The following is a 222,621-nucleotide window of genomic DNA, read 5'->3' on the forward strand; positions in this document are numbered from 1 at the left end:
GTGGGGCGGCGGACGGGTGAGCTTTACACCCGACGAGGAGGGAGGCGGCGAGCGCCGCGAGGGTCATGCGATCGAAGGTCATGATGCACGGGTTGATGCGCCCGGGCGGCGCCTCGTTCAGCCCTTTTTGCGCTCGAATTCCACGTGAACGCCCGCGAACGGCGCGGCAACGAACCCTCTCTTCACGGCTCGAGGGGCAGCTTCGACACCACGATCGGCGAGGGTTGCGATAGGCTCACGCGCCATGTCCACCGTCGTCTACGCCACTCGGAAGTCGGCCCTCGCGCTCGCCCAGTGCAGGGCCTTCGTGGCCCGCCTCGTCGCCGCGAACGCGGGCCTCGAGGTCGAGGAGCTCACCGTGACCACCTCCGGTGACCGCATCCAGGACCGGCCGCTCTCCGAGATCGGAGGGAAGGGGCTCTTCGTGAAGGAGATCGAAGAGGCGCTCCTGGAACGTCGCGCGCACCTCGCCGTGCACTCGATCAAAGACGTGCCCGCGCATCTGCCCGAGGGGCTCGTGCTCGCGTGCATTCCGGAGCGAGAGTCACCTCTCGACGCGCTCGTGTCTCCACGACACGGCACCCTCGAGGCTCTCCCTCGCGGTGCGCGCGTGGGCACGAGCAGCCTACGCCGCGCCACGGAGCTCCGACGCACGCGCCCCGACCTCGTGATCGAGCCGCTCCGGGGCAACGTCGACACGCGCCTCCGCAAGCTCGACGAGGGGCAGTACGACGCGATCGTGCTCGCCAACGCGGGCCTCAGGCGGCTCGGCCTCGGCCACCGCGCGACCTCCGTGCTTCCCCCCGAGCTGTCCCTCCCGGCGATCGGCCAGGGCGCCCTGGGCATCGAGTGCCGCGCCGACGACGACACCACACGCGCGCTCCTCGCGCCCCTCCACCACCCCGAGACGGCCCGCGCCGTCCGCGCCGAACGAGGGGTGCTCACGGAGCTCGAGGGCGACTGCAAGACCCCGATCGGGGCCTTCGCCGAACGCGTCGAGCACGAGCAGCTCCGCATCCGCGCCATGATCGCGGCCCCCGACGGGACCGACATTCGCACCCTCGACCGTACGTTCCCCTACCCCTCGACCGACGACGCCGCCGAGGTGCTCGGGCGCGAGGTGGCGCGCGCGCTCCGAGGCTGACCAAGGTTGGGTCGCCAGGGCGTAGGCCGGGCACGGACGGGGCCGGCAGCGAGCCGGCCCCTCGGTGCTCACTCGTAGACGCAGCGGAAGCCGGTCTTGCCGTACTGGGTCTGGAGCGGGAACTGCTGCGCCCCCGTGTACCACTCGCGTCGGAACGGGACGGCCGCCGTGAGGTTGAACGAACCGTGGCCCTCCCAGCTGCCGCCGATCCACATGCTCTTGCTGATGCCGTTCGCCGCGCGGAGCACACCTTGGTTCGTCCCGAAGGCGTCGGTAAACTCGCAGATCGGGTCGAAGGACTCGCCGGCGCCGCGGACGCTGTAGTCGCAGAAGCGCGCGGTGCTGGGCTCGGCCTCGCTCATCTCCATGAGGTTCGCACCGATGTCCATCCAGCCTTCGTCACTCGCCGTGCGGAGGGCCGTGAGATCGAGCGGGAAGCGCCCCGGAGCCGCGATGTACCCCGAGGTGTCGAGGCCGTCACCGAAGGCCGGGAACCGATAGAAGAAGACGGAGTTGTTCGGGATGGCGTTGCCCCAGTTCACCGTCTGTGTCTCGTAGTTGGCGTTCGTCACGCCCTCGGTCGGGTAGCGCGTCGGGCCCCACGGGTAGGCGTCGCCGCCCCACACGGTCGCGTACTCGGCGCGCGTCGCGAGGCGACCGCCGTCCCACGCGCAGAACGCCGCGTACATCCAGTACGGCGAGCAGTTCATCGGCTTCTCGTCGTACTGGGCTTGCGTGAACCTGCGCGCCGGGAAGCTCGCTCCGTAGAGCGAGCGAAGCGTGGCCGTGGGCTGCCAGTACGTGGCGTGACCGTAGGCCTCGGTGCCGTTGTAGCAGCCCTGCGACATGCTCGGCTGGCGCCGATCCATGACGCCCGCGCCGAGCTGCACGATCAGGTTCAGGGGCTGCGTGGGGCTCGCGGACGCCGGCAGGAAGTTCCGCACGTTGTCCGGGAGCATCCGCTCGAGGCGCATGCCCGCGGCCGTCCCGCCGGCGATCTCGTTGGCGGCCCACGCGCGAACGTTCGGCCCGACGGCCTCGACGAACTTGCGCATGCGGCCCGAGGTGACCTCGTACTTGCCCATGCGGACGCCGAGCCCGGGCACGGGGAGCGCGCGGCAGCAGCTCTCGTGGCGGCGCGCCGCGTTGTTCGACTCCTTCACGCCGCACGTCGTGATGCCCGACGTCCCCGCGTTCTCGCAGGAGCGGCCCCCGATACACACGCCGCCGTAGCAGATCTGCGAGGCGCAGTCGGTGCCGGTGGAGCAGGTCTGCGCGTCCTCGCAGCGGGCCGCGGGCGCGCCCGTGTCCGGGTCGATGCCGCCGCCGCAGTCGACGTCGGTCTCGTCGCCGTCTTTGCGGCCGGCCATACGCGGCTCGCACACGTTCGCCGTGCAGTAGCCGCTGTCGCAGTCGCCCCCGACGCGGCACGCCTTGGTCGAGTTGCACTTCATGGCGGGGTTGCCCATGCTGTCGGGCATCGTGCCGCCGCAGTCGACGTCGGTCTCGCCGAGCGAGGGCGAGAGCTTGCCGTCGTTGCGGAGGGGCGCGTCGCATTTCTGCGTCGTGCACGTCGCGGCCTCGCAGTCGGTCGCGTCGACGCAGCCCTGACCTTGCGGGCACACCTTGGTGGCCTTGATCGAGCCGCCACAATCGACGCCGGTCTCCCCGGCGTTCCGGCGCCCGTCCATGTGCGCGGCGGCGGTGACCGCGACACACTTGCGCGCTTCGCACACGTCGCTCGTGCAGTCGAGGTCGGCTTGGCAAGGCTCTCCGTCCATGCAGAGCGTCGGAAGGCCCACGCCACACGTCTTCGTGCCGGGCGGCGCGCACTTGTTCAGGAAGCAGATGTCGCTCGTGCACTCGGCAGCGTTCGCGCAGGTCGCGCCGTCGCACTTCTTGCAACGCGTTCCGCCGCAGTCGATGCCCTCTTCGTCGCCACTCTGTTTCTGGTCGGTGCACGTCGCCGCAGTACATTTGTTCTGCGAGCAGTTGCGGCTCACGCAGTCTCCATCGATGGCGCAAGCAGCGCCGTCGACGCACTTCTTCGGCTCGGTGGCGCCGCACTTCTCGGGCGCAGCGTCGGCGGCGTCGGCCGTCGCGCCGTCGCGACCGGCGTCGGTCGAAGCGTCGGGGGGCGGGGGCGGAGGCGACGCATCCGTGCCGGAAGGCGGCGGAGCCGCATCGACGGGGACGGGCGTGTCCTCGGGATCGTCGGTCCCTCCGCAGGCCACGACCGTGAGCGTCGACGCGAGACCAACGAGAACGAGCAGTGCGGTCGGCTTCATGATTTCGCTCCGAGGATGAAAGTCCTTCACGATACCGCTCTTCGCGCGCTCGTCGCAACGCGACTTACGCAAAGGACAACTTGTCTTCGTCCCTACATCTCCCACCTGCTCCGCGCGGGCACCTGCCGCACTCGGGCCTTCGGGAGCTCACGGTCGTGCGCTCCGGCCGCGGCGTTCCCGATTCGAAAGAGAAGAGCGCCGCGGCCCTCGGGTCGCGGCGCTCTCGGTTCGGTTCGGATTCCGTCAGTACGTGAGAAAACCTGCCGACGTCAGCACGCTCGCACACGCATACGCCCACCGGCGGACAGGCGTGGTCTGGCGCGTGCCGGTCGGGGGGTTCTCGGTCACCGAGTCGGTCACGGCGACCTTCACGCACGCGTCGACGTCGGCCGGCGTGGGCGTGCGGCTCCAGAACTTGCGCTCCCAGCCTGCGCACTCGGTCTTCGCCGCGGCCTCGGTAGGCGCGCTCGCGAAGACACCTGCCGTGTTCGTCGCCGCGCAGAGGCGGAAGGCGACCTGATAGGCCTCGAAGAGGTTCACGGCCGAGGCCTTGGGCTCGGCGAAGAAGCGCGGCGCCGCCTCCCCGAAGGTGGCCGCGGAGCTCTGGAGGTTCGGGGCCGTCTGAAGGCCGAGGACGCGCATGTACTCGCCCGAGAGCGACGAGAACGGCTTGAAGCGGTCGCGATCCATCCCCGCGAGCGCCTCGGGCCTCGACGCGTGGAGCGCGATGCCTCCGAGCCCGACGTACCCGGTCTGCGTCTCCGCGCACACCTTCTCGGGAGCGGGTTTGTTCGGGTTGTTCGGGTTGTTCGGGTTGTTCGGGTTGTTCGGGTCGTTCGGGTCGAAGCCGTCCTCGAGCGAGCTCCCGTCGCCGGAGCAACCGACGAGCACGGCGAGGACGGGGACGATGGCAGCGAAGATGGCTTTCTTCATGGTGGGCTCGGGAGGGGCTATCGATCGTGAACCAAAAGAAGCTCGCGCGCCACACGGCGAAGCCCCCACCCAACGACTCGGGAGAGGGCTTCGTCGTCGAGGGGCGCCCTCTTCAGACCTTGAGGCCGGGGTGGGCGTTGGCGCCGAAGGGGTTGCCCGGGGCGTTGACGAGCGACGAGATGAGCGACCAGAAGCCGCGGCCGCTCGGGATGTTCGGGTCGAAGCCGACGTTCGCGGTGACCTGCTGGAAGCCGCCGACCTTCACGTTGGCGCCGATGACCGTCGCCGCGCAGCCCGTCGCGTGGTCGCTGCCGGGCAGGCTTCGCGAGAAGTCGCCCATGATGACCACGTTCACGTTGCGGTCGACCGGCTCGGGGTTGTTCACCCACATGCGGTTGAAGAACGTGATGAGCGGCGGAATGATGCGTTGATTCATCATGTTACGCACGTTCGCGCCGTCGCGGTCGCCGTGCGTGTCCCACCCGCCGTCGATCGCGAACACCACGTTCGTCCCCGACCGGATCATGAGCTCCGCCGCCGCGATCTTCGAGTTGAAGTTGTTCACCGCGGTGCCGTTGTTGATGCCGTATCCCGGCAAGATCGACGCGTAGTCGTACGCCGCCGCGCTCTTCGCCAGCGTCGCACGCACCGTGTCGTAGCCGTCTTTCAGGTGCGTGAGGCCCTTCGGGCTCGAAGCCAATCGACCCGCGCTCATGTTCTGCGACTGCTCGATCGCCTTGCCCGAGATCGCGCGGTCCGGCAGCGTGTCGTTGCCCTTCAGGGCGTCGATCGTCGAGCGCACGTCGCCGATGTTCTGCACCGACACGCCGTTCATCGTGCCCGCGAGGCCGTTGACGTTGCCGCCGCCGACCGTCGCCATCTTGATGCTCGCGTCGCCGCCCATCGCCGCCGCGAGCTGCACCGCGAAGCCCACCGCGCCCTCGGTCATCCCGTTGCGCTGCGCGCCGCCGTGATCGCTCGAGCGGTGGTTGATCTGCACCGTGCTGATTTTGTTGAACGCCGCCGCCGGGAGCCGGTTGAACGACGCGTCGACGAGCGGGCCACCGGGGACCTGCGCCGTGTTGCCGGCCGTGACGCCGAACGTCTGGTTGAGGAACGAGCGGGCGCTCGGGAAGAGCGCGTTGTACCCGCCGCCCAGGTACACGACGAGGACCGCGCCTTTGCCGGTCGGCGTGTTCGCGGCACGCGCTTCTCCGAGGAGACCGGGCGCCATACCCGCGCCCATCGCGGCGCCTGCGCCGACACCCACCGCCTTGAGGAACGAACGACGATTGAATTTGCTCATGGTCTCGCTCCAGCTTTCAGTAGGTCAAAAACCCAGCAGAGGTGAGGACGCTCGCGCAAGCATACGCCCAGCGCCGAACCGGCGTCGTCTGGCGCGCGCCCGTCGCCGGATTTTCCGTCACCGAGTCCGTCACGGCAACCTTCACGCACGCGTCGATCTCCGCGGGCGTCGGCGTGCGGCTCCAGTACTTGCGCTCCCAGTTCGTGCACTCCGTGCGCGCCGTCGCGTCGCTCGGGGCCGTCGCGTAGGTGCCGCCCGTGTTGTTCGCCTCGCACAGCCGGAACGCCACCTGGTAGGCCTCGAACAGGTTCACCGCCGTGGCCTTCGGCTCCGCGTAGAAGCGCGCCGGCGCCTCGCCGAACGTGGCCGCCGACGACTGCAGGTTCGGCGCGGTCGTGAGCCCCATCACCCGACGATACTCGCCCGAAAGCGACGAGAACGGCTTGAACCGGTCACGGTCGACCCCCGCCACCGCCTCGGCCCGCGTGCCGTGCAGCGCGATGCCACCGAGCCCCACATAACCCGTCTGCGTCTCGGCGCAGGTCTTCTCGGGCGAGTTGGGGTTCGGGTTCGTGCCCGGCGGGTTCGTGCCGGGGTTGTTCGGATCGCTCGGGTTGTTCGGGTTGTTCGGATCGAGACCGCCCGTGAGCTCGTCCGAGCCGCCCGAACAGGCCGCGAGGGCCACGAACACCGGAATTGCGAAAAGGAACGTCGATGCTTTCATGATGCCCTCCGTTCTCACTGGCAAAATCCGGGATCCTTCGCGACGCTGGCGAGCGCGGCTTGGATCGTTCCTTTGGACTTGAACTCGGTGACGCACGCGTCGAACACCTTCGACTCGCACACGTTCTCGGGGCGCCCGTAGAGGAACTTGAACGCGAGGCGGCACGCGTTGAAGCTGAAGTTCGGCGAGTCGACCAGGGCCTGCACGAGCTCCTTGTCGTCGTTCACCATCTTGTCGGCCACCATCTGCGGCGCCTCGGTGGGCGGCGTGAAGGTGACCATGCCGTTCTGCCGGCGAACCTTCGTGAGCACCTTCGCCGCGCGATCGAGCGCGAACCAGGGCGCCGCCGCGTTCTTGTCGGCCGGGCCGTGACAGCCCGTGCAGCCCGGGTTCGACGTACGCGCCGCCGTGCTGATGTCCGCGCCCGGCACGTTCGTCGACGCCACCAGGTTGAGGCCCACCGTGTTCCACATGATGCGGTACGCGGTCACGAGCTTGTACCCTTCGAGCTCGTTGCCGGCGTAGCGGAGCTGCCACGGCTGGCTACGGAAGTACCCGAGCCCGTTCGGGTCGGCCGTCACCTGGACGTTGTTGCCCTGGGCGTCGCCCGCCACGCGGTACTGCCCGAGGAACATGTCCTTGTACGGGAGCTTCTGCTCCAGCACGTATTTCATCATGTGGTACGACGAGTCCTCCGCGGACGTCGCGCCGGGCGTCTCGTTGAAGTCGCCGTTGATGAACCGCGAGAACCGCTCGATGAACGCCGGGTCCGCGAGGAGCGTGTCGATCGACCCCTGCGGGTTCGCGAGCACCGCCGCGCTCGCCTCTTTGCCCGTGAAGGCGATCGAGACGCGCGTCGCGCAGCGCTCGTTCTTGGCGGTCGGGTCGGTGTCTTCGGCGGAGGCGCTCTTGCCGCTGCCCGCCATCACCGCTCCGACGATCATGGCCGGGACGAGAAGAAGGGTCGCTCGCCGACCGAGGTGTGCCACGCTCATGGGTCCTCCTGGGGGGCGCCTCGTCCAACCGTGGATTCGCGCCGCATAGGCCATTAAGCACCGTCCGTGCCACATGCGCATTCAGCAGATTCTCGCTATTTGCGCGCCGACGATCGCCTCGCGCATGGGCTGCGTCCGATCCAGGCCGGTCGAGCGGTGAATCGGCGGAAATAGGGGTGGATGTAGGCTGCACCACCCCCCCTGTCGGCGTTTCCCCCCAAGGGCGCGGGCTCGGCGCGGGCTCGGCTACCGCTTTCCCGATTTTCGGCTAGGTTGGGCGCGGTCCCGCATGCCGTCCGTCTCCCGAGCCCCCACCCGAACGTTCCTCCGCCTCGTCGTCACGCTCGGCCTCACCGTGCTCGCGCTCGTTCTCGGCGCCGGGCAAGCGCAGGCCAAGGCGTCGACCGGCGTGGGTGATCCCATTCGCCTCGAGGTCCCGGGCCACCCCGACGCCTTCTATTACAAGGCGCGCGGCAAGGGCACGAAGCCGGTCATCCTCTATTTGCACGGCCGCAACGGGAACGCCGCGGAGGACTGCCGCAAGTGGGCGAAGGTCGCGACCCAGTTCGGCTGGGTGCTCTGCCCGCAAGGCCCGGGGGACTCGGGCGGTGGTGGTCGCACCTGGATGAACAGCGCGCAGGCGGGCAAGGCCGTCATGGACGCTTCGCTCTCCGCGCTCCGCGCCAAGCACAAGGGCCGCGTCCAACGCTACGGGAACATCCTGGTGGGCTTCAGCGAAGGAGCCTTCGTGGCGATGCAGGCAGGGCTTCAAGACCAAAAGACCTGGAGCCGCTGGCTCATCCTCGCGGCGAGCGATCGGTATTGGGTCGGCGATGCACCGTCGTCGCTCACGGGGGGCTCGGGCGGCGGCAAGCTCCAGCGCGTCTACCTCCTCACGGGCGAGACCGACGGCGTCGCCGAGAACACGACGCGCGTCGGCGACATGCTGAAGAAGCACAACGTGCCGGTGCGGGTCCGCATCGCGCCCGGCATGGGGCACGAGATCGCCAAAGACCGCATGGTGACGACATACAAACGGCCTCTTTCTTGGCTCGCGCGGGGCAAGTAGGCTCGCGCGCTCCACGCACGCGCGAAGGGCGTTGACCACGAGCGCCCGGCGATGGGATAAGCCGGGCGATGTCTGCTCCGACCGCCGAACTGCAGCCGCTCGTCCTGGGAATCGCCGGCGGCTCGGGCTCCGGGAAGAGCACGATCGCCCGCTCCATCTTGGGCGCGCTCCCCGAAGGCGAAGGGGTGCTCCTCGAGCAGGACCACTACTACAAGCCGCAGTCCCACCTGCCCGCCTCCGAGCGCGAGCTCGTGAACTACGACCACCCCGACGCGCTCGAGCTCGACCTGCTCGCGTCCCACGTCGAGGCCCTCCGCGAAGGGCGGACCATCGAGCGCCCCAGCTACGACTTCACCACGCACGACCGCGCCAAGGGCGGCACCATCGTGAAGCCCGCGAAGGTCATCGTGGTCGAGGGCATCCTGGTGCTCTCGGACGAGCGGCTCCGTTCGTCGTTCGAGGTGAAGCTCTTCGTCGACACCGACTCGGACATCCGGCTCATGCGGCGCATCCGGCGCGACCTCGAGCAGCGCGGGCGCTCGTTCGCGCAGGTGCGCAAGCAGTACTACGAGACCGTGCGCCCGATGCACCTCGCGTTCGTGGAGCCCTCGAAGCGCTTCGCCGACATCATCATCCCCGAGGGCGGTCAGAACCGCGTCGCGCTCGATTTCTTGCTCGGCTTCATTCGCTCGCGCGGCTGAGGCCCACGAGCCGAGGCGTGCGCGCGCGCGTGGGGTACGGATCGCGCCGTTAAGCGTGGCGCATGACTCCCGTAACCATCCGAAAGCAAAGGCTTTTTCGGGTAACTTACTTCTTCTTCGGCGGCGCGGCCGGAGCGGCGGGCTGCACGAGCTCGACCTCCCAGTCGACCGACGTGTCTTGCCCGGCCCACGGCGGGAACGCGAGGTTCGAGAACGCGTTGACGATGCACTTTCCCGCAGGCTTCTCGGCGTGCGAGGCCGGCACGGTGACGCCCTTCGAGTGCCCGTTCCGGCCGAGGAGCACCTGAATGGTGACCTTCCCGAACGGCCCCGAGGCGACGCCGTTCTCGTCCTTGGCCTCCCCGCAGGACTCTTTCACGCTTCGCGCCGCGCGCTTCAAGACGACCTCGGTGTTCTCCTTGTCGTACTCGTTCGCGCTCTTCCGCTGCGGATCCGCTTGGGCGGGCTTCGGCGGCGGAGGCGGCGAGTCGGTCGTCCCCTCGCCTTCTTTCACGTCGGCGGGCGACTCGGCGGGCTTTGGCTCGCCACCGCACGCGGCGACGAACGACAGCGCGGACGACACGACGAGGGCGGAGACGAGCGGCTTGACCATGGGGCGAATCTTGCCCCCACGAGCGACCGACGTCAAAGGCAAGACGCGCGAAACCCCTCGGAAATCCTCGGCCGGCCCGGCGACCAGGATGACCTCACGGCGGAGATGTGGAAGGCTCGAAGGAGAACCATGCCGAGCCACCGCCGACTCTCCCGCCGCATCGCCGCATCCACCGCCGCCTTCTTCGCTACGGCCCTCGCGGTCAGCGTCGCCTGCACGGGAAACGGCACGGTCGACATCGACGACGACGCGAGCGCGACGCGAGACGCGAGCGCGACGCCCCAAGACGCCGCCGGAAAAGACGGAGGAGACGCGCAGGCGCCGTTCGATCCGGGGGCCGTGTGCGCGCAGGAGCTCGCCTACTTCACGACCTGCAAGGTCGACCCGAAGGACGTCAACTGCGGCGTCGAGAAGTTCGAGGCCTGGTGCAAGGACAACCAGTCGAAGACGGAGAGCGACCAGCTCGTCCGCGCGAAGGCGAGCTGCCTCGTCGCGAAGAACTGCTCCGAGGAGAGCCGCAAGGGCTGCATCTACGAGAGCTACGCGGCCCAAGGCCTTTCGGCCGCGCAGAAGAAGCTCGTCGACGACTACTGCGCGACGTGCGAGCCGGGTGTGCCCACGTGCGCGACGGCGCACATCACCTACGATCCGAAGAAGGGGATCGACTCGATCGACGACCTCTTCATCGCCGCGTGGGAGCTCGCCGAGCCGCTCGTCGCCCAGATCCATGCAAAGTGCACGGGCCCCGCCATCGCCGACGCGGGCGCCGACGCGGGCACGTGCGAGCGCCGCTTCGCCCAGTGCGCCGGTGGCATCTACGTCGACGCCCTGCCGAACTGCCCGAAATGACCGTCTCGGACGACGCCATCTACGAGCGGCTCTCCGAGCTCGCGGGGCGCCTCGTCGAGGAGCCGCAGCACACCCCCGTGCTCGCGCGGATCCTCGAGGGGCCCGAGGCCACGTTCACCGACGTGAGCGCCTTCGCGCCGCCGTCGTCCCTCGTCGCGATGGAGCTCCTCCGCATCCGGCGCGACCACGGCGTGTGCCTCGTCGCGAGCCACATGAGGTGCCCCGACGGCAGGCCCCGAGGCGAGGCCGAGGCGCCGACCGGGGTGTCCATGGTGGTGTTCTACGTGCCCGAGCTCGCCGCGATCGCCGAGACGGCGCTCCTCGATCGACAGCGTATCTTCGAGCTGGTGAGGTCCTGATGCCCCTCGACGACGGCTCCATCGACTGGGTCTCTTCGAATCACTTCTCGCCCGAGGCGAGCTTCTTCTTCGGGGTCCTCGTGCTCGGCTTCGGTGGGGCCGGGCTCGTGTTCCTCTTGTTCCATCGGGCGAAAGCGCTCCGCGAGCGGCAGGCCGCCGAAGAGCGCGCGTTCGGGTCCCCTTCGGAGCTCACGCCCGGGCCGAACAAGCTCGTTCGCGGGACCGTGGACGCCGAAGGCGGCGAGGCCATCGCGGTGCGCGTCGAGGTCTTCCAGAAGGTGAAGAACCACACCTCCAAGAACAACAGCTGGCACACGTGGGAGGAGATCCACCGAAAGATCCAGTCGCGCCCGTTCTACCTCCTCCGAGACGGCGGCGAGCCCGTCATGGTCGAGCCCGGCGACGACGTGTTCGTCATCGACGACATGCAGACCACCTACAAAGACCAGGGGCACGAGCGCCGCTGCCGCTACTGCGACGTCGAGTCCGGCGAGACGTTCTCCGCGTACGGCACCCTCGTGCGGGCGCCGCACCCACGCGCGGCGAGCGGCTACCGGGACGGGACGGGCTGGGTGCTGAGGCCACCCGCGAACGGGCGCACCTACCTCGCCTCGGGCGCGATCAAGGACAGATACCCGAATCGAATCCAGTACTTGCAGAGGTGGGGTGTGGGGGCGCTGCTCGCGTTCGTGGCCTTCCACGCGCTCGCCACCGTCCCGTACCTCGTGGCGTCGTTCGCGGGCGAGCGCGAAGAAGCGCAGATCGTCTCCCATAGGACGTGGATCACGACGAACAAGAACTCGAGGACGACCCACTACGGCCTCACCGCGAGGACCGCGTCCGGCTACACGTTCGAACGCGAGGTGCCGAGCTCGACCTACGAGCTCGGGATCCGGTACCAAGGCCTCGGCACGCGCGTGCCCTCGGTGCATTTCTCGGACTGGTCGTGGGCCGCGTATCTCGGCGATCGCCCGACCATGAACGGCATCGCGATCATCGTCGGCATCGTGGGCTCGGCGATCGCGGCGGGCGCGTTCGCGGCGAGCTACGGGGCGAAACACGCCTGGTACGACCGCAAGAAGCTCTCCGAGCACGGCGGCTCGGGCCACTACACGGGCCCGCCCTCCGAATGAGGCGCCGCGACGAGCGTCACTCCGTGATCTTGTAGTCTTTGATTTTGTAGAGCAGCGCCCTGTGGCTTATCTCGAGCACCTCGGCGGCGCGCGTGCGGTTGCCCTTCGTCTTCTGGAGCGCGCGGCGAATGAGGATCTCCTCGATCGCGGCCGACGTCTTCTTGATGGAGAGCTCGCCGGTCGCGAGCTGGGCCTGCACCGGGTCGAGGGACTCGCGTAGGCGCTCGGGTAGGTCGTTCGCGTCGAGCACCTCCCCCTCGGCGAGCACCATGGCGCGCTCGATGGTGTTCTCGAGCTCGCGCACGTTGCCGGGCCATGGGTACTCGATGAGGAGCTTGCGCGCCTCGGGGGAGACGCCACGGATGTGCGTGCCGAGGCGCGCGTTGTTCCGTGTGACGAAGTGATCGACGAGGAGCGGGATGTCGTCCTTCCGGCCACGGAGCGGCGGGATGTGCACGGGCAGCACGTTGATGCGGTAGTAGAGGTCCTCGCGGAAGCGCCCCGCCTTCACCTCGGCCGCGAGATCGCGGTGCGTGGCGGCCACGATGCGGACGTCGACCTTCGCGTCCTTCGTGTCTCCGAGCCGGCGAATGGTCTCCTCTTGGAGCACCCGGAGGAGCTTCACCTGGAGAGACAGCGGAAGCTCGCCGATCTCGTCGAGGAGGAGCGTCCCGCCGGTGGCCTCCTCGAAGAGCCCTCGGCGATCGGCGTTCGCGTCGGTGAAGGCGCCGCGGCGGTGACCGAAGAGCTCGCTCTCGAGGAGGTTCTCGGGGATGGCGCCGCAGTTGATCGCCACGAACGGCATGTTCTTCCGCGACGAACGTGCGTGGAGGGCGCGGGCCACGAGCTCCTTGCCCACGCCGCTCTCGCCGGTCACGAGCACGGTGGTCTTGTAGTCGGCGATCTTGGAGATCGTGCGAAAGACGTCCTGCATTTCCTGGCTCTTCGCCAAGATCGACTCGAACCTTTGTTCGGCTCGGATCTGCTCGCGCAGCGACCGGTTCTCGCGCCGGAGAGACTCACGCTCCTCGGCCTTGCGCAGGGCGAGCACGATCTCGTCCGGCTTGAAGGGCTTGCCCACGTAGTCGTACGCCCCGGCCTTCATGGCCTCGAGGGCGAGGTCGACGTTGCCGTACGCGCTCATCACGATCACGGTGGCCGGGCTCTGCTTGGCGCGCAGCGTGGCGAGCAGGTCGAGCCCGCCGAGCTTCGGCATGCGAACGTCGGTGAGGATCACGTCCGGGCCGAACGACTCGACGAGCGCGAGCGCCGTCTCGCCGTTGTCGGCGACCTCGACCTCGTACCCGTGCTTGCGCAGCAGCGTGCGGAGCACGAGCCGAATGTTCTCTTCGTCGTCGACCACGAGGACCCGGCGCATCTCCTCCACCCTACCGCAAGACATCGCAAAAGTTTCATAGCTCCGCCTCACAGAGCCCAGACCTGCGCGTAAAGCACTGAATCCTTTAGCTTTATCGTCCCATCATTTCTTGCGAGGCGAGGCGCGGTGCGAGGCTCGACGGAACCTTGTAGGGTGCATCGCGTGCGCACCGGAGCCGACCGCCTCGAAGCCGACCCGACCCTCTACGAACGCCTCCCCGACCGGCGCTTCGCGCTCCTCGCGCATCCCGCGTCGGTCACGAGCCGGCTCGAGCACATCAGCGCCGTGCTCGACAGGCTCCAGAGGCGGCCGCGAATCATCTTCGGGCCCGAGCACGGGTACGGCGGAGAGGCCCAAGACATGATCGGCGTCGCCGACGCGAAGGACGTGTACGGCACGCCCGTGCGGAGCCTCTACGGGGACGCCTTCGACGATCTCTCGCCGCGCGACGCCGATCTCGACGGGTGCGAGCTCGTGCTCGTCGACCTTCAAGACGTCGGCTCGCGGTACTACACCTTCGTGTGGACCGCGGTGCTGGTCATGCGCGCGGCCGCAAAAAAGGGCATCCCGGTGCTCGTGCTCGATCGACCGAACCCCCTCGGCCACACGCGCGCCGAAGGTCGCTCGCTCGATCCGGAGTTTCGCTCGTTCGTGGGGCTCGAGCCCGTGCCCGTTCGTCACGCGCTCACGCTCGGCGAGATTTGCGCTCTCCGCGCCGAGGAAGAGGGGCTCGCGCTCGACGCGCTACGCATCGCGCCCGTGCTCGACCTTCACGCGGAGGCGCTCGCGACCGCGTGGGACCGGCCCTTCGTCATGACGTCGCCCAACATGCCCACGGCCGACACGGCGCTCGTCTACCCGGGGGGCTGCCTCCTCGAGGGCACGAACCTCTCCGACGGCCGCGGCACGACGCGCCCGTTCGAGATCACAGGGGCGCCGTGGCTCGACGGCGAGCGGCTCGCGCGCGGCCTCGCGGAGACCGGGCTCCCGGGCTTCGTGGCGCGGCCCCTGACGTTCTCTCCCACCTTCCACAAACACGCGCGCGAGACCTGCGGCGGCGTCCAGATCCACGTCACGTCCCCCGGGGAGTTCCTCCCCTACGCGACGTACCTCGCCCTCGTCGCGCTGGCGCATCACGCTCACCCCGAGGCCTTCCGCTTCCGGACCGAACGCTACGAGTTCGTCGACACGATCCCCGCCTTCGATCTCCTCACGGGCAGCGCCGAGGCACGCGAACGGATCGTCCGAGGCGACGCCCCGCGCGACATCGCGCTCGCCCTCTCGGACCTCGGCCCGGGTGACTCCGAGAAGCTCGCCCAGGCCCGCGACGCCGCCCGCCGACGAGCCGTGTGAGCTCCGGGGGCTCGCGCTCCTTCAGGCCTTCCGTGCCCGCACGATGGCCATCACGGAGAGCACTACGGCGACGAGGCTCACCACGAAGAGCGGCACGGCGAACGCCGGTCGCATAGTGACCCACGTGCCGCCCATGGCCGCGGCATAGAGCGCGAAGCCGAGCCCCGTCCCTACGAGCACCCCGGACACACGCGGTGCCTTCGCGAACCCCGGGACCAGCGGTCGCCGCTCCGAGAACGGGAGGAGCATGAGCGCGAACGCGACGGCGCCCAGCACGACCCCGAGCCCCCGGAAGAGCCAGCTCGACATGGGCGTGTCGTCCTTGGCCGTGGCGAACATCGCCTTCGACTCGACCTCCCCCGCCTGCACGAGGAACACGGGCTCGACCCCGGGTGTCGGCTCGTACGCGACGAACGTCCCTCCCGACTGCTTGGCCACGACGCTCACGGGCTGAGGCCTTACCATTTGGTAAGAGATCCGGAGGTCGCCCACCTGAGGGTTCTGCACCTCGTTGCCGTAGAAGGCGGCGCCCTCGAGCTCGCTGAGCTTCGTCGCGTGGGGCGAGCGCGCGAGCATGTCTTGGGAGACGCGCACGGGCTCGAGCTTGGTGAGCTTCCCGAGGGCCTCGCTCGGGAGCACGAACGCGCCGAGCCGCGCGTCCTTCGCGGTGAAGTCTTGGTCGGCGAAGGCCGCTTTTTCAGGGTTTTTGTGGCTCTCGGACTCTTTGAAGCGCGACGAGTCGGCCGGGACCGCCTGGAAGCGCTTCGTGTACGAGTAGGTGGTGACGGTCTCTTCTTCGCCCTTGTCGTTCTTGCGCTTCTCCTCGCGCTTCGTCTCTTCCCACGCGTAGATTTCGACGTGCCGCACGAGCCTTAGCGCCGCGACCTTCACCCCGAACGTCTCGTCCACCAGCTCTTGGGTGCTCTGCACGCCGCCCTTCACGTGCACGAGCGCGCCCTCGTGGGAGGGGTCTATTCGGTCGGCGCCGACCGACATGACGGTCTCGGCGCTGCGGTCGAGGGCCGTGTAGCGCTCGACGCCGCGCGTCTCGGTCAGAACACCCACGGCCACCGTCGCGAGGAGGAGCACGGCGCCCACGGCGATCTGCCGAGGAGCTCGTTTGAAGGTCGCCGAGAAGCCATCGCCTTGTGCCGGAGCCGTTCCGAGAGCCATGCCTGCATCATGGCACACGGCGCGCCGGGAGACGGCATGACACTGGTCACGGCGCACGCGCTCGGCGTAGCATGCCGAAAGGGATGGAAGCAGAAGCCCACGCGGCGCTGGTCGGCCGAACGATCGCGCAGAAGTACGTCGTCGAGAAATTCCTCGGGGGCGGGGCGATGGGCGCCGTGTTCCGAGCCAAACAAACGGCGCTCGAGAAGGTCGTCGCCGTCAAGGTGATGCACGCCGAGCTCGCCAAGGATCCGTCGTTCGCGGTGCGGTTCCACCGCGAGGCCAAGGCCGCCTCGCGCCTCGATCACCCGAGCTCGATGCGCGTCGTCGACTTCGGCGAAGAGCCCGACGGGCTCCTCTACATCGTCATGGAATACCTCGAGGGGCGCGACCTCCTGAAGGTGATCCACGAAGACTGGCCGCTCTCCGAGGCGCGCATCGTCGACATTCTCTCGCAGGCCCTGGCCGCCCTCGCCGTCGCGCACGACATGGGCGTCATCCATCGGGATCTCAAGCCCGAGAACATCATGATCCTCGCCGGCAAGAACGACGAAGGGCGCGAGGTGGACGTCGTCAAGGTGTGCGATTTCGGCATCGCGAAGCTCGTCGACGCCGAGGCCGAGGCCGAGGCCGACCCGGCCCCCGCGAACGCCGCGGGCCGTGCGAAGGCCCCGAAGTCAACCACCCAAGGCCTCGTCATCGGCACCCCCGAGTACATGTCGCCCGAGCAAGCCCAAGGCAAGAAGCTCGACTCGCGCAGCGACATCTACTCGATGGGCATCATCCTCTATCAGCTCCTCACCGGACGCGTCCCGTTCGACGGCGAGAGCGCCGTCACCGTGGTGGTGAAGCACGTGACCGAGGCGCCCACGCCCCCTCGGGACGTGTTCTCGGGCGTGAACCCGCGCCTCGAGACGGTGTGCTTGAAGGCCATCGAGAAGAGCCCCGACGCTCGTTTTTCGTCGGCCCGCGAGATGCGCGTCGCCCTCCGCGCGGCGCTCGAAGGCGCTCCCTTGCCCGCGCCGAGCACGGGCTCGGCCCCCACGGAGCCCGCGCTGGTCCCCGTCGCGTTGGCGCCCACGGCCGCCATGCCCGCGCCCGCCGCGCCGACCCTCGACGCGCTCGCGACGTCGGGCACCGTCGCTGCCGCCCCTGCCGTCGTGGAGGTCCCCGCGGCCATCGCGACGGCGAGCCCGGCCCCCGCCCCTCGACGCACGAGCCCCGCGCTCGTCGCGGGCATCGCGGTAGGCGCCGCGGCCCTCTTCGCGGCCGCGGGCTTCGGCTTCGCGCGCTCGTCGAACAAGGTGAGCGACACGGTCACCCTCACCGTCGACCCGGCTCCGTCGGGCACGGCGCTCGTGCCCCCGTCGCCTCCCTCGATGGCGCCGTCCGCCGTCACGGCTCCGAGCCCGCTCCCGTCGGGAGAGATCTCCCCTTCGCCGAGCGGCCACACGATCACGAAGGTCACGAAGCCCGAGGTCAAACCTGCCGACCCGAAGCCTACCGACCCGAAGCCCGGTGCCGGGGACACGGTCGTGCCCACGCCTCCTGAGCCGAAGCCTGCGGAGCCGCCTCCCACGACACCGCCGCCCGCGACCACACAAGCCCCCACTCCTCAGCCTACGGCCGCACCTCCCCCTACTCCGAAAAAGTGCGCCGTCGGGCAGGTGAGCTCGCGCGCCGAAGGGGGCATCACACGCTCCGACATGACCGGCATTCCCGCGGCGGGCTCGTTTGCGGCGTGCGCGGCGCAGCTCTCGAGCGAAGCGAAGGTCGCGATTCGTGTCGGCTTCGACGACTCGGGGCGGCGTCGTGGTGCGCCGCAGGTCTCGGGTGCCGGCGCGGCGGGGCCGTGTTTTTCGGCCGCGGTGTCGGGGGTCGGAGTCCGCAAGACCGCCGACCTCACGGGCGCGCCGGTCGCGGTGATCGACGTCCAGGTGGTCTGCCCGTGAAGGTCGCCGCGGCCCTCGCGCTCGTCGTCGCTACCGTGTCGGCCGCGTGCACGTCCCCGGTCGCCGGCGGCGAGACACCATCCTGCAGCGACGCGGACTCGGATCCGCGGACCTCGGTCGACTACACGACCCAGATCCGTCCGCTCCTTTGGCGAAGGCAAAACGGCGCCGAGTACGCCTGCGTCGATTGCCACACCACGCGCTTCGTCGAGGGCTCGACCCCTGCGTACCTCTACCTCGACACGTACGAAGGCCTGCGCCGCGGAGGAAAGACGTCGGGGGCCCAGGTCGTGGTGCCAGGAAACCCGTGCGCGTCGCTCCTCGTGAAGAAGCTTCGCGGCACCACGCCGAACGGCGCGCGGATGCCCCGCGGCGGCCCGTATTTCACACCGGAGCAAGTCGCGCTCGTGTCCGACTGGATCGCCGAAGGCGCCAAGGGAGAAGCGGAATGGGAATCGAACGACGGAGGGACCGACGCGGGCCCCTCGCTGCCTGTCTACCCGGGATACTGAGCGGCGCCGTCGCCCTCGCGCTCGTGTCCACGGCGTGCCGCGAAGGGTCCGACGCGATCGACCCGAGCACGCTGCCCGAGACGGTCCGCGCCGACTACCAGGTGTTCGCGAGGCGCTGCTCGAAGTGCCACTCGCTCGCACGCCCGCTCACGTCGGGCATCACCGACATGGGCCAGTGGGAGCGCTACGTCGCGCGCATGCGCATGCAGCCCGGGAGCGGCATCAACGCGGCCGACGAGGCCATCGTCCTGCGCTTCTTGAAGCACTACTCGGCCGAGGAGCTCCGCAAGAAGGCCGAGCGAAACGCGCCCAAGCCCGAGACCCCCCCGGTGGCGCCCGCCGCCTCGACCCCCGGCACGACCCCTGCCCCGCCCCCCGTCGCGCCCCCGACCACGACCCCTTCTCCGTCTGGGAGCGTCGCACCATGAACGCCCTCGATCGACGGGCTCGGCTCATGGTCTCTCACGCCGCGCTCGCCCTACTCGTCGCCCTCGTCGCCGTGGTCGCGCTCCTCTCGCCCGGCCGCGCGAGCGCGCTCGAGCGCAATTTCGCCGGATCGGCGCAGATCGACTACCACTTCGTGCCGAGCGCGAAGAGCTTCCGCGCGTCCCCTTCCGGCTTCGACGGCTTCACCACCGAGCTCTCGGCCAAGCTCGCCGTCGACGTGAGCGAGCACCTCTCGGCGAACGTGAAGCTCTGCTTCGGGTGCCATGGCTTCGAGACCGACATGGCCTACTTCGACTACCGCGTGAAAGACTCGCTGAACTTCCGCGTGGGCCGTTTCTCCCCGAGCTTCGGTGCCTTCAACCTCCGCCACGATCCGGCGAACCACCGCCTCTCGGACAAACCCCTCGCGTACGACATGGGCCGCATGCTCCGGATGCGCCAGTGGAACCTCGGCGTGCTGCCGAGCCCCTTCCCCGACACGGGCGTCGAGGTCAACGGCACGAAGTGGCTCTCCGACGACGTCCAGCTCGACTACGCCGCGTACGTCGTGAGCGGCTTCAAGGGCGCGAGCGGCGGCCTCGATTTCCAGTTCCGTGACTCTCGCACCCCGTTCTACGTCGACAACAACGCGCGCCCCGCGGGTGGCGCGCGCGTGGCCCTCACGGCCAAGCTCGGGGAGACGTCCGACCTCACCCTCGGCGCGAGCGGCATGGCGGGCACGTGGGATCCCGAGAACAAGCTCACGTACGTCATCGCGGGAGGTGACATGACCTTGCGCGTCTCGAAGACCACGATCCGCGCGGAGTACCTCGTGAGGCGACAGCAGTTCTCGACCGACGACCCCGCGCAGCTCAAGTTCGCGCTGCCCGCGTCGAGCGGAGGCGACACGTTCCTCAAACACGGTGCGTACGTCGAGATCGAACAGGCCCTCACGCAAGACCTCGACCTCATCGGCCGCTTCGATCTCCTCCACCGCGCGGGGAACGTGGCCAAAGACAGCGAGCTCTCCGAGAAGAGCACCATGCTTCGCACGACGCTCGGCATGGCCTACGTCCTCGAGCGCGGGCTCCGGCTCAAGCTCTCGACCGAGCTCTACAACTACTCGGATCGGGGGGTCGACGACCGCAGGTACGACGTCTCCTCACATTTGGGCCTCGCAGGTACATTTTGAGCCTCTGCGGCTCGGCAGGAGACGCCTGAGAACCGCCTTCGAGGCACCCGAGCCAGCTTCCCTTCTGATGAACGCGTGTCAGAATGCGCGCCGAACATGAAGCGCCTGGCCCTCTTCGCCGCCGTCCCCGTCGTTCTCTCTCTCGCCGCCGCGTGCTCGAGCAGCACACGCTCGAACGTCTTCGAGGACGACGCAGGCACGGGTCCTGGCTCGCCCACCCCGGGCGACGGCGGCTCGCTCTTCGGCGACGGCGGCGTGGGCCCCGGCGGCGATCCGTGTGTGCCGAACCCGGCCAACGCCGAGATCCCCGGCAACAACTGCGACGACGACGGCGACGGCAAGGTCGACAACCCTCCGGCCTGCGACACGGGCCTCGCGCGGAACGGCAACGCGACCGAGTTCGCCAAGTCCCTCGGGATCTGCGCCGACGCCGCCCAAAAGGGCTACGGGCTCGTGTCGGCCACGTACACACGAGGGACCACCACGACGACGGCGCCCCGGGCAGGGCAGACCGGCATTTTGCCCAAGTTCGGCAACGTCATCGTGCCCCGCGAGGGCGCGACCTTGGGCGTCATTTCGACGGGCTGGGCCCGCGAGTTCAACCAAGACACCGGCTCGACGCAGCTCTTCGGCCAGAACGCGCAGCTCTGGGACACGGCCCCGAGCCGCACCGTGCCCGCCGGCTTCCCGAAGGCCGCCGCGGCGTGCCCCTCGACCGAGACCGACACGTACGACGTGGTCGACGTGAAGCTCGTGCTGAAGGCCCCACCGAACGCGAAGGGCATCGCGTTCGACTTCAACTTCTTCACCTCCGAGTGGCCGGCGTTCGTCTGCACCGACTACAACGACTCGTTCATCGCGTACCTCTCGTCGAAGGCGTTCAACGGGGGCAAACCCGACAACATCTCGTTCGACGCCCAGAAGAACCCGGTCAGCGTGAACAACGGGTTCTTCGATCGATGCACTCCGAACACCATCATAGGCTGCGCCGACGGCCCGACGACGACGCGCTCCCAGTGCCCCGGCGGCCCGGGAGAGCTCGCCGGGACGGGCTTCGCCAAAGAAGACCTCTGGTGCGGCCCCTTCTCGAACACGCGGAGCAGCGCGGGCGGCGCCACGGGCTGGCTGACGTCGACCGCGCCCGTCGAGCCCGGCGAGACCTTCACGCTCGAGTTCCTCTTGTGGGACACGGGCGACGCCGACCTCGACTCGGTCACCCTGCTCGACAACTTCCGCTGGGTCCAAGGCGACACCAAGACCGAGACCGCCCGCCCTCGCTGACGGGCCCTCCCACGCCCAGTCGTTCCCGCTCCCTTGGGGGAAGGGCCGCCGCAGGCGTGGCGTATGTGCTCGAAAGCGCCCGAAGTTTCGGTTCGCGGAACAAAATCGCCCTCCGCTTCCTTTACGCGGACGGCAACTTGAGTAAGTGTTACGGGGTTTTGACGGGGGCGAGAGCCCCCACCGCCTTGGGAGTCGACATTGGCCAAAGCTCCGCAGAAGAAGCTCGACCTGAGGAAGACCCTCTTCCTCCTGCCGAACATGATCACCCTCTCGAGCATCTTCTGCGGATTCGACTCGATCCGCATCTCCTGCTCGGCCCAAGGCGAAGGCGACGACGCGTTCTACAAAGCAGCGCTCCTGCTCGTGTACGCGCTCTTCTTCGACATGCTCGACGGCCGCGTCGCGCGGCTCACGAAGACGCAGAGCGCCTTCGGTCTCCAGATCGACTCGCTCGCCGACGTGGTCTCGTTCGGCGTGGCGCCGGCCCTCATGGTCTATAACTTCTCGCTCTACCAAAAGGGCACGGTCGGCCTCGTGGTGGCGTTCGTGTTCGCGGCGGCCGGCGCCGTGCGCCTCGCGCGCTTCAACGTGCTGTCGATGGGAGAGAACGGCGAGCCGACGAAGCCGCCGAAGTACATCGTGGGTCTTCCCGTCCCCGGCGCCGCGGGCATCCTCATCTCGCTCATCGTGGCGAACCACGCGGTGGCCGGCAAGCTGCGCAGCGCCGACTACGTGGTCCCGATGATGGGGCTCACGCTCTTCCTCGCGTTCCTCCAAGTGTCGACGATCCGGTTCCGCAGCTTCAAGGACATGAAGCTCAACTGGCGCTCGCTCGGCCTCGTGTTCTTCGCGGTCGGCTCGAGCGTGGTCGTGTCCCTCAAGACGAGCCCGGCGTTCGTGCTCGTGTGGCTGCTCGGCTTCTACATCACCATCGGCATCGTCGAGGCCATCGTCACGTTCCCCGCGCGCCGCCGCGAGGCCGCCGAGGCCGCCGCGACACGCGCCGCTCAGAAGAGCCTCCCGCCGACCTGAGCCCTGGTCGAAGCGACCTGGTGCACGGAGAGCTCAAAGGACCGAAGACGTCCTCCTGAGCCGTCCGTACGCTCCACGCGACCAGGTCCGAGGCCGCGACGACGCGTTTTTTTCTGCTCGGAACGGACAGCTTCTCCGTGGCACGCGAGGTGCTGGAAGAGAGGCATGTCGAACACCTCGGGTCGCCCCGTTCGCACGCTTCCGTACGGCGTCAAATCCCGACCCGCCCTCCCCTCCGCGCGCAGCGACGGGCGAAGGGTCGAGCCGAGCGCGCAGCCAAAGGCATCCGCCCGAGGATCTCGGCCGAGCCTCTCGGAGATCGACGAGGGCTGGGGCGAGCCGGCGAGAGAGGCGCCTGGTCAACCGCGTCGCGGGTCGGTGAGGCGGGCGCGATGCGCGTCCGACGCCCGAGGGCCCATTCCTCGCCCGTCGCCCGCGCCGAGCCCGGCGCTGTTCGTGCCCGTGCTGGAGCCGGCCCCCGAGCCCCGCGCCGAAGCGAAGACCCTCGAGGACATCGTCCCGACCGCGCCCCTCTCGTCCTTGGCGGGTGTGCCCACCCTCCACGAGCTCGTCGAGCTCCGCGCCGAGGCCCGCCTGCGCGCCGAGGACGAAGCCCCACCCCCCACGCGCGCCGCCCAAGGTCGCCTGCGTACGGCGCCCATCCTGTTTCCCGAGAGAGAGCTCCCGCGGCCCTCCCGCGAGCTCGACCTCGACACCCGCCGCGCGATGTTCGCCTACGGGGCGCTCACGGGGGCCGTGGCCGTGGCCCTCGCCGTGCTCGTCGCGGTGATGCTGCGCTGACACACGGGGCGTCTCGAGAGCCGAGCCGCCCGCGAGACGGTGTCAACGAGGCGCGAACGCGACCGCGGTCAAGACGAGCAGAGACGAGACGACGACGAACCACGGGAGCGCTTTGGACATCCACGGCGACAGCATGAGATGAGCCCTCTGCACCTTTCGCGCCACCCCAAACCCGTCCGTAACCATTGGATATCCAAGTCTTTTGTTCACGGAGGAGGCAGAGGCCGGCGCAGGGCCCATGACAGCCCGATCCTTCGTGAGGCGGCTCGGAGGCACAGGTCGGCGTCGATCCCACCTGTTCCCGAACGGCGCGCCATAAACTAGGGTCGAGGCCCGATGCTCGACGACCTCCACCACCTGAGGGAACGCGCACGCGCCGCGGTCAGCCGAGGCAACCTCGACGAGGCCGCGAACGCGCTCGTGCAGGCCGCGCAGCAGACCCACGTCGCCGAGCACGACTACGTGTCGGTGCTGAGGCCGCTCGTCGAGGTGCTCGAGCGCCGGGGTGATCTCCGCTCGGCGCTCACGGTCGAGTGGTACCTCGCGCTGAACGACCGTGAGGCCATGCGGCGCTGCTACCAGAAGCTCCCGCACGTCCCCCCGCAAGACCGCGCGCGCACCCTCGCGGCCGCCGAGGACATGGCGGCCGCCGCCCGCGAAATGGAGGACGCCGGGCTCGTCGCCGCCGCGGCGATCTACCGCGAGAAGGCCGAGGACTGGCAGGGCGCGCGGGCCCTCTGGTCGAGGCTCGGGCAGGTCGCCTCGAGCGGCGCCGACGCGTACAACGCCGCGCTCGTCCAGTTCAACCTGGCCCGCTGCGCCAAGAAGTGCAACGACCCCCGCCAAGCCCGCGAGGCCACGGTCGCGTCGGTGCGCCTGCTCGAAGAGGCCGCCGACCACTTCGAGTCGGTCGGGCAGCGAGAGCGGGCGTTCGACTGCTTCCAGGTGCTCGTCCAGATCGGCCGTGAGAGCGGCATGTTCGAGGACGTGCTCGAGGGCTTCGTCAACTGCATCCGCATCCTCCGCGAGGACCACCTCAAGTACTTCGCGCTCCAATATTTCGAGGACGCGCTCGCCGCGGCCCGCGAGAAGGGAGAGCTCTCGGCGGCGGCGACCCTCGCGCGCGAGGCCTCGGAGTACGCGCGCTCGCTCGGCATGTCGGCGACGGCTGCACACTACATCTTGGTCCAGGCCGACCTGTGGCGGAGCGTCGCGAGGCAGCACCACGAGCGCGGCGCGCCACCCGAGATCGCGGAGAACGCCGTGCTCGCGGCGGTCTTGGCGTTCGGTGAGGTGGGGCATTTCAGCCGCGTAGGCCAGCTCTACCAAGAGCTCGCGACGATGGACCTCGAGCCGCGCCGGAGGGCCCACTACGCGCGCGCCGCGCGCCGCTACGAGAACGTGCGCGACGAGTCGATCGACGCCGCCCCCCTGCCCTCGCACCTCCGACAGGACAACCACTTCCCCGACGTGTGGCACGTCGATCTCATCGAGTGGGAGCAGCAAGGCAGCGCGGCCGAGGCGTGCGCCGACGTGCTCTTGAACCGGAGCTGGCCCGATCTGATCCGTCGGAAGGCCATGCTGGCGCGTCTCACGGCGTTCGCGGTCGAAGGCCAGAACGACGCGAGCCCCGCCTCGCAAGCCGCACGCGCGCGCCTCGCCGACCAGCTCGCGGCGCTCCAGCTCTATGCCGTGCTCTCTCCTCTCGAGAAGCTCTTCGCGAGGCCCGAGCGCACGGTGAAGATCGCCGTCCTGTCCGCCATGGGCACGCTCTTCTTCAAGCGGAGCTTCATCACCGTGCGGCAAGCGCTCCGCGACGGCGACGTGGGCGTCGTCGAACAGGCCGCGAAGGCCGTCGAGGCGCTCTACTTCCAGCACGCGTTCGACCCGCTCTCTCGCATCGTTCGCGAGGCCCCGCAGCCGGGAGTGCGCGCGAGCGCCATTCGTGCGCTGGCCAAGGTCGACACGCTGGAGGCCGCCGAGTTCCTCCTCGGGATCCTCGAGCACGGCGCGCCCGCCGATCGCACCGCCGCGGTCGACGGCCTGCGAAAGTCGCGTGGGTCTCGGTTCATCGAGGTGGCGCGCTCGTCGATGGCGACTTCGACGCCCGAGGTGCAGGGCGCGCTCCGCGACATCTTGCGCGCGCGCGGCATCGCGGCCTGACGAGGCCCGACGATTCGCGCCGAGCAAAAGGTAAACCGACCTTACCTTTTGTCATCAAAACGCGAAATTCGTTGCAACTTCAATCCATTACGACCCCACGACGGCCGAGCTTTTGGGCGATACGCTGGGCGGCATGCATAGCCGTCTCCGCTCCGCACTCACCGCATCCGGCCTCGTCGTGGCCGCTCTCCTCTCGATGGCCACGAGCAAGCCGAAGAAGGACGACCCGACGGCGAACGCTCCGATCGACTCTGCCACCGAGCCGTACATCGGCGACTGGGAGAGCGACGACACCGTGCTCCTCATCGGGCGTGACCGCAGCGTCCACTACAAGAAGAAGACGGGGTCGACCACCAAGTCGGTCGACGGGACGCTGAAGGGCATCGAGAACGGCAACATCGTCGTGAAGGCCGCGTTCCTCGAGGTCAAATTCAAGATCGACGCCGAGCCCGAAGAAGAAGAGGGCATCTGGGAGATGACGATCGACGGCGAGGAGCTCACGAAGAAGGGCGCGGGCAACGGCAAGACGGCCTCTCTCAAGGAGAACCTCGAGGGCGCCGTGGTCACCCAGTTCGCCAACAAGGGCGTCACCAAGTGCGTATGCCCGAACCCCGCGGCGCGCACCAAGTTCACCTGCACGGCCACGCTGAAGAACGGGAAGACCGCGCCGGTCGAGATGACCAAGAACCCGACGACCCACCACTACAGCTTCTCGATCAAGGTCGCGGCGGTCGAGTCGTCGAAGCTCGAGGCCGATCTGTCCGACATGGTCTTCAAAGAGACCAAAGGGAAGATCAAGCCCACCGTGAGCTGCGGCGGCGGCACGGTCTACATCCCCGACGGAGACGGCGTCACCTGCGACGCGACCGACCCGAAGACGAAGAAGAAGGGCACGATCGACGCCGACCTCAACGGAGGCACCCTCCACTGGAAGCTGAAGGGGCTCTGAGCCGACCGGAGGGGCGCGACGCGCACGTTCGCCTTCGTGTCGCGCTCCTCGTCGTTTTTCCCCTCGTCGTCGGGGCCGCGACCTACGTCGTGCGAGAAGAGCCCATCGTCGTGCTCGACGCCCTCGGGCGCGCCCTTCTCGGCCGCGAGCGCTTCGGCGCGGCGTGGGCCTCCCTCGCCGTGGCGACGAGGCCCCTCCGCGAGGCCATCGGGCCCGTCGTGCTCGGGCACCTCGCCGACGCGATGCTCGCGGTCGCCACGGCCGGGTTCGTCGACACGACGGAGGGGGAGTCCTCCCTCGCGAGGCGCCTCGGGTTTCAAGCGGGGGGCGCAGGTCTCCTCGTCGGCCTGGAGGTGCTGCAAGGGCCCCTCGGTTTCGGCACGTTCGACCCGTGGGACGTGGTCACGCTGCTCCTGTCGGCCGGCGTGGTCGTGGGCGCGCGAGAGGGGATGCGCCGGCGCGCGGCTTTGGTGTAGAGTGCAACCATGAGCCTGTCGCTTCGCACCGTGAGCCTCACCGACTTCACGAGCCCCGATCCGAAGGCCAAGGCCTTCTTCGTGGCGGAGCTCGGGGCCGGCATCCGCGAGCTCGGGTTCGTCTCGGTCGCGGGCGCGAGCCTCCCCGAGGGCCTCGTCGACGCGACGTACGCCGCCATCCGAGACTTCTTCGCGCTCCCGCTCGAGCAGAAGCGCGCGTGCGAGCTGCCCGCCTCGAACGGAAACCGCGGCTACGTGACGTTCGGGAAGGAGCACGCGAAGGATCGCAAGGTGAGCGATCTGAAAGAGTTCTTCCACGTGGGGCGCGAGCTCCCGGAGCTCGGCGACGGGGGAAAAAACGCCTTCCCGGCGGAGCTCCCGCAGTTCCGCGAGACGACCACCCGGCTCTACGAGGCCCTCGACTCCGTGGCCCGCGAGCTGCTCGTCGCCTTGGCGCTCCACTTCGGCGAGCGGGGCGACGCGATCGCCGACATGGCACGCGGTGGAAACTCGATCTTGCGCCTCATCCACTACCCGCGCCTCCAAGACCTCTACGTCCCAGGGGCCGTTCGGGCGGCGGAGCACGAGGACATCAACCTCATCACGCTCCTCCCCGAAGCGACGACGAGCGGGCTCGAGATCCTCACCCGCGACGGGCGGTGGCTCGCCGTCGAGACGCCGAAGGGGCACCTCGTGGTCGACTCGGGCGACATGCTCGCGCGCATCACGGGCGGGCTCGTGCCGGCGACGACCCACCGCGTGGTCAACCCGAGCCGCCCCGAGGACGACGTGCCCAGGTACTCGATGCCGTTCTTCACGCACCCGCGCCCCGACGTGTCCCTCGGGCTCCTGCCGTTCGCCGCGAAGCACCCCGACGCGAAGCCCGCGAGCGACATCACCGCGCACGCGTTCCTCACCGAGCGGCTCACCGCCCTCGGCCTCGTCAAGAGCGGCTGACCGACCGCGGGGTCAGCCCGCCGCGAGAGGCCGACGGGCGACGAAATACCTCATGATACCAGTGTGTTACATACTCTGCAGCGAGGGTCGAGCCCCCGAGGCTCAGGCCGCGACGACGTTTCGCATGGCGGCGATCGCGTCGACCTGCCCCATGACGATGAGCGTGTCCCCGACCTCGAGGACGAGGCCCGGCTCGGGGTTGTAGACGAAGCCCTCGTCGCGGCGCTTCACCGCGATGACGAGCAGGCCCGACTCGCGGCGCACGAGGGTCTCGGAGAGCGCCTTGCCCACGCACGTCGAGCAAGGATCGACCGAGAGCTCCTCGAGGCGAAGGCCGCGGTTGTCGCGGAACATCTTGTCGAAAAACTCGTTCACCCTGGGGCGCAAGAGCTCCGACGCGATCCGCCGACCGCCGATCTGGGTCGGGCTCACCACGCTCGAGGCGCCGGCCTTCAGCATCTTCGCCTCGGTCGGATCCTCGACCACCTTCGAGACGATGCGGGCCGTCGGGTTGAGGCTGCGGGCCGAGAGCGTGACGAACACGTTGTCGCGATCGTCGGTGAGGGCGGCCACCACGCCGCGCGCGCGCTTCACCCCCGCGCGGAGGAGGGCGTGGTCGTCGGTCGCGTCGCCGAGGACGTAGAGCATTTCGCCGCCGCACAGCTCCTCGGAGATGCGCTTCACGTGGGCCTCGTTCTTCTCGATGACCACGAAGGGCGTTCGGGTGAGAAAGAGCTCCTCGATCACGTGGCGGCCCGTCGCCCCCGCCCCGGCCACGACGATATGGCCGCTCAAGCGCTCGATATCTTTCATCATTTTCCGTTTCCTGAAGACGTCGCCGAACGCCCCCTCGAACACGAGCACGGTCACGTTCGACTGGGCGTACGCGACCGCGCCGACGCCGAACGCCACGACGAGCACGGTGAGCGCCCTCGCCCCGGGCACCTCGTGCATGTGCGGGAGCTCGCCGAACCCCACCGTAGTGACGGTGATGGCCGTCATGTAGACGCACTCCCCGTACGTCCAACGCCCGTGGCCGAGCAGCCAGTACCCGAGCCCGCCGAGCAAGAGGAGGCCGGCGAGGATCGCGGTCGCACCGATGAGGCTGCGAATGGGGGGCGACACTCACCGATCTTGGTGCCGACGTGGCCATCGTGGCAACTTTTGCGGGGAGCCGCTCGGCCCCCGCCGAGGAGTGGACCTTCGTTCAGGCCGCGCTCTCGCCCTCGGTCAGGGCTGCCCGGAGCGCCCCGCCGAGCTCCGGGTAACAGAAGGAAAAGCCCGAATCGAGGAGCTTCTTCGGGACGGCGTTCTGGCCCGTCAAGACGACGCTCGCGCCCCCACCCACCACGGCGCGGAGCGCGAACCCGGGCACGCGGAAGAACGCAGGGCGCCCAAGCGCCGCGCCGAGCTCCTTCGCGAAGTGGTTCATCGAGACCGGCGTGGGCGCCGTCACGTTGAAGGGCCCCTCGAAGCCCGGGGTGTCGAGCGCGAAGAGCAGCGCGCGAACGGCGTCGTCGACGGCGATCCAAGGCAACATTTGCCGACCGTTCCCGAGCGGCCCGCCGAGCCCGAGCTTGAACACCGGGAGCATTTGCGCGAGCGCTCCGCCGCCCGAGCCGAGCACGACGCCGATGCGCGCGCGCGAGACGCGGACTCCGGCGGACTCGGCCGCGGACGTGGACGCTTCCCATTCGGCGCACATGTGGGCGAGCACGTCGTCACCCTCGGGGCTCGACTCGTCGCACGTGCGGTCGTCGTCTCGGAAGCCGTAGTACCCGACCGCCGACGCCGAGACGAGCGTGCCCGACCCACGGGCCGCGAGCGCCTCGGAGATGAGGGCCGTCGGGAGGACGCGGCTGTCGCGGCACGTGCGGAGGTGCTCGTCGCTCCAGCGTCGATCCATGATGCCCGCGCCGGCGAGGTGGATCACAGCGTCGGCCGCGGCGACCTCGTCGAGCCACGGGCCCTTCTGCTCGGGCGTCCAGACGACCTGCCGAACCTTGCCCGAGCCCCCGGCGCGGCGGCTGAGGACCGTCACGTCGTCGCCCCGCCGGCCGAGGGCCGCGACGAGCCGCTCACCGATGAAACCCGTCCCGCCCGTCACGAGGATCTTCATGGGCCTTTCGATGCCAGATGCCCCGAACGGGCGTCAAGGTGATGTACGCTCGGAGGATTGGCCATGGCGAACCGAACGAACCTCCTCGCCCTCGTGGGTGCGGCCGCAATCGCCTCCGCGGTCGCGTGCGGCACGAAAGACGTGCACGAGGCCGAAGCCCGCGGCGACGTCGCGTTCCTCGAGAAGAGCACCGCGGCCGAGTCGACCGCCGCCCTCGGGAGGCTCGCCGCGAAAAACCCGAAGGCGCTCGCCCTCGTCGATAGCCGCGCCCGCGAAGGCGACGTGAACGCGTACATCGCCGCGTGGCAAGGTCACACGCGGGGGGAGAGCTGGCCCGCGCCGCTCTTCCGGGCAGCCCTCGGCGACCCGGCACGCGCGACGGTCGCGCAATCGGCACTCCCTCGTAAAGACCCGAAAACAGTCGAGTTTCTACCCGACCTCGAGGCCGCGATGTCCCGCGCGACGAGCCCCGCCGACGCGGCCCGGCTCGGGGCGCTCGTGGCGAGCTTCGGGGCACCGTCGAAGGCCGTGGTCCTGCGCGCGCTCGCGAAGCCCAAGTCGCGCACGGCGATGTGCCAAGCCCTGGCGTCCCCCGACGCGAGCCCCGAGGCGCTCGCGTCGTTCCGAAGCGCCCCGCCCGAGCATCGCGACGACGTGGAGTGCGCGAGCCTCGCGGCGAAGCGCTCCGAGACGGACGACGACATGGCGACGTGGCTCGGCCAAGAGGCCGAGCAGGGCCTGCTCGTCACGGCGTCCAAGCGCGGCCTCCCCTGCCCACGCGCCACGTTCGTCTGGGAAAAGGCGCTCGCGGCGCGGCCGCTCGATGCGCACGCGCAGCTCACGTCCGAGCTCACGTCCACCATCCTGCGATGCGCGGACACGATGGACGCGGCCCTCCCGAAGGCCATGGCCACGTCGGACACGGCGCGCGCGTGGGTGGTCGCGGCGCTCGATCCCGACGACCGCAACCTCACCCGGCTGCCGAGGACGTGCGTCGCCATGAAGGCCGTGGCCGCGGGAGGACCGGGCACGTCGGTCCGCACACGCGAGCGCGCACGCGACACCGTGGCGCGCGGATGCGACAAGGTGCTCGGCGCGGCTCAGCCGCCGAGGTAGGCCTTCTGGATTTCGGGGTCGTCCGCGAGCACCCGAGATTTTCCCTCGAGCGCGACCTCGCCCGTCCTGAGCACGTAGGCACGCTCGCTCGAGCCGAGGGCCATGCGGGTGTTCTGCTCGACCACGAGCACCGTGACGCCGCTCTTGGCGATCGTACGGATCGCCTTGAAAATCTGGGCCGCCAGCTTGGGCGCGATGCCGAGGGACGGCTCGTCGAGGAGGAGCATCTCGGGGCGCGCCATCATGGCCCGGCCGATCGCGAGCATCTGCTGCTCGCCGCCCGAGAGCGTGCCGCCCTCTTGGGTCATGCGCTCGCCGAGGCGAGGAAAGAGCTCGACCACGTCGGAGATGGTCTCCTTCATGGTGGTCGGATCGCGGTGAAGGTACGCGCCGAGCTCGAGGTTCTCGCGGACGGTGAGGTTCGGGAAGATCGCGCGCCCCTCCGGCACGAGCGACAACCCCCGCTCGACCATCTCTTCGGTGGGGACGCGGGTGACGTCCTCGCCGTGGAAATGAACGCTGCCACCGGCGAGGGGGAGGAGCCTCGCGATGGTCTTCAGGGTCGTGGTCTTGCCCGCGCCGTTGGCCCCGATGATCGCGACCACCTCGCCCGGCATCACGCGGAGCGAGACGCCCTTGAGCGCCTTGATGCCGCCGTAGGCCACGCGCACGTCGCGGAGCTCGAGCAGGGGTGTGCCCTCGGGGAGCTTCTTCGCGGCCCGCGTCGGGTGTTTAACCCGCATCGCTCACCTCCGCGTCGGCCTTCTTGGTGGCGGCGTCGGGTGGGCTCGCGTCGTCGTCGTCGCCGCCGAGGTAGGCCGCGAGCACCTTGGGGTGGTTCTGGATCTCGGAGGGTGTGCCGTGGGCGATCGTCTCGCCGTGATCGAGCACGTGGATCTCTTCGCAGACGCCCATGACGACCTGCATGTTGTGCTCGACCAGCACGACGGTGATGTCGAACGTGTCGCGGAGCCAGCGGATCTGCGTCTTCAGGCCCTCGGCCTCGCCGTAGTTCATGCCGGCGGCGGGCTCGTCCAAGAGGAGCAGCTTCGGCTTCAACATCATGGCCCGCGCGATCTCGAGCCTGCGCTGGTTTCCGTACGGGAGCGACGTGGAGGGCTCGTCGGCCGCGTCGGCCAGGCCGAACACGTCGAGCAGCTCCATGGCCCGCTCTTGCATGAGGTGCTCGTCCTCGTAGTGCACGGGCGTACGAAGGAGCGCCGCCGTGAGGTGCGCGCGCTTCTGGAGCTCGCACGCGACGAGCAGGTTCTCGAGCACCGTGAGCTGCGTGAAGAGCCGGATGTTCTGGAACGTGCGCGCGATGCCGACCTCGGCGATCTTGGCCGGCGCGAGCGGGAACAGATCGCTCGCGCCGAAGCGGATCGAGCCCGTGTCGTGTTTGTAGACCCCGGTGACGAGGTTGAAGACGGTGGTCTTGCCGGCCCCGTTCGGCCCGATGAGCCCGAAGATGCGCCCCTTCGCGACGGTGAACGACACGTCGCTCACGGCCTTGAGGCCGCCGAAGCTCTTCGACACGTTCGTGAGGACGAGATCGCTCACGTGGCCCCCGCGTCGCCCGGGACACTCGCCCCTTCGTCAGGGGGAGGCGCATCCGAAGCGCTTGATTTCACTTCCTTTTTTGACGTATCTGGCGGAGGTGGGGCCGGCGGCTTGGGGCCACGGGCGCGCGCCTTTTGGAACAGCTCCCGCTCGCCGAGCAGGCCCTCGGGTCGCCAGATCATGAGCGCGATGAGCACACCCGCGTAGAGGATCATGCGGAGCGCGTTGAGGTCGAGCCACGCGGCCTGCCGCTTCAGCTCTTGGACCGCGCTCGTCGACTGGACGGCCTCGATCGCCTTGATGGTGAACGTGATGAGCACGCCGCCGATGGCCGAGCCCGTCACGCTCCCCGAGCCCCCGAGGATGACCATGGTGATGGCGTCGAACGAGGCTTGGAAATTGTAGTTGTCGGGCTGGACGGTGGGCGTGCCGTCGCGGTTCATCGCCATGAGGCCACCCGCGATGCCGGCGCCCACCGCAGCGATGACGAAGCTCCGAACCTTGTAGCGGGTCGGGTCGACGCCGACGGCCGCCGCGGCGATCTCGTCCTCGCGGAGGGCGCGGAGGGCTCGCCCCCAACCCGAGAATTTGAGGCGGTACGCGAGCAGACCGAGCAGGAGCGCGAGGCCGAAGACCCAAAACGGACCGGCGTAGAGCGGTACCCCTTGGTTCTTCGGGCCGGCGTAGCCGTTCTGACCGCCGAGGCTCGTGATGGCCACCGAGAGCATGTGGAAGAAGGGGCCGACGACGCCGTCTTTGCCGATCTTGGACGCGGCCTCGCCGATCGACTCCTTGTCGCCGAGCTGGGCGGTGGCGATGAGGAGCCTGAAGATTTCGGCGAAACCGAGCGTGACGATGGCGAGGTAGTCGCCCTTGAGGCGGAGGCTCGGGAGACCGACGAGGTAGCCGAAGAGGCCCGCGATCGCGGCCGAAGCGACGAGCGCGACGGGCACCACGACGAAGCTCTTGGCGAAGGTGGGCTCGCCCCCGCCCATGGCCTCGTGGAGGTGCGCGCTCACGACCGCGCTCGTGTACCCTCCGAGGCCGACGAACCCCGCGTGGCCGATCGAGAACTGGCCCGCCATGCCGTTGATGACGTTGAGCGACAGCGCCACGAGGACGTTGCACGCGGCGAGCATGAGGAGCTGGCGGATCGAGCTGTCGGGGACGATGCGGTCGAGGGTGAAGTCGAGCACGAGCACGACCACGAGCGCCGCGGCGGCCATGGCCATGCCACGCCCTCTCGACCTCACGACCGGACCCTTGCCCGCCTTGGGCTTCCCCGACGCCTGCTCCATCCGCGGACGGCTCTTACCACGAACCCGAGGGGAACGGCCGAGGCATCACTTCACGACGCGCAGGTACGGAGGCAGCTCGCGTTTCGGTTTTCCGCCCGGAGCGGGGCGCGGGACCGGAGGCGGCTCGGCGGGGCGCGGGTCGGCGCCGTCGAAGAGGCCGACCTGCTCGGGGGCCTTGCGAGGGGGCTCGGGCGCGGGCTTCGCGGCGGCGGGAGCTTTTTTGGCGGCCTTGGCCGGCGCGGGCTCCGGCGCGGCTTCGGCGGCCTTCTTGGTGCGAGCCTTCTTGGCGGGCTTCGTCGTGGCCTTCGCCTCGGCGCCCTCCGCGCTCTTCGCCGCGCGCGCCCGCTTCGTGGGCGGCTCGGCCTGGGCAGCCGTTTTCTCTTTTTCTTTCGAGGGCTTAGCCGACGCCTTTTTCGCCTTCTTCGGGGCCTTCTCGGCCTCGCTCGGGGCCTCGGCGACGGGCTCGGGCGTCGGCGCTTGGGCCGCCTCGGGGGCGGGCTCGTCGTCCTTCACGACGCGGAGAGCCGCGCGGCGCGGCGCTTGGGCTTGGGCCTGCGCTTGCGCCTCGACGAGCTCGCGGGGACGTCGTCCGGCCAGACCATGCCTTGGCCGTTCTCGTCGGTCAGGGCGAACACGGCACCCCAGGGAATCACGCAGAAGAACGGCGTTCGGTTGAAGCTGAGCGTGCAGCTCATGCCGCTGTCGTCGAACGTGAGGTCGCGGATGGGCACCGCCATGTTGAGGCCCACCTGGAGCACGAGCTTCGGCTCGCGCTTGAACCCCGCCGGCGTCACGACCCCTTCGCGGCGCGGGTCGAGGTACACGAAGACGCTCGAGCGCTCGATGAGGGCGAGGGCCACGTCCTTCTTCGGGGGCAGAGGCGACGTCATCCGGCCGGCTCATAGCGCGGGGCCGGGCCGGGCGCCAGAATGAAAGGCGCGCGGCGGTCGAACGGAGAGACCCGACGACCGCGCGAGGGCCGGCAGCGCCCTTTGGTGTAGGGTTCGGAGCGCCGTGCGAACGCGCCTCGCCACGCCTCCTGTCCCGTGCATCGTGCATGCGACCGTGTTCGACGCCTTCTCGTGGCACCCGAGCGAGTCGCTCGAGTGGCTCACCCGCGACGGGCTCGGCGCTCGAGATCTGCCCTCGAGCAAGAACCCACCGGGCCTAGGCTTCGTGCTTCGAGGCGAGGCCGGCGCGTTCCCGTTCTTGCCCCGAGAGGACGCGCACCTGCACCTCCCCGGGGTCCCGCTCCCCGAGGGGGCGACCATGCTCGCGCCGTGGGCGATCGACGACGCGACCGATCTCCTCTACGAGACGCGAACGCCGCCGAACGACGCCCTCGCCCTCGCGACGACGAGCCTCGCGGCGCTCTACTGGGGCCTCCACGACTGGGCGCATTTCCACTCGCACGGGCCCTTCGTCGAGATCGCCGCGACCGAGCTCCAGTGCGACGCCTCGGCGCTCGCGTGGCTCGCTTGGAACGCCGAGACCGTGGGGCTCGACGGCGCGACCTTCGACGCCCTCTGCCGCTTCGCGCGCGCCCTCGGCGAAGAGCGATGCGCCGACGAGGGGGTGTCGCTCGATCTCGACGCGCTCTCCCCGAGGCGCGTGATCGGCCTCTTGCCGACCCCCGGCGACGTGAGGCTCAGCGCGCCCGGAGGCGCCCGGTGATGCTCGAGAACGCCTTCTCGTAGTCGTTCTGGCTGCGATTGATGACGTCGTGGGCCTCATCGCGGCCGTAGACGCGCGCGATCTCGACCACGTGCTCGTGCGACCCCGGGGGCTGCTTGTACGTGAGGAAGTAGTGGTGGAGCCGATCGATGAGGGCGCGCGGGCACTCGCTCAGATCGCGCATGTGGCCGTAGACGTCGTCGCCCTGGAGCACGGCGATGATTTTGTCGTCGGCCTCGTTCTTGTCGACCATGAGCAGGCCGCCGATGGGGACGGCCTGCACGAGGATGTTGCCGTGCGGGATGTTGCGCTCGGTGAGGATGCAGATGTCGAGCGGGTCGTCGTCCCCGAGGGTGCCGGTCTTGCCGGTCTTCTCGTCGCACAAGAGCGCCACCTCGGCCCCGCAGAGCGTCTGCGGGATGAAGCCGTAGAGCGTAGGGCACGTGTTCGAGAACTTCTGCGGACGGTCGACCTTGAGGATGCCCGTGGCCTTGTCGAGCTCGTACTTTACCGTGTCGGTCGGCACGATCTCGACGTAGGCCGTGACGACCTCGGGGGCCTTCGCGCCGATCGCGGGGCCGTGCCAGGGGTGCGCGGCGAAGAGGTGCGACAGGGCTTGTTCGAAGGGGCTTCCGCTCATGACGCGCTTATACACCGCCCCCGGTCCGCGCGAGAGGCTCAGGCAAAACAAACAATCATTTCAGACAGATACAACCGACACTCGGAGCAACGACGCGTCGGCGGGCGGCCTCTGTCGGCTCGCGCTCAGCGCGGTTTCCCCACGCCCTTGCCGGCGAGGTAGGAGACCCACCCGTCCGGGAGGGCGCGCGAGGCCGTGATGGCGGCGCCGAGCGGCCGCGGGAACGCGACGACGGCCGGAGCGCTGCGGAGCTCTTCGACGATGTGGGAGGCGGCCCGCTCCGCGGTCCACAAGAAGGGGCGCGTCGCCGTGGCGCGGCTCATCTCGGTGTCGACGAACCCGGGCTGAACGTCGGTCACGCGGACGCCGGAGCCCGCGAGGTCGAGGCGCAAGGTCTCGAGGAAGGTCGTGAGGGCGGCCTTGCTCGCGGAGTACGGGCCCGTCTGCGGGAGGCCGCGCCGCCCCGCGAGGCTCGACACGCCGACGAGGTGGCCGCGCTTTCGCTCGAGCAGGTACGGGAGCGCCGCCACGAGCGTCACGAAGGCGCCACGAACGTTCACGTCGACCACCTTCACGACCTCGGCCACGGTGAGCCTCGTCGCGTGCTTCGGGGAGCCCACGCCGGCGTTCGCGATCACCATGTCGAGCCCGCCGAGCGCGTCGTTCGCTTCGCGCAGCGCTTCTTCGATGTCGTGCACCTTGGCGACGTCGGCGACGATCGGCACCGCCATGCCCCCGAGCGCCCGAATCTCTGCCGCGACGCCCTCGAGCTCGGCCTTGCGCCGCGCGACGAGCGCCACACGCACCCCTTTTTTGGCGTACGCGAGCGCGAGCGCCCGACCAATGCCACTCGAAGCGCCAGTGAGGAAGACGGTCTTGGGGGTCATGCTCGGCCGGGCGTCATAGCACAGGGGGGCCCGGTGGCCGTACGTCGCTGAAAACATTCGAGGTTTCGCGGCCCTGGAAAATGGCTCTCGCCTTCGCGACCCGAGCCTATGGAAGCTGCTTGAAACGGATGGGGCGCTCTGCAATCCTGACTTAAGTATGGGTAGCGAGCCCCCCCGACGACGTTCCTCCGCCCGCGTCCGCGCCATGGACGACGACATCGAGGCGACGAGCATCACGAGCTTCACGGATCTGCAGCGTGAGCTCGCGGCGCGCAAACGTCAGGCGCTCCAGGCCTACCTCGTGGTGCTCACGGGCTCGAACGTCGGCGCGATGCACAAGCTCGAGGCCGCCGAGACCGTCATCGGCCGCTCGAACCAGGCCGATCTCCGCCTCACGGACGACGGCATCTCGCGGCGCCACGCGCGCATCATCAAGTCCGGCTCGGACGTGATCATCGAGGACCTGAACAGCGCGAACGGCACCCTCGTGAACGGCGAGCTCGTCACGCAGCGCGTCCTCAAGAACGGCGACAAAATCAGCATCGGCGCGAACACCGTCGTGCGCTTCAGCTTCAACGACACGCTCGACGAGTCGTTCCAGCAGAAGATGATCGAGGCGGCCCTCCGCGACGGCCTCACGCGCGCGTTCAACAAGCGCTACTTCCTCGAGCGCCTCGAGACCGAGTACGCGTACGCGAAGAGGCACCACGCCGAGCTGTCGCTCCTCTTGTTCGACATCGACTTCTTCAAGAAGATCAACGACACGTACGGCCACCTCGCGGGCGACGCCGTGCTCGTGCAGCTCGCCGCGCTCATCCAAACGCTCCTCCGCACCGAGGACGTGTTCGCCCGCTACGGCGGCGAAGAGTTCGCCATCTTGGCGAGGGGCACGTCGCTCGCCAAGGCCGCCACGCTCGCCGAGCGCATCCGCGCCCGCGTCGAAGAGACGCAGTTCATGTTCGAGAGCACGCACATCCCCGTGACCATCAGCGTGGGCGTGGCGGGCCTCCCCGAGACCCGCTGCGACGACGCCACGCAGCTCGTGGCCGGCGCCGACACGGCCCTCTACGAGTCGAAGCGCGGCGGCCGCAACAAGGTCACCCTCAAAGACATCCCGATCTGACGCGGCGGGCGCGGCTCTCCGTCGCTGACCCCGTTCGTCGCGTGGGAGCTGCGCGCACCGAGCGTGTGTAGTCTTCACGCATCGCGCGGCACGGGCGGACCGGCGTAGTCCCCCTCGTAGCCGGGCACGCCGTCGGAGAGAGTGACCCAGTCGGCCTTGCTGCCGACGTAGATGTGGGCGAGCACCGGGACGCCCAGGGGCACGTCGAGCGCGCCGACCGCGACACCGAGGAGCTCGGGGTGGTCGTTCGACTCCCAGAAGAGGCTCGAGCCGCACGTCCCGCAGAAGAGCCGCGCGGCCTTCTCGGACGACGCGTAGCGGCGGAGCTGCGCCTTCGGATCGTCGATGGTGATCGCGGCGCGCTTCACTTGCGCGTACGTGGCGAACGCGGCGCCATGCTGCTTGCGGCACATCTGGCAGTGGCAGTGGGTGACGATCCGGATCGGGCGAGCGAGGGACCAGCGGATCGCGGAACAGAGGCAGCTTCCTTGGTGCACGGGATGCACGATACACGCGATCCGCACCCGACGAGCGCCCCGCGGTCCGCGCCGCCAATCGCGCCCGACCCGACGAGCGCCCCGCGCGACCCGCGACTTCCCTCGCGTCGCTCAGCGCTCGGGGTAGGCGCAGCGGAAGCCGAGCTTCCCGTATTTGTTCATGGCGTGCGACGCGTGCCGAAACCCGAGGCCGTGCCCCTCGAACGACCCGTTCGGGCCCCAGTGGAAGCGCGTCGTGAACGGGCTCTCCGTGACGACGCCGTCGAGCGGGCTGCCCGTGAGCTCCATCAGCCCGTCGGTGAGCGAGTGCCCGTACGCGCCTCGCCCGCGCATTCGCCCGGGCGCGGGGATGAACACCGCGTAGTCGGTCGATTGGAGCGCCGGATACTCGTAACTATAGGAGAACGCTGCCATTTCGATGCTCTGCATCGGCCCGGGGGCGAAGGGGCTGCCGCTCGCGCGGAGGCTTTGGTCGGTGGCCCAAGGGAAGCGGTTGCCGAAGTAGGTGCCGCTGCCCGGGCCGAATGGCCACGGCGCGTCGCCCCACGGGTAGGTGGCGGGGCCCCACGCCGCCTCGAGCTCTTCGCGGGTCTGAAGCCTCCCGCCGTCCCACAGGCAGAACGCCTGCGCGAGCAGGTAGCTTGTGCAGTTTGCACCTTTCGTGTCGACGAGATCGCGCGGCACCTCGTGGGGGACGTCGCCGAAGAGGCGTGACTCGGCCTCGTCCGGGATGAAGACCGTGTGGGTGCCGGGCGCGCCGTTCGTGCAGCCCGTGAGCACCTGCTCGTTGTCGCGGAAGATGTACCCCGACACGTGACGGTAGGCGCTCGTGTAGATCCCCGGGATCGGTGCGCCGCCGCCGAGGCCGGCCTCGGAGAGCTCGCTCGGCGACGTGTCTCCCTCGAGGCTCGTCGGGAGGTAGACGTCCCACGCGGGGGGCAAAATCGCGCCGAACGGCAGCGGTCCGCGCGCGCGCAGGCCGCGCACGAGCCCTCGGACATTTCCGGAGACCGCCTCGAGGAACGTGCGCATGCGGCCCGCGGTGACGCCGTACTTGCCGAGGCGCGTGCGCGAGCCCGGCACGGGCGCCGTGGCGCAGCAGCTCTCGTGCGTGGCCTCGGCGCTCCCCACTTCGCCGCGCCCGCACGTCTCTCCTCCTGCGCGACGCGCGCAGCTCGGAGCACGGGAGCAGGCTCCGCCCTCGCCGCAGACGCGAGAGCGGCAATCGGTGCCGACCGTACAGCGGGCCCCTTCGGCGCACCCCGGGGCGCGGGCGCCGCCGCAGTCGACGTCGGTCTCGTCGCCGTTCGTGACGCCGTCGCTCGCCGTCGGTTCGGCGCAGCGCGAAGCTATGCACGCCCGCGAGACGCAGTCGTCCGCGACGCGGCACCCTCGCCCGACCTCGCACGCAGGGGACGCCGAGCCGCCGCAGTCGACGTCGGTCTCGTCGCCGTTCCGAACGAGGTCGGCGCGTGGCGCGGCGCAAAGCCCGCCTTCGCACACCCGGCTCGCGCAGTCGCGCCCCGTGCGGCACGCGCGTCCTTCCCCGCACGAGGGTGCGCGTGTGCCACCGCAGTCGACGGCGGACTCGTCGCCGTTCATGACGCCGTCATCGGACCGAGGCGCGCGGCACCTCCCATCGACGCAGACGCGGTCGGCGCAGTCGCGACGTGTCGCGCACGCGCGCCCTTCTCCGCAGCGCGGCCCCGCGATCCCTCCGCAGTCGACGTCGGTCTCGTCGCCGTTCGTCACGCCGTCGTCGGCTCGCGCCGGCGCGCACGCCCCCTCCCTCGTGCATACGCCCGAGGCGCACTCGGAGCCCCTCGTGCACACGACGCCTCGACGAGGCCGGGCCGACGTCACGGGGCTCGGATCTCCGTCGCTCGGCGGCTCGACGACGTCGGGCGCGCGCGAGCACGCCATGGACATCCCCACGAGGACCCCGACCCCCATCGCTCGACGGACGAAGCTTCCCACACGAGGGGTACGCGGCGCGCGCGCCTCCGTCGCACGCCCACGACACGAGAGAATTTTTCACAACAGTTTTGAGCATTTACGAGCACACAACGCGTCCTTCGCGTTCCTCGGGCCGCGTTGGAGGGGGCCTCGTCCTGCCGTACGACGGAGACGTCACGAACATGCAGGATACATGCGATTCGGAGCGCGCGAGCTCGAGAGCGCGTCGCGCGACGTCGTACGCGGGGCGATGCGAGGGCTCGGGTGCCTAAGAAATGCGAGCCGTCGGCGCGCGCGTGAGGACACGATCGGGCCTCTTGCACCGGTGGAAACGTGCCGAAGCGTGCGCATTTCGTCCGGCCTCGGCGCAAGTTTCCAGTGAATGCACTCTGCATGTGGTGCGAGCGTCGCCACGTTCCCCACAGTTTCCCGAGCGGCAACACGCGGTGTTCTCGGCGACGACTATTCGCGCTCCGTCGAGATCCGTAAGCGTACTCCGCACCGAGCGACGGCGTGCACGGCGCACCCGGAGCTTCGGACACCTCGGAGGATTTCATGAGCTCGACCTCGGCACGCATCGGCTTCGTCCTCGTCGCTTCCCTCGGCTCCGCGCTCGGCTGCGCGTCCGCGGCCCCCGATACGCCGACCTACGCCACCGAAGAGCTCGGCGAGGTGAGCGACGCCATCGTCGGCGGCGTACGCGCGGAGACGTACCCCGAGGCCGCGCTCGTCGACATGTCGCGCGGCGGCCGCACCGTGAGCATCTGCTCGGGCTCGCTCATCGCGCCGAGGGTCGTCTTGACCGCGGGCCACTGCGTCGACGGCTTCGACGGCTTCTCCGTGAAGCTCCCCTACGCCGGCGGACAGACCGCCACCGCCGAGGGCGCGGCCGTGTTCGACTACTCGAACGACTCGGAGTTCGTGAACCCGAACCAACACGACGTGGGCCTCGTGTTCCTCTCGCGTCCGCTCACGATCCCTTCGTTCCCCACCCTCGCGAAGACGGGCCTCGCCGACGGCTCCCCTGTGGTGAACGTCGGGCGCATCAAGGACGGCACGGCCTCCCGGACCGATCTCTTCTTCGGCGCCGAGGTGACCGTGAGCGCCGGCGCACGGTACGGCTTCCCGCTCTCGTACGTGACCCGCGAGGTCATCCAGAGCGGCGACTCGGGTGGCCCCGTCGTGCGCCCCGGGCCCGCGCCCCGCACGATCGTAGCCGTCAACTCGGGGGCCGGCGGGGGCACGCAGGTGCTCGCCAGGGTCGATCTGCTCGCGACCTGGATCGATACCCAAGTGAAGGCCCACGGAGGCTTCGCGAGCGCGACGCCCACGCCCACGCCCACGCCCACGCCCACGCCCACGCCCACGCCCACGCCCACCTGCGCCCAACGTGAGGCTGAGCCGAACGATGGCTACCGCACGGCGACTACCGCCACGGCCCAAGAGCTCTGCGGCACGCTCGCGACGACCACCGACCAGGACTGGTTCTCGTTCACGGTGAGCCGCGCGGGCGGCGCCTACCGCGTCGCTACCCGCAGCGCCGGGGTCGAGCTGCGTGTGTGGAAAGAGACGACGTCGGGGTACCGCGCCGTGACGAACGTGGCGCCGAACGAGGTCTCGGGCACGGCACAGAGCGCCGGTCGCTACGTGGGCGTCGCCTACTCTCCGAGCGGCGCGCGCGGCGACTACCGCCTCGAGATCGCACGATGACGACCGAGGTCGCTCACGCTCACGACGAGGCAGAGCCCTCGGGCTTCGCCGCGCCTCCCAAACCGGCTAGGTTCCACGTCGTGAGCGAGCGACGCACCCGGGAGAGCCTCACCGATCTGCGGATCTCCGACCTCGCGACGTTCTTGTCGGTCGTGCGCGCGCGGTCGATCACGCGGGCCGCGCGCGAGCTCGACGTGACCCCCTCCCAAGTGAGCAAGACCATCGCTCGCATCGAGGAGAAGCTCGGTCGATCTCTCGTGCGTCGAGGCACCCGCGGCGTCGAGCTCACGGACTCCGGAGAAGGCGTCGTGCCGCTCGTCGAGACCATCTTCGAGCAGCTCGGGCGCATGGAGCGCGACGAGCGCGAGGCCCCCGCGACCCTCACGCTCGGGGCGACGTCGTTCTTGTGCTCGGCCCTCGTCCCCGCGGCGATCCGCGCGCTCCCGGAGCATCGGGTGCGCGGCGTCGAGCTGCCGGCCGCGTCCCTCCGCGCCCACCCGAGCGACGGAATCTTCGACGTGCTCGTGGTCACGGGGAGCGCGCGACGCCTCCTACCGGCCTGGTCGGTGGCGTCCCTCGGGACCTTGCGCAAGGGCCTCATGGGCTCCCCGAGGCTCGCCAAGAAGCTCGGCAAGGGGCCCGTGTCTCCCCGGGCGCTCCGCGACGTCGCCTTCCTGACCCCCGTCGAGAACCTCGGCGGACAGCTCGTCTCGACGGAGGACGAGTGCCCGCTCTCCCCGGGCGAACGACGCACGGGCCACGAGGTGCAGACGCTCGCGTGCGCGCTCGAATCGGCGGCTGACACCGAGCTCGCCGTGTTCGGCCCGGTGTGCGCGGCGAGGAGGCACATCGCGATGGGCAGCATCGTCGAGATCCCGGTGCGCGGCTGGGACGTGCGCGAGGAGTGCCTGCTCGCGGTGAACCCCGACCGCGTGCTCTCGCGGGTGAGGCGCGCCCTCGAGGACGCGCTCACGGCTCGTCTGCTCGACCTCGAAGCGACATAAAGACTAGAACATTCGAACTGTTACAGATGGTCGCCGAGAAACCGTGAGAGGCCCGTGACCACCTCGTCGGAGAGGCCGTGCCCGCCCTCGAAGGCGACCCACGTGAGGCGGGCCTCGGCGCGCTCGAGCCCGTCGCGGAGGCGCTCGGCGAGGGCGAACGGGAGGATGTCGTCGACGGTCCCGTGGCTCTGGAAGACCGGCGTGCCTCGCAGCGTGGGGAAGAGCGCCGCCCACTCGGCCTCGGCCACGAGCGTGCCCGACAGGACGACGAGGCCCGCGAGCTTCGGGCCTTCGCGGAGGGCCGTGTCGCACGCGAGCATGGCCCCCTGCGAGAACCCACCGAGCACGACCTTCGCGCCCGGAAAGCTCTCTCCGACCGCCGCGAGCAAGGCGACCACGAGGGCGCGCGCTGCGTCGATTCCCTGGGGCCGCTCGCGCGACAAGTCACGCACCCCGCCGGTCCGACGGGCGCGCTCGATGGCCTCGAGGTCGAGCTTCCACCACGCGCGGGCGTCGACGAATGGCGGCGCTCCGTAGAGCTCGGTGAACGAGTGCGGCGCCTTCGGGAACACGAACGCCGTACCGGGCGGCGCTTCGATCATGTCGGCGAGGCCCACGAGATCCTCGCCTGGCGCGCCGAAGCCGTGCATGAGGACGACGACGGCACGAACGGCCTCGCCGCGCGGCGCGACGACGACGGCCTCGAGGGATCCGAGCGTGCGGGTTTCCATGCGCGCAGCATGGCGAACGGGCCGCACCCTGGGAAGGGTTTTCGGGCTCACGAGCGCGCCGCGGCCGGCCGGGCCACAACCACAACCACTCGTAATCATTACACTTTCAACGCATCTCCCGGTACTCGGTGGGGCGTGGTAGACCCGAGCCCATGCAGCGCGTGAGACTCGTGGCGGCGGCGCTCTTGGTCTGTGCCGTGGGCTGCGCCGGTCGGTGCCCCGAGCCTTCGCCCGCGCCGACGAAGGAGCCCCCCGTGCCCCAAGCCCCCAAGCTGCCCCCCATCGTCCAGACCGGCGCGCTCGTGCTGCGCACCCCGGCGCGCGAGGTGCCCCCCGAGGCCTTCGGCTCGAAGGACCTGCGCGACCTCGTCGCCACCATGATCGCCGTGATGCGCGCCGCGCCGGGCGTCGGGCTCGCGGCGCCGCAGATCGGGCGAGATCTCCGCGTGATCGTGCTCGAGGATCGCAAGGAGCTCATCGCGAGCCTCTTGCCCCACGAGCGCGAGGAGCGCCTCCGCGAGCCGTTCGCGACCCGCGTGCTCGTGAACCCCAAGCTCACGCCCGTGGGCGACGAGAAGGCGACGTTCTTCGAGGGGTGCCTCTCGGTGCACGGGTACGTCGGGCTCGTCACGCGGAGCCTCGAGGTGGAGGTCTCGGCCTTCGACGAGCGCGGAGAGCCCGTGACGTTCCGCGCGAAGGGGTGGCCCGCGCGCATCCTGCAGCACGAGGTCGATCACCTGGACGGCACGCTCTACGTCGACCGCATGCGCACCCGGAGCTTCTCGACCCAAGCGCACGCGAAGGCGCTCTACGGGGGCAAGCGCATCGAAGAGGTGCTCCGGCTCGTCCCGTGATCGGGGCAAAACCACGGGTCGCCGCGCGCCTCGAGGCGAGGTATCGTCGTCTGCCCATGAACCGGCTCGCGAAGACGCTCGTGCTCCCCACCCTCGGCCTCGTCGCCGCCCTCGCGTGCGGCCCCGGAGGCGAGGCCAAAGTCCCCGTGCTCGGTGCAGGGCCGGCCCCGAGCGCGAGCGCGCAGGCTCCCGCGCCGAGCCCCCTCCCGTCGGGCCTCCCCGACGCGCTGCCGGTGCCTCCGATGGGCGTCAAGGGCTCGCACGTGGCCAAGCTCGAAGCAGACGCGTCGGCCTCGTGCACCCGGGGGGCCGTGGGCGTCGGGCGGCCCGAAGAGACCCTCGCGCGAATCGTTGCATCCTGCAAGCTTCGCCCCCTCGGCCCCGCATTCGCCGGGCAATCCTCCGACGGTGACCCGGCGAAAGAGACGCGTTTCCAAGCCAAGGCGGGGCGCTGCTACCGGGTACTCACCGCACGAGATGCGAGCATCACGGACCTCGTGGTGGTGGTACGCGACGGGCACGGCGACACGGCCGCCGAGGGCCCCGAGGTCGCCATCCCACGCGACGGAAAGCTATGTTTTTCGAGCGACGACGCCGCGACGGTGCTCGTCTCGGTCGGCACCGGGCGGGGCGCGTTCGCCGTTCAAGTCGTGGAGCCGTGATGGGCGCGGGCGGCGCGTAGGGCCGTGACGCACCCTCATCATCACGTCGGTCACGAGCACGGCCACGAGGGAAAACATGGCATCCCCGTGCATCGCCCGGGGCTCCTCACGCTCCTCGGGCCGATGCCGATCTTGCTCACCCTCGCGTCGATCGTGACGGTCACGGCGGCCGTGCTCAGCACGAGGGCGTTCGACGCGGCCGCGGCCTCTGCCGAGCGCGCCGAGGAGCTCGATCGCCGGGCGCGCGAAGGCCTCCTCGAGAAAGGCTTCACGCCCGACGGGACCGAGGTGACCGACGGGGTCGAGGCGATGCTCCCTCGCGCGGCGTTCTCCCTGCCGCTCTCGCACGGAACGGTGACGGCGCGCCCACCCTCGCGCGCGAAGCTCGAGGCCGCGAGGGGCGCGCTCGCGAAGGAGCTCGGGCGATATCCGAAGGGCTTTTTGCGCAAGGCGAAGCTCCGGCGCGTGATCTTCTGCGAGGACCTCGAAGAGGGCGGGCGCTCCATCCCGTCGCTTCCGAACTACGCGTCGACCTTGCTCGTCGACGCCGACGCGAGCCCGGCCTTCCTCGCGAGGCTCGTGCACCACGAGGTCTTTCACTTCGTCGACTTCGCGGACGACGGCCTCGTCGTGGTCGATCCCGCGTGGGAGAAGCTCAACCCCGCGGACTTTCGCTACGAGGGTGGAGGCCGCACGATCCGCGATCCCGAGGCTTCTGCGCCCACCGGGCCCGACGGCTTCGTCACGCGGTATGCCACGGCCTCGCTCGAAGAAGACAAGGCCGAGATCTTCTCGTGGCTCATGAACGACCACGCCCTGCTCGCCGCGCGCTCCCGGGGCGACGCGGTGCTCGCCGCGAAGGTCGCCCGCATCGACGCGATCGTCCGGGCATTTTTCCCAACGAGTCCGGCACCTTATGGGTCATGGCCCTAGGCGGCCCGACCTTACGAACGTGATGTCGCGAACCGGGCGCGACCGGTGTACGGTGCGCGTCCCGTGAGCACCGACGTCGCGACGGAAGGAAAGAAGCCCGAGCCACGGCGCGGCTTCTTCGCCCTCGATCCCCTCGACAACCGTTTCCCGATGCTCCACGGGCTCCGTGTGCTCGGCATCTTGAGCGTCGTGCAGTACCACGTGACGCTCGTCTTCGCGGGCGAGCAGCACCTCCCGATCGACGGCGACTACGCGGCCACCTCGCTCGCCGTGTTCTTCGGCATGGACCTCTTCTTCGTGCTGAGCGGCTTCCTCATCGGCACGATCCTGCTGCGTTCGCTCGAGCTGTCGGGCACCCAGAACCTCAAGCGCTTCTACATCCGCCGCATCTTCCGCACGTTCCCCTCGTACTACGTGGTGCTCGCCGTGCTCGCGCTCACGACGCACATCTCGGCCGAGCAGCGCGCGCACCTGCCCTACGAGGCCGTGTACCTCACGAACTTCTTGCCCCTCGGCAGGGACAACCTCGTCATGTTCTGGGGCTGGTCGCTCGCGCTCGAGGAGCAGTTCTACCTCACGGTCCCGCTGCTCTTCTACGTGCTCTGGCGCCTCCGGACCGACGCCCAACGTGTCACGCTGCTCGGCATTTTGTGGGCGTCGGCGCTCGTCGTCAGGTTCGCCGTCTACCTCCGCGGCGCCCCTTGGACCGACATCGCGCTCTCGAAGGCCGTCTACTTCCGGACGTATACGCGCTTCGATACGCTCGTGTGCGGCATCGCGCTCGCCTTCGTGTTCTTCCGCTACGGCGATCGCATCGCCAAGGTCATCGAGGATCCGCTCGCGCGCGCGCTCCTCTCGCTCCCCGCGATGCTCGGCGTGTGGCTCCTCATGAAGCCCGACCGCTTCGGGACCGACGCGGTGCAGATCTTCCACCTCTTCGCGTGGGGGACGATCACGTCCATCATGTATTTCACGGGTCTGCTCGTCTTCCTCACGGGGAAGGGCGCGTTCGCCCGCGCCATGTCGCACCCGATCTTCCGCGTGGTGGCGACGCTCGGGTACGGCATCTACCTCATTCACATCCCCATCCTCGACTACGTGGTCGTCCCGATGGCGAAGGCGCTCGACAAACGAGGCGTGCCCATGTGGGCGAACTGGCCGCTCTCCTTCGTGGTCCTCATGATCCTCTCGATCGCGCTCGCGTACGTTCTCCACGTGCTCGTCGAGAAGCCCACCCTCCGCATTCGCGAGAAGCTCGCGCGCTGACGCTCAGGGATCGAACGGCGCGCCGAACCCCGGGTCGGGGAGGGTCTCGATGCGAAAGCCCTTCTGCGTCTCGGAGACGAACACCGCGTCGTCGAGGGGGCCGTCGAACACGAAGCGGACGGCCGTCGGCCCCGACGCGTTCGCCTCGAGGACGTGGGCCGTGAGCCCCGGGATCGTGACGACGCTCCCCACGGGGAGGCGCGCCTCGTCCTTGCGAAAGAGGTTGCCGTGGCCGAGCGGGAACACGGTCGAATCCTTTCCGACGTTCAGCGAGAACGACGTGTCGCCGTCGCGGAGCGTGAGCACGTGACCCGTGTGGGCGAGCACGCGCCACGAGCGCGGCGGCGCCCCGGTCGGCCCGAGCGCGAACGGCAGGTAGAACGCGCTGCCCGAGTCGCGAAGGACGATGACCCGAGCCTTCTCCGGATCTCCCAATCGTTCCGAGAACTTACCCGCGTAGTAAGCGAAGCGCATGCCCACACGCTGGACGGTGCGCGCGTGGGTCCGCGACACGATCGGGGCCTCGACGAAGTGCGCGAAGAGGAACAAGAGCGCCACCTGCGCGGCGCGCTCCCCCTTCGGGAACGGGCCGGCGGTGCGCTCGGTGAAGAACGCGTGGTCGACGACGAGCGCCACGATCGCGGCGACACCGACGAGCGCGGCCTCGAGCAGCCGAGGCGACGGTTGCACCGACAGCACCGGCACGAGCGACAAGAGCGAGCCCGAGCCGAGGGCCATCGCGCGCCTCCTCGGCAGATCGTCCAGGGCGCGGATCGCGGCGAGCACGGCGGGACGGACGAACACGAGCAGCGCGACCGCCGCGAGCACCAGCGCGACGGCCGAGTACGACGGCCGCATCGCCTCACCATCGAGCGCGAGCCACGCCCCGAGCACGAGCCACGAGAGCCGCTTCGGGGCCGCAGCGAGGAAGCCCAACGGATCGCGCGTAGGGTCCGAGTAGAAACCGGACGCCGTGGTCCCGTAGCCGAGCGCGCGCCGCGCGACGAGGTACGCGACGAGCGGCACGACGAACGGCGCGAGCCCTGCGACGCGACGCCCGAGCGACGTGCTCGGCCCCTTCGGCCGGAAGACCTCGAAGGCGACCACGTAGCCGCCGAGGAGGAGCGCGTACTCTCCGGCCAGGAACGCGAGCGCGAAGAGGAGCGTCGCGAGCACGGCGTCTTTGGGCCGCGCCTCGTCGCGAAAGTCCTCGTAGCGGACGAGCGCCACGAGTCCGAGCGCGAGCGACACGAGCGCCTCGCGGTTCGCGAGCCACGCGAGAGGCAGCACGTGGGCCGGCGCGAGGGCGAACGCCGCGGTGGCGAAGAGGGCCACGCGAGGCGAAAAATAGCGGACGAAGAGGGCGCGCGCGCCGAGCACCGCGAGCACCCACCACAAGAACGAGTGCACGTGCAGGACGAGTGGCGCGCTCGCGAACGTGCGGTGGTCGCCGTAGAGCAGCAGGCTCGAGAGCGGGCGGAAGAAGCGAATCTCGAGGGCCGGGTCGGTCCACCAAGGGACGATGCCGCGCTCCAGCAAGAGGGCGCGGTCGTGGCCGTTGACGAAATCGTAAAAGTCGAACGGTCCGCGCGGCGCGGGGAACGTTCCGTTCGCCATCGACCGGTGGATGTAGTCGTCGAAGAGGAGCGGCGACCGGATCGCAGGCAAAAACACGAGGATTCCCACGACCACGAGCCCGACGAGGAAGGACCTCTCCGGTCCTCGATCGAGGAACGCCCGGAGCACGTGACGCACCCCGGGTCGACCGGGTGCGTCAGGACTTGGGCTCTCGGGGTGAGACATGAACCTACGCCTCGGATTTTTCGGGTTCGAAGGTTGTCGAGGGGCAGTTCCTCGAGTACTCCATCTGCAACCGCATGTCGTCCCCTACGCGCACCCCGGGCTCCCGCAACGTCTCCCCCGCCGCTCTCGTGGCCATCTGCACGCTGTTCGTGTCGGGCGGAATGCTCTTCGCGTGCGCGGGCTCCGAGGTGCCGGTCGAAGACGGCCCGGCCGACGCCGCCCCCACCGCCACGGCGACCGACGCGGCCCCGAAGCCCTCGGCGACGACCCCGAAGGACGCCGCCCCGGTCGACACGTGCAAGGTCGGCTGCACGAACGACAGCGAATGCCAGAACACCTGCCCCAAGGAGGCTTCCGGCACGAGCTGCTGCGACACCACGAACGGCAAGTGTTTCCGCTACACGGGCAACGCGTGCCCGGTGCCCACCCCCCCGTCGGACGGCGGCGGCGGCACCTACTGAATTCGTAGGCCTCGCGGAACGACAGAGCCCCGCCGACCCGAGGGTCGCGCGGGGCTCGTTGCATTTTCCCGGTCGCCTCTATTCGCCTTTGAACACGGGCTCGCGGCGCTCCATGAAGGCGGCCATCGCCTCGGCGAGGTCACTCGACGCGAGGAAGGCCGAGTTCCACACGGCGACGAAGCGCTCTTTGTCGCGGACACGCGAGCGCTCGCCGAAGTCGAGCACCTCTTTGATGCCCTGGACCACGAGCGGCGGGTTCTTCGCGATGTCGCGAGCCATGGCGCGCGCGCCCTCGAGGAGGGCCTCTTTGTCGGCGAACACCTCGTTCACGAGCTGGATCTCCTTGGCGCGCGCCGCGGACACGTCTTTGCCGGTGTAGGCGAGCTCGCGCGTGATGCCCTGCCCGAGGATGCGCGGCAGGCGCTGGAGGCTCCCGAGGTCGGCCACCATGGCCACACGAACCTCGCGCACGCTTAGCTTCGCGTCGGCGCTCGCGAGCCGGATGTCGCACGCGGCGGCGATGTCGATACCGCCGCCGATGCACTGGCCGTGGAGGCACGCGATGACGGGCTTGCGGCACGCCTCGATCGCGTCGGCGGCGCGCTGGAGATCGATGACCAAGTCGAGGAACGCGGTGCGCTGCTTGGCGAGGTTCGGCGGCGCGACGAGCGGCATGAGCACGGGCATCATGGCCTTGAGATCGAGCCCGTACGTGAAGCTCTCCCCCTTGCCGTAGAGCAAGACGGCGCGGACGTCGTCGTCCTTCGAGAGGCGCTCGAACACCTCGGGGCACTCGCGCCAGAACTCGGGACCGAGCGCGTTTCCTTTGCCGGGCCCGAGCATCGTCACCTCGGCGACGTGCCCCTCGACCTTCACCTCGAAGGCGCTGTAACCGTTCGTCATCGTTTACCTTTTTAGCCCTTGGCGGCCGCGGCCGCGCCCTCAGCCTCGAAGCTCGCGCACCTTCGCGCGGGCCTCGACGATGTTGTCCTCGATGGAGCAGTACGTCCACCCTCCGTAGCGCCCGATCGTGTGGACGCCGCCCTTCGCCAAGACCTCGCGCACCCGGGCGACCTCGTGATTCGACTTCTGTGTAATATGCACATATGCCGGGTCCATCAGCACGTGGTGCTCGGCGACGAGCTTCTGCCCGGTCACGACGCCCTCGCGCTCGAGGTCGGCGAGCACGCGCGGCAGGAGGACATCGGGCGCGGGGACCTCGGCGTCCTTCGCGTAGCCGAGCTCCACGTAGAGGCTCATCCGGTCGGTGCCGAAGATGTTGTCGTAGAAACCTATGCGGTAGAACGAGGTCTCCCGGGACGGGAAGTACATCCAGTGCACGTCGTCCGGGCCCTTGCGATCGAACCCGAGGTTGAACACGAAGACCTTGTTCCACGAGTACGTCGCGGGGTCGTGAGGTACGCCCGAGAGCCGCACGAGCTTGTCGAGCGGGATCGAGGAGACGAGCGTGTCGAAGGCGATCTCACGCGACGACGTGCGCGCGACACGGCGCTCGAGGTCGATCGCGACGAGGCGCTCGCGGAGGGCGATTTTCGAAGGATCCACGTCGCGGGCGATCGCGTTCACGTACTCGATGGCGCCGCCCTCGGGGTAGGTGAAGGTCGCGTTGTACGAGTGGTTGTCGCTCGTGCGCATGTTCGCCACGATCTCGGTGAGATCGGCGTGCGGGAAGAAGCGCCCCATCGCGTCCTCGTCGAGGGTCGAGAGGTCGCACGCGTAGAGCTTCTCGTTGTACGGGACGAGGAACTTCTCGGCGATCGAGCGCCCGAAGCGCGCGTAGAGCATGTCCTTGAAGCTCCCCCGCTCCTGCGAGGGGGCGAGGTGCGCGTACTTTCCGAGCAGCTCCTTCGGGGCGCGCGCGAAGTAGAGGTCGACGAGGCAGTCGACGAAATCCTGTTTGGGGAGCTGGTGGATGTTCTTCTGGAACGGGAAGTCGACGCGCCCGCCGGGGTACGCGATGAAGCTCTTCTTCTCGACCGTCACGATGTTCTGGCCGGGCATGCGCTCGCGCAGGTAGGCCTCGATCTCGGGGTGCTTGAAGTGGAAGAAATGGCCCGAGTAGTCCCACACGAAGCCGTCTTTTTTGACGGTCTTGCAGTACCCGCCGAGCTCGCCGTCGGCCTCGAGCACGAGGTAGCTCTCGCGAGGACCGAGCGCCGCGGCGGTGGCGAGGCCGCTCATGCCCGCGCCGACGATCAACGTGGAAACCTTCGTGATCATTGTCGATTTTCTCCGTGTTGGCCCACGTGCATGAGACCTTCGTAGGCGACGAGCAAGCCCACGATGGGCAGCCGGACCGAGACCGAGATGCGCGCCGAGCCCTCGTCGTTCGGCGCGACGCGCCCTTCGGCCTTAGGGCCGAGCCAGAGCGGGAGGGAGACCGTGAACGCGCCGCGGCCGAGGGTCGTCTTTTCGTGGCGGTACACGAGGGCCCCCGACGGCTCGACCTCGAACGCAAAGTGCACGGCGAGGCCCGAGAGCGCCTCGACCACCCGACCGCCGAGGACCCACTGCTCGGTGCGAACGACGTGCCCGTCGTACGAGCGGGTCCAGCGAAATCCGCGGCCCTCCGGGGCCACCTCGAGCGTGACCGGGCAGGCACGACGCGCGGGGGGCGCGCCAGAGACACGGGCGAGCGCACGCGCGAAGAACGAGCGGCCGTGGGTCACGTCGAGGGTACCTCGCGCCGAGAAGCGCGCCCCGTGCATCGCACGAACGGCGGGCGCGAGGTCTCCATAGAGTGGCCCGAGCACCTCGCGGTACGGGCTCTCGGGCTCACCCAAGCCGCCGCTCCGCCTCGAGGTACGAGAGAGACGACGCGAGCATCGCCTCGAGCGCCGCGCCTTGGCCCTCGCCGAGCGCCGCGACGAGGCCCGCCTCGAGCTGAGCGAGCTGGGCCGTCACGTCCGAGACGGCCTTTTTTCCCCGTGGCGTGAGCTTCACGCGCTTGGCTCGGCCGTCCTCGGGGTCGGCCTCGCGCACGAGGAGGCCTTCGCCTTCGAGCTCCTCCACGAGCTGACCGGTCGCCTGCTTGGTGACCCCGAGGCGCGACGCCAAGACCGTGAGGCGCGTGCCCTCCGCGTCCACGTAGGGCAAGAGCCTCGCGTGAGACGGCCTCGCCTCGGCGCGCACCCGCTTGAGGCGCGCCACGAGCACCTCGTCGAGGAGCCGCGCGGCGCGGAGGAGCTTCTGTCCGGCGCTCTCGGAGGGCGGAGACACGTCGGGGTCCTGGGCGGCTCTCTGCGCTCTCCCGGGCTTCGGCGGGCGGGGCGCGGTCTTCGGGCGGTCCATGCGATGGTCGTAGGCCGGCCCACCGTAACTTGTCAACATAGTTGACGAATGCCGACCGAGGGTCACAACCTCCCTCTTCGCCGGCGATCTTTGCTAAGAGCGGGGCGTGCCGAAGCCGCTCGTCGTCGCGTCGAACGTCAAGAAGTCCTTCCTCCACATGGGGAGCTCGCTCGACGTCCTCCAGGGCATCGATCTCACGATCGACGAGGGAGAGCTCGTGGGGATCGTCGGGCAGTCCGGCGCGGGAAAGAGCACGTTCCTCCACTGCATCGGCACCCTCGACGTGGTGAGCACGGGCTCCCTCAAGCTCGCCGGCGAAGAGCTCTCGACCATGTCGAGCGCCAAGCTCGCGGGGCTACGGAACCGCCTCATCGGCTTCGTCTTCCAGTTTCATCACCTCCTGCCCGAGTTCAACGCCCTCGAGAACGTGATGATGCCCGGGCTCATCCAGGGCCGACCGCGCAAAGAGCTCGAGAACCAGGCCATGGCGCTCCTCACCGAGGTCGGCCTCGAGAAGCGGGCCTCGCATCGGCCCGGCGAGCTGTCGGGTGGCGAGCAACAGCGCGTCGCGCTCGCGCGTGCCCTCGTGCTCGAGCCGAAGCTCCTCTTGGCCGACGAGCCCACGGGAAACCTCGACTCGCGCACGTCGGATCAGATCCACGAGCTCTTCTTCTCGATCAACAAGACGCGCGGGACGACCATCGTCGTCGTCACGCACAACATGGCGCTCGCCGACAGCATGCCCCGCAAGGTCACGCTCCGGGACGGGCGCGTCCTCCACGACGAGCGCCGCGAGTCGGGCCCGTACCGAAACGACTCCGGCCCCGCGGCGACGAGCGAGGCATGAGCGAGGGCACGCCGGTCTGCGTGGGCGCGTTCCCCATGCCCGGTATGCTCGTCGACGACGCCGAGGGGAGCCGCGTCCCCGAAGGCTTCCCGCCCGTGGTCGACGCGCACGTGCACCTCTTCCCGGACCGCGTCTTCGAGGCCATCTGGCGCTGGTTCACCGCGCACGGTTGGCCGATCCGCTACCCGCTCCGCTCGAGCGAGGTCATCGCCTTCCAGAAGGCGCGCGGGGTCTCGGGGGTGATCGCGCTCACCTACGCCCACACGGCCGGCATGGCGCGATCGCTCAACGCGTACATGGCGGAGATCGCCGCGAGCGATCCCTTCGTCACGGGCCTCGGGACGGTGCTCCCGGGCGAGCCCGACGCGGTAGGGATCGTCGAAGAGGCGTTCGCGATGGGCCTCTCGGGAATCAAGCTCCACTGCCACGTGCAGTGCTTCTCACCGGACGACGAGGCCCTCGAGGGCATCTACGACGCCTGCGCGCGCCACGGCAAACCCATCGTCGTGCACGCCGGGCGCGAGCCCAAGAGCGCCGCCTACAAGTGCGATCCCCACGCGCTCTGCTCGGCCGAGCGTACGCGGCGTGTCCTCGAGAGGCACCCGCGCCTCACGCTCGTCGTGCCCCACCTCGGCGCCGACGAGTACGACGCCTACCTCGCGCTCCTCGAGCGCTACGACAACCTCTGGCTCGACACGACCATGGTCCTCGCCGACTACTTCGGCGCGCGGCCGAGCCCGCTCTTCTTCGCGCGCCCCGAGCGCATCCTCTACGGGACCGACTTCCCGAACCTTCCGTACGCGTGGGATCGCGAGCTCGTGAGGCTCGAAGCGCACGGGGTGAAGGAGCACGATCTGCCCGCCATCTTGGGCGAGAACACGCGGCGTTTGTACGGGCTCGGGCCTATTTAGGTCGATCGACCTATTTCAGTCGGAGGCCGCCGTGCGCGCGGGACGGATCACCACTTCAGCACCACCGACGACGGCGTCACGTGGGCCTCGCACCCGTCGACGGCGACCACGACGGGCGCCGACACGCTGCCCGAGGCCTCCTTCGAGGTGACCTCGGCCTGCGGGACGACCTGCTCGGTGCGGAGCTGACGCACGATCTCGGGTGGGCACACGAGGCGCACGTCGACCTCGGCCGGCTTCGCCTTCGCCTTCGTGTTTCCGACCACCACCACGGCGAGGCGCGAGAAGGGGCGCTCGGCCGTCTCGCGGACGATGTTCGCGGTGACGAACACGGTGGGCGGCTCGGCGCGCATACGCGGCGGGAGGGCCACGATCGGGAGCTGACGCGGGTAGGAGCCCTCGGAGAGCCCGCGCACGTCGAACGCACCGACCTTCACGTCCTGCATGGCCATGACGTCGCTCGCGGGCCCCGTGACGCTGACCTTCGTCGGCTCGGCGAGCGGCGCGCCCTTGACGACGTACCCGGCCGCCGGCGTGCCGACGACCGAGACCTGCACGGGCACGTCCCTCTTGATGCGATCTTCCCACTCGACGTCGATACCCGCCGGATCGAACTCGATCACCTCGAAGCGCGCGCCCGCCGGCCCGCGCACCATGCGAGGCTCGAACGTGACGTGGCCCGAGCGCGCGCCGCGCAGGTCGACCTGGAGCCCGAGAGAGCTCGCGCGGAGGTTGTCGAGCTCCGCGCCCGTGCCCTTGATGGTGATCCGCACGCCCGGCGGGAGCATCGTGGCGAGCACCTTGTCCTCGCGGTCGGGGAGCTGCGCCTCGAGGTTCACGACGACGCTCTTCGCGTCTTGTCCGCTGTGGCTCTGAGAATAGAGCGCGAGCGCGCAGAGCAGGCTCAAGACCTTGAGGCGCCAGTTCTCGAGCACGGCGTCGACGATGACCGCCATCAGACCTTCCCCTCGCCCGAGTCGACCCCGGGCACGTCGGGCTCCTTCGGGGCCTCGCCAGGTCGCGGCACGGGGTCCATCTTCGGCATCGGCCGCGAAAGCTCACCCACGGAGACGACGCTCGGCACGGACTCTTCGGGGATCGGTACGGTGACGGCTTTCATCGTGCCGGGCATCGGCGTCGCGGAGCGGGCCCCCTTGACGGGGAGGAGCGAGCCAGGGAGCGGCGTCTTCCCGACGGGCACGAGCGAGCCGGGGAGCGGCGTCTTCGCGACGGAAGGCGCCTTCGGGATCGTGCTCGATCGAGCGGGCTTTTCGGGAGCTTGGGGCCTCGCGACGGCCGCCCCCTTCTTCTTCGCGGGCTTCTTGCCGAAGAGGCCCGCGAGCGCCTCTTTGAGCGCGGCGCCGTCCACGTTCGGCACGATGTTTCCGTTGAAGAAAAAACTAATAGTTCCGCGCTCTTCGGAGACGACGACCACCACCGCGTCGGTCTCGTCCGTGATGCCGATCGCGGCGCGGTGACGCGTGCCCATCGACTTGTCGAGGACCTTCGTGTCGGGGAGCGGGAAGAAGACGCCGGCCTTCGCGACGCGGAGGTTCCGAATGATGATGGCCCCGTCGTGGAGCTTGTTCGCGCCCTCGGGTACGAAGAGCGAGACGAGCAGATCGCGCTGCACGGCGGCGTCGATGGTGGTGCCCTGGGCGTTCGCGAACTCGTCGAGGTTCGCCTCTTGCTCGAGGCAGATGATCGCGCCCATACGATGGCGGGCGAGCTCCGTCGCCGCGGCGACGATCTCGTCGATCACGCGCGTCTCTTGTTGGCGCGTGAGCCCTCCGACGAGCGCGCCAGAGCCGACGCGCATGAGGCCGCGCCGGATGTCGTTCTGGAAGACCACGACGACGAGCACGAAGATCGACGAGAGCAGCGACGAGAGCACGGCGAACGTGGTCACGAGGCCGGCCCACCGAGCCACCACGTACCCGAGCAAGATGAGCCCGAGGCCGAGGCCCATCTGCATCGCGCGGGTTCCCCGAAGGACGAGGAGCGCGCGGTAGATGAGGTAGGCGACGATGAGCAGGTCGACGACGTCGATCGCCACCTGGGTCGCCGGTCGGCGCGAGAAGAGCTGGAGGAGGCCCTCTAACACGAGACCACCTCGACGCCGCCGCGACGCGGGCCATGCGCCCCGAGCGCCGCCGAAAGAGAGAGGGCCTGGCGCGTCTCTTTCACGTCGTGCACACGGACGATCGCCGCGCCGGCTGCCTGCGCCGCGACCGCCGCGGCGATCGAGGCGCCGAGGCGCGCCGTGGGGGGGCATTCTCCGGCGGCGAGGGTGAGGAACGACTTTCGGCTCGCGCCCACGAGCACCGGGTGGCCGGCGCGCGCCACGAGCTCGGACGTGCGACGGAGGAGCTCGAGGGAGTGCGACGAGCTCTTCGAAAACCCGAGCCCCGGATCGACGACGAACGCGCGAACGCCACGTTTTTCGGCCTCGTTGCGGGCGACGTCGAGGTCACGGAGCACGTCGTCGACGACGTCGCCGTAGGCATCCTCCGGCCACACGCCGAAGCCGGCCATGGCCTCTTGATGCCCGCGCGCATGCGAGAGCACCAGCACCGCACCGTAGGAGGCGACCACCTCGGCGAGCTCTGGCTCCGACAGCGACGAGACGTCGTTCACGACGTGCGCGCCGAGCTCGAGGGCGCGGGCGGCGACCCTGGCCGACGTCGTATCGACCGACACGAAGCCCCGCGCGCTCGCGTGACGAACGGCGCTAGAAACGCGGCGGATTTGCTCGTCGGCGCTCACCCGCGGGGCCCCGGGACGGGTCGACTCACCGCCCACGTCGACCACGAACGCGCCATCGTCGAAGAGGGCGTCGACGTGCGCGACGGAGGCATCGGCCTCGAAAGTGCGGCCACCGTCGCTGAAGCTGTCGGGGGTGACGTTGCACACGCCCATCACGGCGGCCTCACCACGCGCGACGACGCGGGCGAGCTCCTCCATGAAACGTGTGGACCTGTCACTCAAAACGAACCTCCGGGCGAAGGCCCGCCTCGGTGGTTCCTGAGGTCGTCACACGACGACGCGTGTGCCGCGCGGTGCGTTCCTTGGAGCCTTCGACAGAACCCTCGCCTCATTGCCGTAGCAAGGTCTGGACCCGCGGGCAATGCGTTTGGCCCCACGTCGATCGACGCTTCGGCAGGTGCCGCCGCTCACCCTTCGTGGGCTCCTGATCGTGACAGACGAGGGGCGCTCGCGCAACCGAGGTTCTTCGCAAAAAAACGTCTTGATTTCGTACATTTCGAACCAAGGCTTTCATGTATGAGGGAAGCAGTTGATTCCTCCCGGCGGGGGGCCCGCCTCGCCCGCGTCGGCGCGGTGCTCTCGGCCATCTTCGCGATCGCCGCTGCGGCTCCGGCCGAGGCCCCCCGAGCCACCGCTCCGCCCGTCGAGGCTCCGAAGGCCCCCGCGTACACGACGGTCACCGACCCTCCCCCCGAGGAGCCCGCTCCAGCGGGACCGGCGAAGACCACCTTCCCCTGGCGCAACCTCGAGGGCAAGTTCTGGCAGGTCGTCGCGGCCGCGCCGGAGGACCCACGCATCACCGACCTCCGCGAGGGAACACGCGGCGCGTGCGCGACCGGGATGGTCGAGGTCGCCGGGAGGATGAAGGACGACTCGGGCGACTACTTCGGCATCGACGGGCTCCAGCAGCTCACGTGCAAAAAGTGGATCTCGCGCGAGTGGCCCGAGCGGTGCGCGGAGTACGACCGAGCGGCCTGGCTCGAGCGCTCGAAGAACCTGCGGACGGTGCCCATGCACTTTTGCATGGACCGGTTCGAGTATCCGAACCGCCTCGGCGAGAACCCGATCGTCCTCGTCGACTGGTACGAGGCGAACGCGCTCTGCAAACGCGAGCAGAAGCGGCTCTGCACCGAGGACGAGTGGACGTTCGCCTGCGAAGGCGAAGAGGCGCGCCCCTACCCGAACGGCTACGCCCGCGAGGACGTCTGCGTGAACGATCGGACGTGGCGCGAGTTCAAGGCGTTCGGGCGACGCGACAGCGAGCAGACGATGCTGGAGCTCGACAGGCTGTGGCAGGGGGAGCCCTCGGGCAGCAAGCCGCGCTGTCGAAGCCCCTTCGGGGTGTACGACATGACGGGAAATGTCGACGAATGGACGCGCGGGACACGCCCCGGAGAGCGCCCGTCCGTGCTGAAAGGCGGATACTGGGGCCCGGTCCGCACGCGGTGCCGACCGGCGACCCGCGCCCACGGCGAGACGCACATGTTCTACCAGCAGGGCCTACGCTGCTGCGCAGACGCCCCCGAGGTCGGGCGCTGAGACGAGCCCGGGGCGCGGAAGGCCTTGCGCTCGGGGGATGACTAGGAAAAGACTCGATCTCTCGATGCCCATAGACGAGTCGTTCGCGAAGGCCCTCTACTTCGGCGAGGTCGCCGAGAGCCTTCTCTTCCCGTTCCCCAAGCCGGACGACGCCGAGTCGGACCTCGTGCACGCCACGATCGACTCGGTGCGGAGGTTCTGCCAGAAACACGTCGACTCGGCGCGCATCGACCGCGAGGAGCAGATCCCCCCCGAGGTCATGCGAGGCCTCGCCGAGCTCGGGCTCATGGGGTTGCTCGTGCCCAAGGCCTACGGAGGCGCGGGCCTCTCGCAGACGGCCTACGCGCGCATCGTCCAGGAGCTCGCCGGCATCGACACCTCGCTCGCGGTCACGCTCGGCGCGCACCTCTCGCTCGGCACCATGGGCCTCCTCCTGTTCGGCACCGAGGCGCAGAAGCAGAAGTACCTGCCGAGGCTCGCTCGAGGCGAGATCGTGGCCGCCTTCGCGCTCACGGAGCCGGGCGCCGGCAGCGACGCGAGCGCCATCACGACGTCGGCCGTCCGAGACGGCGACGACTACGTGCTCGACGGGACCAAGGTGTGGACGTCGAACGGAGGCATCGCGGACCTCTTCACGGTGTTCGCGCGGACCTCGCCCGCCGAGTACGGCGCGAAACCTCGCATCACGGCCTTCTTGGTCGAGCGAGGAGGCGGGCTCACCACCGGGCCGAACGAGAAGAAGCTCGGCATCCGGGGCAGCTCCACGACCGAGGTCGTGCTCGAGGGCGTGCGTGTGCCCGCGAGCGCCGTGCTCGGCGAGGTCGGTCGCGGCTTCAAGGTGGCCATGGAGGTCTTGAACCGAGGCCGCTTGAGCCTCGCCTCGGGCTGCGTCGGCATCGCGAAGCGCCTCCTGCGCCTCTCGGTCGAGCGGGCCGAGGAGCGAAAGGCGTTCGGTCGGCCGATCGGGCAGTTCGGCCTCGTCAAGGACAAGATCGCGCGCATGCTCGCCGAGACGTACGCGCTCGAGAGCATGACCTACCTGACCACCGGCCTCGTCGACGCCGGCGCCACCGACTCGTCGGTCGAGAGCGCGGTGTGCAAGGTCTTCGGCTCCGAGACGCTCCAACGCGTCGCGAACGAGGCGCTCCAGATCGCCGCGGGCATCGGCTACATGCAGGCGTACCCCTACGAGCGCATCTACCGGGACGCGCGCATCAACCTCATCTTCGAGGGGACGAACGAGATCCTCCGCTGCTTCGTCGCGCTCTCGGGCATCGAGGGGCCCGGGCGCGAGCTCAGCGACGTGGCCAAGGCGGTGCGCGAGCCCATCAAGGGCTTCGGCCTCCTCAGCGACTTCGCCATGCGAAAGGCGCGCTCCGCGCTCTCACGCGACAAGCTCACCCAAGTGCATCCCGAGCTCGAGGCCGAGGGCGACGTGCTCGGGGCGTACACGACGCACCTCGCGAAGCACGCCGATCGCGCGATCCGGCGGCACGGCAAGATGATCCACGAGATGCAGTTTACACAGAAGCGCGCGGCGGACATGACCATCGAGCTCTACGCGATCGCCGCGGTGCTCTCCCGCACGACCCGCGCCCTCGAGAAGCGGGGGATCGAGGGCGCGCGACGCGAGCTCGACGTGACGCGCATGTTCGTGCGTAGCGCCGAGAAGCGGCTCGCCGAGCTCGTCGCCGAGTTCGAGGCCAACGACGACGAGCTGCGGAAGGCGGTCGCCGAGCGCGCGTACGTCGACGGCGGCTACCCCTTCGACGTGATGTAGGGCCGCCATGGCGAAACGCGAGTACCTCGTCTACACGGACGGCTCGTGCAAAGCCGGCGAGCACGGGAGGCGCCCCGGCGGCTTCGGCTTCGTGGTGAGGCCTCCCCACGGGGAGCCCATCGAGGGGTACGGCTCGGAGGACGACACCGAGGCGAAGACGATGGAGGCGCGCGCCGTGGCCGAGGCCCTCGCCGTCCTCCCGGAGGGGTCCGAGGCGCGTGTGCTGTCGGACAACCAAGGCCTGATGACCACGCTCGAGAAGAAGCTCGGAGACTTTCGCCGGAGCGACTTCCGAAACGTCGATCCCGCGGTGTCGGCCGAGCTCCGCGCGATCGCCTCGACCATCGCGGACAAGGGCCTCACTGTGACGTTCTCGTGGGTGCGCTCGCACAACGGAAACCCCGGAAACGAACGTGCCGACGCGCTCGCGGCGCAGGGCGCGCGCGAGGCCAAGAGCAAGGCGCAGGGGCCACGTAAGCCCAAGTAGGGGGCACGTCGGCGCATGTAGGTCGACCCACGCGGAGGTGCGAGCATGCGTAGGCCGCGCCCTCGCGCGCGTGGAAGCGAGTGCTAGCGTCCATGAACGAGAGGAGCTGCGCCGTGAGCACGCGACACAAGCCCCGCGATCCCTTCGAGGACGACGAGCACGGAACCGCGAAGCGCGACTACCCCCCGGGGTTCGTGGAGGCCCGTGGAGATCAGGCCACCGCCCGCATCCCGCGTGAGGATCTCGATCGCCTCCTCCGCCGCGAGAGCGGCACACGCCCGAAGGTGTCGATCTCGGCCTCGTCCGACCCCGAGCCTCGAGAGCCGGACGAGCCTGCCAAGGCGCTCGAGAGCGGCACGCACCTCCGCCCCGGGGCGACCCCGCGCGATGCTCGCCCGTTGACGAAGCCCACCCCCCTCGCCGTCGTGGTCCCCGAGGACCGCGCGACACGAGACGGAGCCGGAGAGCGACCGACAGAACGAGCCGGAGAGCGCGGCGAGGCCCTCGACGATCTCGCACCGATGGCCCCGCCCCCGTCCCTCGAGCGTCGCGCGATCGTATGGACGCTCGCGGCGATCGTCGGCCTCGCGGCGCTGCTCTCGGCGCTCGCATGGGTCGCGTCCCACACGAAGCGCTGAGCGCGAGCGGTTGCCGCTCAGGACGAGCCTTGAGCGCCCCGCCCTTCGTCTCGCGTTTCGAACCGCGCGAGCTCCGGTAGGCCCAGGAGCGCCGCGAGCGCCGCGTCTCCTTCGCCCTTCTCCTCGACCCTCCGAAGGGCCCGCTGCATCGCGCCGCCGGCCGAGAGGTCCCCCTCACCCACGGGGACCACTCCGTCCGGCGTCCATCGTACGAGCGTGCTCGCGAGCCTCTCGGCGGGCTCACGACGCGGGAGCGCGAGCAGCGGGGAGTGCGCGAGCGGGACGAACGCGGAGGCCGTCCTGTAGCCGATCGCCACCCTCACGACCGCGGACTTCGGGAGCTCCCGCAGGAAGTAGTCTCCCACGGGCGAGAAGACGTCGTGGTCCCTCGACCACGTGCGCGGCCCGTGCCACCCTGGCTCGACCACGAGCGCACGGAGGGAGAGCACGCCCGCCCCGCGCGCCTCGGCGACCTTCGCCAGGAGCGCCTCGCGGACCTCCCAGTAGACGAACAAGGTCTCCGGATCGACAGGGAGCGCGACGCACTCGTCGACGTCGTACTTCGGCGGGAGCGGCTCGTCGTCGAGCATCGCGGGCACCTCTTCCGGCGACGCGCTCGGCTCGGGCGACGCGCTCGGCTCGGGCGACGCGCTCGGCTCGCGGGCCTCGACGCGGGTCCCCTCGGCGGGCTCGAGCGCCTCGTCCGTCTCTCGGCTCGGGGCGTCTTCGCTCGCGGAGTGTGCATCGACGTCGCTCGCGGGCTCGGCCGACGCGAGGACCTCGGGAGCGACCTCGGCGGGGCCGGGTGTGGAGGCAGTCTCGCCACGCAAACCATCGACATTTTTAGACTTTTCGGAATCCTCTGGGGAATCGAGGGGCGCCTCTTCGGGGGGCGCGCTCGCCTTCGCGGCGGCCTCGGCGCGTTCCTTCGCGGCCTCGTCCTCGGGAGGGAGCGGCGGCTCCGGGGGCACGTACGACGGGTGCGAGAGGCGCTCGAGCAGGTCGCGCGCCTCCGAGTGGTCGGGCTCGAGCGCGAGCACCCGTTGGAGGGTGTCTTTTGCGCGCGCCGTGTGGCCTTGCGCGGCGTAGATCTGCGCGAGGGTCACCGTCGGCAGCGCGGCGGGCGGCGTCGACTTGCCGCGGGGGGGCTCGAGGTGCAGGCCGCGGATCTTGGTGGCCGCGTCGGGCAGGTGCAGCCCGCGCTCGACCACCCGCGCGACGAGATCACGCGCCAACCCGAAGAACCCGCGCGCGATGGAGACCTCGGCGCCCGCGTCGGCGTCGGCCGTGCGCAGGAGCAGCTCGTCGATGAGCTCGGGCCGCGTCAGGATACGGGGCCGGGAAATTCCGTGCGATTCGGCCAGCCGAATCAGCGCCTCACGATCGAGCCCGTCGAGCTCCGCCCGTTTCATGGTCTCCTCCGCTCACGCTTCCGCGAGAGCCTACGTTGGTACCAAAGCGCCCCTCTTCCCGGTACGAAAAAGCGCGCCCCAAGAGGCGGTCGACGGGGGCGGGTCGGGCCGCCTCGCTGCGATGGTGGACGGTACGCCGCCGTGGCGGGCCGACGGGAGCCCTCATGGACGCGCGGCCAGGCGCCGTACGTCGCGCGCGCCTTGCTCTCTCGAAGCCGAATCGCTCGTGCTAAGGAGGCGTCTCGTGTCGACGCGTTCGCCGCTCCCCGAGGTCGTGAAGGTCGTGCCGTTCGCGCGCGCGGAAGCGCGGACCGACGCCCGTCCCCAGGCCGTGGTCATCGGCAACTTCGACGGCGTGCACCGCGGACACGTCGCCGCCCTCGCCCAGATGACGGCGCTCGCGCGCGAGCGAGGCCTCGTGACGACGGTGCTCACGTTCGATCCGCACCCGGCCCTCGTGCTCGGGAAGGCCACCCCCGAGCGGCTGACCACGCTCGAGCGCCGCATCGAGCTCTTCGGCGAGCACGAGGTCGAGCGAGTGGTCGTCGCGACCTTCTCCCTCGACTTCGCCGCGACGAGCCCCGAGGCCTTCGCCGAGCAGTTTCTCTTCGGAGAGCTCGGCGCCGAGGTCGTCGTCGTCGGGGCCGATTTTCGCTTCGGGAAGGGCCGAAAAGGCGACTTCGAGACCCTCGACGCCCTCGCGCGTGCCCACGGGCGGCGCGCGTTCGCCACGGTCCTCGAGACCGACGACGAGGGCGCCATCTCGAGCACTCGCATCCGCAAGGCGCTCGGCGCCGGGCGCGTCGAGCACGCGGCCGCGCTCCTGGGGAGGCCGCACGCGTTCACGGGCACCGTCGAGCACGGCCAACACAAGGGGCGAACGATCGGCTTCCCCACGGCGAACCTCGCGCGGCTCGACGAGATGTGCCCCGCGAACGGCGTCTACGCCGTCTCGGTCGAGGTCGAAGAGGGGGCCGCGTTCCGCTGGCTCGGCCACGGCGTCATGAACATCGGCACACGCCCCACCGTGAGCGACGGCGGCAAAACGCGGCACGTCGAGATCCACGTCTTCGACGTCGACCAAGATCTCTACGGAAGGCGCGTCCGCGCCCACGTCCACGCCCGCGTGCGCGAAGAGCGCAAGTTCCCGAGCTTCGACGAGCTCCGCGCCCAAATCGAGCGCGACGCCGCGAAGGCGCGGGAGCTCACGTCGCGCCTCGAACGCTGAAGCTCTGGAGGCCCGCGCGGGCGGGCCTCAGCGAGGGAGGCACTCGGGCGGAACGGGCGCCTCGGCGCACGTGCGCTCGCCCTCGGGGGTCGTCGGAGGGACGATCTCGAGCACCGCGCGAGGCCCCTGCGAGTAGAGGATCGGGCGCGGTTTTCGCGAGCACGAGCCCACGCCATTGTTCTCGAGCAGCCGCCCCTCGAGCGGCGCGCACGCCCCCGCTTCGTTCGGCACGCTCCAGGTTTGCCCCGACGGGTACGAGAGCGCCATCGCGTAGCGCCCGGTGGGCAAACAGCCGCGACGCACCTCCGCGACGAGGCGCCCGAACGAGGCCTTCACACGCGCCTCGTCGACGAGAGACTTGTCGCCCACGACCGCCGGATCCGCGCTCTTGCCCGCGAAGTGCGGCACCACGAGGACCCCGCCCTTGTCCGGCCGACGAGCGTCGATGCAGAGCGCGGCCGGGCGCACGAGCACCTTCAGTCGCTCGCGCAAGGTCGACTTGGCGGGGCTCGCCGGGACGGGGCCGGCGACCGTCTTCGCGAGAGTCTCGTCGAGGAGAGTGATGCCCTGCATGACGACGATAGGCGACCTTTCCCCACCTTGAAACGCGAGGCTTTGGGGGTCTTTTTCGTGGGTTTTGTCGTCCTCGAGCTTGCGGAACGAGACGCTCGGCCAGAACGCGGGGATGCGCGCGCTCTCGGGCAAGGACGCTCCCCGACCGAACACGAGCAACCCCCCCTTGACCCGTGGGAGGGGTCGGCTCGAGAGGCAACCCGAAGGGCTTGTCGAGGGCGGTGGCGTCGCCGAGCTCGTCGCCCGGTACTCCGTACCGAAGGCTCACGGCCTTGAACGACTGCTCGTACCGCTGGAGCGTCTCCAGGTTGAACGTGTCGGGGACGGCGAGGACCTGATGGTCCTGGGTCATCGTGATGACGGGCACGTACTTCGCGTCTCCCGAAGGGTTCTCGGGGGTGGGCGTGACGGGGGCCGGGTCTTGCGCGCCTTCGGGGAAAAAGTAGGGGCGATTCGTCGAGAGCGTCTGCCCGATCGTGACGGGCACGTTGTCCGTGAGGGCTCCCTGCGACGGGATCGTGAAGGTCGAGTCGGGCCCGGGAACACCCACGTCCACCGGGAGGTAGCTCGGCGTGTACAGCGGGTTTCCGCGATTGAGCTCGGCGTCGCGGACGTCGACGTAGCCACCGACGAGGTCGCCGGCCTCGGGCTGGTTTCGGTAGCGAAACTGCGGCAAAAAGCGGCCGCCGCGATCGTAGAACGCGACGAGGATGTACTGACCTCCGTCGAGCGGCGAGAGGGTGAACGGCGACGACACGCTGACGAGCTCGTTCGTCGGGGGGCACGAGAGCGAGGGCCCGCGAAACCGAGGCTCGTTGGCGAACAGCGTGTCGCCCGGGACCACCGCGAAATTCACCGGGCTCGTGGCGAGGCCGAGAGGCGGCGGAGGGTTCTTGCGATCGAACGCCATCACGATCGCGTTGCCGACGATGCGGCGATCGCGGCTGCACGGCCTCGGCCCCACGTACGTGACCGTGCCGCGAACCACCCCTTGCGCAGGGAAGAGGCGATTGTCGTCGCGTTGGTCGTCGATCGGCACCGTGCACGCGCCGAGCACCAGCGCGGCGAGCACCACACGCGCGGCGGCGGCGGTGGTTTCGCGCTTCGAAGGTCTTTGGGGATCGCGGCGAGGCGTCATGGGAGGCTCAGAAGCGGAAGGTCGCGAGCCCCATGACGCGGCGGTCGAGGAGCTGGCCGAAGGGGTGTTGCCGGTGCTGCACGCCGACGAGGTTGAAGCCAGCGACGGCGAGCTCGGCGCGGTCCTCCATGAACCGGTAGCCGACGCGCGCGTTGAGGAGCGTGTACGCGGGGAGATCGAACTGTTGGTACTCGATGCGCTGCGCCGAGGCGTTCGTGACCTGCTCGGCCCACGTCTGCGGTCCGACGAGGTGGAAGTCGACCGACCCGTCGATGCCGACCTTCGTACGCACTTGAACGCCGGCGTTCAGCTTGTGCACGCTGGTGCGCGCGTCGGTCGTGATGACCTGCGCGATACGATCCTGGGCGCTGCAGCCGCTCTCGTCTTGGCTCGCGACGTTGAGCGTGTAGCTCCCGTAGAGATCGAGCCCCTCGACCGGGAACGTGCGGACCGACAGCTCTCCTCCGACCGTGTCGTAGAGCTGGCACTGGTTCGAGAAGCCGCCGATGAGCAGCGGGAACTGCCCCGCTTGCGGGTCGAACGCGCGCGCGCCGGACGCGATGTCGCCCACGGTGATGGGCCGCGCGCCCGAGAGCTGCATCAGGTTCGAGACGCGGTTGTAGTAGGCCGACACGTCGACCACGACCTTGTCCGAGTCCTCGGTGCGGTAGCCGAGCTCCGCGTTGAAGATGCGCTCGGGACCGACCTTGAAATTCGGGTCCTCCGAGCGCACGCCCTCGGTGATCGACGTGCCGCCCGCGACCGGCAGGTTCACGGGTAGGCGCAGGTACGACTCGAGGAACGTGGGCTTGCGGAAGGCCGTCGCCACGGTGGCGCGGAGGGTGGAGCGCTTCGTGGGGTGAACGAGGATCGCGCCGCGGGGCGAAGGCACGAACCTCGCGAGGTAGGGGACGTAGTCGAGGCGCATGTCGCCGACCACGGTCACTCGCTTCCCGAACGAGAGCTCGTCGTGGAAGAACATGCCGAAGTGGTGCTCGGTGCGCTGCCGATCGAGGAACGTCCAGTCGACGTCCTTGAAGCGGTAGCTGCCGCCGGCGCGGAGCTCGTTGCGGACGCCGTCGGCCACGTCGAAGCCGGCCTTCACCTGGGCCTCGTTGTCGACGATGTTCTGCTCGGCGCGGGAAGGGAGGAGCGATTGGCCCTCGTAGGCCACGTTCAGCACGCTGTCGGTCCGGAACCGGTTCCAGAACGTGCGAACGTCGACGTACTTCGACGTGAGCCCTCCCGTCAGATCGGTCGAGACCAGGTTCGGCAGCATGAGGTCGTTGAGCGCGCCGATGCCGAGCACCTCGAGGTTGCCCTGGACGAGGCCACCCCCGAGGTAGACGTTCGTGTCCTTTCCGAGCTTCTGGTTGCCGCGCAGGTCGATGCGGACCGTGCGCGCGGACTCGACCTGATCCGACACCCCGAGGCGCACGTCGGCGCGGCCGTTCGGGACCTCGCGGGACCAACGTGGGAGATAGTCGTACCCGGCCGCGGCGCGCCAGCCGAAGCCCTTGTTCTGGCCCGACGCCCAGAGGCTCCCGTGGGCGGTGCTCTGGGAGCCGAACCCGCCCGAAACGCCATTTTTTCCCTGCCCCGGGCGCTTCGTGAGGATGTTGACCACCCCGTTGAAGGCGTCGGCGCCGTAGAGCGCGGAGCCCGGACCACGCACGACCTCGATGCGATCGATGTCCTCGACGCCGATCGACAGCGCCTGCCAGAACGTCGCGCCGAGCAGATCGACGTAGACGCTGCGGCCATCGACGAGCACGAGCACCTTGTTCGAGAGGCGCTGGTTGAACCCGCGGATGCTGACCTCGGTTTGACCGCCGGTCACCTGCATGATGTCGACGCCCGCGAGGCGGCGCAGGAGCTCGGGGATCTTGGTGATGCCCGAGAGGCGAATGTCCTGTTCGGTGATGACGGCCGTGGAGTTGGGCGCGTCGAGCGGGCTCTGCTTTCCGCGCGACGCGGTGACGACGGTCTCTTCGAAGACGTCCTCGGTGCGCGCGGCGACGACCGGCTCGGTCACCTTCGGCGGCGGTGGCTTCTTCGGCTCGGGCTTCGGCGGCTCGGGCTTCGGCGGGCTCGCGGGCTCCTTCGGGTCGGGGCACGGGGCCTCGGGCTTCGGAGTCGGCGTGGGTGGGGGCGGAGGCTCGGTCTGCGCCTTCTCTTGCGCGAGGCGCGCTTCGAGCGGGAGAAGGACCTTCTGGACCTCGTCGCGATCGGGCGGGTCCCCTTCGAGGTACTTTCGGTACGCTTCGACGGCCTTCTCGGTGTGGCCGGCCTCGGCGTGCGCCCGCGCGATGTTGAAGAGGACGTTCGGGTGGGGCAAGATCGCGTAGGCCGCCTCGAGCTCGGCGATGCCCTTTTCGTAGCTCTTGGCCGCGATGGCGGCCATGCCGGCCTTGAAGTGTGCACGCGCCTCGGCTCGCGCGTCGGCGAGGGCGGCGCTCGGCGTGGCGAGCCCCGACGCGAGGACGAGCGCGAAGAGCGCGCGGCGTACGGGGGACGAATCGCGCCACTTCGAGGTCACCATGCGACCTCGCACCTTACCAGGCCCGATCCCGAGGAAAAAGGACGACGCGTTTCGCCCGCGACATTTCCCCGACGTGCCTTCGTCGCAACGCATGCAAGATGCATGCATCGAGGGACGGTATCAGTACGCGCCCTTGTACCCGCTCGGCGTGGGGGGGGCCTCTTTCGGTGCGCCGCCGCCGCCACCCGCGTACACGAGCTTCGCGACCACCTTGCCGTCGGCGACCTTCGCGTCGACCGGGAACGGCTTGAAGTTGGCTTTCTGGAGGACCAACGAGAGCACACGATCCGGAGCCGCGTCGGACCCCGTCAGCAAGACGTCGCACGGCGTCGCCCGACAGAGCTCGACACCGTCGCGGCGAACGCTCGCGCCCGGCGGCACGGACTCGACGTGCAAGAGCGCTTGGCGGTCGTCGGGTTTGGCCGAGGGGACGGGCGCGCTCACCGCCGGGGTCTCGACGGGCTGGCTCGGGAGCGGCTTCGCCGTCTCGATGGGACCCGCGGCGACCTTCGGGGGCGCCGTCGACACCTTGTACGCCAAGAGACCGCCGAGACCGCCCACGACGGCGGCGAGCGTGAGCGCGATCGGGAGGGTGTAGCTCGGCTTCTTCGATCGACCGATGCCTCGAGGCATGTCGTCGTGCGTGAGCGACATCGGGGTCTGGCTCTGAGCGCTCGGGCTCGCCGACGGCCCGTGCACCTCGACCTGACCCGTGACGTGCACGGGGACGCTGCCGCTCCCGTTCACGAGGATGCCGCCGCTCGAACCCGGCGCCAACGCGAGCGGACCGGACCGCAAGACCACGGGCTGCGACCCGCTCGCCCCCGCCCTCCCCGGGTAGCTCCCACGCCCGACGGGGAACGCCGAGATTTGCCCCGTCATGCTCACCCCGGCGGCGACGCGGAGGGCCATGAGGAGATCGTCCATGCTCGCGTAGCGGTCGGCGGGGTTCTTCGCGAGGCACCGACGCACGATGTCCTCGACCTCGACCGAGACCAACGCGTCGGGGTTCAAGTCCGTGAGGGCCGGGGGAGCCTCGCTCACGTGAGCCATGAGGATGCTCACGCTCGTCGCGCGGTCGAACGGGACACGGCCCGTGAGCATCTCGCAGAGCACCACGCCCAGCGAGTACACGTCGGTGCGTGCATCGACCGCGGCCCCGTGGATTTGCTCGGGCGCCATGTACTTCGGCGAGCCCATGAAGAGGCCGGTCTGGGTGATCTGATCCTCGGCCTTGTCGAGGACGTTCTTCACCAAGCCGAAGTCGAGGATCTTGACGAAATCGGGCTCGTCGCCGTGGCGCACGAGGAAGATGTTCGCGGGCTTCAGATCGCGGTGGATGACACCGATCGCGTGCGCCTCACGGAGGCCCCGGCAGATCTGGCTCACGATGTTGACGGCCCTCGCCTCGGGCAGGAGGCCGTCCTTCCGGATGGCCTGGTGGAGCGTCTGCCCCTCCAGGTACTCCATCGCCATGAAGTAGTACTCGTCGTCGGTGACGCCGTAGTCGAAGATGGTGACGGTGTTGGGGTGAGAGAGCTTCGACGTGACGCTCGCCTCGAGGAAAAACCGCCGGTGGAACTCGGGCTCGGCGCTCCCGTTGTAGCTCGGGTTCAGCACCTTGATCGCGCACAAGCGGCCGAGCGGCGCCTGCTCCGCGAGGTACACCTTCCCCATGCCACCCCGAGCGATGAGCCTCGTGATGGTGAAGCGGTCGTTGATCGTCCGCCCTATCAAAGGATCGACGGCGTCCGATCGGGTTGCGCCAGAACGATCCGACATTTCCCGCATAAAGTGTGCCCAAGACCGACCCGCATGTCAAACCCAACGGCCCTCGCCACGGCCGAAGGACCGACGCGCCAGACCCGATTCCGTTGGCCAGCCCCTAGCCCCATCCCGGCTGCACCCACATCGCCACACATGCGTTCCCTCAGGCCGTCGGCTCGGAGGCCCGGGATCGAATTTCCGCCGATGGGGTCTGCCGCCGCCGCCCGATTGCGAGTAGCGTTTCGCCTCGTGAAGCCCCGCCTCTCGCTGCCAAGCCTTCTCTCGTTGGCGCTCGCCGCCTTCGCCTTCGTCCTCTCCCTCGCCGTTCCCCGCACCGCGTTCGCGGCGGGCTCGTTCAAGCTGAAGCAGGGCGAGGCGACCGAGGTGTCCGGAGCGTGGCACATCTACGTGAAGATCGAGCTCCCCAAGGCGCCGCCGATCGCTCACCAGCCGCTGCGCTTCGTCTTCACCAAGACCATGGTGTACGAGCGCTCGCTCGTCGACGGCAAGAGCGAGCCCGTCGTGAACCGGCAAGCCCTCCAGAACCAGAACCCTCAGGTCGAGAGCCTCGACGTCGATTTCGCCGACGCGAGCGGCAAGATCTACAAGGGCACGAACTTCGACTTCGGCATCAAGCGAGACCGCGGCTTCGAGGCCGGCGAGTACAAGATGCAGATCCGCACGCCGGACGGCACCGACATCGGCGGCAGCGCGACCTTGATCCTCAAGGGCGACAACCCCGTGGTCGACCGTCGGAGCATCGCGTTCAACGCGAAGGACACGAGCATCAAGAAGGTCGACAACGGCGTCGACGCCGGCCCCAAGGTCGCGAAGAACGACGAAGAGGCGGCGAGCCCCGTGCAGGGCGACGTGGCCGCGGTCGGTACGCCTCCGCCTTTCGTCGGCAAGGACGCGTACAACCACACGCCCGAGGAAGACATCAAGGTCGCTCCCAAGTCGGGCTGCGGCTGCTCCGTGCCCGGGACATCCTCGGGAGATCTCACGTTCGCGCTCCCGCTCGTCGGCCTCGGGCTCGCCTTCGCGCTCCGCTCGATGCGCCGCAAATCGGCCTGAAATGACCCCCGACGCCGCGATCGCGGCGGCCAAGCGCGGCGAGCTGCTCCCCGTCTATGGTGTCGTCGGCGAAGAGCGGTGGTTCCGTGAGCGCGTGATTCGCGCGCTCCGCGAAGCCGCGCTCGGGGGGGGCCTCGCCGACTTCAACGAGGACAAGCTCACGGCCGGCGACGCGACCGTCGACCGGGTGCTCTCCGCCGTGCGCACCGTGCCCATGATGGCGCCTCGGCGCTTCGTCATCGTTCGTCAAGTCGACCGGTGGGAAGAGAAGGACGCGGCCGACGACGCCGGTTTTCCGACCGATCCGCTCGCCGAGTACGCCAAAGCGCCCGTGCCTTCGACGTGCCTCGTGCTCGTCGCCGACAAGCTCGACGGCCGCCGAAAGCTCGCGAGCACCCTGAAAAAGGGGGGAGTGGTCGTCGAATGCGCCAAGATCGAGCGGCGCGCGCTCCCCGCGCGGATCGCGGACGTCGCGAAGGCGAAGGGGCACGACATTGCCATCGACACGTGCGAGCTCCTCGGCGAGCTCGTCGGCTCCGACCTGTCCACGCTCGACGACGCGGTCGAGCGCCTCTCGCTCTACGTGGGGCCCGGAGCGCGCATCGACGACGACGCCGTCGCCGAGTGCATCCACCGAGTCCGAGCCGACGACTCGTGGGCCCTCGTCGACGCCATCGGGCAGCGAAACCTCGCCCGCGCGCTCGCCGTCCTCGCGGACGCCTACGAGCCACGGGATCGTGGCCTCCCGCTCCTCGGCGCGATCGCGTGGTCCGTTCGGCAGCTCGCGAGGTTCCAGGCCGCGCTCGAGTCCGGGGACCGCGAAGACGAAGCGGCGCGAAAGGCAGGCGTGTTTCAGCCGTTCCGTGCGCGAGAGCTCGCCCAGAAGGCGAAGGCCATCAAACCGAGGGAGGTCGAGCGGTGGCTCGTCGTGCTCGGGGAGACCGACCTCGCGTTGAAGGGATCGCGACGTCCCCCGGACGCGATCCTCGAGGACATGCTCATGAGCCTCTGCAAGCCTGCGGGCCGCGCGCGTGCGTGACCACGTCGAAACCTCCCGTCCCACCCGCGCATCGTACGGAGTGAGCAGGCCACGATTGGTTTGACTCCCCGTGTTTCGGCTTTACATTCGCCCGGCGGTCGTGAAAAACCGCCCCGATCCGCGCGGTCTTTCATCAACGAAGCGTCACAGAAAATCCTAGGAGCAAAGAGATGCACGTCTCCCACGAACGGGTGATCCGGCCTCGAACCGAGTGGCAAGCGATGGCGGAGCTGCCTACGCGCCACGGCACCTTCAAGGCCCACGTCTTCCGTGGACCGCGCGGCGAAGAGCACGTGGCGCTCGTCTTCGGCGATGTCACCAAGGGTGAGGCCATTCCCGTACGCGTGCACTCCGAGTGCATCACGAGCGAGGTCTTCGGGTCGCTCAAATGCGACTGCAAGGAGCAGCTCGACGCCGCGATGGCCGAGGTGGCCGCGCGAGGGCACGGCGCCATCCTGTACCTTCGCCAAGAGGGCCGGGGCATCGGCCTGACGAACAAAATCCGAGCGTATGCGCTCCAGCAATGCGGCCACGACACGGTCGACGCGAACCGCCTCCTCGGCCTCCCCGACGACGCCCGCGAGTACGACTGCGCCCAGGACATGCTCGAGTTCCTCGACGTGCGAAGCGTGCTCTTGCTCACCAACAACCCCGCCAAGGTCACCGCGTTGCGCACCCTCGGGGTCGATGTAGTCTCGCGCGAGGGGGTCGTCGTCACACCGAACCGCTTCTCGATGAGCTACCTCGAAGCCAAGCGCCTTCGGATGGACCACTTCCTCCCCGACCGCGCGGTCCGGGCCGTGAACGACGCCGAGTAGCCTTCCGGCTCATTTTCGCGTGTCTAAAGGGGTTCGGCTCGCGTAAGTTGAGCCCCGATGCGCTCTTCCGGGGTCTTCTTCGGCGGTCGGTCTCACGCGCGGACGGTACGGCGCTCCCTCCGGGGCGCCGTTCTCGCCGCGATCCTGTGCGAGAGTGTCACCGCCGGAGCGCAGTCGTTGCCTTCGTTCGACGCCCGCACGCTGCGTCCGTCGGCCGACCCGCAGGCCTCGCTCGTCTACGAGCCCGTGACGACTCCGGGGGCGTTTCAGTGGAACGTGGGCGCCTCGCTCGCCTACGCACACCGTTCGGTCGTTCTCTCGCGCGGGGGCGAGGACGCCTACGTGCCCGTCCGAAATCAGCTCGCGCTCGATCTGACCGGAGGTCTCGGCATCGGCACGCGCGGCTTCGTCGGCGTGGCCATCCCGCTCGCGCTCGCGCAGGAGGGCACCTCTCTCCCCGCGAGCGTGTCGTCGACCTCACGTGTCCCCACGACCGCGCTCGGTGACCTCACCCTCCTCGGGAAGGCGAACGTCCTCGACAACCGCGACGGGGGCCTCGGGCTTGCGGCGCTCGCCTCGTTCTCGCTGCCGACAGGCAACCGCGAGGCCTTCATGGGCGAGGGCTCGGCCACGGCGTCCGCGCGCGCGCTGGCGAGCTACTCGTTCATCCTCGCCGAGCTCTCGGCGAGCCTCGGATACAAAGTGCGCACCGAGCGCCGCACGTGGCCCGAAGCGCGTGTCGGAGGCACGACGTTCGGTGACGAGATCCCCTACACCCTGAGCCTCACCCTCCGGCCGAGCGTCCTCAGGCTCGACCCGGGCGGGCGTCAGCGGTGGGAGGTGTCGATCCACGGGGCGCTTCCCGCGGGCCCCGTCGCCCCCTTCGGCGCGGGTGACGCCGCGAGCACACCGGTCTCACCGATCATGCTCGCCCTCTCGGACCGCATCGAGCTCGGGCACATGCGCGACACCTACGTCGTCGGCGGTGTCGACCTCGGCCTCAACGACGCGGTGGGCGTGCCCGCGTTCCGGGGCGTCGTACAGCTCGGTTGGGCTCCACGCTCCCACGACGAGGACCAAGACGGCGTCCCCGACGACGTCGACCAGTGCCGCCAAATTCCCGAGGATCGCGACGGTTTCGAGGACGACGACGGTTGCCCCGAGATCGACGACGACGACGACGGGATCGTCGACAAAGAGGACGCCTGCCCACGGGTCGCGGGCGTGGAGAGCCGTGACCCGCGGCGAAACGGCTGCCCCGTGGCCGACCGCGACGGCGACGGTGTCCCGGACGACGTCGATCGCTGCCCGAGCCTCCGCGGCGTTCGCAGCGACGATCCTGCGCGAAACGGCTGCCCTCTCGTCGACAGCGACAGCGACGGGATCCCCGACGAGGCCGATCGTTGCCCCGACGCGCCCGAGGATCGTGACGGCTTCGAGGACGACGACGGCTGCCCCGATCCCGACAACGACCGCGACGGCGTGCTCGACACGGTCGACATGTGCCCGCTCGTGGCCGGGGTCACGAAGGCGAACGCGAAGCGAAACGGTTGCCCGAAGGTCGACGTCGACAACGACACGTTCGACGACGAGGACGGCGACGCGTGCCCCGACAAGCCCGAGACCTGGAACGGCGTCTCCGACGACGACGGCTGCCCCGACGAGGGCAAACGCGCGCTCGTCACCTTCGATCCCGCCGCCAAGTCGCTCAAGCTGAGCGCCGTCGTCGCCTTCTCGGGAGAGGGCGCACGTGTGTCGCTCGACCCGAAGAGCCTCGCCATAGCGCGCGCCGTCGCGTCCGAGCTCCTCGCCCACCCGACGTGGTCGCTCGCCATCGGCGCGAAGCCGGTGGGCACCGACAAGGAGACCGCCGCCGAGGTGTCGCTCGCTCGAGCCTTTGCACTCCAGGCCGCCATCGCGGCGTTCGTCCCGCGCGACGGCGCCGTCGAGACCGTGGCCTGGGAGGCCGTGGCGGCGCGCCCCTCGGGAGACCCTAACCTATCGTTTTTGCTCATGGATTCGAGCCGCCCAAGCCCGCCCGTTTTGCCTCGTCCGGCCCCGGCCCCGAAGAAGTGACGCGGGGACGACACGGGCCGGGTCGAGCCGCCCTCGACGCCCGATTCGCTATCGCGCCGACCGCGCGCTCGGCTACGCTCGGCTTCGTGCTCGGCACGCGAACGACCCGTCCCATCGGCGCCGCAGCGCTCCTCGTCACGGCGCTTGGCGTCTTGTGCGGTCCCACGGCCGCGGCACAGCCCCGGGCGACGCCACCGGAGCCCAACGCCGCGTCGACGAACAGCCCCCAGAACCTTCGAGGCCGGTTCGGCATGGAGGTGCTCCAGCGCCTCATGCGCTCCAGCTCGCAAGAAGACCGCCTTCGTGCGATCCGGCGCGCGGCCGAACAAGGCACACCCGAGGCCATCGCGCTCGTGGCGTCGAGCGCCGAGTCGAACCCCCTCATTCGAAACGATCCGAAGGCGCTCCTCGAGGCAGCGCGCGCCCTCGCGCCTCACGCCAAAGAAGACGGACCGCGGACCGCGCTCGTGAGCATCGTCAACGTCCCGACGAGCGCCGTTCGCCTCCCCCAAGACGACAACGACCCGTTCGCCCGCTTCGACCTCGCGCGGTCGACGGCCGCCCTCGCGCTCGCGAAATCCGGGGCCGGGCCGGCGGTCGAGGCGCTCCTCGCGGCCATTCGGGTGCAGGGCGTCGGGACCGAGCCTGCCACGCGAGCGCTCGCTGCGGCCCCCCCGACGACCCTCCGAGGGCTGGGCTCGGCCACGTCGCTCTCCCCCGCCCTGCTCACGGCGGTCGATCGCACCGACGACCTCCGCGCCGCCGACGTGCTCCTCCTCGCGCTCGGAGGCACGGATCCGAAAGCGAAGGCGGTCGCCCTCGTCGCGCTCGCGCAAAAAGGGGACGTTCGGGCCACGGAGCCCGCGAGGAAGCTCGTCAAGGATCCCAGCCCATCGCTACGGATCGCAGCCACCCGAGCGCTCGTCGCGCTCGCGACGAAAGACGCGGCCCCGAGCGTGCTCGCGCTCTTCGGAGACGAGGGCACGGCCACGGTCGCCGTGGAGCTCTCCCCGCTGGTCGAGAACGACGAGGTCGTGAAGGCTCTCGCGGCGCGCGCGAGCTCTCACCCAATCCCGGCGCGCCGCACCGAGGCGCTGCTCGCGCTCTCGCGTGGCACCTCCCCTGCCGCCGCCAAGGCGCTCGGCGCGCTCGTCCTCGACAAGTCGATCGAGAGCGAGGTCGCGCATGCGCTCGGTCGCTCCCGGAGCGCCCACGTCGACCCGTGGATCATCGCGATGCTCCGCTCCCCCGAGGTGAAGCGGCTCGGCGCTCGCGCGTACGTGCTCCGTGTGCTCCGCGGCGCGCCACGGCTCGACGAGGGAGACAGGGCGCTCGCGGCGCTCGCGCGTGACACGTCCCCTGCGAACCGCGCCGCCGGCGTCTTCGGCCTCGTCGCCACGGGCGCCGAAGGGCCGACGCGATTCCTCGCCGACAACGACCCATCGGTGAGAGCCGCGGCCGCCATGGGCGCACGCCCACGACTCGACGACGCCCTTCGAGAGCGCATGTTGCGGCTCGCCATCCAAGAGCGCGACGACGCGGCTCGCTCCGCGCTCTTCGGCGCCCTCGACCGCGGCGACGTGCTGGGTATCGTCCCCACGCCGTTGCTGGTCGATCGCGCCGAGTCGGCGTCTCCCGAGGCCGCGCTCGCGGCGTTCGCCCTCGCGAGGCGCACGGAGGAGGAACCGTCCGACAAGGTGCGCGCGCTCCTCGAGTCGCGCTCGGCCTCGATTCGCGCGCACGCGCTGCTCGGGCTCGCCGAGAGCGGCGCCCGAAACGTGTCCGGTCGGCTCGCCACGGCCTACGCGTACGAGCCGGACGAGAGCCAGCGACGGACGCTCGTGCGAGCCCTCGCAGGTCGCTCCGTCGACGCGTCCGCCAAGGTTCGGCTCGACACGCTCGCTCTGGCGGAGAGCCTCGATCCGAGCCCCGAGGTGCGTTTTCTGGCGAGCCGCGCCCGGCTCGGCGTCGCTACCCCTGCGGCGCGCGGCGAAGCCGACGAGATCGCGTGGCTCCGCGTGACCGGCCCCGACGGCAAACCTCCGTCCGAACGAGGGTACGCCGGAGCGCTCTTCACCTCCGAGGGTCGCGTGGTACCCGTCGCGTTCGATCCCGACGGCTACGCGCTCGTCCCCGCCATCCCCCCCGGGCCGACACGGCTCTTCCTCGCGCCTCGCTTTCCGAAAGACCTCCCATGACCCGCAAGCCTTCGCCTCCCGAGGAGCAAGAGCCAAAGCCCGAGCCGGCCTTCGAGGCCACGATGAAGCGCCTCTCCGAAATCGTCGCCAAGCTCGAGAAGGGAGATCTGCCCCTCGAGGAGTCGCTCCGCCTCTTCGAAGAGGGCGTTCGGCTCTCGGCGCACTCGCAAGCGACCCTCGACGCCGCGCAGAAACGGGTCGAAGAGCTCCTCTCGGTGGACGACGACGGGCGCACCAAGCGGGCTCGCTTCGAGCTCCGCGACGACGAGTGAACGTCCCCAGGGGCGCCGATCGCGCGCGGCGCTACTTGCCGATCGCGCCCCTGTAGACCCACCCCTCACCTTCGGGGCAGGTCACCTTGAACCAGCCGTCGCGAGACGACTGGATCGTCACCTTGGTGCCACGAGGGAGGCGAACGACGACCGCACCGGTCTTCGGAGCGTCGCGCAAGAGGGCCGTCTCCCACGTGACGACCGCCGAGCCGGACTCGGCCTTTCCATCGTTGGGCTTGGCGTCCCCCGTCTTGCCGGGGTCGGCCTTGGGCTCGTCCTTCGGGGCCTCGAAGGTGACCCCGTACGCGACGACGTACCGCGGGTGCTCGTGAGAGAGCCCCTTCAAGACGACCCCGTTGAACTCGGTCCGCATGCACCCGAGGAACGCTTCGGGGTTCTGCACGGTCGACGATTTGCCGAGGCTCATGTCCATGCGGCCTCCCCCGTAGTCGACGGTGAACACCGCGGAAAGCTTACCCTTTTCGTTGGCCGCGGCCGCGCACTGGCCGAGGTTCTTGAGGCGCGGCACGGCGACGGCGTCGAACCCCGAGGGGCCGCACTCTTTCGTCCCTTTGCGCGCTTCACCGTCGCTCGTCTTGCACGAGACGACCGCCCCCGGCCCGACGTTGACCGACACCACGGACGGGGCAGATGGGGGCCGCGCCGAGGCCGACGCGCTCGGGCTCGCAGAGGGTTTGGTGTTGGGCGCTTGAGCCGAGAGGGGGATCTCGTGGGGGGCTTCGGGCGCCCGCTGGCTCGAGCCCGCCGCAGCTTGGGTCGACTCGGAGGGAGCGCTCGGACCGAGCTTCACGCCGGTGAGCCGAGGCCACGCGACACCGACCACGAAGCCGATGATCGCGATCGTGCCCACCTTTCCCCACGATGGGGAATCGTCCTCGGGGACGTCGACGACGACGGGAGCGGGCTTCTTCATCTCTGGCAAAAACCTCGGAGTTCTTCGGCATTACCACGAAGGTACGGGCGAAGGAAAATCTCCGGCGAAGACAACGCCGGCCGAGCCCCCCCGAATCCCGCGTTCGAAACACACGAGGCCCGCACCCCTGACGAGCGTGCGGGCCCCATCGCGAACGACCTTGGCCTAGCGGAGCGTGATCGCCAGGACCAGGTTGCCACCTTGGTACGACTGCCCGGCCACGAAGAAGGTCTGCCCGACCGAAGCCGATACCCGAAGGAGCTTCAAGAACGAGTTCCCGTCGGCTTGGCTTATCGACGCCGAGACGTCGTGGCGGTTGTCGGGGGTGAGCCCGGCGTACGAAACCTGGAGGCTTCGGCCGTTGGGGAGCTTCACCGAGCCGTTCTTGCCCGACTCGAGCTCGAGGGTCTGTTTGTCGAGGAGCTTGTAGGTGTTGAAGGCGCTGAATGGCGGCTCTTTGAGGCGCGAGACGTCGCCGATACGAGCGTCGTACGAGCCTGGCTCGGGCCCCTTCGTGGCGTGGATCACCATGACCTCCGCTTTCACCTTCGAGGGCGCGCCGGCTACGGCCACCCCCGACACGAGCGCCGCCGACGCGAACAGCGCGGCCGAGAGTACGTTCCTGCGGGTCATCGCACGCATCAAGGGGCTCCTTTGTCGTCGATCCACACGACGACGCTCGAGGCGGCGTTGCCTCCCGAGGCCGGCAGGTAAAACACGGAGACGTTCGAGTCGTCGTTCGAGTCGATGCTGGACACCTCGACGCCGCGATCTTGCCCGGCCTGCGCCAGTTCGGCCTTACCGGGCTCGGCGTTGCGTCCGCGCAAGAACAAGATGCCCGCGGCCGCCATGGCGAGCGCTCCGACCACCACGACCATCTGCGAGCGCTTGGCCCGGCGATCGCGCGCGGCGGCGAGGCTCGACACCGCAGCGGCCGGCCGCGCCGAGGGCTCGGCGTCGATCTTGGCGAAGATGGCGTCCGTGAGGTCGACCTCGGGGAGAGGCTCGAGCGCGACAGCGGCGCGTGCGGCGTGGGTCAAGACGCCGAGAGACGACACGAACTCGCGGGCATGGGCGCTCTCGTCGAGCACACGCTCGGCCTCCGCGAGCTCGTCGCCATCGAGCTCGCCATCGGCATACGCCTGGAGCATGAGGAGAGTGGTCATCGGAAGGCTCATGGGGTGCCTCGCTCGTCGTCGTCGGAGGCGTCCGACTCGGGTTCGTCCGCCGGCTCGGCGGCAGCGTCGTCTTCGTTGCGGCCTCGGATGGGGCCGTCGACCTGCTCGCCGTAACAATCGGCGAGGGCCTTCTGGAGCTTCTGTCGGGCGTGGAAGAGGCGGCTCATGATCGTGCCCTTCGACACGTTCATGGCCTGCGCCATCTCCTCGTAGCTGAGCCCTTCGATCTCGCGCATCACGATGACCCCCCGGTGGTAGGGAGGGAGGGCATCGAGCGCCACCTTGAGGCGTGCGGCGATCTCACGACGGCGAACCACGTCGATCGGGTCGGCCCCGTCGATTCGGGCGACGAGCGGGTACTCCGAGTCGCGGGCGTCGTCCGCGTCGACCCGGGACGGCTCGAGCTCGACGAGCTGGCGACCAGGCTTTCGAATGAGGTCGATGCTGAGGTTCGTGATGATGCGGTAGAGCCACGTGAAGAACGACGAACCGCCTTGGAAGGTCCCGAGGCCCTTGTACACGCGGAGGAACGCGTCTTGGACGAGCTCCCGAGCGTCATTTTCGTCGCGGACGAGAGAGAGCGCGATGGCGAACGCACGGCGTTGGTGCCGTTCGACGAGCCGTCGAAAGGCAACCTTGTCTCCGTTTTGCGCGCGCGCGATGAGCTCACGATCTTCCTCGGCTTCCTTGATGCGGGCTAACTTGGCGTTGGACGCATCGGGAGAGCCGGTATTCAGGGGCCGTGCCGGCATGTTGGGCCGAGGGCGCACCTCGCCCGTCGCCTCGGGCGCCTGGCCGTCGTTCGCCGCCGGGCCGTCCGGGCGCACGGAGCCGCGTCGCGGGCCTTCCCCGGGGGACTCGGGGCTCTCCGGAGGCATCGCCGTCATGGACCGGTACTCCAAGGTAGTACGTTTTCGCCGCGCACCACCGAAATCGTCATCGGCCGGTGCCTCCCACGTGAAGGGCGATGTGTGCGAACCGCCGCACGAACGAAAGACGCGGCGGGCTCACGGAGAACCGTGAGGCCTCGCCGCGACGTAGCAGCCCGTTGACGTTTTCCCGTCCCCCGTCGGCGGGCGCGGACGTCGAACGGCCTCGGTCCGAAAATCGACAGGGCTGCTGCTAGGGCCGATCAGTGCTTCTTCGTGAGCTCGACGTAGCGCATACGAACGTCGAACAGGACCTGGCTGAGGAGACGCTCCTCGTCGCCCGTCAGGTTGCCCTTGGTCTTCTCTTCGAGGAGGCCCAGAAGGTCGATGTTCTGCTTCGCGAGGGGGAGGTTCTTCTCGATCCGCCCGTCCTCGGGGTGGGGAGCCTCGCCGAGGTGCATGAGCGCCGAATGGCTCACCGAGAGCACGAACGTCGCGAAATCGATGTGGGGGAGCTCCTGCTCCGCGTCGGACGCCACGGCTCAGCCGGGCTCGGAGGCGGGGGTCTCGCCTTCGTCGCCGTCGCCGTCGTCCTCGTCCTCGTCGTCGGCCTCTTCGGGCTGGGCGAGCGCGGGCTGGGCGAGCGAGACCGGCTCGGCCGCGTCCGCGAGGTCGGGGAGACCGGTGAGGAACTTCTCGACGTCCTTCTCGGAGAGGGCCCCACTCTTCAGGTGGCGGTCGCGGACACGGATGTCGAGATCGAAAGCGGACATCGTCTTCTGGCTCATGGGGTTCTCAAACCTTTCTACGGGCAGCGCCTTGGCCTAGCGAACCAGGGCGTGAATGGCAACGACCTCGCGCGGCCGAAGCGTGAACACTCGTTCAGTTCGTGAGCTTTTTTCCGAGCTGCACGAGGTCGGCGTCGTGGCCGCAGTCGGGACCGTGGACGTGGTGGGCGTCCTCCGAGTCCTCGAGCTCGCGGGCCGCGTCCTCGATCTCTTCGGCGGTCGCGGCGCGCAGCTCGACGACCGTGATGGCGTACGAGAGATCGACCCCCGCGAGCGGGTGGTTCGCGTCGACGACGACGTGATCGTCGTGGACCTCGACGACGTGCATGGAGGCCTCCTCGCCGTCCGGAGACTCGGCGACGAGCTCGTCGCCCACGACGACGGCCTTCGGGTCGGGCAGCTCTCCGCGATCGACCTCGAGCACGAGCTCCTCGTCGTACTCGCCGAACGCCTCGGCGGCGGGGACCGCGATCTCCCGCGATTCGCCCTGCTTCATGCCCACGAGGCGCGCCTCGAGCCCTGGCACGAGCATGCCGTACCCATGCACGTACCGAATGGGCTCGCCCTCGCCTTCGTCGCTCCGGTCGACGATCTCGCCTTCGGCGTCGCGGAGGATGTAGTCGAGGACGACGAACGCGTTCGTTTGGATGCTGTCCATGATGCGCCGCCTTTACCGCGCTTTCCTGGAAAAGGCGAAGGGGCACCGCGGAAATCGGCGCCCCTTGGCGAGTGAGCCCCGGGGAGCTCGAACGGGGTGAGATCGGTCGGCCCTCCCGCGACCCTTCAGAGGTCGTCGGGGGACGCGATCTTCCCGAGCACGGCGCTCGCCGCGACGACGAGGGGGCTCGCGAGGTACACCTTCCCAGGGCCGCTTCGGCCAGGGAAATTCCGGTTGATCGCGCTCACGGTCACCTGCTCGGGCGAGTCGCTCACGCCGGGGCCGGCCTTGATGCATGCCCCGCACGACGGGTCGACGAGCTCGGCGCCGGCGTCGGCGAAGATCGTGAGGTAGCCCTTCTGCTCGGCGTAGCGCCGGATGTCCTGCGAGCCGAACTGGATGTAGAGGTGCACGCCGTCTTTCACGCGCTTTCCCTTGGCGAGCGCGGCTTTGAGCACCTCGGCGTACATGTCCATGTCGGCCTTCTTGCCGCCGGTGCACGAGCCGCCGTACGCGATCTGGATCGCGACCTCGCGCCCTTCGACCTGCTCGAGCGCCTCGAGGGGCACGCCGTTGCGAGGATCGCCGGGGGTCGCCACCATCGGGCGGATCGCGGAGAGATCGACCTCGAAGGTCGCGAGGTAGGACGCGCCCTCGTCGGCCCGGACGATGCGCGCGCGGACGTCTTCGGCGGAGAGACCGCGTTGAGCGACGAGGTAGTCGACCACGACCTCGTCGGCCTCGATGATGCCGGTGAAGCCCCCCGCCTCGACCGCCATGTTCGTGAGGGTCGCGCGCTCGTCGAGCGAGAGGCCGCGGACGCCGTCCCCCGCGAACTCGAGCACCTTGCCGATGCCCGCGCCGGACTTGAAGAACTCCTGCGAGAGGATGTGGAGCATCACGTCCTTGGCGCAGACGCCCGGAGAGAGCTTGCCCGTGAGGACGAACCGCGCGGTCTCGGGGACCGTGACACGAACGTCCCTCGTGAGCCAGGCGTTGGCCATGTCGGTCGAGCCGACCCCGAACGCGAAACATCCGAGCGCGCCCGCCATGCACGTGTGCGAGTCGGTGCCGATGACGAGCTGGCCCGGGAGCGCGATCTCCTCGATGACCTTGTTGTGGCAGATGGCCTCCGAGCCGACGAGCTTCCCCTCGCGGACGACCTCGCCGTAGAGCCTCACGCCCTGCCTCTTCGTAAACGACTCTTGGACCGTCGCGAGCTCCTCGGCCTGCTCCTTGAGGCCCATGTCGCGGTGAGCCTTGGGCATGACCAAATCGAGGAACGTGAGGTGGTCACGGAACGCGAACACGCTCTCGGGCTCGGTGACCTTCGCGTCCTTGCCCATCTCCTTCACGAACAAGGACTCGGCCATCGGCGTCACGTACTCGTGGCTGAAGCGCACGTCGGTCCGGGCGAAGAACGCGTCTCCGGGGGTGACGGCGGGCACGCCGACCGCGCCCGACTTGGCGTCGACGATCGCGTGGGAAGCCAGGATTTTCTCGCACAGCGTGAGCTTGCGCGGGGCCGTCTCGATCTTCGGAGGCGAGACCGCTCCGGCGAGGCGAGCGCGGTTGTAGGCGAAGAGGCCCCCGTGCTCGACGATCCCGGCGCTGATCGGGTCGAGCCCCTTCGTGAACTCGCTCATGGGGATCGCCTCACCCCGCTCGATGCGTGGGATGAGCGAGAAATCGGTGCTCGTGAGGAGGCCGATGTTCTGCGCGTTCTGGCGGTAGATCTTCTCGATGCTCTTCGCGATGACGAGCCGGACGCCGCAGACGAGCTCGCTGTAGGGCGCCGTCTCGCGGCTCGAGCCGCACCCCTTGGAGATGCCGCTCACGATGACGCCGAACCCGCCGTTCTTGATGGAATCTTTGAGGATTTTGCCGCCCCGAAGGCCGACGAGGCAGTACCGGCCGAGCGTCTCGTCGTAGTAGTAACAGACCCACCCGGGGGTAAGCTCGTCGGTCGAGATGTTCGACACGAGCGGGCGGTCCGCGTCGAACGCGAGCGACTTTCCCGCGAGCTGCTCGGCGAGGAGCTCCTGGTCCTCGGTGACGTACAGAATCCGACCTTCGATTTTGACCGCGTTCTCGGGTGCCGACATGCCCTCTCCTTATCAGAAAGGCGGGCCGCTTTCGCGGGTCAGGACCGCATCTGCAAAGGCGATTGCGCACCGCCGCGAAGAGGTGCGTCCACCCCTTTCTCCTTGGTTCTCGGTCGCCGATTGGCTATGGGGCTCGGGCTTGCGCATCGCGGTCGTCACAACGAGCTACCCGGAGAGCCCCGGCGACCCGAGCGGTCACTTCGTCCTCGCCGAGGTCGTCGAGCTCCGCGCCCTCGGGCACGACGTGGAGGTCGTCACACCGCGCCCCGGTGGCGCGTTCGGCTGGCCGGGGGTGGCGGCGCGAGTTCGCGCTTTTCCGCCGAGGATCCTCGAGATCGGCGACTTCGTCCGGAACGCGCGCGCCATCGTGACACGCGGGGGCTTCGACCGCGTCGTGGCCCACTGGGTCGTGCCGTCGGCGTTCCCGATCGCGATGGACAGCCGCTCCCCCCTCGACGCCGTGTCCCACGGGGGAGACGTGCGGCTCCTCGCGACGCTCCCGGCCCCCGTGCGAGACGACGTCGTCACCCGAATCGCCCGGCGCGCCGAGCGGTGGCGGTTCGTCTCGGAGGCGCTCCTCTCGTCCCTCTTCCGAACGCTCGGAAAAGGCGCGCGGACCGAGCTCGATCGGGTGGCCACGGTCGTCCCCCCGCCGCTGGAAATCCCTCATATCTCGCCCGAGAACGTCGCCATGCGACGTTCGTCGGGGCGGCCCCTCTTCGTGAGCGTCGGGCGCCTCGTCCACAAAAAGCGCGTCGATCGTGTGCTCTACCACGTGGCCGATCGGCAGAAGCGCGGCGAGCCCGTCGACCTCGTCGTCGTCGGGGACGGGCCCGAGCGACCGAGCCTGACCCGCCTCGCCGAGCGCCTCTCCGTCCCTGCGCGTTTCGTCGGAAAGACGTCTCGTCCGGAGGCGCTCGCGTGGATCGCCGCGGCCGACGCGCTCGCTTTCGCTTCGGAAGAAGAGGGGCTCTCGACCGTGCTCCGAGAAGCTGCCGCCCTGGGCACGGCCGTCGTCCACGTGTAGGCGCCCGCCGCGCCTCGGGCCCGCCCCTGTGTCACCGCCTCCGGGAGATCCCGAGCCACGCGACCGCGGCGACCGTCACCGTCGCCATCAGCGTCCCGAGGAGGCGCGGCTCGGCGAGGACGACGAGCACGAGGACCGAAACGACCGCGCCGCCCATGGCGAGCTTCCGTGACGAATCTCCCTGGGCGCGACGGTGGGCTCGCTCCCGCGATCGCTGCTCGGGCTCGGCGAGCAGCGAGTCGATGATGCGACGCCGCTCCTCGGGGCTGAGCACGGCGCCTCGACGCTCGACCTCGCGGTACGGAGAACCCTCGGCCATGCGTCAACGTACCACGACGCTGGGGCCCCGTTCGAAACGAGACGGGCGAGCGACCCGGGAGAGCCGCTCGCCAATTCATTCGTACTTCTGGATACTTACTGACCCTTGCGTTGGAACGCGGGCACGTCCCAGTCGTTGTCGAACGCGGGGAACGACGCGTGGGACGGCCGCTCGCGCACCGCGAGGCGCGGCTGCGACGCCGGGTACATACGCGAGTCGGGCGCCTGCTCGCGCGCGACGGGGGCCGTGCGCCGGGTCGAGAGCGCGGGGATCATGTCGGCCGAGGCCGCGGGGGCTTGGCTCTGGCGAGGCGCCGGCGCGAACGACGACGTCGACCGCGGGGCGAAGGACGAGATCGTCTGCGGCGCCTGCGACGAGGCCCGCGCGTGCGACTCGGCCTCGCGCTCGCGCTCGAGCGAATCGAACCCGGTGGCGATGACGGTGACCTTGAGGTTCTCGCCGAGCGTCTCGTCGATGCTCGCGCCGAAGATGATGTTCGCGTCCTCGTGCGCCTGCTCCTGCACGAGCGACGCGGCCTCTTCGATCTCCTTCATGCGCATGTCGGAGCCACCGACGACGTTGATGAGCACGCCCGTGGCGCCGTCGACCGAGATGTCGTCGAGGAGCGGCGACGAGATCGCCATCTCCGCGGCCATGCGGGCGCGGTTCTGCCCCTTCGCGATGCCGGTGCCCATGAGGGCGCGGCCCATGTTGCTCATGACGGTCTTCACGTCGGCGAAGTCGACGTTGACGATGCCGCTCTGGGTGATGAGATCGCTGATGCCCTTCACGGCCTGGTAGAGGACCTCGTCGGCCTTGCGGCAGGCGTCGATGAAGGTGAGGTCCTCGTCGCCGATCATGAGGAGCTTCTGGTTCGGGATCGTGATGAGCGTGTCGACCTGCTCGGCGAGCTGCGCGAGGCCCTGCTCGGCGCGACGCGAGCGCTGCCGCCCCTCGAACAGGAAGGGCTTCGTGACGACGCCCACCGTGAGCGCGCCCTCTTCCCGGGCGATCTGCGCGATGATCGGCGCGGCTCCCGTGCCCGTGCCGCCGCCCATACCGGCGGTGATGAAGACCATGTCGGCCCCGGCGATGAGCTCCTTGATGCGCTGGACGTCCTCGAGGGCGGCCTTACGACCGCGGTCGGGGTCGGCGCCGGCGCCGAGGCCCTTCGTGATGTTCTGCCCGATCGTGAGCTTCGTGGGCGCCGCGTTCGCGTTGAGGGCCTGGACGTCGGTGTTCACGACGATGAACTCCACGCCCTCGAGGCCGAAGTTGATCATCGTATTGACCGCGTTGCCGCCGGAGCCGCCACAGCCAATCACCTTGATGCGAGCCTGGTACTCCTGCGACTCGTCCGCGAACTCGATGGAAAAACTCATGACCGTAGCCTCCCGGGAGGGCCCTTTCGCCCCTGGTCCTAATCGTCTGTCACGCGAGCCTCTTCGGCACTCGCGCGGACTAGCCAGCTCGACCCGGGCGCCTCTTCCCGGAGCGGACGACTTCGTCCTTATTCATCTACTTCTACATTCGTTCGGAGTCGGGCCTCAAATCTTCGGCGAAGATTTGTCCTACATTGGAGCCGCGCGATTTCGCGCGACAGGCTCTTTCAGAAAGCGGCCTTCAGCCACTCCCAAACTTTGTTGCCTTGCGGCTTGGCGGCTTCGGGCGCCTCGGCCTCGGCCACGACGGCCTTCTTCACGGTGGCCTTCTGGCGCGTGAGCGACGTCGGTGGCGCGGGCGCGCGCGACTCGGCTTCGGTAATGGCCTGTGCGCCGTATTTCACGAGACCGACGGCCGTGGCGTACTGCGGGCCTTGCACGAGCTGAGTGAGACCGCGGACGCCGGTCGGATACCCGAGCCTCACGGGCATTCCGAGGATCTCTTCGGCGAACTCGGGCATTCCCTCGAGGAGGACCGCCCCGCCCGTGAGGATGGCCCCGGCCGAGAGCTGCTCGAGCAACCCCGTGTCCTCGATGCGCTTCCGGATGACCGCGAACATCTCCTCGACGCGCGGCTCCACGATATCCGACAAGACCCGACGGGCAGTGCGCCGCGGCTGGTGGCCGCCGACACCCGGCACCTCGATCTCCTCTTCGTCGCCCACCATACGCCCGAGGGCGCAGCCGTGCTTCTGCTTGAGCCGATCGGCCTCGGCCATCGGCGTCCGGAGCCCCGCGGCGATGTCGCTCGTGATGTTGTTTCCGCCGACCGGGATGACGAACGTGTGCGCGATGCCGCCGTCGACGTAGAGGATGACGTCTGTGGTGCCGCCGCCGATGTCGATCACCGCGGCGCCGATCTCCTTCTCGTCCTCGCTGAGCACGGCCTCGGCGCTCGCGAGCGACTCGAGCACGGCGTCGGCCACCACGAGATCGCAGCGCTCGGCGCAGCGGATCACGTTCTGGACGCAGCTCGTCGCCGCGGTGACCAAGTTCACCTTGGCGCCGAGTCGGACGCCGCTCATCCCGATAGGATCGCGGATCCCGTCTTGGACGTCGACCGTGTACTCCCGCGGGAGCACGTGCAGGATCTGCCGGTCCGCGTCGACCGGGATGGCGCGGGCGCCCTCGAGCACGCGCTCGACGTCGGCGCGCGTGACCTCTCCACCCGCGATCGCCGCCACTCCGTCGGACGGCTGCGAGCGGATGTGGCTCCCGGCTACGCCCGCGAAGACCGTGCGGATCTCGACGCCGGCCATGGTCTGGGCCGCCTCGATGGCGTCCTTGATCGACCGCACCGTCCAGTCGATGTTCGACACGATGCCCTTCCGCAGTCCGCGGCAAGGCACCTGCGACACTCCGAGGATCGTGATCCCGTCCTCGCCCACCTCGCCGACGACCGCGCACACCTTGGTCGTCCCGATGTCGAGGCCCACGACGATTTCACCCTGCGATGCTTGCGTGCTCATCCTGTCTCGGAATCGCACGCTGGGGAGGCTCGGGCCAAAATTTCGGCGACGTTTTCCGCGGCGCCGAACGATGCCAAAAAAGCTCCGTCTTTCCGGGAACTTACGGGACGACCTAGCGCATCCGAACGACCACCCGGTCGGGCCGTGCGTCGTCGTCGAGCAGGATCGCGTCGGCCTTCGCACCACGTTTGTCGAGCTCGGCGACCACCCTCGCGGCCTGTTCGAGCTTGCGGCGGAACGGGGCCTCCCCGAGCTCGATGGTCATCGCGCTCTTGCCGACCACGAGCGACGAGGAGAGCGTGCCCGACACGTGGACCTCTTGGAGCGGTGACCGCTTCGCGAGCGACGTCCGCTCGTACTCCGCGGCGAGCTCGAGCCCCCTCTTCACCGCGGCCTCGGCGCCCTTTTTGTCTTCGGTCAGGAGCTGCACGGTGATGCCGGTGACGATGGGGAGGTCGGTCGGATCTCCGGGCTCGAGCTTCTTGAAGAGCTCGCCCTCGGCCGTGACCAGGTACGTGTCCCCGGCGGCGACGAGCCCCGCGGCCTTCCGCTCCTCGATCGAGATGGTGACGGTCCCGGGCAGACGGCGCTCGAGGCGCGCCTCTTTCACCCAAGGGTCTTGGAGGATCTGCGCGCGCGCCGCATCCAGGTCGACCGAGAACACGTTGCGGCCTTTCGTTACCCCGGACAGCGCCACGATCTCGTCCACGGACCTGTGCTTCTGCCCGAGCACGATCACCTCGTTCACCGCGAAGCGAGGGGTGGTTTTGACGTATTTTCGCGCGGAGTAGGCCACACCGAACGCGAGGCCGACGACGAGCACGAGGCCCGCGAGGACGCGACCGAACGCCACGGCCCGCGCGAGCCCGGGCCCGAGCGGCGCGCGCTTCGGCCCTGCGGCGGGGGGCGCTTCGGCTCGACGCTTCCGTGCCGGAGCGGGCTCGAGGGGCTCGGCGGGGGCGGCTTCGTCGAGCTCGTCGACGCGGAGCTTTCGGTTCGAGGGGCGCATCAGGCAGGGTCCTTGGCCTCGGCCTCGAGGCGCTTCGAGAGCTCGCGGATCTGGGCGTTGATGTCCCCTGCCCCGAGCGCGAACACGATGTCGCCCGGGCGCACGATCTTCTCGAGCTCTGCGGCGACGTCTTTCTTGTCGGCGACGTAGCGCACGTTTTTGTGGCCGTGCGCGCGGATCGCGTTGGCCAAGTGCTCGCCGTTCGCACCGGCGATCGGCGCCTCGCCCGCGGCGTACACCTCCGTCACGAGGAGCACGTCGGCTTTGTTGAAGGCGCGCGTGAACTCACCGAAGAGGTCCCTCGTGCGCGTGTACCTGTGCGGCTGGAACGCCACGACCACGCGCCGCTCGAACCCTCGCTGCGCGGCGTCGAGCGTGACCTCGACCTCGGCCGGGTGATGGCCGTAGTCGTCGATGAGGAGCACGTCGCCCGTCTTGCCCCCGCGCGTGATCGTGGGCTGGGAGACCACCGTGAAGCGCCGCTGGACACCATGGAACCCAGCGATCGCCTCTTTGACCACGTCGAGCGGGACCTCGAGCTCGTCGGCCACGGCGATCACGGCGAGGGCGTTCAACACGTTGTGCGCGCCCGGCATGCGCACGGTGAACTCCCCGAGCGGCTCGCCGCGCTTCGTGGCCTCGAACCGGGTCGAGAAGCCGAGGTACTGCTCGTGGCGCGCGCGGAAGTCGGCCTGACGCGACACGCCGTACGTCATCACGCGGCGCCCGACACGCGGCACGATCTCTTGGACGTGCGGGTGGTCCATGCACATGATCGCGAGGCCGTAGAACGGAATTTTGTTCGCGAACTCGACGAACGCGTCCTTCACGCCGGCGTGCGAGCCGTAGTGATCGAGGTGCTCCGCGTCGATGTTCGTGATGACGCCGATCGTCGGCGTGAGGCGCAGGAACGAGCCGTCGGACTCGTCGGCCTCGGCCACGAAGAGATCCCCCGCCCCGAGACGCGCGTTCGAGCCGAGGGCGTTGACCTTGCCCCCGACGACTACGGTCGGATCGAGGCCGGCGGCGCGGAGCACCGTGGCCACGAGCGACGTCGTGGTCGTCTTCCCGTGGGAGCCCGCGATGGCAACCGTGTATTTTACACGCATCAGCTCGGCGAGCATCTCGCCGCGCGGGATGATGGGGATGTCGAGGGCCCGCGCGCGGACGAGCTCGGGGTTGTCGGGCTTGATGGCGGACGAGTACACGACGACGTCGGCGCCGACGACGTTCTCGGCCCGGTGCCCCGTGACCACGCGCACCCCGAGCGTCTCGAGGCGCTTCGTGATGTCGTTCCCTTTGAGGTCCGAGCCCGACACCTCGAAGTCCATCGTGCGCAGGATCTCGGCGAGGCCGCTCATCCCGATGCCACCGATCCCGACGAAATGCACGCTCCTCACACGACCGCGAAACATCAGTGAACCTCCCGGGGCCGGCGCGCGCCGGTCGTGGAACCACGCTCTTGAGACCGCAGCGTGAGCCCGCATAGCTCGACGACGTCGCACGCGACCTCGATCGCCGCGTCGGGTCGCCCGGCGCGCTGCGCGGCACGAGCCATGTTCGAGCGCAGCTCCGGGTCCGCGAGCACGCGGGTTATCTCGGACGACAAACGGTCCACCGTGGCCCGGTCCTGCGCCACCACGCGGCAGGCGCCTCGTCCTTCGTAGAGCAGGGCGTTCTTCAGCTGGTGGTCGTCCGCCGCGTAGGGAAAGGGCACGAGCAGGCTCGGCCGGCCGAGGCACGCGATCTCGGCCACGGTGACGGCGCCTGCCCGCGCGACGACCAGATCGCTCGAGGCGATCTCCTGGGCCACGTCGTCGAGGAAGTCCACGCATCGCACGTTCGCGACGCCCGCGCGGTCGTAGAGGGCGCGCACGAGGGGCTCCTTGTCTCTGCCCGTCTGGTGCACGACGGAGAGCCCGGAGACGTCCTTCGCCACCTTGCCGAGCGCGGGTGGCAGGCGCTCGTTCAACGCCTGAGCGCCGAGGCTCCCCCCGAGGACGAGCACCTTGCGGGACGGACCCGGCTCGTACGTGCGCGGTACGAACCCGCGCCGCAGCGGCACGCCGAACGCACGCGCCCGATCCCCGCCGAACGTCGCCTTGACCTCGTCCCAGGCGACGTAGGCGCGAGTGGTGAAACGTGCGAGAGCCCGGTGCGTGAACCCGGGCACGGCGTTCGGCTCGATGACGAGGAGCGGCACCCCGGTCGCGACCGCGAAGACCGACGCGGGCCCCGCCGAGTAGCCACCGACCGACACGACCGCCTTCGGTTTGTACTTCCGAAACTCGGCGGCCACGGCCCCGAGAGAGGCGACGACGGAGAGCGCGCCCTTCGCGAAGCGCACGGGGCCCCCGCCCTTCATCGGCGAGACGGGCAAGAGCTCGAGCGGGTATCCGCGCTCGGGCACGACACGCGACTCGAGGCCGCGCGCCGTCCCGAAGAAGCGGCACTCGACGTCGGCCACGCTCGTGAGCGCGTCGGCCACGGCGAGCCCCGGGAAGACGTGGCCTCCCGTCCCGCCCGCACAGACGAAGACCGTGTCTTTCACTCGGCACCTTCCGCGTCGTCGAGCCCGGGCAGCGCGAGGTCGTCTCCGGCGCCGTCTCCGTCCGTGGGGAGCCCTTCGTCGCCATCGCGGCGGCGCTCGGACACGTCGGGAGGGAGCGGCGTCTCGTAGACGGTCTTCTTCTCGCCCTGACGCGAGATGTTGAGCAGCACGCCGGCCGCGATGGCGTTCATGAGCAGCGACGAGCCGCCGTAGCTGATGAACGGGAGCGTGAGGCCCTTCGTGGGGAGGATCGCGAGCGCCACGGAGAGGTTCAAGATCGCCTGGATCCCGAACATGGCCGAGATCCCGAACGCGAGGTAGCTCCCGTAGTCGTCGGGGGCGCGGAGGGCCGCGCGCACGCCGCGCGCGACGAGCGTGAAGAAGATGGCCGAGAGGCCGAGCACGCCGACGAACCCGAGTTCCTCGCCGACGATCGCGGCGACGAAGTCGTTGTGGGCCTCGGGGAGGTAGAGCGTCTGGAGGCCGCGGCCGATGCCGAGCCCGAACGTGCCCCCGGAGCCGAACGACATGACCGACTGGAACGGCTGGTACGCGAGGTCTTGCCGGTGCGCGTCCATGTTCATCCACGCGAGGTAGCGGGCGTACCGGTACTCGCGCGACACGATCGAGATGACGGCGAAGGCCCCGCCCAAGATGGTGGCGCCGAGGATGTACCCGACCTTCGCGCCCGCGACGAACAGCATCGTGAACGTGAGGAGCAAGAGCACGACGGCCGACCCGAAGTCCGGCTGCTTCATGCAGAGGAGCACGAACACCCCGGCGACGAGGAGGTGAGGCAAGAAGCCCACGGTGAACGTCTTCACCTTCTCGGCCTTCTTCGCGAGCGAGTAGGCGAGCCACGACACGAGCGCGAGCTTCGCGAGCTCGGCCGGTTGGATGTGGATCGGGCCGACGGAGAGCCAACGCGTCGCGCCGCCGCCCGTGTGACCGAAGCCGGCGACGCACAAGACGAGGAGCGCCCCGACCGAGACGAGCACCGGGTAGGTGAGCTTGTAGAGCCTGTGGTAGTCGAAGAGGCTCGTCACGAAGAAGAGCGTCAGCGCCACGAGCGCGAAGGACCCCTGACGCTTCAAGAAGAACTGAGGGTCGTGGTGCTGCGTCGTGCCTTGAACGGTCGACGCGCTGTAGACCATCACGACGCCGAAGCCGATGAGCGCGACGACGACGGCCGCGAGCACGAGATCCACGGGGCGCTGCGACGCCTCCTCGTTCGGCTTCGCGTCGAGGGGCACGGCCAGGTTCTTCACGGCCTCGACCGGGTCACGGCGGACGTTGCGGAAGCTCACGACGAACCTCCTTTTCCTTCGAGGTTACGGACACATGCGGCGAACACGTCGCCGCGCTCCTTGTAGTCCTTGAACATGTCGAAGCTCGAGCACGCGGGCGAGAGCAGCACGGCGTCGCCCGGCTTCGCGAGGGAGCGCGCGCGGCGCACGGCGTCGGCCATGTCGGTCGCGACCTCGAAGGGGACGGCGTCACCGATGGCGCCTCCGATGAGCGGAGCTGCCTCGCCGAAGACGACGGCGGCGCGGGCCTTCTCGCGGAGCGCGGCGACGAGCGGGGCGTAGCTGCCGCCCTTGTCTTTTCCGCCGAGCAGCACGACGGCCTTCGGCTCCGTGAGGCCCAAGATGGCCGTGACCGAGGCGCCGACGTTGGTGCCCTTCGAGTCGTCGTAGTAGCGCACCCCGTCCACTTCGGCGACGAGCGCGGTGCGGTGCTCGAGGCCGGAGAACCGCGCGAGCACGCGCTTCACGTCGCCCTCCGAGACCCCGAGGTCGACCACGGCCGCGAGCGCCGCGGCGACGTTGAGCGCATTGTGGCCGCCGGCGAGGCGAATATCCGACCGCGGGTAGGCCGCGCCGAGCGAGCGCTCGAGGACCACCGCGTCGGTCACGAGCACGTCGGCCCGAGGGTCGGCGCCGAAGGTCTTGATGCGACCACGACCGCGCCGCGCCTGCGCGAGGCACACCTCGTCCCCGAAGGGCACGACGGCGAGATCGGCGGGACCTTGCGCCACGAACGCGTTCCCTTTCGCGTCGGCGTACGCGTCGAACGACGGGTAGCGATCGAGGTGATCGGGGGTCACGTTCAAGAGGAGCGAGACGCGCGGGCAGAAGCGGGACACGCGCTCCATTTGGAAGCTCGAGACCTCGAGCACCACGAAGTCGAACGTCTCGTCCACGTGGGCCGACAGCGGCTCTCCGAGGTTTCCGCCGGTGAAAACGCTACGGCCGCCCTCGGCGAGGAGCTCGCCGATCAAGGTCGTCACGGTCGACTTTCCGTTCGTGCCGCCCACGGCCACGATCGGCGCGGGGTGAGACAAACAACGGACGGCGAGCTCGACCTCGGACACGATCTCGGCGCCGCGGCGCTGGGCGGCGTCGAGCTCGGGGAAAGGCGGCACCCCGGGGGAGAGCACGACGAGGTCCGACTCTTCGATGCCTTTTCCCGAGTGCCCTCCCAGGGCCGACACGGCGCCGCGGGAGAGCAGAGGCTCGAGCCCGGTGACCGAATCTTTGGAGTCGTTGAGTGTCACTTTCGCGCCGCGGGAGAGGCAGAGCTCGGCCGCGGCGAGGCCACTCTTCCCGAGGCCGACGACGGTCACACGTTTGTCGCGAAGGTCTTCCACGGTGTCACCTGAGCTTCAGGCTCGAGAGCGCGACGAGCGCGAGGAGCACGCTGATAATCCAGAATCGAACGATGATCTTCGGCTCGGCCCACCCCTTTTTTTCGTAGTGGTGGTGGATGGGGGCCATCAAGAACACCCGCTTCCCGGTGAGCTTGAACGAGGTCACCTGGACGATGACGCTCACGGCCTCGAGGAAGAAGATGCCGCCGAGCACGATGCTGAGGAGCTCGTTCTTCGTGAACACGGCGCACATGCCGAGCCCGCCGCCGAGCGCGAGCGAGCCCACGTCGCCCATGAACACTTGCGCGGGGTACGTGTTGTACCAAAGGAAGCCGATGCCCGCGCCCACGACGGCCCCGCAATAGATGGAGAGCTCACCCGCGCTGGCGATCCCCGGGATATCCAAATAGCGAGCGACCACGAGGCGCTGCGACACGTTGGCGATACCGAGGCTCGCACCGGCGAGATAGGCCCAGAGCAGGTACGTTCCGCCGTTGATGATGACCGGCCCGATGGCGAGACCGTCGAGGCCGTCGGTGAGGTTCACGGCGTTCGACCAGGCGACCACCACGAAGATGGCGAATGCCAGGTAGAGGTACGGGTTCAACGACACGGGGTGCTTCTCGAAGGCCACGAAGGGGATCGAGAGGCGGTCGCGGATCGCCCACCAGTCGGCGGGCACGGCGCTCTGCTTGAAGAACACGTAGGCGAGCACGCCGCCCCCGATGACGAGCTGGCCGAGCAGCTTGAAGCGGCCGGGCACTCCCTTCGAGTTCTTCGCTTTGATCTTGAGGTAGTCGTCGAGGTACCCGATGACACCGTAGCCGGCCGTGACGGCCGTCGTGGCCCACACGAAGGGGTTGTGGAGATCGCACCAGAGGATGGTGGGCACGAGCACGCTGAGCAAGATGAGCGCGCCGCCCATGGTGGGCGTGCCTTGTTTGACCTTGTGGCTCTGGGGGCCGTCGTCGCGCACCACCTGCCCGATCTGCTTCTTCTGGAGCTCGCGGATGAACCACGGCGACAAGAAGAAGGAGAAGAGCATGGCGGTGAGCGTCGCCATGATGATCCGGAAGGGGACGTACCGAAGGACGTTGAGCCACCCGAGCCACGCGGCCGAGGTGCGGAGCGGAAAGAGGTACTCGTAGATCACCGCGCGACCTCTCCCGATGCGACGCGACGACCGTGCGCGGCGACGAGCGCTGCGACGACCTTCTCCGTGGTGATGCTTCTCGAGCCCTTCACGAGGACGATGTCGCTCGAATCGATGTGAGAAGTCACGAAAGTGGCGGCGTCTTCTGCGCTCATGTATTCAAATGTAGGCACGCCGGCGGCCCGTGTCGCGTCGGCGACCCTGGAAATCAAGCCTCCGCACGAGACCATCACGTCGACGCCGGCCGCGACGGCGCGCGCCCCGAGGCGCACGTGCTCTTCGTCGGCCAAGGCTCCGAGCTCCCGCATTTCGCCGAGCACGGCCACCTTGCGGCGCCCTTCGCCGAGCTCACGAAGCACCGACAGCGCGGCTTCCATGCTCTGCGGGTTCGCGTTGTACGAGTCGTCGACGAGGAGGGCCCCGTTCCCGAGGACCACGAGCTGCCCTCGACCGGAGAGCTCCGTCCTCGCGACCGCGCCTTCGATCTCGCCCCTCGTGAGGGCTCTGCCCAGCGCCACTTCGGCCGCCGCAAGGGCCGCGCAGAGATCGATGGCCGCGTGCTCACCGAGCAGCTCGAAGCTCACTGCGATTTCGCCGTAGGGGCGCGTGATGCTGACCTCCGAGCCACGGACGCCGTCGACGCGGCGGTCGACGAGCCGGTAGTCGGCCTCCGGCGCGCGCCCGAACGTGACGGCCCGTGCGCCCTTGGACCGCATCACCTCGCGCACCGACATGTCGCAGTCCGCGTTCACGATCGCGGTGCCGTGAGGATCGAGCCCCGCGAAGAGATCACCCTTCTCGCGCGCTACGCCCTCGCGGCCCCCTACCCCTTCGGAGTGCGCGACGCCGATGTTGGTCACGATCGCCACGTCGGGCCGGGCGATCTTGGCCATCGCCGCGATCTCGCCCGGCACGCTCATGCCCACCTCGAGCACGACGAACGTGTGCTCCTGCGTCACGGTGAGCACCGTCGACGGCATCCCGATGCGGTTGTTCAGGTTCCCGCGGGTCTTTTGGACGATGGCCGACGGCTCCCCTGCCGGCACGCCGTTCGTCGCGAGGAGGGCCGCGGTGAGCTCTTTGGTGGTGGTTTTTCCCGCCGAGCCCGTCACGGCGACGACGCGCCGCTTCGGGTCGGAGGCGCGGAGTCGCTCGAGGTGGTGTGCGGCGATGGAGCCGAGCGCAGTGAGGGTGTCGTCGACCTCGACGAAGGCGCTCTTCGTGAGCGCGCGACCACGGCCGCGGGCGCACACGACGAGCTTCGCGACGCCGTCGATGCGGTCGAGGAACGAGTGCCCGTCCATCTTCTCGCCGACGAGCGGCACGAACACGTCGGCCCGGCCCGCGGAGACCACGCGAGAGTCCGTCGTGACGCCGACGAGCACGTCGAGGTCTCGGCCGTGGGTCACGAGCACCCCCGCCGTCGCGCGGGCCACGTCGTCTGCGCGGAGCTCCGCTCGATTGTCGGGGATGGGGGTCGCCACGTCAGTCTCTCCTGGTTCCTCGCGCGCGCCGCACGGCCAGCGCGGCCCGCGCCTCTTCGCGATCGTCGAAGTGCCGCTTCTCGTTCCCGAGGATTTGGTAGTCCTCGTGCCCCTTGCCGGCGAGCAGCACGATGTCGCCCGGCCGCGCCGCCGAGATCGCCTCGAAGATCGCGCGCTTACGATCGACGATCGTCACGAGCCCGGCGTCCGCGGAGGCGAGATCCTCGGCCGAGATCGGGGCCTTGCCCGCCTCGAGCACGCCCGAAGCCACGGCCTGCACGATGAGCTCGGGGTCCTCGCTGCGAGGGTTGTCGGAGGTCACGATCACGACGTCGGCGCGCTCGCCGGCGGCGAGGCCCATGGGCCCGCGCTTCGTCGTGTCGCGATCGCCCCCGCAGCCGAACACCACGATGAGCCGGCCGTCGCGGAAGGAAGCGAGGCTGTCGAGCGCGCGGGCGAGGGCGTCCGGAGTGTGCGCGTAGTCGACGAGGACACGCACGTCGTCCTCCGGCCCATCGCATCGCTCGAGGCGGCCGGGCGCGCCGAGCTCGTCCTCGAGGGCCGCGGCGACCTCGAGCGGGTCGGCGTCGAGGGCGATCGCCACGCCGAGCGCGACCATCAGGTTCTCGACGTTGTGGAGCCCCATGAGCTTCGAGCGCATCGGGAGGTCGCCGTACGGGGTCTGCACCTTGAGGCGAACGCCCGAGGGCAGGTGCTCGATCGAGAGCGGCACGATATCGGCGTCTTTCCCGGGGGATCGGCGCACACGGAGGAGCGGCGCACGGACCCGCGAGGCGATGCGCTCCCCGACCGGATCGTCGACGTTCACGACCGCCGTACCGGGCCCGAGCTCGGTGAAGAGGCGCGCCTTCGCCTCCGCGTACTCCTCGAGGGTCTTGTGGAAGTCGAGGTGGTCTTGGCTCAGGTTCGTGAAGGCCGCGACGCGGAACCGCACGGCCTCGACCCGCTTCTGCGCGAGCGCGTGCGACGAGACCTCCATCGCGACCGTCGACGCCCCCTTCGCGCGCATACGCGCGAGCACGCGGGTGAGCTCGTCGGCCTCGGGCGTCGTGTGCGAGGCGGGCTCGAGCTCTCCCCCGAACCCGTAACCGACGGTGCCGATCGTGCCGCAGACCGGGCGCTTCGCCGCGCCATCGAGCGCCGCGCGCACGAGGTGAGCCGTGGTCGTCTTGCCGTTCGTCCCGGTGATGCCGACCACGTCGAGCGAGAACGAGGGCTGCCCGTAGACGGCCGCCGCGGCGTACGCGAGCCCGAGCTCCGGGTAGGGCGTGAGCACCACGGGCACGCGCAGCCCCTCGGGCAAAATAATGTGTTCTTTCGAAAGGATAGCGACGGCACCCGCCCTCACGGCGGCCTCGGCGAAGCGCGCCCCGTCGGACTCCGAGCCTCGCCGGGCGACGAAGAGATCTCCGGGCTCGATAGCGCGCGAGTCGTGGCGGACCCCCGTCACGCGCACGTCCTCCGAGCCCTCGGGCACGGCGTCGACGTGGGGAATCTCGCGCGCGACGTCCGCGAGGCGCATGCCCCTCGAGGGCGCGCCACGGGTCATGACGCGGGCTCGAACACGAGGCGCACCGAGCTGCCCTTGGGGACCGCCTGGCCGGGCTGGGGGTTCTGCCGAACGAGCTTCCCGGTCCCCTCGATCTCGGGGACGAGCCCGGCGGCTCCGACGGCGCGCACGGCGTCGCGGGCGGCGAGGCCCGACGCATCGGGGACACGCACGGTGTTCGGAGGCGGGGGCCCCATCGCGAGCGACTCGCTCGGGGGATCGGCGGTCTTCTTGGGGCGGAGCGCCGCGAGCGCCACGTCGGCCGGATCGTTCGTGCGCGTGACCTGGGCGATCTTCGGCTGCGCGTTGCTCGGGGGCACACCGAGGTAGCGGAGGCTCGCCTCGGCGACGCGACGGAACACGGGGCCGGCGAGGTCTCCGCCGTAGCGACCGATCATGGGCTCGTCGAGCACGACGGCCACGACGAGGCGCGGCTTCTCGGCCGGCACGAACCCGACGAACGAGGCGGTGTACTTGTCCTCCGAGTACTTGCCCGTGGCCGGATCGGCCTTCTGCGCGGTGGCGGTCTTCCCGGCCACGCGGTACCCGTTCATGGCGGCCTCGACGCCGGTGCCGCCCTCTTCGACGACCGCCGTGAGCATCTCGCCCATCATCTTGGCGACGTGCGCCGGCACGGCCTCGCGACGCACGTGCGGAGGCCACTCGCGCACCACGTTGCCGCGGGCGTCCGTGATCTTGCGCACCAAGATGGGCTCCATGAGCTTGCCACCGTTCGCGATGGCCGACATGGCCACCGCGAGCTGCATGGTGGTCACGCTCACGCCCTGGCCGAACGACGCGTTCGCGGTCTCGACCTCGAACCACGGGCGCCCCTTCGGGCGAAGCACACCCGACGCCTCGCCCGGCAACGGCAGGCCCGTGGGCTCGCCGAAGCCGAACCTGCGGAACGCCGAGTAGAGCCCGGGCTCGCCGAGGTTGAGCGCGATCTTGAGCGTGCCGATGTTCGAGCTCTTCGCGAGGATCTGGGTCGGCGCGAGCCACTCCGACACGTGGGTGTCGTGGATGGTCACGTTCGCGAGCTTGTACGAGCCCTTCTCGCAGTAGATTTGTTCGGTCGGCTTGAGCGACCCCGACGCCAGCGCCGCCGAGATCGTGAACACCTTCATGACCGAGCCGGGCTCGAAGCGGTCGGTCACGACGCGGTCGCGCCGGGCGTCGACCTCGGAGTCGCCGTAGTCGTTCGGGTTGTAGCCCGGCGTCGACGCGAGCGAGAGCACCTCGCCCGTCAGCGGATCCATGACGACGAGCATGGCGCCCTTCGTCTCGTAGGTGCGCTGCGCGATGTCGAGCTCGCGCTCGACGACGTGTTGGATGCCCTCGTCGATCGAGAGGTGAAGGTCGTGCCCGGCGAGGGCCTGCTCGTCGGTCGCGCCCTCGGAGAAGATGAGCCTGCCCGCGCGATCGCGGATGCCGTGCATCTCTTCGAGGTGGCCGCGGAGCTCCTCGTTCATGGAGAGCTCGAGCCCGTCTTTGCCTTCACCGTCGGGGGCGACGAAGCCGAGCACCGGCCCCAAGAGCTCGCGCCCGGGGTAGTACCGTTTGCCTTCGCCCTCGATCGCGAGGCCCTTCACGGGCTTCACGCCGGGCGGCTGCGCCTTCGGATCGCCGAGGGCTCGGATCTGCGCGGCCTCGTCGCCCGGGATGCGGCGCTTCAGCCAAATGAAGCGCCTCTTCGACGAGAGCTTCTGCTCGACCTCGTTCGCGTCGAGCTTGAGGGCTTGCGCGATGCGCACCGAGGCGTCGTGCACGATGGCCTTCTGGGCCTCGGGCTTGTCGACGCCGCGCAGGAGCTCGACGACGTCCATCGTGACCGAAGGCACCTCGACGCTGACGGCGAGCGACGCCCCGTTGCGGTCGTAGACGCTCCCGCGCTTCGGCTCGACGTGAAGCCTCCGCTGGCGCTGGTTCTCGGCGGCCTCACGCCACGCGGCGCCGTCGTCGATCTGGACGCGGTACGCGCCGGAGACGACACCACCCAGGCCCAACGCCATGATTCCACACAGGATTCCCATGCGGAGGCGCATCCATTTCGCGCGCTCGGGGGGCAGGTTCCTCATGGCCGCCTCTCCATGCCCTCCTGGGCCTGCGCGGTCTTGATGGGCTCGCTCGGCGCGCCCTCGTCCTTGCCGAGGGCCGGGAGGACGACCACGCGATCGGGCGACGGCGGCTCCATGCCGAGCAGCGTGCGCGCCACGATGTCGACGCGCTCGGGCGTCTTGTAGCTCGCGGCCTCGAGCTCGAGCACCCGCTTCACGTCGCGGAGGCGCGCCTGCTCGGCACGCGCGCGACCGAGCTCGTACCCGAGCGACACGGTGCGACCGCGGAGGGCCAAATGCACCACGAACGCGCTCACCGTGGCGAGCACGGCCAAGGTCCACGTGACGAGGAACGTCCGTGCGCGTTTGACGCTGCGGCTCATTCGTCGCCTCCTCGTTCGTAGCGCCGGGGGGCCTCGCTCGAGAACGTGGCCGCGCGGAGCTTTGCGCTACGGGAGCGCGGGTTCTCGACGCACTCGGCCTCGGTCGCGACCTGGGGCTTCTTGGTGAGCGGCACGAAGGGGCCCTTCTGGAAGGCGCGCTTCACGAGGCGATCCTCGTGCGAGTGGAAGCTCAAGATCGCCGCGTTCGCGCCCTCGGCGAGCACGTTCGGCAACGCCTCGAGCAGCGCCTCGAGCTGGCCGAGCTCGTCGTTCACCCGGATGCGAAGGGCCTGGAAGGTACGAGTCGCCGGGTCGACGCCCCCGACACGCTGCGGCCCCACCGCCCGCACGACCGCGCGGCGCAGGTCGAGGGTGGTGACGAGCTCACCGTCGGCGTAGGCCTTCTTCACGCTGCGCGCGATGCGGCGCGATCGTCGCTCGTCGCCGTAGCGGAAGATGACGTCGGCGAGCTCGTCGTCCGAGAGCTCGGCGATGAGGTCGAGGGCCGTCTCGCCGCTCGATTGGTCCATGCGCATGTCGATGGGCCCCTCGCGGCGGAAGCTCATCCCGCGCGACGCCTCGTCGAGCTGAGGGGAGCTCACGCCGAGGTCGGCGCAGAGCCCGTCGACGCGCGCGATCCCGAGCTCGTCGAGCGCCTCGCGGATGCGACCGAACGGAGAGCGAACGAACGTGACGCGGTCTCCGAAGGCGGCGAGCGCGACCTTGGTCGAGGCGAGGGCGACGTCGTCGCGATCGAAGGCGATCACACGAACGTTCGGCGCCTTCTCGAGCAGGGCGCGCGTGTGGCCGCCGCCGCCGAGCGTGCAGTCGACGACCACCCCGGTCATCTCGGGGAGGGTCACGACGGCGTCGCGCACCTCGTCCCGCATCACGGTCACGTGGGCGAACTCTTGCGTCACGGCATCCTCCAACGGGTCCTCGGTCCAGACCCACTCGGCCTCGGCGGCCGCGTCCACCGCCACTCCGGGGAGGGCGAGCTGTGCCTCTGCGCGCGCGCCGCTCATAGCCCGAGCTCCGCGAGGCGCGAGGCGATCTCGACGCGCTCGTCCTCGGTGGTCTCGAAGTGGCTCTTCCAGCGGGCCTTGTCCCACAGCTCGGCGTACTTGCCCGAGCCGGCCCAGAGCACGTCCTTCTCGAGGCCGGCGTGCTCGCGGAGCGTGGGCGGCACCAAGATGCGGCCCGAGTCGTCGACGTCGCACTCGACCGCGCCCGACACGTAGATGCGCCGGAGCTTCTGCACCGCGCGGTCGAACTGCGGGAGCTTCGCGAGCTTCTCCTCGAAGGCGGCCCACTCGGGGGGCGTGTACGCCACGAGGCACGGGTCGAGGCCGCTCGTCAGCACGATGCGGCGCTCCGAGATGGACGAAAGGACGTCGCGGTACCGAGCCGGGAGGCTCGTCCGTCCTTTTGCATCCATCGTGTGCTCGTACCGGCCGCGAAACACCGTGCCCTCACGCGCTTCGGGGAGTCCGTGGCACCTCCGCCCCGTCTACGGGCCGGATTGGTACTTCTTGCCACTTCATCCCACGTCCAGCCGCCACCCTATGGAGTTGGGCACAACTGTGTCAACAATCTGCGGCGCTTTGTTGCCCTCATGTAGGCGGGTGTGCGTTCTCTGGGTTTCCTGCAGCACCGGGCGCGTGTTCAGGCCCGCCGGGACCTTATCCATGGTCCCCGCGGATGGACAAGTTCGGCGCGATGGCGCTCGAAGCGCCTTTTCTTGGCCTTTGACGCGCGTGCCCCCGAGGGGGACCCCGCGAGGCACAAGGCGACCAACGGCTCCCCCGAGGAGAACGGCACGGCCTTCCGGAGGAGCGCAGGCCCCAAATGGGCGAAGGGCGCGTGAGGCCTCGGCCCCACACGCCCTCGGTTCAGCTCGATGCGATCGGCGTCGCGTCAGCCCGCGAGCAAGCCCTTCGCGATGATGAGGCGCTGGACTTCGCTCGTGCCCTCGCCGATCTCGCAGATCTTCGCGTCCCGGAGGTGCCGCTCGACGGCGAACTCGCGCGTGTAGCCGTAGCCCCCGTGGATCTGGAGGGATTTGTTGCAGGCGCGCGACGCCGCCTCGCTCGCGAAGAGCTTCGCCATCGAGGCCTCGCGCGAGTAGGGCTTGCCCTGGTCGCACAGCCAGGCCGCGCGGTACGTGAGGAGGTGGGCCGCGTCGAGCTCGGTCCTCATGTCGGCGAGCATCCACTGGATGGCCTGGAACTCGCCGATGGCCTTGCCGAACTGCTTTCGGTCCTTCGCGTACGTGACGGCCATGTCGAGGGCGCCGTAGCCGAGGCCGAGCGCCATCGCGGCGATCGAGATGCGGCCGCGGTCGAGGATCTTCATGGTGTCGATGAAGCCGTGGTCGACCTCGCCGATGCGGTTCTCGTCGGGGACACGCACGTCCTCGAAGGTGAGCTCGGCGGTGTCGCTGGACTTGCAGCCGAGCTTCTCGAGGTGCTTCGAGGAGTTGAAGCCCTTCGTGCCGTGCTCCACGACGAACGCCGTGATGCCCTTCTGCTTGGGGGCGTCGACGTTGGTCCGGGCGAGGACGACGCAGAAGCCGCCGACCGTCCCCTGCGTGATGAACATCTTCGAGCCGTTCAGGATCCACGCGTCGCCGTCGCGGCGGGCGGTCGTCTTCATCGACGCCGAGTCGCTGCCGGAGCCGGGCTCGGTGAGCGCCCACGCCGCGAGCCACTCGCCCTTCGCGGCCTTGGGCAGGTACTTCTTCTTCTGCGCCTCGTTGCCGAACGAGAGGATGTGGCCCGTCCCGAGCCCGTTGTGCGACGCCACCGTGAGCGCGGCCGAGCCGTCGACCCGCGCGATCTCCTCGACGCAGATGGCGTAGCTCGTCGTGTCCATGCCGGATCCGCCGTACTCCTCGGGGATGCGGATGCCGAGCAGGCCGAGCTCGGCGAGCTTCGGGACGAGCTCCTTCGGGAAGCGCTCCTCTTCGTCCCACGCGCGCGCGTGCGGCTGGATGTGCGCCTTGGCGAACTCGCGGACGCTCTGACGGAGGAGGGAGTGGTGCTCGGAGAAGGTGAAGTCCATGGCGGCTCGCGTGGCTCCTGTGCGCGCCCGAGGGACGGGCGAGGCACGTGCGCCCGCACGGGACGGGCGTGGGTCGTTGGGCGATGCCCGGGAACGTGGAGCTCCCGAAGACACCGCCCTCGACTCTTAGGAGCCGCGGCCCCTCCCGGTCAACGCGCATCCCCAACCGAGACGCGAAGGACACGCGGCTCCACTGACACCTCATCAATGAGTTGCGTCAGCTCTTCGCCCCACGGCTCATCATGACGCATCGCGCCAGGTCACTTCGAGCCCATGCAGACCTGCGCCCCGTCCATGAGCTTCGTGCAGCGGTACCCGTTGGGGCACCGGCTCCCCGCGCCGCAGGGCCGGCTGCAGTACGCGCCGTCGTCCCGCGCGATGCACACGCCCGAGGCGCAGTCGGAGCCAGCCATGCACGCGCCGCCGACGTCGCTCGGGGGCTTGGCCTTGCCTCCGGTGGTGGCGGGCTCGATCCCGGCGTCGGCGCCCTTCGACGAGGGTTTTCCAGCCGCTCGGAGCGCCTCTTCGAGCAGCCATCCGAAGACGTCCGTGCGCGTGTACACGTTGTGCACGTTGCGCCCCTCGCACGTCGGGCCACCGCGCGAGACGACGCCGACCACCTCGCCCGTCTCGGCGTCGATCGCGGGACCGCCCGAGTCTCCCTGGCAGGTGGCCTCGCCCACGAGAAACTCCGCCGGGGTCACCGAGAGGACGCGGACGTGGTCGCGGAGGAGCTTCTGCCCCACGGCTCCATCGGAAGGACGACGCCCGTAGCCCACCGCACGCACGAAATCGCCTTGCGCGACGCCGTGCATCCGCACCCCCACGGGCTTGATGCCCGACACCTCGCGGTCGAGCACGAGGTAGGCGATGTCGGACTCGCAGAGCGTCGTGCCCGAAGGCGCGACGATGCTCGCCCCCCGCGCGACCTCGCGGCCGTTTTCGACGGCTTCTCCAGCGATCACGGCGATCTGCGCCGCGTCCCTCGCCCCGAACACCTGCACGCCCTGAGGGGGGCAGGCGATTCGCTCGGTCGTTTCGAAGAGGCAGTGACGCGCGGTGAGCACGAGCCGCTTCGAGACGAGGGTGCCGGAACAGAGCCCTTTTCCACCGAGATCCAGCGCGACGACCGCGGGGTCTCGTCCGCGATCGGGCACCCCACGCACCACCTCGACGTCCCGAACGTCGACGCCGCCGTCGGGCGAGGGCCGCTCGTCGCGCAGCTCCGTCGCGCCGTCGACCCCTCCACACCCGAGCGACCACGAGACCACACCGAACACGCACGCGACAACCAACGAGAGCTTCATGCCGTGACCTCCTGGCCCCGGCCTTTCCAATCCTCGTGCCACACACATTACCCAATAATTTCAACAAACTAGGCCCGTAGAAATGTGGCCCGGCCAGGCCCGGGGGTGGCCTGGGCCACATGGCTCGCGCGGAGCTTACGGTTACGCAAACTCGGGTTCACACGCGGCCCCCCGCGGGACCACGTCGCCTCGAATTTCGCGAGGGATCACGCTCTTTCGGGACGGCACATGGGTTGCTGAAGAGAGCTTCGTGCGCTTCTCCTCCCCCTCGACCCCACGTCGCTCCCTCCTCCCGCGCCTCACGACGATCGCCGGGGCCGCTCTCGCCGCGTGCCTCGGCGTTGGTGGCACCGCCAAGGCCGGGGGCATGGTGGTCGGAGGCACGGGCCCCGTGTCGATGCGTGTCGCCGCGAGCTCGGACGGGACCCGGACCACACGATGGCAGGCGGTCGTCGTGCCACCGGGCGAGCGCGTGACCTGGCTCGTCCCGGCGAGGCCCGGCGCGCGTGTCGACCTCGGCGGAGAAGCGTTCATGCGCGCCCTCGACGAGACCACGGCCGTCCGTGTCGTTCGGCCGAACGGTGGGACCACGGCGTGTGGGCCCGAGGGAGTCTTCGAGACGATCGACGAAGGCACCCCGAACGAACGCGCCGACCTCGACGGCGCCCCTGTCGTGCTCACGGGTGGCGCCGACCTCGACGCCCTCGCCGCGGCGCGGGGCTTGTCTCTCCCCGCGGGCCTCTCCGCGCGCGCGTTCCGTGACGGGTTCCAGCTGGTCGCGCTCTCGTTCCAGCCGAGCGCCAGGCCCACGACCACCCCGGTCGTCCGTGTCACCGACGACGGCCCCATGTCGCTCCCCATCGTGCTCGGCCACGCCGCCACGCGCGACGTGACGGTCACCACCTACGTCATCGCGGAGGGCTCGCAGTCGGTGGGGACCCGCGTCGCGCTCCCCGAGACGCAGGTAACGTGGGGCATGCGAGGCTCGTCGTACCGCACCGCGCGCGAGGCGGCGCTCGCCCCGTACCGTGGCTTCGGGTTCTTGACCGAGGCGGCCGGGCACGATCTCGTGTTCGGCCCGCGGCCCTCGCTCCCCGAGGGTACGCTCCCTCCGAGCCTCGTCTCGGCGTACGCCATGCGCGTCTCACGGTCTCCTCAAGAGGCTGCGGCCTGCGCCTCCACGCTCGCGGCCATGACGAACCACCCCGTGCGCTTCGGTACGGCCTGCTCCCGTGGAGAGCTCGCGAGGCTCGCCCCCGAGGCCGAGTGCACCGACACGAGCGGCGGCGCCGACGTGACCCACGCGACCTGCGGCACCTCCTCCGACGACCTCGCCGTCGCGCTCGCGGGCAAACGAATCGATGCGATCGCCGTCACACGCGCGGTCGGGATCGTGCCCGCGGGCAGCACCGGTGGGCTCGTGGCGATCGCGCCGGGCTCGGCCAAAGAGCCCACGGTCACGCCCCGCCTCGACGAGACCTGCCTGCCGCCAACGCCCTTCAGACCGACCCCCTCCCCCTCCTCGGCCCCCCCTTTCGCGAGCGACTGGCCGACCCCCGAGCAGCCCTCTCCGGCGACGCCCCGGTACAAGAGCACGTACTCGGACGGGTGCGGCGGCGGAACGATGGTCGTCACCGACACGACCTCGGACACGACCTACGAAGACACGGGAGCGTCGGACTCGTGCTCGAGCGACACCTCGGACAGCTCGTCGGACAGCTCGTCGGACGACGTGGGCTGCGGCGGCGACACCGTGGGGGGGGACAACGACGGCTCGAGTGACGCGTGCTCGAGCGACTCGAGCTCCGACTCGTCCGACTCGTGCAGCTCGAGCTCGGGAGACTCGTGCGACTCGCCCGAGACGCGGAACCACAAGGGGCGCCGCGGCAAGAGCCCGGTCTCGCGCGCCGCGTTCCTCGTGGTCGCGCTCCTCTTGCCGCTCCGCCGGATGGCCAAGAAGCGCGAGAACGGCTAACGAGGCCGGATGACGCGACGCCTCGCAGGGCTCCTCGCCGCGCTCACCCTCGCGGCCGGGTGCCATGGCCCTAAGTCCCCGGAAGAGCTCAAGAAAGCGGAGTGCGAGAAGCACCCCGAGCGGGTCGCTCTCTTCCGCGAGGGCGAGCGGCCGAGCCGGCCGTACCGCGTGCTCACCGAGGTCGGGGCCACGCTCTTCGTGTCGGCGGCCTCCCGCACACGCACCCTCCAGGTGAAGGCGTGCCAGCTCGGCGCCGACGCCGTGCTCGACGTGTCGTCGGAGTCTCCGATGCGTGGCAGGAGCCAGACGAACGAGGGCCGGGGCCTCGCCATCCTCTACGTCGACGACATCGACGCTCCGACCGTGGTCAAGGCTTCGGGGGCTCCCGTCGCGCCGACGAGCCTCGACTCGGCCGTGTCCATCCCGCCTCCCACGCGACCTCTGCGACAAGCGACGCCCTGACGTCGCGGGCGCCCGAGAGCTTCAGCGAGGCTTCACGTGCTCGCGGACCCAGCCGATGATCGTCTCGAGGCGCGTGCCGGGCGTGAAGACGCCCTCGATGCCCGCGGCGGTGAGGCGCTTCACGTCGTCGTCGGGGATGATGCCCCCGCCGAAGAGGATGACGTCGTCGGCGCCCTTCTGCTTGAGGGCGTCTTTGACGGCGGGGAAGAGCGTGTTGTGCGCCCCACTCATGATCGAGAGCCCGACCGCGTCGACGTCTTCTTGGACGGCCGCGTTGGCGATCATCTCGGGCGTCTGGTGGAGGCCCGTGTAGATGACCTCGAAGCCCGCGTCGCGGAGGGCACGAGCGACCACTTTGGCCCCGCGATCGTGGCCGTCGAGGCCGGGCTTCGCGACGAGGATGCGGACTTTTCGTTCGGGCTGCGTGGGTTCCGACATGGCGCCTTCTTGCGCGTTTATCGGCGCTCTCGCCGAGCCTGTCAATTCGCTTGAGTTTTCGCCGCGCCGGCGTCGGGCTCCGGGGCCCCCGTCGGGATCTCGACGGTGACCGCGATTTCGTCCTCCCCGCGGCGGACCGTGCCCGACACGTGGGTGTGCCCGGCGAAGATGGCGGCGGTGACGATGCCGGAGATCTCGCGCAGCGAACGCACGCTCGCGCCCCCGACCCGCACGACCACGTCCCCGTCGGCGAGGCCATTCCCCGTGCCGACGCCACGAAGCACGACACCGCCGGGACCGTCGCTCGCGGGCACCGTACCGCGCTTCGCGTAGGCCATGACGACGCTGGCCGGGACGTACACCCCACGCGTGCGAACGGAGGCCGAAGGAGCCGCCGCGGCCCGAGGCGCCTCGGCGTGCGCGACCGGGGCCTGTCCCTGGGGCACGTCGTGCACGTGACCATCGGCCACGACGTCGCCCTGAGGGACGCCGTAGATGTCCTTCACGCGCCGTGGCGAAGGCGCGGCGAGCCGACCGAGCTCTTCGCCGAGCGTGTCCCCCAAATGGCCAGCGCCCCGGCTCCCCACGACGAGCGCGAGGGGCACCGAGGCGCCGAGGAGCACGACGAGACGGAGGCCCACACGGAGCCTCGCCTCGCGGCGGCCGTCAGGACTCTTTCGTGTCCTTTGCGTCTTCTTCCTCGTCGTCGTCGTCATCGTCGTCGTCTTCGAGGTCGGGAAGCGACGGCTCGGACGGGAGCTCGCGGCCCTCTTTCGCGGCCTGCTGACGGTCCTTCTCGCGCTGGGCCTTGAGCTGCGCCACACGCTGCATGATCGCGGGCTTCGGTGCCACCATGACCGTCATGGTGCGCGCTTCCATCATGGCGCGGGTCTCGACGTTCGCCAGGTCCTCGGTGCCCTGGATGACGAGCGTGAGCTGCTCTTGCGCCTTCTCGGGGTGCGTGATCTCGCGGCCACGGAAGCGGACCGTGAACTTCACCTTGTGACCCGCCTCGAGGAACCGGCGCGCGGCCTTGATCTTGAAGGCGATGTCGTGGTCGTCGGTCTTCGGTCGGAGCTTGACCTCTTTGACCTCGACGACGGTCTGCTTGCGCTTCGCCTCGGCCGTCTTCTTCTTCTCTTCGTACTTGTACTTTCCGAAGTCGAGGATCTTGCACACCGGGGGCTCGGCCTTGGGGTTCACCTCGACGAGGTCGAGGCCCGCTTCTTGCGCGCGCTTCAACGCTTCGTGCGTGGCGAGCACGCCGAGCATCTCGCCGTCGGCGCCGATGACTCGGACCTCCGGGACGCGGATGCGGTGGTTCACTCGAATCTGAAAGCCGCGCTGCTGTTGACGCGGATCGAAGCGGGGACGACCCATGGCCATGCGGTGTACTTGACCTCCGAAAGGGAAAAACCGAGGCAGAGAAGCTCTGCGCGCGCATCTTCCGGGCATTTTCGAGCCCGCGTCAATGGAAACCCCGAAAAACGTACTCGGCGCGCCCCGTACGGGCCCGCTCAGTCGTGGTCGTGGTCCCGCGAGGGGAGCCCGGCCCCGCCGAAGCCGACGAGCGCCCCGAACGCGCCGACGAGGGTGCCCCTCCCCCCGAGGTCCGCGGCGAGCACCTGCCCGTCGAGGCACATGGCGAACGCCCCGAAGGGCAGAATGCACCCGAGCGCCTGGAGGGTGTCGACGGGCGGCCCGCCGGACCCGCCGCTCGTGACCCGCGTGTACACGAACGAGAAGAGCCCTCCGTCGCCGCGCGCCGTGGCGAACGCCCCCGCCGAGAACGACGAGGTGAGCGAGCGCCCAGCGTCGTCCACGAGGAGACGCCCCGTGAGCACGGGCGACACCCTCCCACCTACCTCGAAGAGCGAGCCCCCACGGACGCGCTGGTACCCGAGCTCGCCGAGGGGCAAGTCGAACCTCGAGTACAAATACCTAGAATTACTTTGAAATTCACCCGAGAGACCCAACCTTAGGAAGAGGGCGCGGTGGGGATCGAAGCGGGTGCGCGCGCCGAGCAGGAGCGCTCCACCGAAGATGCCCTCGACGTTGGCGGTCCCTCCGCCGAGGCCGAAGTCGAGCGCGGCGCGGCTCGCGAGGATCCCCGAGTCGTCGTTGTGGGACTCGAGCCGGCCGGCGAAGGTGACCCCGATCGTGGGAGACTCGGCACCGGGGGGCCGAAGGCCCGTGACCTGCGTTCGGAGACCTACGAAGCCGCTTCCCGGAGAGCGGGTCTTCGGGGTGTCGCCGCAGGGCGCGGGCGCGACGCAGGGGGGTGCGGGGACGGCGGGCGTCGCGGGCGGCGGTGAGGCGGGCCCCGTCGCGAGGGGAGCGGGCTGCGCGGGCGGCGGTGGCGAAATCGGCGCGGGCGCGGGGACGGCGGACGGCGCGGGCGGCGGGAGCGGCGGCAAAGCTGCGCCGGCCGCGGGCTCGTCCGAGTCGGCGAGGGCGCGCGACGAAGCCAAGGCCGAACCGAGGACCACGAGCGCGAAGACGAAGGACCGCACCCGGAAGAGACGACGCCCCCGTGGGCGGCATTCATCGGCCGACGGGGCACACACGGGGGCGGTCACTCGTCGGCTCCGGCGGGGCGGAAGGTCTCCCCGTAGCCGAACGTCAAACCGAGGTAAAATACACGCGTTCCGCCGAGCTCGGGCGCGGTCGCGCCCCCGTTGGGGACACGAAAGACCTCGCCGTCTCCGCAGACGAGCAGCGCGCCAACGACCCCGAAGCCGCACACGAGCGCGCGCACGACCTGGACGGGCCGCGCGTACGCATCGTCGCGTTTGTCGATCAGCATGGCGGAGATCTCGCTGCGCAAGAGGGGCGTTCGGGCCGAAAAATACGCCCCGTACTCGGGGCTCACGCCGAGATCGCGCGGGCGCGCCCCTTCGACATGATAACGGCCGGCGAGCACCGGGGCCCCACGCGCGCCGAGCTCGAGGAGGCGTTCGCCTTCGCGGAGCTGCACACCGACCTCGGTGATGGGGAGCTCGAGCCGCGAGAAGAAGTAGTTCCCGTTGCCCTGGAGCTCCCCGCCGAAGCCCGCGCGCACGAAGCCGCTCCACGGGTCCCCGAGCGGTACGCGGAGGCCGAGCGTGAGCGCCCCACGGAGCCACCCCTCGACCGTGGCCGTGCCGGAGCCTATCGCCCCGATGAACGAGCCGCGGAGCGAACCGTAGCGGCCACGCGTGCCATGGAACGAGGCCGAGGTGACGAAGAGCGCGCCGTAGCTCGACACGTCGTCTTTGCCGGTTCGAACGTTGGTCGTCGTGAGCCGCCCCCCGAAGAACACGGTGGGCGCGCGCATGCCCGAGTCGTCCTCGTCGTCGTCGTCGGCGGCGCGTGCCTCCCGCGGTGCCCCAAAGGCGAGGGCGCCCGCGAGCACCGCGAGCGCCACCACCTTCTCCGCGCGGGAGGCGACCACCGTCAGCCTCGCGGCGGCTTCGACTCGCCCGAGAGCAGACCTACGAACGTCTCGAGCGGCATCGCGCCGAGCTCGCCCTTGTCACGCGAGCGCACGCCGACCTGGCCGGTCTCCGCTTCTTTGGCGCCGACCACGAGCATGTAAGGTACACGCGAGAGGCGCGCGTTGCGGATCTTGGCGCCGAGCTTGTCCGCGCTCGTGTCGACCTCGATGCGGAAGCCCTGCTCGCGGAGCTTCTTGGCGACCTCGATCGCGTAGTCGTCGGCCTTCTCGCTCACGGTGAGCACGATGGCCTGCTTGGGCGCGATCCAGGCCGGGAAATTCCCGCCCGAGTGCTCGAGGTACACGCTGAAGAAGCGCTCGAGCGAGCCCAGGATCGCGCGGTGGAGCATGACCGGGCGGTGCTCTTTGCCGTCCTCGCCGATGTAGCCGAGGTCGAAGCGCTCGGGCAGGTTCGGGTCGAACTGGATCGTGCCGAGCTGCCAGCTCCGCTTGAGCGCGTCGTGGATGTGAACCTCCACCTTCGGGCCGTAGAACGCGCCCTCGCCGGGCGTCACCTCGAAGGGGAGACCTGCGTTCTTCAAGCCGAGCTCGAGCGCGCCCTCGGCCTCGTCCCAGTCGGCCTCGGTGCCGATGCGCTTCTCGGGCCGGGTCGCGAGCTTGATGTCGACCTTCTCGAAGCCGAACGCCTTGTAGACGACGTTCAAGAACTTGATGAACTTCTCGATCTCGGCCGGCACTTGTTTGCGCGTGCAGAACACGTGGGCGTCGTCTTGGCAGAAGGTGCGGACACGCGAGAGCCCGTGCACGACGCCGCCGCGCTCGTACCTGTGGAGGCGCCCGAAGTCGGCCACGCGCCAGGGGAGCTCACGGTAGCTGCGCTTCTTCGAGCCGAAGATCACGCAGTGGCTCGGGCAGTTCATGGGCTTCAGCGCGAACGCCGCGTCACGGAGGGACTCGTCCCACGAGCCCTTCTCCTTCACGGCCTGGGCGATCTCGTCGAGCTGGTCCTCCGTCCAGAGACGGAACATGTTCTCGTTGTAGTTGCCGAGGTGACCGCTCGTGCGAAAGAGCTTCGGGTCGAAGGCTTGCGGAGTGATGACCTCCTCGTAGCCCTCGTCGTCGTAGAGGCCGCGCACGTAGCCGACGAGTGCATTGTACACGAATGCCCCCTTCGGCAAGAAGAAGGGCATCGCCGGCGCGACCGGGTCGAACATGAAGAGATCGAGCTCTTTTCCGAGCTTGCGGTGGTCGCGGGCCTTGGCCTCTTCGACGAGCCGTAGGTGCTCCTCGAGCGCCTCTTTGGACGGGAACGCCGTGCCGTAGATGCGCTGGAGCATGGGGTTCCGCTCGTCGCCTCGCCAGTAGGCGCCGGCCACGCTCGTGAGCTTCACGGCCTTGAGGTAGCCGGTGTTGGGCACGTGGGGGCCCTCGCACACGTCGACCCACTCTTTGCCTTCTTCGCCGTGGAAGTAGAGCGAGATCTCTTCGCCCGCGGGGATGCTCTCGATGATCTCGACCTTGAACGACTCGCCCATGTCGCGGAACTTCTGGAGGGCCTCGTCGCGAGAGACGGGCACGCGCCGGAAGTGGCTCTTCTTCCCGATGATCTCGAGCATCGCCTTCTCGATCTTCGAGAGGTCGTCCTCGGAGAAGGAGCCCTCGGGCTTCTTGAAGTCGTAGTAGAAGCCGTCGTCGATCGCGGGGCCGATGGTGACCTTGGTGCCCGGGAAGAGCCTCTGCACCGCGTCGGCCATGACGTGGGCCGTCGAGTGGCGGATGACCGCGAGGCCGCGCGGGTCTTGCGTGGTCACGAGCTCGTACGCCGAGGCCGGGTCGATCGGCGTGTGGAGGTCGACGATTTTGCCGTCGATCGAGAGGGCGACGACGTCCTTCAGGAGGCCTTTTTCGGCGAGGAGCTCGCGCCCCGTCTTTTTCGCGGACATGGCGCGGCCATAGCACGTTTTGCCGCGGACCGCCTCACGCGCGAACGAGCCCCCATGGCGCACCTACGCTTTTACATGCATGATGCACACGTCGCCGGGGTCGCCGGTCAGGGCTTCGTGATCGAGCGCGAGAAGAGCATGTTGCCGGTCTCGTCGACGAGCTCGGCCGTGAGCTTCTTCCCCTGGATCACGATGTAGAAGAAGCTGAGCGCGTTCGTCTGGAAGTAGCTCTTGTTGCGGGCAGAGAGCTCGGTGCCCTCGGCCCCGGCGCCGCCGACGATGAGCTCGGTCGTCTTGCACTTGTCCTCGAGCCACTGCGACGAGTGATCGTGCCCGGAGATGTAGACGTCGACCTTGCCGCAGACGTGGTCGTCCATGAAGCTCTTCATGCTGCCGCCAGAGACGACGGGGATGCCCGGGATGCCCTCGTAGCGGCCGGCGTTCCCGTGGGGGCCGTTCGAGAGGTACGGGTGGTGGCCGAGGGCGATCTTCCACTCGCTCGTGGACGCGGCGAGCCACTGGGGGATCTGCGCCTTTTGGTCGTCGTCGCGGCCGAACATGATGAGGTTCGTGTCGAGCGCGAAGAACTCGACGTTCTCCACCGTGCGGTGCCAGAAGTTCGAGGGGAGCTTCCACTTCTGGCTCTTCGCCGTGTAGTCGACCTGGTTTTTGCCTTTGCCGAAGCTCGTGCCGGCGCCGTTGCCGCCGTAGTCGTGGTTGCCGAGCACGACCCAGAAGGGCACGTTGATCTTGGCGTAGGGCTGCTCGAACCGCGACTGGAGCAGCGGATCGTCGGCCGAGTCGACGCCGCTCTCGTAGATGTTGTCGCCGAGGAGCTGCACGAAGTCGCAGCCGTCGTTCTTGCACTTGGTCTCGACGGCGACGGCGACGCGCTGCTGGCCGTCGTTGCCCTTGCCCGTGTCGCCCATGGCGACGAAGCGGATCGCCTTGGGCGGCGGCGGCGCGGTGTCGGGGACGGACGCGTCCTTCGGGGCGGGGGGCGGAGGCGTGGAGCTCGCCGGCGGGGCGGCGGAGGACGAGGGAGAGCCGGAGGCTTCGGGGGCCGCGGGATCGGGCAGCGCAGAGCTCCCGCAGGCGCTCGCGAGGGCGAGGATGAGGGCGGAGCCGAGGCCGATGCGCGTCCCGTTCGTCATGGGGCTTCGGGGTACGATCCGGCCGGCCCTCGGTCAACCGATTCCGTCGGCCACGAGTCGCTTCGTGCGTCAGGCGGGCAGAGATCAGCCCCCGAACGGGAAGAGGCCGTCGGCGAGGGTCGCTCGCACCTCGGCGTAGGTCCTCTCACCTCGACGGACATCTTCGACGAGCTCCCCGAGCTCGCATGGGCCGAGGCCCGGGAGGAGCCGCTGCCCCGACGACGCCACCTGCGCGAGCACGAGCAGCACGGTCATGGTGCGTGCGCCCGCGAAGGCCCGCGGAGAGCGCGCGAAGGCGTACAGCAAGGCCGCGGGGCCCTCGTAGACGTCCTCGGCGAGGTGCTCGGCCTCCCGGAGCGCGGCGCGGATGGCGGGGCGCGAGCAGGCCTTCCCGAGGGCGAACCGCGAGGCGACCCAGGCATACGCGGCGACGACGTCGTCTTCGGCGGGCAGCACGCTCAGCCCCCCGACCCGCGGCGCACGGTGCGCTCTCCGAACGAACGATCCGCCTCGGCGAGCTCTTCGAGGGCGGCGAGCTCGGCGCGCCCCGCCCGGGCGACGAGGGACTCGATCCGCTCCGCGAGCCCGTCGCCTTGGCCTTCGAGGGTGGTCGTCTCGCCCTTGGGATCGTTCATGACGACGAGGCTACACGCGAGCCTTCGGTCTTCGCGAGACCTTGGGCGACGTGGGCGAGGCCGACGAAGAAGAGACCGAGCGGCACCACGAAGAAGCGCGAATGCCAATCGGGGAAGGCGAAGAACCGGGCGACGGAGAGCGGGACCATCGCGAGCGTGAGGGCGACCACGGGCGACGGACCTCCCGCCCCCGAGTCGGCCGTGAGGAGCGCTCGCACACGCGGCGACGCGGCCGCTCCGGCCACGACCACGACGAACGCGACGAGGGCGACGACCTCGCACGTGTAGAGCTCGAGCGCGTTCTCCTTCAGGATGCGCAGGTAGAGCGAGGCGTCGAGCGTGTGCCGCGCGTCGGCCGGAAATGGCTCGAAATGGACGCGACGAAAATGCACGAGCGCGGCCCACCCGTAGCTGCCGCGCTCGACCCACGCTCTCGCTCCGAAGGCGAGCGCGGCGGCGATGAGCGCGTCGCGCGGCGAAGCCAAAAAGGGCCTCTTCCGTGCGGCGAAGGCGAGCGCGAGCGCCGCCACGAGGCCCGGGTACATGGCCGCGTCGGAGCGCGCGAGGACGGCGACGACCATGAGACCGAGCCCTACCCTCGGGCGGTCGCGCGCGAGCAGCCCGAGGCCCGCGAGCGCGAGCGCGGCGCCGAGCGGATCGGACAGCGGCGACGCGGCGAGCTCGTCGAAGTGGAACACCCCGGCGATGACGAAGAAGGCCACGCTCCGAACCACGGCCTCCCGCACCGACCCGTCGGGAGAACGTGGCCGGAGCGCCACCCACGTGACCGCGGCGAGGGCGAGCGTCGACAGGAGCGTCACGAGGTGGAGGGCACGGGGGACCTTCACCCCGAGCTTCGACACGAGCCACGCCGATCGTGTGAAGAGCGGTCTCCCCCGGAACCAGACGAGCTGCTGCGCGAACGAGCGGTCGTCGTACGCCATCCAGTGGGCGTAGTCGCCCGGGAAATCTCGGCCCGTCATCCACGCGTAGCGCTCGGGGGTGAGCGCGTCGCGGAGGTCTCCGAGCGTCCTCTCGCGCGCCGTGGCTTCGCCGTCGTACGCGTGGACGACGCCCACGTACGCCATGAGATCGAAGTCCTCGCGGGGGTGCGCGAGCGCCGAGAGCGAGACGAGCAGGCACACGATCGCCACGATCGCCGACGCGACGAGCGCAGGGAGCCTCGCCCGCACAAGCCCGTGCGCGGCCTTCGTGGGGGGCGTTCGTGCCACGACCGGACCCTACTCGAGTGCGCGAACGGCCGGGGGAAAAGCCTGGCAATTTTTGCGCGTGCGAGGCGATCGTGTGTCGTCGGGTGCGCCTCGAGAGTCGGAGGCGCTACCACCTCTCGCCGCGGAGGCGAAACTCTGCGAGGATTGCGCGCATCGTGTCGTCCTCCGAGCGCCCCGCGGCCGCTGGCCCGTCGGGGGACCTTCTCCCCGAGCTGCTCGCCGTCCAGGCCGAGCGAAGGTCGTGCGTCGTGCGCGTCCTCGGAGAAGGCGCCGAGGCGCGTCTGTCGTTCGAGGAAGGGACGCTCGTCCACGTCGAGGAGGGCACGACGGGCATGGCGCTCGGCCGCCTCTTGGTCGACGACGGGAAGCTCTCGGCCGAGGACCTCGCGAGCCTCCTCGACGCGCTCGCCGAGGCCGAGGCGCGCGGGAAGCAGCTCCGCCTCGGAGACCTCGCCGTTCAACGCGGTCTCCTCACGCGCAAAGAGCTCTCGCTGTCGCTCTTCGCGCAGGTTCGAAAGAAGGTCGTGGCCGCCCTCACGTGGGAGTCGCCCGAGGTCAGCGTGCTCCCGCTCCCGCCGGCCGCGAAGGGCTCGCCCCGCCCACGGTTCCCGACCACCCTCGAGCCGCTCGTGCTCTCGGCGTTTCGCAAGTGCCCGCGAGACCGCCTGAGGGCGCGCTTCGATCCGCGCGGCGCGTGGTCTCTCGTCGGAAACATCGAATCGATCGCCACGCTCTTCCGCCCGAAGCCCGAAGAACGAGACGCGCTCGTGGCCATCACGGCCGACGTGCCACCCGAGGCACTCGTCGAGGGGCTCTCCCGGGACGACGAGCCCGAGGATGGCCTCGCGTTCCTCACGACCCTCGCGGCCACGGGCCACCTGGCCCCCCGCGACACCCCGGGCTCGCGGCGCGGACCTTCGCCAAAAAAGCGAATCATATCGAGCATTTGCACCGCCGCCGGGGCCAAACGTGAGGCGCGTTCGGGCGCCGCGAAGGGGCGGTTCTTGTCTCCGGTCGCGCGTCCCCGCGCGAAGGTCGAAGCGGGGACCGACACGCCCGCCCGCACGCACGACCCGTCTCCGGGCAGCCCGGCCGCCAAGCTCCGCGGGGAGCGCGCGTTCCTCGAGGGTAAGGCGCACATGGCGCAGGGCCGCGAGGCGCAGGCCAAGGCCGAAATTTGGCGCGCTCATAGGCTCGTTCCGACCGCGGCCGAGTACGAGCTCTACCTCGCGTGGCTCACGCACCGCGGCGACGAGCGGCGGGCGGCGGAGCTCGAGTCGGTCGCCCTCCGCGCGAAGCGCCAGGACCCGGAGCTCGGGTTCGCGTCGTACGTGCTCGCCCACCTCGCCCTCCTCCGCGGCGACGTCGAGCGGGCCGAGGCCGAGCAGGCGCGCGCGCAGCGGCTCGGGGTGAGCCAGAAGGCGACCGAGGAGCTTACGGCGTCCTCGGCGATGCCGATCCCCGAGGCGGGCGCGTCGACGGCGTTCGCCGCCATGAGGCCCGAGATCAAGCGGCGCACGAGGCGAGGGCTCCCTTTCCTCGCCCGGGCCCCGAGACCTCCGACCTCGGCCCCGCACGAGGCCGCGCCCATCGAGGCGGCCCCCGTCGAGGCGCCCCCCGTCGAGAGGACGACACCCGAGGACGCCCCCGCGTCCGCTCCGGGCGCGCTCTCGACGAAGGAGCCTCCCGCGATCCCGAGGCCCGAGGCCCGAGCCCCTTCCCTGGCGGAGGCCCTCTCTCCCGCGCCCGCGGCCGTCCCCGACGGGGCGCCCACGGAGGCGCCCGCTGCGCCCGCGAACGCCGAAGCCGCGGCCTCCCCAGCGGCCTCGGTCGAGATGGCCGCGCCCACGCCGGTCGACGTCTCGCCTTCGTCGACGAAGGCCAAGGACGAGCCCAAGGCCCCGGAGGTCGTCGGGGAGAGCCACGCCGAGCCCCCGCGCGACGAAGCCCCGGTGAGCGCGAGGTCGAAGGCCCCCGTCGAAGGAGAGCCCACGACCGACGGTGCGCCCCCCTCGTCGGCCCCCGAGAGCGCTCCCGTGTCCTCGGCGCCCGAGAGCACCCTGACCATCCCGACGACCTCGCGCGGGCCGTGGGTCGGGGTCGTCCTCGCGGTGGCCATCGTGGCCACGATCCTCTATGTTTTTCAGCCTTCGAGCGATCCGAAGCCCACGCCGACGCCCCCGACCGAGGCCGCCCGAGAGGCCGCGACGCCCGACGCGGCGAGCTCCACCTCGAACGTCGACGCCACCGTGGCGCTCGGCTCGGGCGACGACGGTGGGGGCGACTCGGCAAGTGACCACGACGCTACGGCGCGCGACGCCACGGCACTCGACGCCACCGCGCTCGACGACGCGAACCTGCCCGAGGCGGGAAAGACCGACCCGAGCCCCACGAGGGCGAAGACCGGGCTCCTGGTTCCCGAAGGAGCCCCGAAGGGCCGCCGCATCTTCGTCGACGGCCGCGCGGTCGGAGAGACCCCCTCCGAGGTCCCCGCGCCGTGCGGCAGCCACGAGGTGCGCGTCGGCAGCAAGGGCACGGCCCGCACGATCGACATCCCTTGCGGCGGGCGCGTGGTCGTCGGGCCCTGACGAGAGACGAAACGCCCCCCTCCCGGTGACGAGAGGAGGGCGCGCGCACGGACGGTCAGGATCAGGAGGCGAGACCGAACACGGACAGCGCCTTCTTGGCGGCGGCCATCTGGGCCTTGCGCACCTCGGCGGCCATGTCGTTCGCGTACGAGAACGACTCCTTGGCGAGCTTCTGCATCTCTTGCGCGACGTGCTCGGTCTGCGCGGCGTGGAGGGCGTTCCACTTGCCGAGCTCCGCCGTGAACGCCGTCACCTGGCCCATCTGGGTGGTGGCGAGCTGCTTCCACATCTGGATGAATTGCTGCATGTGCGAAGTCTCGTTCGTCTCGTTCGACATGGTCTTTCCCTCAGTATTTTCGCCACATGTGTGACGTGCGCCGAACCTACGTCCGGCACTGGGGAGCGTCAAGTGTTGCACCGCAACATCGTGGTGACGGGCGCCCGACGAGCTCCCCCACGTCCGCGCGTCATCCGCGCCGCTTCGGGGCTCCGGCGCGCAAGCTTCGTTTGAGCTCGTCGAGCTCGCGGCGGAGCTCGGCCACGTCGTCGGCGGTGGACGCCGAGGGGCGCGGGGGCAAGGGCGTCGGCTCGGGCTCGACCACGACGTCGTCGTCGGACGGCGTGACGAGAGGCGGAGGCGGCCGCGCGTCGTCGCGCTTCGGGCGGAAGGGGTTCTGGCCCATGAGGGCGCGGGCGAGCGCGCTCGACGCCGTGAAGGGGAGCTGCGCGAACGGGTTCATCGGGAAGAGGGCGCTCGAGCCTTGTTTCGCCTGGAGATAGAGCTCCATCGACCAGCTCATGTACCGCCCGAGGAACTCGGCGAGCGCGTCGTCGCCCATGCGGATCATCTGGACGAGGAGCGGCACGGGGAGGAGCCTCCCGCCCCCTCGGCTCTCCAAGATGACCTGGGCGAGCGTCGACTGGGTGAGGTCGGCCCCGGTCTTCGCATCTTGGATGAAGACGTCGGCGCCATCGCGCACGAGGCCCGCGAGCTCGTCGAGCGTGATGTAGCGGCTCTCCTCCGTGTCGTAGAGGCGCCGGTTCGAGTACTTCTTCACGATGCGCATCGCAGGGTTCCTTACGATGCTTTGGGCCCGGCGTCCCGTACCTTGTGCGTCGCAAAATCATGCCGCACTGCGGCGCAACATTCCCGGGTTTCGCCGACGAAATCGCCTTGACCGTCCCAGGTCCGGATCGTACCTGTCCCCCGCCCCGTGTTGCGCCGCAACACGGCACCCCGAGGAGCCCGCATGTCCGTCCGCCGTCACCCCGTCCGCCGCACGCTCGTCATCGCCCTCGGCCTCGCGGCCCTCGCGGCCGGCCCCATCGTCGAGGCCGGGTGCGCGACGTCGGGCCCCGAGTGCACCCGCGGGTCCGACTGCGCGACCGGCACGTGCAACGCGGCCGGCCGCTGCGTCCCGGGCGAAGAGGTCGATGGGAGCACCCCCGACGGCGGCTCCCCGGTCGACGCCGACGGCGGCGTGCCCCCCGTGACGGACGGCGCCGTTCCCGACGTGATCGTCCCCGACGGCGGCTGCATCCCCAACAAGGACTTCCGCATCCTCCGCGAAGAGGTCCCCCTCGCGGCCGGGCTGCGCGCCACGTTCAAGGTCGCGCGGGACGCGGACGTGTCGACCGCGGGCACCCCCGGCCCGAACGACACGCGCGAATGGGATTTCTCGGGCGACCTCACGGGCGACGTCACCACGCTCGTCGAGACCCAGAAGATCTCGGACAAGTGGTTCAAGGACGACTTCGCGACGGCGACGTACGCGACGAAGCTCTCGGAGACCTCGGCCCTGCTCGGCGTGTTCGAGATCACCCCCTCGGCGCTGAAGCTCCGAGGCGTCGTCTCGCCCGACGAGGGCATCTCGCGCACCAACGTGTCGTACTCGCCCCCGGTCGACGTGCTCGCGTTCCCGCTCGAGCCGCAGAAGACGTGGTCGACGAACGCGAGCGTCTCGGGCCTCGTGAACGGCTTCTTCACGGCCTACTCGGAGAAATACGACTCTCAGGTCGACGCGAAGGGCACCCTCAAGACCCCGCTCGGCACCTTCACGGTGCTCCGCGTGCGGACCACCCTCACGAAGACCGTGGGCGTGCTCGTCACGACCATCCGCTCGTTCGCCTGGGTGAGCGAGTGCTACGGCACCGTCGCCACGGCCACGTCGGACGACAACGAGACGACCCCCGAGTTTACCCGCGCCGCCGAGATCCGCCGGATCGCCCGCTGATGCACGCCTCGACGAAATCCTTCCTCGCGAGCGCCGTCGTCCTCGCCTCGTGCCTCGGGTCGACGGGCTGCTTCTCGTTCCACCAAGGCCCGCTGCCGGGCGAGCCCAAGACGGCGACCTACACCAAGGTCGACGGGGTCCGTGTCCGCTACCTCGACACCGAGGGCAGCGGCGCCTCGAGCGCGAAGCCGACCGTGGTGCTCGTGCACGGGTTCGCGTCGTCGCTCGACGTGTGGGCCACGGTGGTGCCCACCCTCAAGACGACCCACAGGGTCGTGGCGCTCGATCTCAAGGGCTTCGGCTGGAGCGAGCGACCCGAGGGCGACTACTCCCCGGCGGCCGAGGCGCGCCTCGTGCTCGGCCTCATGAACCAGCTCGGCATCACGCACACGTCGATCGTGGGCCACTCGTGGGGCACGAGCGTCACGCTCTCGGCCGTGCTCCAGGCCCCCGAGAAGTTCGATCGCGTGGCCCTCTACGACGCGTGGGTCTACGAGGAGCAGCAGCCGACGTTCTTCCAGTGGTCACGCGCCGCCGGTGTGGGCGAGGTGCTCTTCGGGCTTTATTACAACCAGCGCGCCGAGGATCGGCTCGGGCTCGCCTTCTACGACAAGAGCTTCGTGACCGAGGAGCTCATCGCCGTGGCCGAGTCGCACCTCGAGAAGCCCGGCACCACCGCCGCCCACCTCGCGGCCGTGCGCGGCCAGCGGTACGGAGAGCTCGAGACGCACTACCGCGAGGTGAAGCAGAAGACGCTCCTCCTCTACGGCCGCGAGGACGTCGTCACCACGGTGAAGTACGGCGAGCGCCTCCTCCGCGAGCTCCCGAACGCGCGCATGGTCGTGTACCCGCGCTGCGGTCACTTTCCGATGCTCGAGGCCGCCAAGGCCTCCACGCGCGATCTCCACGCGTTCCTCCTCGAGGACGAGGGGCGCCGCCGCGGCGTCGACGAGCCCCGCCAAGCCGAAGGCCCAAGAGCCGACGCCCGAGCCGAAGGTCGAGAAGGCCCCGTGAGCACGAAACGTACGACCCTCTGCGCGGCGCTCACGGCCGCGGTCGCCACCTTCGCCGTCGCCCGCGACGCCCACGCCACGGGCTTCGCCGAGCTCGGCGAGGACATCGTCCAGCGCGACAAGGTGACCGTCGAGCTCGACGGCTACCTGCGCACGCGCGGCGAGGCGCTCCACAACTTCGACCTCGACCGAGGCCTCTCGCCTTCGGGTACGCCGCTCTTCCCCGTGTCGAAGGCCGACCCGACCGCGCAGACCCTCACCCACTGGGACATGCGCGCGCGCCTCGACGTGAAGGTGTTCGCGCCCGGTCAAACCTTCGCGGTGAAGCTCCGCCTCGACGCGCTCGACAACCTCTCGCTCGGCAGCGTGCCGAACGACGTGCCCGCCGCGACCACAGGGCAAAGGAGCCCCGCCGATCCGCTCAAGATCCGGCGCGCGTACGGCGAGGCGCTCCTCCCGTTCGGCCTGCTCGTGGCCGGCCGCATGGGCACGCACTGGGGGCTCGGCCTCGTCGCCAACGGGGGCGACTGCCTCGACTGCGACTCGGCCGACGCCCAAGATCGCGTGGCCCTCGTCACGCCCATCGCGAACCACGTGTTCGCCGTGGCCTACGATTTCTCGGCCACCGGGCCCGTGGGCACGCGCCCCGCGCAGAACCGCTTCCTCGACCTCGAGCGCACGACGAACGTGCAGACCGCCACGATGGCGTTCCTCCGAGGGTGGAGCAAGGAGTCGATCGCCCGGCGAAAGAAGGCCGGCAAGGTCACGGTCGACTACGGCGGGTACTTCACCCACAGGTGGCAGACGAACGACGTGCCAGGCTCGTATTTGCCTACGGCGCAGGCGATCGACGTGTCGAGCGCGAACCAGATCATGGCGCGCGGGCTGACGGCGACGGCGTTCGACGCGTGGGCCAAGGTGGTCACGAAGAACATGCGCCTCGAGGCCGAGGCCGCGATGCTGCTCTCGACGATCGAAGAGGCCTCGGCCATCCCCGGGGTGTCGCTCCGTGACCCGGTGAAGGCACGCCAGTTCGGCGCGGCGTTCGAGTCCGACTTCGGCTCCGACGACGGCCTGCTCTCGGCGGGGCTCGATCTCGGCTACGCGAGCGGCGATCCGGCGCCCGGCATGGGCGTCTCGCAGAAACTCGGCCAGCGCGCGCCCAAGGCCGGCGACCTCGACGGGCCGCAGGCGAACCCCCGCCGCGACAACCGCATCGACAACTTCCGCTTCCACCCCGACTACCGCATCGACCGCATCCTCTTCCGCGAGATCGTGGGCACCGTGACCGACGCGGTCTACGCGCGGCCCCACGCCCGGGTGCGCCTCGTCGAGGAGACGAGCTTCCGCGTGACCGCGACGGGCGCGGCGGTGGCCAGCATGGCGTCGTTCGCCGAGTCGACCCCCGGCGGCAAGAAGCCCCTCGGCGTCGAGATCGACCCGTCGATCACGTACGAGCACAAGGACGGCTTCTTCGCGACGCTCGACTACGCGGTACTCTTCCCCCTGGCGGGCCTCGACAACCCGCAGGTCGGCCTCTTCGCCAAGCCCGCGCAGCTCGTGCGCCTCCGCTTCAACTACGTGTTCTGAGCCAAGGCCATGAAAAAGAGTCCAAGCTTCGCCCTCGCGCTCCCGGCCCTCGCGGTCACCCTCTCGCTCTTCGCGTGCAGCGAGAACCTCACACCCCAAGGGGAGCGCACGCCCTACGAGGCCCCCGCCGTCGAGAAGCTCGCGTGCGTGCCGAACCTCGACGGCAAGATCGACGCGAACGAGCTCGCGCCCGCGATCGGCGTGCCCGTGCGCTACCTCGTGTCGCCCTCCGGAAAAGACCAAGCCGTGGACCTCGTGCCGAAGCCGAACGGCGAGGGCAAGGTCCGCTGGGACTACTCCCTCGACAAACGCGACGACCAGGCGGCCACGATCGAGGCCTCGGCGATCAAGGGCAAGTGGTACGAAAAGAGCTTCCCCGAGAGCGCGTTCGTGGCCCCGTTCGACATCGGCGGGCGCGTCGAGGCGGTGTACCAGTACACGCCCGAGGCGATCTCGCTGCTCGGCCTCGCCTCGAAGGAGCCCAACGCCCCCGAGGGCCAGACGCTCTTCGTGTATACTGCACCTGTTGCGATCTACAAGTTCCCGCTCGCGCCCGGCGTGACCTACACGTCCGTGGGCGAGGTGAAGAACGCGACGCTGCGCGGCCTCCCGTACGCCGGGAAGGACACGTACGAGGTGAAGGTCGATCAGATGGGGCAGCTCGATCTGCCCGACGTGGTCTTCGCCCAGGCCCTCCGCGTGCGCACCAAGGTGACGCTCGAGCCTGCCGCCGGAGCCGTGACGTCGCAGATCCAGGTCTCGTTTTTGTTCGAGTGCTTCGGCGAGGTCATGCGCGCGACGAGCAAGACCGGCGAGAAGAACGAGGACTTCACCGTCGCGAGCGAGATCCGACGCTTCGGTTTGCCCTGAGCCACGAGGAGAGCACCATGGTCTGGGACGCCTGGAAGAAGAGCTTCGACACCTGGGAGGATCGCACCGCGAAGCTCCTCGAGGTGGCGCTGAAGAGCCCCGTCGTGCTGCGGCCCGCCGCCGCCGCGCTCACCGCGGGGCTCCGCGCGAAGGCCGCCGCCGACAAGGTGGCGACGTACGTGGTGGGCCACATGGGCCTGCCCACCAAGGCCGACCAAGAGCGCGCGCTCCACGCGATCTACCGCCTCGAGAGCCGCATCATCGATCTCGAAGAGAAGCTCGACGCCGAGCGCGAAGAGAAGCGGACCATCACGGTGCGCGAGGCGAAGCCGGCCGAGCCCCGCGAGCGTGAGGCCCTCTCGGCCCACGACGAAACCCAAAAGACCCTCGTGGGCCTCGCCCACGCGCCCGCCGAAACCACGGAACCGAGGAAGTAGCTCGTCATGGACGTGTCCAAGTATCTCGACATCGCGATCGCCCCGAAATTCCTGTTCGACTCGCTGCCCGAGCGCGCCGAGCGCGTGCGCTTCTGGGTGCCGAAGCCCGGCGCAGGCACGAACCTCGAGGCCTACGCCAAGGTCACCTACGGCGAGTTCGCGGCCGAGGTGAAGGCCGTGGCCGGCTTCTTGGCCGACGTGCTCGCGCCCGGGGATCGTGCGTCGATCTTCGCGCCGAACCGCGTCGAGTGGGCGTCGGCGGCGCTCGGCATCCAGGCCGTGGGCGGCGTGATCGTGCCGGCGTACCCCGCGAGCACCCCGGCGCAGCTCGGCTACGTGCTCTCGCACTCGGACGCGAAGGTCGTGTTCGTCGACACCCCGGCCCTCCTCGCGAAGCTCTTCGAGGCGTGGCCGCTCTGCACCCACGTGTCGCACGTGGTGCTGCTCGACGGCGCGCTCGACGCGTCCCGTGTGCTCGACAAGATGCGGGCCGACCAGAAGCCCACCCCGGGCGACGACGTGCTCGCCAAGATCGTCCCCTTCCCGGAGGTCGTGCGCCTCGGCGACGCGTGGCACGAGGCCCACCCGGGCGCGTTCGAGGCGCGCATGAACGCGGTCGACGTCGACGCTCCCGGCATGATGCTCTACACGAGCGGCACCTCGGGGAACCCGAAGGGCGTGCCGCTCTCGCACCGCAACGTGGGCACGAACGGGCGCGACTGGCTCGAGCTCAACGGGCCGCTCGTGCCCGAGAACGCGGTCGACGTGCTCTGGCTCCCGATGAGCCACATCTTCGGCTTCGGCGAGATGAACCTCGGCAACATCTTGGGCATGACGAGCTACATGTCCGACCCCGCGGGCTGCATCGCGCTCGTGCCGGTCGTGAAGCCGCACGTGTTCATGAGCGTGCCGTCGCACTGGGAGAAGCTCGCGGCGCCCGCCATGAAGGAGCAGGATCCCGCCACGCAGAAGGCGCGCCTCCTCGAGTGCACGGGCGGCAGGCTCTCGTTCTGCCTCTCCGGCGGCGCCGGCCTCTCGCGCGACGTGAAGGAGTTCTACCACCGCGCCGGCATCCTCATCGTCGAGGGGTACGGCCTCACCGAGACGTCGCCCACGCTCACGTTGAACCGGTTCGATGCGTTCCGCTTCGACTCGGTCGGCAAGGTGCTCCCGTCGACGAACGTGAAGCTCGCCGACGACGGCGAGATCCTCGCCAAGGGCCCGAACGTGTTCAAGGGCTACCACAAGGACCCGGCGGCGACCGCCGAGGCCTTCACCGAAGATGGCTGGTTCAAGACCGGCGACGTGGGCCGCTTCACCGAAGATGGCTTCCTCCAGATCGTCGATCGCAAAAAGGACATCCTCGTGACCGCCGGCGGCAAGAACGTGCCCCCGGCCAACATCGAGCTTCGCTTCCAGGGCGATCCGCGCTTTTTGCACGTGGTCGTCTACGGCGACGGGAAGAAGTACCTCGTCTGCGGCGTGTGGCTGAACGACGCCGTGGTCGACGCGGAGCTGTCGCACGTGGCCCCGGCCGACAGGCGCGCCGCGCGCGAGGCGCTCGTGCAGGCGAAGGTCGACGAGGTGAACCGGGACCTCGCGAGCTACGAGTCGCTGAAGGCGTTCGTCATCGTCGACACCCCGCTCACGGTCGAGTCGGAGCTGCTCACGGCCTCGCTCAAGGTGCGCCGCAAGAAGGTGGTCGAGGCCTTCAAGCACCAGTTCGAGTCGCTCTACGACAGACCCGCTCCCCCGAAGAAGGCGGCCGAGGCCGGCAGCACGGGAGCCTGAGGCCATGAGCGAAGACACGAAGTGGCCGGCGCGGCTCAAGAACCTCGCCGAGCTCGGCCTCCGCGGAAAGCCCCCCGTGGGCACGACGCCGGCCGACGTCGTGCACCGCGAGAACAAGTGGCGCCTCCTCCGCTACCGGAGGAAAGCACCGCCGAAGTACGCGACGCCGGTGCTGCTCGTGCCGTCGCTCATCAACCGGCACTACGTGCTCGACCTCTTGCCCGGCAAGAGCCTCGCCGAGTGGCTCGTCGCCGAAGGGCACGACGTCTTCATCATCGACTGGGGCACCCCCGGCGACGAGGACCGCTACGTCACGTTCGAGGACGTGGCCGACAAGTACATCGGCCGCGCGCTCCGCAAGGCCGCGTCGTATGGCAAGTACGGCAAGGCCCACCTCCTCGGGTACTGCCTCGGCGGCCTGCTCACGGTCGTGCACGCCATCCGCTACCCGGATCGTGTGGCCTCGCTGCTCACGCTCGCCGCGCCCATCAAATTCGGGGACGACGGCCTCCTCTCGCACTGGGCCCGCACCGAGACGTTCGACCTCGACGCCCTGCTCGAGGCCTCGGGCAACGTGCCGTGGCAGCTCATGCAGTCGACGTTTCAGCTCCTCCGGCCGACGATGAACCTGTCGAAGACGGTGACGCTCGTCGATCGCGCCTGGAACGACGAGTTCCTCGACGGCTTCTTCGCCCTCGAGAAGTGGGGCAACGACGCGGTCGCGTTCCCGGGCGAGTGCTTCCGCGAGTACATCACCGCGCACTACCGGAACGACGAGCTTTGCCAAGGCACGTTCCACTTCGCGGGCAAGAACGTGCGACTCGAAGACCTCAAAGTGCCGCTCCTCGCCATCACGTTCGAGCACGACGCGATCGTCCCGAAGGAGAGCTCGGCGCCGCTCGTCGCGCTCGCGGGCTCGAAGGACAAGGCGCATCTCCACCTGCCCGGCGGACACGTCGGCGCGGTCGTCTCGAGCGCCGCCAAGACGCGGCTCTGGCCGAAGCTTGCCGAGTTCTGGGCGAAGCGCGACGTGCCCGAGGAGCTCCGCGCCCAAGCCTCCCCGAGCCTCCCGACGAACGGCGTCTCCTGAGAGGGGAGGCATGCCCGTGCCCCGAGCCCACCCCGGTGGTAGGCTCGGGGCATGCGTTGGTCCCCTGCCCTCTCTGTGACGCTCGTCTCGGGTGCGTTCCTCGGCCTCGGCGTGGCCTTCTCGGCGTGCGCCTCGTCCACGACGGACGACACCACCGACGCGGCCCCCTCCCCCACCGCCACGCTCACCGGCACCACGGGCCCCGACGGCGCCTCGCCCCCGAAGGACGCCTCGGCCGACGCGGCGAGCCCCGACGCGACCTCGGCCGACGCGAGCGATCCCGACGCGGCCTGCGGCGACGCGGGCGTGACCACCTTCGGCCCCGGCGACACGTGCGCCCCGTTCGGCGAGGGCACTCCGTGCGGCGGCGGTTGCGTGCCGAAGTACGGCTACGTGTGCACCGGCGGCGGCCCGCCGAACCTCACCGGGTGCCGCCAGATGAGCAACTCCACCTTCGGCGGCACGTACTGCTGCCCCGAGCTGTCGTGCGTGCGAAGCACCTTCCAAGACAAGGACTGCGCCGGCAAGCCCGGCAAGACCCAGATGCGCGTGTGCCCGGTCGACGCCCAGAAGAACCTCCGCGCCCAGCCGCCCGCGGGCTGCGAAGAGGTCACGGGCCCCGAGTACCGCTACTTCTGCTGCCCGCCCTGAGGGGCGCGAGATTCGTCAACGTTGACGAACGCAATCGTCAACGTTGACGATTGGCCGAAGCACCTCTTCGCGCGGGCCTTGTTTTTCCCTGGATTTGGTTCGTCAACGTTGACGAACGCGATCGTCAACGTTGACGATTGGCGAAGATTCGCCCCGCGCGGCCCGTGAGCCACGGCGCACGAGGGACGCTCCGTGGGGGTCGTGCGGGTGTGCCCGCCGACGCGCGTGACGAACGGCCACGGGCCCGCACGCCGCACCTTTTTGCCGCATGCCGGGTGGCCGAAGATTCGTCATCGATGACGAACGCGTTCGTCATCGATGACGATTCGCGATCGGACCTCCGCCAAAGTACCTAGTTTTTCCGAGGTTTTCGTTCGTCATCGATGACGAACGCGTTCGTCATCGATGACGATTGGCGAAGATTCGCCCGTGAGAGAACACTGCGTTCTTTCTTTGCGCCCGTTGAAACCGGCGCAAGGCTTGCGCGTAGTTGGGGTAATGTCGGCCCCGATGACCGCACCCGCCAACGAGACGTTCAACCCCAAACCGTTCTTCGTCGGCAGCGCCGTGGCGGCCGTGGTGTCGATCGCGGCCTTCGCGGCGCTCGGTCAGGGCCCGGAGCTGATGCCGTTCGTCGGCCGCTTCCACCCGCTGGTCGTGCACCTCCCCATCGGCGTCCTCGTGCTCGCCGCCACGCTCGAGGCCGCGACGGTCGGCTCCGAGACGCGCCGCGAGAAGGTCGACGCGGCCCTCGGCGGCGTGCTCGGGTTCCTCGTGGCCTCGGCGGTCGTCGCGTTCGTGGTGGGGCTCCTCCTCGGGCGCGCGGGGGACTACCCCAAGAACCTCCTCGGCAAGCACCGCATGCTCACGCTCGTGTCGGTGGTGCTCTCGTCGGCCACGCTCGCGGCGTACGCGGCGCACAAGGGTCGCGGCCTCGCGCGGGCCGCCTACCGCGGGCTCCTCGGGCTCGCGGTCGTCGCCATGAGCCTCGGCGGTCACGTCGGCGGGAGCCTCTCGCGCGGCGAGGGCTATCTCTTCCAGCATGCCCCTGGCTTCGTGCAGAAGCTCGCCGGGTACACGCCCCCGAAGGCCGCCTCGGCCGAGCCCCCGCCGAAGACGAGCGAGCCCCTCGTGTGGGACGCCGTGGTCGCGCCGGCGCTCAAAGAGAAGTGCGGCGAGTGCCACTCGGGCGACAAAAAGAAGGGCGGCCTCAAGGTCGAGACGATCGACGATCTCGTGAAGGGCGGGCTCTCGGGCACGTCGCTCGTTCCGGGCTCGGCCGATAAGAGCCTCCTCGTGGAGCGCATGAAGCTCCCGAAGGACAACGACGATCACATGCCGCCCGACGACAAGCCCGCGTTCACGCCGGCCGAGCTCGCGGCCCTCACGTTCTTCATCGACCGCGGCGCCCCGAAGGACCTCAAGGTCAAGGACGCCCTCGCCCCCGAGGCCGCCCGCGCCGCGCTCGAGAAGGCCGCGAAGGGCCCCTGAGCATCTCGAAGGGCCAGCGGGCTTCGCCTGGTTCGTCGTAAGCTCTCCGGCATGGCCCGCGTGCTCTTGGTCGACGACGACCCTTCCCTGCTCGACGTGCTCTCCCTCGCGTTCGCCGACGCGGGGCACGACGTCGTCACCGCCAAGGATGGAAAAGCCGGGCTCGCGCTCGTCGAGCGGGGCGGGCTCGACCTCGTCGTGACCGACGTGAACCTCCCCCACATGGATGGGTTCTCGCTCGTACGCGAGCTCCGCGCGAAGGGCCACGCCTTGCCCATCGTGCTGCTCACCTCGCGCGACACCGAGGTCGACGAGGTGCTCGGCCTCGACCTTGGCGCCGACGATTTCGTATCGAAGCCGTTCTCGACCCGCGCCTTGCTCGCGCGGGTCGGCGCGCTGCTCCGACGCGATCCGAAGCACGCCGCGCCGCGGGAGAGCCCGCCGGGCGAAGCCGATACGTGCATCACGCACAAGGAGCTCGCGGTCGATCCCGAGCGGCTCACGGCGACCTACGGAGGAAAGGAGCTCTCGCTCACGCTCACCGAGCACCGCATCCTCGAGGCGTTCGTGCGGCGGCCGGGGCGCGTCCTCTCCCGCGCGAAGCTGCTCGAGCTCGGCCGCGGCGACGACGGCGTGGTCGACGATCGCCTCGTCGACACCTACGTGAGGCGCCTCCGCCGCAAGATCGAGGCGTTCGATCCGGCCTTCGACGGCATCGAGACCGTGGTCGGGGCGGGCTACCGCCTGCGCGCATGAGCGCCGCGCCGAAGCCCCGGTTCCGCGCGCGGTACTCGCTCAGGCTGCGGGTCTTCGCGGCCGTCACGGTGTCGACGCTCCTCCTCCCGCTCGTCGTGTTCATCGCGAGCCAGCTCGAGCGCCGCGTGCCCGTGGGCCTCTGGCAGAAGACCCTCGAGGCCACCGACGAGGCCGCGCTCACGGTCGAGGCGTACTCGAACCCCGACGCATCTCGCTTCGTCGCCATCGCGGCGAAGCACAACGCGCGCATCCGGGTCGTGCCGCGCGTCGAGGGAGAGCCCCCGATCGACGCCGACCGAGACGATCCGCGCGACGCCCTCCACCCCATCGAGGCCTTCCTCTTCTTGAACCGGAGCCGCGCCACCTCGAAGGACTTCGACGCGGTGACGCCCGTGCTCGCGCGGCCCGAGACGAGCTACGCGATCGCCAAGGGGCTCTACATCGACTGCTTCAAAGAGGAGCTCCGGGTGTGCCGGGCCGTGCGCGCCCCGAAGGACCGCGAGGGGCGCACGTACGTCGTGTACGTCGACAAGAGCTCGGCGCGCGCAGTCGAGGAGGTCTACTACGTGCGGCGCGCGCTCCTCCGCCTCTCGCTCGTGACGGTGCCCTTCGCCCTCATGATCGGGGCGTGGGCCGCGCGGCGCGTGACGATGCCCATCGAGAACCTCCGGCGCGAGGCGCTCGAGAAGGCGCGAGGCGAGAGCCCCGGCGCGAACCTCACCGAGCACGCCGACGACGTGGGCGACCTCGCCGCCGCCATGAACACCCTGCTCGACGCCATCGCCAAGCGGCGCGCCGATCACGAGGCCTTCGTCGCCGACGTCGTCCACGAGATGAAGAGCCCCGTCGCCGCCATCACCGCGGTGGCCGAGGCGCTCGAGTCCCCCGTGGACGACGCGCGGCGGGCGCGGCTCGCCAGCGCCCTCTCGACCAGCGGAAAGAAGCTCGACGATCTCGTGACGCACTTCTTGGAGCTCGCGCGCGCCGAGGCCGGCATGCCGCGCGAGGAGCGCGAAGAGGTCGACCTCGGGCGCCTCGTCCGGCTCGAGACCGAGCGCGCCAAGGACGACGTCCGCTACGCGCAGGTCGACGTCGTTTGCCGCGTGCCCGAGGGGCCCGTTCCCGTGCGAGGCGTCGCGCGTCGCCTCGCCGCCGTGGTGCGCGAGCTCGTCGACAACGCCGCGCAGTTCGCAGGAGAAGGTGGGCACGTCGAGGTGCGCCTCTCGTCGACGACCAAGCTCGTGGTCCTCGAGGTCGAGGACGACGGGCCCGGGATCGCCGAGGCGGATCTCCCCAAGGTGTTTCACCGCTTCTTCACGACGCGCGGAGAGAAGCGCGGCACCGGCCTCGGGCTCGCGCTGGTGCACGCGGTCGCCCAGGCGCACGGCGGGAGCGCCCAGGTCGTCTCGCCGGTCCGCGAGGCCCGCGGCACGACGTTTCGGCTCACGCTCCCCGCGGCTTGACGAAAGCCCGATCGCGTCACCCGAGGCGCGCCGCGACCGAGCCGGAAGCGATCTGCAAGGTGCGCAGGCCGAAGTCGGCGACCTCGACCGGGCGGAACCCGGGGAACACGATCATCTGCCCGTACGTGGGGCTGTTCGGGTTCGTGTCGCGGATCATCCGGGGTGTCGACGTATGGCGGTCGGTGCGCGTCCACGAGCGCCCGTCGGACGAGGACCACACGTCGGTCTGGTAGTAGCCTTGGACGACGTCGCCGCCCACGATCCACATCTTGCCGTTCCAGGTGTGGTACCCGGCAAAATGACGGCCCTCCCAGTCGGCGGACGTGTCGAACGTGGCCGCGTCGAGGAAGGTGTTGGCCTTCTCGAGCACCCACGAGGCGCCGTCGGTGCTGCTCCACACGTCGTTCGCGCTGATGAGCGGGAACACGTCGCCGTTCCAGCCGCCGATGAGCCACATCTTGCCGTTGAACACGATGCCACCGGCGCCGTCGCGCGGGCCGAAGGGCGTGCTGTCGGCCATCTTGGTCCACACGTACGACTTCTTCTGCGAGGGCGTCAGCGTCACGTCCGGGGTCTCGATCGTGCGGAGCACTACGGTTCCGGAAGGTCCCGTGCGCGTGAAGCTCACGCGGGCTCGCGCGCTCGCCCCGGCGGAGGGCATGACCCACCGGTAGAACTGCTCGTCGAGAGCGACCTCGGCGACGAGCCTCCACGTGGCGCCGGCGTCGGTGCTCTCTTCGACGACCACTTGCGAGTCGATCGTGCCGAGGTCCGTCGGGATCGGCCACTCGAGCGGGTGGATGCTCTCACGCGCCCACGACGTCCCCTCCGGGATCGTCGGCGGGGTCGTCGGCGTGGGCGTCGGGGTAGGCGTCGGCGTGGGCGTCGGCGCGGGCGTGGGGGTGGGGCGCGCTGGAGTGCTCGAGGGAGCCTGGGCGTCGGCGGTCCCGGGCACGCCATCTCCTTCGGGGAGCCCGGCACACGCGGCAGGCGCGCCGACGACGGCAAGGAGGGCGAGCACGGTCGGGACATGCCCCCGAGGACGCCGGGGGGGCTGCACAGGCTCTCTCGTCACGAAGGACCTCCTCGGTTCGTCTCGCCCCACTTGTGTAGCCTATCGGCCGAAGAAAGGATCACGCGGGCGCACGACATCACGGCGGTTTAACGAATCAGGCCCCCCACGCACGAGGCAGACCCTATGGCGCGTCCGATGCCCGAGAGGCGCCTCGCGTTCACGACCCTTAGACGCGGGGTCAGGCCCACCGCTTCCACGGCGGATTCCCGCTCTTCCAGTGGGCCTCGAGAATGCCCAAATCTCGAACGGTATCCATGCATTGCCAGAAATCGCCGTGCCGGTACGCCATGAGCTCACCGTCCCGCGCGAGGGCCTCGAGGGCGTCGGCCTCGAGGACCGATTTGTCTCCCTCGAGGTACTGGAAGATCTTGGGCTCGAGCACCATGAAGCCGCCGTTGATCCAGCCCTCGCCAATCTGGGGCTTCTCGGTGAACTCGGCCACACGGTCGCCCTCGAACACGAGGCCACCGAAGCGCGCGGGGGGTCGCACGGCGGTGACCGTGGCGGCCTTGCCGTGGGCCTTGTGGAAGGCGAGCAGCTTGGCGAGGTCGACGTTGGACACGCCGTCGCCGTAGGTGAGCATGAAGGTCGAGTCGAGGTGCTTCTCGAGGCGCTTCACGCGGCCGCCGGTCATCACGTCCTGCCCGGTGTCGATCGCGTGCACGGTCCAGTCTTCGATCTCGACCTCGTGGGTGTCGACCTCGCCTGTCTTGAGGCGCACGGTGAAGTCGGTCGAGAGGGCGTGGTAGTCGCGAAAGTACCGCTTGATGACCTCGCCCTTGTAGCCGAGCGCGAGGAAGAACTCGGTGAAGCCGTGGCTCGCGTAGAGCTTCATGATGTGCCAGAGGATCGGCCGCCCGCCCACCTCGACCATGGGCTTCGGCTTGGTCACGGTCTCTTCGCCGAGCCTCGTGCCGAACCCGCCTGCCAAAATCACCGTCTTCATGCTTGCCTCGTTCTCGCGCATCTTCGCCGAAGTCACACGGATCGTGGGGAAAACTTAGGGCGCTCGGCGAAGGGCGCCGCCTCAGCGGAGCGCCACCTTGCGGACCACGTCGGCGAGGCGCGTACGGGCCTCGCGGAACGGCCCGGCCTTCTCGACGAGGTCGAGCACGGGGCCCACCGGCAGCCCGCTCACCGAGCCGATCTCGCGCGCGCAGGTGTGCGCCTCTTGTGCCCCCGAGGCCGCGAGCCAGCCCCACCCGAGGTGGAGCACGTGGAGCCGCTTCACTTGCCGCTCGAAGAGGCGCGTGTCGAGCGGCGAGCGCCTCTCGCGGAGCTCCTCGATGTAGGAGAGGAAGATCTTGGTGCGCATGGGCACGCTGTCGCCGAGCGACATGAGGGACGCTTGGCCAGGGTGCAGCCTTACCCGCACGAGCGGCTCCGCCAAGAAGCCGACGCGCCACGACTCGGCCATGCGCATGAGCAAGATGAAGTCGCCGAAGAAACGGGACACGGTCGTGTCGAAGCCGCCCTCGGGGAACACGGTGCGGCGGAAGAACACCGTCTGCATCGCGAGCGCGCTCCGACCTTGACGCATGAGATCGCCGATGAACGTGGCCCCCGCGACCGACTCGGTCCGCGCGATCCGCTCGCGCAGGGCGAGCACCGCCCCGTCGGGCCCGATGTCGTAGTGGTTCGAGCCCACGAACCCGACCGCGGGGTTTTCGTCCATGAACGCGACGTTCCGCTCGAGGAACGTGGGGCAGAGCTCGTCGTCGTCGTGGCAGAAGGCCACGTACTCGCCGCGCGCGCCGAGCACGCCGCGGTTGAAGTTTTCCCACATGGGCACACGCTCGTCGACGCGGAGCACCCGGACGCGCGCGTCCTCGCGGGCCCACGCGTCGAGTTCGTCGCGCACACCTTCCGGCGACGCGTTGTCGAGCACGAGCACCTCGAAATCGCCGCGCGTCTGGGCCGAAATCGAGGCCTTGACCGCCGGGAGGAACTCGAGCCGACCGATGGTCGGGACGCAGATGGTGACTTTCGGAGCGGGGGATGGGGTCATGGCGATGGCTCAGCGCTCGGAGACGAGCCTCTCGAGCAAGGTGTCGGTCTCGGCGGCGAGCGCGTCGTTCGGGCGGTACCCGAGGGCGCGCAGGCGATCGATAGCGTAGGTGAAATCGGCCGACTCGGGGCCCGTCGCAGGGCGCACCACCGAGACCTCCCGACCGAGCTTCGCCTGCGCGCGCGCGGCGACGACCTGGGCGATCTCGAAGATGGTGAGCGTCTTGCCGCCCCCGAGCGCGAACACGGACTCGCCGAGGGCCTCCCGCGAGGCACGGAGCGCGAGGTCGGTGGCCTGGGCCACGTCGTCGAGCCACACGAAATCGCGGCGCTGCGTGCCGGCGCTCGAGAGGGTCACGGTGCCCTTCGTCACGGCCTCGCGGCAGAACGCGTTGTGCGCGAGCGTCCACCGCTCGACCGCGAGGTCGGCAGGCGCGCCGTACCCGTTCGACATGCGGAAGACGACGCACGACGGCCCGCCCGTCTCGTTCGCCTCGCGGCAGAAGCCCTCGCCCGCGAGGTGCGCCACGGCGTACGGGTGCGACGCCTTCGTCGGGGTGTCCTCGTCGATGCGCGAGGGGAAGGTTCGCCCGTAGACGTGAAACGTCGAGAAGTACACGAAACGGTTCAGGTTTTCGACCTTCGAAGCCTCGATGAGGCGGCGCGTCCCTTCGCCCGAGACGCGCACGGCGAGGTCGGGATCCCGCACGGCCTCGATCTCGTCGAGGGCCGCGAGGTGCACGATCGTGTCGACCGCGTGAGCGCGGACCTGGGCCCGCAGCTCCTCGACGCTCGAGAGCACGTCGAACGTGGCCGTGGCCATCCCGAGGGTGCCGCTCTCACGCACGCGCCGCCCCGCGAGCACGACCTCGTGCCCACGCGCGCGGAGGCCTTGCGCGAGCCGACCGCCGAGGTACCCGAACCCACCCGTGAGGAGAACCTTCATCGGCCTCGTGCTCCCGCGCGCCCGCGCTCAGTGGTTCCGCGCCGCCCAGTCGTACCCGATGATGGGGCACGTGGGCTCGCGGCGCTCGCTCCGCTTCGGGTCGTGGATGTGGGTGCAGCAGTTCGCGACGATGGCGTCGGTCATGCCCTTGAAGCCGTTCCACACGAGCGGCGGCACGATGAGCAGGTTGTAGCTGTCGGGCCCGAGGAAGACCTCCATGAGGTTCCCCTTGGTGGGCGAGCCCTCGCGGTCGTCGAAGAGCGCGCACTTCACGCGGCCGGAGACGCACGCGTAGTTGAGCGTCATGTCGGCGTGTTTGTGCCAGCCCTTGATGATGCCCGCGTTGATGCCGGAGAAGTAGATCTCGCCGAACTCGATGAAGTGCGGATCGGTCTTCTTCATCAGGTGGAAGATGGTGCCGCGCTCGTCGGGGATGCGCCGGAGCGGCACGACCTGTACGCCTTCGATAGGGCCGCCGCGGTGGTAGAAGACGCCGTCGAGCTTCTGGGTCATCGGATGCGAGCCTCGGGGACGGGGACGATGAACTTGCCGCCGGCGGCGCGGTACTCGGCCTGCTGCGCGAGGATCTCGTCGGCGAAGTTCCACGTGAGGAGGAGGCAGTAGTCGGGGCGTCGCTTCGCGAGCTCGCTCGCGGCGACGATGGGCACGTGCACGCCGGGCATCACACGGCCCTGTTTGTACGTGCTGCGATCGGCCACGAAGTCCAAGATATCGTTACCGATTCCGAAGAAGTTGATGAGCGTCGAGCCCTTGGCCGCGGCGCCGTACGCGGCGACGGTGCGCCCCGCCTTCTTGAGGTCCCGGAGGAGCTGGACCAGGTTCTTCTTGAGGGCGTTCACGCGGCCCGCGAAGCCCATGTACGAGGCGTGGTCCATGACGCCCCACGCGGCCTCTTCGGCGAGCAGCTTCTCGACCGCGGGCCCGCGCTTCGAGTGGCCGGCCTTGCCGAGGAAGTACCGGAGCGAGCCGCCGTGGATCGCGAGCTGTTCGACGTGCTCGACGACGAGCCCGTGGCGCGCGGCGAGCTTGTCGACCGCGGTGAGCGAGAAGTAGCAGAGGTGCTCGTGGTAGATCGTGTCGAACTCGACGTGGTCGAGGAAGGGCTTGGCGTACGGGGCCTCGATGACGGCGACGCCCGAGTCCTTCAGCCAGGCCGAGAAGCCCGCGATGACGCCGTTCAGGTCGGCCACGTGGGCGACGACGTTGTTCGCGTGGATGACGTCGGCCTTGCGGCCCTCCTTCGCGAGGCGCTCGCCCACCTCTTTGCCGAAGAACTCGGCGAGTGTGTCGACGCCGCGCTCCTCGCGCGCCACCTTGGCCACGTTGACCGCGGGCTCGATGCCGAGCACGGGCACGCCGCGGTTTTTGTAGTGCTGGAGGAGGTAGCCGTCGTTCGAGGCGATCTCGCAGGCGAGGCTGTCTTTCCCGAGCTTGCGCTCTTTCACGAGGCGGTCGGCGATCGCCTCGGCGTGCCGCACCATCTGGTCGGAGAAAGATGAAAAGTACAAGTAGTTCCGGAAGAGGATCTCCGGGTCGACCGTCTCGGTGATCTGGAGGAGCGAGCAGTGCGGGCAGAACACGAGCTCGAGCGGGAACGTGGGCTCGGGGGCGCCGCTCGCCACCTCTTCGGGGGTCGGGAGCGAGTTCGCGAGCGGGGTCTTCCCGAGGTCGAGCACCGGCAAGAGGCCGGGTTTTTCGCAGGAGCGGCAGGCCGTGATCGTGCTCATGGAGTCTCCGAGAGGTAGCGCGTGTACCAGTCGACCGTGCGGCGGAGGGCCTCTTCGGTCGTGAAGAGGGGCTTCCAGTCGAGCATCTTGCGGGCCTTCTCGGCCGAGAGGTACTGGAGCCGGATCTCGTTCGAGGCCTCGTTGCGCACGTCGGGGACGAGGTTCGAGCCCATCAGCTTGAGGAGGCGATCGACGATGTCGTTCACCGTGAGCTGGATCTCGTTCGAGAAGTTGAACGCCTCGCCGGCGAGCTTCGGGTCCTTGGCGAGGGCCTCGGCGAGCTGCATGTACACGTGCGCGCCGTCCTCGACGTAGAAGTAGTCGCGGACGAACTTGCCGTCCGACCGGATGATGGGGCGCTCGTTCCGGAGCACCGACCGGATCGTGCCCGGGATGATGCGGTTCCAGTTGAGATCGCCGCCGCCGAAGAAATTCCCGCAGCGCGTGATGACCACCGGCAAGCCGTAGCTGTGCGCGTACGCGTGGGAGATGAGGTCCGAGCAGGACTTCGACACGTCGTACGGGTGCGTGCCCTTGAGGGCCGTCGTCTCGTCGTACGGGAGCACGTCGCAGTCGCCGTAGGCCTTGTCGCTCGAGGCGCAGATGATCTGCTTGACCTTCGGGCTCCTCCGGCACGCCTCGAGCAGCGCCCAGGTGCCCTGGATGTTCGCCTCGAACGTCGAGACCGGGTTCCGGTTGGCGATGCCGACGATCGTCTGCGCGGCCAGGTGAATGACCGTGTCGACCTCGTACTCGCCGAGCGCGCGCTCGAGCAGGGCCTGGTCGCGCACGTCGCCGCGGACGACGCGCACGCTCTCCATGAGGCTGCGGTCGCCCTTGTCGGTCTTACCGGTGACGAGCTCGCTCCGGGGCACCCAGTCGCGCACGAGGCACACCACGTCGGCGCCAGCGGCGACGAGACGCCGCACGAGCCAGCTCCCCACGAGGCCCGTTCCCCCAGTCACCAGCGTCGGTCTGTCGACCCAAAATGAGCTCACGTCGTCGTCTCGCTTTCTCGGTTCTCGGATGGGCCCGGGCTTAGCGCGACACCGGGCTTTTTTCGAGGCAAAACGGCCGCCTCCGCGCCCGAAGTGGGCCGGGCAGCGCCCGAATTTTCACGGCAAATTCGATAGGTTACGCAAGCTCAAAGGCTCACGCCGCCGCGCGTCCCCGACTCGATGAGCCGGAGGGCCACGCCGAGGGCCGCCTTGCCGTCCTCGCCGGTGACGTAGGGCGTCTGGTCGTCGCGGATGCACTCGACGAACTTCGTGTGCTCGACGCGGAGCGGCTCGACCTTGGGGATGTAGGTCTTCACCATGTCTCCCTCGACGGCGCCGGAGAAGTTCGACGCGGGCGTCCAGCTCTCGTTCACGCGGCCGTTTTTGTAGAAGAACACGTCCTGCGAGAGGTAATCGGCGACGACCATACCGCCCTCGCCCACCACGCTGAGCTGCCGGATCTTCTGCGGCGAGAGCCAGTGCACGTCGATGACGCCGATCTCGCCCGTGGAGAAGCGGAGCAGCGCGGAGACCATGTCCTCGTGGGTTTTGTGGGCTTTTCGGGCCGTCTCGGCGACGGCGCGGGTGACCTCTCCGCCCGTGATGAAGTGCATCGCGTCGATGTCGTGCGTCGCGATGTCGAGGATGACGCCCACGTCGAGGATGCGGGGCGGGAACGGGCTGATGCGCCGGGCCGAGAGCTGGAACACCGTGCCGAGCTCGCCCGCGGCCACGCAGCGCTTGATCTCGCCGACGGCCGGGTTGAAGCGCTCGAGGTGGCCCACCATGAGCTTGACCTTGTGCTTCTTGGCCGTCTCGATCATCGTCGTGGCCTCTTCGAGGTTCCGCGCGATGGGCTTCTCGACGAGCACGTGGATGCCGCGCTGCATGGCGTCCACCGAGATCGGCATGTGCAGCTCGGTCGGCACCGCGATGACCACCGCGTCGGGTTTTTGCTCGTCGAGCATCACCTTGTAGTCGGTGTAGGCCTTCACGCCGGACGGGAGCTTCCCCGTGAGAGGACGCGCCTCGGCCACACCCACGAGCTCGGCCCCCGGGAGATCCGAGAGGACGCGAGCGTGGTTCCGCCCCATGTTTCCCATGCCGATGACGCAGATCTTGATCACGAACGCCCTCTCTTCATGATGCCGCACCGAGCGGAAGCGCCCTCGCTACCACGATGGCAGGGAGGGTCAACGACTGAACGCCTCGGGTGCACGGCGGGGCATCGGCATTCGCGGGCACGAAACCAGCCGCTCCTCGAGGGGTAGAGCGGCGGTCACCGGGATGTCACCCCAACGTGGGCTTTACGGGCGCCCCCTCCTTTGCCATACCGCGGCCACCACGATGAAGGTCGCCCTCCTCGGCAACATGAACAACATCTTCTTCGCGACGGCGCGGCACCTGCGCGCCGCCGGGGTCGATGCGCACCTCTTCTTGTTCGACGACACGCCGGCGCACTTCCACCCGTCACAAGACAGCTTCTCGCTCGAGTACCAGAGCTACACGACGCAGCTCCCCTACGGCACGTGGCAGACGTTCGCCCAGACCCCGCGCGACGCCATCCTCGACGCCGTCCAAGGCTACGATTTCCTCATCGGGATGGGCACGGCCCCCGCGCTCCTCCACCGCGCCGGCCGCTCGCTCGACGTCTTCCTCGCGTACGGCGACGACATCATCAGCTTCCCGTTCTGGCTCGGCATGCCGACGTCGAGCACCTGGAAGAGCGTGCTCGGGTTGCCACCGCATCAGCGCGGCGGGATCCGCGAGGCGGCCGTGTGCATCGGCATGGCGTCCCCCCGTGACGACGCCCTCTACGCGAAGCTCCAGATCCGCGGAAAGCGCGTGATTTCGGCCGTCCCGCTCGTGTGCAGCCTGGAATTTTCACCCGAGAAGGTGGGCGAGTACGCGACGCGCAGCAACTACTACGCGTACTTCAAGGAGCTCCGCGAGCGCTCCGACGTGCTCGTCTTCAACCATAGCCGCATCGCGATCGACAAGACGGTCAACTACAAGGGCACGGAGAAGCTCCTCGAGGGGTTCGCCTCGTTCGTGAAGAAGCACCCGAAGGTCCGCGCGAACCTCGCCATCCTCGAGTACGGGCCGGACGTGGCCCGCGCGAGGGAGCTCGCCGAGCGCCTCGGCATCGGACATGCGGTCCGCTGGTTCCCGCTCATGGCGCGCAAAGAGGTGCTGCTCGGCCTCTCGCTCGCCGACGTCGCGTGCGGGGAGCTCGGGTACTCGTACCTCTACGGCGGCGCCATCACCGAGTGCATCGCGATGGGCAAGCCCATGATCCACTACCGGAACGACGCGGATTTCCCCGCCGAGGATCTCTTCCCCATCTTGCCCGCGTACACCGCGGAGGACGTGCTCGCGCAGCTCGAGCGGTTCCTCTCCGATCCGGCCGGCGTGCGCGCGGTAGGCGAGAAGGCGCGCGAGGTCTTCGAGACCCGCATCACCACCCGCGGCGTGCGTACCTTGTGCGCGCTCATCGAGGAGAAGCGGCGCACCGGGAAGGTGACCGCGAGCACCATCGAGCCCGACCTCGTCGCCACGCTCCCGGACGCGTCGACCGTGCCGGCCCTCGGCGATCACGGGCGCGGCCCCGTCGCGAAGGTGGGCGCCCTCGTGCGGAGGGCGCTCTACGGGATCTGACGGTGACCCGGGCCGGGAGCCTTGACCGCGCCGGCCCCGCGAGTTAACACTGTTTACATGCCGCCCGCCGAGACCCGAGAGCGTATCCTCGCCGCCGCGAGGGACGTGTACGCCGAGGTCGGGGCGCTCCATTTCTCGCTCCGCGAGGTCGCGCGGCGCACCGGCGTGACGGCGGCGGCCATCTACCGGCACTTCGAGGGCAAAGAGGCGCTGCTCGCGGCCGTGTGCGACGAGGGGTTTCGGGTCTTCACCGCGTACCTCGTGCGCTCGCTCGCGGCCCCCACGCCACGCGAGCGCCTCCTCACGATGGCCGACGAGTACCTCCACTTCGGCCTCGAGCGCCCGCGGGACTACCGCGTGATCTTCATGACCGAGCCGGGAGAGCTGCTCTCCCCGAGGGACGTGAGGGAGGCGCCCGTCCCGCCGTCGTTCCAGCTCCTCGTCGATCGCGTGGTCGAGTGCATGACCGACGGGACGATCGCCCCGGGCGACCCCGCCGAGGTCGCGGTCACCGTCTGGGCGCACGTGCACGGCCTCCTCGCGCTCCACCTGTCCGGCCACCTCGCGCCGTTCGGCGACGAGGCCGCGTTCCAGCGCATCTTCCGCGCCTCGACGCGCCGCCTCGTCGACGGCCTCCGCCCATGATTTTTTTTGCCCTCCGAGTTAACACCGTTCACACGAGGTCCCCATGCTCGATCTTCGCCGCGTCACCGCCCGCCCCGACCGCTCCTTCGTCGTCTTCCTCATCGGCATGCGCGTGAACGCATGGTGGAAGCCGTGGAAGTGGATGCCCGTCGCGGCCGCGATGCCTCGCATGCTCGAGGAGCTCGGCCGCGCGCCATCGCTCGGCTTCCTCGGGGGCGAGAGCTTCTTCGGGAGGACGACGCTGATGCTCTCGTACTGGGAGTCGACCGAGCACCTGCTCGCGTTCGCGAAGGACGACGCGCGGGCTCACATGCCGGCCTGGAAGGGCTTCTATTCGGCCGGCCGCTCCGGGGACGTGGGCATCTGGCACGAGACGTACACGATCGCTCCAGGCACGTTCGAGAACGTCTACGTCGCGATGCCGCCCTTCGGGCTCGGGCGTGCGTTCGGGGTCGTCGAGGCGCGCGGAGAGCTCTCGCGGGCCAAGGGTCGGCTCGCAGGTAGGCCGATCGCGGCCTGAAAAAGCCTCACGAGAGCGGCCCCAGGGCGTCCCGGCTCACGACCTCGTGGGGCGCGCCGACGCTCCGAGGTGCGCCCGGCCACCGTTCTGTCTACGCTCGGCGTGTGCCTCTCGCGCTCCCTTCCGGACGCCCCGGCGTCCCATCGCGGGTCACGTCCGCGTTCGTGCACCCGCTCGCGTTCGTGTCCGCGCTCGCGTTCGCCCTCGCCGCGTGCGCGGCCCCCGAAGCGTCGCCCGGTGCGCGCGCGCCCGTCGAGCCTCCGCGCGCGGCGAGCCTCCCACCTCCACCCACGCCGCCCCTCGTGCCCCCCGCGCCGCGCGAGGCCTGCGCTTCCGCTCCGCCGCTCCGGGTCACCTTCTACGACGCGGGCCAAGCGCTCGCGGCGCTCGTCTCGCTGCCCGACGGGAGGCACGTGCTCGTCGACACCGGCGAGAGCCCGAAGCGCCCGGCGTGTGCCCCGTGCGACGCCTGGCACGCGCGCGTCATGGCAGGCCTCAAACGCGACCTCGGGGGCTCTCCCCTCGACATGCTGTGGGTCACGCACCAGCACTCCGACCACCTCGGCGGCGTACCCGACGTGCTCGCGACGTTCCGCACGTTCCTCTACGTCGACAACGGGGAGGACACGGGGGAGCCTGGGGTGAAGGCCGCACGCGCCGCGACGACGGCCCGCGGGGTGAGGGTCGTGGTGGTCTCTCCGGGCGCGACCGCCGTGCCCCTCTCCGAGGCCGGACCGGTGCGATTGTCGGCCATTTTGCCGCAAAAATGGCCTCGTTCGTGCCGCGCGAGCCCGAACGATTGTTCGCTCGTGCTGCGCGTCGACCACTGCGCGACGAGCTTCCTCTTCACGGGGGACGCCGAGGCCCCGCTCGAGGCCGAGCTCGCCCCCGGCCCGGTCACGGTGCTCCAGGTCGGGCACCACGGGAGCGACACGTCGACGACCGACGCGTTCCTCGCGAAGGTGCGCCCGACGTACGCGGTGATCTCGTCCGGCAGGCCCGACGAGGGTACGAACGCGACGTACTGCCACCCGCGCGCGAGCACCGTGGCGCGCCTCACACGGGCTACGGGAGGCAACCCCGGGGGCGTGGTGCGCGCGTTCGACGGCCGCGCAAAGTGCAAGGGCAGCGACCCTTCGAGCTGGCACGACGAGCCCACGAGCGAAAACCTGTGGGTCACGGCGCGCGACGGCGACGTCACCCTCGAGTCGACCGGCGACGGCACGGTGCGCCGCGTCCCGAGCGCGCGAGCCCCTTCCGTCGCCGCGCTTCAGCACCCGTAGCGGAACACCCAGCCGTCCTTCTGGCCCCGCATTCGGCACACCGTGGCGAGCGCTTCCATCCCCGAAATCGGCGACTAGGCGACCACCCGAAGCGCTCCGGACGGCGCCTCGCTCGGCATGCGCAGCGATCTCCCGTCTTTCGCCCACTCGACGAGCGCGTCCAGCGCGAGGTGCGTCGTCCTCTGCACCGTCATCGCGCCGCTCTCCATCCGAGAGATCGTCGCGTTGTCGAGCTCTAGCATTTCGGCGAGCTCTCGCTGCGTGAGCCCGAGGATCTTTCGAACGGAGCGCATGATCTTGCCGTCGATCGAAGGCAAGTCGCGGAGCACGGTCATCGCGGCGCGGAGCTCGGCCGCCTTCCACGCCGCGTCCGTGATCCACTCGTGCTTGCACGCCTCGCACGACGACCACGTGATCTTGTCGATGGTCTCGCGGTCTCCGATGCGCTCGCGGTGCTCCTTCACGACGACGGCGGTGGTCTCGGCCTGGCAGTGGATGCAGCGCATGTCTTCTCCCGAGCTCAAAGGACCGTGACGACGAAGAGGCCTGACTGGATTTCGACGACCACGACCTCCAGAGGGTCGCCGTCGATGTCCACCCCACCCTTCAGCCGGATCTTCCGATCCTCTTGGCCTTCCAGATCCGTCGACGTGGCGATCGCGCGGATCACGTCGGCCCGACTGACACTCCGCTGTTTGGCGCGTTCCAGGGCATGGCGCCCGTAGGTGAGGTGTCCGTTCTTCGCGGCGTGCTTGATTCGGTCGAGGTCCCCAGCCTTCAAAGAGCACCATGATCCCTATTTGATATTTTGTCAACTCGTGGCGAGGCTCACGGGGACCCTCGAGTCGACCGGCGACGGCACGGTGCGCCGCGTCCCGAGCGCGCGAGCCCCTTCCGTCGCAGCGCTTCAGCACCCGTAGCGGAACACCCAGCCGTCCTTCTGGACGGCGAGCTCGAGCGACTTCACGAAGATGCCGGCCCGGAAGATGCGCACCGTGTAGGTGCCCGCCTCGAGCTCGACGTTGTGCTGGGCACGGTTCGGCTCGAGCGCGGTCTCGAGCACGACCTTGCCGTCTTTCATGATCACGTACTTGTCGACGCGGTCGGCCACGCGGCAGGTGTTCGTCGCGTTCTCGAGGCGGCCGATGAGCTTGTGCGCGGGGGCCGCCGGAGCGTCGGGGGCCTTCGCGGCGGCCTTGTGGGCGAAGTGCACCACGGTCTGCTTGTGCGCCTTCACCTCGACCTTGCCGGTCCACGTCTCGCCGTCGGCCGACACGATCTTCACCGGCACGTAGGCGTCGTGGTCGGGCAGGTTGAAGATCGCCGGGAGCGACTCTTCTTTCGTCTCGTTCCCGAGGGTCACGAACACCTTGGCGTGGGCCGGGTCCACGATCTTGAGGCTCGTCTTGGCCGAGTACTCGTACGACTCGGTCTTCTGCCACTCGGCGTGGGCCGGGAGGGCGAAGGACATCACGAAGGCGGCGGCAACGAATCGAACGAGCTTCATCTTCGGTCGGGCTCCAGCGGGGTGCTTCTCATCGGCCGGTGCGCCCCGTGCGCCCGGCACCCTGGAGACGGGGGGTTGGGCGCGCCGTCGCGAAAAAAGATCGGCGCGCCCACCTGGACCCACGTAAGCCCATGATCACCATGGCATTTTCGGCGACGCGTCGCCCGACCGAGGCCGGCTCGGGCGGGCGACACGTGCCCCGAACGGGGCGCGCGACTCACGCGCTCACGGCGCGGAGGTCACGCTTCGGCTTCGGTCCGCCGCCCGGGGCGCACGGGGCCCGTCGCGACGATGGCCTGGCGCAGCGTGCTCGCGAGCTCCGCGTTCCCGAGCACGGCCTCGCGCGACCGCTCGCGCCCGTTGCCGAGCGTCGTCCCCGCGAACGACAGGTGGTTGCCGCTCTTGTCGAGCAGGCCCCGCGTGAGGCCGAGATCGATGAGCTCGGCGGCGCTGTCGACCCCTTCGCCGAACCGGATCTCGAACTCGGCCTCGGTGAAGGGCGGCGCGCACTTGTTCTTGCAGATCTTCACGCGCGTGCGACCTCCCACGAGCTCGTCGCCGACCTTGACCTGGCCGATGCGCCGCACGTCCATGCGCATCGACGCGTAGAACTTGAGCGCGTTGCCGCCCGTCGTGGTCTCCGGGCTCCCGAAGGTGACGCCGATCTTCTGCCGGAGCTGGTTGATGAAGAAGAGCGTCGTGCCCGTCCTGTGGGTGATGCCCGTGAGCTTCCGCAGGGCCTGGCTCATGAGCCGCGCCTGGAGGCCCATGTGCGAGTCGCCCATGTCGCCCTCGAGCTCGGCCTTCGGCGTGAGCGCCGCGACCGAGTCGATCACGACGAGGTCGACCGCGCCCGAGCGCACGAGCATCTCGGTGATCTCGAGGGCCTGTTCGCCCGTGTCGGGCTGGGAGACGAGCAGGCGCTCGACGTCCACCCCGACCCCCTTCGCGTATTGCACGTCGATGGCGTGCTCCGCGTCGATGAAGGCGCACACGCCGCCCTGGCGCTGCGCCTCGGCGATCGCGTGGAGGGCGAGCGTGGTCTTGCCGCTCGACTCGGGCCCGTACACCTCGACGACCCTCCCGCGCGGGTACCCGCCGATGCCCGTCGCGAGGTCGAGCGCGAGCGAGCCCGTCGAGATCGTGCCGATGGGCTCGACGTCCGCGTCGTCCCCGAGGGCCATGAGCGAGCCCTTTCCGAACTGCTTCTCCACGCTCGTGACCACCGTCTTCAACGCACGCATCTTCTCTGCCACTTGCTCCATCATGCTGGCCTCGTAGGTGTTCGGATCGTTTCGATTTTTCGTGAGCGCGAGCGAACGGCTCGGGCACCCGCGTCGCGCGCGCGGGGCCGAGATCGGGGAACGGTGGGCGCCCCTTCGGCGCCCCCGAGAGTCATGGAGCGGCGGAGGCCACCTTCGGCGTGTCGGTCCGAGCGCCGCGATCGAGGGCCCGCGCCGCGACGGCCTCGGCGACGTGCGACGAGGTCACCCCCGTCTTTCCGTCGAGATCGGCCACGGTACGCGCGAGCCGGAGGACCTTGCCGTAGGCGCGCGCCGAGAGGTTCAGCTTCGAGATGGCCGCGGAGAGCAGGCGGGCCCCGGCGTCGTCGGGCGCCCCGACGCGCTCGAGGCACGCGATCGAGAGAGACGCGTTCGTGGGGCTCAGGGTCTCCCCCGCCCGAAACCGTGCGATCTGCACACTTCTCGCCCGCTCCACGCGCTCCCGCACCACGTGGCTCGCCTCGCCCCCTCCCCCGCGCCGCAGATCGTCGACGCACACGGGAGGCAGCACGACGTGCACGTCGAGCCGATCGAGGAGCGGGCCCGAGAGGCGCGCGCGATAGGACCGCACCCGCTCCGGGGAGCACCGGCACCTGTCCGTGCCGTCCCCGAGGTGACCGCAGGGGCAAGGGTTCGTCGCGCCGACCACGATGGGCCGCGCGGGGAACGTGGCCTTCGCCTGCGCGCGCGACACGGTGACGTGCCCATCCTCGAGCGGTTGACGGAGCGCCTCGAGCGCGGCCCTGCGAAACTCGGCGAGCTCGTCGAGGAAGAGGACACCGTGATGCGCGAGGCTCACCTCGCCCGGGCGCGGAAAATCGCCGCCACCGACGAGCCCGACCTCGCTCACGGTGTGGTGCGGCGCACGAAAGGGCCGCTCGTGGACGACGCGCTCGAGGCCCGAGGGCAACGCCAAGCTGTGGATCGCCGTGACCTCGACGGCCTCTTCGTGGGAGAGCTGCGGCAGGATCCCGGGGAGCCTCCGGGCGAGCATGGTCTTCCCTGCGCCGGGCGGGCCCACGAAGAGCAGGTTGTGCCCCCCGGCCGCGACCACCTCGAGCGCGCGCCTCGCGGCGGCTTGCCCCTTCACCTCCGAGAGATCGTGCGCCACGGAGGCCCGCGTGTCGGCGACCGCGGTCTCCGGTGCGCGAGGGAGCGCGATGTCCCCGCGGAGGGCCGCGACGAGCTCACCGAGCGACTCGGCCGTGCGCACCGTGATGCCGTGCACGAGCCCCGCCTCCCGCTCGTTCGCCCGAGGCACGACGGCCACCTTCACGCCGCGCGCGCGGGCACCCAGCAAATGAGGGAGCACACCTCGCACGGGCCGGATGCCCCCGTCGAGCGAGAGCTCCCCCAAGAAGAGCACACTCCCTCCCACCTCGGCCGGGAGCGCTCGAAGGGCCGCCATCGTCGCCACGGCGATGGCGACGTCGAACGCGCTGCCGGACTTTCGAAGGTCGGCCGGCGCCAGGTTCACCACGATGCGGCACTCGGACGTGTCGACCCCCACCTGGGCGAGGGCGCTCTTCACCCGCACCCGGCTCTCCCGCACCGCGGCCTCGGCCAGCCCCACGAGCTCGAACGAGGGCACGTTGCGCGACGCGTGGACCTCGACCCGCACCGGGTGGGCGTCGAGACCGATGAGCACAGCTCCCATGACCGTTGCCAGCATGACGGACCCTTTTGCGAGCCGCGTGCCAGCCAAAATTCGTTGAAATGATTACGTTTTTCTCCCACGTCAGGGTGGCCGGGCCTCTTTTCGGGGTGGCCCCGGCCACTCGGAGGTCGCGCCCGAGCGGACCCTCGGAGCCCGAACCCATGGAAAGGAGGCGCTTTTTTTCGCTCCGAGGGCCCCACGTGCGGCCCTTTTTTGGCCCCATTCGCCTCGGTCTGAGTATGCTCTCGCCATGGGGAAGGAAGCTCTCCGCCTCTCGACGGTCCTTGCGGCAACGCCTCAGGTGATCTTCAGGGCATGGTTCGACTCGGCTCAGCACGCCGCCTTCACGGGTGCGCCCGCCAAAATCGAGGGCGACATCGGCGGCAGGTTCAGCCTGCGCGACGGGGCCATCACCGGGCGCACGATGGCGCTCGAGTTCGGGCGGCGTCTCCTTCAGTCCTGGCGGAACGACGACTTCCCGAAGGGAGCGCCGGACTCTCGCCTCGAGATGCTCTTCGAGACGGTCGGCGCCGGCACGCGCCTCACGGTCATGCACGCCGAGCTCCCCGAGGGCCAAGCCGAGAAGCTTCGCACCTTCTGGCACGACGCGTACTTCGCCCCGATGACCGACTACTTCGGGAAGTTCGTCACGCTCCTCGCCAACACTCCGCCGAGCCAAGCGGTCATCGCACTCGACACGGAAGAGGACGACGAAGAGGCCGAAGAAGAGCCGAAGCCCAAGAAAAAGAAGAAGAAGCTCAAGGTGAAGGCGTCGTCGCGCGGCGCGTCCGAGCTCGACGTGGGCCGCATGCCCCCACCCAAGGTGAAGGCCGAGAGCAAGCCCGAGAAGCCCAAGAAGAGCGCCACGCCCGCGCCCGGCAAGGCCGAAAAGTCCCCCGCGAAGCCCGAGAAGAGCGCGTCGAAGGCGGCCCCGCAGAAGCCCGCGCCCAAGGCCGTCCCGGCGAAGCCGGCCGCCAAGTCTTCCAAGTCCGCCCCGGCCAAGCCCGCCCCCAAGTCCGCTCCGGCCAAGCCCGCCCCCAAGTCCGCTCCGGCCAAGCCCGCCCCCAAGTCCGCTCCGGCCAAATCGGCCCCGGCGAAGGCCAAGAAAGCCGAAAAGCCCAAGAAAGCCGAAAAGCCCAAGAAAGCCGAAAAGCCCAAGAAGGCCGAAAAATCCAAGGGCAAGAAGGACAAGGCCAAAAAGAAGAAGTAACGGCGTCTCGGGCGTCGTTCGTCGTCAGGGCGGTGTCCTTCGGGGCTCCGCCCTGCGCCATTTCGGCCCGATCACTCGTGCCGGAGCGCGTGGATCGGATCGAGCCGCGAAGCCCTACGGGCCGGGAAGAACCCGAACACGACGCCCGTGAGCCCGCTCGTCCCGAGCGCCAGCGCGAGCGCCGTGCCGTTGATCCCCATCTTCCACTCGAGCGCCGACGAGAGCCCGTAAATGGCGAGCCCCCCGGCCACCGTGCCGAGGATTCCGCCGATGAGCGACAGGGCGACGGCCTCGACCAAGAACTGCGTGCGAATGTCCCCCGCGCGCGCCGATGGCCATACGAATGCCGATCTCGCGGGTGCGCTCGGTGACGCTCACGAGCATGATGTTCATCACGCCGATCCCGCCGACGACCAGGCTTATCGCGGCCACGCACACGAGCAGCACCGTGAGGAGCGAGTAGATCGTGTCCTGCATGGCCTGAAACTCTTTTTGCGTGCGAATGGCAAAATCGGGCTCACGATCGTCGGGGATCTTGTGCCTTTGCTTCAGGATCGAGGTCACCTGGGCGACGGCGCGGTCGGTCGTGTCGATCGACGTCGCGCTCGCGAGGATCATCCCGGCTTGGCCCGGCGGCGTGCGCAAGATGCGCGCCCTCATGCTCGCGATGGGCATGAGCACGATGTTGTCTTGATCCCCTCCGAACGGGGCCTCTCCTTTGGACTCGAGCACGCCGAGCACGCGGTACGCATACCGGCCGATGCGCACCTGCCGGCCCACCGGGTCTTGCTCGCCGAAGAGGTCTTTTTTGACGGTGCTGCCGATGACGATCACTTTGGTTTTGGCGGCCTCGTCGTATTCGGTCCAAAGGCTACCCTTCTCGACGTTCCAGTTTCGTACGGCAAAAAACGAGGTCGTCGAGCCGATGATCTGGGTCGAGGTGTTCTTGTCGACGTAGACGAGCTGCCCGCGCGCGCGCAGGGTCGGCGCGTACGCCGCGACGCTCACGGCCTCGCGGCCTATCGCCCGGCCGTCGTCCTCCGTGAGCTTCGCGCGGGCGCCCGTGGCCGAGCGCGCCCCCGAGGCGTTCGAGTCTTGGGGAATGATGATGAGCATGTTCGAGCCGAGGCTCGCGATCTGCGATCCGACCGACTCGCGCGCCCCCGCCCCGAGCGCCGTGACGGTGACGACCGCGGCCACGCCGATGAGGATACCGAGCACGGTGAGGCTCGCGCGGAGCCCGTTGCGGCGAATGGCACGTAGCGCGAGCAGCACTCCGACGAAGAACGCCCCCATCACTCGCTCCTCAAGGCTTCGATCGGATCGAGGCGGGCGGCGCGCCGCGCGGGGACGAATCCGAAGGCGACACCGATGAACGCGCTCGTCGCGACGGCCACGAAAATGGCATTCGCCCCGGGCGCGATATCCCACCCCAGCGCGCGGCCGAGCCCGACGACCGACCCTCCACCGACCAGGATCCCGAGCGCGCCGCCGATGAGGCTCAGCACCACGGCCTCGACCAAGAACTGGACGAGGATATCGGCCTCTCGCGCGCCAATGGACATCCGAATGCCGATCTCGCGCGTCCGCTCGGCGACCGACACGAGCATGATGTTCATGACCCCGATCCCGCCGACGACGAGAGACACGCCCGCGACCCCGAGCAAGAGGGCCGAGAGCACCGTCGCGATGCCCTCCGTCGCCTTCTGGAACTCGCGCTGCGTATTGACCACGAAGTCGGCTTCGGCGCCCTCGCCTACGTGGTGGCGCTGTCGCAAGATGCTCTCGACCTGGGCCTTGGCGCGGTCGGTGGTCTCTTCGCTCGTCGCGCTCGCGAGCAGCATGTCGACGCGGCCGGGGCTCGTCCGCTGAATGCGCCCGCGGTAGCTGCCAATGGGCATCAAGATGCGGTCGTCTTGGTCGTCGCCGAAGGTGGACGTCCCGCGGGCCTCGAGCACCCCGACGATACGAAACGGCGAGCGCCCGATGCGCACCATACGGCCCACCGGGTCCTGGTTCCCGAAGAGCTTCTCGGCCACCGTGGCGCCGACGACGCACACCTTCGTCTTCAAGAGCTCGTCGGACTCGGTCCACGGCTCTCCCTTGGCGACCTTGTACTTGCGTATGGGAAAGTAGGAGAGCGTCGTACCCACGGCGAGGGTGGCCGCGTTGCGATCGCCGACCACCATCTGCACCGGCGTCGAGAGGAACGGCGCGACGTTCGCCACGCTCACCGCCTCGCGCGCGATGGCCTTGGCGTCCCCCTCGGTGAGGCGCCCCGTCGCCTTCGAGCGCGCGCCCGACTGCTGCACCGGCTGGGGGTTGATGAAGAGCCCGTTCGACGCGAACCCCGAGATCTCGCCGCCCACCTTGGCGGCCGCGCCGTCGGCCAGGGCCGTGACGGTGACGACCGCGGCCACGCCGATGAGGATGCCGAGCACCGTCAGCGCCGAGCGCGTCTTCTGGCGCACGATCGCCGTGAGCGCGAGGCGAATGGCGTTCGTGAGGAGCCCGAGCATGCCTCAGCGCCTGGGAGAGAAGAGGGTGACGAGGCCGAACGTCACGGCCGACACGACGAGCATCCCGAGGCACGCGAGGCCCGTCACGCGGAGCGCGAGGAACGGAGCCCCGGCGCGCAGGGCCGCCTCGAGCGGCTCGGGCACCTTCGCGAGCGCCCCTAGCCCGAAGAGCACCGCCATCGACGCGGCGAAATAGAGGGAAAATCGCCCCCGTTGGTCGCGCGTGAGCGGGTGGCCGTACACGCTCTTGGCGCGGACGGCCGCCACGTACGACGCCGCGACCACGCCGAACACGAGAGGTACGAAGCGCACGTCGCGCTCGAGCACGAAGGTGTCGTACGCCCGGCCGAGGAGCTGCCCCGCGAAGGCCGCGACGTGCGCGACCACGACGTAGCCCACGGTGATCGGCGCCCCTTTGCGCTCGCGCCCGGGCGCGTCGGCCTCGGCGTCGGGTTTGCCTTTGGCGTCGGCGGGGGGCAGCTTGAGGAGCTCGGCCTGCGCGTCGAGCGGGGTGTCTTGGCGCACGTCGCTCACCATGCGGCCGTCGCGGAACGTGATGACCCGCGAGGCGCACGCCGCGATGTCGTGCTCGTGCGTGACGAGCGCGATGGTGATGCCTTGTTCGCGATTGAGCTTCTGGAGGAGCGCGAGCACCTCGAGGCTCGTGCGTGTGTCGAGGTTGCCCGTGGGCTCGTCGGCGAGGAGGAGCGGAGGATCGGTCACGAGCGCCCGCGCGATCGCCACGCGCTGCTGTTGACCACCCGAGAGCTGGTTCGGCGTGTGGCCCATGCGGTCTTGCAGGCCCACCTGGGCGAGGGCCTTCTCGGCGCGGGCGCGGCGCGCCGCTCGGCCGACGCCGCGGTATTGGAGGGGCAGCTCCACGTTCTCGAGGGCGCTCGTCCGAGGGAGCAGGTTGAACCCCTGAAAGATGAACCCGATCAAACGGTTACGTACGATCGCGCGACCGTCGTTCGTGCGCCCGCCCACGTCGATCCCGGCGAGCGCGTAGGTGCCGCGCGTGGGCCTGTCGAGGCACCCCAAGATGTTCATGAGCGTCGACTTGCCCGAGCCGCTCGTGCCCACGATGGCGACGAACTCGCCCTGCTCGAACGTGAGGTCGATGTCACGGAGCGCGTGCACCACGCTCTCGCCCGACTCGTAGTCCTTGGCGACGCCGCGGAGCACGATGAGCGCGTGCTCGCCTTCTCCCTCGCTCGGAAGAGGAGGGCCTTTCGCGGGCGCGGCCGGGGCTACCTCCGACGGGAGCGCGCTCATCAGAAGGGCTTGCCCTTCTTCTTCTTGTCGTCGGTCTCGCCCTCGTCCGTCACGACCTTGGCGCCCTCGGAGAGCCCCGTGACCTCGGTGTGGATGCCGTCGGTGATGCCGATGCCGACGACGCGGACCTCTTCTTTTTCGTCGCCGGGCTGCTCGGACAGGAGCACGTGCACACGCCCCTGCCCCTTGGGGAGCGGCGGGAGCGGCGCTTGGGGAACGGGCTTCCCGTTGGGGCCGAGGGGCGGCGAGGGCTTGAAGCGCAGCGCCGCGTTCGGGACACGAAGCACGTTCTTCGCTTCTTTGGTCTTTACGGTGACCGTGGCGGTCATGCCCGGCCTGAGCTTCTCTTCGGGGTTCTGCACCTCGACGACGGCCGAGTACGTGACGACGCCCTGCACGTTGTTCGGCGAGTAGCGCACCTGCTGCACCGTGCCGTGGAAGATCTCTCCGGGGAAGGCGTCGACCACGGCCTCGACTTCCATGGCCTCGCGGAGCTTGCCCACGTCGGCCTCGTCCACGTCCGCGAGCACGCGCATTTTGCGGAGATCTTGGGCGATGACGAAGAGCACCGGCGCCTGGAACGACGCGACCACGGTGGACCCGGGATCGATCGTGCGCGAGATGACCACGCCGTCGACCGGCGAGTAGATCTTCGTGAAGCTCTTGTTCGTCGAGGCCTGCGTGAGCTGCGCCTGGATGGCCGACGCCTGCGCCGAGGTGGCCGACACCTGAGCCTGCGCGACCTCGTACTGGCCGCGCGCCGCGTCGAGCTCGCCCCGCGAGGCGAGGTTCTCTTTGAAGAGCTTCTCGATGCGCTCGAAGTTGGCCTTCGTGGCCGCCAAGTTCGCCTTGGCGCTCTCGTTCTGGGCGCGCTGCGCGAGCAGGTTCGCTTGGGTCTGGCTGACCTGCGCGTCGAACACGGTCGGGTCGATCTCGGCGAGCAGATCCCCCTTCTTCACCACCGTGTTGAAGTCGACGAGCACGCGCGTGACACGACCGTTCGCCTGCGCGCCCACGTTCACCTGGAGGAGCGGTTGGACGGCACCCGTCGCTTGCACCTTCTCGCTCACGTCGCCTCGACCGACCTCGGCCGAGAGGTACCGCGCGGCGGGCGGCGGCTTGTTCTTGGCCCGCACGACCACACCACCGGCGACGAGCGCGACGAGCCCGAGCACGAGCGCGAGCCTACGCACCCACACCCTCCCGCCTTCCTCCGCGGAGAGGGCCCGCCGGAGCTCGTCGGTCGTGGCCGAGGTTCGAGGGGTGGTTTGCGCAGACATCGAGCTTCACCTTTCGGAATCGAGCGGCGACGGCCGGGAGCGACGCGTCGCGCGGAGGACCATAGGTCGTGGGGCACGAAAGCGCCACCCTGCCGAACGACGCCACATTTCCGATGAGTTACGGAACTTTACGTAGTCGTCACGGGGGCGTGGAGAGGCCGCCTCCGATGGAAACGTCCGCCGGGGCCAAAGCTTCCGGCCCACTTTCTGTCAAAGCCCTCGTGGAAGCGGTATGGTCCCCAGCCTGCTCGTCGGTTCTCGCCTCGGACGAGCCGTGGCCGCCCAGCACCGACGGCCGGCCCGGCCCGACGGCCACCACCCGGCGTGCCCCCCCCGTCGCGATGGAACCCAAGCCGCTCTCGCCTACGCCCACGGACCGCGACCTCGTCGAACGCACCAAGACCGGCGACCAAAAAGCGTTCGGTGAGCTCGTCCGGCGCCACCAGCCCCGCATCCACCGGCTCGCCGTGCACATGGTGCGCGACCGGGCGCTCGCCGAGGATATCGCCCAAGAGGCGTTCCTCCGGGCCTACGGGGCCATCGAGCGGTTCGACGGGCGGAGCGAGCCCTACACCTGGATTTACCGCATCGCCGTGAACCTCTCGCTCAACGCGATCCGGTCGCGCAAGTCGTCGCGCATCTCGGGGGACGACGACGACGCCCGCCTCGAGGGCCTCGCGAGCGACGGGCCTGCCGGCCACGACCCGCAGAGCCGCAGCGCCGAGCGCGAGCAGTACGCGGCGCTCTGCGAAGGCATCGACGCACTCTCCGAGACGCTGCGCACCACGCTCGTCCTCGTCTGCATCGACGGCGTCTCCCACGAGGACGCCGCCACGATCCTCGGCGCACCCGAGGGCACCATCGCGTGGCGCGTCCACGAGGCGCGTCGCAAGCTCAAAGAGTTCATGGAGTCGCGGGGTTTCGGCCCCGAGGCCCTCCGCGGAGCGCAAAAATGAGCGATCCTTCTTCCTCCCGTACGTCGAACGACTGGCTCGACGCGGCCCTCGCCGCGTGGCCGAACGCACCCCGCCCCGAGGCCGAGCTCGAGGCCTCCGCCGAGGCCGTCATGGCCCGAATCGCGAAGGGCGAGCGCGGAACGTCCCTTGCGTCCATCGACGACGGAAATATTTTCGGAAGTCCCGTTGGACAGACGCCAGAAGAGAGTCATAACACTGCCGCCTCGGTCGCGGCGAACAGCACGACGAGCGCAGCGCCTGCATCGAGCAGGGCACGTGGAAAGTCGGAGGAGTCGATGTCGATGTCGTCAGATCGTGAGCGAGACCGCCGCAGCCTTCAAGACCTCGCGAAGCTCGCGCAGAGCTCTCCGCCGTCCTCCATCAAGTTCGACGTCGGCCCGCTGTCGAGCCCGTCCTCGTCGCGCGCCGGCGAAGACTCCGGCCTCGTCGACTTCTCGGCCCTCGCAGGCCCGCCCTCGAAGCCCGAGCCCGCGGTCGCCGCGCCCGCGCCGAGCGCGCCCCCCTCGGCCGTCGCTGCGCCCGCGTCGGTGCCCGCGCCCGCTTCGGCGAAGGCCCCGCTCTCGGCGCCCCCCGCCGTCATCTCCGAGGCCCCCTCGGCCGACGCACCCCTCTCGGGTCCGTCCGTCGCGGCCGCCGCAGCCCCGTCGACTCCGGCGCCTGCCCCCGCGGTCATGGCGGTGGCGTCGAAGCCCGAAGAGAACAAAGGCAACGGCAAGGTCATCGCCATCGGCGCGCTCTTCGCGGCCGCGGCCATCGCAGCGGGTGCGTTCTTCGCCATGAAGAAGCCCGCCGAGGCCCCCACGGCCATGGCCACGCCGCCGGCCGCCGAGGCCCCCAAGGTCGAAGCCAAGCCCGTCGAGGCTCCCAAAGCCGAGACCAAGCCCGAGGACACCAAGGTCGAGACCGCCGCCCCCGCGAACGGCGCCCCGAAGACGGTCGTCGCGGCGAAGGCCGGCGCGGCCGTCGCCAAGGTCGACACCTCGAAGGACAAGCCCGAGGCCAAAGAAGAGAAGAAGGTCGAAGCCAAGGACCTGCCCGCCTCCGCAGGTGGCACGAACGACCTCGGCGCCGCCATGCGCCAGGCCGCGGGTCCCGGCGCCGGTTCGGGCGAGTCGGGCGACAAGCCCACGGGCCCCCAGTTCGCCGCGGGCAGCGTCCCGCAGAAGCCCTCGCAGGGCGCCATCACGGGCGCGCTCGGGGCCGTCCTCGGTGGGGCTCGCGCCTGCGTCGGTCCCGACGATCCTATCTCGCGCGCCACGGTCACCTTCGCGTCGGCCGGCAACGTGACCTCGGTCAGCGTCTCCGGTGGTGCGGTCGGCAAGCCCGCCGAGGGCTGCATCAAGGCCGCGCTCTCCAAGGCCAAGGTCGCCCCGTTCGCCGAGGCGAGCTACTCCGCGCCGGTCACCATCCGTCACTGAGCCGAACCCCGGCTCGGGCCCGCGGGGCGCGAGGTCTTCCCTCGTGCCCCGTGGCCATTTTGTAGCCTCGACGGGATACGCAGCTCTCGCGCGAGCTCTCCTCTCCCGCGTGCCCGTGCCCGTGCCCGTGCCCGTGCCCGGCGCCTGCGGGCCGTGACGAACGTGGGTCGCCGGACGCTCTCCCCGTGCCCGTGCCCGGCGCCTGCGGGCCGTGACGAACATGGGTCGCCGGACGCTCTCCCCGTGCCCGTGCCCGTGCCCGTGCCCGGCGCCTGCGGGCTGTGACGAACGTGGGTCGCTCTGCGCGGACGAGGTGCGTCCCTTTTTCGGGCACGGGCACGGGCGAGATGGAGGGACGCGCGACGACGTCCGCTCTGCGACCCTGCGTGAAACCAGGTGCGTCCCTACCTCGGGCACGGGCACGGGCACGGGCACGGGACGAACGACGTGGCGTCCGCTCTGCGACTCTGCGTGAAACCAGGTGCGTCCCTACCTCGGGCACGGGCACGGGCACGGGCACGGGCACGGGCGAGATCGGAGGGAGACGTGCGACGACGTCCGTTCTGCCACCCTGTGCGTCCCTACCTCGGGCACGGGCACGGGCACGGGAGAGCCCCAACGAGGCGAGCCCTCCTCAAAACGGGGAACCTACACGTACCCCGACGCTCGCCGTCACGCCGAGGGCGCCGTCGGAGTCGTCCTTCCATGGTCCGATGACCGCGCGCGCGAAGGACACCTGCGTCACGACGGAGAGACCTCGGGCGATCGGCTCCTCCCACTGACCGCCGTACGAACGAAACGGGCCCATCGGGGAACCCCAGGCCGAGAACACGCGCCTGTGAGTGTCCCGCACGGCGTGGTCGAGCCGCACGACGAGCGGCACGCTCATGCTGCCTAGCGCGTGATGGGCCGTGATCCACCCCTCCCAGCTCACCCTCGGCCCGACGAAGAACGACACCTCGGGGCTGCGGTAGCCGCCGAGCAGCTCGTAGCCTCCCACGCCGCGGAGGTGCACGTCGCCGAGGCTCGCGCAGTCGTGTTTCGTGCAGATGGCCCCGATGCCCGCTTCGAGGAAAAACGAGTCGTAGAGGGCCACGTGCCCGCGCGCCGGCCGATCGCCCACGGTGCCGACCGGGTCGACGCGCGAGATCCCCCTCACCTCGCCACGCAAGTACCACGGCGCCCCCAGGGCTGATTTGGAGGGACCGTCCGGGATCGAGGCCGCGAACATGAGCCCGAGCCCCAGGCGAAGCCCCGGATCGGCGTGGGCCACCCGGGGGAGGACGAGCCCTCCAACCAGGAGCCCGGCCAAGAGCCCCCGAAGCCGAACGTCCCCACGCTGCTTGCACCGCATCTCGAGGCCCAGAGCGAGGGCCGTGCCGGCGTGATACGGCGCGCAGAACGGCCCTTGGCCCCGCGTTCGTCACCCTCGCTTCGCGCCTCCGGCGTGTCGACACGGTCACGCCGACGAACGGAGCCACCGGCCCTTCGAAACGACGATACGGGCACCCCGGACCCCGTCCAAGCTACCCGTAACGTACGGAATCCGTTGCCTTTTTCGGCAGCCTAGATCAGGCCTTCGAGGGCTTCGCGTCCGCGGCCTTGGCGTCGTAGCCGGCCGGGTGGATCGCGAACACGGGGGTGCCGTTGGCGCGGCGCTCACGCTTGTTCCGCTTGCCGTTGGTGGTGGCCTTGCGCTTGCGAATCCGCTCGAACTGCTGGGTCGACGAAACCATGATGTCCTCTTCCGGGGTGCGTGACCGTTCGGCTGGGCCGGGAGGTCAGGGAGGCGGGTACTTAGTAGGGGCTTTCTAGCGTGTCAAGGCAGGACCGCTCACGCGACGCCCACGCCCACCGCGTACACCGCCAGGGTCACGAGCCAGGCCACGGCGAAGTACCCTTCTCCGAGGGACCACGCGTAGTACGGGGCGAGCGGCGGGAAGACCACGAGGAGCGCGAGCCACGGCCCGCGGAGCTTCTTGGCGACCCCGTACGGATCGGCGTCGGGCACGTTCGTTCGGGCGCGCGCCACGACGGCGCACCGCACGACCACGACCGCGTGCGCCACCACGAAGACGAGCAGCGCCACGAGCAGGAAGATGCCGTACGCGCGCGGGTTCACGTGAGCGGGCCCTCGACCGAGGCCTCACGCGGCGCGCCGTGGGCGCGGAGGATCTTGCCCCAGGTGCGCGCGCTGCCGACCAAGATCGCCACGATGAAGACGAGCAGCGTGCCCGTGAACGCGATGTTCACGAGAGCGCGCCCGTGGAGCTCCGGGCTCGCCAGCATGGGCACGTAGAGCTTGCGGATGCTCTCGACGCCCGCGGCGAGCGTGGTCGTCCCCACGAAGAGGAGGGGGACGAACGTGACGAGCGCGTACACACGCTTCTTCGCCTCGCGCAGCAGGATGGTGGTCGCCACGGCGAGCGCGGTGCACGCGAGGAGCTGGTTCGCGACGCCGAACATGGGCCAGAGCGTCTGGATGTTGCCCGTGAGGATGAAGTACGTCCATCCGCCCACGATGATCGAGGTGGCGAGCACTCCGCCGGCCACGCTCGTCGACGCGCCGAGCTTGGGCGACACGCGGCCTATCATCTCCTGCATCAGGAAGCGCCCGATGCGCGTGCCCGTGTCGATCGTCGTGAGCACGAAGAGCGCCTCGAACATGATCGCGAAGTGGTACCAATAGGAAAGGAGCTTTCCCATCCCGGGCAGGCCCGAGAAGACCCGCGCCATGCCCACGGCGAGGGACACGGCGCCGCCCGTGCGAGCCGCGACCACCTCGTCGGCCTCGCGCGAGAGCCGAGGGAGATCTTTTACGGTGAGCCCGAGGCGCGCGAAATCGGCGTCCTCGAGGGACGTGGCGCGAGGGTCCTTCGGGTCGACGCCGTAGCCGAGGCTCGCGAGCGCGCGGTTCGAAAGGGCGAGCGCCTTCGACGCGGGCACCTTCTTCGCCGCGAGGGCCTCGATGGGGATGGGCGCGCCATCGGCGCTGCCGAGGAGCTGCCAGTCTTTCTTGCCGAACGACGCCGTAGCCGCCGCGAGGGACTCGCGTGACCTCGCGAGGCCCGTGCCGCCCGTCGACGCGCTCGCGACGATCGCGACCGAAGGGTCGGTGTTGATGGCCACGTAGTCTTCTTGGGGCATCGCGCACGCGGCGATGAGCGCCGTGATGCCGACGAGCCCCTCCATGAGCATGGCGCCGTAGGCGATGGGCCGGCAGTCGCGCTCCTTGTCGACCATCTTGGGCGTGGTGCCGCTGGCGACGAGCGCGTGGAAGCCGCTGATCGCGCCGCACGCGATCGTGATGAAAATGAAGGGAAAAAGCGGGCCCTTCACGACCGGGCCGCCGCCGTGCACGGCCTCGGTCACGGCGGGCATCTCGATGCGCGGGTTCACCACGACGACGCCCACGACGAGCAGCGCGATGGTGCCGATCTTGAGGTAGCTCGAGAGGTAGTCTCGCGGGCAGAGCAGCATCCACACGGGCAGCACGCTCGCCACGAAACCGTACGTGGCCATGCCGAGCGTGAGCGCGGTCTTCGAGAGCTTGAGGTGCTCGGCGAAGGACGAGTCGCTCGCGGACTTGCCGAGCACGAGCGCGCCCACGAGGAGCACGACGCCGAAGATCGACGCCTCGCGAATGCCTCGGTTCGTACCTTTTCTCACCTTGTAGATGTAGAGCCCCATCGCGAGCGCGATCGGGATCGACGACGAGACCGTGAAGACGCCCCACGCGCTCTCGGCGAGCGCCGCGACGACCACGTTGCCGAGGCCCGCGAGCGCGATGACGACGATGAACAGGATGGCGAACGCGGCGACGAGGCCGAGGCCCGGCCCGAGCTCCTCGCGCGCGATCTCGGCGAGCGACCGCCCTCCCCTCCGGACCGAGGACACCAAGATGACGAAGTCGTGGACGGCCCCGGCGGTGCACACGCCGACGAGGATCCACACGAACCCGGGGAGGAACCCGAACTGCGCCGCGAGCACGGGACCGATGAGCGGGCCCGCGCCGGTGATGGCCGCGAAATGGTGCCCGAACAAGACCACGCGGTTCGTCGGGTGGAAGTTCTGGCCGTCGTTCTTCTCGTGGGCCGGTGTCTCCCGCGTATCGTCGAGGCAGAGCACCTTCGCCGCGAGGAACGCCGAGTAGTACCGGTAGGCGATCGCGAGGACGGCGAGCGCCCCGAGCATGAACGTGGCCGCGTGCATCGGAAAGAGGGTTTACCACCCTTGAGCCGCGCCTGTCTCTCGTGGGACCCTCCCGAAACCATGGGGACGACGACGGCCACACGACGACGCACCGCGCCCAAGGAGCGCCCTGGCTTCTTGATGCAGGAGGCCCGTTTCCCGGACGTCGAGGCGTTCATCACGCACATCGAGGCTCTGAAGGGCATGGCCGGGGGACACAAGTGGGCGTTCCGCGGCCAGCGCGACGCGACATGGGCGCTCCTCCCCTCGGCGTTCCGGAAGGGCGCCGAGCTCGGCTACTCGCACGCGCCGAAGATCGTGGGCGAGGTCCCCACGAACCGCGAGCAGGCCGAGGCGGAGTTTCTCCGTCTGCGCGAGTTCTTGCTCGCGGTCGACGGCACGGGCCTCGCGATCCCCGAAGATACGCAGGCGCTCCGCGCGCCTCGCGGCTGGAACGAGCTCCACGAAGAGTTCGAGGGCGTCGGGTTCCCGTCGCACCGGGTGCTCTCGATGCTCGCGCTCGGACAGCACTACGGCGTACCGACGCGGCTCCTCGATTTCTCGGAGCGCTGGGAGGTCGCGCTCTATTTCGCCGTGGTCGACGCCGTCGGGGCCCCGCCCGTCGAGCTCGCCGTGTACGCCCTCGATCTCGACTGGGTGCTCTGGCGCGGCTTCCGGCGGAGGGGGGGCGCGCTGCCCGCCGTGCAGGTCGTCTCGGCGCCGCGGTCGTCGAACCCGAACCTGAACGCGCAGGCGGGCTTGTTCTTGGCCCCGAGCATCTTCCCGAGCCAGCACGATCGCGCGGCCGACCTCGCCCCGCTCGACGTGAGGCTCGCGCGGCTGACGGAGCCCGGCACCGTCCCCGTGCTCTGGAAGCTCGTCCTGCCGAGCGCGTGCGCGGGCAGAGCGCTGCGCCTCTTGTCGATGCGCGGGGTGAACCACGCGACGCTCTTCCCCGGGTTCGCGGGGGCCGCGCAGTTCTTGAAAGAGCGCAAAAAATGGGACATTCCGCGCGCGCGGTGGACCCCGTGGACACCCGAGTGAGACGGCCTTTGGGCTGTTCCGTGCGCGAAGACGAGGTGTAAGATGCTCGGATGCCCCTCTGGTCCACGCCCGTCCGCGAGTACATGAGCCACGCCCTCATCGGGACGGTGCCGAGCACCCCCATCGAAGAGGCCCGCACGCTGCTCGTCGAGCGCGACGTCTCGGCGCTCCCCGTGGTGGACGGCCAAAAGCTCGTGGGCATCCTCTCCACCACCGACCTCTGGCGCGGGACGATGGCCGGCAAAGAGGCCAAGACGGTCGCGGAGCTCATGACGACGGACGTCGCCACGATCGACGAGGGCGCGAGCCTCCGCAGCGCCGCCGAGGTCATGCTCGCCCGCAAGACGAACCGCGTGATCGTGCTCCGCAAGGGCCGCCCCGTGGCCGTGCATTCTACACGCGATGCCATGCGCGCCGTGCTCTTCCACCACGTCGAGGCGCCCCTCTCGCGCGTGATGCACACGCCGGTCGTCACGGTGAGCGTGAGCGAGACCATCGCCAAGGCCGACGCGCTCCTCAAAGAAGACAACACCCGCGGCCTCGTCGTCCTCGACGGAAAAAAGCCCGTCGGCGCGTACACCCACACCGAGTCCCTCCGGGCACGCATGAAGGGCAAGGTCCCCGAGCGAGACACCGTCGAGAGCATCATGAGCTACGAGACGATCTGCCTCGACGAGAAGACCCCGCTCTACCGCGCCGCCGGCCACGCCGTGCAGATGGGCATTCGCCGCATCTTCGCCCTCAAGGACGAGACGATCTCGGGCATCGTCACCGGCTTCGACCTCGTCACCGTGATGACCCTCGACGACATCTGACCACACCAGCCCGTCGTCGGACGCAGCATGGCGTACGAGCTCAGTCGGTCTCGGCGCAGTAGATCGCGAAGCTCTTGTCGCACGCGTCGATGAAGGCTCCGAAGGCCGCGTTGACGTAGGACGGGCCTCGATACGCCGCGCCGCCGAGGACCAGGCCGCTCGTGCTCGTCCACGCGGCGCAGGTGGACGGGCTCGTGAGCCACGAGGTCCACGTGTTGGCGCCGTTGGCGGCGAGCCCGGTCCACACGAAGCCGTCCACCGTGTCGACCGAGGCGCGGAGCACGTCGAAGAGGCCCTTCGCGTTCGTCGTGCCGAGGACGGTCGTGCCGTCGAGCCTTCGGTACTCGGTGCTCGGGGCGAGCGGCCAGTCGACGTGCTCCCCCGCGCCGCCGACCGCACAGTCGGCCGTGGTGCACGCGGTGCGTGTGGGCCCGACGAGGAGCGCCTTCACCTTGGCGACCTGCGCGGGCTTCGCCGCCACGCAGAGCGCGTCGGCGGCCGCGATCGACGAGAGCGACGCCCGAGCGGCGGGCACCGTGGCGAAGAGGTAGCGGAACGCTCGAGGCGGCCCCGCGTCGACGGGGGCGTCCGACGGCGCGTCCACGGGCGCGTCGGCCGGGGCGTCGAGGGAGGCATCGGGCGTCGCGTCCGGCGTGGCCGCGTCGACGGGAGATGCATCGCGCGCCGTGGCCGCATCGGACGAGATCGATGCGTCGGGCAGCGCGCCACCTTCAGGGTCGGAGCCGCACGCCGCGAAGCCCGCCGAGACCGACACCACCACGAGGAGCCCTACGAGAGTCACCGAACGCGTACGCATACGTGCAGCGTACACCGAACCGGCCCCCCCTCGACGTCGGGCCTCCATCGGCCACCGCGGTGACCGATGGAGTGCACCGGAGAAATAGGTAGGACCTGAGGAGCCCCGGAGGGCTCACCCGGTCGGAAGCGTGTCGTGCGTGTAGGTTGCACGCACCGTGCCGGCCATTCACGGGGCTCGAGGCGCCGATTTCTCGCGACCGAGCCCCACGAACGGGCGAGCCGAGGCCCGAATGGAGCCTCACGAGGCCCGAACGGGTCCTCGCGCGCGGCTCACTTGCAGTCGATCTTGAGCCGGTCCTTCTGCGCGGCCCAGTTCTTCGCCGTGATGTCGTCGCAGCCCGACATCTTCACGTTTTTGCACTGGCTCTTCAGCACCGCGAGGCCCTCGGCGCACTTCTTCGTGCTTTCGGCCACGCAGATCGCGGCCGGATCGTAGACGTTGCCGGCGAGGGAGGCGGCCCGCTGATCGAGATCCCAGCCCGTCTTGTTGGTGGTCGCGCTCTGGTCGAGCTTGGGCACGCGCTCGGTCACGCCCGCCGCGAGCGCCTTGCACCGCGGGCCGTCCTTCACCTTGGCGGCGGCCTTGAGCTCGCGGTAGGCGCGCGTGATGTAGTCCCGGGGGACGGTGGCCGTGGCCGAGGAGCACACCTCGTTGGCGACCTTCTCGACCTCACGATCGAGGAAGAAGTCGGTCTTCTCGTGCTTGCGGTCGCGGGTCGAGAGCACGGCGCGGTAGTCCTTTCGGCCGTCGTCGCATTTGCCCGCGAGCATGACGGCGCGGGCGCGGAACTCCATGAAGCCCGGGCGGCGATCGTCTTGCGGGCCGACCTCCTCGTCGTACTCGTTCTTCAGCCGAGGATCGAAGCCCATCGCGCGGTTCGCGAGCTCGAGCGCGCCCACGCCGTCGCCTTGGTCGTACTTGCGAATGGCCTCCTTGAGGAGCTGCTTCGCCTGGGCCTCGGGCGAGTCGGCGCCCGGTGCCGCGGGGGCGTCGGGCTTCGCGGGGGCGGCCTGCGAGAGCGGGTTCTCTCCGGCCGTGATGGTGCGCAGGGCGAGGCGGATGGGCACGCGGCACGCGCGCTGATCCTGGGTCTCGCACGAGGCGAGCTTGCCGCCGCTCGACACGGCCTTCTCCGCGTGGCTCTTTTTCCCGCCGCCCGCGGCCATGGGGCCCGACGCCTCGACCTCGGCCGACGAATTCGCGGCGCTCGCGAGCTCGAACGCGCCGAGGTTGTAGGCCCACACGAAGTGGGTGGCGCCGGCGCAGCCCGGGTTCGCCTTCACGTCGCTCGTGTAGATCGCGTCGCGCGTGTTCTGCGCCACGCCCGACACGAAGTACTTGAGCGCGAGCGACTCGCCGGCTTGCACGCGGCCCGAGAGGTTCGCGGCGCCGAGGGGAAGCTTCGCGTAGAGCTCGCCCTCGTTCTTGATCTCGAAGCCCTGGACGGTGCCCGTCGTAAACTGAGGGGTGCCGTACGAGCCGAGCTTGCCCGAGACCACCCCGTCGGAGCAGCGATCGAGCACCACGAGCTTGCAGCCCTCGTACTTGACGAAGATCGTGTCGCGGGCGGCCTTGGCCTCGAAGCTCGCGAGGTCGGTCGCGTCCCACTCGACGACGAACGGGCGGTCGTGCCCCTTGGCCGCCTCTTCGCACTTCTGGGCGACGGCGGTCTGCGAGAGCATGCCTTGGCGCCCGGCCATCGTGGGGGGCACGCCACCGCCGCCGCACGCGACGGTCGACGCGACCACCGAGAGGGACGCGAGCACGGGGAGGAGGGGACGACGAAGACGGAAGAGGTTGGCCGAGGAGTGCATCGCCCCATCCTACGCGGCGAGGGCGCCGGGCTTCCCTCGAGGTGCCAAGGAGCCCGCACGGCCCCAGGCCACGCGCCCCCGTCGATTTCCACTGAACACACGAGCACCCTGCGCACCGATTGTCCTTGCGTTCCCGAAAGAGACGGCTAAAAAGCGCGGCTCCCACCCCGCCGAGGCGGGGAAACTCCGGGATGACCCACGACCGAAGGCCCCCTTCGTGCGTGTGTAAACCGGTTCCGTCCGGGCCAAAAGCCCGGCTCGAAAGGTCGAAAACGCATGGCTCGTTATATTGGTGCAGTGTGCAAGCTTTGCCGCCGTGAGGGCATGAAGCTCTTCCTCAAGGGCGAGCGTTGTTACACCGAGAAGTGCGCGCAGACGCGCCGCCCCTACCCCCCGGGCCAGCACGGCCAGGCCCGCATCAAGCTCTCCGAGTACGCGGTCCGCCTCCGCGAGAAGCAGAAGACCCGCCGCATCTACGGCCTCGTCGAGAAGCAGTTCCGCGCCTACTACTTCGCCGCGACCCGCAAGAAGGGCCGCACGGGCGAGCAGATGCTCGGCCTCCTCGAGAGCCGCCTCGACAACGTCGTGCACCGCATGGGCTTCACCTTCACCCGCGCCGAGGCGCGCCAGCTCGTGAAGCACAACCACTTCCTCGTGAACGGCAAGCGCGTCAACATCCCGTCGTACCAGCTCAAGGCCGGCGACAAGATCGAGGTCCGCGAGCCGAGCCGCAAGATCAACAACATCGTGGCCTCGCTCGCCACGGTCGAGAAGCGCCCGATGCTGTCGTGGCTCGAGCTCGACAAGGCGAACTTCGCCGGCACCTTCAAGGGCGCCCCCGTCCGCGAGGAGCTCAACGAGCCGGTCATCAAAGAGCAGCTCATCGTCGAGTACTACTCGCGCTGAAGCCGCCGGCGGAACCAGGGCTCGGGGCACTCCCCTCGGGCCCTCGGCGAAGCCACCCGCGCACGCCCTCTCGAGAGAGCGCGCGAGACGCGGGACGACGACTCTCATGCCCCCGAGGCTCCGGGGGCGACACGGCCTGGTGGCAGGATGCGAAGCGACGAGAGCGGGTTCTCGTCCTTCCCTGACCGCCGCGTGAACCCGACGAGCCGCGCACGAAAGCAGAGAAACACATGTCGAACATCGTCACGCGCAACTGGCGCGACCTCATTCGTCCCCGTGGGATCCACATCGAGTCGGAGACCCTCACCGACTTCTACGGGAAATTCACCTGCGAGCCCCTCGAGCGCGGCTACGGCATCACGCTCGGCAACTCGCTGCGCCGCATCCTGCTCTCGTCGCTCCAGGGCGCCGCGATCACAGCCGTCAAGGTCGAGGGTGCGCTCCACGAGTTCACCACGGTGAGCGACGTCGTCGAGGACGTGACCGACATCATCCTCAACCTGAAGGAAGTCGTCCTCAAGTCGGCCACCGTCAAGACGTACCAGGTGCGCCTCGAGAAGGAGGGCCCCGGCCCCGTCTTCGCGAAGGACATCCAGCTCACCGACGGGCTCAGCGTCCTCAACCCGGACCACCTCATCGCGACCCTCGACAAGAAGGGCCCCGTGCAGATGGAGCTCACGGTCAACGTGGGCCGCGGCTACGTGCCGGCCGAGAAGAACAAGACGCCGACGATGAGCATCGGCACCATCCCGATCGACGCGCTCTTCTCGCCGATCCGTAAGGTGAACTACACCGTCACGAACGCTCGTGTCGGCCAGGTCACCGATTACGACAAGCTCACCCTCGAGGTGTGGACGAACGGGAGCGTGAAGCCCCAGGACGCGGTCGCCTACGCGGCCAAGATCCTGAAGGAGCAGCTCTCCATCTTCATCAACTTCGAAGAGACCGAAGAGACGGCCTACGTCGCCGGCGATGCCGAGGACGCGCCCCTCAACGAGAACCTCTTCCGCTCGGTCGACGAGCTCGAGCTCTCGGTCCGCTCGGCCAACTGCCTCCAGAACGCGAACATCAGCCTCATCGGCGAGCTCGTTCAGCGCTCGGAGCAGGACATGCTGAAGACCAAGAACTTCGGCCGCAAGTCCCTGAAGGAGATCAAAGAGATCCTTCAGAACATGGGCCTCTCGCTCGGCATGAAGATCGAAAACTGGCCCCAGATGCTCGAGCGCTGGAAGGCCCAGCAAGCCCAGGCCTGAAGCGCCGCCTCACGGCGCGCTCTCCCCCAAGTTTCAGAAAGTTAGGATTTTTCAATGCGTCACGGAAATCTCGGCCGCAAGTTCGGCCGCAACACGAGCCACCGCCGCGCGATGTTCCGGAACCTCACCGCGAACCTCGTGCTCCACGAGCGCATCGAGACCACCGATGCGAAGGCCAAAGAGCTCCGCCGCGTGGCCGAGCGCCTCATCACCAAGGCCGTGCGCCTCGGCGACGTGGCGTTCACCGCGCAGGCTCAGCTCTCGGACGCCGACAAGGCCCGCCGCCTCCACGTGCAGCGCCTCATCGGCTCGTTCATCCCGCGCTTCGGCACCCGCACCGAGTCGGGCGGCGAAGCCAAGAAGGTCGACCTCGTCGAGAAGATCCTCATCGACCTCGCGAAGCGCTTCAAGGGCCGCCCCGGCGGTTACACGCGCATCGTGAAGTTCGGCCCCCGCCGCGGCGACAACGCCCCGATGTCGATCATCGAGTTCGTCGGCGACGCGAAGGCCCAAGAGGCCGAGGCCAAGTGATCCAGCGCCCGTAAGGGCTCGAAATCACGAGAGAAAGGCGTGGCTCTTCGGGGTCACGCCTTCTCCTTTTTGTCGGGCGAGCTTTTCGTTCGACGTGTGGACGAGCTGAGACGTCGGTCGAGGGCGCGACATCTCTCGAGCCATGCGCCTCTCTCGACGTCCGAGCCCTGCGGCGAGCGCTCCCTCGATCGTGCGCCCTCGAGCCGGGACGATGGGCGGAGAGCGAGCTACGGTGGGCATCGTGCCTCCGCGTCACACGGTCCGTGTCGCCGTTCACGTCGTCGTCGCGCGCGAGGACGGCGCGATCTTCTTCGTGCGGCGTGCAGGCACGGGCTTCATGGACGGGAAGCTGTCCCTGCCCTCGGGTCACCTCGAGGAGGGCGAGAGCGTGCTCGAAGCGGCGGCCCGGGAGACCCTCGAAGAGGCGGGCGTCGTCGTGCGCCCCGACGACCTCGAGCACGTCGCGACCGTGCACGGCAGGTGGAAGGTCGCCCCGTACCTTCACCTGTTTTTCCGTGCGGTGCGCTGGGAGGGCGAAGCTCACGCGGCCGAGCCGGAGAAATCCTCGGGCTCGGCGTGGGTGCATCCGAGCGCTTTTTCGGACGAGCTCATCCCCTACGAGCGCGAGGCCCTCGAGGCCCCGAGGGGCGCGGTGCTGGTGCTCGGCGAGGTGCGCACGGCGTGACGACGTAAGCCCCTCTCCCGCGTCGCGAGAGACCACGCGCGCACGACCTCGAACCGCTCCCCCGCCGCCATCCCACGGCGAGGGGCGGCGAGCGCGCTCCGAGGTGCGACTTGCCTCAGGGGCCGACGGTGTCCCACGCCGGATCGTCGCTCGCGAAGCGCTGGAGCCACGTGACGGCCGACACGCCCTGCGCCGACGGCAGCGGGTTCTGCTTGATGATGACGTGATCGTCCCCGCCCACCACGAACATCTTCTGGCGCGGTCCGAGGCGCGTCTTGAGCTCGCTCACGGCGGCCGAGAACTGCTGCGGGAGGAGCACGCCGGTGAACGAGCGGATCGTGCGGTCCTCGGTGTAGGTGAGGAGGCCGAAGCGCGCCTGAGGGCCCATCTGGGTCGCGAGGTACGGCAAGATCGCGCGCGGGTCTTGCGTGCATCCTACACACGAAGCGGGCAGCCTCATGTTCCATGCACTCTGCATGTCTCCCCAGATGCTGCCCGAGGGCTCGATGGGCGTGCCCGAGTCGTTCAGGATGTCGAGGCGCTGCGCCGGGAAGTACGCGCGGAACTGGTGGTAGCCGAGCATCGTGCCGAAGCCGCCCGCGCTGCCTCCTCCGATGACCACCTTGGGCGCGCGTGGGAACGTGGCGGCGACGTGGGGCAAGAGGGCGTCGAGGTTGCGGGCGCCGCGGTGCTCGATGGTCTGCGATTTGGTGAGGAGCCGGTACGTCTTCTGGGCGTTTCCCGCGTGGAGATCGCCCGTGCAATACGGCACGAAGACGTACGAGTGCGTCTTGAACGCGTTGTCGGCGAGGGCGCGATCGAACAGGATCGGGAAGCGCGCGATGTCGGCCCGAATGGCCGCTTCGTCGATCTCCGTGTCCAGGTTGGAGGCCGCGCCGCCGAGGCAGGTCACGTCGTTCCAGCACGCCCCGCCGCCCATCAAGAGGAAGAGCACGGGCGCGGCCGGATCGCTGGCGGGGTTCACGGCGATGCCCGTCTGGCTGCCGTTGCCGCAGACCATCCCGGGGATGGGCACGTACGTCCACGTGTTCGCCGGCGCCACGATCGGGGGCACCTTCGGCCCGTCGGTCGGGGCGTCGATCGATCCGTCGGCGCTCGCGTCGTTCGCCACGGCATCGGGGGCCGAGGCCGCGTCCTTCGCGGGAACGGAGGCCGACGTGCTCGGGCCCGGAGGCGCCACCGTCCCTTGCGGGGTCGCGCCGGCGTCGTCGGCCGTCCCTTCGGTGGATCCACACGCGAGCGGCGCCACGACGAACGCGGCGGCGAGCGACAAAAAAGCGAGCAGTCTTACGCGCATGGCTTGGCGTTACCACGAATTCGGCGGTGCGCCGCCGACGCGCGCCTTACATGGCGCGTTTCACTCACGAAGGCGGCTACGGCTCGGAGAGGTCGGCCGTGGCCGGCGCGTCCACGCGGCGGTAGTACTGCTTCACCTCGAGGCTCAGCCCCTCGCGGCGCGGGTTGTTCTCTCCGACCACGAGGATCGCGCTGGCGTGCGCCTCTCCGATGGCCGCCTCACGCCGCTCCTTGGTGCCGAGGTCGTCGTCGATCGAGAGCGTCTGGAGGTACTGGGCCGGGGCCTTCGAGTTGAGCTTCGCCTGGCGCATGCTCGGGCAAGGGGCCTTCGCGCAGAGGAGATCGGCCTTCTCGACCCGGAAAAACGTGCCTCGCGGCACCTTCCCGAGGAGGACGTCCGGGCTCCACACCTCGGACGCGACGAAGACACCCTCGCCCCCCTCCGAGACGAGCTGCCCTCGAAAGAGCGTCTCGGGGACACGCTCGGCCGCGATCGCGGGCGCCCGCATCGTGCTCACGTGGCACTCGATGGCGCGCGCGCCGTCCGGGCACTCGATCTCGTCGTAGTTGGCGCGGCGAACGTGGATGCCCTGGGCATCTTCACGGAGCAGGAAGAACGTGCCTCGACCGTCGAGCGTGACCGCGGCGGGGGCCGAGTCGTCTTCTTCGATGGCTCCCGTGGGCGGCTCACCGACCGGCGGGTTGCCACACGCGAGCAGCGTGAGAGCCAGCAACGTCGAAGTGAGAGCGGCGCGTCCCATGGCGGGGATGGACGTAACCCACATCGGCCTACCTCGCAAATGCTCTGGCGTCATTCGCGCGTCATTTTGACGCAAAGCATCGATCTCATTCGAGATTTTCGACGCTCGAGGCGCCACGCGACGAAGGAGGCTCGGGCCCGGCATGCCCCATCGTACGGAGACGTCACCGAGACCTTCCCGGCCCCGGCACGAATCGACGCTTCAGCCCTCCGAAGCGGCGGTCGGGCGACGACGACGCGGCGCCTTGCCCCCGAAGAGGAAAATGCCCATGACCCCGACGGCGAGCACGGCGCCGGCCGCGGCGTACCTGCGTGTGTGGTCGGTCGAGGCTTCGCTCGCGGCCTCGAGGCGGTCGAGCTCGGCGCGAGCCTTGGGGTGCCCCGGATCGAGGGCGAGCGCGCGCCGGAAGGGCTCCGTGTCGGCGATCCCCCGGCCTTGGAGCTCTTTGCCTTCGAGGAAGGCGATGTCGGCCTGGATCTTGGGCGCGCGTGCGCCCTCTCCCTCGAGGCGCGCGGCCTTGCGGTAGAACGCGAGCGCGTTCGGGAGATCGTTCTTCTCGACGAGCTCTTCGGCGCGAGCGAGGTACGCGGGCACCATCTCGACGCGGCGGTCGATGAGCGGCTGGCGCGCGAGCACCTTGTCGAACGCGGCGAGGGCGTCGTCGAGCTTGCCCTCTTTCTGTTTGGCGAGCCCTTCGTCGAGCACGACGTACACCTCTTCGAGGCGCGCGCGGTCGTAGGCAGAAAACAGCTCTTTCGCCGTCTGCTCGGCGTTCCATCCCTCGCCGGGTGCCTTGCCCGTGAGGTTCGTGTACGCCTCGCGGAGCTTCCACACCGCGTCTTGACCGAAGACGAGGATCGACTCGCGCGCGGCCTGGCGCACGAGTGCCCGATCGGTGTTCACGAACGAGATGATGACCCCGATCGCGTCGTTCTCTTTCACCTCGGCGTACGCCCGGAGCACGTCGGCCAGGAGCTCGCCGTTCGTGGTCTGCACGGCGTCGCCGGGGACACGCTTGCCCATGCCCTCGAGCGTGACGATGGCCCATCGCCGCAGGTCTTGATCCGAGCGGCGAAGGCCGATGAGCGCGGGGACGGCCTTCTCGCCGAGCGCCTTCACGACCCGCGTGACCTCGGGGCGGAGCGCGCCGTCGTGGTAGGCCGCCACGTGCACGAGGGGCTTGAGCGCCGGGGTCGTCCCGATCTTCGCGAGCACACGCAGGCAGAGCGCTATCGACAGCGTGGCCTTGTACCCACCTCCGTCGCTCCGACCGACCTTGAGCAGACCATCGACGAGATCTCCCCCCTCCGGAGCGAGCTTGCCGGAGTTGGCCTCTTTCACGAGCTTCACCGCCGCGAAGACCCCTCCCTGGCGCTCCTTCCGGAGCTCGTGGAGCTTCTTGGTGAGGGCCGGGATCGCGTCGGGCCCGAGACGACCGAGCGCTTCGAGGGCCTTCTTCTGGGGCTCTCCCGTCGTGTCGACCGCGGCGGCGATCATGCGATCGACCTCTTCGAACGACTGGGCGCCCGCCTGATCCTTCGTGGGCGCGGCTTGAGGCTCCTTCGCATCGACCGACGGAGCGCCCTTGGCCGGCGCCTCCGCCGACGCCGTGCCGGGCGCACCGAGCCCGAGCGCGAGCGCGAGGACGAACGCGGAGATCGCCGGGAGCCCTTTGGAAGAGCGAGGCGGCACGAACGAGAGGAGCGGGGCGGAGAGCTTCATGGTCGTGAGCAAGAACGGCCAGTGGAGGGGCGCCGATTCCAGGCGCCGAGGAAAAGCGAGGGCGGGAGCGAGCCCGCCACGGCCGTGCGGGTCATGTAGCCGAGCACGTCGGAGATTTCACGTTCGTGGCAGGGCGGAGCCGAGGACCACTCCCCACGCGCGTCGCTTGCCGAAACGAAAAGGTGTCAGGATCCGAGGACCTAAGAATACGCGCCCTATGTAGCACGGGGCATGCACATGTAGGCAAAGCTGCTACGGTCTGGGTTTAGGAGCTGCCCATGCGCGTCGTCTCGCCTGCCGTCTTCGCCACGACCTCCCTCGTGCTCGCCCTCGCCGTCGGGGGGTGCGCGTCCGAGGTGGAAGAGACGACCTCGATCGAGAGCCCGCTCACGGGCACGCGCGCCCGGGTCGTCCCCTTGGACGACACCTCGCGAGCCGCGTGCCGTGCCGAGGCCGAACGGATCTGCACCGAGGGCGAGGCCCGAGCCGCGGCGGCCAAGTGCGGGCGGCAGGGCGCGAGCGGCAAGGTGGTCGTCTCGGCGAGCTCCGGCCCGTGCAAAGAGACCGGCCCTGCGTACCCCAGCGTCGAGGCGTGCGCGAGCCCTCACACGCTCGACTGCTCGTTCTACTCGGCGTGCCTCGAGCGCTCGACCCCCTGCGGAGACGCGGGGTATGCCCTCGGGTTCGGCGAGAAATACTGCACCGCGTTTCGGTCCGCGAAGCTCTCTCCCACGGGCCAGAAGTGGGTCGAACGAACGATGCACTGCCTCCAAGAGGCCCTCGTCCCCGAGGTGCTCGCCGCGGGCAGCCTCTCGAGCCCGCGCGCCTCGGCGGCTCGCTGCGAAGAGGTGTTCGACAAGGCCTTCGCCTCGCACCCCGCCTGCTACACCGCGAAGGAAAGCTCGGTGTGCTTCCTCCCGCCGAGTGACGTCGTCACCGTGCTCGACACCATCGGGATTCGCGAGCTCCTCACGCGACGCACCGGCGCCCAGATGACGCACACGGTGGGCCTCTGCGTCGCGCAGATCACGCGGCGCATCCTCGGCCTCGGCACGAAGGCGAAGGGCTCGACCGCTCGGGACGCGATGGAGGACGACGCGCCCGAGGCCGCCCTGACCCGCGAAGAGCTCGAGGCGATGCTCGCGGAGTGGAAGAAGCTCGACACGACCGCGCGCTGAGGCGCGGCGCCCCGCGCGTGGAGACCCACCGGGCATCACCGCAAATCGATGATCTCACTCCGTATTTTCGCCTTGGAGAACGGGCCTCAGCGGCGCGGCGGGAAGGCCGGCGCGCCCGCCCCGGACGGGTACGAGAATGACGGCTCGGTCGCCACCTCGGTGCCCACCGCGAGCGTGCCCGGTTCGATCGCGATGGCCTTCCCGGAGCCGAACGCGAGCAGCTTGCCGCCGGAGTGCGAGAGGCCGGTGAACGGGGCCATGCTCTGCTTCGACGGAGGCACGAGCGGGCGCCCGTCGGGCCCGACCTCGACCACGCAGTCGTAGGCACCTTCGCACTTGGCTCCGTAGGCGTTGATGGTGACGAAGAGGCGGCGTCCTATGCGGGTCAAATCGCCCGGGAACCCGACGTTCACGAGCGCGTCCGAGGTGAGGATCGTGCGCGCGGCCGTCGTCCGGTCGATCGAGACGAACTGCATGCCCACGTACCCGACGAGCTCCTCTTTGCCGGCGACGATCGCCGTCGCGAGGGACGCGGGGAGCTGGACGTTCGACCGCGCGACCTCGGTGCATCCCACGTCGGAAGTCCACTTCGTGAGGACGTAGTCGCCGGCGACGTAGACCGTGCCGTCGTCGAAGACGGCCACTTCGCCCGAGTACGGGCACGCGGTGGAGGTGAGCGCCACGAAGGTGTGCCCTGGCACCGTGAACGAGTAGAGCTTGCCGCTCGCGAGCACGTACGACACGGACACGTCGTCCGGGTTGGGACCTGCGTCGGCGGCGTCGATGGGCGGTGCGGCGTCGACCTCGGCGTCCTTCGGGGGCGGCGGGGGCGGAGGCCTCGAGGTCGAGGTCGTGGCCGAGGGAGCGGGCTCGGGCTCGATCGCCACCACGAAGTCGAGGCCACAGCCGACCAGCGCTGCGCCCAGTGCGATCCCCACCACCCATCCACGACCCATGCCCTCATGCTACGCGAGATCGCACGGGGGTCACGGGCTACCGCGCTCCGCGCTCGAACCGCCACGCGCCGGGCCCGGGGCGTGACCCAAACTCACTCGAGGATGGAAAACTCAGGAAATTCGCCGGTATAGCCACGCCAGCGGACGTCGACGGCGTCGACCCGGGCCGCCGAGGGACCGTGGTTCGCCCACCCCGTGAGCTCCTTGATGGCGTCCTCGTCGCCTTCGGCGAGCACCTCGACGCTGCCGTCGTTGCGGTTCTTCACCCACCCGGTGATGCCGAGACGCCGGGCTTCGCGCTGCGTCGCCGCACGAAAAAAGACCCCTTGGACCCGCCCCCGAACGATGAGAACCACGCGCTTTTGAGCCATTCTGCGGCGAGAACGTAGCCGAAAACCCGTGGACTATGCAACCTTCGGAAACGACCGCGAGCCGATTCCCCCTCGGGCCGGCGCGGGCGCCTCCCCGGCCACTTCCCCGCCCGTTTCGGCTGGACTACGCTCCGCGCCGTGGCCCCCCTGTCCGACCTGCCCTTCCCGACGCGCTTCTTCCTGGCGTTTTCCTGCTTTTTCCGGGTCCTCTTCGACGGAGCCTTCGCCGCCCGGGTGTTCGCCGTGCAAGACGGCATGCCCGAGCCCAAGGCGCTTCCCCCGGCTCCCGAGCCGAAGCCCGAGCCGAAACCCGAGCCGAAGCCTACCCCGGACGCGGCCCTGAGCCTGCTCGCGCTCCTCCAACGCGAAGGGCGGCTCGTGGACTTCTTGCTCGAGGACGTCGAAGGCGCCGCCGACGCGGACATCGGAGCCGCCGCGCGGGTCGTGCACTCGGGGTGCCGCAAGGCCCTGAAAGACCACGTCGACCTCGAGCCGATCCACCCCGCCGACGAGGGGACGAAGGTCACGCTCCCATCGGGCTTCGACGCCAAGACCACGAAGCTCACGGGCAACGTCGCCGGAGACGGCCCCTACGAGGGAACGCTCAAGCACAGAGGGTGGAAGGCCACCGCCGTGAAGCTCCCCCACGCCGTCGAGGGTCACGACGCCTCGGTGGTCGCGCAGGCCGAGGTCGAGCTTTGAGCCGCTACGTCGTCGGGATCGATCTCGGCACCACCCACTCGGCCCTCGCGTACGCCGAGCTCGCCGAGGGTGGCGCGGGCGAGGTGAAGGTGCTCGACATCCCTCAGCTCGTCGCCAAAGGGACCGTCGGAGAGAAGGCCCTCCTGCCCTCGTTCCACTACGCCCCGCACGCCTCCGACGGGGCCATGCCCCTCCCGTGGGACGAACGCCGCGCGCACGTCGTGGGGGAGCTCGCGCGGGCGCGGGGTGTCGAGGCTCCGGGCCGAGTGGTCACGAGCGCCAAGAGCTGGCTCTCTCACGCCGGCATCGATCGTCGCGCGGCCCTCCTCCCCCTCGGTGCCCCCGAGGACGTCGAGAAGGTGAGCCCGGTGGAGGCCTCGTTCCGCTACCTCGAGCACATCGCCGACGCGTGGGAGCACGGCGTGGCGAAGGGCGATCCGGAGCTCGCGCTCGCGCGCCAGGAGGTGGTCCTCACGGTGCCGGCGTCGTTCGACGCGGCGGCGCGTGAGCTCACCGTCGAGGCCGCGTACGCCGCGGGCCTCGAGAACGTCACGCTGCTCGAAGAGCCTCAGGCCGCCCTCTACGCGTGGCTCGCGGCCCGAGGCGACGCGTGGCGAAAAGAGATCCGCGTCGGAGACGTGCTGCTCGTCTGCGACGTGGGCGGCGGCACGACCGACTTCTCCGCCATCTGCGCGACCGAGCGCGAGGGCGCCCTCGAGCTCCGTCGGGTCGCCGTGGGCGATCACATCCTCCTCGGAGGAGACAACATGGACCTCGCCCTGGCGCACGTCGCGACGCAGAAGCTCGTCGCGCAGGGCAAAGAGATCGATCGCCAGCAACAAGCCCAGCTCGCCCACGCGGCGCGCGCGGCCAAAGAGGCCTTGCTCTCGGAAGGAGCGCCCGAGAGCGCGCCCATCGCGATCGCGTCGCGGGGCTCGAAGCTCGTCGGAGGCACGCTGCGCACCGAGCTCGTCCGCGGCGAGGTCGAGGCGACGTTGGTCGATGGCTTCTTCCCGGTCGTCGCGTCGTCGGCGCGGCCCGTCTCTCGGCCTCGCGTGGGCCTCCAGCAGCTCGGCCTGCCCTACGCCCAAGATCCCGCCATCACGCGGCACCTCGCGTCGTTCCTCGCTCGCCAAAAAGACGCGCTCTCCACGCTCGAGGGAGCGAGCCCGAGGCCTCCGGCCGAGCTCCTCCTGCCGGACCTCGTGCTCTTCAACGGCGGCGTCATGAAGAGCGCGACCTTGCGCGGGCGCGTGCGAAGCTGCCTCGACACGTGGCTCGCGGCCCAAGGGCGCTCGCCGGTCCGTGAGCTCGAAGGCGCCGATCTCGACCTCGCCGTGGCCCGCGGAGCCGCCGCCTATGCGCTCACAAAGCACGGAAAAGGTTTGAGAATTCGCGGAGGTACGGCCAGGTCGTACTACGTGGGCATCGAGGGTGCCGCGCCCGCCGTCCCGGGCATCGCGCCCCCCCTCAGCGCGCTCTGCGTGGCGCCGTTCGGTCTCGAAGAAGGGAGCCCCCCGGTGGAGCTCTCGCTCGATCTCGGCGCGGTCGTCGGCGAGAAGGTCTCGTTCCGGTTCTTCGGCTCGTCGACCCGACGCGACGACGTCATCGGCACCGAGCTCGACGTCGGACCGAGCGCGGGCCTCGAGGAGCTGTCGCCGGTGGAGGTCGAGCTGCCTGCCGAGGGGCGCGCGCCGGGCGAGCTCGTGCCCGTACGCCTCGCGTCCAGCGTGACCGAGGTGGGCACCTTGCTGGTGGAGGCCGTTCCCGTCGCGCCTAGGTTCCCTGGAGAGCGGTGGAAGGTCGAGCTCGGTGTGCGGGAGAGCGACGGGTCGTGAGCCTCCGGCACGGCGTCGCGCTCGGCGTCGACCTCGGGACCTCGAACACCGTGGTCGGCTTCGTGCTGCCCGGAGAGACGCTCCCCCGCGTGCTCTCGATCCCGCAGCGAGTGGCGGCGCACACCGAAGAGGCCCGCGAGCTCTTGCCCTCGACCCTCTACGCGCCCATCGCGGGTGAGGTCGCCGGAGATCCCGGTTTTTTCCCAGGGGCGTTCGCGAAGGCGCGCGCCGGCGAGGTGCCCTCCCGAGGGGTTCCGAGCCACAAGAGCTGGCTCGGGCACGCCGCGGCCGACCGCCGCGCAGCCATCCTGCCGTTCGGGATCTCGGAGGACCTCGCCGGCCCACGCATCTCTCCGTGCGACGCCGCGCACCGCGTGCTCGAGCACGTGCATCATGCATGGATGGCCGCGCACCCCGAGAGGCCGCTCGGCGAGGCGATCGTCGCCCTCACGGTGCCGGCCTCGTTCGACGACGACGCGCGCGAGCTCACGCGCATCGCGGCCGAGCGCGCGGGGCTCGGGCCAAGCCTTCGCCTGCTGGAAGAGCCGGTGGCGGCGCTCTACGACTACCTCTCCCGCGACGACGCCGAGGCCACGCTCGCGGGCCTGCCCGAGGGCTCGCTCGTCCTCGTGTGCGACGTGGGAGGGGGGACGACCGACCTCTCGCTCGTGCGCATCGAGCACCACGAAGGGAGCCCGACGCTCACCCGTGTCGCGAGCGGGAGGCACCTCCTCCTCGGCGGCGACAACATGGACCTCGCGCTCGCACACGCGCTCGAGGACCGCTTCGTCCAGGCCGGGGACAAGCTCTCTCCGGCCCGCTTCGGAGAGCTCGCGGCGTCGTGCCGCGCGGCGAAGGAGCGGCTCTTCTCGACCGACGCCGTCGAAGCCAACGTGACGTTGCTCGGCCAAGGCTCGAAGCTCGTGGGGGGGTCCCGTACGGCGACGCTCTCGAGGGCTCTCGCCGAGGAGATCGTCTCGGCGGGCTTCTTCCCCGTGGTCGCGCGCGGCGAGGCTCCACGCGGTCCGACCACCGCGCTCCGCGGCCTGGGATTGCCCTACGAGCGCGACCCGGCCGTCACACGGCACGTCGCTGCGTTCCTCGCCCGGCACGCATCCGAGGGGCACGTGCGGGCGATTTTCCTGAACGGCGGGGTATTTCGCGCGGACCGACTGAGACGCGCGCTGACGATGGGGCTCGCGGCGTGCTTCGAGACCGAGCCCGTGCTGCTCCCGAACCCGGATCCGGATCTCGCGGTCGCGCGGGGGGCGGCCATCTACGCGCGCCTCCTCGCCCGTGGCGACGGAGCCAAGATCCGCGGGGGCAGCGCGAGGAGCTACTTCGTGGGTGTCGGTGACGAAGGCGACGGCGTGGCGAAGGCGGTCTGCGTCGTCCCGCGGTTCGCCGAAGAGTCGGCGACCTTCGAGACGACCACGCCGTTCCTCCTTACGCTCGGCACGCGCGCGCGCTTCTCGCTCTTCGCCTCGGACGTCGACAAGAGCGAGGCGGGGACCGTCGTCGCGCTCGATGACACACGCTTTTTTCCCCTCCCCGACCTCGTCGCCAAGCTGGGGGAGCCGGGAGAGGTCGGCCGCGCCAAGGTCGTCGTCCGCGGCGAGGTCACGGCCGTGGGCACCCTCGATTTGCAGTGCGTGAACGAGCATGGGCGCGCTTTCCGCCTGTCGTTCCGCCTGGATCCGCGAGACGAGGGCACACCCTCCCTGCCTCCCGCATCCATCCTCCCCCCCGCACCGGTAAGCCACGCGTCGAACCGCCCGACGCGGGCCCACTCGTCCCCGGCGCGAGACCGCGCGATCGAGCTCGTGACCGCCGTGTTCGGGAAGAAGGCCGACGAGGGCGCCCGAGCCACCAAGGACCTCCCGCGCGAGCTCGAGAAGGTCCTCGGCGAGAAGGGCACCTGGCCGGTCGATACGGCCCGGGCCATCGCCGACGTCTTGCTCGCGAACCCGGGCTCTCGAAAGCGCAGCGCCGATCACGAGCGGGTGTGGTTCCAGCTCGTCGGCCACGGCCTACGCCCGGGCCGAGGCTTCGAGGGTGACGCCGCGCGCGTGGCGTCGTTCGAGAAGACGTGGGACGGGAAGCTCGGCTTCCCCGACGAGCCACGCGGGTTCGCGGCGTTCTTCGTCGCGTTTCGTCGCGTCGCGCCCGGCCTCTCGCGTCGCGTGCAAGAGAGCATCGGCGACTACGCGGCGAGCGTGCTCGCCCCGAACGAAGCGAACCCGAAGCGCCCGAAGCGCATGCCCGACGCCCAAGACGAGCTCGTCCACCTCGCGGCCAGCCTCGAGCGTGTGCCGCTTCGGCTCCGCGGGCTCTTCGGAGAGTGGCTCTTCGACCGCGTGCGCGCGAAGGACGACCCCCGCCTCTGGGACGCGCTCGGAAAGATCGGCGCGAGGGTGCCGAGCTACGGCTCCTTGCACGAGGTGCTGCCCGTGAGCCAAATCGAGCCGTGGCTCGAGCGTCTCGTGCGGTCCGAGTGGAAGAAGGACACCCGCGCGCTCTCCCGAGCCGCATGCCTTCTGGCGCGAGCCACCGGGGACCGCACACGCGACGTGTCGGAGCGTGTGCGCAAGACGACCCTCGCGAAGCTCGAGGCGGCGCGGGCGGTCCCGAACGAGCCATGGCTGCGCATGGTGCGCGAGGTGGTGCTCCCGGAGGACGCGCTCGCCGAGGTCGGGCTCTTCGACGACGACCTCCCGCCAGGTCTCACGCTCGTGCGAGACGCCGACGGAGAGGGCCCGTGAGGCAGGTTCCATGAGCGAGATCCTGGTGGTGGTCGAGGCCGCGTACGACGTGCGCGGTGGCACCGAGCTCGCGCCTCGCATCAGCGCGCCCGAGGGAAAGCGGGGCGCCATCCACGTGCGCCTCGAGCGGCCCGACGGCTCGACGCTCGAGGCGCGCGCCGAGCTCGTGGTGGCGCACGTCTCCGGACCGAGGCCCCCGTTCGCCATCGTGAGGGTGCTCGGGCTCGGCGCGGCCGACGTGCCCGCGGGGACCCGGGTCGTCGCGCTCGAGCCGTGACACACGACGGGCCGCTTTCGAGCCGGCCAGCGCCGCCGCTTTCTGCTACCTCTCGGGCGTGCCGGCTCATCGTCGCCGTTCGCGCTTCGTGCGCGCCATGCTCGTGCGCGGCCGCATCGCCGCCTACGTAGCGAAGAGGCTCGGGCCGGCCCTCGCGGTCATGGCGACGTACACCGTGCTCGCCACCGCCCTCGTGCGCTGGGACACGGCGCGCGCGGGCGCGAAGCTCCCCGACGTGACCGCGAGCGTCTACGCGATTTACACGCAGCTCTTCTTCGAGCCGACCGACCCGCTCCCCGCGACTCCCCTGTCACGCGTGCTCTTCTTCGTGACCCCGCTCTTCGGCGCGGTGCTCGTGGGAGAGGGCATCGCCAAGGTCGGTGGGGAGGTGCTCGAGGGCGAGCGACGCCACGCGCTCTGGGTGAGGATCATGACGGAAACACTGAAGGATCATGTGGTCGTGTGTGGTCTCGGGCACGTGGGCTACCGCGTGATCGAGGAGCTTCGCGCCCTCGGCGAGGACGCGGTCGGCATCGAACGTGAGCCCTCCGAGTTCGTGCGCACGCTGCGCGACGAGGGGGTTCCCGTACACGTGGGTGACGCACGGCGCGACGAGCTGCTCGCCGGCACGGGCATCGCGAAGGCCAAGGCGGTCGTCTGCGCCACGAACGACGATCTCGCGAACCTCGAGATCGCCCTCGACGCGAAGCGCATGAACCCGAACATCCGGGTGGTCATGCGCATGTTCGACCAGCGACTCGCTGCCAAGGTCGGCGGGGCGCTCGAGCTCGACCAGAGCTTTTCCACGTCAGCTCTGTCCGCGCCGGTGATCGCCCTCTCCGCGCGGCTCGCCGGGGTGAAGAGCGCGTACCGGCTCGACGGGCGAACCCGCGTCGTATGCGAGATCGTCGCGCCCGCGCGAGCGAGGGGTCGCACGATCGAAGACCTGGAGCGGACCTTCGACCTCCGGGTGCTCCGCGTGAAGGACGCCACCGGGTACACACGCGCCACGGGCGCGAAGGTGATCGCCGAGGGGGACGGGCTCGTGCTCGACGCCGACGCCGAGGAGCTCTCGGGCCTCGTGTGACAGGTCCGCGCGGAGCGATCGGCGCGCCTCGAACGCACGCGGAACGCCCGAATTTTCCGAACGTCGTGTAACCTTCCCCCATGCATCCCGGAACGAAGCGGCTCGTCGTGGCCTTCATCGCCCTCGGCGCGTCGCTCCCGCTCGTCGGGTGCGGCACGCCGCCGCCCCGGCCCCCGAAGACCCAGGGTGAGCTCGCGCTCGCCGCGCAGCCGGTGAGCGACGCGAAGTTCCCAGAGGCGGTGCGCGACCTCCTCATGGCCGAGCCGGGGAGCGCGGAGCGCAAGGCGCGCCTCGCGGGTGTCTTGGCGCGTCAGATGTCTCGCGCAGCGTCGCGCTTCGACGAGCGCATGCCCGACGAAGGGACCACGGCCGTCCGTGGGGCACTCTCGCTCGTACGGACCGGCGAGCTCGTCGACGGCGCGTTCGGCTCGGACGGTGGAAAGGCGCTCCGGGGCGCGGCGGCCGAGTACGCGAAGCGCGGCGACGACGGGCGCGCGCGCGCCATCTACGAGCTCTTGGTGCGTGTGTTGCCGGAGAACGACCGCGCCGACGCTCGCGACCACCTCGAGTCCATCAAGGCGTGGACCCGCGACACGGCGAAGGGCGGTGCCATGCAGGCCGCAGGCTCCCTCGAGACGGCCGCGATGGCCCGCCGCATGCTCGAGCCGAGCGTCGACGCGCGTGAAGAGGCCGCGGCGCGAACGTCGGCGTGGATCGCGCAGGCGTTCGAGGTCCGGCGGATCTTCCGAGAGCGACGCGTGCAGCCCGATCGAGACGAAGCCGTCGAGGCCCTGCGCGCGCTCGGCACGGGCGCGACCGTGCTCGCGGCCGTGCACCTCCGCGACGCCGACGCGAAGTCCGCGCTCGCCGCGATCGAGAAGGCCGACGCCCGAGACATCGCGCGCCCCGACGTGCTCCAAGCCCTCGAGCGCGTCACCGACAAGGCCGACGCCGAGGCCTGGGTGGCGCTCACCCGCGCGCTCCGAGCTCCCTCCCGAGATGGGGAGGACGCGCCCCAAGACCTCGAGCTGCTCCGCACCATCACCTTCACGATCGCCACCGAGGCCTACCGGCTCGACCAAGAGGTGCCGGAGACGGCCGGGATCGTGGCCGAAGCCCTCGTCGAGCTCGGCATGCCCGACGCCGCCCCCACGGTGCTGGTCGCTGCGGTGCGCGCCCACCCCGAGCCTCAAATCGTGAGCGGCGCGATGCAGCTTACGTTGCTCGCGCTCCTGCGCGCCGCCAAGCTCGACGACCTCGCGGCCGCCCGGCGCGCGTTCGTGGCCGCGGGCCCCCTCTTCGCCGTCGCCGACGATCCGAAGCTCGGGAGGCGAACCCGCCCGAGCGCCGCGACGGTCCGCGCGGCCATGGGAGAGCTCGAGCTCCGCGCAGGGTATCTCACGCAAGGCGAGGCGCTGCTCGCTTCCGCGGCGAAACAGGAGCGTTCGGGCGCCGTCCTGCTCGCGCTCGCCCGCATCGCCGCCCACGAACAGCGCATCGCCGACGCCAAAGAGAAGGTGCGCGAGGCGCTCGTCCTCGAAGACGCTCGGCGCGATCCGGCGCTTCGCGGAGAGGCCATGCTCTTCCAGGGAGACCTCCTGCGCGACGAGGGAGACAAGGAAGGGGCGCGCCAGGTGTACAGGCGGTGCCTCGAGGAGCTCGCTCGCGCTCGCGCCGCCTCCGAGGGCGACCTCCGCGCGCGCACCGAGCGGCTCGTCGCGCGCGTCTCGGACCGATTCGACGACGACGCAGGGGCCGAACGTGCCCTCGAGCGCGCCCTCGAGGCCTCGGGGCGCGACAAGGCGCAGATCGCAGCGACCCTGGGGCAACAGGTCGCTCGCGCGCTCCTCCGTGGCGACACGAAGGCCGCCCAAGGCGCGCTCGCGCGGGCCGTGGCGGCGCAGGTCTCGCGCGAGGATCTCGTGTATTATGCATCTTGGACCCGCGCCCTCGAGCGCGGTTCGCGCGGCAAGCCACCCGCGGACGGCCTCGCCGAGAAGGTGCTCGCCCAAGCAGCCGACGATCCTCGCTGGATCGGGAAGGTGGCCTCGTTCGGGCTCGGCAAAATGCCGGCCGACGCGCTGCTCTCGGCGGCGCGGACACCGGCCCAGCGCACCGAGGCGCTCTTCTACTCCGGCCTCGCGAGGCGCGTCGACGGCGACACGAAGGGCGCCGAGGCGGACCTCCGTCGAGCGCTCAAAGAGGGGGGGCTCGACCTCATGGAGGTGTCGCTCGCGCGTGACCTTCTCGCGGGCAATCGCGGCGCGATCGGCGGGCCCGTCCCCGCCGTGGGGCTCCCCTGAGATGACGCAGAAGCTCCGCACGGCCATCGACTGGGGGACGCTCGCACCGCTGCGCATGCGGGCGCGGCTCGTCGCCGAGGGCGTGTACGCAGGATCTCACAGGAGCGCGAGGCGAGGCGCTGGCGTCGAGTTCGGCGGACATCGACCGTACGTTCCGGGAGACGATCTCCGGTGGCTCGACCGGCGCTCCCTCTTGCGCCACGAGCACCTGCTCGTGCGCGAGTTCGAGACCGAGACCGACCGCGCCCTACGCCTGTGCATCGACGCGACGGCGAGCATGTCCTACCGCGGTGCGCGTTCGCCAGGCTCGAAGCTCGCGTTCGCGGCGCTCGTGGCCGCGGCGCTCGGGCGGGTGGCGATCACGGGAGGCGACCCGGTCGGGTGCTCGTTCATCGGTGGCACCCAACGCCCGCTCCCCGTCTCGTCGGGGCGAGAGTCGTTCGAGCGGCTCGTCGGCACGCTCGAAGCGCTCGAAGCCACAGGAGATACCTCCCGAGAGTCCGAGCTCCTCGACGCCGGGGTGGGCGCCATCGCCCGGGCCGCGAGGCGCGGGTCGGCCGTGGTCGTGCTGAGCGATCTGCTCGACCTCGGCGACGGCGCGAAGGACGCGATCTCGTCCATCGCGATGAAGGGTCGTGTCCTCGTGGTGCTCGAGGTGCTCGACCCCGACGAGCTCGATTTCCCCTTCGAAGACTCGACGAGGCTCGCGTCGCTCGAGGGTGACTACCAGGTGGACACGGACGGGGACGCCCGAGAGCGATACCTCGAGGCCTTGGGCGCCGCGCGCGACGGATGGGAGCGCGCCCTCCTCGCGCGAGGAGCGCGGCTCGTGCGATCGAAGACCACCGACGATCCCGTGGTGGTCGTGCGGGCCGTGCTCGACGCCCTCAGGTGACCCGGCCGCGCGGCGGAGCTCGTAGAGCGTCGCGGGCGTGGCTCCACAGAGCGTCGGCGAGGGTGTCCCACAGCGGGCGAGGCAGGTCGTGTCCCATGTCCGACAGCTCGAGGAGCCGCGCGCCGGGGACGAGCCTCGCCGTGGCTCTCCCCGCCTCGACGGGCACGAGCGGGTCTTGGGTCCCGTGGATGACCAGGGTCGGCACACGGAGCTCGGCGAGGGCGCGACGCCGCGAGCCCGACGCCGCGATCGCCGCGAGCTGCCGCGCGAACCCGGCGGGGTTCGGACCGCGATCGTACGACGTACGCCCGATGTGCCGGAGGAGCTCGTCGTCGCGCGGGTGGGTCTTCCCACCGATGGCGGCCTGCATGGCGACCATGCGCTCGGCGTACTCCTCGCGTGTCCGTGGCGGCGCTCCGAGGAGCGCTCCGAGCGCCTTCGGGCGAGCCATGACCGCGTAGCGCCGATCCCCCGTCGTCGAGGCGATGGACGCGAGGGAGCGCGCGCGTGCGCCGTGCTCGATGGCGAAGGTCTGCGCGATCATGCCCCCCATCGACATGCCGGCCACGTGCGCGCTCTCGAGGCCGAGACCATCGAGCACGGCCGTGAGGTCGTGAGCCATATGGGATAAATTGTAAGGCGCATCGACAGGCAGCCCGAGGAGGGCCCTGGCCATGACGAGCCGCGGATCCGGCACGGGGAGATGCGACAGGTGCGAGGACTCCCCCACGTCGCGGTTGTCCATCCTCACGACACGGAAGCCTCGCGCGGTGAGGCGCGCGCAGAGCTCGTCGGGCCAGTAGACCTTCTGGGCGCCGATCCCCATGACGAGCAGGAGAGGCTCACCACCGCCCCCGAAGTCCTCCACGTGAAGCTCGACCCCATCGCCGCGTACGCGCATGCTCGACAGGGTACCGCAGGCCCCCGCGGCCGCCGCGCCGCCACACCGAGGGGCGCGTCGATTTTGCGCCCATCAGGGAAGGACGGCGCTGTGCCCCCGTACGAGAGGGCGGTGAGGGAGAGCGGTTCTCCCTCGGAAGGGTCCCATGCACTCGTTCGGCATTCTCGTTCTCCTGTTCACCGTCGTCCCCGCGCTCGTCGCCGTCCTCCAGTACAGGAAGATGAAGAAGATCCTCGCGGCGCCCTTCCGAAAGACGCAAGAGGTCGCGACGAACCCGCAGTCGGCCGACGCGAAGGGGCTCGTGAGCTGCGAAGGTGCGATCATCGCGCCGCAGCAGCCGCTCTACGCGCCGGTGTCGGGCCGCCCTTGCCTCGCGTACAAAGTCGAGCTCCGCCAGAACTGGCACAGGTACGTGAAGACCGAGAACGGCATGAAGCGCGAGACCGGCTCGTCGAACATCACGACGCAGAAGGTGGGCTCGGTCTTCTACGTGAACGACGGCTCCGGCCCCGTCGCGGTCGACTCGACCAAGGGCATCGACACCGACTACGAGCAGTCGGCCAAGCAGGTCCAGGGCGTAGCCTGGGGCGACGTGCAGTTCGGCAACTTCCGCTGGAGCGTGAGCTCGCCCGGCGGTGACAAGTCGGCCGACAGCGTCGAGTGCATCGAGTCCGTCGTGCGCCCCGACGGGTCGGTGTTCGTGATGGGCAAGCTCGTGGGCGGCGGCATCACCCAAGAGGCGGGCCTCTTCGGGAACCTGCTCATGTCGCGCAAAGGCCGCACCGCGCTGGTCGGCTCGACCAAGCGCAACGCCACGATCGGCGCCGTGCTCGCGGGGCTCTGCCTCGTCTCGGGGGCTCCCATGGCCATCTTCGGCGAGGATCCCCCGCCCTCGGCCCACAAGGACGCTTGCGAGATCGTCGACGAGTCGGCGCCCTCCGAGCCCTGCACGGGCAAGATCACGGACGACCTCGGCAAGACGCTCACGTTCACCGTCACGAAGCCCGGCACGTTCGAGTTTCACGCGAAGGCCCCGTCGACCGTCAAGATCCCGCTCGACCCCGTCGTCACGGTGAAGGACTCGAGCGGCAAGGAGCTTCTCTCGCACGAGGGCGACGACGCCGCCGAGGTCGACCTCACGGCCGGCACGTACACCCTGAACCTCCGCGACAACCACAAGGGCGCTCCGGCCGAGTTTCAGGGCGGCTTCAGCTTCGAGCTCACTGTGAAGCGTACCGCCAGCGCCGCCGAGATCACCTCCGCCGCTCCGGCCACCAGCGCTGCGGAGAAGCCCGCCACGAAGGCCGCAGCCAAGCTCCCGCAGGCCAAACCGGCCGCCGCTCCTTCGGCCGTCCCCTCCGCCAAGCCCGCCGCCGCTCCTTCGGCCGCTCCCTCCGCCAAGCCCGCCGCCGCTCCCTCGGCCGCTCCCTCCGCCAAGCCGGCTGCCGCCCCTTCCGCGAAGCCCGCTGCCGCTCCCTCGGCCGCTCCTGCCGCGAAGAAGTGACCCGACCGGCATCGCCGGCGATGCCTCGAAGCATCGCCGGCGATGTTCTTTCGAAGGCCTACGAAGAGCCCCCGCACCGCATTTCTCCCTGCCCTACCGTCCTCTCCCGGCATCGCCGGCGATGCCTCGAAGCATCGCCGGCGATGCTTTTTGAAGCTCCCACCCCTCCCCACACGAGGCGAGGCCTCAGGGCGAGCAGGTCGTGACGGGGCTCGTGTTCTTCTTGTCGTCGTCGAGCAGGCAATCGATCGACGACGCCGAGCACGAGTCGGTGGCTACCATGTCGCTCGGGCACGTCTCGAGCCCGACGCGGCACTCGCAGCTCGTGCGGGTCGCGTCACGACAGCACAACCGAAGGGAGCCCCCGCACGAGCTCTTTGCGTCGCTGTCGGTGGTCCCGAAGTACCCACACCGGCACGTCCCGGAGGACTCGAGGCAATAGACGAGGCGGCATGCGCAACGCGCGCCCGTGGTACCGGGGTACCCGCTCTCGGCGCAGCATCGCATCCCCGTGCTTCCCGACGAGGTCCGACACGAAGATGGCGCCGTGGTCGTGCCTCCGTCGTCCGTGGCCTCGCAGAAACACTGGTCGAGCGAGCTCTCGCACGTGACACGGGGCGGCTTCGCGGCGTCGACCTCCCCTCGGATGCCGTCCTCGCAGAGCGAGCGGCAGCGGGCCTGGGCGCAGGTGCGAAGGACCTCCTCCGAGGCCGACGTCCCGCGCGCGGCGCATTTCGAGTCGTCGGAGTCGCAGAGCGCGAGCGACGCGATGGTACGCTCGCAGGTCTCCCCTTCGGCGCAGCACGCGTCGAGCGCGTCCTGACACGACGCGGCGAGGCAGATCCCGCACGGCGTCCTGCTCTCGTCGCTCGTGAGCCGGCACGTCGCGCCGACGTCGTCGTTCGGACCGGGCACGAAGAACACGCACGCGGTGAGCCCCACGAGCGAAAGGGAGACGAGCGCGACGACCTTCCCTACCATGATCCTCCGTGCCTTCGCGCCATAGGGCGCTGCGACCTCAGAACGAGAAGCCTACTCCGTTCGCCGACGGCCCGAGCCTCGGACGCGAGGTCACGGTCGTCGTCGAGCGAGGCTCCGGGAGCGTTCGCCCTTCTCCCTCCGTGAGCCACTCGGTGGTCGAGCCCGGTCGAACCTCGGTCCGCGAGAGGATGCCCAACGTGACCCCGAGCGCGAGCACACCGGCGCCGATGCCGAGCACGGCCCCACCGGCGCTCACGATCGACGCGCTCGTGTCCGTGGACCGCGACGTGGTGTCGACCCCGGAGAGGAGCAAGCCGGTCAGCAGGATCGAGCCCCCGGTAAGCACCCCGAGCCCCCCGATCGACATGGTCATGGTGCCCGCGGTACGGAGCGCGCCGTGCTCGATGCGTTCTCCCATCGCGTGCCTCACGACCTTCGGCCGGCTCCCGACGTCGATCTCGACGCTGCTGCCACGATTCGGGTCCGTCGGCGAGACGAAGACGAGCCTATGGGGACCGCGTGCGAGATCGACCACACACGGCGTAGACGCGCAGAGCGGTCGTGAAGCGACCATGCTCACCGCGTACCCTTGCCCCGAGAACGTCGCGCCGGAGACGTCCAGCACGCGCGCCTTCTCGCCGTTCGCGTCGAGCAGAACCCGACCGCCTCCCTGGGGAACAGGCTCGGTCGGCACGTCGGTCACTTCGGGCATCACCTTGGTCGGCGCGACCGGCGGCGGCAAGGCGAGGTCTCCGCAGCCCGCGAGCTGCGGGGCGACCGAGGCTATGGCCACGAGGGCCACGAGGCGCTTTTTTCCGGACGAGGTCATGGTCACGCGGGGAAGAGCCGCTCTCTAGCCGATGTCGCGCCGAAATCTCGTCGGCGTCGTCACTTCCTCGTGAGCCCACGAAAGCCGAGGACCCGAGCCGGCATCGTTGCAGGGTCCACGCCCCGACCCCGCGGGTCCCCCATGGTGAGTTACGTTGCAGTGCGGCATCGTCACCTGAGGCCAATTCGGCTTGGACAGAGCATCGAACCCGGCCTAGGTTGTGCGCCGCAACATGGAAGCCGCCCCCCAAGCCCCCGCCGCCCCGAACCCCTTCGCCGAATCGAGCCCCCTCGGCCTCTTGGGCCTCTCGGTCGGGTGCGCGGCGCTCTTGCCCATCGCGTTCGGTCAGGCGCTCACTCCGGACGCGTTCCGCACCTGCGCCATGTTCTGCCTGCTCTTCGGAGGAGGCTGCCAGCTCATCGCCGGCCTGATGGCGCTCGCCAACAAGAACCTGCTCGGAGGGACGCTCTTCACGACCTTCGCCTTCAACTGGGGCATGAACTACTGGTCGCTCATGGGCATCGCGGACGGCAAGCTCCCGAACGGGCACATCGTCTTCGCGGTCGACTGCTGCTTCCTCGTGATCTTCACGGTGCTGATGTTCGCGTTCGGGTACTTCTCGAAGCTCCTCTTCGCGTTCCTCGCGGACATCGTGCTCCTCTTCACGTTCCGCATCCTGGCCGACCTGCTCCACACGAAGGCCTTCGCCATGCCCATCGCGGCGTGCACGGTGGGGCTCGCGGCCATCGCGCTCTGGCTCGCGCTCGCGATCCTGCTGAACTCGGCCGCCGGTCGCGTGGTGCTCCCCATCCCGGGGCCGCTCTTCAAGGCCGGCCCCGGCGCGCCCCCGCCCGCTCACGGCTAAGTCATCGGTCATGGTCTTCGATCAAGACCGATGATTTAGCCTGTCTTGTCATCGGAGGACGCTGTCCTCCGCCCCACGGGCAAAGCCCGCTGGGGCCCCACCTCCTGGTTTTGGGTCCCGGCCCAAAACAGTCCATGTTCGTCTGTTCGGGAATCGTGACCGTCGACCTAGTGTCCTGCGCCTGAAGTTCATTTCTAAAATATCCGGGAATTTGCGTTGTGGTACGGACGTTCGGGGTGCATGACACAGCCCATCGTGCACCCGGGTCGACCTCGCAAGCCCTTGAGCATCTCCGACGACGAGCGGGTCGAGCTCGAACGCTTGACGCGGCGGCGGAAGAGCGCCCAGCAGTTGGCTCTTCGCGCCAGGATCGTGCTCGCGTGCGCGTCGGGGGCATCCAATACCGAGGTCGCCGAGCTGCTCCAAGTCTCGCTCCCGACGGTCGGTAAGTGGCGCGAGCGGTTCCGCGTGGATCGCCTGGCAGGATTGTCGGACGAGCCACGTTCCGGAGCACCTCGTGTCATCGACGATGAACGGATCGAACGCGTGCTCGCTCGCACCCTCGAGTCGCTGCCGCAGGGCCAAACCCATTGGAGTCGCGCGACGATGGCTGCGGAGAGTGGCCTGTCTCGCAGCTCTGTTGGGCGCATCTGGCGAGCTTTCGGCCTTAAGCCCCACCGTGTGGACAGCTTCAAGCTGTCATCCGATCCTCACTTCATCGAGAAGGTGCGCGACGTAGTCGGGCTCTACATGAGCCCGCCCGAGAACGCGGTCGTCCTCTGCGTCGACGAGAAGTCGCAGATCCAAGCACTCGACCGAACCCAACCCCTGCTCCCGATGCGGCCTGGACAGCCGGAACGCAAGACGCACGACTACGAGCGCCACGGCACCACCTCGCTCTTCGCGGCACTCGACGCTCATCGTGGCGACGTCATCTGGAAGATGTACCGAAAGCACCGCCAGCAGGAGTTCGTTCGGTTCCTTGCGACGATCGACGAGCGCGTTCCGCGCGGCACCGACGTGCACCTCATCATCGACAACTACGCCACGCACAAGACTCCGCGCGTGCACCGTTGGCTGCTCAAGCACCCCCGGTTCCACCTTCACTTCACGCCGACCTACAGCTCCTGGCTCAACCTCGTCGAACGACTCTTCGGTGAGATCACCGACAAGGCGATCCGGCGCGGTGCCTTCAGATCGGTGCGCGAGCTCGAGGCTGCCATCTCGGCCTACCTCAAGGCCCGCGAGGGCGTACCGTTCGTCTGGACTGCGACGCCCGAAGCGATCTTCGAGCGCCTCCACGACTTTTGTGAACGAACTTCAGGCGCAGGACACTAGGCTCGAAGGTGTGGACCGCGGACGCGGTCGCGGAGCCGTGCGCGCCCCACCCGCCGGGTGGGCTCCGATGTGCGAGGACGGGCGGACGGGGTGAGCGCTACTTCGGCGTGTTCACGCAGCTCGCGGCGGCCGCGGGCAAGCCCCAGTTCCAGAGCGCCGAATCGATCTTCGGGTAGTAGAGCGTGAACGAGAAACACATCTCGTCCTCGGTGTCCTCGCCGAATTTCACGGTCGCGTCGGTGGTGTTCTTCCACGCGCAGCGCGTGCGGATGACGTCACCGGGGGCCACCTTGGCGGAGAGCGGCTGCCAGTACTGCGTGTTGAAGTCCCAGTTCGGCACCGTGCCGAGATCGACCGCTGCGCCCGTTCCGCCCTTGTAGAGCTTGGTTTCGATCGTCGTCCCGAGCTCGTGCATGTGCGGCATCGCCGCGATGAGTGTGCGCTCGCCAGGGACCTGCGCGGGGACGGTGAACGAGCAGGTCTTGTCGGACTCGCTCTTCGGCGGAATGTCGATCTTCGTCGTGCCGAAGGCGAGCACGTCGGCCTCGTACTGGCGCGGCGCTGAGGTGCAGAGGTCGATGCCGCTCGAGTCCTTCTGGTTCGGCAGGGCCTGCGCGTTGTTGTAGTGCACCTGCACCACGAAGTGCGTGGTCTGGCCCTTCTTGAGGGCGAAGCCCGCCTCGGGAGGGAGCATCATGTTCTTCGCGCCGGGGGCCCACCCGTACATGAGCGCCCACTGCGGATTCCCCCCCGACGAGCACTTCTGCGGCGCAGTGCCGTAGGCCGTGGGCGACTTGAAGATGAGCACGTGGTGGACGATCTTCGGGTTCTCGATGCGCGGCGCGAGCGCGATGACGTGTTTGTCGTCGGGCGAGGTCACGTCGACGCCGTAGCAGACGTACTCGTTCTTCGCGGTGGTCGGCATCTCGTACGGCGTCGCGGGCGCGATGTTGATGTCCGGCTTGCAGTCGAGCGGCTGCACGGGGCCCGCGTCGTTCCCTCCGCACACGGCCTGGGAGCGCGGCGCGCCCGCGGTGGCCCACGCGTCGAGGGTGGCCATGTCGGCCTCCGAGAGGCGCGGGTTCGGGGCTTGGGGCATGGGTCGCGCGTCGTCGCGGATGCGAGCGCGCACCATGTCGAGCACGGTCTTGCTCGGGTTCGACGGCGCGGGCGCCATCAGGTTCTCGTACGTCATGAGAGGCATCGTCGCGCCGAAGGTCGGCGTCGTGCCGTGGCAGCTCCGGCAGTTCTTCGCGAGCACGGCGTCGACGTCGCAGGGGAGGCCGTTCGCGGTCGGCGTCGGCGTGGTCGACGTGGGCGTGACCGTGGGCGACGGCCCCGCGTCCGAAGCGGGATCGACACCCGCGGTGGTGCCACAGGCGAAGGCCACGGCGGACCCTAGGACGAGCAAGAGGCCGAGGCCCGGGAGCGAACGAGCGCGCATGGGCGGAAGCATGCGGGATCCCTCCACGAACGCCAAGGAATTCGGGGACGACGCGACGTAGTCGAGTTCCCTACACGTACGGGATGGCGGCCACGTTCGTTCGCGCTCGGGAAGGTCGGGCTCGAGCCCGATCGCGCGGACGAGGCGAGGGGCGAGTGGGCGCCGAGCCCGCGCTTTCTCTCGGGGTTACGGCGAGTTGCCGAATTTGCACCTCGTGCGGGGACGAGCCGGTACCGTAGGGCACCATGAACGGACTCCCGTCGAAACGTGCCCTCGCCGCCCGCCCTCTCTTCCTCCTCGTGCCGCTCCTCGCCTTCGGAGCGGTCGCCGCGTGCAAAGACAAGGCAGAAAAGGAGACCCCCGGCGCCGCGTCGACCGCGAGCAGCGCCGCCGCCTCGGCCACCCCGAACGCCTCGGAGACCGCTGCGCCCGGCGCCTCGGCCGCACCGGCGGCACCTGCCGCCGAGCCCGTGTGCAAGGTCGAGGGGCAAAAGGTCTGGACGAAGGGCGTGAACGCGGCCACCGGCATCACGGCCGTCGAGCTGCCCGACGGCACCGACGCCCTCGGCTTCGCGATCGGGAACACGCCGTACGTCGCGACCGTAGGCGCGGGCGGCGCCGGCAAGATGCAGAAGGTCACGGTCGACCCGGGCTCGGCGTTCGCGATGGCCCCCAAGGCCGCCGACGGGGTGCGCATCGTGTTCCGGGTCACGCCGGTCAAGATCGAGGGCACCACCGTGCGCGCGTTCGTCGACTACCGCGACGAGCTCAAAGCGAAGGCAGCCCCCGGAAAACCCGAGGTCGGCAAGACCCGCAAGGTCGTGTGCGGCCCCGTCGACAAGGCCGACACGTGGGTCTCCTGGGAGGGCCCCGCGTACCTCGACGACCCCAAGCACGCCGGCGACCCGCTCAAGGCGTTGAAGGGCGCCGAGCTTCTCAAACCCGGTGCACAATACAAGGAAGTACGCGACTGCCGTTCCTTCTACGATGCCGCTCACGACGACGAGTGGATCGTCGGATCGGAGCTCGTCATCGAGGGTGACGGCGCGAAGGCCCAGGCGAACCTGTTCGTCGCGCAGGGCAAGGGCGCCGCTCGGGCCACGGCCACCAGCATGCCGGTCACGACGAGCCCGTGGAAGATGCAAGGGTTCGACACGCCCGTGTCGCACGAGCTCTCCGACACCTCGTTCCTCGTCGCCGCGCGCGCCCCGGGTAAGCTCGTCGCCATGATTATGGGTCACGACAAGAAGCCCGTCGGTGGCGTCACCGAGTACAAGGGCACCTTCCAGATGCCCGACCTCGCGTCCGACGGCAAAGACGACGTGCTTTCGACGGCCGTGGCCACGGGAAAAGACGGGCTCGCCCTCCGCTCGCTGCGCATCCCGGGCGACACGCACGCCATGCCCGCCGCCTTCACCCAAGTGCTGACCGACGAGGACGAAAGCAAGACCGAAGGTCGGCCCGAGTTCCTCCGCGACGCCAAAGGACAGCGTTGGCTCGCGTACGTGGAAGACGCCGAGAAGGGCAAAGGCACCCTCGAGATCGTCCCCATCACGGCGGCGTTCCGGGCCGCCGGAAAGCCTCACGCCGTCACCACAGGCGAAGAGAAGGCCACCGAGGCGCGCCTCTTCGCCAAGAAGGGCGGCGGCTTCATCGTGGCCTACCTGCGCGACGCGGGCGCCCAGGGCCTCGAGCTCGTCACCGAGGACCTCTCGTGCGAGGTGAAGCAGTAGGTTCAACCGACCGGAGCGTCGTCTCTTGCGGGGCGGGGTCGAAAGGCTCCGCCCCGGTTCGTTCGTGCGCTCAACGCGACGCCGCGCGCCACATCGCCTTGAACGCGCCTTGCGGGAGGCGCTTCGGGTCGTTCGTGACCTTCTCGGTCGTGTCGATCGAGAGCCACATCGCCTCCTTGCCGCGCGTCGCCGCCAAGAACAAAACGAGGGTCTTTTCCCTCTTTCCGCCCACCTTGGCCTGCGTGTACCAGAGGTCGAAGGCCTCGGCCTCGTCGCTCTTGTAGAAGGGCTCGAGCGCCGCGCGGGCCATCTCCAGCGGGAACCCCTCGACCTTCCCGTCGGACTCGATGTCGTCGGCCGTGTGGGGCAGGACCTTCCACGCCACGCGGAGCGCGCGGGTCTGCGCCTCCTTGGCGAAGCGCGGCGCCATCGCCGTGCGGAAGCGAACACGCTGCTTGGTCGTGTACGAGACGAGCGGATCGCGCTTGTTCGTGATCCGGTACACGGAGAGCCCCATCGACACCGTGGCCACGAACAGGAGCACGCCGAGGCGCTTCGGCGCGTTTTCTCGGTGGAAATGCACGACCGAGGTCGCCATGGGCACGACGAACGCGAGCACGACGAGCGTCTCGACGGCGAACGTGCCGGCGGCCAAGGGGAAGAACTCGTGCGGTCCGAGCTCGGGCGGGAAGCGCCTCACGTACTCCCGGGCGAGCGACACGGCGAGCAGCACGAAGCTCAGCACGGTGAAGCCACGAAACAAGAGGAGCTCGCGCCGGGCGCTCTTGTTCCAGAGCGCGTACGGCAGGAGCAGCGGATAAAAGACGTAGTAGAGGAACGGGCGCGGCGGGTTCTCCCGGTAGAACGCCTCGAGCTCGAGCTGCTTACGGAGGAGCCTCCGCGCGAGCCCCGAGCGCTCCGCGAGCCCACGCGCGGCCTCCCCCGCACAAAACACGCCGATCGCGATCGCGATCTGCACGACGGCCGCGCCCACCGGGAAGAGGGACGCGGCCTTGACGATCGCCACGGGTGCGGCCGCGAAGAACGCGAGCCTGAGCGCGAAATCGAGGGCGGAACGCGCCCGGGTCATGCGCGGATCAATACTGGCAGCAGCGGAATCCGATGTCGTCGCGCTTGATGAGGCGTCCGACAGCAGGCGGGGTCCCCGTCGGGAACTTGCAAGCCAGGTTCGTCGCTGGGGCAGTAGAGAGGTAGCTACCGCCTCGGACCAGACACGTATCCGCGGCGGCGTCGCAGGAATTCTCCCACTCCGCCAGGTTTCCACTCATCTGGAAGAGATTCGTCACGCCTCCCTGACAAGACCTCGCCTGCGGAGGGTTGGTGAGAGGGATTCCGACGTAGGTCCCCTGGTCGGTCCAATCCGACACTTTGCCCAGACTTGAATTATAGCACTGCCCCGGGACGTACGCAGCTCCGTAGGGAAACACATTGGCCCCTTGGTTCGTGCACGCGTTTACCCACGCGTCGCGCGTGTATTCGTTTGCGTCGGCTGCAGCGATCGGTTGCCCAGCTAGGTCTCCGCACAGAGACTTTCCAGCCCAACGGCAGTACGCAACGGCATCGCACCAATCGACGTTTCGAACCGGGTTCCCGAACGATCCCGAAAGGGGCTGCGGGGGCGGCCAGTTGGCAGACGGGACATAGGTGGTATTCGCAGCACACGCGATGGGCTGCGTGCTCGACGGCCCAGAGGCAGGAACGTTTGCCTGGAGGAACCGGTCGTAGTCGCCGTTCGTCACTTCGGTGTCGTCGACACAATACGCTCCGCCGGTGGACTTTCCGACGGTGACCATTCGTGCGGGACAAGCGCATGCGTTGTTCACGCAACGACCGCTGACGCAATCCCCATCCGCCGCGCATCCGCGGCCGATCGCGCATCGCCTGCACACGGTTGCTCCGCCGCAGTCAACGTCGGTCTCAGCACCGTTCTTGAAGGAGTCCATACAAGACGGGGTCGCGCATTGCTTGGTATTCACAGTGTCACAGAAGCCGCCCGAGCAGTCCGCGGACGAGACGCAGGTCTTTCCATCGGGACACTTTTGACACTTGGGGCCGCCACAATCGATGTCGGTCTCACCAGTATCGAATCGGCCATTCGCACAGGGGTCGGTTGGGGCCGCGTCGGCCGCGTCGGCCGCGTCAGCCGCGTCAGCCGCGTCAGCCGCGTCGATCGGCTCCGCAGCGTCGGCTGCGTCAATCCCCGTGTCTGCTACTCCACTGGTCGAGCCATCTCCCCCGGTGGGAGGGGGCTGCGTGACGATGGCAGGCACCCCCGAGCTCCCGTTCGAGCACGCGAGGGGGGCGAGCGCGAACGCGACGACCGAAGCGAAGACGACCGGAGCAAGGAGACGACGCTGCATGGTCTCTCTAGCGTACGAGCCAAAGGGCCCCGAGGCCAAGTACCCGAGCACTCTCGCCAGCTGTCGTCGCATGTTTCCCCACAAACGGCGCCCATCGTCGGCCCGGACCGGCCACGAAAGGTGCGCGACGCGGCCGATCGAACGACCGCGGTGCCGATCAGCCGAGCGCGCGGACGCGGGCGGCGAGCAGCGTCTCGAGCTCGACGAGCGCCTTCGAGAAGCCCTCGATGCCCTCGGCGAGCTTCTCGTTCGCCATGGTGTCGGCCGCGTGCATCTTCCGGAACGTCTCCTCGGTCATGTCGACCTTCGGGATGTCGAGGGTCTTCGCGCGGTCGGCGTCGAGCTTTCGGGGGAGCTCTCCCTCGGCGGCCTCGAGCTCGGCGAGGAGCTGCGGCGAGATCGTGAGCAGGTCGCAGCCGGCGAGCTCGGTGATCTCGCCCATGTTGCGGAAGCTCGCTCCCATGACCTCGGTGCGGTGACCGTGCTTTTTGTAGTACTCGAAGATGCGCGTCACGCTGACGACCCCGGGGTCCTCGTGCGGCGCGTACGAGGCCTTGCCGGTCGACTTCTTGTACCAATCGAGGATGCGCCCCACGAAGGGCGAGATGAGGGTCGCCTTCGCGTCGGCGCAGGCGATCGCCTGGTGAATGCCGAAGAGCAGCGTCAAGTTGCAGTGGACCCCCTCTTTTTCGAGGATCTCGGCGGCCTTGATGCCCTCCCACGTCGAGGCGATCTTGATGAGGATGCGCTCCTTCGAGACGCCCTGCGCGGCGTACTGCGCGATGATCGCGCGGGCCTTGTCGACCGTGCCCTGGGTGTCGAACGAGAGGCGCGCGTCGACCTCGGTCGAGACGCGGCCCGGGATCACACCGAGGATCTTCAGGCCGAACACCACGGCGAGGCGATCGATCGCGCGCTTCGCGATCTCCTCGGGGGTGCCTCCGTCGGCCTTGCAGTAGGCGATCGCGTCGTCGATGAGGGACGCATACGCGGGCATCTTGGCGGCGGCCGTAATGAGCGACGGGTTCGTGGTCGCGTCGCGGGGACGAAACTTCTCGATCGACTGGAAGTCGCCCGTATCGGCCACGACGACGGTCATCTCTTTGAGCTTCTCGAGGAGGTTTGCCATGGGCACGCAAAGTACCCGCGCACGCGGGCGGCGGGAAGCCCGGAAACTTGGCCCAGGCGGGCGGGCCGTGATGGGCTCCCCTCATGCGAAGCGCCTCGACCATCGCCGCGCTCTGTCTTTTGGCGGTATTTTCGTTCGAGGGCGCCGCCGGTGCAGGCGAGCCCGCGGACGTGCGCGTCGGTGAGGTGGTGGCCGACGCCCCTCGTGACGCGACCCTCGTGCGCGCGTCGCTCGAGGGTGTGCTCGCGAAGCGCCCGGTTCACCACGCGAAACGTCACCTCGTGGTGTCGGCCGCGCTGCTCGCGTGCACCGAGCGCACCTGCGTCGTGTCGGCGACGCTGCGCGAGGAGCGCGGAGGTGCCCTCGTGGCCATCGTCCGCGGGAGCGCCTCGAGCGAGGCCCCGTCGCCGCGCGATACGCTCATTCGGACGGCGGCGGAGGGCGCTGCCCGGAAGATGCCGGCGTCACTCCCTTGAAGAGCCCCACGTCGACGACGGCGCCGAGCCCTGCTCCGAGCGCATAAAGTGGGATGTCGGACCACACGAAGGTGGTCCCGAGGACGAGCCGCCCGAAGACGGTGGAACGCGCCGTGACGAGCACCGTCGCGTCGGAGAGCTGGCTCACCTCGACGAGGCACGAAAACGCGAAGGCCGCGGCCGCAAGACCGAGACGAGGCGCGGACGGGCGGACGAACGCGACGAGGAAAAACACGAGCGTCGCGTAGAGGGCATCCCCCGCGTAGTCGGCGACGAAGCGCGGGAGGTGCGCGCCGAGCTTGCGGCTCCCGAGCCCGAGGACCACGGTCAGGCACGCGAGGCCGACGAGCCGAACGCGGGAGCGCCTCAGCGGGGTACGCAGCGCTTTCCGTCCCAGCAGAGATCGTTGCCGGGGCACGTGCAGATGGTCGTCTCCTTCGACTCGGCGAGGTCGCACGAGCATTGGAGGCCATCGCAGCGGTTCGGAAAATCGGGGGCGTTCTTGCAGCACGAGTACTGGCTGATCGCGCCGCCCACGGTCTGGCATTGGGCGACGGGATCGTTGGGGCTCACGTACCCGTCCGGCGCGTTTCCGAGGGAGCTGTCGGGGCGCTGCGCGCTCCCGTCGAGCGTGGGGGAGCTCTCGCTGCACGACGCGAACGAGAACATGAGGACCGGCACGAGGAGGCCCGGGAGCACGGCCATGTAGACGGGTCGCATGGGGTAAGCGTCGCACAGGGGGCGACGTGCGCAAAGGCCTCTCGTCAGAGGTCGACCCCGACGGTGCGCCCGCACACCGTGGCGGTGAGGCGATTTCCGTTCTGGGTCATCTCGAGCTTACACCCCTCGATGCGGTACGGAATCGCAGGCTCGCGGATCGTCCCGCTCACGGTGATGGACTCGCTCTTCATCACGAGCGCCGTCGACGAGCCGGGCTGCACGGCCAGCACCCCGTCTTGCTGGATTTTCCCCTGGAGGACGAGATCGTAGGTCTCTTCGACATCGTCGTCGCGCTGCTGGTAGCCGCACGCTTCGGCCTCGTACGAGAGAGAGACGGCCGTCGTGCCCTGCTCGGCGTTCGACGAGGCCTCCCCGTAGACGTACGCGCGGCCCCCCTTCGGGCACGCGATGGCCTGATCTTGTTTTCCCACCGGCTTCCCCTGGAGGGTCAAGTTGTAGACGAGCTTCATGGTCTCGCGGATCGCGCGCACGGCCGTCTCGTCTTGGCAGACGCTGTCGCACGGAGGCGGGCCGGCGTCGACGGGGGTGTCGCTCGAGGTCCCGCAGGCGGAAAAGGCCGAGAGCGCACACGGACCCACGAGCGCGGAGGACGCCACGAGGGACCTCACGAGCCGCCCTACGAACGCACGACGACGAGACGAGACTCCCATCAGATCCCTCCCTCGAGCCCGAGGCTCGGGATGGTCACGGGCCCGATGAACTGGGCCTCGCACCCTTGCAGAGTGCAATTTTGCGCGATCGACTCCTTCGTGAGCGTCGCGTTGAGCCACTCGGCCACCACCGAGATCCAGGCCGTCTTCCCGAGCTGCCACTTCTTCTCGAGCCGGAGGTCGACACGAAAGAAGGGCGGGAGGCGCGAGGTGTCGGGGTCGGTCGGATCGGGGGCCTTGGGCACGCCCGTGTAGAAGACCACGCGCGTGCCGGCGCGCCAGTTTCGGCCGAGGTCGTACGCGAGGGCCACGTTGAGCACGTGCGCACGATCGAACGTGGCGAGGTACTCGCGATCCTCGAACGTGCGCGTGGAGCGCGAGAGCGTGTAGGAGAAAAACCCACCCACGCGGCTCGTGAGGCGTTTTTTCACGAACAGCTCGACGCCGTACGAGCGCCCGCGTGTGCGGACCTCGAGGGCCGTGGCCGTGCGCTGGGTGCCGCGTGTCTCGCTGCCCTGCCCACCTCCGCCCGAACGATCGGGGCCCACGGTGCCGGGAGTGAAGCGCGCGCCGCACGCATTTCCGCCGCCGCCGCCGCCGGGCCCCGCGCCGCGATCGCCGGCGAGCGTGTCCGTCGGGAACGTGCCCGGGGAGCAGCCCGGCGGGACGGGGGCCGTGGCTCCGAGCGGATCGCTCATGTCGAAGAAGCCGTTGTGGAACACGGTGGCCGTGAGCGTGGTGTCGGTGAAGAGAGCGAGCTCGAGGCCGAGGCTCTGCTGCGCGGCCTTCTGCAAACCTCCGCGAATGCCACCCGGCGTGAACCCGGGGACCGGCACGACGAACGCGGGAGCCTGATGCGCGAGGCCCGCGGCCGACAAGAGCGCGAGCTTGTCGGTCAGCTGGGTGCGCGTGGCGACCCGCGGATCGATGCCGACGGCGGTCGCCCCTTGCGAGGCGAAGAGATCGGCGCGGAGGCCCGGCACGACCTCGAGGCGATCGTTTGGCTTCAGGACGAGGTCGGCGCGCGCGCCCATCACGAAGTCGGCGCGGGACGGGAAGAGCGAGGCGATGGTGGCCGCGGCGGGGCCGAGATCCGAGAGCCCGGTCTGCACGTCGTAGCTGTCGATCTGGGCGTCCGTTCCGGCGCGGAGGAGGACCTCGCGCGAGAGCCGCGTCTCGACCTCGGTGCGGGTCCCGATCAGGCGATCACGGGTATTGCGGTCTTGGCTGATGCGCGACTTGTCGATGCCGATCGTGACCGCGGACCGGAGGCGCCCCGACGAGAACTTACGGTCGTAGCGGAGGTCGAGCCTGTGGAACTCGGCGCCGAAGAGGGTGAGCGGCTCCCCCTCGACGCCACCTTCGAGCTTCTGTCCGAGGAAGTCGTACGAGCCCATCGCGAAGACGCTGACCCGATCGTTCGGCGTCAGATCGTAGGTGGCGCGCGCCTGGTAGTCCCAGTAGTCGAGGATGGTCGACGGCGAGAACACCGAGAAGAGCGCACCGGTGTACGAGTAGCGCCCCCCGAGCGCGACCGAGCCCTTCCCTTTGGCGAACGGGGTCTCGGCGAAGGCGCCCACGTCGAAGAGGCGCAGGTTCATCTCGCCGTGAGGGCGCTCGAGCGGATCGAGCATTTCGCCCGAGACGATGCCTCCCGCGAACCTCCCGAAGCGCGCCGGGTACCCGCCCGGGTAAAGATCAACTTGCTTGACCAGTGCAGGATGCACGACCGACGGCCCCGCCCCCACGTGGAAGAGCACGGGCACGCGCAGGCCGTCGAGGAAGTACCCCACGTTGCCCGGCGGCGCGCCGCGGATGAAGAAGTACGGGAGGCCCGACACGATCGGTGTCACCCCCGGCATGATCTCGACGGCGCGAAACGGATCTCCGAAGGTGCCTGGCACCTGCCGTACCTCGGCGCGTGAGAGCGACGCCGTCCGCCCCGACTCGGCCCGCAGGCCGCGCACGTCGACCTGCTCGATCACTGGAGGAGGGGGCCCCTTCTTCGGGGGCGGAGGGGGAGGCGGCTCGGGCTCGGGCTCCGGGGGTGGCGGAGGGGGCTCCGTGAACGTGATCTCGACGCGGATCTTGGCGACGATCGGCGCGCCGTTCCGCGTCGCCGGCTCGTACACGAACGCGCGCACGGCCTTCGCGGCAACGTCGGAGAAAGGCGGCGACGGGGTGAGCGGCTCGGCCTCGCGCACCGTGCCGTCTTTGTCGACGACGACCGTGAGCACCACCGTGGCGTCGCCGTGCGCGCCCTCGGGGTACACGATGGGCGCGTCTCGAACGAGCTTCGGAGCGACGACCCCAGCGAGCGGCGTGGGCGGCGGTGGTGATGGCGGAGGCGGCTGTGCGTGCGCGACGCTCCCGGAGGCGACGAACGCGGCCACGACGAGGGGAGCGATCCCAGCTCGAACGCGCAACCGGTCGTGTGCTGCGCCTCTCGACATAACGAGAAAGTAAGATACGCATGCGCGGCGAAATCGCGAACGGAAACGATGCGTTCGGCGCGGTGGAACAGCCAGGTGGATGAGCTTCGAGGAGCGCCTCAGCCTTCGCTCGGAGGCGCGTCTTCACCGCCCGTCACGAGCGACAAGAGCTCGCCCTTCCGCACGAACCGCCGGAGCACGAGCACCGCCCAGAGAAAGTCGGCGCAGGGGCGAGCGAGGAGCACCGCGCACACGACCCACGCGGCGACACGGGTCATGCCCCACCCCGGCCCGACGAGGGCGAGCACGAGCCCGAGCGCGAGCAGCACGAGCCCGACGTAGTCGACACGCACGCGGAGCCCCGTGGTCCGCTCGATCACGATGCGTCCAGCGACCGTGGCGGAGAGCGCCGCCATCATGAACGGCGCGACCCGGAGATCGAGGCCACGCTCGACCCACACCATCACGATGCCCGCGCCCGCCGCGTACGGCCACACGCCGGCGAAGAGCCGCGGTCCCCCTCGGACGAGCGCCATGGCGATCGCGCCGCCGCTGCCCACGAGGCTCACCATCTGGAGGGCGAGCGCGAGCGAGACACCGAACGGGAGGTGAATGCCGACGGCCACGTCTTTCCCGACGACCCCCATCAGGATCATCGAGAGCCCCATCCCGGTGAGCGCCTCGCTGCTCCCGAGCGCGTCGAGCCGCATCTTGCCGGTGATGCGCTGCTCTTCGTAGGCGAGGCAGAGCGCGAGCCCCGTGACGAAGCCTAACGCCGACGCGAGCAGCGGCGACGCGTTCCAGTTGAGGCCGCAGGCGAACGTGAGGAGCGGCGCGTTCCACGCGTCGCACCAGTGATCGACGAGCTCGCCGAGCGGCGACGACGTGCCCGTCTTGCGAGCGTGCGTCCCGTCGAGGTGATCGAGCACGATGTACCCGAGGTAGCCGAGCGGCGCGACGACGGCGAGCACCCACCCGGGGAGGTCGGTCCGCGTGCTCGCGATCCCGATGAACGCCGGGAGGAGCGCGAAGAGCTGCGACACGAAGGTGACGTCGTTGGCGCGGAGCCGCGCCGGTGCCACGGCGGCGAGCGGGTTGACGAAGAGCCGATAGTAAAGAGGCTTGAGTAGTGACGCGTCCTCGCAGGAGTACGCGTACCCCGGCGGAGGCGCGGGCCTTCGTGTGGAGCCGAACGAGAAGAGGCCGAGGAGCCCCGGCGGAGGCGCAGTGTCGTCGTGGGGAGCTCGAGTTGCCACCATGAGAAAATAGCCCGTCACCGCGCGCGGCGGTCGGCGCGGGCCATCGAGGCTATCAGACCTGTGAGCCGGAACGGCAACCCGTGCTACGCAAGGGGTGCGCATGCACGCAAGGTGCGCACGGACGGGTCGCCGAGGGTGCAGGCCAACGCGTACTTCACGCTGGCCCGAACCTCGCATCGGCGACGGCACCCTAGGAGACCGTGATGAAGACCATTCTCGTTGCCCTCGACAACTCGCCCCGCGCCCCCGAGGTTCTGAAGGCCGCCATCGAGGCCGCGAACGCTGCGCCGGACGCGAAGCTCGTGCTCTTCCGCGCGGTCGGCATCCCGCCCGAAATGCCCGGCCTCATCTGGCAGACGGACGCGCCCTCGCTCATGGATCTCCTCCGCGACGCCGCCAAGAAGGACCTCGAGGCCCACGCGGCGAACGTGCCCGCGAACCTCCGCTCCGAGCACCTCGTGTCGGTCGAGATCGGCAGCCCCTGGCAGGGCATCTGCACCGCCATCGAAAAAGAGAAGGCCGACCTCCTCGTGATCGGCTCGCACGGCTACGGCGTGGTCGACCGCATCCTCGGCACCACGGCCGCCAAGGTCGTCAACAACGCCTCGTGCTCGGTGCTCGTCGTTCGCCCCGCCCGCGCCACCTGACGAGCCGCCCTCTCGAAAAGAAGAGAGCCGGAGCCCTCGGGCCACCGGCTCTTTTCTTGAGCTGTTCCGGATATTTAGCGACTCTCGGTCGTGTCCGAAGGGTCCTCGAGACCGGCGCACAGGTTCGCGAGCTCGCGGCCCACGAGGACGAAGAGGTCGTTCGACGTGACGATGCCCACGAGCGCCCCCGAGCGATCCACGATCGGGAAGCGGCGCACCCCGTGCTCGCGCACGAGGGCCGTGACCGAGGAGATGTCCGCGTCGAGCTCGACGACCATCGGATCGTAGGTGACCACCTGAGAGACCTTGGTGGTCGAGGCGTCACGCTTGTCGGCGACCACCCGGAGGGCGACGTCACGATCCGTGAGGATGCCGACGGGACGATCGCTGCGGGTCACGACCACGCACCCCACACGAAGATCCCGCATGCGCTCCGCCACCGAGAGCACGGTGTCGTCCTCGGAGGCCGTCACGACCTCGCGCCGAAAGCGCTGGAGCGACATCAGCTCATACCCCCGAGGCGGCGCCGCAGCTCCGCGATCGATTTTCCGAGGATCTCCTGCTGGTGGACGAGGAGCGCGCGGAGCGTCGTGGGCTCGTCGTTCTCCGAGACGTGGCCGAGCGCGGCGTCGTACTTCGCGAGCGCGGCGACCTCTCCGCGGAGGCACTCTTCGACGAGGAGCTTGTCGCTCCGGCCCTCGATGACCTTTCGCACGCCGACGAGCCCACGGTGCAGCGCGCCCGCGGCCGAGCCCTCGTTCTCGGGGGTGGCCTCGAGCGCCGCGACCGCCTCTTGCAGCGCCACCACGAAATCGGCGCGCTCCTCCGCTTTGCCTTGAAAATAGGCCTTGAGGCCCAGGTCTCGCACGTCCGCGGCGGCGATCGCGTAGCCCTTCTCGCCGTCGGTGCATGTCTCGATGCACGAGTTCAGCGCCGTGACGATCTCTCCCCGCTTGCTCTTCCCGCTCTCGTCGGCCGTCATTCGTGTCCTCCTCCAGGGTCGGCGTTCTCCGCCCGCCCGGGACGATAGCAAGGACCTTGCCGAACGATACGGAAAGGTCAGACGGGCACGCAGGTCAGGAGCGAGTGCGCGAGGCCGAGGTCGTGGCGGGCCGAGGCCACGCGGAGCCCCGCGCCCACGACGAGCCGCTCCATGTCGTCCGAGTGGAGCATGCGGCTCGACCCGTTCGCGACACATGCAAAGTACAACGTCGTGGCGATGACGCACGTGCGAGCTGCCTCGTACCGTTGCCTGTCCCAGAAGGTCTCGAGGACGAACGCGCGCCCTTCGGGAGGGATCGCCCTCCGCACGGCGCCGAGGATGTGCGCGATCTCGCCCTCGGGGAAGCAGTCGAGGAACTGGCTCATCCAGTACGCGTCGCCGCGTGGGAGCGCGAGCCCCGGACCGCGGACGTCGGTCGGGTGGAAGGCGACACGATCGCCGAGATCGGCGAGGCTCTCTTTGGCCATCGCCACCTGCGCGGGCAAATCGACGATGGTCACCTTCGCGTCGGGCCCCGCCGCGGCGAGGAACGCACGCGCGAATCGCCCGGTATTTCCGCCGAGATCCACGATGTGGCGCACCTTCTCGGCGACCATCTGGGCGAGCGCTTCGGAGAAGACGGAGTCGGAGTAGTGGTGGTCGAAGTCGAACCACGCGCGCTTCACGTCCGGGGGGAGCGCGTGGAGCCCCTCGTAGACCGTCGCGAAGGGCCCAAGCTCGCGCAGCCCCGCGGGGAGCCCCTCGCGCAGCGACTCGGCGAGGTGCTCGGCCGCGCGGTAACAGACGTGGTGCGAAAACTCCGTGTTGACGCGGGTGAGGCGGTCCGAGACGAAGTAGACCCCCGTCTTCGTGATCGCGAAGCGGAGCGGAGAGCCCGTCACACGAGCGAGGCCCGTGGCGATGCCCGCCTCCAGCAGCACCCCCGCGGCGTAACGGCCGAGCGAGGTCTCGCGGCTCACCTCGTCGACCGTGAGGCCACGCGGCCCGGCCTTGTAGAGGGCGCCGAGCACACCGAGGTCGCGCATGGCCCGTGCGCCCTGGAAGAGGAGCGGCGCGAAGGCGAGCTTCTGAGCCTCGAAGCGGGCGAGCTCGTTCGGGGTCTCGGGATCGGCGGTTCGGTGCATTCGTCGTCTCGGCGTCGGAGCGAGGGCGGCTCCACCCTACCAACGGCTCGCCCGCAGTGGCAGTTCGATGCCGCCCCGAGGAGGGGCGTGGCCGGCCATTCCGGCAGCAGCGCAAATCTATGACCTTGCTGGTTTTTTTGTCGAACAATCTCGCCTCGAAGCGGGAACTCACGAAGTTGCGTAGTGTCGTTCGGGCATGGCGGAGCCCTCCCCCTACCCCGATCTGCTGCACCCCGAGGCCGCGTGCCGGATCGACGAGGAGCGCACCCGCCTCGCGCTGGGCCTCGCCTTCACGAGCGGCGTCTCGGGGGGCCTCTTCGCCGAGGCCCTCGCCGACGTACGACTCGCGCCTTCGCCGTTCCACCCGGACGGCTTCGAGGACGACCTCTTCGTGCCGACCTTCGTCGCGAACGCGTTCTCGATCACGGTGGACGGGACGCGCGCGGTGCTCTCGACGAAGCTCCTCACGAGGCTCGTCACGCACCCTCCGTCGGACCCACGCGCGGCCGCGCAGAGGCGCGCGATCTTGCGGGAGCTCTCCGAGCGGCCCGAGCTCCGGGAGGCCGCGACCTCGCTCTACGTGCGGCTCTGCCGCCTGCGGGGGCTCGTCGAGGGCGCGACCGGCACCGGCAAGCTCGATCCCACGCGGCGCCAGCTCGACATCCTCACCCTCCTCCGCGAGATCGTCGAGGGCGCGGCCACGGGCTTCGCGACGGCGACGTCCGCGTTGTCGCGCATCGCCGCTTTCGGCGCTCGTGTTCGCGAGGGCGAGCCCTTCCGCTCGATGGTGGATCTGCTCTCGTACGACGAGAACATGGCGACGCTGACGTTGGCGGTGGGCATCGGCGCCGACGGCCGCATTCGCGCGCTCGCCATCCGCGACGTGGCGACGAACCCCGAGAACCCCTTCACGAGCTCGCCGCTCCGCCGCTTTCTCGCGAAGCTCGAGCTCTTCGTCCGCGGGTATTCCTTCTCCGACGGCGAGGTGATGGCGCGGCTCGTCGACGCGGTCTACTCGGGGATCGACGACGAGCTCCCGAAGCTCGTCCAGCTCATGGGGGATCTCGAGCTCTTGCTCGGCGCGATGGGCTTCCGCGACGCGGCGACGGCCGCAGGGCTCGACACGTGCCTCCCCGAGGTGGCGAGCCCCGACGAGCCTCGCGAAATGGAGCAGCTCTGGAACCCGTTCTTGCTCACGGCGAGCACGGCCTCGGGGGCGGCGCCACGGGTCGTTCCGTGCGATCTCGTCGTCGATCGCCACACGCGCACCGTGCTCGTGACGGGGCCGAACTCGGGAGGAAAAACACGGCTGCTCCAGTCGATCGGAATCTCTCAGCTCCTCGCACAATGTGGGCTGTTCGTCCCGGCTCGGCGCGCGCGGATCGCGCCGGTGTCGGGCCTCGTCGTGTCGCTCATCCAAGAGACTCGCGCCGACCAATCGGAGGGCAGGCTCGGGACCGAGCTCCTTCGCATCCGAACGCTCTTCGAGAACCTCGCGCCGGGCTCGATGGTCATCCTCGACGAGCTCTGCTCGGGCACGAACCCGTCCGAGGGCGAGGAGATCTTCGAGCTCGTGCTGCGGATGCTCGAGGGCCTCTCCCCGCACGCCTTCATCACGACGCATTTCCTCGCGTTCGCGAGCCGGCTCGAGGCCGCGGGGGACATCTCGGCGCTGCGCTTCCTCCAGGTCGAGCTCGGGCCGACCCAAACGCCGACGTACCAGTTCCGGCCGGGGGTCGCGCGGACGTCGCTCGCGGGCCGCGCCGCCGAACGCCTCGGCGTCACACGCACGCAGCTCGAGGCGCTCGTTTCGCGCAGCCTGGGGCGGACCGCCGAGCCCGACCGATGACGACCTTCCTCGTCCAGAAGAAGATGCACCCGGCGCTCGCCGCGCGGATCGAGGCGAGCGTTCGCGGAGAGAACGACCGACGCACGAGGGAGCGCGGCGCGCGACGAGGCACGGCCATCGCGCGGGTGATGGTCCTCGCGGCGGCTCTCGTGACGGGGCGAGCCTGCCTCTCGCTTCGAGCCCGAGAGACGAGCGAGCTCGACGCGAGCCGAAACGCCCTGGTCACCGACGTGCGCGCCAAGGCGGCTGCCCTCGGCGACGGGGGCCGCGAGGTCGTCGCGCGTGTGCTTCCGATCCTGGCGCGGAGCGCGGCGAGCCCGAGCCCCGACCTCGTCGCGCCGGAGGTCGTCGGGGCCGGTCTCGGCGCCGTGCTCGCGCGCCCCGCCATCTACGTGCGCGGTCCCACGTCCGCCTTCGTGGACGAGCAGACCACGCTCGCGGCCGCACGAGCGAGCCGAAAGGACCCGTTCGTCGTGTGCCTCGTCGATCCGCCGGCGTCCAGCGACGAGAAGGCCATCCTCGATCATACGCGTGCAGTTTACATGGGTGGGGGCGAGGCACGCACGCGCACCGTGTCCCACCTGTCGGACGCCATGCTCGGCTTGCCGTACCTCGCCGAGTCGTTCGTCGAGAAAGCCCGCACCGCGAAGACCGTGCAGGAGGTCGGGGCGCTCCGCCGCTCGTTCGAGAAGGCCCCCACCGACGCCGCGATCACGGCCTCGCGCGCCGAGATCGTGATCGCCGCGATCGACGAGCCGGGCACGGGCGGAGGCCCCACGGAGCTCGACGGAGAGCGGGCCCACGAGGTGCGCGTGATCGTCACGGAGCTCCGCACCGGGCGCGACCTTCTGCGGCTCAGGCGGCCGGTCGACCCGGCGTGGATGTCGTCGACGGCGCGCGTCGTCTACGCGAGCGGCATGGACGGGTGCCGCCTGGCCCTCGACGTGCGGAAGGCCGTCGTCGCGGCCTCGCCGAAGGCCCCGTGAGCGCGGGCTCACGCGGAAAAAAAAGCCAACTTTGCGAAACGAGAGACGCGCTCGATCGGCCTCGGCTCAGAGCGTGAGCTCGCGGGCGAGGTCGAGGCAGCTCAAGATGCCGACGACCTCCCGGTTCTCGACGACGAGGAGGCGACGCACGTTCATGCGGAGCGCTTGGGCGGCCGCGCGGTACACGGGCGTCGAGGCCGCGAAGCAGATCGTCTCGTAGCTCATGACCTCTTCGACGGGCCGGGCGCGGAGCGCGGCCGGGAGCCTGCGTGACGCGAGGGCCTCGGCGTGGGTGAACACGCCGATCGGGTGCTCACCGTCGACCACGACGAGCCCGTGCACGTTCGCCTCGGAGAGCTTCTCGACCGCGGCGTCGACGGTCGTGTCGAGGTCGATCGTGAGCACGTCTCGCGTCATGATTTCCGAAAGTTTTCGCGCAGATCGGGCCTTCTCGACGTGGGGCAGCACGTCCCGCGTCGACAAGACGCCGACCACGCGATCGTCCTCGACGACGACGAGACGGTGCACCTTGGCCGAGACCATCGCGCGTGTCGCCTCGACGAGAGAAGCACCCGGGTTCGTGGTGACGACCGGGGAACGCATGCAGTCTGCAGCCGTTCGAGGGAGGTCTCCGTCGCGGGGACCCGCGAGATCGCGAACGAGGTCGGTCGTCGACACGATGCCCACGAGCCTGCCCTCGCGGAGCACGGGCACGGCCGACACGGAGCGCTGCTCGACGAGCGCGAGCACCTCCCCCGTGGTGGCGGAAACGTCGACGAAGATCGCAGGGTGGGTCATCGAGTCTCGGACGACGGACATGGGTGCACCTTAGCCGAACCGCGTGGCCGGGAAAGCCCAAGCCTCGACGCGGCCCCATTGCGACCGGGGGTGGTTTCGGACGATAGTCGCGAAATCGGGCCGCTCGCCGAAGGTCGACGGGCAGCGCCATCGAAGGGAAACGAACGTCATGAGCCAGCTCCAATGCGAAACCTTGCGTGAAGGAAACGGCGCCGTCGCGACCGCGGGGCAGACCGTGACCGTGCACTACGTCGGCACGCTGACCGACGGAAAAAAGTTCGACAGCTCCCGCGACCGCGGGCAGGGCTTCACGTTCCGCCTCGGCGCCGGCCAGGTCATCCAAGGCTGGGACAAGGGCGTGGCCGGCATGAAGATCGGCGAGCTCCGCAAGCTCACCATCCCGAGCGACATGGCCTACGGCGCCGGAGGGTTTCCGCCGGTCATCCCGCCGAACGCGACGCTCGTGTTCGAGGTCGAGCTGCTCGGCCTTAAGTAGGCGCGTCACCCGAACGGGTGACACCACGACTCCCCAAAGCCTCGGCCGCCCGGCCGGGGCTTTCGTGCATTTCAGGCAGGACGGTCGCTTCGCGTTTGGCAGAGCTTTGGGCCGAAGGTAGCCTCGACCGCCGACATGAACCGCTCCCTCCTCAAGCTCCTCCTCGTGCTCTCGGCCCTCGCGCTCGCGACGACGGCCACCGGGTGCAAGAAATTCAAGAAGACGCCGGCCGACGCGGGCGCCGCCCCCACCGCCGGAGACGACGGCGAAGGCGACACGGAGACCGACGACGACAAGAACGACGAGAAGCTCTCCATGAAGGTGGGCGAGTACATCCGCAACTGCATGAACACCATGTCGTCGCCGATTTACCGCTCGCGCCGCATGTACGCGTCGTGGGCGCCGAAGTCGGGCCCGACAGGCAGAGAGCGCGTCATCCTGGGCATCCCCAAGGTGTCCGGCTCGTCGCGCTGCCAGACGGCCGTCACCAAAGCCAAGAGCATGCCCCCGGACGACAAGAGCCTCGAGGAGGTCGGCCAGCGCTACGCGAAGGCCGTGGTCGCGGCCGAGGCCGTCATCAACGAGGCGAACACGTACTACGATCAGAAAAACTACAAGGACGACAAGTTCGCGAAGGGCAAAGAGATCCACACCCGCCTCGTCGCCGCGTTCGACGAGTTCATGAAGGCCGACAAAGAGATCCACACGAGCGTGGGCGCCATCACGAAGCCCCTCGCGCAGCGCCAGCTCGCCCGCATCGAGAAGGAAGAGGGCAAGAAGTTCCGCTGGCACCGCCGCAACGTGCTCAACATCGCGCGCGAGCTCGTCGAGACGGGCGACCCGGCCGACGAGAACGACGAGGTCGCGTACACGGACTACGACACCGAGTTCAAGAGCTTCGAGGCCGCGCTGACGGGTCTCCGCGACTACGGCAGCCTGAAGCGCGCCGACCTCTCGAACACCAAGAAGGCGCGCATCGGCGCGTCCCTCGCGTACGACAACTTCATGCGGGCCGCCGACGACTTCTTGAAGGAGTCGCGCGAGTACGGCCGCTGCCTCCGCGACGCGCCGGCCTCGGCCAAGACGAAGGACGGCAAGGTCGACCTCGACAAGCTCCCGCGCTGCGCGGACGGCGGCACCCGTGAGTTCGGCGACAAGTACGACAAGTTCATCGTCACCTCGAACGCCAACAGCTTCCCCTGGTGACGCAGAGGCCGCTTCCTCGGAAAAGAGCGGCGATGGCCCGGCGGGCGTTCCTCACATGAGGGGCGCCCGTCGCCTTTTTTCCTACATTGGGCCTTCAGGGCATCGTGAATCCGCCCCCGGGCCCGCGCATCGCTAGAGAGAGTGAAGGCACGATCGCACGCCGAAAGTGGACGGGAGCGGTCAGGCCTGAGACCATGAAGGAAGGTTCGACGTCTCCCATGGTGCGCCTCCCGATTCTCTTGCCTCACGCCTCCGTCGGCGCCTCTCCGAGGGCCGCATGACGGCCGCGCTCGCGGAGACGGGCTCGCTCGTCGGGCAGACGGTCGGGGGCAAGTTCAAGGTCGAGGCGCACATCGGCTCGGGCGCCATGGGCGACGTGTACCGCGCGACCCACACGGGCCTCGGTCGCACGGTCGCCCTCAAGGTCATGCGGAGCGATCTCTCGGACGAGACCTTCGTCGCGAGGTTCCAGCGTGAAGCTCGCGCCGCGAGCGCGCTCGACCACCCGAACACCGTGCGTGTGCTCGACTTCGGCACGGAGTCGTCGGGGCTCGCGTACATCGCGATGGAGTTCCTGAACGGCCGCGACCTCTACGAGGTCATTCGCGCCGAGCACCCGCTCTCCCCCGAGCGCATCGTGCACATCCTCGGCCAGGCCCTCTCCGCGATGAAGGCCGCACACCGCCTGGGCATCGTCCACAGGGACATCAAGCCCGAGAACATCATGGTCACGCTCGCCCAAGACGACGACGGCGAGCTCCACGAGGTGGTGAAGGTCTGCGACTTCGGCATCGCGAAGGTGATCGACACCCGCGCCATGCAGACCGAGCCGGGCCGCGCCCTCACGGGCACCGGGACCCTCGTCGGTACGCCCGAGTACATGTCGCCCGAGCAGGCGCGCGGCGAGCCCCTCGACGCCCGCAGCGACCTTTATTCCATGGGCATCGTGCTCTTCCAGATGCTCACGTCCAAGGTGCCCTTCACGAGCGAGACGCCCATCGGCGTGGTCGTGAAGCAGGTCACCGACACCCCACCCCGGCCGTCGAGCCTTCGCCGGGACGTCGACCCGCGGCTGGAGGACGTGTGCTTGCGGGCGCTCGAGAAGCGACCGGAGGACAGGTTCCAGTCGGCCGGCGAGATGGCCTCTGCGCTCCGTGGCCTCGATCCGTCGGCTCCGCTCACGTCGACACGTTTGGCCGTCGCATCGAAGCCGAGCTACCCCGACGCGGCGGCCTCGGCCCCGCGCCTCCCGGCCCTCCGCTCCGAGCCGCGCATCGCGCGCGAGTCCGATTTTGGCTCTCGACCGACGCTGCTGCAAGACGAGCCCGTTCTCACCGAGGTGCCGCGCACCGAGCGCTCGGCCGAGACCAAGCGGCGACCGGTCGCCCTCCTCGTCCTGCTCGGCGTGCTCCTCCTCGGGGGCGCGATCGGGGGCGTCGTCACCCTCGCCACGCGGAAAATGACCGACGCGGGGCCCGTCGCCTCGCCGAGCACCTCCGTCACGCCGTCCTCGGCCGTCAGCTTCGGCGTGCCGTCCGCGCCGGTGGCCCACTCGAGCTCCCCCGTCACGACGAACAAGCCGCCGCCGCATTCGGCGCCTCCCGTGGCGTCGAACGGGAAGAAGCTGCCGCCGCTGCCTCCCGCGAGCGCGGCGGCCAAGCCCGTAGCGTCCGCGCCCACGACCCCGAGCGCAACGCCGCCCCCCGAGTCGCCCCCGGCGTCTCCCATCGCGGTCGAGAAGGCGTTCGTGAGCGTAGGGCGCGTCGACACGGACCCGTCCGGGGCGCGGGCCGCGGTGAGCTCGTTCCTCCAGCGGGCGACCCCGTCTCTCTCGATGTGCTACCGGGCCGCGATCACGGCGGCAGGAGCGGCCAAGGGCGGCACCATGACGGTCGCCCTCTCGATCGACGAGAAAGGCATGATCATGTCGGCCGCGACCGTCCCCGGCCCGATGACCTCGGCCTATCCGAACCTCGGCCGGTGCTTCGCGGGGCCGCTCCAGAACCACAGCGTCGGCCCGGTCGAGCACGCGGCGACGGCCACGGTGCAAGTGGCGCTGGTCCCGCCTCCGCCCTGAGCCGCGCGCCTTCGGAACGTACCCGAGAGGGAGCCTCGTGCGCGCGGCGCGGGCGTAGGCTACTCTCTACCGAAACATGCGCTTACGCTTGGCCTTCGGTCTCACGGTCGCCTTCGCCACCACTGCCGCCCTCGCTTCGTTCGCCGGCTGCTCGTCGCCCGAAATCCAGAAGCCACCTCCGCTCGTCGTCGCGGACGACGACGCCGCTGGTCGCGACTCGGCGCCGCCGCCCGTCGAGCTCGACTCGGCGCTCCCGCAGACCGACGCGACCGTCACGTCGGGCGCGGTGTACCTGCACACGGGCAAGACCCTCTTCCTGTTCGAGCCTTACGGCAAAACCCTCAAAAAGATTGGGGATTTTAGCTGCCTTGGCACCGGAACCTTCTCCGAGGTCGGAGACATCGCGGTGAACCGCGACGGAGAGATCTACGGCACCACGCTCGACGACACCTTCATCAAGATCGACCCGCTCACCGCGTCGTGCACGGTCATCGCGCCCGAGCGCCCGGGCGTGCGCTTCCCGAACTCGCTCTCGTTCGTCCCTCGCGGCACGCTCGACCCGGCGAACGACGCGCTCGTCGGATACTTCGACGACGAGTACGTCCGCATCGACGTGACGACGGGCAAGGTCACGTCGGTCGGCTTCTTGAACCCACGCGACGCGTCGACCACCTACGAGTCGTCGGGCGATATCGTCTCGGTCGGACAAGACCGCACCTACCTCAGCGCGAAGACGTACCGCGGCGGCTCCGAGGTCGACGGCGGCGACGTGATCGTCCGCTTCGATCCCAAGACGGGGCAGCGCATCGCCGTGACGGGAAGCACCAACCGCACCAACATCTGGGGCATGGGCTACTGGGCCGGCGTCGCGTACGGGTTCACGTCCAAGGGAGAGGCCGTCGCGATCGATCCGGCCTCGGGCGCGTCGACGCCCATCCCGCTCGATGCCGGAGGAGCCACGTCCCGTCAGGGCGTCTTCTACGGCGCAGGCTCCACCACCGTGGCGCCGACCCGATGAGCGCCATGCGACGCCTTCTCCTCCGCGGCACCTTCGTGCTCGTCGGCAGCGCCATTCCCGTGGCGTACATCGCGTCGTTCGCCGGCTGCTCGAGCGACACGAAGCCCGGCCCTCCGCCACTCGTGGTCTCCGACGACGACGCCGCCAAAGGCGACGCCAAGCCCACCGATCCGCCCGACACGGCCCTCCCCCCGCCCGCGGACGGCGGCCTCCAAGGCACCATTTTCACGCAGACCGGGCGTGACCTTCACATCTACGACCCGTACGCGCGCACGCTCAAACGCATCGGCTCTTTCAGCTGTCTCCCGTCCGAGGACGTCATGCTCGACATCGCGGTCGACCGCGACTCGAACATCTACGGCGCGACCCTCGACGACCGCTTCGTGCGCATCGATCCCGTGACCGCGCAGTGCACCATCGTGAGGACCGGGACCGGGCTCGACTACCCGATCTTGCTCGCCTTCGTGCCTCGCGGCACGCTCGACCCGGCGAACGACGCCCTCGTGGGCTTCGACTTCGACGACAACTACCTCCGCATCGACACGACCACGGGCGCCATCACCAAGGTCGGGACGCTAAATCCACCCGACGCGAGCACACCGTACGCGGCCTCGGGCGACCTCATCGCCGCCGGCCCGAACGGCATGTTCCTCACCGCCACGATCCCAGGGATCCCGCGTGACGCCGGCGACTCGTTCGTGAAGTTCGATCCCAAGACGGGGCGTCGCCTCGCGCTCGTCGGCCAGACGGGCTACGACCGCCTCTTCGGCCTCGGGTATTGGGGCGGGAAGATCTTCGGCTTCACCACCCCGGGGGACATCCTTCAGCTCGACCCCAAGACCGCCAAAGCGACGCTCGTACGGCGCGTCGACGCGGGCCCCGACGCCGGCACCGTGTTCTACGGGGCGGGCTCCACCACCGTCGCCCCCGAGACGCCCGTCGTCCCATAAATCATCGAAACATCAGGGGAATTGGGCGGCCCCAGCGTGGGTCGTAGCGGGGGTGATGGTGCCCGGGAGCGTGTCGAGCAGCACGGCGCCGTTCGAGCCCGTTACGCGGAGCTTGAGGCCACCGGGCTGATCGCCCACGCCCTTCTCGACGACGAAGAAGTTGTACGTCTTGCGGGGGATGTCGACGTAGGCGCCCGCGCGCTCGTACTCGAGCTTGGCGACCGGCACCTTGTGGTTTCGCACTTGGATGGCGGTGTAAAACTTCGAGCTGCCCTCTTTGATGCGGTAGGCGACGGGGCCCGTCACGGCGCACGGGACGATGCGCCACGTGATGGGGACACGCCCGCGCGAGAGCGGCGCGATCTTCTCGAAGGCGCTCCTCGACAGATCGACGTCCCCCTTTTTGCAGCCCGGGCAGCTATCGACGACACGCACGGTGATGGTCGCGTTCGGCCCCGTGACCGTGAGACAGGCGCCGCACGTCGCGCTGCCGGCGTAGTCGGTAAGGTTGAGCGCCGCCACCATAAGGTCCTGGGGAGACGGGTCGAAGCTGCAGTTCCCGCTGCCGTCGGCGGCGTAGTAGGTGGCCTCCCCGGCCTGCTCGGTTCCGAGAGGCACGGGCGCGGGAGGAGGGCCCGAGTCGCCCGTGGGGGACGAGCCCGTCGCCGTAGGGCTCGGCGTAGGCACGACCGCGCCGTCCTCGAGCAAGGTCCCACCGTCCTCGAGGGGTGTCCCGGTGGGCGTCTCCGGCTCGGCGCCGCCGCACGCCACGGCCCCGAGCACGACCACGAGAGACGAGAGGACGCGGACCACGAGCGGCGAAGAGAGGCGCATCGTCCCAAGGTTACCCCCAGCGCACACGGAGGGCCACGGGCACGGCGCAGGCGCTTGGGCCAGCGCGCGGAACGTGCGATCGTGAGGCATGGTCTCTCGTGCTCGCCGGCTCGTCGCCCCAACTCTCCTCGCCGTCGCCGTGGCGCTCTCCGCCTGCGCGGCCTCCACGCCCCCGGTCACGCCCGAGCCCCCGGCGGGAGCCCCCACAGGTGACGCGACGAAGGCCCAAGCTGGCGCGCAGGTCCCCTCGGCCGAGCCGCCAAAGGCCCCCGAAGCCCCTCCGCAAGACACCGCACCGAAACCCTCGGCCGACGCCCCCAAACCCGGTCAAATCACGATGGACGACGACGACGGCTGCACCAAGATCGCCGCCGCGTTCGAACAGAAGGCTCGGCCCAAAATCAAGGAGTGCTACCGCGAAGGCAAGAAGGCGAACGCGGCGCTCGAGGGCTCCGTGCGCATCACGCTCCAGGTCGACGGCTTCGGCAAGCTCGGCCAGGCCAAAGCGCAAGAAGCCACCCTGCCCGACGCGGTCGTGAAGTGCATGGTGAAGGCCGTGCACGACACGCCGTTCGACGACGCGAGCAAGTGCAAGCGCAAGGGGATCACCCTGCCGATCCAATTCCCGAGCAAGTGAACCACGGCAAGAAATCACATACTTTCAATCACTTAGACTGCGTCACCGCGGCACCCCGCGGGCCCGCGCGATCGCCCACCTACAAAGCCACCCCTGCCGAGCCCGACGGAGCCGGCGTCGCCGCTGGAGCCGGTGGCGGTGATGGATCGGTTGGCGTTGCCGGTGGTGGAGCCGACGCGGGCGACGTAACGGCGCCCACCGACGCCAACGGGAGCACCGAGACCACGAGGTACCGGCAGCTCGGGTACGCCTCGCACGTCTCGACGTAGAGGGCGCGCTTGCCACATCCCTCGACCACGTGGCGTACGACGACCGAGTTCGCGTAGCGCCGGTCGAGCGTGAGGACCACGTCGACGTTCGCGCAGGCGAGGTCACCCTTCGCGGTCGCCACGAGGGCAGCGTGGCGCTCCTCCGTCGAGCCGTCGATCGACCCGGGCACCCTCTGGACGGACGGGTGCTGCGCCTCGATGGGCGTGGAGAGCCCGCACGCCGTCAAGACCACGAGCCAAGAAGCCACGAGCGCGCGCATGGCGGCAGCATACCCGAGGCCGGCCGGGAGGCACGCCCCGGAGACCGGACGCCCCACGATGGCGCGCAGAGGGCGCGTGGTTAGGCTTCGGCTCATGCGGAGCGGATCGTGGATCGGGGGCCTCGGTCTCGTGGCGGTCGGTGTCGCCCTCGCGGCCTGCGGGAGGCGCGCGCTCCCCGACGAGCTCGTCGGCTCCTACGCTCGTTCCGGCGAAGGAGCCGGGGTGCGCGCCGAGCTGTCCATCGCGAGGGGCGGCGTCGTGCTCACCGGCGTCCGACGCACGGCATCGGCCGACATCGGCGCGTACACGGCCCTCTTCGGCGACGAGAAGGCCGGAGGCGGCACCACGGGCGCGCGGCTCCAGGCCTCGGCCGACGTCGGCCGCAGCGTGACGCTCGCGCGGACGTTCGACACGCTCACCTGCGACGGCACGCGGTGCTCCTTCGCGCTCGAAAAGACCTCGCGCACCCCCGCGTGCAAGGGCACCCTCGAAAAGGTGCAAAATACAATCATCGTGGTCGCCCCGGAGTGCGCCGAGCTCTCCGGTCGCTGGACGTCCCTCGAGACCGCGGCGCCTCGACCGACGCCCGCCCCCCCGTCCACGGCCGCCCCGGCTCGGCCCGAGGCCTCGGGCGACGCACAGGCCCCGAAGGGCCCGAGCCCATCGGCCAAACCCGAGTTTCCCCCCGACATCCCGGCCCCGCACGACCACATGTCGTGCCTCTCCGCGTGCTCCATCGTCGACACGCGTTGCCACCGAACGACGGGGCCAGGGCGCGAGGCGTTCTTGGCGTGCGTGGAGAGCGCGCAGATCTGCCGCGCGCGGTGCGAAGAGGCCTGGCCGTTCTTCGGCGAGTGAGCAGGCGACAAACGGCGAAACGCGCCCGACCCGAAGGTGAGGCGCGTCTCGTGGGCCGAGCCGAAGGGGCTCAGACGCGGCGGCGCTTCGGCGGACGGCACCCGTTGTGGGGGACCGGCGTCACGTCGCGGATGAGGGTGACCTTGAAGCCGGCGGTCTGGAGGGCGCGGAGGGCGCTCTCGCGGCCCGCGCCGGGGCCCTTCACGAACACCGCGATCGAGCGCATGCCGTGATCCATGGCCTTGCGAGCGGCCTCTTCGGCGGCGAGCTGAGCGGCGAAGGGCGTGCTCTTACGCGAGCCCTTGAAGCCGCGCGACCCGGCGCTCGACCACGAGACGGCGTTGCCGTTCACGTCCGTGATCGTGACCACGGTGTTGTTGAAGGTGCTCTGAATATGCGCGATTCCGGTCGCGATGTTCTTCTTGACCTTCTTCTTGACCTGCTTGCCTTTGCCCGAGGCTGCCGTTTTCGCCGTGGCCATGATCTACTCCAAACGTATCGAGGTGGTCCGCGTCGAGGCCGAGCCCCGCACGCGCTAAATCATCGAGAGAGGCGCGCGGTGGACGCGCCCGGTTTCACTTCTTGCCGGCCGAGCCCTGGCGAGCCACGATGCCCTTACGCGGGCCCTTGCGGGTGCGGGCGTTCGTGTGCGTGCGCTGCCCGTTGACCGGGAGGCCACGGCGGTGACGGAGGCCACGGTAGCAGCCGAGGTCCATCAGGCGCTTGATGTTCATCTGGACCTCGCGGCGGAGGTCACCCTCGACGCGGTAGTCCGACTCGAGGAGCTCGCGGATCTTGCGGATGTCCGAGTCCGTCAGCTCTTCGGTCTTCTTGGTCTCGGGGATGCCCGCACGCTCGCAGATCTTCTTCGCGAGGGTGCGACCGATGCCGTAGAGGTACGGAAGGGAGTAGGCAATTTGCTTGTGACGGGGAAGGTCGACGCCTGCGATACGAGCCATGACGGATGCTCTCTACTCGGTTGGTACTAGGTTTCAACTGTGGAGGGTCGAAACCCTCAAAATACTTTTTGCGGCCCCCGCGAGGCCGGGGGCCAAGCGGCCAAACGCGTGACCCGCGAGCCCTTGCGACGCGGGTCATTTCGGGCGAAATCCGCGTCGCGAACGGGCCGGGGCTAGGGAGGTAGGGCGAGCCGTACTTCCGTACGGTGAGCCCTACCGACCGACGACCCGGGCCGCGCAGCAGCGGAATTCGTCCCGAAATCAGCCTTGGCGCTGTTTGTGGCGGGGATTCTCGCAGATGATGCGAACGACGCCCTTGCGGCGCACGACCTTGCACTTGTCGCAGATCTTCTTGACGGACGGACGGACCTTCATGACCTAACTCCGGAATACGTGCGTGGCTCGAATCGGGGGGAAGACCCCGCGGATCCGGGGCCGGAGAACTACTTGTGACGGTACGTGATACGCCCGCGGCTCGGGTCGTAGGGGCTGACCTCGACGGTGACGCGGTCGCCAGGGAGGATGCGGATGTAGTACTGGCGCATGCGCCCGCTGATGGTAGCGAGGACGACCAGCCCGTTGTCGCACTTCACCCGAAACATGGCGTTCGGGAGGGCTTCCTGGACGACACCGTCGAACTCCAGTTTGTCGCCCTTGGGCTCTTTGCGCTCTCGTCGTTCACTCACTCCCATGCCTCATTTCTTCCTGCGCCTCCGGTCGTGCTTTCACTTGGCGAGGACGCCGAGCACACGGGCCGTTACTTCTTCCACGGTGCCGACCCCGTCCACGCGGCGAAGGAGACCCTTCTTCGCGTAGTGGGGGAGGAGCTCGCTCGTCATGGCCTCGTACGTCGAGACGCGGTTCTTGACCACGTGCTCTTGGTCGTCGGCCCGATGCTCGAGATCCGCATCCGGGGGCGGAGGCTTATACTTCAGGTGGTAGATCTGTCCAGTCCGTTTGTCGGTCCGGCGCAAAACGGCGCGCTCGATGAGGAGCTCGGCCGGGACCTCGAGCGCG

The 222,621-nt window shown here is 69.5% G+C and carries 208 protein-coding genes and 3 pseudogenes (2 of these 211 running past the window's edge); 90 read left to right on the plus strand and 121 right to left on the minus strand.

Annotated features, from left to right (window positions below):
* On the minus strand, positions 1 to 82 hold the 5' end (the start) of the coding sequence (locus tag IPK71_32120; GenBank protein MBK8218402.1) for a hypothetical protein. Its footprint begins 380 nt before the window's first position; 82 of the gene's 462 nt are visible here — the first part of the coding sequence; it begins with the start codon at positions 80 to 82; the stop codon falls past the left edge of the window.
* Between the two features lie 162 nt (positions 83 to 244).
* On the opposite strand from IPK71_32120, the gene hemC reads away from it, so the two are divergent.
* On the plus strand, positions 245 to 1,144 hold the full coding sequence (hemC, locus tag IPK71_32125; protein MBK8218403.1) for a hydroxymethylbilane synthase: 900 nt from the start codon (positions 245 to 247) through the stop codon (positions 1,142 to 1,144).
* A gap of 68 nt (positions 1,145 to 1,212) precedes the next feature.
* Here the strand turns inward: hemC and IPK71_32130 are convergent, their stop codons facing one another.
* From IPK71_32130 to IPK71_32150, 5 genes are all read right to left on the minus strand, one after another.
* Positions 1,213 to 3,432: a hypothetical protein gene (locus tag IPK71_32130; GenBank protein ID MBK8218404.1), complete on the minus strand. Its 2,220-nt coding sequence runs from the start codon at positions 3,430 to 3,432 to the stop codon at positions 1,213 to 1,215.
* A gap of 243 nt (positions 3,433 to 3,675) precedes the next feature.
* The gene (locus IPK71_32135) at positions 3,676 to 4,365 is read right to left on the minus strand and encodes a hypothetical protein (protein MBK8218405.1); all 690 of its coding nucleotides are present in this window, start codon (positions 4,363 to 4,365) and stop codon (positions 3,676 to 3,678) included.
* A 112-nt stretch (positions 4,366 to 4,477) separates the two neighbouring features.
* On the minus strand, positions 4,478 to 5,671 hold the full coding sequence (locus IPK71_32140; protein ID MBK8218406.1) for a DUF1501 domain-containing protein: 1,194 nt from the start codon (positions 5,669 to 5,671) through the stop codon (positions 4,478 to 4,480).
* A 16-nt stretch (positions 5,672 to 5,687) separates the two neighbouring features.
* Positions 5,688 to 6,395, minus strand: coding sequence for a hypothetical protein (locus IPK71_32145; GenBank protein MBK8218407.1), 708 nt, complete (start codon positions 6,393 to 6,395; stop codon positions 5,688 to 5,690).
* Positions 6,396 to 6,409: 14 nt separating this feature from the next.
* The gene (locus IPK71_32150; GenBank protein ID MBK8218408.1) at positions 6,410 to 7,390 is read right to left on the minus strand and encodes a hypothetical protein; all 981 of its coding nucleotides are present in this window, start codon (positions 7,388 to 7,390) and stop codon (positions 6,410 to 6,412) included.
* Between the two features lie 289 nt (positions 7,391 to 7,679).
* Between IPK71_32150 and IPK71_32155 the strand changes: the two genes are divergently transcribed.
* Positions 7,680 to 8,459 carry a hypothetical protein gene (locus IPK71_32155; GenBank protein ID MBK8218409.1) on the plus strand — a complete coding sequence of 260 codons (780 nt, stop codon included), beginning with the start codon at positions 7,680 to 7,682 and terminating at the stop codon, positions 8,457 to 8,459.
* 68 nt (positions 8,460 to 8,527) lie between these two features.
* The gene (gene udk / locus IPK71_32160) at positions 8,528 to 9,160 is read left to right on the plus strand and encodes a uridine kinase (GenBank protein ID MBK8218410.1); all 633 of its coding nucleotides are present in this window, start codon (positions 8,528 to 8,530) and stop codon (positions 9,158 to 9,160) included.
* A gap of 106 nt (positions 9,161 to 9,266) precedes the next feature.
* On the opposite strand, the gene IPK71_32165 is transcribed toward udk, so the two are convergent.
* Positions 9,267 to 9,773, minus strand: a complete 507-nt coding sequence (locus tag IPK71_32165) for a hypothetical protein (protein MBK8218411.1) — start codon at positions 9,771 to 9,773, stop codon at positions 9,267 to 9,269.
* 129 nt (positions 9,774 to 9,902) lie between these two features.
* Between IPK71_32165 and IPK71_32170 the strand changes: the two genes are divergently transcribed.
* The 3 genes from IPK71_32170 to IPK71_32180 are packed head-to-tail and all read left to right on the plus strand — an operon-like array spanning position 9,903 to position 12,114.
* Positions 9,903 to 10,622 (plus strand): hypothetical protein, encoded by a 720-nt coding sequence (locus IPK71_32170; protein MBK8218412.1) that lies wholly within the window; start codon positions 9,903 to 9,905, stop codon positions 10,620 to 10,622.
* Positions 10,619 to 10,981 (plus strand): hypothetical protein, encoded by a 363-nt coding sequence (locus tag IPK71_32175; GenBank protein ID MBK8218413.1) that lies wholly within the window; start codon positions 10,619 to 10,621, stop codon positions 10,979 to 10,981. Before IPK71_32170 ends, IPK71_32175 begins: the two co-directional genes overlap by 4 nt.
* Positions 10,981 to 12,114 (plus strand): hypothetical protein, encoded by a 1,134-nt coding sequence (locus IPK71_32180; GenBank protein MBK8218414.1) that lies wholly within the window; start codon positions 10,981 to 10,983, stop codon positions 12,112 to 12,114. The genes IPK71_32175 and IPK71_32180 overlap by 1 nt, the downstream gene beginning before the upstream one ends.
* Before the next feature lie 16 nt (positions 12,115 to 12,130).
* Here the strand turns inward: IPK71_32180 and IPK71_32185 are convergent, their stop codons facing one another.
* Positions 12,131 to 13,492 carry a sigma-54-dependent Fis family transcriptional regulator gene (locus tag IPK71_32185; GenBank protein MBK8218415.1) on the minus strand — a complete coding sequence of 454 codons (1,362 nt, stop codon included), beginning with the start codon at positions 13,490 to 13,492 and terminating at the stop codon, positions 12,131 to 12,133.
* 162 nt (positions 13,493 to 13,654) lie between these two features.
* On the opposite strand from IPK71_32185, the gene IPK71_32190 reads away from it, so the two are divergent.
* Positions 13,655 to 14,845, plus strand: coding sequence for a DUF1343 domain-containing protein (locus IPK71_32190; GenBank protein MBK8218416.1), 1,191 nt, complete (start codon positions 13,655 to 13,657; stop codon positions 14,843 to 14,845).
* Between the two features lie 21 nt (positions 14,846 to 14,866).
* Here the strand turns inward: IPK71_32190 and IPK71_32195 are convergent, their stop codons facing one another.
* Positions 14,867 to 16,018, minus strand: coding sequence for a TMEM43 family protein (locus IPK71_32195; protein ID MBK8218417.1), 1,152 nt, complete (start codon positions 16,016 to 16,018; stop codon positions 14,867 to 14,869).
* Between the two features lie 83 nt (positions 16,019 to 16,101).
* On the opposite strand from IPK71_32195, the gene IPK71_32200 reads away from it, so the two are divergent.
* From IPK71_32200 to IPK71_32250, 11 genes are all read left to right on the plus strand, one after another.
* Positions 16,102 to 17,970: a serine/threonine protein kinase gene (locus IPK71_32200; protein MBK8218418.1), complete on the plus strand. Its 1,869-nt coding sequence runs from the start codon at positions 16,102 to 16,104 to the stop codon at positions 17,968 to 17,970.
* Positions 17,967 to 18,482 (plus strand): hypothetical protein, encoded by a 516-nt coding sequence (locus tag IPK71_32205; protein ID MBK8218419.1) that lies wholly within the window; start codon positions 17,967 to 17,969, stop codon positions 18,480 to 18,482. Before IPK71_32200 ends, IPK71_32205 begins: the two co-directional genes overlap by 4 nt.
* Positions 18,483 to 18,505: 23 nt before the next feature.
* Positions 18,506 to 18,910, plus strand: a complete 405-nt coding sequence (locus tag IPK71_32210; protein ID MBK8218420.1) for a hypothetical protein — start codon at positions 18,506 to 18,508, stop codon at positions 18,908 to 18,910.
* Entirely contained in the window at positions 18,907 to 20,100 is a 1,194-nt protein-coding gene (locus tag IPK71_32215) for a hypothetical protein (protein ID MBK8218421.1), read from the plus strand. Before IPK71_32210 ends, IPK71_32215 begins: the two co-directional genes overlap by 4 nt.
* A gap of 96 nt (positions 20,101 to 20,196) precedes the next feature.
* The gene (locus tag IPK71_32220; protein MBK8218422.1) at positions 20,197 to 21,381 is read left to right on the plus strand and encodes a choice-of-anchor L domain-containing protein; all 1,185 of its coding nucleotides are present in this window, start codon (positions 20,197 to 20,199) and stop codon (positions 21,379 to 21,381) included.
* Positions 21,382 to 21,639: 258 nt separating this feature from the next.
* The gene (gene pssA / locus IPK71_32225; GenBank protein MBK8218423.1) at positions 21,640 to 22,413 is read left to right on the plus strand and encodes a CDP-diacylglycerol--serine O-phosphatidyltransferase; all 774 of its coding nucleotides are present in this window, start codon (positions 21,640 to 21,642) and stop codon (positions 22,411 to 22,413) included.
* Between the two features lie 462 nt (positions 22,414 to 22,875).
* Complete coding sequence (locus IPK71_32230) at positions 22,876 to 23,214, plus strand: hypothetical protein (protein MBK8218424.1); 339 nt, start codon at positions 22,876 to 22,878, stop codon at positions 23,212 to 23,214.
* Between the two features lie 336 nt (positions 23,215 to 23,550).
* Positions 23,551 to 25,377: a HEAT repeat domain-containing protein gene (locus tag IPK71_32235; protein ID MBK8218425.1), complete on the plus strand. Its 1,827-nt coding sequence runs from the start codon at positions 23,551 to 23,553 to the stop codon at positions 25,375 to 25,377.
* 133 nt (positions 25,378 to 25,510) lie between these two features.
* A complete protein-coding gene (locus IPK71_32240; protein ID MBK8218426.1) occupies positions 25,511 to 26,326 on the plus strand; it encodes a hypothetical protein in 816 nt (271 codons plus the stop codon).
* Positions 26,327 to 26,415: 89 nt separating this feature from the next.
* Positions 26,416 to 26,802: a hypothetical protein gene (locus IPK71_32245; GenBank protein ID MBK8218427.1), complete on the plus strand. Its 387-nt coding sequence runs from the start codon at positions 26,416 to 26,418 to the stop codon at positions 26,800 to 26,802.
* A gap of 9 nt (positions 26,803 to 26,811) precedes the next feature.
* On the plus strand, positions 26,812 to 27,759 hold the full coding sequence (locus IPK71_32250; protein MBK8218428.1) for an isopenicillin N synthase family oxygenase: 948 nt from the start codon (positions 26,812 to 26,814) through the stop codon (positions 27,757 to 27,759).
* 102 nt (positions 27,760 to 27,861) lie between these two features.
* Here the strand turns inward: IPK71_32250 and IPK71_32255 are convergent, their stop codons facing one another.
* Positions 27,862 to 28,884 carry a potassium channel protein gene (locus IPK71_32255; protein ID MBK8218429.1) on the minus strand — a complete coding sequence of 341 codons (1,023 nt, stop codon included), beginning with the start codon at positions 28,882 to 28,884 and terminating at the stop codon, positions 27,862 to 27,864.
* Between the two features lie 82 nt (positions 28,885 to 28,966).
* On the minus strand, positions 28,967 to 29,878 hold the full coding sequence (locus IPK71_32260; GenBank protein ID MBK8218430.1) for a TIGR01777 family protein: 912 nt from the start codon (positions 29,876 to 29,878) through the stop codon (positions 28,967 to 28,969).
* A 63-nt stretch (positions 29,879 to 29,941) separates the two neighbouring features.
* On the opposite strand from IPK71_32260, the gene IPK71_32265 reads away from it, so the two are divergent.
* Entirely contained in the window at positions 29,942 to 30,994 is a 1,053-nt protein-coding gene (locus IPK71_32265) for a hypothetical protein (protein MBK8218431.1), read from the plus strand.
* On the opposite strand, the gene IPK71_32270 is transcribed toward IPK71_32265, so the two are convergent.
* The 5 genes from IPK71_32270 to IPK71_32290 all read right to left on the minus strand — a co-directional run bounded on the left by IPK71_32270 (position 30,979) and on the right by IPK71_32290 (position 34,742).
* On the minus strand, positions 30,979 to 31,737 hold the full coding sequence (locus IPK71_32270) for an ABC transporter ATP-binding protein (protein ID MBK8218432.1): 759 nt from the start codon (positions 31,735 to 31,737) through the stop codon (positions 30,979 to 30,981). The genes IPK71_32265 and IPK71_32270 overlap by 16 nt on opposite strands.
* On the minus strand, positions 31,727 to 32,554 hold the full coding sequence (locus IPK71_32275) for an ABC transporter ATP-binding protein (protein MBK8218433.1): 828 nt from the start codon (positions 32,552 to 32,554) through the stop codon (positions 31,727 to 31,729). Before IPK71_32275 ends, IPK71_32270 begins: the two co-directional genes overlap by 11 nt.
* Positions 32,551 to 33,786, minus strand: a complete 1,236-nt coding sequence (locus tag IPK71_32280) for a branched-chain amino acid ABC transporter permease (GenBank protein MBK8218434.1) — start codon at positions 33,784 to 33,786, stop codon at positions 32,551 to 32,553. Before IPK71_32280 ends, IPK71_32275 begins: the two co-directional genes overlap by 4 nt.
* Before the next feature lie 111 nt (positions 33,787 to 33,897).
* Positions 33,898 to 34,365: a hypothetical protein gene (locus IPK71_32285; GenBank protein MBK8218435.1), complete on the minus strand. Its 468-nt coding sequence runs from the start codon at positions 34,363 to 34,365 to the stop codon at positions 33,898 to 33,900.
* Positions 34,362 to 34,742 (minus strand): hypothetical protein, encoded by a 381-nt coding sequence (locus IPK71_32290; protein MBK8218436.1) that lies wholly within the window; start codon positions 34,740 to 34,742, stop codon positions 34,362 to 34,364. Before IPK71_32290 ends, IPK71_32285 begins: the two co-directional genes overlap by 4 nt.
* 124 nt (positions 34,743 to 34,866) lie before the next feature.
* Between IPK71_32290 and IPK71_32295 the strand changes: the two genes are divergently transcribed.
* A complete protein-coding gene (locus IPK71_32295; GenBank protein ID MBK8218437.1) occupies positions 34,867 to 35,526 on the plus strand; it encodes a hypothetical protein in 660 nt (219 codons plus the stop codon).
* On the opposite strand, the gene IPK71_32300 is transcribed toward IPK71_32295, so the two are convergent.
* Positions 35,501 to 36,166 (minus strand): inorganic pyrophosphatase, encoded by a 666-nt coding sequence (locus IPK71_32300; protein ID MBK8218438.1) that lies wholly within the window; start codon positions 36,164 to 36,166, stop codon positions 35,501 to 35,503. The genes IPK71_32295 and IPK71_32300 overlap by 26 nt on opposite strands.
* Positions 36,167 to 36,291: 125 nt before the next feature.
* The gene (locus IPK71_32305; protein MBK8218439.1) at positions 36,292 to 37,053 is read right to left on the minus strand and encodes an SDR family NAD(P)-dependent oxidoreductase; all 762 of its coding nucleotides are present in this window, start codon (positions 37,051 to 37,053) and stop codon (positions 36,292 to 36,294) included.
* A gap of 205 nt (positions 37,054 to 37,258) precedes the next feature.
* On the opposite strand from IPK71_32305, the gene IPK71_32310 reads away from it, so the two are divergent.
* Positions 37,259 to 38,176, plus strand: a complete 918-nt coding sequence (locus IPK71_32310; GenBank protein MBK8218440.1) for a diguanylate cyclase — start codon at positions 37,259 to 37,261, stop codon at positions 38,174 to 38,176.
* 74 nt (positions 38,177 to 38,250) lie between these two features.
* Here IPK71_32310 and IPK71_32315 read toward each other — a convergent pair whose 3' ends face one another.
* Together IPK71_32315 and IPK71_32320 are read right to left on the minus strand one after the other, a co-directional pair.
* A complete protein-coding gene (locus IPK71_32315) occupies positions 38,251 to 38,589 on the minus strand; it encodes a GFA family protein (GenBank protein MBK8218441.1) in 339 nt (112 codons plus the stop codon).
* A gap of 195 nt (positions 38,590 to 38,784) precedes the next feature.
* Complete coding sequence (locus tag IPK71_32320; protein ID MBK8218442.1) at positions 38,785 to 40,626, minus strand: hypothetical protein; 1,842 nt, start codon at positions 40,624 to 40,626, stop codon at positions 38,785 to 38,787.
* Positions 40,627 to 41,184: 558 nt separating this feature from the next.
* On the opposite strand from IPK71_32320, the gene IPK71_32325 reads away from it, so the two are divergent.
* Both IPK71_32325 and IPK71_32330 read left to right on the plus strand, forming a co-directional pair.
* A complete protein-coding gene (locus IPK71_32325) occupies positions 41,185 to 42,339 on the plus strand; it encodes a S1 family peptidase (GenBank protein MBK8218443.1) in 1,155 nt (384 codons plus the stop codon).
* On the plus strand, positions 42,336 to 43,343 hold the full coding sequence (locus IPK71_32330) for a LysR family transcriptional regulator (protein MBK8218444.1): 1,008 nt from the start codon (positions 42,336 to 42,338) through the stop codon (positions 43,341 to 43,343). The genes IPK71_32325 and IPK71_32330 overlap by 4 nt, the downstream gene beginning before the upstream one ends.
* Positions 43,344 to 43,363: 20 nt before the next feature.
* Here IPK71_32330 and IPK71_32335 read toward each other — a convergent pair whose 3' ends face one another.
* A complete protein-coding gene (locus IPK71_32335) occupies positions 43,364 to 44,074 on the minus strand; it encodes a dienelactone hydrolase family protein (protein ID MBK8218445.1) in 711 nt (236 codons plus the stop codon).
* 152 nt (positions 44,075 to 44,226) lie between these two features.
* Here IPK71_32335 and def point away from each other — a divergent pair, with 152 nt between their 5' ends.
* From def to IPK71_32355, 4 genes are all read left to right on the plus strand, one after another.
* A complete protein-coding gene (gene def / locus IPK71_32340) occupies positions 44,227 to 44,928 on the plus strand; it encodes a peptide deformylase (GenBank protein ID MBK8218446.1) in 702 nt (233 codons plus the stop codon).
* Between the two features lie 56 nt (positions 44,929 to 44,984).
* Positions 44,985 to 45,590 carry a hypothetical protein gene (locus tag IPK71_32345; GenBank protein MBK8218447.1) on the plus strand — a complete coding sequence of 202 codons (606 nt, stop codon included), beginning with the start codon at positions 44,985 to 44,987 and terminating at the stop codon, positions 45,588 to 45,590.
* Positions 45,591 to 45,614: 24 nt separating this feature from the next.
* On the plus strand, positions 45,615 to 46,523 hold the full coding sequence (locus IPK71_32350; GenBank protein MBK8218448.1) for a hypothetical protein: 909 nt from the start codon (positions 45,615 to 45,617) through the stop codon (positions 46,521 to 46,523).
* A gap of 63 nt (positions 46,524 to 46,586) precedes the next feature.
* The gene (locus IPK71_32355; GenBank protein ID MBK8218449.1) at positions 46,587 to 47,789 is read left to right on the plus strand and encodes an acyltransferase; all 1,203 of its coding nucleotides are present in this window, start codon (positions 46,587 to 46,589) and stop codon (positions 47,787 to 47,789) included.
* 3 nt (positions 47,790 to 47,792) lie between these two features.
* Here IPK71_32355 and IPK71_32360 read toward each other — a convergent pair whose 3' ends face one another.
* Complete coding sequence (locus IPK71_32360; GenBank protein MBK8218450.1) at positions 47,793 to 49,592, minus strand: hypothetical protein; 1,800 nt, start codon at positions 49,590 to 49,592, stop codon at positions 47,793 to 47,795.
* 74 nt (positions 49,593 to 49,666) lie between these two features.
* On the opposite strand from IPK71_32360, the gene IPK71_32365 reads away from it, so the two are divergent.
* Positions 49,667 to 50,053 carry a hypothetical protein gene (locus IPK71_32365; protein ID MBK8218451.1) on the plus strand — a complete coding sequence of 129 codons (387 nt, stop codon included), beginning with the start codon at positions 49,667 to 49,669 and terminating at the stop codon, positions 50,051 to 50,053.
* Between the two features lie 78 nt (positions 50,054 to 50,131).
* Here the strand turns inward: IPK71_32365 and IPK71_32370 are convergent, their stop codons facing one another.
* From IPK71_32370 to IPK71_32385, 4 genes are read right to left on the minus strand one after another with little or no spacing between them, the layout of a single operon-like run.
* Positions 50,132 to 50,956: a crotonase/enoyl-CoA hydratase family protein gene (locus IPK71_32370; GenBank protein ID MBK8218452.1), complete on the minus strand. Its 825-nt coding sequence runs from the start codon at positions 50,954 to 50,956 to the stop codon at positions 50,132 to 50,134.
* Between the two features lie 39 nt (positions 50,957 to 50,995).
* Positions 50,996 to 52,294, minus strand: a complete 1,299-nt coding sequence (locus IPK71_32375; protein MBK8218453.1) for an FAD-dependent oxidoreductase — start codon at positions 52,292 to 52,294, stop codon at positions 50,996 to 50,998.
* The gene (locus IPK71_32380; GenBank protein ID MBK8218454.1) at positions 52,291 to 52,857 is read right to left on the minus strand and encodes a DUF4166 domain-containing protein; all 567 of its coding nucleotides are present in this window, start codon (positions 52,855 to 52,857) and stop codon (positions 52,291 to 52,293) included. Before IPK71_32380 ends, IPK71_32375 begins: the two co-directional genes overlap by 4 nt.
* Complete coding sequence (locus IPK71_32385; protein ID MBK8218455.1) at positions 52,850 to 53,365, minus strand: winged helix DNA-binding protein; 516 nt, start codon at positions 53,363 to 53,365, stop codon at positions 52,850 to 52,852. The genes IPK71_32380 and IPK71_32385 overlap by 8 nt, the downstream gene beginning before the upstream one ends.
* Before the next feature lie 157 nt (positions 53,366 to 53,522).
* Between IPK71_32385 and IPK71_32390 the strand changes: the two genes are divergently transcribed.
* Both IPK71_32390 and IPK71_32395 read left to right on the plus strand, forming a co-directional pair.
* Entirely contained in the window at positions 53,523 to 54,212 is a 690-nt protein-coding gene (locus IPK71_32390; GenBank protein MBK8218456.1) for an ABC transporter ATP-binding protein, read from the plus strand.
* Positions 54,213 to 54,247: 35 nt separating this feature from the next.
* Positions 54,248 to 55,123 (plus strand): amidohydrolase, encoded by an 876-nt coding sequence (locus tag IPK71_32395; GenBank protein ID MBK8218457.1) that lies wholly within the window; start codon positions 54,248 to 54,250, stop codon positions 55,121 to 55,123.
* Positions 55,124 to 55,170: 47 nt separating this feature from the next.
* On the opposite strand, the gene IPK71_32400 is transcribed toward IPK71_32395, so the two are convergent.
* From IPK71_32400 to folP, 3 genes and pseudogenes are all read right to left on the minus strand, one after another.
* A complete protein-coding gene (locus IPK71_32400) occupies positions 55,171 to 56,079 on the minus strand; it encodes a YbbR-like domain-containing protein (protein ID MBK8218458.1) in 909 nt (302 codons plus the stop codon).
* 365 nt (positions 56,080 to 56,444) lie between these two features.
* Positions 56,445 to 57,227, minus strand: a pseudogene (locus tag IPK71_32405) (TIGR00159 family protein).
* Positions 57,221 to 58,087, minus strand: coding sequence for a dihydropteroate synthase (folP, locus tag IPK71_32410; GenBank protein MBK8218459.1), 867 nt, complete (start codon positions 58,085 to 58,087; stop codon positions 57,221 to 57,223). The pseudogene IPK71_32405 and the gene folP overlap by 7 nt, the downstream one beginning before the upstream one ends.
* A gap of 318 nt (positions 58,088 to 58,405) precedes the next feature.
* Between folP and IPK71_32415 the strand changes: the two genes are divergently transcribed.
* The 4 genes from IPK71_32415 to IPK71_32430 all read left to right on the plus strand — a co-directional run bounded on the left by IPK71_32415 (position 58,406) and on the right by IPK71_32430 (position 62,333).
* The gene (locus IPK71_32415; GenBank protein MBK8218460.1) at positions 58,406 to 59,428 is read left to right on the plus strand and encodes an SUMF1/EgtB/PvdO family nonheme iron enzyme; all 1,023 of its coding nucleotides are present in this window, start codon (positions 58,406 to 58,408) and stop codon (positions 59,426 to 59,428) included.
* A 64-nt stretch (positions 59,429 to 59,492) separates the two neighbouring features.
* Complete coding sequence (locus IPK71_32420; protein MBK8218461.1) at positions 59,493 to 61,208, plus strand: acyl-CoA dehydrogenase family protein; 1,716 nt, start codon at positions 59,493 to 59,495, stop codon at positions 61,206 to 61,208.
* A gap of 7 nt (positions 61,209 to 61,215) precedes the next feature.
* Positions 61,216 to 61,695: a hypothetical protein gene (locus IPK71_32425; GenBank protein MBK8218462.1), complete on the plus strand. Its 480-nt coding sequence runs from the start codon at positions 61,216 to 61,218 to the stop codon at positions 61,693 to 61,695.
* A gap of 113 nt (positions 61,696 to 61,808) precedes the next feature.
* Positions 61,809 to 62,333 (plus strand): hypothetical protein, encoded by a 525-nt coding sequence (locus IPK71_32430; GenBank protein MBK8218463.1) that lies wholly within the window; start codon positions 61,809 to 61,811, stop codon positions 62,331 to 62,333.
* Between the two features lie 17 nt (positions 62,334 to 62,350).
* Here IPK71_32430 and IPK71_32435 read toward each other — a convergent pair whose 3' ends face one another.
* Positions 62,351 to 63,745, minus strand: coding sequence for a DUF4912 domain-containing protein (locus IPK71_32435; GenBank protein MBK8218464.1), 1,395 nt, complete (start codon positions 63,743 to 63,745; stop codon positions 62,351 to 62,353).
* Between the two features lie 121 nt (positions 63,746 to 63,866).
* Between IPK71_32435 and IPK71_32440 the strand changes: the two genes are divergently transcribed.
* Positions 63,867 to 64,973 carry a bifunctional riboflavin kinase/FAD synthetase gene (locus IPK71_32440; protein ID MBK8218465.1) on the plus strand — a complete coding sequence of 369 codons (1,107 nt, stop codon included), beginning with the start codon at positions 63,867 to 63,869 and terminating at the stop codon, positions 64,971 to 64,973.
* 27 nt (positions 64,974 to 65,000) lie between these two features.
* Here the strand turns inward: IPK71_32440 and IPK71_32445 are convergent, their stop codons facing one another.
* From IPK71_32445 to IPK71_32455, 3 genes are all read right to left on the minus strand, one after another.
* Positions 65,001 to 65,699: a hypothetical protein gene (locus tag IPK71_32445; protein ID MBK8218466.1), complete on the minus strand. Its 699-nt coding sequence runs from the start codon at positions 65,697 to 65,699 to the stop codon at positions 65,001 to 65,003.
* A 992-nt stretch (positions 65,700 to 66,691) separates the two neighbouring features.
* Entirely contained in the window at positions 66,692 to 69,226 is a 2,535-nt protein-coding gene (locus tag IPK71_32450) for a TonB-dependent receptor (protein MBK8218467.1), read from the minus strand.
* 120 nt (positions 69,227 to 69,346) lie between these two features.
* Positions 69,347 to 71,008, minus strand: a complete 1,662-nt coding sequence (locus IPK71_32455; GenBank protein ID MBK8218468.1) for a protein kinase — start codon at positions 71,006 to 71,008, stop codon at positions 69,347 to 69,349.
* A gap of 234 nt (positions 71,009 to 71,242) precedes the next feature.
* Here IPK71_32455 and IPK71_32460 point away from each other — a divergent pair, with 234 nt between their 5' ends.
* The 6 genes from IPK71_32460 (at position 71,243) to xseB (ending at position 78,470) form a co-directional block, all read left to right on the plus strand.
* Positions 71,243 to 72,067 carry a hypothetical protein gene (locus IPK71_32460; protein MBK8218469.1) on the plus strand — a complete coding sequence of 275 codons (825 nt, stop codon included), beginning with the start codon at positions 71,243 to 71,245 and terminating at the stop codon, positions 72,065 to 72,067.
* A gap of 1 nt (position 72,068) precedes the next feature.
* Entirely contained in the window at positions 72,069 to 73,106 is a 1,038-nt protein-coding gene (gene holA / locus IPK71_32465; GenBank protein ID MBK8218470.1) for a DNA polymerase III subunit delta, read from the plus strand.
* Positions 73,107 to 73,276: 170 nt separating this feature from the next.
* The gene (gene ribA, locus IPK71_32470; protein MBK8218471.1) at positions 73,277 to 73,924 is read left to right on the plus strand and encodes a GTP cyclohydrolase II; all 648 of its coding nucleotides are present in this window, start codon (positions 73,277 to 73,279) and stop codon (positions 73,922 to 73,924) included.
* Positions 73,925 to 73,981: 57 nt separating this feature from the next.
* Positions 73,982 to 76,000: a thrombospondin type 3 repeat-containing protein gene (locus tag IPK71_32475; protein MBK8218472.1), complete on the plus strand. Its 2,019-nt coding sequence runs from the start codon at positions 73,982 to 73,984 to the stop codon at positions 75,998 to 76,000.
* Positions 76,001 to 76,086: 86 nt separating this feature from the next.
* Positions 76,087 to 78,198: a HEAT repeat domain-containing protein gene (locus IPK71_32480; GenBank protein ID MBK8218473.1), complete on the plus strand. Its 2,112-nt coding sequence runs from the start codon at positions 76,087 to 76,089 to the stop codon at positions 78,196 to 78,198.
* Entirely contained in the window at positions 78,195 to 78,470 is a 276-nt protein-coding gene (gene xseB / locus IPK71_32485) for an exodeoxyribonuclease VII small subunit (GenBank protein MBK8218474.1), read from the plus strand. Before IPK71_32480 ends, xseB begins: the two co-directional genes overlap by 4 nt.
* Before the next feature lie 31 nt (positions 78,471 to 78,501).
* Here xseB and IPK71_32490 read toward each other — a convergent pair whose 3' ends face one another.
* The 8 genes from IPK71_32490 to IPK71_32525 all read right to left on the minus strand — a co-directional run bounded on the left by IPK71_32490 (position 78,502) and on the right by IPK71_32525 (position 85,002).
* On the minus strand, positions 78,502 to 79,404 hold the full coding sequence (locus IPK71_32490) for an SH3 domain-containing protein (protein ID MBK8218475.1): 903 nt from the start codon (positions 79,402 to 79,404) through the stop codon (positions 78,502 to 78,504).
* 165 nt (positions 79,405 to 79,569) lie between these two features.
* Positions 79,570 to 80,046, minus strand: a complete 477-nt coding sequence (locus IPK71_32495) for a hypothetical protein (protein MBK8218476.1) — start codon at positions 80,044 to 80,046, stop codon at positions 79,570 to 79,572.
* Positions 80,046 to 80,582 carry a hypothetical protein gene (locus IPK71_32500; protein MBK8218477.1) on the minus strand — a complete coding sequence of 179 codons (537 nt, stop codon included), beginning with the start codon at positions 80,580 to 80,582 and terminating at the stop codon, positions 80,046 to 80,048. Before IPK71_32500 ends, IPK71_32495 begins: the two co-directional genes overlap by 1 nt.
* Positions 80,579 to 81,460: a sigma-70 family RNA polymerase sigma factor gene (locus IPK71_32505; protein ID MBK8218478.1), complete on the minus strand. Its 882-nt coding sequence runs from the start codon at positions 81,458 to 81,460 to the stop codon at positions 80,579 to 80,581. The genes IPK71_32500 and IPK71_32505 overlap by 4 nt, the downstream gene beginning before the upstream one ends.
* 254 nt (positions 81,461 to 81,714) lie before the next feature.
* A complete protein-coding gene (locus tag IPK71_32510; GenBank protein MBK8218479.1) occupies positions 81,715 to 81,912 on the minus strand; it encodes a DUF1844 domain-containing protein in 198 nt (65 codons plus the stop codon).
* Between the two features lie 81 nt (positions 81,913 to 81,993).
* Positions 81,994 to 82,239: a hypothetical protein gene (locus IPK71_32515; protein ID MBK8218480.1), complete on the minus strand. Its 246-nt coding sequence runs from the start codon at positions 82,237 to 82,239 to the stop codon at positions 81,994 to 81,996.
* Positions 82,240 to 82,333: 94 nt separating this feature from the next.
* Entirely contained in the window at positions 82,334 to 82,897 is a 564-nt protein-coding gene (locus IPK71_32520; protein MBK8218481.1) for a peptidylprolyl isomerase, read from the minus strand.
* A gap of 125 nt (positions 82,898 to 83,022) precedes the next feature.
* On the minus strand, positions 83,023 to 85,002 hold the full coding sequence (locus IPK71_32525; GenBank protein MBK8218482.1) for a 3-isopropylmalate dehydratase: 1,980 nt from the start codon (positions 85,000 to 85,002) through the stop codon (positions 83,023 to 83,025).
* Between the two features lie 139 nt (positions 85,003 to 85,141).
* Here IPK71_32525 and IPK71_32530 point away from each other — a divergent pair, with 139 nt between their 5' ends.
* Positions 85,142 to 86,029 carry a glycosyltransferase family 4 protein gene (locus tag IPK71_32530; protein MBK8218483.1) on the plus strand — a complete coding sequence of 296 codons (888 nt, stop codon included), beginning with the start codon at positions 85,142 to 85,144 and terminating at the stop codon, positions 86,027 to 86,029.
* Positions 86,030 to 86,060: 31 nt separating this feature from the next.
* Here the strand turns inward: IPK71_32530 and IPK71_32535 are convergent, their stop codons facing one another.
* From IPK71_32535 to IPK71_32615, 17 genes are all read right to left on the minus strand, one after another.
* Positions 86,061 to 86,348, minus strand: a complete 288-nt coding sequence (locus IPK71_32535; protein MBK8218484.1) for a hypothetical protein — start codon at positions 86,346 to 86,348, stop codon at positions 86,061 to 86,063.
* 95 nt (positions 86,349 to 86,443) lie between these two features.
* Positions 86,444 to 87,730 carry a cell division protein FtsZ gene (gene ftsZ / locus IPK71_32540; protein MBK8218485.1) on the minus strand — a complete coding sequence of 429 codons (1,287 nt, stop codon included), beginning with the start codon at positions 87,728 to 87,730 and terminating at the stop codon, positions 86,444 to 86,446.
* Between the two features lie 227 nt (positions 87,731 to 87,957).
* Positions 87,958 to 89,259 (minus strand): cell division protein FtsA, encoded by a 1,302-nt coding sequence (ftsA, locus tag IPK71_32545; GenBank protein MBK8218486.1) that lies wholly within the window; start codon positions 89,257 to 89,259, stop codon positions 87,958 to 87,960.
* A gap of 112 nt (positions 89,260 to 89,371) precedes the next feature.
* A complete protein-coding gene (locus tag IPK71_32550; GenBank protein MBK8218487.1) occupies positions 89,372 to 90,268 on the minus strand; it encodes an FtsQ-type POTRA domain-containing protein in 897 nt (298 codons plus the stop codon).
* Positions 90,268 to 91,683, minus strand: a complete 1,416-nt coding sequence (locus IPK71_32555; GenBank protein MBK8218488.1) for a UDP-N-acetylmuramate--L-alanine ligase — start codon at positions 91,681 to 91,683, stop codon at positions 90,268 to 90,270. Before IPK71_32555 ends, IPK71_32550 begins: the two co-directional genes overlap by 1 nt.
* A complete protein-coding gene (locus IPK71_32560) occupies positions 91,683 to 92,819 on the minus strand; it encodes a UDP-N-acetylglucosamine--N-acetylmuramyl-(pentapeptide) pyrophosphoryl-undecaprenol N-acetylglucosamine transferase (GenBank protein MBK8218489.1) in 1,137 nt (378 codons plus the stop codon). Before IPK71_32560 ends, IPK71_32555 begins: the two co-directional genes overlap by 1 nt.
* Positions 92,816 to 94,126 carry a putative lipid II flippase FtsW gene (ftsW, locus tag IPK71_32565; protein MBK8218490.1) on the minus strand — a complete coding sequence of 437 codons (1,311 nt, stop codon included), beginning with the start codon at positions 94,124 to 94,126 and terminating at the stop codon, positions 92,816 to 92,818. The genes IPK71_32560 and ftsW overlap by 4 nt, the downstream gene beginning before the upstream one ends.
* Positions 94,123 to 95,445, minus strand: a complete 1,323-nt coding sequence (gene murD, locus IPK71_32570) for a UDP-N-acetylmuramoyl-L-alanine--D-glutamate ligase (GenBank protein MBK8218491.1) — start codon at positions 95,443 to 95,445, stop codon at positions 94,123 to 94,125. The genes ftsW and murD overlap by 4 nt, the downstream gene beginning before the upstream one ends.
* A gap of 28 nt (positions 95,446 to 95,473) precedes the next feature.
* Positions 95,474 to 96,622 carry a phospho-N-acetylmuramoyl-pentapeptide-transferase gene (locus tag IPK71_32575; GenBank protein ID MBK8218492.1) on the minus strand — a complete coding sequence of 383 codons (1,149 nt, stop codon included), beginning with the start codon at positions 96,620 to 96,622 and terminating at the stop codon, positions 95,474 to 95,476.
* Positions 96,619 to 98,106 carry a UDP-N-acetylmuramoyl-tripeptide--D-alanyl-D-alanine ligase gene (locus tag IPK71_32580; protein MBK8218493.1) on the minus strand — a complete coding sequence of 496 codons (1,488 nt, stop codon included), beginning with the start codon at positions 98,104 to 98,106 and terminating at the stop codon, positions 96,619 to 96,621. The genes IPK71_32575 and IPK71_32580 overlap by 4 nt, the downstream gene beginning before the upstream one ends.
* Before the next feature lies 1 nt (position 98,107).
* Positions 98,108 to 99,676 carry a UDP-N-acetylmuramoyl-L-alanyl-D-glutamate--2,6-diaminopimelate ligase gene (locus IPK71_32585; GenBank protein MBK8218494.1) on the minus strand — a complete coding sequence of 523 codons (1,569 nt, stop codon included), beginning with the start codon at positions 99,674 to 99,676 and terminating at the stop codon, positions 98,108 to 98,110.
* Positions 99,673 to 101,754: a transpeptidase family protein gene (locus IPK71_32590; GenBank protein ID MBK8218495.1), complete on the minus strand. Its 2,082-nt coding sequence runs from the start codon at positions 101,752 to 101,754 to the stop codon at positions 99,673 to 99,675. The genes IPK71_32585 and IPK71_32590 overlap by 4 nt, the downstream gene beginning before the upstream one ends.
* The gene (locus tag IPK71_32595; GenBank protein ID MBK8218496.1) at positions 101,751 to 102,116 is read right to left on the minus strand and encodes a cell division protein FtsL; all 366 of its coding nucleotides are present in this window, start codon (positions 102,114 to 102,116) and stop codon (positions 101,751 to 101,753) included. Before IPK71_32595 ends, IPK71_32590 begins: the two co-directional genes overlap by 4 nt.
* On the minus strand, positions 102,113 to 103,141 hold the full coding sequence (gene rsmH / locus IPK71_32600) for a 16S rRNA (cytosine(1402)-N(4))-methyltransferase RsmH (protein ID MBK8218497.1): 1,029 nt from the start codon (positions 103,139 to 103,141) through the stop codon (positions 102,113 to 102,115). The genes IPK71_32595 and rsmH overlap by 4 nt, the downstream gene beginning before the upstream one ends.
* The gene (gene mraZ / locus IPK71_32605; GenBank protein MBK8218498.1) at positions 103,138 to 103,554 is read right to left on the minus strand and encodes a division/cell wall cluster transcriptional repressor MraZ; all 417 of its coding nucleotides are present in this window, start codon (positions 103,552 to 103,554) and stop codon (positions 103,138 to 103,140) included. The genes rsmH and mraZ overlap by 4 nt, the downstream gene beginning before the upstream one ends.
* A 479-nt stretch (positions 103,555 to 104,033) precedes the next feature.
* Positions 104,034 to 105,179 carry an acyl-CoA dehydrogenase family protein gene (locus IPK71_32610; protein MBK8218499.1) on the minus strand — a complete coding sequence of 382 codons (1,146 nt, stop codon included), beginning with the start codon at positions 105,177 to 105,179 and terminating at the stop codon, positions 104,034 to 104,036.
* Positions 105,180 to 105,439: 260 nt separating this feature from the next.
* Positions 105,440 to 106,486 (minus strand): trypsin-like serine protease, encoded by a 1,047-nt coding sequence (locus IPK71_32615; GenBank protein MBK8218500.1) that lies wholly within the window; start codon positions 106,484 to 106,486, stop codon positions 105,440 to 105,442.
* Positions 106,487 to 106,736: 250 nt separating this feature from the next.
* Between IPK71_32615 and IPK71_32620 the strand changes: the two genes are divergently transcribed.
* Both IPK71_32620 and IPK71_32625 read left to right on the plus strand, forming a co-directional pair.
* Positions 106,737 to 108,461: a hypothetical protein gene (locus IPK71_32620; GenBank protein MBK8218501.1), complete on the plus strand. Its 1,725-nt coding sequence runs from the start codon at positions 106,737 to 106,739 to the stop codon at positions 108,459 to 108,461.
* Positions 108,462 to 108,470: 9 nt separating this feature from the next.
* Positions 108,471 to 108,923 (plus strand): hypothetical protein, encoded by a 453-nt coding sequence (locus IPK71_32625; GenBank protein ID MBK8218502.1) that lies wholly within the window; start codon positions 108,471 to 108,473, stop codon positions 108,921 to 108,923.
* A gap of 21 nt (positions 108,924 to 108,944) precedes the next feature.
* On the opposite strand, the gene IPK71_32630 is transcribed toward IPK71_32625, so the two are convergent.
* From IPK71_32630 to IPK71_32675, 10 genes are all read right to left on the minus strand, one after another.
* Positions 108,945 to 109,361: a cobalamin B12-binding domain-containing protein gene (locus tag IPK71_32630; protein ID MBK8218503.1), complete on the minus strand. Its 417-nt coding sequence runs from the start codon at positions 109,359 to 109,361 to the stop codon at positions 108,945 to 108,947.
* A 41-nt stretch (positions 109,362 to 109,402) separates the two neighbouring features.
* On the minus strand, positions 109,403 to 110,002 hold the full coding sequence (locus tag IPK71_32635; protein ID MBK8218504.1) for a hypothetical protein: 600 nt from the start codon (positions 110,000 to 110,002) through the stop codon (positions 109,403 to 109,405).
* 25 nt (positions 110,003 to 110,027) lie between these two features.
* Complete coding sequence (locus tag IPK71_32640; protein ID MBK8218505.1) at positions 110,028 to 110,741, minus strand: translation initiation factor IF-3; 714 nt, start codon at positions 110,739 to 110,741, stop codon at positions 110,028 to 110,030.
* 137 nt (positions 110,742 to 110,878) lie between these two features.
* A complete protein-coding gene (locus tag IPK71_32645; GenBank protein MBK8218506.1) occupies positions 110,879 to 111,298 on the minus strand; it encodes a hypothetical protein in 420 nt (139 codons plus the stop codon).
* A gap of 638 nt (positions 111,299 to 111,936) precedes the next feature.
* Positions 111,937 to 112,794 (minus strand): hypothetical protein, encoded by an 858-nt coding sequence (locus tag IPK71_32650; protein ID MBK8218507.1) that lies wholly within the window; start codon positions 112,792 to 112,794, stop codon positions 111,937 to 111,939.
* A gap of 2 nt (positions 112,795 to 112,796) precedes the next feature.
* Positions 112,797 to 114,740, minus strand: coding sequence for a threonine--tRNA ligase (gene thrS / locus IPK71_32655; GenBank protein MBK8218508.1), 1,944 nt, complete (start codon positions 114,738 to 114,740; stop codon positions 112,797 to 112,799).
* Between the two features lie 107 nt (positions 114,741 to 114,847).
* Complete coding sequence (locus IPK71_32660; GenBank protein ID MBK8218509.1) at positions 114,848 to 115,894, minus strand: metallophosphoesterase; 1,047 nt, start codon at positions 115,892 to 115,894, stop codon at positions 114,848 to 114,850.
* 84 nt (positions 115,895 to 115,978) lie between these two features.
* Entirely contained in the window at positions 115,979 to 116,350 is a 372-nt protein-coding gene (locus tag IPK71_32665) for a hypothetical protein (protein MBK8218510.1), read from the minus strand.
* A gap of 2 nt (positions 116,351 to 116,352) precedes the next feature.
* On the minus strand, positions 116,353 to 116,529 hold the full coding sequence (locus IPK71_32670; GenBank protein MBK8218511.1) for a hypothetical protein: 177 nt from the start codon (positions 116,527 to 116,529) through the stop codon (positions 116,353 to 116,355).
* Positions 116,526 to 117,761 carry a hypothetical protein gene (locus tag IPK71_32675; protein MBK8218512.1) on the minus strand — a complete coding sequence of 412 codons (1,236 nt, stop codon included), beginning with the start codon at positions 117,759 to 117,761 and terminating at the stop codon, positions 116,526 to 116,528. Before IPK71_32675 ends, IPK71_32670 begins: the two co-directional genes overlap by 4 nt.
* Positions 117,762 to 117,916: 155 nt before the next feature.
* Between IPK71_32675 and IPK71_32680 the strand changes: the two genes are divergently transcribed.
* A complete protein-coding gene (locus IPK71_32680) occupies positions 117,917 to 120,349 on the plus strand; it encodes a PEGA domain-containing protein (protein MBK8218513.1) in 2,433 nt (810 codons plus the stop codon).
* A gap of 61 nt (positions 120,350 to 120,410) precedes the next feature.
* On the opposite strand, the gene IPK71_32685 is transcribed toward IPK71_32680, so the two are convergent.
* Positions 120,411 to 120,686, minus strand: coding sequence for a hypothetical protein (locus IPK71_32685; GenBank protein ID MBK8218514.1), 276 nt, complete (start codon positions 120,684 to 120,686; stop codon positions 120,411 to 120,413).
* A 130-nt stretch (positions 120,687 to 120,816) separates the two neighbouring features.
* Positions 120,817 to 121,416, minus strand: a complete 600-nt coding sequence (locus IPK71_32690) for a hypothetical protein (GenBank protein MBK8218515.1) — start codon at positions 121,414 to 121,416, stop codon at positions 120,817 to 120,819.
* 183 nt (positions 121,417 to 121,599) lie between these two features.
* Here IPK71_32690 and IPK71_32695 point away from each other — a divergent pair, with 183 nt between their 5' ends.
* From IPK71_32695 to IPK71_32740, 10 genes are all read left to right on the plus strand, one after another.
* Positions 121,600 to 122,583: a hypothetical protein gene (locus IPK71_32695; protein MBK8218516.1), complete on the plus strand. Its 984-nt coding sequence runs from the start codon at positions 121,600 to 121,602 to the stop codon at positions 122,581 to 122,583.
* Positions 122,583 to 125,186: a TIGR04551 family protein gene (locus tag IPK71_32700; GenBank protein MBK8218517.1), complete on the plus strand. Its 2,604-nt coding sequence runs from the start codon at positions 122,583 to 122,585 to the stop codon at positions 125,184 to 125,186. The genes IPK71_32695 and IPK71_32700 overlap by 1 nt, the downstream gene beginning before the upstream one ends.
* A gap of 9 nt (positions 125,187 to 125,195) precedes the next feature.
* A complete protein-coding gene (locus IPK71_32705) occupies positions 125,196 to 126,056 on the plus strand; it encodes a hypothetical protein (GenBank protein ID MBK8218518.1) in 861 nt (286 codons plus the stop codon).
* A 17-nt stretch (positions 126,057 to 126,073) separates the two neighbouring features.
* A complete protein-coding gene (locus IPK71_32710; protein ID MBK8218519.1) occupies positions 126,074 to 126,493 on the plus strand; it encodes a hypothetical protein in 420 nt (139 codons plus the stop codon).
* A 6-nt stretch (positions 126,494 to 126,499) separates the two neighbouring features.
* Positions 126,500 to 128,284: an AMP-binding protein gene (locus tag IPK71_32715; protein ID MBK8218520.1), complete on the plus strand. Its 1,785-nt coding sequence runs from the start codon at positions 126,500 to 126,502 to the stop codon at positions 128,282 to 128,284.
* Positions 128,285 to 128,288: 4 nt separating this feature from the next.
* Positions 128,289 to 129,374: an alpha/beta fold hydrolase gene (locus IPK71_32720; GenBank protein ID MBK8218521.1), complete on the plus strand. Its 1,086-nt coding sequence runs from the start codon at positions 128,289 to 128,291 to the stop codon at positions 129,372 to 129,374.
* A 51-nt stretch (positions 129,375 to 129,425) separates the two neighbouring features.
* The gene (locus tag IPK71_32725) at positions 129,426 to 130,025 is read left to right on the plus strand and encodes a hypothetical protein (GenBank protein ID MBK8218522.1); all 600 of its coding nucleotides are present in this window, start codon (positions 129,426 to 129,428) and stop codon (positions 130,023 to 130,025) included.
* Positions 130,026 to 130,535: 510 nt separating this feature from the next.
* Positions 130,536 to 131,516, plus strand: coding sequence for a hypothetical protein (locus IPK71_32730; GenBank protein ID MBK8218523.1), 981 nt, complete (start codon positions 130,536 to 130,538; stop codon positions 131,514 to 131,516).
* Between the two features lie 51 nt (positions 131,517 to 131,567).
* A complete protein-coding gene (locus IPK71_32735; GenBank protein MBK8218524.1) occupies positions 131,568 to 132,272 on the plus strand; it encodes a response regulator transcription factor in 705 nt (234 codons plus the stop codon).
* Positions 132,269 to 133,735 carry a HAMP domain-containing histidine kinase gene (locus IPK71_32740; GenBank protein MBK8218525.1) on the plus strand — a complete coding sequence of 489 codons (1,467 nt, stop codon included), beginning with the start codon at positions 132,269 to 132,271 and terminating at the stop codon, positions 133,733 to 133,735. The genes IPK71_32735 and IPK71_32740 overlap by 4 nt, the downstream gene beginning before the upstream one ends.
* Positions 133,736 to 133,751: 16 nt before the next feature.
* On the opposite strand, the gene IPK71_32745 is transcribed toward IPK71_32740, so the two are convergent.
* The 8 genes from IPK71_32745 to IPK71_32780 form a co-directional block, all read right to left on the minus strand.
* On the minus strand, positions 133,752 to 134,756 hold the full coding sequence (locus IPK71_32745) for a hypothetical protein (protein MBK8218526.1): 1,005 nt from the start codon (positions 134,754 to 134,756) through the stop codon (positions 133,752 to 133,754).
* Positions 134,757 to 134,988: 232 nt separating this feature from the next.
* The gene (gene rfbF, locus IPK71_32750; GenBank protein MBK8218527.1) at positions 134,989 to 135,756 is read right to left on the minus strand and encodes a glucose-1-phosphate cytidylyltransferase; all 768 of its coding nucleotides are present in this window, start codon (positions 135,754 to 135,756) and stop codon (positions 134,989 to 134,991) included.
* A gap of 81 nt (positions 135,757 to 135,837) precedes the next feature.
* On the minus strand, positions 135,838 to 136,818 hold the full coding sequence (locus IPK71_32755; protein ID MBK8218528.1) for a glycosyltransferase family 2 protein: 981 nt from the start codon (positions 136,816 to 136,818) through the stop codon (positions 135,838 to 135,840).
* Positions 136,819 to 136,827: 9 nt separating this feature from the next.
* Positions 136,828 to 137,763 carry an SDR family oxidoreductase gene (locus IPK71_32760; GenBank protein ID MBK8218529.1) on the minus strand — a complete coding sequence of 312 codons (936 nt, stop codon included), beginning with the start codon at positions 137,761 to 137,763 and terminating at the stop codon, positions 136,828 to 136,830.
* A 27-nt stretch (positions 137,764 to 137,790) separates the two neighbouring features.
* Positions 137,791 to 138,276, minus strand: a complete 486-nt coding sequence (locus IPK71_32765; protein MBK8218530.1) for a dTDP-4-dehydrorhamnose 3,5-epimerase family protein — start codon at positions 138,274 to 138,276, stop codon at positions 137,791 to 137,793.
* Positions 138,273 to 139,511, minus strand: coding sequence for a class I SAM-dependent methyltransferase (locus tag IPK71_32770; GenBank protein MBK8218531.1), 1,239 nt, complete (start codon positions 139,509 to 139,511; stop codon positions 138,273 to 138,275). Before IPK71_32770 ends, IPK71_32765 begins: the two co-directional genes overlap by 4 nt.
* A complete protein-coding gene (locus IPK71_32775; protein ID MBK8218532.1) occupies positions 139,508 to 140,509 on the minus strand; it encodes a GDP-mannose 4,6-dehydratase in 1,002 nt (333 codons plus the stop codon). The genes IPK71_32770 and IPK71_32775 overlap by 4 nt, the downstream gene beginning before the upstream one ends.
* Before the next feature lie 146 nt (positions 140,510 to 140,655).
* On the minus strand, positions 140,656 to 141,636 hold the full coding sequence (locus IPK71_32780; protein ID MBK8218533.1) for a Gfo/Idh/MocA family oxidoreductase: 981 nt from the start codon (positions 141,634 to 141,636) through the stop codon (positions 140,656 to 140,658).
* Positions 141,637 to 141,856: 220 nt separating this feature from the next.
* Here IPK71_32780 and IPK71_32785 point away from each other — a divergent pair, with 220 nt between their 5' ends.
* The 4 genes from IPK71_32785 (at position 141,857) to IPK71_32800 (ending at position 145,615) form a co-directional block, all read left to right on the plus strand.
* Positions 141,857 to 143,167 carry a hypothetical protein gene (locus tag IPK71_32785; GenBank protein ID MBK8218534.1) on the plus strand — a complete coding sequence of 437 codons (1,311 nt, stop codon included), beginning with the start codon at positions 141,857 to 141,859 and terminating at the stop codon, positions 143,165 to 143,167.
* A 57-nt stretch (positions 143,168 to 143,224) separates the two neighbouring features.
* On the plus strand, positions 143,225 to 143,812 hold the full coding sequence (locus IPK71_32790) for a TetR/AcrR family transcriptional regulator (protein ID MBK8218535.1): 588 nt from the start codon (positions 143,225 to 143,227) through the stop codon (positions 143,810 to 143,812).
* A 43-nt stretch (positions 143,813 to 143,855) separates the two neighbouring features.
* On the plus strand, positions 143,856 to 144,332 hold the full coding sequence (locus IPK71_32795; protein ID MBK8218536.1) for a DUF4188 domain-containing protein: 477 nt from the start codon (positions 143,856 to 143,858) through the stop codon (positions 144,330 to 144,332).
* Positions 144,333 to 144,436: 104 nt separating this feature from the next.
* Positions 144,437 to 145,615, plus strand: a complete 1,179-nt coding sequence (locus IPK71_32800; protein MBK8218537.1) for an MBL fold metallo-hydrolase — start codon at positions 144,437 to 144,439, stop codon at positions 145,613 to 145,615.
* Between the two features lie 74 nt (positions 145,616 to 145,689).
* On the opposite strand, the gene IPK71_32805 is transcribed toward IPK71_32800, so the two are convergent.
* The 5 genes from IPK71_32805 to IPK71_32825 form a co-directional block, all read right to left on the minus strand.
* On the minus strand, positions 145,690 to 146,121 hold the full coding sequence (locus IPK71_32805) for a type II toxin-antitoxin system MqsA family antitoxin (GenBank protein ID MBK8218538.1): 432 nt from the start codon (positions 146,119 to 146,121) through the stop codon (positions 145,690 to 145,692).
* A 14-nt stretch (positions 146,122 to 146,135) separates the two neighbouring features.
* Positions 146,136 to 146,396, minus strand: a complete 261-nt coding sequence (locus tag IPK71_32810; protein MBK8218539.1) for a DUF4258 domain-containing protein — start codon at positions 146,394 to 146,396, stop codon at positions 146,136 to 146,138.
* Positions 146,397 to 146,522: 126 nt separating this feature from the next.
* The gene (locus tag IPK71_32815; GenBank protein MBK8218540.1) at positions 146,523 to 147,122 is read right to left on the minus strand and encodes a hypothetical protein; all 600 of its coding nucleotides are present in this window, start codon (positions 147,120 to 147,122) and stop codon (positions 146,523 to 146,525) included.
* A 239-nt stretch (positions 147,123 to 147,361) separates the two neighbouring features.
* Positions 147,362 to 148,387, minus strand: a complete 1,026-nt coding sequence (recA, locus tag IPK71_32820; GenBank protein MBK8218541.1) for a recombinase RecA — start codon at positions 148,385 to 148,387, stop codon at positions 147,362 to 147,364.
* A 130-nt stretch (positions 148,388 to 148,517) separates the two neighbouring features.
* Positions 148,518 to 150,077, minus strand: coding sequence for a YifB family Mg chelatase-like AAA ATPase (locus IPK71_32825; protein MBK8218542.1), 1,560 nt, complete (start codon positions 150,075 to 150,077; stop codon positions 148,518 to 148,520).
* A 235-nt stretch (positions 150,078 to 150,312) separates the two neighbouring features.
* On the opposite strand from IPK71_32825, the gene IPK71_32830 reads away from it, so the two are divergent.
* Positions 150,313 to 151,272 (plus strand): SRPBCC domain-containing protein, encoded by a 960-nt coding sequence (locus tag IPK71_32830; protein MBK8218543.1) that lies wholly within the window; start codon positions 150,313 to 150,315, stop codon positions 151,270 to 151,272.
* Positions 151,273 to 151,343: 71 nt separating this feature from the next.
* Here IPK71_32830 and IPK71_32835 read toward each other — a convergent pair.
* From IPK71_32835 to IPK71_32850, 4 genes and pseudogenes are all read right to left on the minus strand, one after another.
* Positions 151,344 to 152,568, minus strand: a pseudogene (locus tag IPK71_32835) (ABC transporter permease).
* A complete protein-coding gene (locus tag IPK71_32840; GenBank protein MBK8218544.1) occupies positions 152,568 to 153,791 on the minus strand; it encodes an ABC transporter permease in 1,224 nt (407 codons plus the stop codon). The pseudogene IPK71_32835 and the gene IPK71_32840 overlap by 1 nt, the downstream one beginning before the upstream one ends.
* Positions 153,792 to 154,322: 531 nt before the next feature.
* Positions 154,323 to 155,066: pseudogene (locus IPK71_32845) on the minus strand (ABC transporter ATP-binding protein).
* Positions 155,066 to 156,346: an efflux RND transporter periplasmic adaptor subunit gene (locus IPK71_32850; protein MBK8218545.1), complete on the minus strand. Its 1,281-nt coding sequence runs from the start codon at positions 156,344 to 156,346 to the stop codon at positions 155,066 to 155,068. The pseudogene IPK71_32845 and the gene IPK71_32850 overlap by 1 nt, the downstream one beginning before the upstream one ends.
* Before the next feature lie 341 nt (positions 156,347 to 156,687).
* Here IPK71_32850 and IPK71_32855 point away from each other — a divergent pair, with 341 nt between their 5' ends.
* A complete protein-coding gene (locus IPK71_32855) occupies positions 156,688 to 157,302 on the plus strand; it encodes a sigma-70 family RNA polymerase sigma factor (protein MBK8218546.1) in 615 nt (204 codons plus the stop codon).
* Between the two features lie 302 nt (positions 157,303 to 157,604).
* Positions 157,605 to 158,741 carry a hypothetical protein gene (locus IPK71_32860; protein ID MBK8218547.1) on the plus strand — a complete coding sequence of 379 codons (1,137 nt, stop codon included), beginning with the start codon at positions 157,605 to 157,607 and terminating at the stop codon, positions 158,739 to 158,741.
* A gap of 634 nt (positions 158,742 to 159,375) precedes the next feature.
* On the opposite strand, the gene IPK71_32865 is transcribed toward IPK71_32860, so the two are convergent.
* The 4 genes from IPK71_32865 to IPK71_32880 all read right to left on the minus strand — a co-directional run bounded on the left by IPK71_32865 (position 159,376) and on the right by IPK71_32880 (position 162,953).
* Positions 159,376 to 160,095, minus strand: coding sequence for a hypothetical protein (locus IPK71_32865; protein MBK8218548.1), 720 nt, complete (start codon positions 160,093 to 160,095; stop codon positions 159,376 to 159,378).
* A 217-nt stretch (positions 160,096 to 160,312) separates the two neighbouring features.
* Complete coding sequence (locus IPK71_32870; protein ID MBK8218549.1) at positions 160,313 to 160,477, minus strand: hypothetical protein; 165 nt, start codon at positions 160,475 to 160,477, stop codon at positions 160,313 to 160,315.
* Between the two features lie 98 nt (positions 160,478 to 160,575).
* A complete protein-coding gene (locus tag IPK71_32875; protein ID MBK8218550.1) occupies positions 160,576 to 160,863 on the minus strand; it encodes a hypothetical protein in 288 nt (95 codons plus the stop codon).
* The gene (locus IPK71_32880; protein MBK8218551.1) at positions 160,860 to 162,953 is read right to left on the minus strand and encodes a carbon starvation protein A; all 2,094 of its coding nucleotides are present in this window, start codon (positions 162,951 to 162,953) and stop codon (positions 160,860 to 160,862) included. The genes IPK71_32875 and IPK71_32880 overlap by 4 nt, the downstream gene beginning before the upstream one ends.
* Positions 162,954 to 163,013: 60 nt before the next feature.
* On the opposite strand from IPK71_32880, the gene IPK71_32885 reads away from it, so the two are divergent.
* Both IPK71_32885 and IPK71_32890 read left to right on the plus strand, forming a co-directional pair.
* Entirely contained in the window at positions 163,014 to 163,976 is a 963-nt protein-coding gene (locus IPK71_32885) for an FRG domain-containing protein (GenBank protein MBK8218552.1), read from the plus strand.
* A 50-nt stretch (positions 163,977 to 164,026) separates the two neighbouring features.
* On the plus strand, positions 164,027 to 164,791 hold the full coding sequence (locus IPK71_32890; protein ID MBK8218553.1) for a CBS domain-containing protein: 765 nt from the start codon (positions 164,027 to 164,029) through the stop codon (positions 164,789 to 164,791).
* A gap of 40 nt (positions 164,792 to 164,831) precedes the next feature.
* Here the strand turns inward: IPK71_32890 and IPK71_32895 are convergent, their stop codons facing one another.
* Together IPK71_32895 and IPK71_32900 are read right to left on the minus strand one after the other, a co-directional pair.
* Positions 164,832 to 165,608, minus strand: a complete 777-nt coding sequence (locus tag IPK71_32895; GenBank protein ID MBK8218554.1) for a DUF1554 domain-containing protein — start codon at positions 165,606 to 165,608, stop codon at positions 164,832 to 164,834.
* A gap of 272 nt (positions 165,609 to 165,880) precedes the next feature.
* The gene (locus IPK71_32900; protein MBK8218555.1) at positions 165,881 to 167,425 is read right to left on the minus strand and encodes a hypothetical protein; all 1,545 of its coding nucleotides are present in this window, start codon (positions 167,423 to 167,425) and stop codon (positions 165,881 to 165,883) included.
* A 276-nt stretch (positions 167,426 to 167,701) separates the two neighbouring features.
* Here IPK71_32900 and rpsD point away from each other — a divergent pair, with 276 nt between their 5' ends.
* The 4 genes from rpsD (at position 167,702) to IPK71_32920 (ending at position 170,800) form a co-directional block, all read left to right on the plus strand.
* Positions 167,702 to 168,331 (plus strand): 30S ribosomal protein S4, encoded by a 630-nt coding sequence (gene rpsD / locus IPK71_32905; protein MBK8218556.1) that lies wholly within the window; start codon positions 167,702 to 167,704, stop codon positions 168,329 to 168,331.
* Between the two features lie 230 nt (positions 168,332 to 168,561).
* The gene (locus IPK71_32910; GenBank protein MBK8218557.1) at positions 168,562 to 169,584 is read left to right on the plus strand and encodes a DNA-directed RNA polymerase subunit alpha; all 1,023 of its coding nucleotides are present in this window, start codon (positions 168,562 to 168,564) and stop codon (positions 169,582 to 169,584) included.
* 54 nt (positions 169,585 to 169,638) lie between these two features.
* Positions 169,639 to 170,115: a 50S ribosomal protein L17 gene (gene rplQ / locus IPK71_32915; protein MBK8218558.1), complete on the plus strand. Its 477-nt coding sequence runs from the start codon at positions 169,639 to 169,641 to the stop codon at positions 170,113 to 170,115.
* Between the two features lie 142 nt (positions 170,116 to 170,257).
* Positions 170,258 to 170,800: an NUDIX domain-containing protein gene (locus IPK71_32920; GenBank protein ID MBK8218559.1), complete on the plus strand. Its 543-nt coding sequence runs from the start codon at positions 170,258 to 170,260 to the stop codon at positions 170,798 to 170,800.
* Between the two features lie 115 nt (positions 170,801 to 170,915).
* Here IPK71_32920 and IPK71_32925 read toward each other — a convergent pair whose 3' ends face one another.
* The 3 genes from IPK71_32925 to IPK71_32935 all read right to left on the minus strand — a co-directional run bounded on the left by IPK71_32925 (position 170,916) and on the right by IPK71_32935 (position 174,600).
* On the minus strand, positions 170,916 to 172,118 hold the full coding sequence (locus tag IPK71_32925; protein ID MBK8218560.1) for a hypothetical protein: 1,203 nt from the start codon (positions 172,116 to 172,118) through the stop codon (positions 170,916 to 170,918).
* Between the two features lie 76 nt (positions 172,119 to 172,194).
* Complete coding sequence (locus IPK71_32930) at positions 172,195 to 172,878, minus strand: hypothetical protein (protein MBK8218561.1); 684 nt, start codon at positions 172,876 to 172,878, stop codon at positions 172,195 to 172,197.
* 201 nt (positions 172,879 to 173,079) lie between these two features.
* A complete protein-coding gene (locus IPK71_32935) occupies positions 173,080 to 174,600 on the minus strand; it encodes a hypothetical protein (GenBank protein ID MBK8218562.1) in 1,521 nt (506 codons plus the stop codon).
* 278 nt (positions 174,601 to 174,878) lie between these two features.
* Between IPK71_32935 and IPK71_32940 the strand changes: the two genes are divergently transcribed.
* Positions 174,879 to 175,778 carry a hypothetical protein gene (locus IPK71_32940; protein MBK8218563.1) on the plus strand — a complete coding sequence of 300 codons (900 nt, stop codon included), beginning with the start codon at positions 174,879 to 174,881 and terminating at the stop codon, positions 175,776 to 175,778.
* Between the two features lie 86 nt (positions 175,779 to 175,864).
* Here IPK71_32940 and IPK71_32945 read toward each other — a convergent pair whose 3' ends face one another.
* Both IPK71_32945 and yccX read right to left on the minus strand, forming a co-directional pair.
* Positions 175,865 to 176,734, minus strand: coding sequence for a hypothetical protein (locus tag IPK71_32945; protein ID MBK8218564.1), 870 nt, complete (start codon positions 176,732 to 176,734; stop codon positions 175,865 to 175,867).
* A 92-nt stretch (positions 176,735 to 176,826) separates the two neighbouring features.
* A complete protein-coding gene (yccX, locus tag IPK71_32950; GenBank protein MBK8218565.1) occupies positions 176,827 to 177,105 on the minus strand; it encodes an acylphosphatase in 279 nt (92 codons plus the stop codon).
* A 35-nt stretch (positions 177,106 to 177,140) separates the two neighbouring features.
* Between yccX and IPK71_32955 the strand changes: the two genes are divergently transcribed.
* From IPK71_32955 to IPK71_32980, 6 genes are all read left to right on the plus strand, one after another.
* Positions 177,141 to 179,645, plus strand: coding sequence for an Hsp70 family protein (locus IPK71_32955; protein MBK8218566.1), 2,505 nt, complete (start codon positions 177,141 to 177,143; stop codon positions 179,643 to 179,645).
* Positions 179,642 to 182,407: an Hsp70 family protein gene (locus tag IPK71_32960; GenBank protein ID MBK8218567.1), complete on the plus strand. Its 2,766-nt coding sequence runs from the start codon at positions 179,642 to 179,644 to the stop codon at positions 182,405 to 182,407. The genes IPK71_32955 and IPK71_32960 overlap by 4 nt, the downstream gene beginning before the upstream one ends.
* A gap of 10 nt (positions 182,408 to 182,417) precedes the next feature.
* A complete protein-coding gene (locus IPK71_32965) occupies positions 182,418 to 182,684 on the plus strand; it encodes a hypothetical protein (GenBank protein ID MBK8218568.1) in 267 nt (88 codons plus the stop codon).
* 58 nt (positions 182,685 to 182,742) lie between these two features.
* Positions 182,743 to 183,771 carry an NAD-binding protein gene (locus tag IPK71_32970; protein ID MBK8218569.1) on the plus strand — a complete coding sequence of 343 codons (1,029 nt, stop codon included), beginning with the start codon at positions 182,743 to 182,745 and terminating at the stop codon, positions 183,769 to 183,771.
* 80 nt (positions 183,772 to 183,851) lie between these two features.
* Positions 183,852 to 186,074: a hypothetical protein gene (locus IPK71_32975; GenBank protein MBK8218570.1), complete on the plus strand. Its 2,223-nt coding sequence runs from the start codon at positions 183,852 to 183,854 to the stop codon at positions 186,072 to 186,074.
* Between the two features lies 1 nt (position 186,075).
* Positions 186,076 to 186,969 (plus strand): DUF58 domain-containing protein, encoded by an 894-nt coding sequence (locus IPK71_32980; protein MBK8218571.1) that lies wholly within the window; start codon positions 186,076 to 186,078, stop codon positions 186,967 to 186,969.
* On the opposite strand, the gene IPK71_32985 is transcribed toward IPK71_32980, so the two are convergent.
* Positions 186,962 to 187,870 carry an alpha/beta hydrolase gene (locus IPK71_32985; GenBank protein ID MBK8218572.1) on the minus strand — a complete coding sequence of 303 codons (909 nt, stop codon included), beginning with the start codon at positions 187,868 to 187,870 and terminating at the stop codon, positions 186,962 to 186,964. The two genes, IPK71_32980 and IPK71_32985, sit on opposite strands and share 8 nt — an antisense overlap.
* A 145-nt stretch (positions 187,871 to 188,015) precedes the next feature.
* Here IPK71_32985 and IPK71_32990 point away from each other — a divergent pair, with 145 nt between their 5' ends.
* A complete protein-coding gene (locus IPK71_32990; protein ID MBK8218573.1) occupies positions 188,016 to 189,374 on the plus strand; it encodes a hypothetical protein in 1,359 nt (452 codons plus the stop codon).
* Between the two features lie 186 nt (positions 189,375 to 189,560).
* Here the strand turns inward: IPK71_32990 and IPK71_32995 are convergent, their stop codons facing one another.
* The gene (locus IPK71_32995; protein MBK8218574.1) at positions 189,561 to 190,355 is read right to left on the minus strand and encodes a hypothetical protein; all 795 of its coding nucleotides are present in this window, start codon (positions 190,353 to 190,355) and stop codon (positions 189,561 to 189,563) included.
* 37 nt (positions 190,356 to 190,392) lie between these two features.
* A complete protein-coding gene (locus tag IPK71_33000) occupies positions 190,393 to 191,190 on the minus strand; it encodes a hypothetical protein (protein MBK8218575.1) in 798 nt (265 codons plus the stop codon).
* A gap of 226 nt (positions 191,191 to 191,416) precedes the next feature.
* Here IPK71_33000 and IPK71_33005 point away from each other — a divergent pair, with 226 nt between their 5' ends.
* The gene (locus IPK71_33005) at positions 191,417 to 192,049 is read left to right on the plus strand and encodes a hypothetical protein (GenBank protein MBK8218576.1); all 633 of its coding nucleotides are present in this window, start codon (positions 191,417 to 191,419) and stop codon (positions 192,047 to 192,049) included.
* Positions 192,050 to 192,289: 240 nt separating this feature from the next.
* Complete coding sequence (locus IPK71_33010; protein ID MBK8218577.1) at positions 192,290 to 193,387, plus strand: IS630 family transposase; 1,098 nt, start codon at positions 192,290 to 192,292, stop codon at positions 193,385 to 193,387.
* Positions 193,388 to 193,484: 97 nt separating this feature from the next.
* On the opposite strand, the gene IPK71_33015 is transcribed toward IPK71_33010, so the two are convergent.
* Complete coding sequence (locus IPK71_33015) at positions 193,485 to 194,831, minus strand: peptidylglycine alpha-amidating monooxygenase (protein MBK8218578.1); 1,347 nt, start codon at positions 194,829 to 194,831, stop codon at positions 193,485 to 193,487.
* Positions 194,832 to 195,076: 245 nt separating this feature from the next.
* On the opposite strand from IPK71_33015, the gene IPK71_33020 reads away from it, so the two are divergent.
* A complete protein-coding gene (locus IPK71_33020; GenBank protein ID MBK8218579.1) occupies positions 195,077 to 196,564 on the plus strand; it encodes a hypothetical protein in 1,488 nt (495 codons plus the stop codon).
* Between the two features lie 70 nt (positions 196,565 to 196,634).
* On the opposite strand, the gene IPK71_33025 is transcribed toward IPK71_33020, so the two are convergent.
* From IPK71_33025 to IPK71_33035, 3 genes are all read right to left on the minus strand, one after another.
* Positions 196,635 to 197,654, minus strand: coding sequence for a hypothetical protein (locus IPK71_33025; GenBank protein ID MBK8218580.1), 1,020 nt, complete (start codon positions 197,652 to 197,654; stop codon positions 196,635 to 196,637).
* 7 nt (positions 197,655 to 197,661) lie between these two features.
* Positions 197,662 to 198,378 (minus strand): SUMF1/EgtB/PvdO family nonheme iron enzyme, encoded by a 717-nt coding sequence (locus tag IPK71_33030; protein ID MBK8218581.1) that lies wholly within the window; start codon positions 198,376 to 198,378, stop codon positions 197,662 to 197,664.
* Positions 198,379 to 199,102: 724 nt separating this feature from the next.
* The gene (locus tag IPK71_33035; GenBank protein ID MBK8218582.1) at positions 199,103 to 200,074 is read right to left on the minus strand and encodes a transaldolase; all 972 of its coding nucleotides are present in this window, start codon (positions 200,072 to 200,074) and stop codon (positions 199,103 to 199,105) included.
* A gap of 83 nt (positions 200,075 to 200,157) precedes the next feature.
* Here IPK71_33035 and IPK71_33040 point away from each other — a divergent pair, with 83 nt between their 5' ends.
* Positions 200,158 to 200,550 (plus strand): hypothetical protein, encoded by a 393-nt coding sequence (locus tag IPK71_33040; protein ID MBK8218583.1) that lies wholly within the window; start codon positions 200,158 to 200,160, stop codon positions 200,548 to 200,550.
* Here the strand turns inward: IPK71_33040 and IPK71_33045 are convergent.
* From IPK71_33045 to IPK71_33065, 5 genes are all read right to left on the minus strand, one after another.
* Positions 200,495 to 200,875 carry a DUF2809 domain-containing protein gene (locus IPK71_33045; GenBank protein MBK8218584.1) on the minus strand — a complete coding sequence of 127 codons (381 nt, stop codon included), beginning with the start codon at positions 200,873 to 200,875 and terminating at the stop codon, positions 200,495 to 200,497. The genes IPK71_33040 and IPK71_33045 overlap by 56 nt on opposite strands.
* A 41-nt stretch (positions 200,876 to 200,916) precedes the next feature.
* Positions 200,917 to 201,270 (minus strand): hypothetical protein, encoded by a 354-nt coding sequence (locus IPK71_33050; GenBank protein ID MBK8218585.1) that lies wholly within the window; start codon positions 201,268 to 201,270, stop codon positions 200,917 to 200,919.
* Between the two features lie 44 nt (positions 201,271 to 201,314).
* Positions 201,315 to 201,899: a hypothetical protein gene (locus tag IPK71_33055; protein ID MBK8218586.1), complete on the minus strand. Its 585-nt coding sequence runs from the start codon at positions 201,897 to 201,899 to the stop codon at positions 201,315 to 201,317.
* Between the two features lie 41 nt (positions 201,900 to 201,940).
* On the minus strand, positions 201,941 to 204,367 hold the full coding sequence (locus tag IPK71_33060) for a TonB-dependent receptor plug domain-containing protein (GenBank protein ID MBK8218587.1): 2,427 nt from the start codon (positions 204,365 to 204,367) through the stop codon (positions 201,941 to 201,943).
* A 125-nt stretch (positions 204,368 to 204,492) separates the two neighbouring features.
* Entirely contained in the window at positions 204,493 to 205,632 is a 1,140-nt protein-coding gene (locus tag IPK71_33065; GenBank protein ID MBK8218588.1) for a CDP-alcohol phosphatidyltransferase family protein, read from the minus strand.
* A gap of 203 nt (positions 205,633 to 205,835) precedes the next feature.
* Here IPK71_33065 and IPK71_33070 point away from each other — a divergent pair, with 203 nt between their 5' ends.
* Positions 205,836 to 206,279, plus strand: a complete 444-nt coding sequence (locus tag IPK71_33070) for a universal stress protein (protein ID MBK8218589.1) — start codon at positions 205,836 to 205,838, stop codon at positions 206,277 to 206,279.
* A gap of 74 nt (positions 206,280 to 206,353) precedes the next feature.
* On the opposite strand, the gene IPK71_33075 is transcribed toward IPK71_33070, so the two are convergent.
* The 3 genes from IPK71_33075 to IPK71_33085 form a co-directional block, all read right to left on the minus strand.
* On the minus strand, positions 206,354 to 206,782 hold the full coding sequence (locus IPK71_33075; protein ID MBK8218590.1) for a CBS domain-containing protein: 429 nt from the start codon (positions 206,780 to 206,782) through the stop codon (positions 206,354 to 206,356).
* Positions 206,782 to 207,261 carry a PA2169 family four-helix-bundle protein gene (locus IPK71_33080; protein MBK8218591.1) on the minus strand — a complete coding sequence of 160 codons (480 nt, stop codon included), beginning with the start codon at positions 207,259 to 207,261 and terminating at the stop codon, positions 206,782 to 206,784. Before IPK71_33080 ends, IPK71_33075 begins: the two co-directional genes overlap by 1 nt.
* A 77-nt stretch (positions 207,262 to 207,338) precedes the next feature.
* Positions 207,339 to 208,406, minus strand: a complete 1,068-nt coding sequence (locus tag IPK71_33085) for a methyltransferase domain-containing protein (protein MBK8218592.1) — start codon at positions 208,404 to 208,406, stop codon at positions 207,339 to 207,341.
* 196 nt (positions 208,407 to 208,602) lie between these two features.
* Between IPK71_33085 and IPK71_33090 the strand changes: the two genes are divergently transcribed.
* Positions 208,603 to 210,255, plus strand: coding sequence for a DNA mismatch repair protein (locus tag IPK71_33090; GenBank protein ID MBK8218593.1), 1,653 nt, complete (start codon positions 208,603 to 208,605; stop codon positions 210,253 to 210,255).
* A complete protein-coding gene (locus tag IPK71_33095; GenBank protein ID MBK8218594.1) occupies positions 210,252 to 211,241 on the plus strand; it encodes a hypothetical protein in 990 nt (329 codons plus the stop codon). Before IPK71_33090 ends, IPK71_33095 begins: the two co-directional genes overlap by 4 nt.
* 66 nt (positions 211,242 to 211,307) lie before the next feature.
* On the opposite strand, the gene IPK71_33100 is transcribed toward IPK71_33095, so the two are convergent.
* Positions 211,308 to 212,060: a CBS domain-containing protein gene (locus IPK71_33100; protein ID MBK8218595.1), complete on the minus strand. Its 753-nt coding sequence runs from the start codon at positions 212,058 to 212,060 to the stop codon at positions 211,308 to 211,310.
* A 148-nt stretch (positions 212,061 to 212,208) separates the two neighbouring features.
* Between IPK71_33100 and IPK71_33105 the strand changes: the two genes are divergently transcribed.
* The 5 genes from IPK71_33105 (at position 212,209) to IPK71_33125 (ending at position 217,786) form a co-directional block, all read left to right on the plus strand.
* Positions 212,209 to 212,535, plus strand: coding sequence for an FKBP-type peptidyl-prolyl cis-trans isomerase (locus IPK71_33105; protein MBK8218596.1), 327 nt, complete (start codon positions 212,209 to 212,211; stop codon positions 212,533 to 212,535).
* A 135-nt stretch (positions 212,536 to 212,670) separates the two neighbouring features.
* Complete coding sequence (locus IPK71_33110; protein MBK8218597.1) at positions 212,671 to 213,741, plus strand: DUF3829 domain-containing protein; 1,071 nt, start codon at positions 212,671 to 212,673, stop codon at positions 213,739 to 213,741.
* A 277-nt stretch (positions 213,742 to 214,018) separates the two neighbouring features.
* The gene (locus IPK71_33115; protein MBK8218598.1) at positions 214,019 to 215,818 is read left to right on the plus strand and encodes a serine/threonine protein kinase; all 1,800 of its coding nucleotides are present in this window, start codon (positions 214,019 to 214,021) and stop codon (positions 215,816 to 215,818) included.
* A 76-nt stretch (positions 215,819 to 215,894) separates the two neighbouring features.
* The gene (locus tag IPK71_33120; protein ID MBK8218599.1) at positions 215,895 to 216,836 is read left to right on the plus strand and encodes a hypothetical protein; all 942 of its coding nucleotides are present in this window, start codon (positions 215,895 to 215,897) and stop codon (positions 216,834 to 216,836) included.
* A 5-nt stretch (positions 216,837 to 216,841) separates the two neighbouring features.
* Positions 216,842 to 217,786: a hypothetical protein gene (locus tag IPK71_33125; protein ID MBK8218600.1), complete on the plus strand. Its 945-nt coding sequence runs from the start codon at positions 216,842 to 216,844 to the stop codon at positions 217,784 to 217,786.
* A 12-nt stretch (positions 217,787 to 217,798) separates the two neighbouring features.
* Here IPK71_33125 and IPK71_33130 read toward each other — a convergent pair whose 3' ends face one another.
* On the minus strand, positions 217,799 to 218,620 hold the full coding sequence (locus IPK71_33130; GenBank protein ID MBK8218601.1) for a hypothetical protein: 822 nt from the start codon (positions 218,618 to 218,620) through the stop codon (positions 217,799 to 217,801).
* A gap of 88 nt (positions 218,621 to 218,708) precedes the next feature.
* Between IPK71_33130 and IPK71_33135 the strand changes: the two genes are divergently transcribed.
* Positions 218,709 to 219,257 carry a hypothetical protein gene (locus tag IPK71_33135; GenBank protein ID MBK8218602.1) on the plus strand — a complete coding sequence of 183 codons (549 nt, stop codon included), beginning with the start codon at positions 218,709 to 218,711 and terminating at the stop codon, positions 219,255 to 219,257.
* Positions 219,258 to 219,336: 79 nt separating this feature from the next.
* Here the strand turns inward: IPK71_33135 and IPK71_33140 are convergent, their stop codons facing one another.
* Positions 219,337 to 219,882 (minus strand): hypothetical protein, encoded by a 546-nt coding sequence (locus tag IPK71_33140; GenBank protein ID MBK8218603.1) that lies wholly within the window; start codon positions 219,880 to 219,882, stop codon positions 219,337 to 219,339.
* Here IPK71_33140 and IPK71_33145 point away from each other — a divergent pair.
* Positions 219,881 to 220,645: a hypothetical protein gene (locus IPK71_33145; GenBank protein MBK8218604.1), complete on the plus strand. Its 765-nt coding sequence runs from the start codon at positions 219,881 to 219,883 to the stop codon at positions 220,643 to 220,645. The genes IPK71_33140 and IPK71_33145 overlap by 2 nt on opposite strands.
* Before the next feature lie 70 nt (positions 220,646 to 220,715).
* On the opposite strand, the gene rpsK is transcribed toward IPK71_33145, so the two are convergent.
* The 5 genes from rpsK to IPK71_33170 form a co-directional block, all read right to left on the minus strand.
* A complete protein-coding gene (rpsK, locus tag IPK71_33150) occupies positions 220,716 to 221,126 on the minus strand; it encodes a 30S ribosomal protein S11 (GenBank protein MBK8218605.1) in 411 nt (136 codons plus the stop codon).
* Between the two features lie 94 nt (positions 221,127 to 221,220).
* Complete coding sequence (gene rpsM / locus IPK71_33155) at positions 221,221 to 221,604, minus strand: 30S ribosomal protein S13 (GenBank protein ID MBK8218606.1); 384 nt, start codon at positions 221,602 to 221,604, stop codon at positions 221,221 to 221,223.
* A gap of 261 nt (positions 221,605 to 221,865) precedes the next feature.
* The gene (gene rpmJ / locus IPK71_33160; GenBank protein ID MBK8218607.1) at positions 221,866 to 221,979 is read right to left on the minus strand and encodes a 50S ribosomal protein L36; all 114 of its coding nucleotides are present in this window, start codon (positions 221,977 to 221,979) and stop codon (positions 221,866 to 221,868) included.
* A 68-nt stretch (positions 221,980 to 222,047) separates the two neighbouring features.
* Entirely contained in the window at positions 222,048 to 222,296 is a 249-nt protein-coding gene (gene infA / locus IPK71_33165) for a translation initiation factor IF-1 (protein MBK8218608.1), read from the minus strand.
* 33 nt (positions 222,297 to 222,329) lie between these two features.
* Positions 222,330 to 222,621, minus strand: the end of a protein-coding gene (locus IPK71_33170) for an adenylate kinase (protein ID MBK8218609.1). It continues 341 nt past the right edge of the window; 292 of the gene's 633 nt are visible here — the last part of the coding sequence; the start codon falls outside the window, past its right edge; its stop codon occupies positions 222,330 to 222,332.

This window comes from Myxococcales bacterium, assembly GCA_016712525.1.
Classification (GTDB): Bacteria; Myxococcota_A; Polyangia; order Polyangiales; family Polyangiaceae; genus JAAFHV01.

What these genes read in the sequence shown, in the direction of transcription:
- hemC (MBK8218403.1), top strand. Translation starts at nt 245, where the DNA reads ATGTCCACCGTCGTCTACGCCACTCGGAAGTCGGCCCTCGCGCTCGCC.
- IPK71_32130 (MBK8218404.1), bottom strand. Translation starts at nt 3,432, where the DNA reads ATGAAGCCGACCGCACTGCTCGTTCTCGTTGGTCTCGCGTCGACGCTC.
- IPK71_32135 (MBK8218405.1), bottom strand. Translation starts at nt 4,365, where the DNA reads ATGAAGAAAGCCATCTTCGCTGCCATCGTCCCCGTCCTCGCCGTGCTC.
- IPK71_32140 (MBK8218406.1), bottom strand. Translation starts at nt 5,671, where the DNA reads ATGAGCAAATTCAATCGTCGTTCGTTCCTCAAGGCGGTGGGTGTCGGC.
- IPK71_32145 (MBK8218407.1), bottom strand. Translation starts at nt 6,395, where the DNA reads ATGAAAGCATCGACGTTCCTTTTCGCAATTCCGGTGTTCGTGGCCCTC.
- IPK71_32150 (MBK8218408.1), bottom strand. Translation starts at nt 7,390, where the DNA reads ATGAGCGTGGCACACCTCGGTCGGCGAGCGACCCTTCTTCTCGTCCCG.
- IPK71_32155 (MBK8218409.1), top strand. Translation starts at nt 7,680, where the DNA reads ATGCCGTCCGTCTCCCGAGCCCCCACCCGAACGTTCCTCCGCCTCGTC.
- udk (MBK8218410.1), top strand. Translation starts at nt 8,528, where the DNA reads ATGTCTGCTCCGACCGCCGAACTGCAGCCGCTCGTCCTGGGAATCGCC.
- IPK71_32165 (MBK8218411.1), bottom strand. Translation starts at nt 9,773, where the DNA reads ATGGTCAAGCCGCTCGTCTCCGCCCTCGTCGTGTCGTCCGCGCTGTCG.
- IPK71_32170 (MBK8218412.1), top strand. Translation starts at nt 9,903, where the DNA reads ATGCCGAGCCACCGCCGACTCTCCCGCCGCATCGCCGCATCCACCGCC.
- IPK71_32175 (MBK8218413.1), top strand. Translation starts at nt 10,619, where the DNA reads ATGACCGTCTCGGACGACGCCATCTACGAGCGGCTCTCCGAGCTCGCG.
- IPK71_32180 (MBK8218414.1), top strand. Translation starts at nt 10,981, where the DNA reads ATGCCCCTCGACGACGGCTCCATCGACTGGGTCTCTTCGAATCACTTC.
- IPK71_32185 (MBK8218415.1), bottom strand. Translation starts at nt 13,492, where the DNA reads ATGCGCCGGGTCCTCGTGGTCGACGACGAAGAGAACATTCGGCTCGTG.
- IPK71_32195 (MBK8218417.1), bottom strand. Translation starts at nt 16,018, where the DNA reads ATGGCTCTCGGAACGGCTCCGGCACAAGGCGATGGCTTCTCGGCGACC.
- IPK71_32200 (MBK8218418.1), top strand. Translation starts at nt 16,102, where the DNA reads ATGGAAGCAGAAGCCCACGCGGCGCTGGTCGGCCGAACGATCGCGCAG.
- IPK71_32215 (MBK8218421.1), top strand. Translation starts at nt 18,907, where the DNA reads ATGAACGCCCTCGATCGACGGGCTCGGCTCATGGTCTCTCACGCCGCG.
- IPK71_32220 (MBK8218422.1), top strand. Translation starts at nt 20,197, where the DNA reads ATGAAGCGCCTGGCCCTCTTCGCCGCCGTCCCCGTCGTTCTCTCTCTC.
- pssA (MBK8218423.1), top strand. Translation starts at nt 21,640, where the DNA reads ATGATCACCCTCTCGAGCATCTTCTGCGGATTCGACTCGATCCGCATC.
- IPK71_32235 (MBK8218425.1), top strand. Translation starts at nt 23,551, where the DNA reads ATGCTCGACGACCTCCACCACCTGAGGGAACGCGCACGCGCCGCGGTC.
- IPK71_32240 (MBK8218426.1), top strand. Translation starts at nt 25,511, where the DNA reads ATGCATAGCCGTCTCCGCTCCGCACTCACCGCATCCGGCCTCGTCGTG.
- IPK71_32250 (MBK8218428.1), top strand. Translation starts at nt 26,812, where the DNA reads ATGAGCCTGTCGCTTCGCACCGTGAGCCTCACCGACTTCACGAGCCCC.
- IPK71_32260 (MBK8218430.1), bottom strand. Translation starts at nt 29,878, where the DNA reads ATGAAGATCCTCGTGACGGGCGGGACGGGTTTCATCGGTGAGCGGCTC.
- IPK71_32265 (MBK8218431.1), top strand. Translation starts at nt 29,942, where the DNA reads ATGGCGAACCGAACGAACCTCCTCGCCCTCGTGGGTGCGGCCGCAATC.
- IPK71_32270 (MBK8218432.1), bottom strand. Translation starts at nt 31,737, where the DNA reads ATGCGGGTTAAACACCCGACGCGGGCCGCGAAGAAGCTCCCCGAGGGC.
- IPK71_32280 (MBK8218434.1), bottom strand. Translation starts at nt 33,786, where the DNA reads ATGGCCATGGCCGCCGCGGCGCTCGTGGTCGTGCTCGTGCTCGACTTC.
- IPK71_32290 (MBK8218436.1), bottom strand. Translation starts at nt 34,742, where the DNA reads ATGACGTCGCCTCTGCCCCCGAAGAAGGACGTGGCCCTCGCCCTCATC.
- IPK71_32300 (MBK8218438.1), bottom strand. Translation starts at nt 36,166, where the DNA reads ATGAGCGGAAGCCCCTTCGAACAAGCCCTGTCGCACCTCTTCGCCGCG.
- IPK71_32305 (MBK8218439.1), bottom strand. Translation starts at nt 37,053, where the DNA reads ATGACCCCCAAGACCGTCTTCCTCACTGGCGCTTCGAGTGGCATTGGT.
- IPK71_32310 (MBK8218440.1), top strand. Translation starts at nt 37,259, where the DNA reads ATGGACGACGACATCGAGGCGACGAGCATCACGAGCTTCACGGATCTG.
- IPK71_32315 (MBK8218441.1), bottom strand. Translation starts at nt 38,589, where the DNA reads ATGTGCCGCAAGCAGCATGGCGCCGCGTTCGCCACGTACGCGCAAGTG.
- IPK71_32320 (MBK8218442.1), bottom strand. Translation starts at nt 40,626, where the DNA reads ATGGGGGTCGGGGTCCTCGTGGGGATGTCCATGGCGTGCTCGCGCGCG.
- IPK71_32325 (MBK8218443.1), top strand. Translation starts at nt 41,185, where the DNA reads ATGAGCTCGACCTCGGCACGCATCGGCTTCGTCCTCGTCGCTTCCCTC.
- IPK71_32330 (MBK8218444.1), top strand. Translation starts at nt 42,336, where the DNA reads ATGACGACCGAGGTCGCTCACGCTCACGACGAGGCAGAGCCCTCGGGC.
- IPK71_32335 (MBK8218445.1), bottom strand. Translation starts at nt 44,074, where the DNA reads ATGGAAACCCGCACGCTCGGATCCCTCGAGGCCGTCGTCGTCGCGCCG.
- def (MBK8218446.1), top strand. Translation starts at nt 44,227, where the DNA reads ATGCAGCGCGTGAGACTCGTGGCGGCGGCGCTCTTGGTCTGTGCCGTG.
- IPK71_32345 (MBK8218447.1), top strand. Translation starts at nt 44,985, where the DNA reads ATGAACCGGCTCGCGAAGACGCTCGTGCTCCCCACCCTCGGCCTCGTC.
- IPK71_32360 (MBK8218450.1), bottom strand. Translation starts at nt 49,592, where the DNA reads ATGTCTCACCCCGAGAGCCCAAGTCCTGACGCACCCGGTCGACCCGGG.
- IPK71_32365 (MBK8218451.1), top strand. Translation starts at nt 49,667, where the DNA reads ATGTCGTCCCCTACGCGCACCCCGGGCTCCCGCAACGTCTCCCCCGCC.
- IPK71_32370 (MBK8218452.1), bottom strand. Translation starts at nt 50,956, where the DNA reads ATGACGAACGGTTACAGCGCCTTCGAGGTGAAGGTCGAGGGGCACGTC.
- IPK71_32375 (MBK8218453.1), bottom strand. Translation starts at nt 52,294, where the DNA reads ATGATCACGAAGGTTTCCACGTTGATCGTCGGCGCGGGCATGAGCGGC.
- IPK71_32385 (MBK8218455.1), bottom strand. Translation starts at nt 53,365, where the DNA reads ATGGACCGCCCGAAGACCGCGCCCCGCCCGCCGAAGCCCGGGAGAGCG.
- IPK71_32390 (MBK8218456.1), top strand. Translation starts at nt 53,523, where the DNA reads ATGGGGAGCTCGCTCGACGTCCTCCAGGGCATCGATCTCACGATCGAC.
- IPK71_32395 (MBK8218457.1), top strand. Translation starts at nt 54,248, where the DNA reads ATGCCCGGTATGCTCGTCGACGACGCCGAGGGGAGCCGCGTCCCCGAA.
- IPK71_32400 (MBK8218458.1), bottom strand. Translation starts at nt 56,079, where the DNA reads ATGGCGGTCATCGTCGACGCCGTGCTCGAGAACTGGCGCCTCAAGGTC.
- folP (MBK8218459.1), bottom strand. Translation starts at nt 58,087, where the DNA reads ATGGAGGAGCTCGCCCGCGTCGTCGCGCGTGGTGAGGCCGCCGTGATG.
- IPK71_32415 (MBK8218460.1), top strand. Translation starts at nt 58,406, where the DNA reads ATGAGGGAAGCAGTTGATTCCTCCCGGCGGGGGGCCCGCCTCGCCCGC.
- IPK71_32420 (MBK8218461.1), top strand. Translation starts at nt 59,493, where the DNA reads ATGCCCATAGACGAGTCGTTCGCGAAGGCCCTCTACTTCGGCGAGGTC.
- IPK71_32425 (MBK8218462.1), top strand. Translation starts at nt 61,216, where the DNA reads ATGGCGAAACGCGAGTACCTCGTCTACACGGACGGCTCGTGCAAAGCC.
- IPK71_32435 (MBK8218464.1), bottom strand. Translation starts at nt 63,745, where the DNA reads ATGAAACGGGCGGAGCTCGACGGGCTCGATCGTGAGGCGCTGATTCGG.
- IPK71_32440 (MBK8218465.1), top strand. Translation starts at nt 63,867, where the DNA reads ATGGTGGACGGTACGCCGCCGTGGCGGGCCGACGGGAGCCCTCATGGA.
- IPK71_32450 (MBK8218467.1), bottom strand. Translation starts at nt 69,226, where the DNA reads ATGGTGACCTCGAAGTGGCGCGATTCGTCCCCCGTACGCCGCGCGCTC.
- IPK71_32455 (MBK8218468.1), bottom strand. Translation starts at nt 71,008, where the DNA reads ATGTCGGATCGTTCTGGCGCAACCCGATCGGACGCCGTCGATCCTTTG.
- holA (MBK8218470.1), top strand. Translation starts at nt 72,069, where the DNA reads ATGACCCCCGACGCCGCGATCGCGGCGGCCAAGCGCGGCGAGCTGCTC.
- ribA (MBK8218471.1), top strand. Translation starts at nt 73,277, where the DNA reads ATGCACGTCTCCCACGAACGGGTGATCCGGCCTCGAACCGAGTGGCAA.
- IPK71_32475 (MBK8218472.1), top strand. Translation starts at nt 73,982, where the DNA reads ATGCGCTCTTCCGGGGTCTTCTTCGGCGGTCGGTCTCACGCGCGGACG.
- xseB (MBK8218474.1), top strand. Translation starts at nt 78,195, where the DNA reads ATGACCCGCAAGCCTTCGCCTCCCGAGGAGCAAGAGCCAAAGCCCGAG.
- IPK71_32490 (MBK8218475.1), bottom strand. Translation starts at nt 79,404, where the DNA reads ATGAAGAAGCCCGCTCCCGTCGTCGTCGACGTCCCCGAGGACGATTCC.
- IPK71_32495 (MBK8218476.1), bottom strand. Translation starts at nt 80,046, where the DNA reads ATGCGTGCGATGACCCGCAGGAACGTACTCTCGGCCGCGCTGTTCGCG.
- IPK71_32500 (MBK8218477.1), bottom strand. Translation starts at nt 80,582, where the DNA reads ATGAGCCTTCCGATGACCACTCTCCTCATGCTCCAGGCGTATGCCGAT.
- IPK71_32505 (MBK8218478.1), bottom strand. Translation starts at nt 81,460, where the DNA reads ATGCCTCCGGAGAGCCCCGAGTCCCCCGGGGAAGGCCCGCGACGCGGC.
- IPK71_32510 (MBK8218479.1), bottom strand. Translation starts at nt 81,912, where the DNA reads ATGCACCTCGGCGAGGCTCCCCACCCCGAGGACGGGCGGATCGAGAAG.
- IPK71_32515 (MBK8218480.1), bottom strand. Translation starts at nt 82,239, where the DNA reads ATGAGCCAGAAGACGATGTCCGCTTTCGATCTCGACATCCGTGTCCGC.
- IPK71_32520 (MBK8218481.1), bottom strand. Translation starts at nt 82,897, where the DNA reads ATGGACAGCATCCAAACGAACGCGTTCGTCGTCCTCGACTACATCCTC.
- IPK71_32525 (MBK8218482.1), bottom strand. Translation starts at nt 85,002, where the DNA reads ATGTCGGCACCCGAGAACGCGGTCAAAATCGAAGGTCGGATTCTGTAC.
- IPK71_32535 (MBK8218484.1), bottom strand. Translation starts at nt 86,348, where the DNA reads ATGGCCGAGGGTTCTCCGTACCGCGAGGTCGAGCGTCGAGGCGCCGTG.
- ftsZ (MBK8218485.1), bottom strand. Translation starts at nt 87,730, where the DNA reads ATGAGTTTTTCCATCGAGTTCGCGGACGAGTCGCAGGAGTACCAGGCT.
- ftsA (MBK8218486.1), bottom strand. Translation starts at nt 89,259, where the DNA reads ATGAGCACGCAAGCATCGCAGGGTGAAATCGTCGTGGGCCTCGACATC.
- IPK71_32550 (MBK8218487.1), bottom strand. Translation starts at nt 90,268, where the DNA reads ATGCGCCCCTCGAACCGAAAGCTCCGCGTCGACGAGCTCGACGAAGCC.
- IPK71_32555 (MBK8218488.1), bottom strand. Translation starts at nt 91,683, where the DNA reads ATGTTTCGCGGTCGTGTGAGGAGCGTGCATTTCGTCGGGATCGGTGGC.
- IPK71_32585 (MBK8218494.1), bottom strand. Translation starts at nt 99,676, where the DNA reads ATGACCCGTGGCGCGCCCTCGAGGGGCATGCGCCTCGCGGACGTCGCG.
- IPK71_32590 (MBK8218495.1), bottom strand. Translation starts at nt 101,754, where the DNA reads ATGAGGAACCTGCCCCCCGAGCGCGCGAAATGGATGCGCCTCCGCATG.
- IPK71_32595 (MBK8218496.1), bottom strand. Translation starts at nt 102,116, where the DNA reads ATGAGCCGCAGCGTCAAACGCGCACGGACGTTCCTCGTCACGTGGACC.
- rsmH (MBK8218497.1), bottom strand. Translation starts at nt 103,141, where the DNA reads ATGAGCGGCGCGCGCGCAGAGGCACAGCTCGCCCTCCCCGGAGTGGCG.
- mraZ (MBK8218498.1), bottom strand. Translation starts at nt 103,554, where the DNA reads ATGGATGCAAAAGGACGGACGAGCCTCCCGGCTCGGTACCGCGACGTC.
- IPK71_32610 (MBK8218499.1), bottom strand. Translation starts at nt 105,179, where the DNA reads ATGGACTTCACCTTCTCCGAGCACCACTCCCTCCTCCGTCAGAGCGTC.
- IPK71_32615 (MBK8218500.1), bottom strand. Translation starts at nt 106,486, where the DNA reads ATGAAGCTCTCGTTGGTTGTCGCGTGCGTGTTCGGTGTGGTCTCGTGG.
- IPK71_32625 (MBK8218502.1), top strand. Translation starts at nt 108,471, where the DNA reads ATGACGCGACGCCTCGCAGGGCTCCTCGCCGCGCTCACCCTCGCGGCC.
- IPK71_32630 (MBK8218503.1), bottom strand. Translation starts at nt 109,361, where the DNA reads ATGTCGGAACCCACGCAGCCCGAACGAAAAGTCCGCATCCTCGTCGCG.
- IPK71_32640 (MBK8218505.1), bottom strand. Translation starts at nt 110,741, where the DNA reads ATGGGTCGTCCCCGCTTCGATCCGCGTCAACAGCAGCGCGGCTTTCAG.
- thrS (MBK8218508.1), bottom strand. Translation starts at nt 114,740, where the DNA reads ATGTCCGCGAAAAAGACGGGGCGCGAGCTCCTCGCCGAAAAAGGCCTC.
- IPK71_32660 (MBK8218509.1), bottom strand. Translation starts at nt 115,894, where the DNA reads ATGACGAACGGGACGCGCATCGGCCTCGGCTCCGCCCTCATCCTCGCC.
- IPK71_32670 (MBK8218511.1), bottom strand. Translation starts at nt 116,529, where the DNA reads ATGAACGATCCCAAGGGCGAGACGACCACCCTCGAAGGCCAAGGCGAC.
- IPK71_32685 (MBK8218514.1), bottom strand. Translation starts at nt 120,686, where the DNA reads ATGTCGAACGAGACGAACGAGACTTCGCACATGCAGCAATTCATCCAG.
- IPK71_32690 (MBK8218515.1), bottom strand. Translation starts at nt 121,416, where the DNA reads ATGCGCATCGTGAAGAAGTACTCGAACCGGCGCCTCTACGACACGGAG.
- IPK71_32695 (MBK8218516.1), top strand. Translation starts at nt 121,600, where the DNA reads ATGTCCGTCCGCCGTCACCCCGTCCGCCGCACGCTCGTCATCGCCCTC.
- IPK71_32700 (MBK8218517.1), top strand. Translation starts at nt 122,583, where the DNA reads ATGCACGCCTCGACGAAATCCTTCCTCGCGAGCGCCGTCGTCCTCGCC.
- IPK71_32705 (MBK8218518.1), top strand. Translation starts at nt 125,196, where the DNA reads ATGAAAAAGAGTCCAAGCTTCGCCCTCGCGCTCCCGGCCCTCGCGGTC.
- IPK71_32710 (MBK8218519.1), top strand. Translation starts at nt 126,074, where the DNA reads ATGGTCTGGGACGCCTGGAAGAAGAGCTTCGACACCTGGGAGGATCGC.
- IPK71_32715 (MBK8218520.1), top strand. Translation starts at nt 126,500, where the DNA reads ATGGACGTGTCCAAGTATCTCGACATCGCGATCGCCCCGAAATTCCTG.
- IPK71_32720 (MBK8218521.1), top strand. Translation starts at nt 128,289, where the DNA reads ATGAGCGAAGACACGAAGTGGCCGGCGCGGCTCAAGAACCTCGCCGAG.
- IPK71_32725 (MBK8218522.1), top strand. Translation starts at nt 129,426, where the DNA reads ATGCGTTGGTCCCCTGCCCTCTCTGTGACGCTCGTCTCGGGTGCGTTC.
- IPK71_32730 (MBK8218523.1), top strand. Translation starts at nt 130,536, where the DNA reads ATGACCGCACCCGCCAACGAGACGTTCAACCCCAAACCGTTCTTCGTC.
- IPK71_32735 (MBK8218524.1), top strand. Translation starts at nt 131,568, where the DNA reads ATGGCCCGCGTGCTCTTGGTCGACGACGACCCTTCCCTGCTCGACGTG.
- IPK71_32740 (MBK8218525.1), top strand. Translation starts at nt 132,269, where the DNA reads ATGAGCGCCGCGCCGAAGCCCCGGTTCCGCGCGCGGTACTCGCTCAGG.
- rfbF (MBK8218527.1), bottom strand. Translation starts at nt 135,756, where the DNA reads ATGAAGACGGTGATTTTGGCAGGCGGGTTCGGCACGAGGCTCGGCGAA.
- IPK71_32755 (MBK8218528.1), bottom strand. Translation starts at nt 136,818, where the DNA reads ATGACCCCATCCCCCGCTCCGAAAGTCACCATCTGCGTCCCGACCATC.
- IPK71_32760 (MBK8218529.1), bottom strand. Translation starts at nt 137,763, where the DNA reads ATGAAGGTTCTCCTCACGGGTGGGTTCGGGTACCTCGGCGGTCGGCTC.
- IPK71_32765 (MBK8218530.1), bottom strand. Translation starts at nt 138,276, where the DNA reads ATGACCCAGAAGCTCGACGGCGTCTTCTACCACCGCGGCGGCCCTATC.
- IPK71_32770 (MBK8218531.1), bottom strand. Translation starts at nt 139,511, where the DNA reads ATGAGCACGATCACGGCCTGCCGCTCCTGCGAAAAACCCGGCCTCTTG.
- IPK71_32785 (MBK8218534.1), top strand. Translation starts at nt 141,857, where the DNA reads ATGAAGGTCGCCCTCCTCGGCAACATGAACAACATCTTCTTCGCGACG.
- IPK71_32790 (MBK8218535.1), top strand. Translation starts at nt 143,225, where the DNA reads ATGCCGCCCGCCGAGACCCGAGAGCGTATCCTCGCCGCCGCGAGGGAC.
- IPK71_32795 (MBK8218536.1), top strand. Translation starts at nt 143,856, where the DNA reads ATGCTCGATCTTCGCCGCGTCACCGCCCGCCCCGACCGCTCCTTCGTC.
- IPK71_32805 (MBK8218538.1), bottom strand. Translation starts at nt 146,121, where the DNA reads ATGCGCTGCATCCACTGCCAGGCCGAGACCACCGCCGTCGTCGTGAAG.
- IPK71_32815 (MBK8218540.1), bottom strand. Translation starts at nt 147,122, where the DNA reads ATGAAGCTCGTTCGATTCGTTGCCGCCGCCTTCGTGATGTCCTTCGCC.
- recA (MBK8218541.1), bottom strand. Translation starts at nt 148,387, where the DNA reads ATGGAGCAAGTGGCAGAGAAGATGCGTGCGTTGAAGACGGTGGTCACG.
- IPK71_32825 (MBK8218542.1), bottom strand. Translation starts at nt 150,077, where the DNA reads ATGCTGGCAACGGTCATGGGAGCTGTGCTCATCGGTCTCGACGCCCAC.
- IPK71_32830 (MBK8218543.1), top strand. Translation starts at nt 150,313, where the DNA reads ATGGGGAAGGAAGCTCTCCGCCTCTCGACGGTCCTTGCGGCAACGCCT.
- IPK71_32840 (MBK8218544.1), bottom strand. Translation starts at nt 153,791, where the DNA reads ATGCTCGGGCTCCTCACGAACGCCATTCGCCTCGCGCTCACGGCGATC.
- IPK71_32850 (MBK8218545.1), bottom strand. Translation starts at nt 156,346, where the DNA reads ATGTCTGCGCAAACCACCCCTCGAACCTCGGCCACGACCGACGAGCTC.
- IPK71_32855 (MBK8218546.1), top strand. Translation starts at nt 156,688, where the DNA reads ATGGAACCCAAGCCGCTCTCGCCTACGCCCACGGACCGCGACCTCGTC.
- IPK71_32860 (MBK8218547.1), top strand. Translation starts at nt 157,605, where the DNA reads ATGTCGTCAGATCGTGAGCGAGACCGCCGCAGCCTTCAAGACCTCGCG.
- IPK71_32865 (MBK8218548.1), bottom strand. Translation starts at nt 160,095, where the DNA reads ATGCGGTGCAAGCAGCGTGGGGACGTTCGGCTTCGGGGGCTCTTGGCC.
- IPK71_32870 (MBK8218549.1), bottom strand. Translation starts at nt 160,477, where the DNA reads ATGGTTTCGTCGACCCAGCAGTTCGAGCGGATTCGCAAGCGCAAGGCC.
- IPK71_32880 (MBK8218551.1), bottom strand. Translation starts at nt 162,953, where the DNA reads ATGCACGCGGCCACGTTCATGCTCGGGGCGCTCGCCGTCCTCGCGATC.
- IPK71_32885 (MBK8218552.1), top strand. Translation starts at nt 163,014, where the DNA reads ATGGGGACGACGACGGCCACACGACGACGCACCGCGCCCAAGGAGCGC.
- IPK71_32890 (MBK8218553.1), top strand. Translation starts at nt 164,027, where the DNA reads ATGCCCCTCTGGTCCACGCCCGTCCGCGAGTACATGAGCCACGCCCTC.
- IPK71_32895 (MBK8218554.1), bottom strand. Translation starts at nt 165,608, where the DNA reads ATGCGTACGCGTTCGGTGACTCTCGTAGGGCTCCTCGTGGTGGTGTCG.
- IPK71_32900 (MBK8218555.1), bottom strand. Translation starts at nt 167,425, where the DNA reads ATGCACTCCTCGGCCAACCTCTTCCGTCTTCGTCGTCCCCTCCTCCCC.
- rpsD (MBK8218556.1), top strand. Translation starts at nt 167,702, where the DNA reads ATGGCTCGTTATATTGGTGCAGTGTGCAAGCTTTGCCGCCGTGAGGGC.
- IPK71_32910 (MBK8218557.1), top strand. Translation starts at nt 168,562, where the DNA reads ATGTCGAACATCGTCACGCGCAACTGGCGCGACCTCATTCGTCCCCGT.
- rplQ (MBK8218558.1), top strand. Translation starts at nt 169,639, where the DNA reads ATGCGTCACGGAAATCTCGGCCGCAAGTTCGGCCGCAACACGAGCCAC.
- IPK71_32920 (MBK8218559.1), top strand. Translation starts at nt 170,258, where the DNA reads ATGCGCCTCTCTCGACGTCCGAGCCCTGCGGCGAGCGCTCCCTCGATC.
- IPK71_32925 (MBK8218560.1), bottom strand. Translation starts at nt 172,118, where the DNA reads ATGCGCGTAAGACTGCTCGCTTTTTTGTCGCTCGCCGCCGCGTTCGTC.
- IPK71_32930 (MBK8218561.1), bottom strand. Translation starts at nt 172,878, where the DNA reads ATGGGACGCGCCGCTCTCACTTCGACGTTGCTGGCTCTCACGCTGCTC.
- IPK71_32935 (MBK8218562.1), bottom strand. Translation starts at nt 174,600, where the DNA reads ATGAAGCTCTCCGCCCCGCTCCTCTCGTTCGTGCCGCCTCGCTCTTCC.
- IPK71_32940 (MBK8218563.1), top strand. Translation starts at nt 174,879, where the DNA reads ATGCGCGTCGTCTCGCCTGCCGTCTTCGCCACGACCTCCCTCGTGCTC.
- IPK71_32945 (MBK8218564.1), bottom strand. Translation starts at nt 176,734, where the DNA reads ATGGGTCGTGGATGGGTGGTGGGGATCGCACTGGGCGCAGCGCTGGTC.
- yccX (MBK8218565.1), bottom strand. Translation starts at nt 177,105, where the DNA reads ATGGCTCAAAAGCGCGTGGTTCTCATCGTTCGGGGGCGGGTCCAAGGG.
- IPK71_32955 (MBK8218566.1), top strand. Translation starts at nt 177,141, where the DNA reads ATGCAACCTTCGGAAACGACCGCGAGCCGATTCCCCCTCGGGCCGGCG.
- IPK71_32965 (MBK8218568.1), top strand. Translation starts at nt 182,418, where the DNA reads ATGAGCGAGATCCTGGTGGTGGTCGAGGCCGCGTACGACGTGCGCGGT.
- IPK71_32975 (MBK8218570.1), top strand. Translation starts at nt 183,852, where the DNA reads ATGCATCCCGGAACGAAGCGGCTCGTCGTGGCCTTCATCGCCCTCGGC.
- IPK71_32980 (MBK8218571.1), top strand. Translation starts at nt 186,076, where the DNA reads ATGACGCAGAAGCTCCGCACGGCCATCGACTGGGGGACGCTCGCACCG.
- IPK71_32985 (MBK8218572.1), bottom strand. Translation starts at nt 187,870, where the DNA reads ATGCGCGTACGCGGCGATGGGGTCGAGCTTCACGTGGAGGACTTCGGG.
- IPK71_32990 (MBK8218573.1), top strand. Translation starts at nt 188,016, where the DNA reads ATGCACTCGTTCGGCATTCTCGTTCTCCTGTTCACCGTCGTCCCCGCG.
- IPK71_32995 (MBK8218574.1), bottom strand. Translation starts at nt 190,355, where the DNA reads ATGGTAGGGAAGGTCGTCGCGCTCGTCTCCCTTTCGCTCGTGGGGCTC.
- IPK71_33005 (MBK8218576.1), top strand. Translation starts at nt 191,417, where the DNA reads ATGGAAGCCGCCCCCCAAGCCCCCGCCGCCCCGAACCCCTTCGCCGAA.
- IPK71_33010 (MBK8218577.1), top strand. Translation starts at nt 192,290, where the DNA reads ATGACACAGCCCATCGTGCACCCGGGTCGACCTCGCAAGCCCTTGAGC.
- IPK71_33015 (MBK8218578.1), bottom strand. Translation starts at nt 194,831, where the DNA reads ATGCGCGCTCGTTCGCTCCCGGGCCTCGGCCTCTTGCTCGTCCTAGGG.
- IPK71_33020 (MBK8218579.1), top strand. Translation starts at nt 195,077, where the DNA reads ATGAACGGACTCCCGTCGAAACGTGCCCTCGCCGCCCGCCCTCTCTTC.
- IPK71_33025 (MBK8218580.1), bottom strand. Translation starts at nt 197,654, where the DNA reads ATGACCCGGGCGCGTTCCGCCCTCGATTTCGCGCTCAGGCTCGCGTTC.
- IPK71_33030 (MBK8218581.1), bottom strand. Translation starts at nt 198,378, where the DNA reads ATGGTCACCGTCGGAAAGTCCACCGGCGGAGCGTATTGTGTCGACGAC.
- IPK71_33035 (MBK8218582.1), bottom strand. Translation starts at nt 200,074, where the DNA reads ATGGCAAACCTCCTCGAGAAGCTCAAAGAGATGACCGTCGTCGTGGCC.
- IPK71_33040 (MBK8218583.1), top strand. Translation starts at nt 200,158, where the DNA reads ATGCGAAGCGCCTCGACCATCGCCGCGCTCTGTCTTTTGGCGGTATTT.
- IPK71_33050 (MBK8218585.1), bottom strand. Translation starts at nt 201,270, where the DNA reads ATGCGACCCGTCTACATGGCCGTGCTCCCGGGCCTCCTCGTGCCGGTC.
- IPK71_33065 (MBK8218588.1), bottom strand. Translation starts at nt 205,632, where the DNA reads ATGGTGGCAACTCGAGCTCCCCACGACGACACTGCGCCTCCGCCGGGG.
- IPK71_33070 (MBK8218589.1), top strand. Translation starts at nt 205,836, where the DNA reads ATGAAGACCATTCTCGTTGCCCTCGACAACTCGCCCCGCGCCCCCGAG.
- IPK71_33075 (MBK8218590.1), bottom strand. Translation starts at nt 206,782, where the DNA reads ATGTCGCTCCAGCGCTTTCGGCGCGAGGTCGTGACGGCCTCCGAGGAC.
- IPK71_33080 (MBK8218591.1), bottom strand. Translation starts at nt 207,261, where the DNA reads ATGACGGCCGACGAGAGCGGGAAGAGCAAGCGGGGAGAGATCGTCACG.
- IPK71_33085 (MBK8218592.1), bottom strand. Translation starts at nt 208,406, where the DNA reads ATGCACCGAACCGCCGATCCCGAGACCCCGAACGAGCTCGCCCGCTTC.
- IPK71_33090 (MBK8218593.1), top strand. Translation starts at nt 208,603, where the DNA reads ATGGCGGAGCCCTCCCCCTACCCCGATCTGCTGCACCCCGAGGCCGCG.
- IPK71_33095 (MBK8218594.1), top strand. Translation starts at nt 210,252, where the DNA reads ATGACGACCTTCCTCGTCCAGAAGAAGATGCACCCGGCGCTCGCCGCG.
- IPK71_33100 (MBK8218595.1), bottom strand. Translation starts at nt 212,060, where the DNA reads ATGTCCGTCGTCCGAGACTCGATGACCCACCCTGCGATCTTCGTCGAC.
- IPK71_33105 (MBK8218596.1), top strand. Translation starts at nt 212,209, where the DNA reads ATGAGCCAGCTCCAATGCGAAACCTTGCGTGAAGGAAACGGCGCCGTC.
- IPK71_33110 (MBK8218597.1), top strand. Translation starts at nt 212,671, where the DNA reads ATGAACCGCTCCCTCCTCAAGCTCCTCCTCGTGCTCTCGGCCCTCGCG.
- IPK71_33115 (MBK8218598.1), top strand. Translation starts at nt 214,019, where the DNA reads ATGACGGCCGCGCTCGCGGAGACGGGCTCGCTCGTCGGGCAGACGGTC.
- IPK71_33120 (MBK8218599.1), top strand. Translation starts at nt 215,895, where the DNA reads ATGCGCTTACGCTTGGCCTTCGGTCTCACGGTCGCCTTCGCCACCACT.
- IPK71_33125 (MBK8218600.1), top strand. Translation starts at nt 216,842, where the DNA reads ATGCGACGCCTTCTCCTCCGCGGCACCTTCGTGCTCGTCGGCAGCGCC.
- IPK71_33130 (MBK8218601.1), bottom strand. Translation starts at nt 218,620, where the DNA reads ATGCGCCTCTCTTCGCCGCTCGTGGTCCGCGTCCTCTCGTCTCTCGTG.
- IPK71_33135 (MBK8218602.1), top strand. Translation starts at nt 218,709, where the DNA reads ATGGTCTCTCGTGCTCGCCGGCTCGTCGCCCCAACTCTCCTCGCCGTC.
- IPK71_33145 (MBK8218604.1), top strand. Translation starts at nt 219,881, where the DNA reads ATGCGGAGCGGATCGTGGATCGGGGGCCTCGGTCTCGTGGCGGTCGGT.
- IPK71_33140 (MBK8218603.1), bottom strand. Translation starts at nt 219,882, where the DNA reads ATGAGCCGAAGCCTAACCACGCGCCCTCTGCGCGCCATCGTGGGGCGT.
- rpsK (MBK8218605.1), bottom strand. Translation starts at nt 221,126, where the DNA reads ATGGCCACGGCGAAAACGGCAGCCTCGGGCAAAGGCAAGCAGGTCAAG.
- rpsM (MBK8218606.1), bottom strand. Translation starts at nt 221,604, where the DNA reads ATGGCTCGTATCGCAGGCGTCGACCTTCCCCGTCACAAGCAAATTGCC.
- rpmJ (MBK8218607.1), bottom strand. Translation starts at nt 221,979, where the DNA reads ATGAAGGTCCGTCCGTCCGTCAAGAAGATCTGCGACAAGTGCAAGGTC.
- infA (MBK8218608.1), bottom strand. Translation starts at nt 222,296, where the DNA reads ATGGGAGTGAGTGAACGACGAGAGCGCAAAGAGCCCAAGGGCGACAAA.